The organism is Halomonas sp. DP4Y7-1, from assembly GCF_019800705.1.
Lineage (GTDB): Bacteria > Pseudomonadota > Gammaproteobacteria > Pseudomonadales > Halomonadaceae > Halomonas > Halomonas litopenaei_A.
In genome coordinates, this window is the sequence record NZ_JAHVKS010000009.1 from 1 (window position 1) to 212,142 (window position 212,142).

The 212,142-nt window shown below is 61.7% G+C and carries 202 protein-coding genes, 5 tRNA genes and 1 rRNA gene; 131 read left to right on the forward strand and 77 right to left on the reverse strand.

Annotated features, from left to right (window positions below; translation table 11 throughout):
- From rrf to nrdF, 6 genes are all read left to right on the forward strand, one after another.
- A 5S ribosomal RNA gene (gene rrf, locus KUV72_RS15765) occupies nucleotides 1–114 on the forward strand; the annotation flags it as partial.
- A 444-nt stretch (nucleotides 115–558) separates the two neighbouring features.
- Nucleotides 559–1,464 (forward strand): phosphogluconate dehydrogenase (NAD(+)-dependent, decarboxylating), encoded by a 906-nt coding sequence (gene gnd, locus KUV72_RS15770; RefSeq protein ID WP_222164154.1) that lies wholly within the window; start codon nucleotides 559–561, stop codon nucleotides 1,462–1,464.
- 365 nt (nucleotides 1,465–1,829) lie between these two features.
- On the forward strand, nucleotides 1,830–2,054 hold the full coding sequence (nrdH, locus tag KUV72_RS15775; RefSeq protein ID WP_206944232.1) for a glutaredoxin-like protein NrdH: 225 nt from the start codon (nucleotides 1,830–1,832) through the stop codon (nucleotides 2,052–2,054).
- Nucleotides 2,055–2,148: 94 nt separating this feature from the next.
- Nucleotides 2,149–2,553, forward strand: coding sequence for a class Ib ribonucleoside-diphosphate reductase assembly flavoprotein NrdI (gene nrdI, locus KUV72_RS15780; protein ID WP_224908929.1), 405 nt, complete (start codon nucleotides 2,149–2,151; stop codon nucleotides 2,551–2,553).
- Nucleotides 2,535–4,706, forward strand: coding sequence for a class 1b ribonucleoside-diphosphate reductase subunit alpha (gene nrdE / locus KUV72_RS15785; RefSeq protein ID WP_206944230.1), 2,172 nt, complete (start codon nucleotides 2,535–2,537; stop codon nucleotides 4,704–4,706). Before nrdI ends, nrdE begins: the two co-directional genes overlap by 19 nt.
- Before the next feature lie 254 nt (nucleotides 4,707–4,960).
- Nucleotides 4,961–5,941: a class 1b ribonucleoside-diphosphate reductase subunit beta gene (nrdF, locus tag KUV72_RS15790; RefSeq protein ID WP_206944255.1), complete on the forward strand. Its 981-nt coding sequence runs from the start codon at nucleotides 4,961–4,963 to the stop codon at nucleotides 5,939–5,941.
- Nucleotides 5,942–6,068: 127 nt separating this feature from the next.
- On the opposite strand, the gene KUV72_RS15795 is transcribed toward nrdF, so the two are convergent.
- Nucleotides 6,069–7,079, reverse strand: a complete 1,011-nt coding sequence (locus tag KUV72_RS15795) for a helix-turn-helix transcriptional regulator (protein WP_222239061.1) — start codon at nucleotides 7,077–7,079, stop codon at nucleotides 6,069–6,071.
- 107 nt (nucleotides 7,080–7,186) lie between these two features.
- Here KUV72_RS15795 and KUV72_RS15800 point away from each other — a divergent pair, with 107 nt between their 5' ends.
- From KUV72_RS15800 to KUV72_RS15810, 3 genes are all read left to right on the forward strand, one after another.
- Nucleotides 7,187–9,406: a TonB-dependent siderophore receptor gene (locus KUV72_RS15800; RefSeq protein WP_261317534.1), complete on the forward strand. Its 2,220-nt coding sequence runs from the start codon at nucleotides 7,187–7,189 to the stop codon at nucleotides 9,404–9,406.
- A complete protein-coding gene (locus KUV72_RS15805) occupies nucleotides 9,396–10,427 on the forward strand; it encodes an alpha/beta hydrolase (RefSeq protein WP_222239062.1) in 1,032 nt (343 codons plus the stop codon). Before KUV72_RS15800 ends, KUV72_RS15805 begins: the two co-directional genes overlap by 11 nt.
- 101 nt (nucleotides 10,428–10,528) lie before the next feature.
- Nucleotides 10,529–11,089 carry a type 1 glutamine amidotransferase domain-containing protein gene (locus KUV72_RS15810; RefSeq protein WP_222239063.1) on the forward strand — a complete coding sequence of 187 codons (561 nt, stop codon included), beginning with the start codon at nucleotides 10,529–10,531 and terminating at the stop codon, nucleotides 11,087–11,089.
- 67 nt (nucleotides 11,090–11,156) lie between these two features.
- Here the strand turns inward: KUV72_RS15810 and nhaC are convergent, their stop codons facing one another.
- Together nhaC and KUV72_RS15820 are read right to left on the reverse strand one after the other, a co-directional pair.
- The gene (gene nhaC / locus KUV72_RS15815) at nucleotides 11,157–12,650 is read right to left on the reverse strand and encodes a Na+/H+ antiporter NhaC (RefSeq protein WP_206944226.1); all 1,494 of its coding nucleotides are present in this window, start codon (nucleotides 12,648–12,650) and stop codon (nucleotides 11,157–11,159) included.
- Nucleotides 12,651–12,671: 21 nt separating this feature from the next.
- A complete protein-coding gene (locus KUV72_RS15820) occupies nucleotides 12,672–13,811 on the reverse strand; it encodes a trans-sulfuration enzyme family protein (protein WP_222239064.1) in 1,140 nt (379 codons plus the stop codon).
- Between the two features lie 149 nt (nucleotides 13,812–13,960).
- Here KUV72_RS15820 and KUV72_RS15825 point away from each other — a divergent pair, with 149 nt between their 5' ends.
- From KUV72_RS15825 to KUV72_RS16060, 48 genes are all read left to right on the forward strand, one after another.
- Nucleotides 13,961–14,641 (forward strand): FadR/GntR family transcriptional regulator, encoded by a 681-nt coding sequence (locus KUV72_RS15825; RefSeq protein ID WP_206944224.1) that lies wholly within the window; start codon nucleotides 13,961–13,963, stop codon nucleotides 14,639–14,641.
- A gap of 246 nt (nucleotides 14,642–14,887) precedes the next feature.
- Entirely contained in the window at nucleotides 14,888–15,871 is a 984-nt protein-coding gene (locus KUV72_RS15830) for a biotin--[acetyl-CoA-carboxylase] ligase (protein ID WP_206944223.1), read from the forward strand.
- Complete coding sequence (locus KUV72_RS15835; protein WP_206944222.1) at nucleotides 15,868–16,707, forward strand: type III pantothenate kinase; 840 nt, start codon at nucleotides 15,868–15,870, stop codon at nucleotides 16,705–16,707. Before KUV72_RS15830 ends, KUV72_RS15835 begins: the two co-directional genes overlap by 4 nt.
- A 320-nt stretch (nucleotides 16,708–17,027) precedes the next feature.
- Nucleotides 17,028–17,111 (forward strand) — tRNA-Tyr (locus KUV72_RS15840).
- Nucleotides 17,112–17,221: 110 nt separating this feature from the next.
- Nucleotides 17,222–17,295 (forward strand) — tRNA-Gly (locus tag KUV72_RS15845).
- 39 nt (nucleotides 17,296–17,334) lie between these two features.
- Nucleotides 17,335–17,409 (forward strand) — tRNA-Thr (locus KUV72_RS15850).
- Between the two features lie 144 nt (nucleotides 17,410–17,553).
- Nucleotides 17,554–17,629 (forward strand) — tRNA-Trp (locus KUV72_RS15855).
- A gap of 72 nt (nucleotides 17,630–17,701) precedes the next feature.
- The gene (secE, locus tag KUV72_RS15860; RefSeq protein ID WP_206944221.1) at nucleotides 17,702–18,070 is read left to right on the forward strand and encodes a preprotein translocase subunit SecE; all 369 of its coding nucleotides are present in this window, start codon (nucleotides 17,702–17,704) and stop codon (nucleotides 18,068–18,070) included.
- Nucleotides 18,071–18,078: 8 nt separating this feature from the next.
- Nucleotides 18,079–18,612 (forward strand): transcription termination/antitermination protein NusG, encoded by a 534-nt coding sequence (nusG, locus tag KUV72_RS15865; protein ID WP_206944220.1) that lies wholly within the window; start codon nucleotides 18,079–18,081, stop codon nucleotides 18,610–18,612.
- 140 nt (nucleotides 18,613–18,752) lie between these two features.
- Nucleotides 18,753–19,184 (forward strand): 50S ribosomal protein L11, encoded by a 432-nt coding sequence (rplK, locus tag KUV72_RS15870; RefSeq protein WP_206944219.1) that lies wholly within the window; start codon nucleotides 18,753–18,755, stop codon nucleotides 19,182–19,184.
- Nucleotides 19,185–19,186: 2 nt separating this feature from the next.
- Nucleotides 19,187–19,879 (forward strand): 50S ribosomal protein L1, encoded by a 693-nt coding sequence (gene rplA, locus KUV72_RS15875; RefSeq protein WP_206944218.1) that lies wholly within the window; start codon nucleotides 19,187–19,189, stop codon nucleotides 19,877–19,879.
- Nucleotides 19,880–20,141: 262 nt separating this feature from the next.
- Nucleotides 20,142–20,645, forward strand: a complete 504-nt coding sequence (gene rplJ / locus KUV72_RS15880; RefSeq protein WP_206944217.1) for a 50S ribosomal protein L10 — start codon at nucleotides 20,142–20,144, stop codon at nucleotides 20,643–20,645.
- A 74-nt stretch (nucleotides 20,646–20,719) separates the two neighbouring features.
- Nucleotides 20,720–21,094, forward strand: coding sequence for a 50S ribosomal protein L7/L12 (gene rplL, locus KUV72_RS15885; RefSeq protein ID WP_206944216.1), 375 nt, complete (start codon nucleotides 20,720–20,722; stop codon nucleotides 21,092–21,094).
- Nucleotides 21,095–21,331: 237 nt separating this feature from the next.
- On the forward strand, nucleotides 21,332–25,411 hold the full coding sequence (rpoB, locus tag KUV72_RS15890) for a DNA-directed RNA polymerase subunit beta (RefSeq protein WP_206944215.1): 4,080 nt from the start codon (nucleotides 21,332–21,334) through the stop codon (nucleotides 25,409–25,411).
- An 85-nt stretch (nucleotides 25,412–25,496) separates the two neighbouring features.
- Nucleotides 25,497–29,714 (forward strand): DNA-directed RNA polymerase subunit beta', encoded by a 4,218-nt coding sequence (rpoC, locus tag KUV72_RS15895; protein ID WP_206944214.1) that lies wholly within the window; start codon nucleotides 25,497–25,499, stop codon nucleotides 29,712–29,714.
- Nucleotides 29,715–29,861: 147 nt separating this feature from the next.
- Nucleotides 29,862–30,236 (forward strand): 30S ribosomal protein S12, encoded by a 375-nt coding sequence (rpsL, locus tag KUV72_RS15900; protein ID WP_206944213.1) that lies wholly within the window; start codon nucleotides 29,862–29,864, stop codon nucleotides 30,234–30,236.
- A gap of 110 nt (nucleotides 30,237–30,346) precedes the next feature.
- Complete coding sequence (gene rpsG / locus KUV72_RS15905; RefSeq protein ID WP_023007554.1) at nucleotides 30,347–30,817, forward strand: 30S ribosomal protein S7; 471 nt, start codon at nucleotides 30,347–30,349, stop codon at nucleotides 30,815–30,817.
- Nucleotides 30,818–30,847: 30 nt separating this feature from the next.
- Complete coding sequence (gene fusA / locus KUV72_RS15910) at nucleotides 30,848–32,968, forward strand: elongation factor G (protein WP_206944212.1); 2,121 nt, start codon at nucleotides 30,848–30,850, stop codon at nucleotides 32,966–32,968.
- Between the two features lie 28 nt (nucleotides 32,969–32,996).
- Nucleotides 32,997–34,190, forward strand: coding sequence for an elongation factor Tu (gene tuf / locus KUV72_RS15915; RefSeq protein ID WP_206944210.1), 1,194 nt, complete (start codon nucleotides 32,997–32,999; stop codon nucleotides 34,188–34,190).
- A gap of 160 nt (nucleotides 34,191–34,350) precedes the next feature.
- The gene (rpsJ, locus tag KUV72_RS15920; protein WP_089848256.1) at nucleotides 34,351–34,662 is read left to right on the forward strand and encodes a 30S ribosomal protein S10; all 312 of its coding nucleotides are present in this window, start codon (nucleotides 34,351–34,353) and stop codon (nucleotides 34,660–34,662) included.
- Nucleotides 34,663–34,816: 154 nt separating this feature from the next.
- Nucleotides 34,817–35,455: a 50S ribosomal protein L3 gene (rplC, locus tag KUV72_RS15925; RefSeq protein WP_206944207.1), complete on the forward strand. Its 639-nt coding sequence runs from the start codon at nucleotides 34,817–34,819 to the stop codon at nucleotides 35,453–35,455.
- 14 nt (nucleotides 35,456–35,469) lie between these two features.
- Nucleotides 35,470–36,078 carry a 50S ribosomal protein L4 gene (rplD, locus tag KUV72_RS15930; protein WP_206944205.1) on the forward strand — a complete coding sequence of 203 codons (609 nt, stop codon included), beginning with the start codon at nucleotides 35,470–35,472 and terminating at the stop codon, nucleotides 36,076–36,078.
- Nucleotides 36,075–36,371: a 50S ribosomal protein L23 gene (gene rplW, locus KUV72_RS15935; RefSeq protein ID WP_206944202.1), complete on the forward strand. Its 297-nt coding sequence runs from the start codon at nucleotides 36,075–36,077 to the stop codon at nucleotides 36,369–36,371. Before rplD ends, rplW begins: the two co-directional genes overlap by 4 nt.
- A 17-nt stretch (nucleotides 36,372–36,388) precedes the next feature.
- Complete coding sequence (gene rplB / locus KUV72_RS15940) at nucleotides 36,389–37,219, forward strand: 50S ribosomal protein L2 (protein ID WP_206944200.1); 831 nt, start codon at nucleotides 36,389–36,391, stop codon at nucleotides 37,217–37,219.
- Between the two features lie 33 nt (nucleotides 37,220–37,252).
- Complete coding sequence (rpsS, locus tag KUV72_RS15945; protein WP_045990857.1) at nucleotides 37,253–37,528, forward strand: 30S ribosomal protein S19; 276 nt, start codon at nucleotides 37,253–37,255, stop codon at nucleotides 37,526–37,528.
- An 18-nt stretch (nucleotides 37,529–37,546) separates the two neighbouring features.
- Nucleotides 37,547–37,879, forward strand: coding sequence for a 50S ribosomal protein L22 (rplV, locus tag KUV72_RS15950; RefSeq protein WP_016856415.1), 333 nt, complete (start codon nucleotides 37,547–37,549; stop codon nucleotides 37,877–37,879).
- Between the two features lie 11 nt (nucleotides 37,880–37,890).
- Nucleotides 37,891–38,589: a 30S ribosomal protein S3 gene (rpsC, locus tag KUV72_RS15955; protein ID WP_045990855.1), complete on the forward strand. Its 699-nt coding sequence runs from the start codon at nucleotides 37,891–37,893 to the stop codon at nucleotides 38,587–38,589.
- A gap of 15 nt (nucleotides 38,590–38,604) precedes the next feature.
- Complete coding sequence (rplP, locus tag KUV72_RS15960) at nucleotides 38,605–39,018, forward strand: 50S ribosomal protein L16 (RefSeq protein WP_045990854.1); 414 nt, start codon at nucleotides 38,605–38,607, stop codon at nucleotides 39,016–39,018.
- On the forward strand, nucleotides 39,018–39,209 hold the full coding sequence (gene rpmC, locus KUV72_RS15965; RefSeq protein WP_035596360.1) for a 50S ribosomal protein L29: 192 nt from the start codon (nucleotides 39,018–39,020) through the stop codon (nucleotides 39,207–39,209). The genes rplP and rpmC overlap by 1 nt, the downstream gene beginning before the upstream one ends.
- A 1-nt stretch (nucleotide 39,210) precedes the next feature.
- Complete coding sequence (gene rpsQ / locus KUV72_RS15970; RefSeq protein WP_045990852.1) at nucleotides 39,211–39,471, forward strand: 30S ribosomal protein S17; 261 nt, start codon at nucleotides 39,211–39,213, stop codon at nucleotides 39,469–39,471.
- A 48-nt stretch (nucleotides 39,472–39,519) separates the two neighbouring features.
- A complete protein-coding gene (gene rplN, locus KUV72_RS15975) occupies nucleotides 39,520–39,891 on the forward strand; it encodes a 50S ribosomal protein L14 (protein ID WP_146803726.1) in 372 nt (123 codons plus the stop codon).
- Nucleotides 39,892–39,905: 14 nt separating this feature from the next.
- Nucleotides 39,906–40,223 (forward strand): 50S ribosomal protein L24, encoded by a 318-nt coding sequence (gene rplX, locus KUV72_RS15980; RefSeq protein WP_206944198.1) that lies wholly within the window; start codon nucleotides 39,906–39,908, stop codon nucleotides 40,221–40,223.
- An 18-nt stretch (nucleotides 40,224–40,241) separates the two neighbouring features.
- Nucleotides 40,242–40,781, forward strand: coding sequence for a 50S ribosomal protein L5 (gene rplE, locus KUV72_RS15985; protein WP_045990850.1), 540 nt, complete (start codon nucleotides 40,242–40,244; stop codon nucleotides 40,779–40,781).
- A gap of 10 nt (nucleotides 40,782–40,791) precedes the next feature.
- Nucleotides 40,792–41,097, forward strand: coding sequence for a 30S ribosomal protein S14 (gene rpsN, locus KUV72_RS15990; RefSeq protein WP_206944196.1), 306 nt, complete (start codon nucleotides 40,792–40,794; stop codon nucleotides 41,095–41,097).
- Between the two features lie 32 nt (nucleotides 41,098–41,129).
- Nucleotides 41,130–41,522: a 30S ribosomal protein S8 gene (gene rpsH / locus KUV72_RS15995; RefSeq protein WP_045990848.1), complete on the forward strand. Its 393-nt coding sequence runs from the start codon at nucleotides 41,130–41,132 to the stop codon at nucleotides 41,520–41,522.
- Nucleotides 41,523–41,531: 9 nt separating this feature from the next.
- Nucleotides 41,532–42,062, forward strand: a complete 531-nt coding sequence (rplF, locus tag KUV72_RS16000) for a 50S ribosomal protein L6 (RefSeq protein WP_206944194.1) — start codon at nucleotides 41,532–41,534, stop codon at nucleotides 42,060–42,062.
- Between the two features lie 9 nt (nucleotides 42,063–42,071).
- Nucleotides 42,072–42,422, forward strand: coding sequence for a 50S ribosomal protein L18 (gene rplR, locus KUV72_RS16005; protein ID WP_206944192.1), 351 nt, complete (start codon nucleotides 42,072–42,074; stop codon nucleotides 42,420–42,422).
- Nucleotides 42,423–42,433: 11 nt separating this feature from the next.
- On the forward strand, nucleotides 42,434–42,934 hold the full coding sequence (gene rpsE, locus KUV72_RS16010) for a 30S ribosomal protein S5 (protein WP_206944190.1): 501 nt from the start codon (nucleotides 42,434–42,436) through the stop codon (nucleotides 42,932–42,934).
- A gap of 6 nt (nucleotides 42,935–42,940) precedes the next feature.
- Nucleotides 42,941–43,123 carry a 50S ribosomal protein L30 gene (gene rpmD, locus KUV72_RS16015; protein ID WP_045990844.1) on the forward strand — a complete coding sequence of 61 codons (183 nt, stop codon included), beginning with the start codon at nucleotides 42,941–42,943 and terminating at the stop codon, nucleotides 43,121–43,123.
- Between the two features lie 3 nt (nucleotides 43,124–43,126).
- Complete coding sequence (gene rplO / locus KUV72_RS16020) at nucleotides 43,127–43,561, forward strand: 50S ribosomal protein L15 (RefSeq protein ID WP_206944189.1); 435 nt, start codon at nucleotides 43,127–43,129, stop codon at nucleotides 43,559–43,561.
- Nucleotides 43,562–44,893, forward strand: a complete 1,332-nt coding sequence (gene secY, locus KUV72_RS16025; RefSeq protein WP_206944188.1) for a preprotein translocase subunit SecY — start codon at nucleotides 43,562–43,564, stop codon at nucleotides 44,891–44,893.
- A gap of 50 nt (nucleotides 44,894–44,943) precedes the next feature.
- Nucleotides 44,944–45,057, forward strand: a complete 114-nt coding sequence (gene rpmJ, locus KUV72_RS16030; protein ID WP_008959154.1) for a 50S ribosomal protein L36 — start codon at nucleotides 44,944–44,946, stop codon at nucleotides 45,055–45,057.
- A 122-nt stretch (nucleotides 45,058–45,179) separates the two neighbouring features.
- Nucleotides 45,180–45,536 carry a 30S ribosomal protein S13 gene (gene rpsM, locus KUV72_RS16035; protein WP_206944187.1) on the forward strand — a complete coding sequence of 119 codons (357 nt, stop codon included), beginning with the start codon at nucleotides 45,180–45,182 and terminating at the stop codon, nucleotides 45,534–45,536.
- Nucleotides 45,537–45,575: 39 nt separating this feature from the next.
- Nucleotides 45,576–45,962 carry a 30S ribosomal protein S11 gene (rpsK, locus tag KUV72_RS16040; protein ID WP_013331014.1) on the forward strand — a complete coding sequence of 129 codons (387 nt, stop codon included), beginning with the start codon at nucleotides 45,576–45,578 and terminating at the stop codon, nucleotides 45,960–45,962.
- A 12-nt stretch (nucleotides 45,963–45,974) separates the two neighbouring features.
- Nucleotides 45,975–46,595 (forward strand): 30S ribosomal protein S4, encoded by a 621-nt coding sequence (gene rpsD, locus KUV72_RS16045; protein WP_206944186.1) that lies wholly within the window; start codon nucleotides 45,975–45,977, stop codon nucleotides 46,593–46,595.
- 80 nt (nucleotides 46,596–46,675) lie between these two features.
- On the forward strand, nucleotides 46,676–47,674 hold the full coding sequence (locus tag KUV72_RS16050; protein ID WP_108133880.1) for a DNA-directed RNA polymerase subunit alpha: 999 nt from the start codon (nucleotides 46,676–46,678) through the stop codon (nucleotides 47,672–47,674).
- 39 nt (nucleotides 47,675–47,713) lie between these two features.
- Nucleotides 47,714–48,103 carry a 50S ribosomal protein L17 gene (rplQ, locus tag KUV72_RS16055; RefSeq protein WP_206944185.1) on the forward strand — a complete coding sequence of 130 codons (390 nt, stop codon included), beginning with the start codon at nucleotides 47,714–47,716 and terminating at the stop codon, nucleotides 48,101–48,103.
- A 236-nt stretch (nucleotides 48,104–48,339) separates the two neighbouring features.
- A complete protein-coding gene (locus KUV72_RS16060) occupies nucleotides 48,340–48,876 on the forward strand; it encodes a lysozyme inhibitor LprI family protein (protein WP_222239065.1) in 537 nt (178 codons plus the stop codon).
- Between the two features lie 38 nt (nucleotides 48,877–48,914).
- On the opposite strand, the gene KUV72_RS16065 is transcribed toward KUV72_RS16060, so the two are convergent.
- A complete protein-coding gene (locus KUV72_RS16065) occupies nucleotides 48,915–50,297 on the reverse strand; it encodes a PD-(D/E)XK nuclease family protein (RefSeq protein WP_222239066.1) in 1,383 nt (460 codons plus the stop codon).
- 127 nt (nucleotides 50,298–50,424) lie between these two features.
- Nucleotides 50,425–53,295, reverse strand: coding sequence for an excinuclease ABC subunit UvrA (gene uvrA, locus KUV72_RS16070; RefSeq protein ID WP_206944180.1), 2,871 nt, complete (start codon nucleotides 53,293–53,295; stop codon nucleotides 50,425–50,427).
- Nucleotides 53,296–53,480: 185 nt separating this feature from the next.
- Here uvrA and KUV72_RS16075 point away from each other — a divergent pair, with 185 nt between their 5' ends.
- Together KUV72_RS16075 and KUV72_RS16080 are read left to right on the forward strand one after the other, a co-directional pair.
- Nucleotides 53,481–54,869: an MFS transporter gene (locus KUV72_RS16075; RefSeq protein WP_222239067.1), complete on the forward strand. Its 1,389-nt coding sequence runs from the start codon at nucleotides 53,481–53,483 to the stop codon at nucleotides 54,867–54,869.
- 251 nt (nucleotides 54,870–55,120) lie between these two features.
- Entirely contained in the window at nucleotides 55,121–55,807 is a 687-nt protein-coding gene (locus KUV72_RS16080; protein ID WP_206944176.1) for a single-stranded DNA-binding protein, read from the forward strand.
- A gap of 298 nt (nucleotides 55,808–56,105) precedes the next feature.
- On the opposite strand, the gene KUV72_RS16085 is transcribed toward KUV72_RS16080, so the two are convergent.
- Nucleotides 56,106–56,612, reverse strand: a complete 507-nt coding sequence (locus KUV72_RS16085; protein ID WP_222239068.1) for a hypothetical protein — start codon at nucleotides 56,610–56,612, stop codon at nucleotides 56,106–56,108.
- Between the two features lie 291 nt (nucleotides 56,613–56,903).
- Here KUV72_RS16085 and KUV72_RS16090 point away from each other — a divergent pair, with 291 nt between their 5' ends.
- The 3 genes from KUV72_RS16090 to KUV72_RS16100 all read left to right on the forward strand — a co-directional run bounded on the left by KUV72_RS16090 (nucleotide 56,904) and on the right by KUV72_RS16100 (nucleotide 59,554).
- On the forward strand, nucleotides 56,904–57,677 hold the full coding sequence (locus KUV72_RS16090; RefSeq protein WP_206944170.1) for a TSUP family transporter: 774 nt from the start codon (nucleotides 56,904–56,906) through the stop codon (nucleotides 57,675–57,677).
- 231 nt (nucleotides 57,678–57,908) lie between these two features.
- Nucleotides 57,909–58,805 carry a sugar nucleotide-binding protein gene (locus KUV72_RS16095; RefSeq protein WP_206944168.1) on the forward strand — a complete coding sequence of 299 codons (897 nt, stop codon included), beginning with the start codon at nucleotides 57,909–57,911 and terminating at the stop codon, nucleotides 58,803–58,805.
- Nucleotides 58,802–59,554 carry a lysophospholipid acyltransferase family protein gene (locus KUV72_RS16100; protein WP_222239069.1) on the forward strand — a complete coding sequence of 251 codons (753 nt, stop codon included), beginning with the start codon at nucleotides 58,802–58,804 and terminating at the stop codon, nucleotides 59,552–59,554. Before KUV72_RS16095 ends, KUV72_RS16100 begins: the two co-directional genes overlap by 4 nt.
- Nucleotides 59,555–59,661: 107 nt before the next feature.
- Here the strand turns inward: KUV72_RS16100 and KUV72_RS16105 are convergent, their stop codons facing one another.
- From KUV72_RS16105 to fabA, 3 genes are all read right to left on the reverse strand, one after another.
- Entirely contained in the window at nucleotides 59,662–60,423 is a 762-nt protein-coding gene (locus KUV72_RS16105; protein WP_222239070.1) for a M48 family metallopeptidase, read from the reverse strand.
- A 265-nt stretch (nucleotides 60,424–60,688) separates the two neighbouring features.
- Nucleotides 60,689–61,906, reverse strand: a complete 1,218-nt coding sequence (gene fabB, locus KUV72_RS16110; RefSeq protein WP_222239071.1) for a beta-ketoacyl-ACP synthase I — start codon at nucleotides 61,904–61,906, stop codon at nucleotides 60,689–60,691.
- Between the two features lie 13 nt (nucleotides 61,907–61,919).
- Nucleotides 61,920–62,435, reverse strand: coding sequence for a 3-hydroxyacyl-[acyl-carrier-protein] dehydratase FabA (gene fabA, locus KUV72_RS16115; RefSeq protein WP_206944160.1), 516 nt, complete (start codon nucleotides 62,433–62,435; stop codon nucleotides 61,920–61,922).
- Between the two features lie 224 nt (nucleotides 62,436–62,659).
- Here fabA and KUV72_RS16120 point away from each other — a divergent pair, with 224 nt between their 5' ends.
- Nucleotides 62,660–64,519: a putative bifunctional diguanylate cyclase/phosphodiesterase gene (locus KUV72_RS16120; protein WP_222239072.1), complete on the forward strand. Its 1,860-nt coding sequence runs from the start codon at nucleotides 62,660–62,662 to the stop codon at nucleotides 64,517–64,519.
- On the opposite strand, the gene KUV72_RS16125 is transcribed toward KUV72_RS16120, so the two are convergent.
- The 10 genes from KUV72_RS16125 to KUV72_RS16170 all read right to left on the reverse strand — a co-directional run bounded on the left by KUV72_RS16125 (nucleotide 64,476) and on the right by KUV72_RS16170 (nucleotide 74,064).
- Complete coding sequence (locus KUV72_RS16125; protein ID WP_222239073.1) at nucleotides 64,476–65,024, reverse strand: DUF2878 family protein; 549 nt, start codon at nucleotides 65,022–65,024, stop codon at nucleotides 64,476–64,478. The genes KUV72_RS16120 and KUV72_RS16125 overlap by 44 nt on opposite strands.
- Before the next feature lie 2 nt (nucleotides 65,025–65,026).
- The gene (locus KUV72_RS16130) at nucleotides 65,027–66,295 is read right to left on the reverse strand and encodes an SAM-dependent methyltransferase (RefSeq protein WP_206944154.1); all 1,269 of its coding nucleotides are present in this window, start codon (nucleotides 66,293–66,295) and stop codon (nucleotides 65,027–65,029) included.
- Nucleotides 66,296–66,381: 86 nt separating this feature from the next.
- Nucleotides 66,382–67,191 carry a DUF1365 domain-containing protein gene (locus KUV72_RS16135; RefSeq protein WP_222239074.1) on the reverse strand — a complete coding sequence of 270 codons (810 nt, stop codon included), beginning with the start codon at nucleotides 67,189–67,191 and terminating at the stop codon, nucleotides 66,382–66,384.
- Nucleotides 67,188–68,519, reverse strand: coding sequence for an NAD(P)/FAD-dependent oxidoreductase (locus tag KUV72_RS16140; protein WP_222239075.1), 1,332 nt, complete (start codon nucleotides 68,517–68,519; stop codon nucleotides 67,188–67,190). The genes KUV72_RS16135 and KUV72_RS16140 overlap by 4 nt, the downstream gene beginning before the upstream one ends.
- Entirely contained in the window at nucleotides 68,516–69,328 is an 813-nt protein-coding gene (locus KUV72_RS16145; RefSeq protein WP_222239076.1) for an SDR family NAD(P)-dependent oxidoreductase, read from the reverse strand. Before KUV72_RS16145 ends, KUV72_RS16140 begins: the two co-directional genes overlap by 4 nt.
- Nucleotides 69,329–69,396: 68 nt before the next feature.
- Complete coding sequence (locus KUV72_RS16150) at nucleotides 69,397–69,837, reverse strand: nuclear transport factor 2 family protein (protein ID WP_222239077.1); 441 nt, start codon at nucleotides 69,835–69,837, stop codon at nucleotides 69,397–69,399.
- A 31-nt stretch (nucleotides 69,838–69,868) separates the two neighbouring features.
- Nucleotides 69,869–71,296: a deoxyribodipyrimidine photo-lyase gene (gene phrB, locus KUV72_RS16155; protein WP_222239078.1), complete on the reverse strand. Its 1,428-nt coding sequence runs from the start codon at nucleotides 71,294–71,296 to the stop codon at nucleotides 69,869–69,871.
- A gap of 190 nt (nucleotides 71,297–71,486) precedes the next feature.
- On the reverse strand, nucleotides 71,487–72,398 hold the full coding sequence (locus KUV72_RS16160; RefSeq protein WP_206944142.1) for a MerR family transcriptional regulator: 912 nt from the start codon (nucleotides 72,396–72,398) through the stop codon (nucleotides 71,487–71,489).
- A gap of 160 nt (nucleotides 72,399–72,558) precedes the next feature.
- Nucleotides 72,559–72,945: a sirohydrochlorin chelatase gene (locus KUV72_RS16165; protein WP_206944141.1), complete on the reverse strand. Its 387-nt coding sequence runs from the start codon at nucleotides 72,943–72,945 to the stop codon at nucleotides 72,559–72,561.
- A 96-nt stretch (nucleotides 72,946–73,041) separates the two neighbouring features.
- Nucleotides 73,042–74,064: an NAD(P)/FAD-dependent oxidoreductase gene (locus KUV72_RS16170; RefSeq protein ID WP_222239079.1), complete on the reverse strand. Its 1,023-nt coding sequence runs from the start codon at nucleotides 74,062–74,064 to the stop codon at nucleotides 73,042–73,044.
- Between the two features lie 176 nt (nucleotides 74,065–74,240).
- Between KUV72_RS16170 and KUV72_RS16175 the strand changes: the two genes are divergently transcribed.
- Entirely contained in the window at nucleotides 74,241–75,155 is a 915-nt protein-coding gene (locus KUV72_RS16175) for a TIGR01777 family oxidoreductase (RefSeq protein WP_222164129.1), read from the forward strand.
- Between the two features lie 98 nt (nucleotides 75,156–75,253).
- On the opposite strand, the gene rapA is transcribed toward KUV72_RS16175, so the two are convergent.
- Nucleotides 75,254–78,223: an RNA polymerase-associated protein RapA gene (gene rapA / locus KUV72_RS16180; protein ID WP_222239080.1), complete on the reverse strand. Its 2,970-nt coding sequence runs from the start codon at nucleotides 78,221–78,223 to the stop codon at nucleotides 75,254–75,256.
- Nucleotides 78,224–78,515: 292 nt separating this feature from the next.
- Nucleotides 78,516–79,325, reverse strand: coding sequence for a TlpA family protein disulfide reductase (locus KUV72_RS16185; RefSeq protein ID WP_222239081.1), 810 nt, complete (start codon nucleotides 79,323–79,325; stop codon nucleotides 78,516–78,518).
- A 151-nt stretch (nucleotides 79,326–79,476) separates the two neighbouring features.
- Between KUV72_RS16185 and KUV72_RS16190 the strand changes: the two genes are divergently transcribed.
- On the forward strand, nucleotides 79,477–79,743 hold the full coding sequence (locus KUV72_RS16190; RefSeq protein ID WP_206944136.1) for a hypothetical protein: 267 nt from the start codon (nucleotides 79,477–79,479) through the stop codon (nucleotides 79,741–79,743).
- Between the two features lie 4 nt (nucleotides 79,744–79,747).
- On the opposite strand, the gene KUV72_RS16195 is transcribed toward KUV72_RS16190, so the two are convergent.
- Nucleotides 79,748–80,185 (reverse strand): hypothetical protein, encoded by a 438-nt coding sequence (locus KUV72_RS16195; protein ID WP_222239082.1) that lies wholly within the window; start codon nucleotides 80,183–80,185, stop codon nucleotides 79,748–79,750.
- A gap of 511 nt (nucleotides 80,186–80,696) precedes the next feature.
- Here KUV72_RS16195 and phnC point away from each other — a divergent pair.
- The 14 genes from phnC to KUV72_RS16265 all read left to right on the forward strand — a co-directional run bounded on the left by phnC (nucleotide 80,697) and on the right by KUV72_RS16265 (nucleotide 92,442).
- On the forward strand, nucleotides 80,697–81,551 hold the full coding sequence (gene phnC / locus KUV72_RS16200; RefSeq protein ID WP_206944134.1) for a phosphonate ABC transporter ATP-binding protein: 855 nt from the start codon (nucleotides 80,697–80,699) through the stop codon (nucleotides 81,549–81,551).
- Between the two features lie 91 nt (nucleotides 81,552–81,642).
- On the forward strand, nucleotides 81,643–82,668 hold the full coding sequence (gene phnD, locus KUV72_RS16205; RefSeq protein ID WP_206944132.1) for a phosphonate ABC transporter substrate-binding protein: 1,026 nt from the start codon (nucleotides 81,643–81,645) through the stop codon (nucleotides 82,666–82,668).
- Between the two features lie 88 nt (nucleotides 82,669–82,756).
- Entirely contained in the window at nucleotides 82,757–83,551 is a 795-nt protein-coding gene (gene phnE / locus KUV72_RS16210; RefSeq protein WP_206944130.1) for a phosphonate ABC transporter, permease protein PhnE, read from the forward strand.
- Nucleotides 83,552–83,632: 81 nt separating this feature from the next.
- A complete protein-coding gene (phnF, locus tag KUV72_RS16215; protein ID WP_206944128.1) occupies nucleotides 83,633–84,400 on the forward strand; it encodes a phosphonate metabolism transcriptional regulator PhnF in 768 nt (255 codons plus the stop codon).
- 8 nt (nucleotides 84,401–84,408) lie between these two features.
- A complete protein-coding gene (gene phnG / locus KUV72_RS16220; RefSeq protein WP_222239083.1) occupies nucleotides 84,409–84,840 on the forward strand; it encodes a phosphonate C-P lyase system protein PhnG in 432 nt (143 codons plus the stop codon).
- A 2-nt stretch (nucleotides 84,841–84,842) separates the two neighbouring features.
- On the forward strand, nucleotides 84,843–85,511 hold the full coding sequence (phnH, locus tag KUV72_RS16225) for a phosphonate C-P lyase system protein PhnH (RefSeq protein WP_206944125.1): 669 nt from the start codon (nucleotides 84,843–84,845) through the stop codon (nucleotides 85,509–85,511).
- Nucleotides 85,511–86,674, forward strand: coding sequence for a carbon-phosphorus lyase complex subunit PhnI (locus KUV72_RS16230; protein ID WP_222164122.1), 1,164 nt, complete (start codon nucleotides 85,511–85,513; stop codon nucleotides 86,672–86,674). The genes phnH and KUV72_RS16230 overlap by 1 nt, the downstream gene beginning before the upstream one ends.
- The gene (locus tag KUV72_RS16235) at nucleotides 86,671–87,546 is read left to right on the forward strand and encodes an alpha-D-ribose 1-methylphosphonate 5-phosphate C-P-lyase PhnJ (RefSeq protein WP_206944120.1); all 876 of its coding nucleotides are present in this window, start codon (nucleotides 86,671–86,673) and stop codon (nucleotides 87,544–87,546) included. The genes KUV72_RS16230 and KUV72_RS16235 overlap by 4 nt, the downstream gene beginning before the upstream one ends.
- Complete coding sequence (gene phnK, locus KUV72_RS16240) at nucleotides 87,543–88,370, forward strand: phosphonate C-P lyase system protein PhnK (RefSeq protein ID WP_222239084.1); 828 nt, start codon at nucleotides 87,543–87,545, stop codon at nucleotides 88,368–88,370. Before KUV72_RS16235 ends, phnK begins: the two co-directional genes overlap by 4 nt.
- A gap of 20 nt (nucleotides 88,371–88,390) precedes the next feature.
- Nucleotides 88,391–89,134, forward strand: a complete 744-nt coding sequence (phnL, locus tag KUV72_RS16245; RefSeq protein ID WP_222239085.1) for a phosphonate C-P lyase system protein PhnL — start codon at nucleotides 88,391–88,393, stop codon at nucleotides 89,132–89,134.
- Nucleotides 89,131–90,276 (forward strand): alpha-D-ribose 1-methylphosphonate 5-triphosphate diphosphatase, encoded by a 1,146-nt coding sequence (locus KUV72_RS16250; RefSeq protein WP_206944112.1) that lies wholly within the window; start codon nucleotides 89,131–89,133, stop codon nucleotides 90,274–90,276. The genes phnL and KUV72_RS16250 overlap by 4 nt, the downstream gene beginning before the upstream one ends.
- On the forward strand, nucleotides 90,276–90,821 hold the full coding sequence (gene phnN, locus KUV72_RS16255; protein WP_222164117.1) for a ribose 1,5-bisphosphokinase: 546 nt from the start codon (nucleotides 90,276–90,278) through the stop codon (nucleotides 90,819–90,821). Before KUV72_RS16250 ends, phnN begins: the two co-directional genes overlap by 1 nt.
- 125 nt (nucleotides 90,822–90,946) lie before the next feature.
- Nucleotides 90,947–91,726, forward strand: coding sequence for a phosphonate metabolism protein PhnP (gene phnP / locus KUV72_RS16260; protein ID WP_222164116.1), 780 nt, complete (start codon nucleotides 90,947–90,949; stop codon nucleotides 91,724–91,726).
- A 14-nt stretch (nucleotides 91,727–91,740) separates the two neighbouring features.
- On the forward strand, nucleotides 91,741–92,442 hold the full coding sequence (locus tag KUV72_RS16265; RefSeq protein WP_222239086.1) for a DapH/DapD/GlmU-related protein: 702 nt from the start codon (nucleotides 91,741–91,743) through the stop codon (nucleotides 92,440–92,442).
- Between the two features lie 194 nt (nucleotides 92,443–92,636).
- Here the strand turns inward: KUV72_RS16265 and dkgB are convergent, their stop codons facing one another.
- Together dkgB and KUV72_RS16275 are read right to left on the reverse strand one after the other, a co-directional pair.
- Nucleotides 92,637–93,446 carry a 2,5-didehydrogluconate reductase DkgB gene (gene dkgB / locus KUV72_RS16270; protein WP_222239087.1) on the reverse strand — a complete coding sequence of 270 codons (810 nt, stop codon included), beginning with the start codon at nucleotides 93,444–93,446 and terminating at the stop codon, nucleotides 92,637–92,639.
- Nucleotides 93,447–93,629: 183 nt separating this feature from the next.
- Complete coding sequence (locus KUV72_RS16275) at nucleotides 93,630–94,811, reverse strand: MFS transporter (protein WP_206944102.1); 1,182 nt, start codon at nucleotides 94,809–94,811, stop codon at nucleotides 93,630–93,632.
- A gap of 180 nt (nucleotides 94,812–94,991) precedes the next feature.
- Between KUV72_RS16275 and KUV72_RS16280 the strand changes: the two genes are divergently transcribed.
- Entirely contained in the window at nucleotides 94,992–95,876 is an 885-nt protein-coding gene (locus tag KUV72_RS16280) for a LysR family transcriptional regulator (RefSeq protein ID WP_206944100.1), read from the forward strand.
- Nucleotides 95,877–95,906: 30 nt separating this feature from the next.
- Here KUV72_RS16280 and KUV72_RS16285 read toward each other — a convergent pair whose 3' ends face one another.
- From KUV72_RS16285 to KUV72_RS16315, 7 genes are all read right to left on the reverse strand, one after another.
- Nucleotides 95,907–96,809, reverse strand: coding sequence for an NAD(P)-dependent oxidoreductase (locus KUV72_RS16285; protein ID WP_222239088.1), 903 nt, complete (start codon nucleotides 96,807–96,809; stop codon nucleotides 95,907–95,909).
- An 83-nt stretch (nucleotides 96,810–96,892) separates the two neighbouring features.
- The gene (locus KUV72_RS16290) at nucleotides 96,893–97,633 is read right to left on the reverse strand and encodes an HAD family hydrolase (protein ID WP_222239089.1); all 741 of its coding nucleotides are present in this window, start codon (nucleotides 97,631–97,633) and stop codon (nucleotides 96,893–96,895) included.
- A complete protein-coding gene (locus KUV72_RS16295) occupies nucleotides 97,630–98,802 on the reverse strand; it encodes an ABC transporter ATP-binding protein (protein ID WP_261317536.1) in 1,173 nt (390 codons plus the stop codon). The genes KUV72_RS16290 and KUV72_RS16295 overlap by 4 nt, the downstream gene beginning before the upstream one ends.
- Nucleotides 98,799–99,641, reverse strand: a complete 843-nt coding sequence (locus tag KUV72_RS16300; RefSeq protein WP_222239090.1) for an ABC transporter permease subunit — start codon at nucleotides 99,639–99,641, stop codon at nucleotides 98,799–98,801. Before KUV72_RS16300 ends, KUV72_RS16295 begins: the two co-directional genes overlap by 4 nt.
- A complete protein-coding gene (locus KUV72_RS16305) occupies nucleotides 99,628–100,461 on the reverse strand; it encodes an ABC transporter permease (RefSeq protein WP_222239091.1) in 834 nt (277 codons plus the stop codon). Before KUV72_RS16305 ends, KUV72_RS16300 begins: the two co-directional genes overlap by 14 nt.
- Entirely contained in the window at nucleotides 100,458–101,312 is an 855-nt protein-coding gene (locus KUV72_RS16310; protein ID WP_222239092.1) for an alkaline phosphatase family protein, read from the reverse strand. The genes KUV72_RS16305 and KUV72_RS16310 overlap by 4 nt, the downstream gene beginning before the upstream one ends.
- Before the next feature lie 115 nt (nucleotides 101,313–101,427).
- Entirely contained in the window at nucleotides 101,428–102,504 is a 1,077-nt protein-coding gene (locus KUV72_RS16315) for an ABC transporter substrate-binding protein (RefSeq protein WP_315857918.1), read from the reverse strand.
- Nucleotides 102,505–102,811: 307 nt separating this feature from the next.
- Between KUV72_RS16315 and KUV72_RS16320 the strand changes: the two genes are divergently transcribed.
- Nucleotides 102,812–103,519 (forward strand): UTRA domain-containing protein, encoded by a 708-nt coding sequence (locus KUV72_RS16320; protein WP_261317537.1) that lies wholly within the window; start codon nucleotides 102,812–102,814, stop codon nucleotides 103,517–103,519.
- Nucleotides 103,520–103,546: 27 nt separating this feature from the next.
- Here the strand turns inward: KUV72_RS16320 and KUV72_RS16325 are convergent, their stop codons facing one another.
- A complete protein-coding gene (locus KUV72_RS16325) occupies nucleotides 103,547–104,449 on the reverse strand; it encodes a LysR family transcriptional regulator (protein ID WP_222239093.1) in 903 nt (300 codons plus the stop codon).
- 187 nt (nucleotides 104,450–104,636) lie between these two features.
- On the opposite strand from KUV72_RS16325, the gene KUV72_RS16330 reads away from it, so the two are divergent.
- From KUV72_RS16330 to KUV72_RS16360, 7 genes are all read left to right on the forward strand, one after another.
- Complete coding sequence (locus tag KUV72_RS16330) at nucleotides 104,637–105,680, forward strand: D-cysteine desulfhydrase (RefSeq protein ID WP_261317538.1); 1,044 nt, start codon at nucleotides 104,637–104,639, stop codon at nucleotides 105,678–105,680.
- Between the two features lie 62 nt (nucleotides 105,681–105,742).
- Nucleotides 105,743–106,729: a TRAP transporter substrate-binding protein DctP gene (gene dctP, locus KUV72_RS16335; protein WP_222239094.1), complete on the forward strand. Its 987-nt coding sequence runs from the start codon at nucleotides 105,743–105,745 to the stop codon at nucleotides 106,727–106,729.
- A gap of 112 nt (nucleotides 106,730–106,841) precedes the next feature.
- Entirely contained in the window at nucleotides 106,842–107,357 is a 516-nt protein-coding gene (locus tag KUV72_RS16340; protein WP_222239095.1) for a TRAP transporter small permease, read from the forward strand.
- Complete coding sequence (locus tag KUV72_RS16345) at nucleotides 107,357–108,658, forward strand: TRAP transporter large permease (protein WP_222239096.1); 1,302 nt, start codon at nucleotides 107,357–107,359, stop codon at nucleotides 108,656–108,658. The genes KUV72_RS16340 and KUV72_RS16345 overlap by 1 nt, the downstream gene beginning before the upstream one ends.
- The gene (locus tag KUV72_RS16350) at nucleotides 108,655–109,419 is read left to right on the forward strand and encodes an alpha/beta fold hydrolase (protein WP_222239097.1); all 765 of its coding nucleotides are present in this window, start codon (nucleotides 108,655–108,657) and stop codon (nucleotides 109,417–109,419) included. Before KUV72_RS16345 ends, KUV72_RS16350 begins: the two co-directional genes overlap by 4 nt.
- Nucleotides 109,420–109,569: 150 nt before the next feature.
- Nucleotides 109,570–110,157, forward strand: a complete 588-nt coding sequence (locus KUV72_RS16355; protein ID WP_222239098.1) for a Na+/H+ antiporter NhaC family protein — start codon at nucleotides 109,570–109,572, stop codon at nucleotides 110,155–110,157.
- The gene (locus KUV72_RS16360) at nucleotides 110,154–110,972 is read left to right on the forward strand and encodes a hypothetical protein (RefSeq protein ID WP_222239099.1); all 819 of its coding nucleotides are present in this window, start codon (nucleotides 110,154–110,156) and stop codon (nucleotides 110,970–110,972) included. Before KUV72_RS16355 ends, KUV72_RS16360 begins: the two co-directional genes overlap by 4 nt.
- Nucleotides 110,973–111,122: 150 nt before the next feature.
- Here the strand turns inward: KUV72_RS16360 and KUV72_RS16365 are convergent, their stop codons facing one another.
- The 11 genes from KUV72_RS16365 to speB form a co-directional block, all read right to left on the reverse strand.
- Nucleotides 111,123–111,689 carry a DUF805 domain-containing protein gene (locus tag KUV72_RS16365; protein WP_222239100.1) on the reverse strand — a complete coding sequence of 189 codons (567 nt, stop codon included), beginning with the start codon at nucleotides 111,687–111,689 and terminating at the stop codon, nucleotides 111,123–111,125.
- A gap of 689 nt (nucleotides 111,690–112,378) precedes the next feature.
- Nucleotides 112,379–112,945, reverse strand: a complete 567-nt coding sequence (locus KUV72_RS16370; protein WP_222239101.1) for a DUF805 domain-containing protein — start codon at nucleotides 112,943–112,945, stop codon at nucleotides 112,379–112,381.
- A gap of 84 nt (nucleotides 112,946–113,029) precedes the next feature.
- A complete protein-coding gene (locus KUV72_RS16375) occupies nucleotides 113,030–113,575 on the reverse strand; it encodes a DUF805 domain-containing protein (protein ID WP_222239102.1) in 546 nt (181 codons plus the stop codon).
- A gap of 432 nt (nucleotides 113,576–114,007) precedes the next feature.
- On the reverse strand, nucleotides 114,008–115,456 hold the full coding sequence (locus tag KUV72_RS16380) for an aldehyde dehydrogenase family protein (protein WP_206944066.1): 1,449 nt from the start codon (nucleotides 115,454–115,456) through the stop codon (nucleotides 114,008–114,010).
- A 17-nt stretch (nucleotides 115,457–115,473) separates the two neighbouring features.
- Nucleotides 115,474–116,214, reverse strand: a complete 741-nt coding sequence (locus KUV72_RS16385; RefSeq protein ID WP_222239103.1) for an MBL fold metallo-hydrolase — start codon at nucleotides 116,212–116,214, stop codon at nucleotides 115,474–115,476.
- Nucleotides 116,211–116,987, reverse strand: coding sequence for a carbon-nitrogen hydrolase family protein (locus KUV72_RS16390; RefSeq protein WP_206944062.1), 777 nt, complete (start codon nucleotides 116,985–116,987; stop codon nucleotides 116,211–116,213). The genes KUV72_RS16385 and KUV72_RS16390 overlap by 4 nt, the downstream gene beginning before the upstream one ends.
- A gap of 3 nt (nucleotides 116,988–116,990) precedes the next feature.
- Nucleotides 116,991–118,316: a purine-cytosine permease family protein gene (locus tag KUV72_RS16395; protein ID WP_222164096.1), complete on the reverse strand. Its 1,326-nt coding sequence runs from the start codon at nucleotides 118,314–118,316 to the stop codon at nucleotides 116,991–116,993.
- 204 nt (nucleotides 118,317–118,520) lie between these two features.
- The gene (locus tag KUV72_RS16400) at nucleotides 118,521–120,140 is read right to left on the reverse strand and encodes a 5-guanidino-2-oxopentanoate decarboxylase (protein ID WP_222239104.1); all 1,620 of its coding nucleotides are present in this window, start codon (nucleotides 120,138–120,140) and stop codon (nucleotides 118,521–118,523) included.
- Nucleotides 120,137–120,763: an HD domain-containing protein gene (locus KUV72_RS16405; RefSeq protein ID WP_222239105.1), complete on the reverse strand. Its 627-nt coding sequence runs from the start codon at nucleotides 120,761–120,763 to the stop codon at nucleotides 120,137–120,139. The genes KUV72_RS16400 and KUV72_RS16405 overlap by 4 nt, the downstream gene beginning before the upstream one ends.
- 18 nt (nucleotides 120,764–120,781) lie before the next feature.
- Entirely contained in the window at nucleotides 120,782–122,167 is a 1,386-nt protein-coding gene (locus KUV72_RS16410; RefSeq protein WP_222239106.1) for a YjiH family protein, read from the reverse strand.
- Between the two features lie 93 nt (nucleotides 122,168–122,260).
- The gene (gene speB, locus KUV72_RS16415) at nucleotides 122,261–123,211 is read right to left on the reverse strand and encodes an agmatinase (protein WP_224852151.1); all 951 of its coding nucleotides are present in this window, start codon (nucleotides 123,209–123,211) and stop codon (nucleotides 122,261–122,263) included.
- Between the two features lie 236 nt (nucleotides 123,212–123,447).
- On the opposite strand from speB, the gene KUV72_RS16420 reads away from it, so the two are divergent.
- Nucleotides 123,448–124,986 carry a sigma-54 interaction domain-containing protein gene (locus KUV72_RS16420; protein WP_222239107.1) on the forward strand — a complete coding sequence of 513 codons (1,539 nt, stop codon included), beginning with the start codon at nucleotides 123,448–123,450 and terminating at the stop codon, nucleotides 124,984–124,986.
- A 29-nt stretch (nucleotides 124,987–125,015) separates the two neighbouring features.
- On the opposite strand, the gene KUV72_RS16425 is transcribed toward KUV72_RS16420, so the two are convergent.
- Nucleotides 125,016–125,528, reverse strand: a complete 513-nt coding sequence (locus KUV72_RS16425; RefSeq protein ID WP_222239108.1) for a DUF805 domain-containing protein — start codon at nucleotides 125,526–125,528, stop codon at nucleotides 125,016–125,018.
- Nucleotides 125,529–126,123: 595 nt separating this feature from the next.
- On the opposite strand from KUV72_RS16425, the gene KUV72_RS16430 reads away from it, so the two are divergent.
- From KUV72_RS16430 to KUV72_RS16440, 3 genes are all read left to right on the forward strand, one after another.
- The gene (locus tag KUV72_RS16430) at nucleotides 126,124–127,512 is read left to right on the forward strand and encodes a YfcC family protein (protein ID WP_222239109.1); all 1,389 of its coding nucleotides are present in this window, start codon (nucleotides 126,124–126,126) and stop codon (nucleotides 127,510–127,512) included.
- An 8-nt stretch (nucleotides 127,513–127,520) separates the two neighbouring features.
- The gene (locus tag KUV72_RS16435) at nucleotides 127,521–128,225 is read left to right on the forward strand and encodes a DUF1028 domain-containing protein (RefSeq protein ID WP_222239110.1); all 705 of its coding nucleotides are present in this window, start codon (nucleotides 127,521–127,523) and stop codon (nucleotides 128,223–128,225) included.
- 71 nt (nucleotides 128,226–128,296) lie between these two features.
- On the forward strand, nucleotides 128,297–129,550 hold the full coding sequence (locus KUV72_RS16440; protein ID WP_222239111.1) for an allantoate amidohydrolase: 1,254 nt from the start codon (nucleotides 128,297–128,299) through the stop codon (nucleotides 129,548–129,550).
- Nucleotides 129,551–129,598: 48 nt separating this feature from the next.
- Here the strand turns inward: KUV72_RS16440 and KUV72_RS16445 are convergent, their stop codons facing one another.
- A complete protein-coding gene (locus KUV72_RS16445; RefSeq protein WP_206944047.1) occupies nucleotides 129,599–130,345 on the reverse strand; it encodes a FadR/GntR family transcriptional regulator in 747 nt (248 codons plus the stop codon).
- 367 nt (nucleotides 130,346–130,712) lie between these two features.
- On the opposite strand from KUV72_RS16445, the gene KUV72_RS16450 reads away from it, so the two are divergent.
- On the forward strand, nucleotides 130,713–132,983 hold the full coding sequence (locus KUV72_RS16450; protein ID WP_222239112.1) for a putative bifunctional diguanylate cyclase/phosphodiesterase: 2,271 nt from the start codon (nucleotides 130,713–130,715) through the stop codon (nucleotides 132,981–132,983).
- 71 nt (nucleotides 132,984–133,054) lie between these two features.
- Here KUV72_RS16450 and KUV72_RS16455 read toward each other — a convergent pair whose 3' ends face one another.
- The 25 genes from KUV72_RS16455 to KUV72_RS16575 all read right to left on the reverse strand — a co-directional run bounded on the left by KUV72_RS16455 (nucleotide 133,055) and on the right by KUV72_RS16575 (nucleotide 155,990).
- Nucleotides 133,055–133,795, reverse strand: a complete 741-nt coding sequence (locus tag KUV72_RS16455; protein WP_222164089.1) for an SDR family oxidoreductase — start codon at nucleotides 133,793–133,795, stop codon at nucleotides 133,055–133,057.
- Between the two features lie 263 nt (nucleotides 133,796–134,058).
- Nucleotides 134,059–135,033: an SMP-30/gluconolactonase/LRE family protein gene (locus KUV72_RS16460; protein WP_222239113.1), complete on the reverse strand. Its 975-nt coding sequence runs from the start codon at nucleotides 135,031–135,033 to the stop codon at nucleotides 134,059–134,061.
- Nucleotides 135,034–135,164: 131 nt separating this feature from the next.
- Nucleotides 135,165–136,313 (reverse strand): galactonate dehydratase, encoded by a 1,149-nt coding sequence (gene dgoD, locus KUV72_RS16465; RefSeq protein WP_206944042.1) that lies wholly within the window; start codon nucleotides 136,311–136,313, stop codon nucleotides 135,165–135,167.
- An 85-nt stretch (nucleotides 136,314–136,398) separates the two neighbouring features.
- The gene (locus KUV72_RS16470) at nucleotides 136,399–137,181 is read right to left on the reverse strand and encodes a FadR/GntR family transcriptional regulator (RefSeq protein WP_206944040.1); all 783 of its coding nucleotides are present in this window, start codon (nucleotides 137,179–137,181) and stop codon (nucleotides 136,399–136,401) included.
- A 171-nt stretch (nucleotides 137,182–137,352) separates the two neighbouring features.
- Entirely contained in the window at nucleotides 137,353–138,102 is a 750-nt protein-coding gene (locus KUV72_RS16475) for a 4'-phosphopantetheinyl transferase family protein (RefSeq protein ID WP_222239114.1), read from the reverse strand.
- Nucleotides 138,083–138,523, reverse strand: coding sequence for an excinuclease ATPase subunit (locus tag KUV72_RS16480; protein WP_206944038.1), 441 nt, complete (start codon nucleotides 138,521–138,523; stop codon nucleotides 138,083–138,085). The genes KUV72_RS16475 and KUV72_RS16480 overlap by 20 nt, the downstream gene beginning before the upstream one ends.
- A 54-nt stretch (nucleotides 138,524–138,577) precedes the next feature.
- The gene (locus KUV72_RS16485) at nucleotides 138,578–139,834 is read right to left on the reverse strand and encodes a beta-ketoacyl-ACP synthase (protein ID WP_222239115.1); all 1,257 of its coding nucleotides are present in this window, start codon (nucleotides 139,832–139,834) and stop codon (nucleotides 138,578–138,580) included.
- Nucleotides 139,834–140,559, reverse strand: coding sequence for a 3-oxoacyl-ACP reductase FabG (gene fabG / locus KUV72_RS16490; RefSeq protein ID WP_206944036.1), 726 nt, complete (start codon nucleotides 140,557–140,559; stop codon nucleotides 139,834–139,836). Before fabG ends, KUV72_RS16485 begins: the two co-directional genes overlap by 1 nt.
- A complete protein-coding gene (locus KUV72_RS16495; RefSeq protein ID WP_242520936.1) occupies nucleotides 140,556–141,104 on the reverse strand; it encodes a hotdog family protein in 549 nt (182 codons plus the stop codon). Before KUV72_RS16495 ends, fabG begins: the two co-directional genes overlap by 4 nt.
- Nucleotides 141,101–142,309, reverse strand: coding sequence for a beta-ketoacyl-ACP synthase (locus KUV72_RS16500; protein WP_222239116.1), 1,209 nt, complete (start codon nucleotides 142,307–142,309; stop codon nucleotides 141,101–141,103). The genes KUV72_RS16495 and KUV72_RS16500 overlap by 4 nt, the downstream gene beginning before the upstream one ends.
- Nucleotides 142,294–142,992 carry a DUF3261 domain-containing protein gene (locus KUV72_RS16505; RefSeq protein ID WP_315857920.1) on the reverse strand — a complete coding sequence of 233 codons (699 nt, stop codon included), beginning with the start codon at nucleotides 142,990–142,992 and terminating at the stop codon, nucleotides 142,294–142,296. The genes KUV72_RS16500 and KUV72_RS16505 overlap by 16 nt, the downstream gene beginning before the upstream one ends.
- Nucleotides 142,989–144,242 (reverse strand): NAD(P)/FAD-dependent oxidoreductase, encoded by a 1,254-nt coding sequence (locus KUV72_RS16510; RefSeq protein WP_224852147.1) that lies wholly within the window; start codon nucleotides 144,240–144,242, stop codon nucleotides 142,989–142,991. Before KUV72_RS16510 ends, KUV72_RS16505 begins: the two co-directional genes overlap by 4 nt.
- Nucleotides 144,226–146,580, reverse strand: a complete 2,355-nt coding sequence (locus KUV72_RS16515; RefSeq protein WP_222239117.1) for an MMPL family transporter — start codon at nucleotides 146,578–146,580, stop codon at nucleotides 144,226–144,228. Before KUV72_RS16515 ends, KUV72_RS16510 begins: the two co-directional genes overlap by 17 nt.
- On the reverse strand, nucleotides 146,577–147,182 hold the full coding sequence (locus KUV72_RS16520; protein WP_206944033.1) for a LolA family protein: 606 nt from the start codon (nucleotides 147,180–147,182) through the stop codon (nucleotides 146,577–146,579). Before KUV72_RS16520 ends, KUV72_RS16515 begins: the two co-directional genes overlap by 4 nt.
- Nucleotides 147,179–147,619 carry an acyl-CoA thioesterase gene (locus KUV72_RS16525; RefSeq protein ID WP_206944032.1) on the reverse strand — a complete coding sequence of 147 codons (441 nt, stop codon included), beginning with the start codon at nucleotides 147,617–147,619 and terminating at the stop codon, nucleotides 147,179–147,181. The genes KUV72_RS16520 and KUV72_RS16525 overlap by 4 nt, the downstream gene beginning before the upstream one ends.
- A complete protein-coding gene (hutH, locus tag KUV72_RS16530) occupies nucleotides 147,609–149,162 on the reverse strand; it encodes a histidine ammonia-lyase (protein WP_206944030.1) in 1,554 nt (517 codons plus the stop codon). Before hutH ends, KUV72_RS16525 begins: the two co-directional genes overlap by 11 nt.
- The gene (locus tag KUV72_RS16535; protein WP_206944028.1) at nucleotides 149,146–150,102 is read right to left on the reverse strand and encodes a glycosyl transferase; all 957 of its coding nucleotides are present in this window, start codon (nucleotides 150,100–150,102) and stop codon (nucleotides 149,146–149,148) included. Before KUV72_RS16535 ends, hutH begins: the two co-directional genes overlap by 17 nt.
- Complete coding sequence (locus tag KUV72_RS16540; RefSeq protein ID WP_206944026.1) at nucleotides 150,099–150,839, reverse strand: glycosyltransferase family 2 protein; 741 nt, start codon at nucleotides 150,837–150,839, stop codon at nucleotides 150,099–150,101. The genes KUV72_RS16535 and KUV72_RS16540 overlap by 4 nt, the downstream gene beginning before the upstream one ends.
- Nucleotides 150,832–152,571 (reverse strand): AMP-binding protein, encoded by a 1,740-nt coding sequence (locus tag KUV72_RS16545; protein ID WP_222239118.1) that lies wholly within the window; start codon nucleotides 152,569–152,571, stop codon nucleotides 150,832–150,834. Before KUV72_RS16545 ends, KUV72_RS16540 begins: the two co-directional genes overlap by 8 nt.
- On the reverse strand, nucleotides 152,568–153,110 hold the full coding sequence (locus tag KUV72_RS16550; protein ID WP_242520935.1) for a hypothetical protein: 543 nt from the start codon (nucleotides 153,108–153,110) through the stop codon (nucleotides 152,568–152,570). The genes KUV72_RS16545 and KUV72_RS16550 overlap by 4 nt, the downstream gene beginning before the upstream one ends.
- Before the next feature lie 8 nt (nucleotides 153,111–153,118).
- Nucleotides 153,119–153,382, reverse strand: coding sequence for an acyl carrier protein (locus tag KUV72_RS16555; protein ID WP_206944023.1), 264 nt, complete (start codon nucleotides 153,380–153,382; stop codon nucleotides 153,119–153,121).
- Nucleotides 153,372–153,641, reverse strand: a complete 270-nt coding sequence (locus tag KUV72_RS16560) for a phosphopantetheine-binding protein (RefSeq protein ID WP_206944022.1) — start codon at nucleotides 153,639–153,641, stop codon at nucleotides 153,372–153,374. Before KUV72_RS16560 ends, KUV72_RS16555 begins: the two co-directional genes overlap by 11 nt.
- Nucleotides 153,613–154,401, reverse strand: a complete 789-nt coding sequence (locus KUV72_RS16565; RefSeq protein WP_206944021.1) for a lysophospholipid acyltransferase family protein — start codon at nucleotides 154,399–154,401, stop codon at nucleotides 153,613–153,615. Before KUV72_RS16565 ends, KUV72_RS16560 begins: the two co-directional genes overlap by 29 nt.
- Entirely contained in the window at nucleotides 154,398–155,072 is a 675-nt protein-coding gene (locus tag KUV72_RS16570) for a beta-ketoacyl synthase chain length factor (protein WP_315857921.1), read from the reverse strand. Before KUV72_RS16570 ends, KUV72_RS16565 begins: the two co-directional genes overlap by 4 nt.
- 252 nt (nucleotides 155,073–155,324) lie before the next feature.
- Complete coding sequence (locus tag KUV72_RS16575; protein ID WP_222239120.1) at nucleotides 155,325–155,990, reverse strand: hypothetical protein; 666 nt, start codon at nucleotides 155,988–155,990, stop codon at nucleotides 155,325–155,327.
- 394 nt (nucleotides 155,991–156,384) lie between these two features.
- On the opposite strand from KUV72_RS16575, the gene katE reads away from it, so the two are divergent.
- The 8 genes from katE (at nucleotide 156,385) to KUV72_RS16615 (ending at nucleotide 165,656) form a co-directional block, all read left to right on the forward strand.
- Nucleotides 156,385–158,535 carry a catalase HPII gene (gene katE / locus KUV72_RS16580; protein WP_222239121.1) on the forward strand — a complete coding sequence of 717 codons (2,151 nt, stop codon included), beginning with the start codon at nucleotides 156,385–156,387 and terminating at the stop codon, nucleotides 158,533–158,535.
- A 445-nt stretch (nucleotides 158,536–158,980) separates the two neighbouring features.
- On the forward strand, nucleotides 158,981–159,778 hold the full coding sequence (locus tag KUV72_RS16585) for an IclR family transcriptional regulator (protein ID WP_222239122.1): 798 nt from the start codon (nucleotides 158,981–158,983) through the stop codon (nucleotides 159,776–159,778).
- A gap of 124 nt (nucleotides 159,779–159,902) precedes the next feature.
- A complete protein-coding gene (locus tag KUV72_RS16590) occupies nucleotides 159,903–160,922 on the forward strand; it encodes a zinc-dependent alcohol dehydrogenase (protein WP_222239123.1) in 1,020 nt (339 codons plus the stop codon).
- Nucleotides 160,919–161,677 carry an SDR family NAD(P)-dependent oxidoreductase gene (locus KUV72_RS16595; protein ID WP_206944013.1) on the forward strand — a complete coding sequence of 253 codons (759 nt, stop codon included), beginning with the start codon at nucleotides 160,919–160,921 and terminating at the stop codon, nucleotides 161,675–161,677. The genes KUV72_RS16590 and KUV72_RS16595 overlap by 4 nt, the downstream gene beginning before the upstream one ends.
- Before the next feature lie 10 nt (nucleotides 161,678–161,687).
- Entirely contained in the window at nucleotides 161,688–162,650 is a 963-nt protein-coding gene (locus tag KUV72_RS16600; RefSeq protein WP_222239124.1) for a C-terminal binding protein, read from the forward strand.
- Between the two features lie 91 nt (nucleotides 162,651–162,741).
- A complete protein-coding gene (locus KUV72_RS16605) occupies nucleotides 162,742–163,737 on the forward strand; it encodes a DctP family TRAP transporter solute-binding subunit (RefSeq protein ID WP_206944009.1) in 996 nt (331 codons plus the stop codon).
- Nucleotides 163,738–163,879: 142 nt separating this feature from the next.
- Nucleotides 163,880–164,374 (forward strand): TRAP transporter small permease, encoded by a 495-nt coding sequence (locus KUV72_RS16610; RefSeq protein WP_206944008.1) that lies wholly within the window; start codon nucleotides 163,880–163,882, stop codon nucleotides 164,372–164,374.
- 1 nt (nucleotide 164,375) lies between these two features.
- The gene (locus tag KUV72_RS16615; protein ID WP_206944007.1) at nucleotides 164,376–165,656 is read left to right on the forward strand and encodes a TRAP transporter large permease; all 1,281 of its coding nucleotides are present in this window, start codon (nucleotides 164,376–164,378) and stop codon (nucleotides 165,654–165,656) included.
- 270 nt (nucleotides 165,657–165,926) lie between these two features.
- Here KUV72_RS16615 and KUV72_RS16620 read toward each other — a convergent pair.
- Together KUV72_RS16620 and ispB are read right to left on the reverse strand one after the other, a co-directional pair.
- Nucleotides 165,927–166,003 (reverse strand) — tRNA-Pro (locus tag KUV72_RS16620).
- A gap of 144 nt (nucleotides 166,004–166,147) precedes the next feature.
- On the reverse strand, nucleotides 166,148–167,146 hold the full coding sequence (gene ispB, locus KUV72_RS16625) for an octaprenyl diphosphate synthase (RefSeq protein WP_206944006.1): 999 nt from the start codon (nucleotides 167,144–167,146) through the stop codon (nucleotides 166,148–166,150).
- A gap of 286 nt (nucleotides 167,147–167,432) precedes the next feature.
- On the opposite strand from ispB, the gene rplU reads away from it, so the two are divergent.
- From rplU to KUV72_RS16705, 16 genes are all read left to right on the forward strand, one after another.
- On the forward strand, nucleotides 167,433–167,744 hold the full coding sequence (gene rplU, locus KUV72_RS16630; protein WP_206944005.1) for a 50S ribosomal protein L21: 312 nt from the start codon (nucleotides 167,433–167,435) through the stop codon (nucleotides 167,742–167,744).
- A gap of 62 nt (nucleotides 167,745–167,806) precedes the next feature.
- Nucleotides 167,807–168,064, forward strand: a complete 258-nt coding sequence (gene rpmA / locus KUV72_RS16635) for a 50S ribosomal protein L27 (RefSeq protein ID WP_097790539.1) — start codon at nucleotides 167,807–167,809, stop codon at nucleotides 168,062–168,064.
- 126 nt (nucleotides 168,065–168,190) lie between these two features.
- Nucleotides 168,191–169,381, forward strand: coding sequence for an Obg family GTPase CgtA (gene cgtA / locus KUV72_RS16640; RefSeq protein WP_206944004.1), 1,191 nt, complete (start codon nucleotides 168,191–168,193; stop codon nucleotides 169,379–169,381).
- A 58-nt stretch (nucleotides 169,382–169,439) separates the two neighbouring features.
- Complete coding sequence (proB, locus tag KUV72_RS16645; RefSeq protein WP_206944003.1) at nucleotides 169,440–170,579, forward strand: glutamate 5-kinase; 1,140 nt, start codon at nucleotides 169,440–169,442, stop codon at nucleotides 170,577–170,579.
- A gap of 256 nt (nucleotides 170,580–170,835) precedes the next feature.
- The gene (gene rpsT / locus KUV72_RS16650; protein WP_206944002.1) at nucleotides 170,836–171,102 is read left to right on the forward strand and encodes a 30S ribosomal protein S20; all 267 of its coding nucleotides are present in this window, start codon (nucleotides 170,836–170,838) and stop codon (nucleotides 171,100–171,102) included.
- A gap of 333 nt (nucleotides 171,103–171,435) precedes the next feature.
- Entirely contained in the window at nucleotides 171,436–172,959 is a 1,524-nt protein-coding gene (murJ, locus tag KUV72_RS16655; RefSeq protein ID WP_206944236.1) for a murein biosynthesis integral membrane protein MurJ, read from the forward strand.
- A gap of 89 nt (nucleotides 172,960–173,048) precedes the next feature.
- Nucleotides 173,049–174,101, forward strand: a complete 1,053-nt coding sequence (gene ribF, locus KUV72_RS16660; protein ID WP_222239125.1) for a bifunctional riboflavin kinase/FAD synthetase — start codon at nucleotides 173,049–173,051, stop codon at nucleotides 174,099–174,101.
- Between the two features lie 10 nt (nucleotides 174,102–174,111).
- Nucleotides 174,112–176,958: an isoleucine--tRNA ligase gene (gene ileS / locus KUV72_RS16665; RefSeq protein WP_222239126.1), complete on the forward strand. Its 2,847-nt coding sequence runs from the start codon at nucleotides 174,112–174,114 to the stop codon at nucleotides 176,956–176,958.
- A gap of 37 nt (nucleotides 176,959–176,995) precedes the next feature.
- Nucleotides 176,996–177,502: a signal peptidase II gene (lspA, locus tag KUV72_RS16670; RefSeq protein ID WP_224852145.1), complete on the forward strand. Its 507-nt coding sequence runs from the start codon at nucleotides 176,996–176,998 to the stop codon at nucleotides 177,500–177,502.
- Between the two features lie 63 nt (nucleotides 177,503–177,565).
- Nucleotides 177,566–178,012 carry an FKBP-type peptidyl-prolyl cis-trans isomerase gene (gene fkpB / locus KUV72_RS16675; protein WP_206943994.1) on the forward strand — a complete coding sequence of 149 codons (447 nt, stop codon included), beginning with the start codon at nucleotides 177,566–177,568 and terminating at the stop codon, nucleotides 178,010–178,012.
- A 126-nt stretch (nucleotides 178,013–178,138) separates the two neighbouring features.
- A complete protein-coding gene (gene ispH / locus KUV72_RS16680; RefSeq protein WP_206943993.1) occupies nucleotides 178,139–179,092 on the forward strand; it encodes a 4-hydroxy-3-methylbut-2-enyl diphosphate reductase in 954 nt (317 codons plus the stop codon).
- Nucleotides 179,093–179,410: 318 nt separating this feature from the next.
- On the forward strand, nucleotides 179,411–179,872 hold the full coding sequence (locus tag KUV72_RS16685; RefSeq protein ID WP_222239127.1) for a type IV pilin protein: 462 nt from the start codon (nucleotides 179,411–179,413) through the stop codon (nucleotides 179,870–179,872).
- Complete coding sequence (locus KUV72_RS16690; RefSeq protein WP_222239128.1) at nucleotides 179,859–180,371, forward strand: GspH/FimT family pseudopilin; 513 nt, start codon at nucleotides 179,859–179,861, stop codon at nucleotides 180,369–180,371. The genes KUV72_RS16685 and KUV72_RS16690 overlap by 14 nt, the downstream gene beginning before the upstream one ends.
- On the forward strand, nucleotides 180,368–180,787 hold the full coding sequence (gene pilV, locus KUV72_RS16695; RefSeq protein ID WP_222239129.1) for a type IV pilus modification protein PilV: 420 nt from the start codon (nucleotides 180,368–180,370) through the stop codon (nucleotides 180,785–180,787). Before KUV72_RS16690 ends, pilV begins: the two co-directional genes overlap by 4 nt.
- Nucleotides 180,784–181,266 (forward strand): PilW family protein, encoded by a 483-nt coding sequence (locus KUV72_RS16700; RefSeq protein WP_222239130.1) that lies wholly within the window; start codon nucleotides 180,784–180,786, stop codon nucleotides 181,264–181,266. Before pilV ends, KUV72_RS16700 begins: the two co-directional genes overlap by 4 nt.
- The gene (locus tag KUV72_RS16705; protein ID WP_222239131.1) at nucleotides 181,263–182,288 is read left to right on the forward strand and encodes a PilX N-terminal domain-containing pilus assembly protein; all 1,026 of its coding nucleotides are present in this window, start codon (nucleotides 181,263–181,265) and stop codon (nucleotides 182,286–182,288) included. Before KUV72_RS16700 ends, KUV72_RS16705 begins: the two co-directional genes overlap by 4 nt.
- On the opposite strand, the gene KUV72_RS16710 is transcribed toward KUV72_RS16705, so the two are convergent.
- Nucleotides 182,285–182,824 (reverse strand): GspH/FimT family pseudopilin, encoded by a 540-nt coding sequence (locus KUV72_RS16710; RefSeq protein ID WP_222239146.1) that lies wholly within the window; start codon nucleotides 182,822–182,824, stop codon nucleotides 182,285–182,287. The genes KUV72_RS16705 and KUV72_RS16710 overlap by 4 nt on opposite strands.
- Before the next feature lie 171 nt (nucleotides 182,825–182,995).
- Here KUV72_RS16710 and thiO point away from each other — a divergent pair, with 171 nt between their 5' ends.
- On the forward strand, nucleotides 182,996–184,093 hold the full coding sequence (gene thiO, locus KUV72_RS16715) for a glycine oxidase ThiO (protein WP_222239132.1): 1,098 nt from the start codon (nucleotides 182,996–182,998) through the stop codon (nucleotides 184,091–184,093).
- Between the two features lie 18 nt (nucleotides 184,094–184,111).
- Here the strand turns inward: thiO and KUV72_RS16720 are convergent, their stop codons facing one another.
- Nucleotides 184,112–184,378 (reverse strand): PP0621 family protein, encoded by a 267-nt coding sequence (locus tag KUV72_RS16720; protein WP_222239133.1) that lies wholly within the window; start codon nucleotides 184,376–184,378, stop codon nucleotides 184,112–184,114.
- 110 nt (nucleotides 184,379–184,488) lie between these two features.
- On the opposite strand from KUV72_RS16720, the gene KUV72_RS16725 reads away from it, so the two are divergent.
- The 3 genes from KUV72_RS16725 (at nucleotide 184,489) to KUV72_RS16735 (ending at nucleotide 189,484) form a co-directional block, all read left to right on the forward strand.
- Nucleotides 184,489–186,120 (forward strand): NAD+ synthase, encoded by a 1,632-nt coding sequence (locus KUV72_RS16725; RefSeq protein WP_222239134.1) that lies wholly within the window; start codon nucleotides 184,489–184,491, stop codon nucleotides 186,118–186,120.
- Between the two features lie 167 nt (nucleotides 186,121–186,287).
- Nucleotides 186,288–187,616: an ABC transporter substrate-binding protein gene (locus KUV72_RS16730; protein ID WP_222239135.1), complete on the forward strand. Its 1,329-nt coding sequence runs from the start codon at nucleotides 186,288–186,290 to the stop codon at nucleotides 187,614–187,616.
- A gap of 104 nt (nucleotides 187,617–187,720) precedes the next feature.
- Nucleotides 187,721–189,484, forward strand: coding sequence for a purine-cytosine permease family protein (locus KUV72_RS16735; RefSeq protein WP_222239136.1), 1,764 nt, complete (start codon nucleotides 187,721–187,723; stop codon nucleotides 189,482–189,484).
- A 156-nt stretch (nucleotides 189,485–189,640) separates the two neighbouring features.
- On the opposite strand, the gene KUV72_RS16740 is transcribed toward KUV72_RS16735, so the two are convergent.
- Complete coding sequence (locus KUV72_RS16740; RefSeq protein ID WP_206943977.1) at nucleotides 189,641–190,459, reverse strand: outer membrane protein assembly factor BamD; 819 nt, start codon at nucleotides 190,457–190,459, stop codon at nucleotides 189,641–189,643.
- A 173-nt stretch (nucleotides 190,460–190,632) separates the two neighbouring features.
- On the opposite strand from KUV72_RS16740, the gene rluD reads away from it, so the two are divergent.
- The 6 genes from rluD to clpB all read left to right on the forward strand — a co-directional run bounded on the left by rluD (nucleotide 190,633) and on the right by clpB (nucleotide 203,380).
- Nucleotides 190,633–191,592, forward strand: a complete 960-nt coding sequence (gene rluD / locus KUV72_RS16745) for a 23S rRNA pseudouridine(1911/1915/1917) synthase RluD (RefSeq protein ID WP_222239137.1) — start codon at nucleotides 190,633–190,635, stop codon at nucleotides 191,590–191,592.
- Nucleotides 191,589–192,344: a peptidoglycan editing factor PgeF gene (pgeF, locus tag KUV72_RS16750; protein WP_206943974.1), complete on the forward strand. Its 756-nt coding sequence runs from the start codon at nucleotides 191,589–191,591 to the stop codon at nucleotides 192,342–192,344. The genes rluD and pgeF overlap by 4 nt, the downstream gene beginning before the upstream one ends.
- A gap of 595 nt (nucleotides 192,345–192,939) precedes the next feature.
- Entirely contained in the window at nucleotides 192,940–193,494 is a 555-nt protein-coding gene (locus KUV72_RS16755; RefSeq protein WP_222239138.1) for a hypothetical protein, read from the forward strand.
- A 123-nt stretch (nucleotides 193,495–193,617) separates the two neighbouring features.
- Entirely contained in the window at nucleotides 193,618–195,576 is a 1,959-nt protein-coding gene (locus tag KUV72_RS16760) for a hypothetical protein (protein WP_261317539.1), read from the forward strand.
- Between the two features lie 87 nt (nucleotides 195,577–195,663).
- The gene (locus KUV72_RS16765) at nucleotides 195,664–200,616 is read left to right on the forward strand and encodes a DNA repair ATPase (protein ID WP_222239139.1); all 4,953 of its coding nucleotides are present in this window, start codon (nucleotides 195,664–195,666) and stop codon (nucleotides 200,614–200,616) included.
- Nucleotides 200,617–200,797: 181 nt separating this feature from the next.
- On the forward strand, nucleotides 200,798–203,380 hold the full coding sequence (gene clpB, locus KUV72_RS16770; RefSeq protein WP_222239140.1) for an ATP-dependent chaperone ClpB: 2,583 nt from the start codon (nucleotides 200,798–200,800) through the stop codon (nucleotides 203,378–203,380).
- 323 nt (nucleotides 203,381–203,703) lie between these two features.
- On the opposite strand, the gene KUV72_RS16775 is transcribed toward clpB, so the two are convergent.
- Nucleotides 203,704–205,125 carry a sugar porter family MFS transporter gene (locus tag KUV72_RS16775; protein ID WP_206943970.1) on the reverse strand — a complete coding sequence of 474 codons (1,422 nt, stop codon included), beginning with the start codon at nucleotides 205,123–205,125 and terminating at the stop codon, nucleotides 203,704–203,706.
- 619 nt (nucleotides 205,126–205,744) lie between these two features.
- Here KUV72_RS16775 and KUV72_RS16780 point away from each other — a divergent pair.
- Together KUV72_RS16780 and ilvN are read left to right on the forward strand one after the other, a co-directional pair.
- Entirely contained in the window at nucleotides 205,745–207,469 is a 1,725-nt protein-coding gene (locus KUV72_RS16780) for an acetolactate synthase 3 large subunit (RefSeq protein ID WP_206943969.1), read from the forward strand.
- Complete coding sequence (ilvN, locus tag KUV72_RS16785) at nucleotides 207,469–207,960, forward strand: acetolactate synthase small subunit (protein WP_206943968.1); 492 nt, start codon at nucleotides 207,469–207,471, stop codon at nucleotides 207,958–207,960. Before KUV72_RS16780 ends, ilvN begins: the two co-directional genes overlap by 1 nt.
- A 92-nt stretch (nucleotides 207,961–208,052) precedes the next feature.
- Here ilvN and ilvY read toward each other — a convergent pair whose 3' ends face one another.
- Nucleotides 208,053–208,940: an HTH-type transcriptional activator IlvY gene (gene ilvY, locus KUV72_RS16790; protein ID WP_206943966.1), complete on the reverse strand. Its 888-nt coding sequence runs from the start codon at nucleotides 208,938–208,940 to the stop codon at nucleotides 208,053–208,055.
- A gap of 223 nt (nucleotides 208,941–209,163) precedes the next feature.
- On the opposite strand from ilvY, the gene ilvC reads away from it, so the two are divergent.
- Both ilvC and pssA read left to right on the forward strand, forming a co-directional pair.
- Entirely contained in the window at nucleotides 209,164–210,195 is a 1,032-nt protein-coding gene (ilvC, locus tag KUV72_RS16795) for a ketol-acid reductoisomerase (protein WP_315857924.1), read from the forward strand.
- Between the two features lie 232 nt (nucleotides 210,196–210,427).
- A complete protein-coding gene (pssA, locus tag KUV72_RS16800; RefSeq protein WP_206943964.1) occupies nucleotides 210,428–211,249 on the forward strand; it encodes a CDP-diacylglycerol--serine O-phosphatidyltransferase in 822 nt (273 codons plus the stop codon).
- Nucleotides 211,250–212,142 lie beyond the last annotated feature (893 nt).

The following is a 212,142-nucleotide window of genomic DNA, read 5'->3' on the forward strand; positions in this document are numbered from 1 at the left end:
TGACGACCATAGCGAGTGGGAACCACCTGATCCCTTGCCGAACTCAGAAGTGAAACCGCTCAGCGCCGATGGTAGTGTGGGGTCTCCCCATGCGAGAGTAGGTCATCGTCAGGCATTTATTCAGAAGAACCCCGATTATCGAGAGATGGTCGGGGTTTTTCGTATGCATGGGGAGACCCGCTCTTTATATGTGGGGCCGCGCCGATAACCCCCTCGGCGCGGTCCGGCCTGGCTCTTCTCAAGGGCGGGCTCGTGGCGTTCGCCACCCCTTGCAGCTTCGCTGCAGCCGTTGTAAAGAGCTCCAGGGTGGCTCACCCCCATGCGAGATCAGGCATTTATTCAAAAGAGGCCCGGCTATCTAGAGATGGCTGGGCTTCTTTTATGACGTCCGCCGTTTTCCGTCTAGCCGAAGTTTGGCGTAGCGGAAGGCGGGCGTTGGCTCTCTGCAGCCGTACGTGAAGGCCGCTTAAGGCGGCTGTGCATTGGCACCATCTGAACCGACAGATATCGTGAGCACCGCGACGATACTGACGTCACCATTCATTTAGAGGAGCATACATGGATCTTGCAATGATTGGCCTTGGGCGCATGGGCGCCAACATGGCAGAACGTCTGGTTCGCGGCGGTCATCGTGTCATTGGTACAGACCCTGGCGCTGAGGCACTCTCCAGCGCGCAGCAGCGAGGAGTTGAGCCAGCACAGACTCTGGCAGAGGCGGTCGAGCAACTTCCTTCCCCGCGTATCGTATGGCTGATGGTACCTGCGGGGGAAGCCGTTGATGCACTGCTCAAGGAGCTGACATCGCTGCTGTCCCCTGATGACATCGTCATCGATGGTGGCAACTCCATGTACAAGGACAGCGTGCGACGTGCCGCTGAGCTGCGTGAACATGGCTTGAGCTATGTGGATGTGGGAACCAGCGGTGGCGTGTGGGGGCTGGCAGAGGGCTACAGCATGATGGTCGGCGGTGACGATGCCGTGGTCGAGAGGCTCAAGCCGCTGTTCGAGACACTGGCCCCGGCTGCCGATAAAGGGTGGGGACACGTAGGGCCCAGCGGGGCAGGCCACTTCACCAAGATGGTCCACAATGGTATCGAGTACGGCATGATGCAGGCGTTTGCGGAAGGCTTCGCCATCATGGAGAAGAAGACCTCCTTCGGGCTGGACTTGCATCAAGTCGCTGAGATCTGGCGTCATGGTAGCGTCGTACGGTCCTGGCTGCTCGACCTGACCGCCAATGCCCTCGACAAGAACCCGACCTTTGACGGCATCGCCCCCTATGTCTCTGATTCCGGCGAAGGGCGTTGGACGGTGAGCGAGGCCATCGAACTCGACGTCAGTGCCCCCGTCATCACGATGTCCCTGCTTGAGCGGCTGCGCTCCCGTGAATCCGACTCCTATGCGGACAAGATGCTCGCTGCCATGCGCAATGAGTTTGGCGGCCACGCCATCAAGTCATCCTGAGCATCATTGCGCAGGAATTAGCCTCCCTGGTAGCTCCGGCCGGGGAGGCCAACACTATCTGGTAGCGTGTGCCGATGAGCGCTGACCAGCGACGGATGATCTCCTAGCGCTGAAACAGATTTTTATTGCTGTCTTGACAAGACGGGAAGCGGGCAGTGGCGCGGGCTCCAGCGGTGTCCAAAGTTGTCCACAGGGAATACACAGAAAAAAACTATATCTGTGCTTGGAAAAACCTCCCTCTACCATATATAGTGCCCTACCGAAGGCGGGGAGTACGGCCTGGTGCCGTGACTCCACCGACCGCCCATGTCCACGCCATCCCCTATGATGGGCGTATCATCACGTCACGGACGGTAACGATTATCATGACCATCACGATCTATAGCAAACCTGCCTGCGTCCAGTGCAACGCCACCTACCGCGCCCTGGACAATCAGGGAATCGACTATACCGTGGTCGATCTGACCCAGGACGCCGATGCCATGCAGCGAGTCCAGGAGCTGGGCTACCGCCAGGTGCCCGTCGTCGTCGCTGGCGAGGATCATTGGGCCGGCTTTCGCCCGGACAAGATCAGTACGCTGGTCGCCTGATAACGTCCTTCGCACGTAAGTTCTTCGTATCTAGCGGATGTGCGCGGCGATGGCCGCGTCATGTCCGAGGCATCAGGGATGCAGGAGAATCGTCTTGGCTGAGCTGGTCTATTTCTCGACAAAGTCTGGCAATACACGACGCTTTGTAGAAAAGCTGGGTCTGTCTGCCAAGCGTATTCCGCTCAGTCGTGACGACGGTCCTCTGCGTGTCGATCAGCCATATATTCTCGTTGTGCCGACCTACGGCGACGGTGACCCGATGAGCTCGGTACCGCCACAGGTGATTCGGTTTCTCAACGATGCACACAATCGGTCCCTGATTCGGGGCGTGATCGCGGGTGGCAACACCAATTTCGGCGCAGCCTTTGGCCTGGCCGGGAGAGTGATCGCGCAGAAGTGTCAGGTGCCGCTTCTTTATCGGTTTGAACTGATGGGCACGGATGAGGATGTCCATCGTGTTCTTGCAGGGGTGAAAGAATTTTGGAAACGCTCAGCCTAGAAAAGGATGCGGCAACGCGACCCGCTGCCGATCACAACGCCAAGACACTCGACTATCACGCGCTGAATGCGATGTTGAACCTGTATGATGCCGAAGGGCGTCTGCAGCTCGACAAGGATCGCGAGGCCGCGCGTCAGTACTTCCTGCAGCACGTGAACCAGAACACCGTGTTCTTTCACTCGCTGCAGGAAAAGCTCGATTACCTGACGGAGCAAGGCTACTACGAGCGCCAGGTGCTCGATCAGTACGACTTTGATTTCGTTACCGCGTTGTTCGATCAGGCCTATGCGGTCAAGTTCCGGTTCCAGAGCTTCCTGGGAGCGTTCAAGTACTACACCAGCTATACCCTCAAGACGTTCGATGGCAAACGCTATCTTGAGCGCTTCGAGGACCGCGTCTGCATGGTCGCGCTGTCGCTCGCGCGTGGCGACGAGACGTTGGCGAAGCAACTGGTCGATGAGATCATCCACGGCCGCTTTCAGCCGGCGACGCCGACGTTCCTCAACTGCGGCAAGCAGCAGCGGGGCGAGTTGGTCTCCTGCTTCCTGCTGCGGATCGAGGACAACATGGAGTCCATCGGGCGCTCCATCAACTCGGCTCTGCAGCTGTCCAAGCGGGGCGGCGGTGTCGCCTTCTCGCTTTCCAACGTGCGCGAGTCCGGTGCTCCGATCAAGCGTATCGAAAACCAGTCTTCAGGCATCATTCCGATCATGAAGATGCTGGAGGATGCGTTCTCCTATGCCAACCAGCTTGGCGCTCGCCAGGGCGCTGGTGCGGTCTATCTCAACGCACACCACCCGGATATCCTGAACTTCCTCGACACCAAGCGCGAGAACGCCGACGAGAAGATTCGCATCAAGACCCTTTCACTGGGGATCGTGATGCCGGATATCACCTTCGAGCTGGCCAAGCGTAACGAGGACATGTATCTGTTCTCGCCCTATGACGTCGAGCGCGTCTATGGTGTGCCTTTTGGCGACATCAGCGTGACCGAGAAGTACGACGAGATGGTCGCTGATGGTCGTATTCGCAAGAAGAAGATCAACGCTCGTGAGCTGTTTCAGACCATTGCCGAGCTGCAGTTCGAGTCTGGCTATCCGTACCTGATGTTTGAGGACACGGTGAACCGCGCCAACCCGATCGATGGCCGGATCAACATGTCCAACCTCTGCTCGGAAATCTTGCAGGTCAATACACCGACCGAATACGACGATGACCTGGGCTATCGCAAGATCGGTGAGGATATTTCCTGCAACCTTGGTTCGCTCAACATCGCCAAGGCCATGGACTCTCCTGACTTCGGTGCGACGGTAGAGACCGCTATCCGTGGATTGACCGCGGTTTCCGAGATGAGCAACATCAGCTCAGTGCCGTCGATTGCCGAGGGCAATGCCAAGTCTCACGCCATCGGCCTGGGCCAGATGAACCTGCACGGTTACCTGGCTCGCGAGCATATCTACTACGGCAGCGAAGAAGGGGTGGATTTCACCAACATCTACTTCTACACCGTAGCGTTTCACGCCATTCGTGCGTCCAACCGCATCGCCATTGAGCGCAATCGTCACTTTGCCGGTTTCGAGAAGTCGAGCTATGCCAGCGGCGAGTACTTCGACAAGTACACCGAGCAGGCGTGGGAGCCGAAGACCGACAAGGTACGCGCGCTGTTCGACAAGAGCGGGATCCATATTCCGACTCAGGAGGATTGGCGTGAGCTGAAGGCGTCGGTGATGGCTCATGGGTTGTTCAATCGCAATCTGCAGGCGATTCCGCCCACCGGGTCCATTTCCTACATCAACAACTCCACGTCGAGTATTCACCCGGTCACGGCCAAGGTGGAGATTCGTAAAGAGGGTAAGTTGGGACGTGTGTACTATCCGGCCCCCTACCTGACGGACGAAAATCAGGACTACTATCAAGACGCCTATGAGCTTGGTCCTGAGAAGATCATCGACACCTATGCTGCCGCCACGCAGCACGTTGACCAGGGGCTGTCGCTGACACTGTTCTTCCGCGACACGGCGACCACTCGCGACGTCAACAAGGCGCAGATCTACGCCTGGCGCAAGGGCATCAAGACGATCTACTACATCCGTCTGCGTCAGGCGGCGCTGGAAGGGACGGAAGTGGAAGGTTGCGTGTCCTGCACCCTGTAATGATGAGCCGTGATGGCGAAGCCGTCACGGAGTAGGCGGAAAGACAGGCCAAGGCGAAGTCACGGGTAGGAGTCTCTGGCACGATGCCGTGAGCCCTACCTGTCTTCGCCGCTCCTTTGCCAGCGAGACTACTGTTGTGGAATTCGCACGGGCAAAGGGACTGAAGGCCGTCTTGGTCGCCGTTTTTTGCTTCAATCGAGCGACGCGCCGTGCTCAGGGCCCGGCGCCAACCGAACGAGAACCCTCTCATGGATATGCCCGCTACCTCTGCTGCCCGTCGTTTGAGCCGGGTCGACGCGATCAACTGGAACAGACTCCAGGACGACAAGGACCTCGAGGTCTGGAACCGTTTGACCGGTAACTTCTGGTTGCCGGAAAAGATCCCCTTGTCCAACGATATCCCGTCGTGGAATACCCTGACGGAACATGAGCAGCAGCTCACCATTCGTGTCTTCACTGGTCTCACCCTGCTCGATACCATCCAGGGTACGGTGGGGGCTCCTGCGCTGATCGAGGACGCGGTAACGCCTCATGAAGAAGCCGTACTGACCAACGTCAGCTTCATGGAGTCGGTACATGCGCGTTCTTACAGCTCGATCTTTTCCACGCTGTGCGCGACCCGTGATGTGGATGATGCCTACCGCTGGAGTGAAGAGAACCCCTTCCTGCAGAAGAAGGCCGAGTTGATCCTGGAGCGTTACCGCGCCGAGGACCCGCTCATGCGCAAGGTGGCGAGCACCTTCCTTGAGTCCTTCCTGTTCTACTCTGGCTTTTATCTGCCGATGTACTGGTCAAGCCGTGCCAAGCTGACCAACACCGCCGACCTGATTCGTCTGATCATTCGTGATGAGGCTATCCATGGTTATTACATCGGCTACAAGTTCCAGCGTCAGCTCGCCCAGCAGCCGCAGGAGCGTCAGGAAGAGATCAAGGCTTACGCGTTTGAGCTGCTGTTCGAGCTCTATGAGAACGAGGTGAAGTACACCGAGGCGCTGTACGACGACGTTGGTCTGACCGAGGACGTCAAGAAGTTCCTGCATTACAACGCCAACAAGGCGTTGATGAATCTTGGCTTCGAGGCACTGTTCCCGTCCAGCGTGACCGATGTGAGCCCGGCCATTCTGGCCGCGCTGTCTCCTGGCTCCGATGAGAACCATGACTTCTTCTCTGGTTCAGGATCTTCCTATGTCATCGGCAAGACGGTGAGCACCGAAGACGAAGATTGGGCATTCTGACCGTAGTGTGTTGTCACTCACAGCGGAGTGACGTCTGACGACAGGGCCACGGCGATCGCCGTGGCCCTTTTTTTTGCTCCTGGAACGTCGCGCTGTCGCGTCTCGGGGGCAATGCCGACGCGGTGCCTTAGCTGGCGGCGTCTGTGCTGAGTTCGCGCTGAGCGTGACGCCGGCACTGTGCCGGGCCTTCACCAAAATGTTGCTTGAAGGCGGTGGCGAAGTTGGCGGCGTGCCGGTAGCCGGCGATACTGGCCGCGGTATCGACGCTGACGTTCTCGTCTTGCAGCGCCGCCCGGGCGCGCAGCAAGTGCTGCTGTCGCAGTCCGGCACTTAACGGCAGCCCATACTCCCGGTGATAACGCCGCTGCAGTTGTCGCAGACTCATCCCCAATCGGCTTGCCATGTCGGCGGGCGACAGGTGCAGCGACTCGCCGCTGGCGATCCAGCCCGCCAGACGTTGCTGCCAGGCCTTGCCACCGTGGGATACAGCAGGGGTCGTCTGGTGCGCCAACGCCTCGGACACCATGGCAAGGGCGATCGATTCGCGCTCCAGGTTAAGGACCGTCGTCATGTCGGCGGTCTGACTCACGTTGTCCAGGCGTGCCACCAGGTCGCTTGACGGTGTCCACCTCAGATGGCCGAGGTGCTGCCTGAGGCCGTGACAGCAAACACTGGGCAGCGGAGAGCCCAGACGACGCTGGAGCCAGTCCGAGGTCAGGCTCAGTACGGCACTGAACTCCACTGCACCACGCCGACCGTGGCGGACGAAAGTGGTGGGCTCGTCGACCGCTATCAGCAGGCCACAGGCTCGCTTGTTGGCATCGAGTGTAAAGCTATGCTCGTCGAAGCTCACGCAGGCCTCTCCGCGCCAGACCAGCGAAATCTTGAGACCTGGATGCAGCCTTGCCCGGGGCGTTACACCGTGGCGGTCACGCAGACGATTGAGGCGCAGGTACATGCCACGCTGGACCTCATGCTGCTGCACGATGCCATGCAGCGGCGCTCCAGTGGCCTGGTGGTCGGCCGCGGTGCATTGATACTGGCTGGTCAGTACGCCCGCCAGTGAGGTCAGGTCATGCTGATGAATCCAGCCGGCCTGGGGGGCTTTCGGCTGCGTTGTGGTGAAGGTTGTCGTCATGCCAAAGGTCGCTGGTCAAAGGGCAAAGGTATCGGGGTGCCGTCAGTGACAGAATGTCGCTCCAGGGATTTGAATGCAATAGATTCGCATTAAGTTTTGGAGGTGGCATGAAGGGCAACATGTTGTTGGCGTGGGTGCTTGCCGGAGCGGGGGGTGCGCTGCTGGCCACCGCTGCCCAGGCGCAGGATATCGCCGAGCAGAGGGCAGAGGGTCGGGGAGCAGAGGCCCAGGGGACTGGGGGGATAGGCGTTGATGATCCGGGAATCGAGGATCAGGAGCTGGACGTTACCCGGGTGATCGGTGTGCGCCTGTACGACATGTTGTCCAGCGAGCAGACCGAGGGCTATAGCGTTGACGCGGCTACGGTGGGTACCAAGGTGCCGGCCGCCCTGCGGGATATTCCGCAGTCGGTCAGCGTGGTCACCCACGATGCCATCGAGGACCAGGGGTTTGTGACCTTGGATCAGTTGGCGGCACGCACGCCGGGGGTGCGGGTACTCAGCAACGATTATGGTCGTTCCTCCATCTTTGCCAGAGGCTATGAGTACGATGCCTACAGCATTGATGGGCTGCCTGCGCCCATGAGCAGTATCCTCGGGTCAGTGCCGAGCCTGACCGCGTTCGACCGGGTCGAAATCATGCGCGGGCCGTCGGGGCTGTTCAACAGCACCAGCGAACTGGGCGGCATCGTCAACCTGGTGCGCAAGCGTCCGACCGAGACCTTCCAGGCTGAGGTGTTCGGCAGCCTGGGCACGCTGGACGATGGTGCGCTGGGAGTGGATGTGGCGGGGCCCATCGATGAGGCCGGCCGGGTAAGAGGGCGGTTTGTGGCACGCTCCACGGAGAACGCACAGTGGGTCGATGACAACGATAACCGGCAGGATGACCTTTACGCAGCGGTAGATATCGACCTGACCGATGCCACCGAGCTCTCCCTTGGCATCATTCACAATGCCAAGGACATCACGGTCAACAACGGCCAGCCGACCGATGCCGATGGGGATCTTCTGTATACCCGTCGTAGCGCCTTCTATGGGGCTGACTGGAACGACTTTGACAGTGAGTCCACGGATGTACTGGCAGAGCTGACACATCGCTTTGCCAACGATGGCTACGGTCGCGTTGCGGCCCGCTACTCCGACCGAGATGCGGACTACAACTATGCCTTCGGTGCCGGTGCGGTGGATGATCAGGGCAGGCTGAATGCTGCCGGTTTCGGGGGTAAGACCGACGAGACGTCGCTGTCACTGGACGCCAGCTACACCCAGGCGTTTGACGCTTTTGGCAATGACAACGAGTTTGTGGTCGGGCTCGACCATAAGGACTACGACCAGGACAATCGCCAGGGGCGGGCTCGCGGGCTTGGAAGCAGTCTCAGCGTCGGTCAGCTCAATGATCTGGCCTACGTCAATGTCCTGGACAGTGCCCAGGCTGGCCTGTCCGGCTTCAGTCTTACCGACACCCGCAGCGAACTGGAAGAGACCGGTGCCTACGCCAAGGTAACGGTCAGACCGATCGCCCCTCTGGCCTTGATCGCCGGCGGCCGCTTCAGTCACTTTTCCACCGAATACGACGACCGCACCAGTGATAGCGAAAGCTCTCGCAGTGACAGCGAATTTACGCCCTATGCAGGGGCTGTGCTGGACCTGGATGCTCAGCACTCCCTCTATGCCAGCTATTCGCGGGTCTTCAAGCCTCAGACGGCGTTCAACGAGGACAATGATCTGATCGATCCCCGTGAGGGCGATCAGTACGAGGTCGGTATCAAGGGCAGTTACCTGGGAGGGCGACTGAATGCACGCGCCAGCGCCTACCAGCTCGAAGACAGCCATCGTGCAGCCGCGTCGAGTGATCCCGGTGCCAGCTATTCCGTGGACACCGGTGAAGTGCGTATTCGCGGTGCCGAGCTGGAAGTCACCGGAAGCCTCACCGACCAGTGGGACCTGATCTTTGGCTATACCTATACCGATACGGAGATCGAAAAGGCATCCAGTGCCCGGGATGATGGCATCTTCCTGCTGATGCCCGAGAACATGGTCAACCTATGGTCGCAGTATCGTTTCCAGCAAGGGATGCTCAATGGCCTGTCACTGGGTGGCGGGATCACCGCCATGAGCGACTTCAGTTCGAGCAGTGGCGTCGAGGCACCCGGCTATGCAGTGGTGGACGCGATGCTTGGCTATGAATTTACCCCGCAGCTGAGCGGCCAGCTCAACGTCTACAACCTGTTCGACCGTGAGTATTACCTGCGTGCAGGGGGCGAGGGCTCCTTCAACTTCGTGGGTCAGCCAGCCAGCGCCCTGGCCACCTTGCGCTATGCGTTCTAAGGCGTGGCAGATCATCGCGGGCTGGCCGCTGGGCATGCTGGTGCTGGTGTCACTGTTAGCGTCTCTCGTCGACAGCGCTGTCGCCATGGATGACGGCAGCGTGATGCCTGAGCTTGATGGGTCTCGGGTGGTGGTGGACGCGCAGACAGGCCTGTCCTATCAGCTCGAGGTGTCGATGCCGGATGCGCCTCGGCCAGCGCAAGGATACCCCGTGCTGGTGGTGCTGGATGGCAATGCACGCTTCCCGTTGCTGCGTGAGGCGCGGGACACGCTGACGCGAAAAGGTCCTGAGGGCAGCGCCCTGCCTCTGGTCATCGTCGGTGTCGGCTATCCCGGCGCTGAGCGCTTTGATTCCCAGCGACGTCGCTGGGATTTCACGCCCCCTGTGCCAACGGATATCGCCGCGCACGCGGCTGAGGCCGGCGAAGAGGGGGCATCAGCGAAGGGGCAGGAATCTGTGCAGGAAGGAGGGGCAGACCAGTTTCTTCACTTCTTGAGTGCTCAGTTGCTGCCCGTGCTCGAGCGGGACTTGACGCTGGATCCGGAGCGTCGCGCGCTGCTGGGTCACTCGTTGGGAGGGCTGTTTGCGCTCTACGCTCAGCAGCGCTGCCCCGAGTGCTTTCACCGGCTTTTCGCCATCAGCCCCTCGCTGTGGTGGGGTCAGCGTTATCTGGTCCAAGCGCTGGATGCCCGGCTGCAGGATGCTGAGTGGTGCGAGGCGCTTGAGGGAACATCGTTGCTGGTGGGGGTCGGTGCGCGTGAACAGTCACCACGCGAAGGCCATTCAGGGTCCCAGCGAGATCGCTTGCGCCTTCGGCGAGCCATGGTAGATGAAGCGCGTGACTACCAGCGCCGGCTACAGCAGCGCTGCGTTTCCCTGTCGAGTGAACTGATGATCTTTGCCGGTGAAGATCATGGCAGTGTGATGTGGCCAGCGGCGCGACAGGTCGTGGAAAGGCTGGCTGATCACGAGCAGGAGTCGCGTTCTGGGGAGAGTCTTCGCGACAGGGGTAGCAGCTGAAACGGCATACGGGTTGAAGTCTGGGGACTGCATCACTATCTTGTACAAGTGCGTTACAGAGCTTAAGAGGCTGTCCAACTTATCTCTACAAGGAGGATGTCATGACGCAGCAAGTGGAAGGCAAACGAGTCGCGATCTTGGCCACTCACGGATTCGAGGAATCCGAGCTCGCGGTGCCAAAGGCCAAACTGCAGCAGCAGGGCATCGTCGTGCACGTGGTCTCGCCTGAGGCGAAAGGCATCAGAGCCTGGGCGGAAAGCGACTGGGGCGATACCTATGGCGTGGACGTGGCCCTGGAAGACGCCAGTGAGCACGATTATCACGCACTGGTGCTGCCCGGTGGCCTGTTCAACCCCGACGCCTTGCGTCTGGATGAAGCGGCCCTGGCGTTTGTCCGAGCGTTCTTCCAGGCGGGCAAGCCCGTTGCCGCGATTTGCCACGCCTCTTGGATCCTGATCAATGCTGATGTAGTAAGCGGGCGCAAGCTGACGTCCTACCCCAGTGTGGCCCAAGATCTACGCAATGCTGGCGCCGAATGGGTGGATCAACAGGTGGTGGTCGACAATGGCCTGGTGACCAGCCGCAAGCCCGATGATCTGGACATCTTCTGCCATAAGCTGGTGGAGGAAATCGGCGAGGGTCGGCACGCCAAGCACGCCTAAGGCAGATCACACGCGGTTGATTCAAGGCCCCCGACGATGCCTTCGTCGGGGGCCTTGTGCTTAGCTGTCACTGGGTTGGCCGAGGAGCCTCCCGCGTGGAAGCAGCTGGCTCGCATGGGGCGGACTCGGTGGCGGCGAGTCGGCGGACGCCGTACCAGCCCGTCCAGGGGCCGATCATCGCCAGCAGGATCGAGAACACAATGCCCAGGTAGTTGAACAGGGCCCAGGGTGCGTAATCCAGGGTGGCGACGCCCAAGGTGCCGGCCATGTAGATGGCAGAGACGGTCCAGGGGGCCAGTGGCTCGGGAATCATGCCGCCATCCTCCATGCTGCGTGACAGTACCAGCGGGTGCAGGCGGCGTTTTTGGTACTGCTCGGCGAACAGTTCTCGGGTAAGGAAGAAGGTCACGTAGCTGTTGCCGGTGGCCAGAATGATGGTGCAGCTGGCAGCCAGTGACGCCAGGATCGTGCCACGTGCCGAGCGCACGTAGGCCAGACTGCGGTCAAGCACCACCTTGAGGATGCCGGAGGCCTCAAGGGCTGAGGCAAAGAAGAAGGCACACAGAGCGAACAGCACCGCACCGTGCATGCTGTAGAGGCCGCCGCGATTTAGCAGACTCGCCAGTGCCGCTGGCAGGGTGGAAACGTCAAGGCCCGGGTTGAAGCTGGTCAGCAGACTGACGTTGAAGCCGGACACTGCTGCCTGAGCGACCGCCTCAAGGCTCGCGCCCTGAACGATCATGGCCAGCAGGGCGGCGCAGGCCGAAGCCAGAAACAGCACCACCAGGGTGGGTTTCTTGCGAATCGATCCGTAGAGCACGATGGCCACCGGCAGCAGCAGCAGCGGGTTGAGGCGATAGAGGCCGTCAAGGGTATTGGCACTGGCAGCGATGGCGGCCGGCATACCCGCGCCCAGCTCCATGTTGAGCCCCAGCATCAGGTAGACCACCGCCGCCACCAGGGCGGCGGGGAGTGAGGTGTACATCAGGTTGCGAATATGGCGATAGAGGTCCTCGCCCACCACCATGGAGGCCATGATGGTGGTGTCCGACAGCGGTGACAGCTTGTCGCCGAAGTAGGCGCCGGAGAGCACGGCGCCGGCGGTGATCGCCAGGTTGATGTCCATGGCTGCAGCGATGCCCATGATGGCCACGCCGAGGGTGCCGGCGGACCCCCAGGAGGTGCCGGTGAAGGTGGAGACGATGGCGGTGCCAAGAAATGCCATGACGTAGAGGTAGCGAGGGTCGATCAGCTCCAGGCCATGGTAGATGAAGTAGGGAATGGTGCCCGAGATCATCCAGCTGCCGATGATGATGCCGATGCTGTAGAGCACCAGCAGGGCGGACAGGGCGGTTTTGACCTTGGCGCCCATGATGTCCATGACCCCTTCCCAGGTTCCGCCATGAAGAAGGCTGAACAGGGTGGCGGCGGCACCTAGGGTGATCAGTACCAGCTCGGTGGGAAGGCCCGCTACCACGATGCCGTAGACGATGGCGAAGGCGATGGCGGTGAGCAGCAGCAGGGATGGAGCAAGGCCAGGTTGTCGTTGTGTTGCTGGCATGGGATGTCCTCCTCAGGGTGATCAGTGATCGAGCGCGGTGAACCCCCGCTCCAGGTCGGCGATGATCTCGTCAATGTCTTCCAGCCCGATGGCCAGACGGATCAGTGGCTGGCCGCTACCGTCGGGACGCAGCGGAGACAGGGCGAGGCTTTCGTAGCCACCCCAGCTCACCCCAATTCGCATCAGCTGCAGGGCATTGATGAAGCGTTCCACCCGCGGGTAGCTGGGATCGTGCAAGGCGAAGCTGAGCAGGCCCGAGTGGCCCTTGAGCTGACGTGCCGCCCACTCAGCCGCCGGACCCTGGGCAAGGCTTGGGTGATACACCGCGGCCACCTGTGGATGGGCGTCAAGGAAGGCGGCAATCGCCTGGCCGTTGCGCAGGTGTTCTGCCATTCGCACCGGCAGAGTGCGCAGGCCACGCAGGATCAGCGACGCGCTGTGGGGCGAGAGCGCCGCTCCCAGCAGCTGGTGACCATTAGCGAAGAGCCTGTCGATCACCTCGGCGTTGCCGATGACGGCGCCACCGACCACGTCGCTGTGGCCGCCGATGTACTTCGATAGCGAGTGCACCACCAGGTCGATTCCATGGGTGATCGGCTTCTGGAACAGCGGAGTCGCCCAGGTATTGTCGATCAGCGTCAGAATGCCGTGCTTTCTGGCGATGCGGGCGATGGCCTCGAGATCGGCCAGTTCCATGCGCAGCGATGAAGGGCTCTCTATGTAGATCAGGCGTGTCTCGGGGCGCAGGTGGGCGCCAATGTCCTGGTGGCCGCTGATGCCGTCATGGCTGACGCCGTAGCGTGCCATCTGGTCGAGCAGCTCCACCGCGGGGCCATAGGTCTGATTGATGCGCAGGACGTGATCGCCCTGGCCGAGCAACGAGAACAGGGTGGCGGCGATCGCGCCCATGCCGGAAGCAAAGGCCTTGCACGCCTCGCCCCGCTCCAGTGCGGCCAACTTGTCTTCCAGCAGCTTGACCGTCGGGTTGAGCCCTCTGCTGTAGATGAAGTGCTGGCGCTCGTCCAGCTGGGCACGGCTGAAACTCTCGAGGTCGGGGAAGGTAAAGATGCTGGTCTGGTAGAGCGGAGGCGCCACCGCGCCGTGATGCTCCTGGCGCTGTTCATAGGCATGACTGCAGATATGTCGATCCAGTGGATCCATGGCGCATCCTCGGTAAAGTGGAAAAGGCTATCAGCCTGTCTGATAGGTAAGCTAGCACGGGGGTCCGCAGGCGACAATTGATCCAGAAGGGGTTTACGGCTAACGTCGAAAGGACTCGCCGGCCTCTTCCGATAGTGGACCCCAACTGTATGAAACGACTTTATTTGTCAGACACCGTCGCAGGAGAGATCAGCGCCTACATCGCCGCTAAGGAGCTGGCGCCGGGGACACAGCTACCCTCGATGGGAGAGTGGATGGAGCGGCTTGAGGTAGGTCGCTCGACCCTGAGAGAGGGACTCAAGAAGCTGGAGGCGGAAGGCATCATCGACATCGTCAATGGCAAGGGCCTGTTTGTCAGCGAGCAGCGCACCTTCCAGTTGCTGGCGAGCCTCGGGATCAAGGACGCCAAGGCCCACTTGATCGAGATGCTCGAGGTCCGCGAGGCGCTTGAGGTCCAGGCGATCGTGCTGGCGATACGCCACGCCGCCGATCATCAGCTCGACGCCATGGCCAGCCATCTGGACGATTACCGTCGCGCCAGGGAAAAGGAGGACTTTCTGGGGGTGAGCGAGGCCGACGCCGCCTTTCACCTGGCCATCTACCACGCCTGCGGCAATCGTGTACTGGTGGGATTGATCCAGATGATGCATGACGAACTGTATCTGTCCTGGGACTCACCGGAAGATCGACTCCGGATATTCGATGCCGGTTTTCCGTTTCATGAAGCCCTGCTGGAGGCCATGCAGCAACGGGACGAGCCGGCGGCGCGGGCTGCGTTTACCCACTTGATCGCGGCAACCCGCCAAAGCGTCGACGCCCTCTCTGCCTGAGCCCTCACAGGTTGTCGAGCCTGCGTCGACGGGGTGACGGCGGCGCCGCGCCCACTGGGGCATTCACCTCCCAGCCTGGGGCGATTAACGCATCCGGGGCCGGCGTCGCAGGGTTCTGAATGGCGATTATCCTAGGAAGGCGACCGAGAGCCGCGTCTGCTCAAGCGTGAGCCGGAATGCGCGCGCATTTCCGGCGCAAGCTGTCTTTCGATAGACTATGCCCTTTTCCCGCGTAAGGGGCGAGGAATGACCATTGGTGAGCTGATCCGGCTGTTGAGTGATGGCGAGTTTCACTCTGGACAGCAGCTGGGCGAGAAGCTGGGGGTGTCCCGAGCGGCGGTGTGGAAGCAGCTGCGCAAGCTCGAGGATCTTGGCATTCCCATGCAAGCGGTGAAAGGGCAGGGGTATCGCCTGGCAGAGCCGTTGGAACTGCTTGAAGGACCGGCGGTGGTGGCGGCGCTGTCCCGTGACTCGCGTCAGCACCTCGCTCGCCTGTTCGTGGAAGACACCCTTCCATCCAGTAACGAGTTTCTGCGCGAGCGCTTTCGTCAGGGCGCTGGGCATGGCGAGGCTTGCCTGGTCGAGCAGCAGTCTGCGGGGCGCGGACGGCGTGGCCGGATCTGGACGACCCCCTGGGGGCGTACCCTGATGTGTTCCGTGGGCTGGCGCTTTGACGCCGGCGTTGCGGCGCTGGAAGGGCTCAGTCTGGCGATCGGCGTGGTGCTGGCCCAGATGCTGGAGCGCCACGGCTTGAATCCCGCCTTGAAGTGGCCGAATGACGTACTGCTTCCCGATGGCCAGGGTGGCTTTGGCAAGTTGGCCGGCATCCTGGTGGAAATGAGCGGAGATGCCGCGGGCCCCTGTGAGGTAGTGCTGGGGATGGGAATCAACGTGGATCTGCCTGATAGCTTCCGGGCGCGCATCGATCAGCCGGTCGCCTGTGTACATGATCAGGCGCCAGGGCTTTCCCGCAACGTCATGGCGGCAGAGCTGCTGGACGGCTTGTTGACCATGCTGGCAGGCTTTGAGGAGAACGGGTTTGCGGCCTGGAAAGACGAGTGGAACGCGCGCCACGCCTTTGCTGGCTGGGATATCGAGATCATCAGGGGCGAGCGCCGGGAGCTCGCCCGGGCGGGAGAAGTGGATGACAACGGCAATCTCTGGGTGCGCAAGGATGAGCAGGATGAGCGCCTTGTCGGAGGAGAGATCAGCGTGCGAGCGCGCCCATGATTCTTGACCTGGATATCGGCAATACTCTGTCCAAATGGCGCCTCAAGGATGCTGATAGCAGCGAGATACGCTCGCGCGGTGCGGTATGGACCCGGGAGGAGTGGAAGCCTGGAGCGGACATCCCGGATCTCGACGTGGTCGAGACCGTGCGGATTTCCAGTGTGGCGCGTCGTTCGGTGCTGGCCCAGACGGAATCGTTGCTGAAGGACAGGGTACGCTCCGTCCACGTGGCACGTTCCTGTCGTGAAGCCCTTGGGGTCACCAACGGCTACCACGAACCCGGACGATTGGGCGTGGATCGCTGGATGGGGGTCCTGGCCGGTTATCAACTGGCGGGAGCCAGCTGCACGGTGGACTGTGGTAGTGCCATCACGGTGGATTTCGTGCTGCCTGGGGGGCGTCATCTTGGGGGCTATATACTCCCTGGGCTTCGTCTCATGAAGGAAAGCCTGAAACTCGGCACACGTAACGTGGCCATCGATCCGGACAGCGAGGCGGACGAGCTGCTGGCGCCAGGCCGGCGCACAGTGGAGGCCGTGAATCACGGGATTTATATGGCGGCTGTGAGTGCCGTCAACCGGATTTACAGTGAAGTGTGCGATCGCGAAGGGGTTGCCCTGCCGATGCTGGTCACGGGAGGGGATGCCCGAGTCGTCTCGAGGGGTATCCAGGTGCCCCACGCCATTTGGCCAGATATGGTCTATGCGGGACTCGAGGCGTGCTTTCCGCTCACCGCAGCAGAGCGTGCTGGCAAGATGGCTGGCGCCCCAGTGCCGCCTGCGCCAGTGGCGCTGGAAAAGATTCGTGCCGGATTAGCCTTCTCGATGCTGCTGTGACAAGGCCGGGAGCCGCGGGCCCCTGGTGTGCTCAGCGACGATGCGTGGGGCGGCTGTCGCCCAGGTCGGGGAGCCGCTCGGGGAAGTCGAGAGTCCTTTCATCCCACGCCAACAGGCGAGAAGGATGTGGTGTCCGAGCGAAAAAAGCGTTGAGGGCCTTGCGTTATTCGTTGGGCTTTGACACAATGCGCCGCGTTCCAAGGCAGGCGGCGAGGCCGCTGTCCTGTGTCGAGAAGGTGAAAAAGAATCTAGAGTAACGGATTCTTTTTAAAACAGCCACTTGACATCTTGGGGTGAGGCGATAAAATACGTCGCCAGTTGGAGGGGTTCCCGAGTGGCCAAAGGGAGCAGACTGTAAATCTGCCGCGAAAGCTTCGAAGGTTCGAATCCTTCCCCCTCCACCAGATTTTTTTCGATTACCCTTGGGTGGTCGAAGCGGAGCAGGCGGTCGGACGCTGCCAGGCTGGTCGGGTTCGATGAGCATGTTTCAGCAAGAATGACCTTGGGTCATGATGCGGGCATAGTTCAATGGTAGAACCTCAGCCTTCCAAGCTGATGATGCGGGTTCGATCCCCGCTGCCCGCTCCAGATTTCGGCGTGTGCCGTGTGTGTTGCGCCAAAGAGTGCGCTCATGTAGCTCAGGGGTAGAGCACACCCTTGGTAAGGGTGAGGTCGACGGTTCAAATCCGTCCATGAGCTCCATATAGAAAAGCGAGCCTTGGCTCGCTTTTTCTTTCTCCATCGCGTCTGCAGGGTGGAGTAGGGGTTGCCAGGCAAGCGTTGCTTCGCTATCATGGCGCCCGCTGTTGCAGAGGCTGCCCGCAAAGGGTGGTTTGCATCGAGTACAGGCCAGTAGCTCAATTGGCAGAGCAGCGGTCTCCAAAACCGCAGGTTGGGGGTTCGATTCCCTCCTGGCCTGCCAGTCTTCCCCAGGCTGGCAGTTTTTTATATACTTTCGTGTTTCGATTGCCGCGCCCTGAGGAGTCTCGTTTTCATGAAGCATAACGCCGAGGTGCAGGAGTCGCGCCACGACGGGCTCAAGTGGGCGGTTGTCGTCGTTCTTCTGGTGCTGGCCGTTGTTGGCAACACCTATTTTGCCGACCAGCCGCTTCTGTATCGTGTCCTGGGCGTTGTCGCCCTGTCTGTCGTTGCCGCTCTGGTGGCGCTGATGACCACCAAGGGGCGTGAGCTGGTCGAGCTTGCTCGTAGCGCCAGAAAGGAAATTCAACGTGTCGTCTGGCCGACGCGCCCTGAGACCATTCAGACCACTGCCATTGTGCTGGTGGCTGTGCTGGTAGTCGGGCTGCTGCTCTGGTTGATCGACACGCTGCTCAGCTGGGCGATGTCCGGCGTCATCGGTTAGGAGTCTTCATGTCCAAGCGTTGGTACGTCGTCCACGCCTACTCCGGCTTCGAGAAGCACGTCATGCGCTCGCTGATCGAGCGTGTGAAGATGCATGGCATGGAAGATCGCTTCGGTGAGATTCTGGTGCCGACCGAGGAAGTCGTCGAGATGCGCGACGGCAAGCGCCGCAAGAGTGAGCGCAAGTTCTATCCCGGCTACGTCCTGGTCGAGATGGAAATGGTTGACGAGACCTGGCACCTGGTCAATGAGACTCCGCGAGTCATGGGGTTCATTGGCGGTACCAAGGAAAAGCCGGCGCCGATCACTCAGCGTGAAGCTGATGCCATCCTTAGTCGTGTGAGAGATGGTGCGGAAAAGCCGCGGCCCAAGACCATGTTCGAGCCTGGGCAGTCTGTCCGCGTTATCGACGGGCCCTTTGCCGACTTCAATGGCGTGGTCGAAGAGGTCAATTATGACAAGAGCCGTCTGCAGGTCAGTGTGCTGATCTTCGGGCGTGCGACTCCGGTCGAGCTGGAATTTTCCCAGGTCGAGAAGGAGTAAGGCGAACAGCGCGCGGTGGGTCTGTCTAGGCAGGCCCGCCGCGGTGTGCTGTCCGCCTGTAGTCAGTAGGGGTCGCCTGGAATCAGGCGGCCGTTTTGTCCGGGGAGCCGCAAGGCGCTATTACCCAACTGGAGTCCATCATGGCCAAGAAAGTACAGGCTTACATCAAGCTGCAGGTTGCAGCCGGTAAAGCCAATCCGAGTCCCCCCGTGGGTCCCGCGCTGGGTCAGCACGGTGTCAACATCATGGAGTTCTGTAAGGCGTTCAACGCTGAGACGCAGAACATCGAGCCGGGTCTCCCGACTCCCGTGGTCATCACCGTCTACTCCGACCGCAGCTTCACCTTCGTCACCAAGACGCCGCCCGCTGCGGTGCTGCTGAAGAAGGCTGCTGGCATCAAGTCCGGCTCTGGCGAGCCGAACAAGAAGAAGGTCGGTACCGTGACCCGTGAGCAGCTCGAAGAGATCGCCAAGACCAAGGAGCCGGATCTGACGGCTGCTGATCTCGACGCCGCGGTGCGTACCATTGCTGGTAGCGCCCGTAGCATGGGCCTCAACGTGGAGGGTCTCTGATCATGGCTAAGCTTACCAAGCGCGCAAAGCAGATTCGCGACAAGGTTGACGCCAACAAGGCTTACTCTGTCGACGAGGCCGTGGCACTGCTCTCCGAGCTGTCCACCGTCAAGTTCAAGGAATCCCTGGACGTCGCTATCAACCTGGGTGTTGATCCGCGTAAATCTGACCAGGTGGTTCGCGGTGCGACCGTGATGCCTAACGGTACTGGCAAGGACGTGCGCGTTGCCGTCTTTACCCAGGGTGCCAACGAAGAAGCCGCCAAGGAAGCCGGTGCCGACATCGTCGGTATGGACGACCTGGCCGAGCAGGTCAAGAAAGGCCAGCTCGACTTCGACGTGGTCATCGCTTCTCCTGACGCCATGCGTGTGGTCGGTCAGCTGGGTCAGATCCTGGGTCCGCGCGGCCTGATGCCGAACCCCAAGGTCGGTACTGTGACTCCTGACGTTGCTACCGCCGTCAAGAACGCCAAGGCCGGTCAGGTGCGCTTCCGTACCGACAAGAACGGCATCATCCACGCTACCCTGGGCAAGGTCGATTTCGACGCCGACGCCATCAAAGGCAACCTGGATGCGCTGATCGCCGACCTGAAGAAGCTCAAGCCGAGCACTTCCAAGGGCGTGTACTTCAAGAAGATGACCCTGTCCACTACCATGGGCCCGGGTCTGACTGTCGATCACTCCGCGCTGGTGTGATGCGACACAACAGGCAAGACACTTTGCGGTCCCCGTGCCGGGTGAATCACCCGGCCGGCGGGGCACCGTCAAAGACCGCAGGCGCCGCCGTCTGACCCTCGGGTTGAATGCGGCTTAATCGCCCTCAGGGCACCTGCGCAGATGGTGTTGCCGCCAGGCATCTGGTGAGCACCATCCAAGAAGCCCCTCTTCTTTGAGTTATCGAGAAGGGGAGATGGTAACCACCGGAGCCCTCGGGTTCCGGCACGAAGGAGTGATCACAGTGGCACTAGCACTCGAAGGCAAGAAGGCAATTGTTGCCGAGGTCAGTGAAGTCGCCAAGGATGCACTCTCCGTCGTAGTTGCCGACTCTCGCGGCGTCGCGGTCCACAAGATGACCGAACTGCGCAAGCAGGCTCGCGAGAATGGCGTCCAGGTGCGCGTTGTGCGTAACACCCTGGCACGCCGCGCCCTGGCCGGTACTCCCTGGGAGTGCCTGTCAGAGTCTTTCGTAGGTCCGACCATGCTGGCCTTCTCCAATGAGCACCCGGGCGCTGCCGCCCGTCTGTTCAAGGAGTTCGCTAAGGATGAGAAGAACTTCGAAGTCAAGGCGCTGGCCTATGAAGGTGAGCTGATCCCGGCAAGCGATATCGACCGTCTGGCAACTCTGCCGACGTACGATGAGGCGATCGCCAAGCTGATGTCCGTCATGAAGGAAGCTTCTGCCGGCAAGCTGGTTCGTACCCTCGCTGCGCTGCGCGACCAGAAGCAGGAAGAAGCCGCTTAAGGCTCCCTGTCGACCGACCACGATCCACGCGTTCTCGGAAAACCGGGACGCCCGCAAAGTTAGGAATCTAGACAATGGCACTGACCAAAGAAGATATCATCAACGCCGTCTCCGACATGTCCGTGATGGAAGTTGTCGAGCTGATCGAAGCGATGGAAGAGAAGTTCGGCGTTAGCGCTGCCGCCGCTGTTGTGGCTGGCCCGGGTGCTGGCGGCGACGCCGGTGCTGCCGAAGAGCAGACCGAGTTCGACCTGGTGCTGACCTCTGCTGGCGACAAGAAAGTGAACGTCATCAAGGCCGTCCGCGAGATCACTGGTCTTGGCCTGAAGGAAGCCAAGGGCGCCGTCGACGGTGCTCCGGCGACCATCAAGGAAGCGATGAGCAAAGACGACGCAGAAGAAGCCAAGAAGAAGTTGGAAGAAGCCGGCGCTTCCGTGGAGCTCAAGTAATCCTTGTGCCCATGGCTTCACGCGCTGCGTAAGCTTCCACGGCTGGTGGCGGGACGCCCGCTACCGGCCTTTTTCTGTTGTCACTAGCTGCCTGTCCAACATCGGTCATGTAGCTTGCAGAATTCCGACGGCGAGTCACTCATTCCGAGGACTTGCCGTCAGCGCCTGACGGAGACCGTCCGTCGGGTGGCGCCGACACGCATCGGTCACCCATGGTGAACAAGCTGGGGAATACAGATGGCTTACTCATACACTGAGAAAAAACGCATCCGCAAGGATTTCGGCAAACTGCCCCAAGTGATGGATGTGCCTTACCTGCTGGCCATCCAGCTTGATTCCTACTACGACTTTCTCCAGCAGGACCGCTCCCCTGAGGAGCGCATGGAGGTAGGCCTGCACGCCGCCTTCAAGTCCGTGTTCCCGATCGAGAGCTTCTCCGGCAACGCCGCGCTCGAGTACGTGAGCTACCGCTTCGGCACTCCGGCGTTCGACGTCAAGGAATGCCAGCTGCGCGGTGTCACCTATTCCGCTCCCCTGCGTGTCAAGGTCCGCCTGATCATCTACGACAAAGAGTCGTCGAACAAGGCCATCAAGGACATCAAGGAGCAGGAAGTCTACATGGGGGAAATCCCCCTGATGACCGAGAACGGTACCTTTGTCGTGAATGGTACCGAGCGGGTCATCGTGTCCCAGCTGCACCGTAGTCCCGGCGTGTTCTTTGATCACGACAAGGGCAAGAGCCATAGCTCCGGCAAGCTTCTGTACTCTGCACGCGTGATTCCTTACCGCGGCTCCTGGCTGGACTTCGAGTTTGATCCGAAGGACAACGTCTTCGTGCGTATTGACCGTCGCCGCAAGCTGCCGGCGTCTGTTCTGCTGCGCGCGCTGGGCATGAGTGCCGAAGAGATTCTCGACGAGTTCTTCGACACCAGCACCTTCCACATCGAGAAGTCTGGCTTCTCTGTGGAGCTGGTGCCGTCGCGTCTGCGCGGCGAAACGGCCACCTTTGACATCAAGGGTGCCGACGGTGAGGTCATCGTCGAGGAAGGTCGTCGTGTTACTCAGAAGCACATTCGTCAGCTGGAGAAGGCTGGCCTTGAGCGTCTTGAAGTGCCGATGGATTACCTGTTCGGCAAGACCCTGGCCAAGGATCAGATCAATCCGGCCACGGGTGAGCTGATCTGCCCCTGCAACACCGAGATCACTCCAGAAATTCTGGAAGGCCTCGGGCAGGCCGGCATTACTACCATCGAAACGCTCTATACCAACGATCTGGACTGCGGTCCCTTCGTCTCCGACACGCTGAAGCTGGATACCACCGGCTCGCAGCTCGAGGCGTTGGTGGAAATCTACCGCATGATGCGTCCTGGCGAGCCGCCCACCAAGGAAGCCGCCGAGACGCTGTTCAACAACCTGTTCTTCACTGAAGACCGTTACGACCTGTCCGGCGTCGGTCGCATGAAGTTCAACCGTCGTCTGCGTCGTGAGTCCGACACCGGTTCCGGTGTGCTTGACCGTGCTGACATCCTGGATGTGCTGCGCGAGTTGATCAACATCCGTAACGGCTTCGGCGACGTCGATGATATCGACCACCTGGGTAACCGTCGTATTCGCTGCGTCGGTGAAATGGCAGAAAACCAGTTCCGTGTTGGCCTGGTGCGCGTCGAGCGTGCGGTCAAGGAGCGTCTGTCCATGGCCGAAAGCGAAGGCCTGATGCCCCAGGACCTGATCAATGCCAAGCCGGTGGCCGCTGCGGTGAAGGAGTTCTTTGGCTCCTCCCAGCTGTCCCAGTTCATGGACCAGAACAACCCGCTGTCCGAGGTGACCCACAAGCGTCGTGTGTCCGCTCTCGGCCCGGGTGGTCTGACCCGTGAGCGCGCAGGCTTCGAGGTGCGTGACGTTCACGCGACTCACTACGGCCGTCTGTGCCCGATCGAGACCCCTGAAGGTCCGAACATCGGTCTGATCAACTCGCTGGCGACCTACAGTCACACCAACAGCTACGGTTTCCTCGAGACCCCGTACCGTAAGGTCGTGGACGGTGTGGTCACCGACGACGTGGTCCACCTGTCGGCCATCGAGGAAGGTGACTTCGTCATCGCCCAGGCGTCTGCCACCGTCAACGGTGACAACAAGCTGGTCGACGACCTGGTCCAGGTCCGTCACCGCGGTGAAACCACCTTCATGCGTCCTGAGCAAGTGACGCTGATGGACGTGTCTCCGCGTCAGGTCGTCTCTGTGGCAGCGGCGCTGATCCCGTTCCTTGAGCACGATGATGCTAACCGCGCCCTGATGGGTGCGAACATGCAGCGTCAGGCGGTGCCCACCCTGCGTGCCGACAAGCCGCTGGTCGGTACCGGCATGGAGCGCTTCGTCGCCCGTGACTCCGGCGTCTGTGCCGTGGCTCGTCGTGGCGGCGTGATCGACTCGGTCGACGCCAAGCGCATCGTGGTGCGGGTCAATGAAGATGAGATCATCGGCGGTGAAGCCGGCGTCGATATCTACAACCTGACCAAGTACCTGCGCTCGAACCAGAACACCTGTCAGAACCAGCGCCCGATCGTGCGTCCTGGTGACAACGTGGCACGCGGTGACATCCTGGCCGACGGTCCGTCTGTCGACATGGGTGATCTGGCGCTTGGCCAGAACATGCGCATCGCCTTCATGCCCTGGAACGGCTACAACTTCGAGGACTCCATCCTGCTGTCCGAGCGGGTCGTCCAGGAAGACCGTTTCACTACCATCCACATCCAGGAGCTGACCTGTGTGTCGCGCGACACCAAGCTGGGGCCGGAAGAAATTACTTCCGATATCCCCAACGTCGGTGAGTCGGCACTCGGCAAGCTGGATGAAGCCGGCGTCGTGTACATCGGTGCCGAGGTGGGTGCAGGCGATATCCTGGTCGGTAAGGTCACCCCCAAGGGTGAAACCCAGCTGACTCCGGAAGAGAAGCTGCTGCGTGCCATCTTTGGTGAGAAGGCGTCCGACGTTAAGGACACCTCCCTGCGTGCCCCCACCGGCATGAAGGGTACCGTCATCGACGTTCAGGTGTTCACCCGCGACGGCGTCGAGAAGGACTCCCGTGCGCTGTCCATCGAGCAGATGCAGCTCGACGAAGTGCGCAAGGACCTTCAGGAAACCTACCGCATCGCGGAAGATGCCACCTTCGAGCGTCTCAAGCGCACGCTGTCTGGTCAGCCGGTCAACGGTGGTCCGCGTCTGTCCAAGGGCGACGTGCTGTCCGACGCCTATCTCGAGGAGCTCCCGCGTCAGCAGTGGTTCAAGCTGCGCATGCAGGACGAGAAGCTCAATGAACTGCTGGCCCAGGCCGACGAGCAGCTCGAGAACCGTCGCAAGGAAATGGACGAGCGCTTTGAAGACAAGAAGCGCAAGCTGACTCAGGGCGATGACCTGGCGCCGGGCGTGCTCAAGATCGTCAAGGTCTACCTGGCCATCAAGCGTCGTCTGCAGCCGGGTGACAAGATGGCCGGCCGTCACGGTAACAAGGGTGTCATCTCGGCCATCATGCCGATCGAGGACATGCCGTTCGACGATAACGGTGAGCCGATCGACGTCGTGCTGAACCCGCTGGGTGTACCGTCGCGTATGAACGTTGGTCAGATCCTCGAGACCCACCTGGGTATGGCTGCCCGTGGGCTTGGTGTGAAGATCGAGCACATGCTGCGTGACGCTCGCGAGCAACAGCTCGGCCAGCTGCGCGAGTTCCTGGGGCAGGTGTACAACTCCACCCAGGGCACCCGCGTCGAAGAGATCGAGTCGCTGACCGATGACGAGGTCATCGCGCTGGCCAAGAACCTGAAGAAGGGCGTGCCGATGGCGACGCCGGTGTTCGACGGTGCCAAGGAGCACGAGATCAAGCACCTGCTGAAGCTGGCCGACCTGCCGGATTCTGGTCAGATGACGCTGTATGACGGGCGTACCGGTGAGTCGTTCGATCGTCCGGTGACCGTGGGCTACATGTACATGCTCAAGCTCAACCACCTGGTCGACGACAAGATGCACGCGCGTTCCACCGGCTCCTACTCGCTGGTCACCCAGCAGCCGCTGGGCGGCAAGGCGCAGTTCGGTGGTCAGCGCTTTGGTGAGATGGAGGTCTGGGCCCTGGAGGCCTACGGCGCCGCTTACACTCTGCAGGAAATGCTCACGGTCAAGTCCGATGACGTGGAAGGTCGTACCAAGATGTACAAGAGCATCGTGGATGGCGACCACACCATGCAGGCGGGCATGCCGGAATCCTTCAACGTACTCGTGAAGGAAATCCGCTCGCTGGGCATCGATATCGAACTGGAGAGCTGAGGCGGCCCGAAAGGCGCTTCAATGAATGACGGTCCGCGGGGGCGCAAGCCCCCGCCCATGACAACTCCGCAACGGAGCCGACCTAATGAAAGATTTGGTGAAAGTCCTCAAATCGCAGTCTCAGTCCGACGAGTTCGATGCGATCAAGATTACGCTCGCGTCGCCGGACATGATCCGCTCCTGGTCCTTTGGCGAGGTCAAGAAGCCGGAGACCATCAACTATCGGACGTTCAAGCCCGAGCGTGATGGCCTGTTCTGTGCCAAGATCTTTGGCCCGGTGAAGGACTACGAGTGCCTGTGCGGCAAGTACAAGCGCATGAAGCACCGCGGCATCATCTGCGAAAAGTGTGGCGTTGAAGTCACCAAGGCCGCCGTGCGTCGCGAGCGCATGGGGCACATCGAGCTGGCAAGCCCAGTCGCGCACATCTGGTTCTTGAAGTCACTGCCGTCGCGTATCGGCATGCTGATGGACATGACCCTGCGTGACATCGAGCGTGTGCTCTATTTCGAGAGCTTCATGGTCGTCGATCCCGGCATGACCACCCTCGAGCGTGGCCAGCTGCTCAACGACGAGCAGTATTTCGAGGCCCTCGAGGAATTCGGCGATGACTTCGATGCCCGCATGGGTGCCGAAGCCGTCCAGGCCATGCTCAAGGATATCGATCTCGAGGAAGAGATCGAGCGCCTGCGTGAAGAGATTCCGCAGACCAATTCCGAGACCAAGATCAAGAAACTGTCCAAGCGCCTCAAGCTGCTCGAAGCCTTCCAGGGCTCTGGCAACGACCCGGCGTGGATGGTGATGGAAGTGCTGCCTGTCCTGCCCCCGGACCTGCGTCCGCTGGTGCCGCTGGACGGTGGTCGCTTCGCGACCTCGGATCTGAACGATCTGTACCGTCGCGTGATCAACCGTAACAACCGCCTGAAGCGTCTGCTCGACCTTAACGCGCCGGACATCATCGTGCGCAACGAGAAGCGCATGCTGCAGGAGTCCGTGGATGCGCTGCTCGACAACGGTCGTCGCGGTCGCGCCATCACCGGTTCCAACAAGCGCCCGCTCAAGTCGCTGGCCGACATGATCAAGGGTAAGCAGGGGCGTTTCCGTCAGAACCTGCTGGGTAAGCGTGTCGACTACTCCGGTCGTTCCGTTATCACCGTGGGTCCGACCCTGCGTCTGCACCAGTGCGGTCTGCCCAAGAAGATGGCGCTGGAGCTGTTCAAGCCGTTCATCTACTCCAAGCTGCAGGCAAGCGGCCAGGCGTCCACCATCAAGGCCGCCAAGAAGATGGTCGAGCGCGAGCTGCCGGAAGTGTGGGACATCCTCGCTGACGTCATTCGCGAGCACCCGGTGCTGCTGAACCGTGCGCCGACCCTGCACCGTCTCGGCATCCAGGCCTTCGAGCCGCTGCTGATCGAAGGTAAGGCGATCCAGCTCCACCCGCTGGTGTGTGCTGCCTACAACGCCGACTTTGACGGTGACCAGATGGCCGTTCACGTACCGCTGACGCTGGAAGCCCAGCTCGAGGCGCGTGCGCTGATGATGGCCACCAACAACGTGCTGTCGCCGGCCAACGGCGAGCCGATCATCGTGCCTTCCCAGGACGTGGTGTTGGGTCTGTACTACATGACCCGTGAGCGCATCAACGCCAAGGGCGAGGGCATGGTGTTCTCCGACCTCAACGAGGTCGAGCGCGCCTTCGGCACCCAGAGTGTATCGCTGCACGCCCGCGTCAAGGTTCGTCTGGACGAAGTGGATGTCGACGAGGAGACCGGCGAGCGCAGCGAGCACCGTCGCCTGCGTGACACCACGGTCGGTCGTGCGCTGCTGTTCCGCATTCTGCCGGAAGGGGTGCCCTTCGACCTGGTCGATCAGGCCATGAAGAAGAAGGCCATCTCCAAGCTGATCAACGAAGTGTATCGCCGTGCCGGTCTCAAGGCAGCGGTCATCTTTGCTGACCAGCTGATGTACACCGGTTTCCGTCTGGCGACCTGGTCCGGCGCCTCCATCGGCGTCAACGACTTCGTCATCCCGGACGCCAAGGCCGAGATCGTCGAGGCGGCTGAGGAAGAGGTCAAGGAAATCGAGGACCAGTTCTCCTCCGGTCTGGTGACCGCGGGCGAGAAGTACAACAAGGTCATCGATATCTGGGCGCGTGCCAACGACCAGGTGGCCAAGGCCATGATGGCGGGCATCTCCAAGGAGACCGTGGTCGATCGTGAAGGCAAGGAAGTCGAACAGGACTCCTTCAACAGCGTCTTCATCATGGCCGACTCCGGTGCCCGTGGTAGTGCCGCCCAGATCCGCCAGCTGGCGGGTATGCGTGGCCTGATGGCCAAGCCGGACGGCTCGATCATCGAGACCCCGATCGTCGCCAACTTCCGTGAAGGTCTGAACGTACTGCAGTACTTCATCTCGACCCACGGTGCACGTAAAGGTCTGGCGGATACGGCCCTCAAGACGGCCAACTCCGGTTACCTGACACGCCGTCTGGTCGACGTGGCGCAGGACATGGTCATCACCGAGACCGACTGTGGTACCGAGCACGGCCTGACCCTGCACCCGGTCATCGAAGGCGGTGACATCATCGTCTCGCTGGCTCAGCGTGTACTCGGCCGCGTGGTCGCCCAGGACGTCATCGACCCGAGCACCGACGAAGTGCTGATCCCGCGCGGCACCCTGTTGGACGAGGCCTGGTGTGCCCAGCTCGATACCATGGGCGTCGACGAGATCATCGTGCGCAGCACCATCACCTGTGAAACCAGTCACGGTGTGTGTTCTTCCTGCTACGGTCGTGACCTGGCCCGCGGTCATCAGGTCAATATCGGTGAGTCGGTCGGCGTTATCGCCGCCCAGTCCATCGGTGAGCCTGGTACCCAGCTGACCATGCGTACCTTCCACATCGGTGGTGCCGCCTCGCGGGCCTCTGCGGTGGACAGCGTTCAGGTCAAGCACGGTGGCAAGGTCCGCCTGCACAACATCAAGTATGTTGAGCGCGCCGACGGCAAGCTGGTGGTGGTGTCTCGCTCCAGTGCCCTGGCGGTAGCCGATGAGCACGGTCGTGAGCGCGAGTACTACAAGCTGCCCTACGGTGCTGAGCTGTCGGTACGTGACGGTGATGCAGTGGATGCCGGCCAGTCAGTGGCCAAGTGGGATCCGCACACTCACCCGATCGTGGCCGAGGCAGAAGGTCAGGTGCACTACGTCGACATGGACGAAGGCCTGACCATGCACCGCAGCGTCGATGAGATGACCGGCCTGTCCTCGATCGAAATTATCGAGTCCGCCGCTCGCCCGATGGCAGGTCGCGACAAGCGCCCGATGATCATGCTCAATGACGCTGGCGGCAAGCCGGTGACCGTGACCGGTAGCGATACGCCCGTGCAGTATCCGCTGCCCGGTAACGCCATCGTCACCGTCGACAATGGCTCAGCCATCGGCGTTGGTGAAATCGTCGCTCGTATCCCGGTGGAAGCGTCCGGTAACAAGGACATCACCGGTGGTCTGCCGCGCGTGGCCGACCTGTTCGAAGCGCGTAAGCCGAAAGAGCCGGCGATCCTGGCCGAAATCAGCGGTGTGATCAGCTTCGGCAAGGAAACCAAGGGTAAGCGTCGCCTGACGATCACCCCGTCCGAAGGCGATCCTTTCGAGATGCTGATTCCCAAGTGGCGTCAGATTGCCGTCTTCGAGGGTGAGTCGGTCGAGAAGGGTGAGGTGATCTCGGACGGCCCGAGCAACCCCCATGACATCCTGCGCCTGCTCGGCATCGCCGAACTGGCCAAGTACATCGTGGCCGAAGTTCAGGACGTCTATCGTCTGCAGGGCGTTGGCATCAACGACAAGCACATCGAAGTGATCGTGCGTCAGATGCTGCGCAAGGTCGAAATCACTGATGCTGGTGATTCCGACTTCATCCCGGGTGATCAGGTCGAGCTGGTCCGCGTGCTGGAGCAAAATGGCGAGCTCCAGACGAAGGACAAGTTCCAGGCCAAGTACCAGCGCCTGCTGCTGGGTATCACCAAGGCCAGCCTGGCCACCGAGTCGTTCATCTCTGCGGCCTCCTTCCAGGAGACAACCCGCGTGCTGACCGAGGCGGCGGTAACCGGCAAGCGCGACTATCTGCGCGGCCTGAAGGAAAACGTGGTGGTGGGACGTCTGATCCCGGCCGGTACCGGTCTGACCCATCACGAGGAGCGTCGCCGCAAGCGTGAAGACGCCGAGCGACTGCTTCAGCCGTCTGCGTACGATGTCGAGCAGGAGCTGGGTGCCCAGCTTACCGCGCTGGACTCGGACGACGACGAGATCTGATGTCGGCATAAGCCTGGAGCCTTTGCGGCTCCGGGCTTGACGCGCCTTGGCATCAGCCAGTAGAATGCGCAGCCTTTAACAGTGGGGTGGGTGTATCCGCGCCACTGTGAAAAGGCTTAGGCAACCCATTGGAGTCAGCTAACAGCTATGGCAACGATTAATCAGCTCGTGCGCAAGCCGCGCAAGCGCCAGGCCGCGAAGACCGACGTGCCTGCGCTTCAGGCCTGCCCGCAGAAGCGCGGCGTCTGTACCCGCGTCTACACCACCACCCCGAAGAAGCCGAACTCCGCACTGCGGAAGGTCTGCCGTGTGCGCCTGACCAACGGCTACGAGGTGTCCTCTTACATCGGCGGTGAAGGCCACAATCTGCAGGAGCACTCCGTGGTCCTGATCCGTGGCGGTCGAGTAAAGGACCTTCCGGGTGTGCGTTATCACACCGTTCGCGGCGCTCTCGACACCTCCGGTGTCCAGAACCGTAAGCAGGGCCGTTCCAAGTACGGTACCAAGCGTCCGAAGTCCTAAGGGCTACGTCGCTTCCATTACCAGATTGACCCGGTCTGATAAGAGTAAGGTCGAGCCGCCTATCGCGTGTCTCGGGTTTACCTGAAGGACCCTTCAACCGAGGGCTTATCATGCCTAGAAGAAGAGTTGCGGCCAAGCGCGAGATTCTGCCGGATCCTAAGTTCGGATCCGAGCGTCTGGCCAAGTTCATGAACCACCTGATGATCAGCGGCAAGAAGTCCGTAGCTGAGCGTATCGTCTATGGTGCGCTGGACAGGGTTGCCGAGCGTTCCAATGAAGAGCCGCTGGAGATCTTCGACAAGGCGCTGGAAACGATCCAGCCGATGGTCGAGGTGAAGTCTCGCCGCGTTGGCGGTGCGACCTATCAGGTGCCGGTCGAAGTCCGTCCGTCCCGCCGCCAGGCGCTTGCCATGCGCTGGCTGGTGGACGCCGCTCGCCGTCGTGGCGAGAAGACCATGGTGCAGCGTCTGGCTGGCGAAATGCTGGATGCAGCCGAAGGCAAGGGTTCGGCAGTCAAGAAGCGTGAAGACGTGCATCGCATGGCAGAAGCCAACAAGGCCTTCTCTCACTACCGCTTCTAAAGCGCATCGCCAACCAACGGGAGTTACATCGTGGCTCGCAAGACTCCGCTTAAGCGTTACCGCAATATCGGTATCGTGGCCCACGTCGACGCCGGTAAGACGACTACTACCGAGCGTGTCCTGTTCTATACCGGTCTGTCCCACAAGGTCGGTGAGGTCCATGAGGGCGCTGCCACCATGGACTGGATGGAGCAGGAGCAGGAGCGTGGTATCACTATCACCTCCGCGGCGACTACCTGCTTCTGGCAGGGCATGAACAAGCAGTTCGATGAGCACCGCATCAACATCATCGACACTCCTGGACACGTTGACTTCACCATCGAAGTCGAGCGTTCCCTGCGTGTTCTTGACGGTGCCGTCGTCGTGCTGTGTGGCTCCTCCGGTGTGCAGCCGCAGACCGAGACCGTCTGGCGCCAGGCCAACAAGTACGAAGTTCCGCGCATGGTGTTCGTCAACAAGATGGACCGTAGCGGCGCTGACTTCTTCATGGTCGTCAACCAGCTGAAGGATCGTCTTGGCGCCAACGTCGTGCCGATCCAGATCAACTGGGGCTCCGAGGACGAGTTCAAGGGCGTTATCGACCTCATCCAGATGAAGGCCATCCTGTGGGATGAAGACAACTTCGGGATGAACTACGACCTCGTTGATATCCCGGCGGAGCTCCAGGAGACCGCTGAAGAGTATCGCGAGCAGATGGTCGAGGCCGCCGCCGAGGCGTCCGAAGAACTGATGGAGAAGTACCTCGAAGAGGGCGAGCTGACCATCGACGAGATCAAGGCTGGTCTGCGTCGTCGTACTCTCGACAACGAGATCGTGCTGGTCACCTGTGGTTCTGCGTTCAAGAACAAGGGTGTTCAGGCCGTTCTCGATGGCGTCATCGAGTACATGCCGTCTCCCACCGAGGTCAAGGCGATCGAAGGTGAGCTGGACGACAAGGACGGCACCATCGCGACTCGTGAAGCCGACGACAGCGCTCCGTTCGCTGCGCTGGCGTTCAAGATCGCGACCGACCCCTTCGTTGGTACCCTGACCTTCATTCGCGTCTACTCTGGCGTGCTGAAGTCCGGTGACAGCGTCTACAACTCCGTCAAGCAGAAGAAGGAGCGCGTCGGTCGTATCGTCCAGATGCACTCCAACTCTCGCGAGGAGATCAAGGAAGTTCTGGCTGGCGACATCGCCGCCTGTATCGGCCTGAAGGACGTGACCACCGGTGACACCCTGTGCGACCTGAACGACAAGATCGTTCTCGAGCGCATGGAGTTCCCGGATCCGGTTATCTCTGTCGCGGTCGAGCCTAAGTCCAAGGCTGACCAGGAAAAGATGGGTATTGCACTGGGCAAGCTGGCCCAGGAAGATCCGTCCTTCCAGGTCAAGACCGACGAAGAGACTGGCCAGACCATCATCTCCGGCATGGGTGAGCTTCACCTGGACATCATCGTTGACCGCATGCGTCGCGAGTTCAAGGTGGAAGCCAACATCGGTAAGCCGCAGGTGGCCTATCGCGAGACGATTCGTCAGAGCGTCGAGCAGGAAGGCAAGTTCGTTCGTCAGTCCGGTGGTCGCGGTCAGTACGGTCACGTACACCTGCGTATCGAGCCGTTGACGGCCGAAGACAAGGGCGACGACGAAGATATGCACTTCAAGTTCGCTTCCGAGATCGTCGGCGGTGTGGTTCCCAAGGAATACGTACCGGCCGTCGAGAAAGGGGCCTATGAGCAGCTCCAGAACGGTGTCATCGCGGGCTACCCGATGATCGACGTTAAGGTGACGCTGTTCGACGGTTCCTACCATGACGTGGACTCCAACGAGACCGCGTTCAAGGTCGCCTCTTCCATGGCGATCAAGCAAGGCGCACCCAAGGCCAAGGCAGTTCTGCTCGAGCCGGTGATGAAGGTCGAGGTCGTGACCCCTGAAGAATTCATGGGTGACGTCATGGGCGACCTGAACCGCCGTCGGGGCCTGGTCCAGGGTATGGATGACTCTTCCTCTGGTAAGGTCATTCGCGCCACCGTGCCGCTGGCTGAGATGTTCGGTTACGCAACCGATCTGCGCTCTCAGACCCAGGGCCGCGCAAGCTACACCATGGAGTTTGCGGACTACGAAGAGGCGCCGTCCAGCGTCGTTGAAGCCGTCATCAACCAGAACGGTTAACCGTTAGCTAACGAAAGAGGTCATAGCAGTGGCTAAGGAAAAATTCGAACGTTCCAAACCGCACGTCAACGTCGGCACCATCGGTCACGTCGACCACGGTAAGACTACCCTGACGGCGGCCCTGACCCGCGTTTCTGCCGAGGTATTCGGCGGTGACTGGCGCGAGTTCGACACCATCGACAACGCTCCGGAAGAGCGTGAGCGTGGTATCACCATCGCGACCTCTCACGTCGAGTATCAGTCCGAGGAGCGTCACTACGCTCACGTCGACTGCCCGGGACACGCTGACTACGTCAAGAACATGATCACCGGTGCTGCCCAGATGGACGGCGCTATCCTGGTCTGTTCCGCCGCTGACGGCCCCATGCCGCAGACTCGCGAGCACATCCTGCTGTCTCGCCAGGTTGGCGTTCCGTTCATCGTCGTGTTCCTGAACAAGGCCGACATGGTCGACGACGAAGAGCTGCTCGAGCTGGTCGAGATGGAAGTTCGTGAACTTCTGTCCGAGTACGACTTCCCGGGCGACGACACTCCGATCATCACCGGCTCTGCCCTGATGGCTCTGGAAGGCAAGGACGACAACGGCATGGGTACTACCGCCGTTGCCAACCTGATCAAGGCCCTGGATGCTTACATCCCTGAGCCGGAGCGTGCTGTCGACCAGCCGTTCCTGATGCCGATCGAAGACGTGTTCTCCATCTCTGGTCGCGGTACCGTTGTGACCGGTCGTGTTGAGCGCGGCATCGTCAAGCCGGGCGAAGAGATCGAGATCGTTGGTATCAAGGACACCACCAAGACTACCGTTACCGGTGTCGAGATGTTCCGTAAGCTGCTCGACGAAGGTCGTGCAGGCGAGAACGTCGGTGCCCTGCTGCGTGGTACCAAGCGTGACGAAGTCGAGCGTGGTCAGGTTCTGGCCAAGCCGGGCACCATCACTCCGCACACTCAGTTCGAGGCGGAAGTGTACGTGCTGAGCAAGGACGAAGGTGGTCGTCACACTCCGTTCTTCAAAGGCTACCGTCCGCAGTTCTACTTCCGTACCACTGACATCACTGGTACCTGTGAACTGCCGGAAGGCGTTGAGATGGTTATGCCGGGCGACAACGTCCAGATGACTGTCAACCTGATCGCTCCGATCGCCATGGACGAAGGTCTGCGCTTCGCTATCCGCGAAGGCGGCCGTACCGTCGGCGCTGGCGTCGTGGCCAAGATCCTGGTCTAAGTTAGACCGGTGATCACCGAAGGGGGCTCCGCAAGGAGCCCCCTTTTCTGCGCATCGTCATTGAGGGTTTGACTCTCGGTGGCGTGGCGCATATAATGCGCATCCTTTGAATGCGTGGGTTGACGGCTCGCGCCGTCAAGTTCCATTGGAGTTAGGGCAAATGCAGAACCAGAAGATTCGCATTCGGTTGAAGGCTTTCGACCATCGCCTGATCGACCAGTCCGCTGCGGAAATCGTTGATACCGCCAAGCGTACCGGCGCCCAGGTTCGTGGTCCGATTCCTCTGCCGACTAATCGCGAGCGTTACACTGTGCTGGTTTCCCCGCACGTGAACAAGGACGCCCGTGATCAGTACGAGATTCGTACCCACAAGCGTGTGCTCGACATCGTTGAGCCGACCGAGAAGACTGTCGACGCCCTGATGAAGCTCGACCTCGCCGCTGGCGTGGACGTGCAGATCAAGCTCGACTGATATCACTAGACACTCGCGGCCCAGCGTCCCTCGATGTGAAAGATGAGGTTCAGCAGCCGCCACGCCGGGATGGCGTTACACAACGTGCTAGTGGAATGCTCTGGAAAGGGCAGCCATAGCGGGTGATAGCCCCGTACACTATAGGAGACTAAGCATGACTATCGGTTTGGTCGGTAGAAAGGCCGGTATGACCCGTGTCTTTACCGAAGACGGCGCATCTGTGCCCGTGACCGTTATCGAGGTTGAGCCCAACCGCGTGACCTGCGTGAAGTCTGTCGAATCCGACGGCTACGCTGCGGTTCAGGTGACAACCGGCTCCCGCAAAGCCAAGCATCTGTCCAAGGCCCAAGCTGGCCTGTACGCCAAGGCAGGTGTTGAGGCTGGTCGTTCTCTGATGGAGTTTCGTCTGACTGAAGGCGAAGACGCTCCTGAAGTGGGCGGCGAACTCACCGTATCCCTCTTCGAAGCTGGTCAAAGCGTTGACGTGACCGGCACTTCCAAGGGTAAGGGCTTCCAGGGCGCTGTTAAGCGCTGGAACTTCCGTACCCAGGACAACAGCCACGGTAACTCTCTGTCCCACCGTGCCCCCGGTTCTATCGGCATGTGCCAGACCCCGGGTCGCGTATTCAAGGGCAAGAAGATGGCCGGCCAGATGGGCAACGCACGTTGCACCGTTCAGAGCCTGGAAATCGTCCGTGTCGATGCCGAGCGCAACTTGCTGCTGATCAAAGGTGCCGTTCCTGGCGCTACTGGCAGTGATGTCATCGTGCGCAGCGCCGTCAAAGCTGGCTGAAGGGGAACTTTCCAATGAATCTGAATCTTGCAGGTGCAAGCGCTGGGACTGTTGAACTGTCCGACGCTACCTTTGGCAAAGAATTCAACGAAGCGCTCGTGCATCAGGTCGTCACTGCCTATCTGGCTGGTGGTCGCCAGGGTACCCGCGCCCAGAAGAACCGTTCCGACGTCCGTGGCGGCGGCAAGAAGCCGTGGCGCCAGAAGGGCACCGGTCGCGCTCGCGCCGGTACCATCCGTTCGCCGATCTGGCGCACCGGTGGTGTGACCTTCGCGGCTCGTCCGCAGGACCACTCCCAGAAGGTCAACCGCAAGATGTACCGTGCGGCCATGCGCTCGATTCTGTCCGAGCTGGTCCGTCAGGAACGCCTTGTTGCCGTTGACGCCTTTTCTGTCGAGTCACCGAAAACCAAGCAGCTGGTCGCCAAGCTTTCCGACCTGGGCCTGGAAAAGGTGCTGATCGTCACCGAAGAAGTTGACGAGAACCTGTACCTGGCCGCCCGCAACATCCCCAACGTGGATGTAGTGGACGTCGCCGCCGCCGACCCGGTCAGCCTGGTCGCCTTCGACAAGGTCCTGGCTACCGTCTCCGCACTGCGCAAATTTGAGGAGAAGCTGGCATGAACCAGGAGCGTGTATTCAAGGTTCTGCTTGGTCCCCACGTGACCGAGAAGGCCGCCATGGCCGCCGAGCGTAACCAGTACGTGTTCAAGGTGGCGAGTGACGCAACCAAGCCCGAGATCAAGGCTGCCGTTCAGCAGCTGTTCGGCAAGAAAGTCGATCGCGTTTCTGTGCTGAACGTGAAGGGCAAGACCAAGCGCACCGCGCATGGTGTTGGTATGCGCAAGGGTTATCGCAAGGCGTACGTGACACTGGCCGCCGGCGAGACGCTTGAAGACTTCTCTGGCGCCGAGTAAAGGCAGGAGTACGGATCATGGCAATCGTCAAGACAAAACCCACATCCGCCGGTCGTCGCCACGTCGTCAAGATTGTTGGTGAAGAGCTGTACAAGGGCCGCGCCTACGCGCCGCTGCTCGAAAAGCAGTCCAAGTCCGGTGGTCGTAACAACAATGGTCGCATCACTACTCGCCACGTTGGCGGTGGTCATCGCAACCATTACCGGATCATTGACTTCAAGCGCACCAAGGATGGCGTTCCGGCCATTGTTGAGCGTCTGGAGCATGACCCGAACCGCAGCGCCCACATCGCACTGCTGAAGTACCTCGACGGTGAGCGTCGTTACATCATTGCCCCCAAGGGCGTGAGTGCTGGTGACCGCCTCGAGTCCGGCGTCAATGCGCCGATCAAGAAGGGTAACGCACTGCCGCTGCGCAACATCCCGCTGGGTTCCACGGTGCACTGCATCGAACTGAAGCCTGGCAAGGGTGCTCAGATTGCACGCAGCGCCGGTACCAGCGCCCAGCTGGTGGCTCGTGAAGGTAACTACGCCACTCTGCGTCTTCGCTCCGGCGAAATGCGCAAGGTGCTGTCAGAGTGCCGCGCGACCCTGGGTGAGGTGAGCAATTCCGAGCACAGCCTGCGTCAACTTGGCAAGGCCGGTGCGAAGCGCTGGAGAGGTGTGCGCCCGACCGTTCGCGGTGTCGCGATGAACCCGGTGGATCACCCGCACGGTGGTGGTGAAGGCCGCACCAGCGGTGGTCGTCATCCGGTGTCCCCGTGGGGTATGCCCACCAAGGGATACAAGACCCGCAAGAACAAGCGCACCGACAAGCTGATCGTCCGCCGCCGTAAGGCTCGCGGTTAAGATCCCACGCCAAGACATTAAGAGGTAACGGCTGTGCCACGTTCACTGAAGAAAGGTCCTTTCGTCGACCTTCATCTGCTGAAAAAGGTTGAGACTGCAGCGGAAAAGAACGATCGCAAACCGATCAAGACCTGGTCGCGTCGTTCAATGGTCCTGCCCAACATGGTCGGGCTCACCATTGCAGTCCATAACGGTCGCCAACACGTCCCGGTGCATGTTTCCGAGGAAATGGTTGGCCACAAGCTGGGCGAATTCGCTGCTACCCGCACCTATCGCGGCCATGCGGCGGACAAGAAAGCCAAACGGTAAGCCAGAGAGGATTAAGAGATGGAAGTCACAGCAAAGCTGCGTGGCGCCAGTTTATCCGCCCAGAAGGCCCGTTTGGTGGCTGATCAGGTGCGCGGTAAGCCTGTCGCCGAAGCACTCGACCTGCTGACCTTCTCCCCGAAGAAGGCGGCCAAGCTGGTCAAGAAGGTGCTGCAGTCCGCCATCGCGAATGCGGAAGAAAATAACGGCATGGACATCGACGAGCTGCGTGTCTCGACCATCTGCGTCGATGAGGGCATGACGCTCAAGCGCATCCGTCCGCGCGCCAAGGGCCGTGCGGATCGCATTCTGAAGCGCACTTGCCACATCACCGTCAAGGTAGCCGAGAAGTAGGAGTCGACCAGATGGGTCAGAAAGTCAATCCGACAGGCATCCGACTGGGTATCGTCAAAGACCATACCTCTGTCTGGTACGCCGAGCGCGGCGCCTATGCCGACAAGCTGAACAACGACCTCGCGGTTCGTAGCTTCCTGGAAGAGCGTTTGAAGAACGCCTCTGTCAGCAAGATCACCATCGAGCGTCCCGCGAACAACGCACGCATCACCATTCACACTGCCCGTCCGGGCATCGTGATTGGCAAGAAGGGCGAAGATGTCGATCGCCTGCGTCGCGACGTCACCGAGATGATGGGCGTGCCCGTTCACGTCAACATCGAGGAAGTTCGCAAGCCTGAGCTGGATGCCCAGCTCGTCGCGCAGAACATTGCCGGTCAGCTTGAGCGCCGCGTCATGTTCCGTCGCGCCATGAAGCGCGCTGTCCAGAACGCCATGCGTCTGGGCGCCGGCGGCATCAAGGTGCAGCTCTCCGGTCGCCTCGGCGGCGCGGAAATTGCCCGCACCGAGTGGTACCGCGAAGGTCGTGTTCCGCTGCATACCCTGCGTGCGGACATCGATTACGCCACCTACGAAGCCAAGACCACCTACGGCATCATCGGTGTCAAGGTCTGGGTCTTCAAGGGTGAAATCCTCGGGGGCATCGAAGAGGTCCGCGCCAAGGCTAAGCAAAGCCAGGCAGCGCCCTCCAAGAAGAAAGGTTCCAGGTAAGGGGAGAGCGATTCGATGTTACAACCCAAGCGTACAAAATTCCGCAAGGTGCAAAAGGGCCGCAACCGTGGCCTGGCGCATCGCGGAAGCAAAGTGAGCTTCGGCGAATTCGGCCTGAAGGCCACCGGCCGCGGCCGCGTCACCGCCCGTCAGATCGAAGCTGGTCGTCGTGCGATCACTCGTCACGTCAAGCGTGGCGGCAAGATCTGGATCCGCGTCTTCCCGGATAAGCCGATTTCCAAGAAGCCTCTGGAAGTCCGGATGGGTAAAGGTAAGGGCTCCGTCGAGTACTGGGTCGCTCAGATCCAGCCCGGTCGTGTCCTTTACGAGATCGAAGGTGTTTCTGAAGAGCTGGCACGCGAAGCCTTCGCTCTGGCCGCTCAGAAGTTCCCGGTCTCCACCACCTTTGTGAAACGGACGGTGATGTGATGAAAGCCCAGGAAATTCGTGAAAAGTCCGCCGAGCAGCTCCAGGAGCAGCTCCTCGAACTCCTCCGCGAGCAGTTCAACCTGCGCATGCAGAAGGCCACCGGCCAACTGAGCCAGACTCATCTGCTCAAGCAGGTTCGTCGGGATATCGCCCGCGTGAAGACTGTGCTCAACGAGAAGGCAGGTGTCTGAGATGGCCGAAGAGAAAAAAGCCCGTACGCTCACCGGCAAGGTGGTGAGCGACAAGATGGACAAGTCCATCGTCGTCATGATCGAGCGTCGTGAGCGCCACCCGATCTACGGCAAATACGTTAAGCGCTCCACCAAGCTGCACGCCCACGACGAGACCAATCAGGCCAAGGCCGGCGATACGGTATCCATTCAGGAATGCCGTCCGCTGTCCAAGAAGAAGGCCTGGACCCTGGTCGAGGTCGTCGAACAGGCCAAGGGTTAAGGCCACGGCCTTAACCTCGTGCAGTCAGTTTAGGTTTGGAGAAAACCGATGATTCAGACTCAGACAATGCTGGATGTCGCCGACAACAGCGGAGCGCGCCGGGTGCAGTGCATCAAGGTGCTGGGTGGTTCACACCGCCGCTACGCTCGCGTTGGTGATGTCATCAAGGTCACGGTGAAGGAAGCCATTCCGCGCGGCAAGGTCAAGAAAGGCCAAGTGCTGAAGGCGGTGGTTGTCCGTACCCGCAGTGGCGTCCGTCGCAGCGACGGTTCGCTGATTCGCTTCGATGGAAATGCGGCTGTGTTGTTGAACAACACCAACGAACAGCCGATCGGTACCCGTATCTTCGGGCCGGTGACGCGTGAACTTCGTACTGAGAAGTTCATGAAGATCATTTCCTTAGCGCCTGAAGTGCTGTAAGGGAGCGAGGCGACATGCAAAAGATCAAACGTGATGATGAAGTGATCGTCATCGCCGGCAAGGACAAGGGTAAGCGCGGTACTGTGAAGCGCGTCCTCCAGGACGACCGTTTCGTGGTAGCGGGTGTGAACATGATCAAGCGTCACACCAAGCCGAACCCCATGGCCGGCAATCAGGGCGGTATCGTCGAGCGCGAGGCTCCGATTCACGCGTCCAACGTAGCCATCTTCAATCAGGAGACCGGTAAGGCGGATCGCGTCGGCTTCCAGATCAAGGAAGACGGTACCAAGGTACGTATCTACAAGTCGACGCAAGCGCAGATCGACGCCTAACGCGAGTCGGGTAGCAAAATGGCGAACTTGAAAGAACGTTATCAAAACGAGGTGGTGGCTCAACTCAAAGAGCAGTTTAGCTACGCCAACGTTATGCAGGTACCCAGGATCACCAAGGTGACCCTGAACATGGGTATCGGCGAAGCGACCAGCGATAAAAAGCTGATCGATGCGGCCGTCGGTGACCTGGAGAAGCTCTCCGGTCAAAAGCCGATGGTCACCAAGGCACGCAAGTCCATCGCGGGCTTCAAGGTGCGTGAAGGCTGGCCGATCGGCGTGAAGGTCACACTGCGCAGTGAGCGTATGTGGGACTTCCTCGATCGCCTGGTGAATATCGCGATCCCCCGCGTTCGTGACTTCCGTGGTCTCAACCCGAAGTCCTTCGACGGTCGTGGCAACTACAGCATGGGGGTGCGTGAGCAGATCATCTTCCCGGAGATCGAATATGATAAGATCGACCGGATTCGTGGTCTGGATGTCACCATCACCACCACTGCCAACACCGATGACGAAGGTCGTGCGCTCTTGAGCGCATTGAACTTCCCGTTCAAGAAATAAGGGTGGGATCATGGCAAAGAAGAGCATGATTGAGCGTGAGCAGAAGCGCGCGCAACTGGTTGAGAAGTATGCTGCCAAGCGTGCCGAGCTCAAGGCGATCATCCAGGACGTGAACAGCTCCGATGAGGAGCGCTTCGATGCGCAGCTGAAGTTGCAGTCGCTGCCGCGTGACTCCAGCCCCGTGCGTCAGCGTAACCGCTGCCGCGTGACTGGCCGTCCGCACGGCTACTACAACAAGTTCGGCCTCGGCCGTAACAAGCTGCGTGAAGCCGCCATGCGTGGCGACGTGCCCGGACTCAAGAAGTCCAGCTGGTAACGCCACGTAGAATCATCAGGAGCGCAAGTTAAATGAGCATGCAAGACACTCTGGCGGATATGTTTACCCGTATCCGCAATGCGCAGCAGGCCACCAAGGAGACGGTCACCATGCCGTCCTCCAAGATCAAGGTTGAAGTGGCCCGCGTGCTGAAAGAAGAGGGTTACATCACTGACTTCGCCGTGAGCGAATCAGCCAAGCCCGAGCTGACCGTCAGCCTGAAGTACTTCGAAGGCAAGCCGGTCATCGAGCATCTGCAGCGGGTTTCCAAGCCGTCCCTGCGTAGTTACAAGGGCAAGGATGCGCTGCCGAAGGTCGCCGATGGCCTGGGTGTCGCGATCGTCACTACCTCCAAGGGTGTGATGACCGATCGTGCCGCGCGTCAGGCTGGTGTCGGCGGCGAAGTCCTCTGCACCGTATTCTAGGAGTTTGGAATGTCCCGCGTAGCCAAATATCCGGTTAAAGTGCCCGCTGGCGTCGAGGTCAAGATCGACGACGCCACGCTGACCGCCAAGGGCGGTCAGGGCACCCTCTCCATGCCCGTTCACGGCGATGTCGTGATCGCGCAGGAAGACGGCCAGCTGACCTTCCAGCCGAGCGAATCCGCTAAGAGCTGGGCCATGGTCGGCACCACCCGTGCCCTGGTTCAGAACCTGGTCACCGGCGTGTCCGAGGGCTTTACCAAGACCCTCGAAATCATCGGCGTCGGTTATCGCGCTCAAGCGAAAGGCCAGACGCTTAACCTGACACTGGGCTTCTCTCACCCGGTCGATTATGCCCTGCCTGAGGGTGTCTCTGCGGAAACGCCGAAGAACACCGTCATCGTGCTGAAGAGCGCGGACAAGCAGAAGCTCGGCCAGGTCGCAGCGGAAATCCGCGCCTTCCGTCCGCCCGAGCCCTATAAGGGCAAGGGTGTGCGTTACGCGGATGAGCAGGTCCGCCGTAAAGAAGCCAAGAAGAAGTAAGGCAGGGTTATGAACGCGAAGAAAGAATCTCGTCTCCGTCGTGCCCGCCGCGCTCGCGCCAAGATCCGCGAGCTGGGCGTGTCTCGCCTGTGCGTCAACCGTACCCCGCGTCACATCTACGCGCAGATTATCTCGCCGGATGGTGGCAAGGTCCTGGCCAGCGCTTCCACGCTGGACAAGAGCCTGCGCGAAGGTGCAACCGGCAACGCAGACGCCGCAGCCAAAGTTGGTGCGCTGATCGCTGAGCGCGCCAAGGAAGCGGGCATCACCCAGGTGGCCTTCGACCGCGCTGGCTTCAAGTACCACGGTCGTGTGAAGGCCCTGGCCGACGCCGCTCGTGAAGGCGGCCTGGAATTCTAAAGGGTTTTACGATGGCGAAGAACGAACAGCAAAACGGCGATCTGCAAGAAAAGCTCGTGCAGGTCAACCGTGTCGCCAAGGTGGTCAAGGGTGGCCGTATTTTCGGCTTCACCGCTCTGACTGTCGTCGGTGACGGAAACGGTCGTGTTGGCTTCGGCCGTGGCAAGGCGCGTGAAGTGCCGGTCGCGATTCAGAAGGCGATGGACCAGGCGCGTCGCAACATGGTCAAGGTGAACCTGGTCGGCGGCACACTCCAGTATCCGGTCAAGGCTCGTCATGGCGCCTCCAAGGTGTACATGCAGCCGGCTTCCGACGGTACTGGTATCATCGCCGGCGGCGCCATGCGCTCCGTGCTGGAACTGGCCGGCGTGCATAACGTCCTGGCCAAGTGCTATGGCTCCACCAATCCGGTGAACGTGGTCCGCGCGACCGTGAATGGCCTGGCTTCCATGCAGTCGCCGGAAGACGTGGCCGCCAAGCGCGGTCTCTCAGTCGAAGCGATCACGGGGTAATAGACCATGGCAGCTACGATCAAGGTTACCCAGACCCGCAGCACCATCGGCACGTTGGCCAAGCACAAGGCCACCATGAAGGGCCTCGGCCTGCGCCGCATCGGTCACACGGTTGAACTGGAAGACACCCCTGCCGTCCGCGGCATGATCCACAAGGTCAACTACCTTGTGCGTGTTGAGGGAGAGTAATCCATGAAACTTAACAGCCTGAGCCCGGCACCGGGCTCCAAGCACGCTGAAAAGCGCGTCGGTCGTGGCATCGGCTCCGGTCTGGGCAAGACCGGCGGCCGTGGCCACAAGGGCCAGAAGTCGCGCAGCGGTGGCAGCGTCAAGCCCGGCTTCGAGGGCGGTCAGATGCCCCTGCAGCGTCGTCTGCCGAAGTTTGGCTTTACCTCCGCCAAATCACTGGTTTCCGAGGAAGTCCGCCTGGCCGAACTGGCCAAGGTCGCGGGTGACGAAGTCACTCTGGAAAGCCTCAAGGAAGCCAATGTGCTGAAGGACGCTACGCAGCATGCGAAAGTGATCCTTTCCGGCGATCTGAACAAGGCGGTTACCGTTCGCGGTCTGCGGGTCACCAAAGGTGCCCGCGCAGCGATCGAAGCCGCCGGTGGCAAGGTAGAGGACTAAATGGCCAAGTCAGGAAACATGCCGGCGATGGGCAGCGGTCTGAGTGAACTGTGGGCGCGTCTGCGCTTCGTGCTCCTCGCCATCGTGGTCTACCGTATCGGTGCCCACATCCCCGTTCCCGGTATCAATCCTGACCAGCTTGCTGCCTTGTTCAGGGAGCAGCAGGGCACCATCCTGGGCATGTTCAACATGTTCTCGGGCGGTGCCCTGGAGCGCATGAGTATCCTCGCCCTCGGCATCATGCCGTACATCTCGGCGTCGATCATCATGCAGCTCCTGACTGCCGTCTCGCCTCACCTTGAGCAGTTGAAGAAGGAAGGCGAGGGCGGCCGCCGCAAGATCAGCCAGTACACGCGCTACGGCACGGTGGTGCTGGCCCTGGTTCAGGCCACCGGTATGTCGGTGGGCCTGGCCAGCCAAGGCATTGCCTACACGGCCGATCTCAGCTTCTATTTCACCGCGATCATCACCTTCGTGTGTGGCGCGGTGTTCCTGATGTGGCTGGGTGAGCAGATTACCGAGAAGGGTATTGGCAACGGTATCTCGTTGCTGATCTTCGCGGGTATCGTCGCCGGCCTGCCTGGCGCTGTGGCGCAAGCCTTCGAGCTTGCCCGCAACGAGGGCGCGTGGAATGTGTTGCCGCTGTTGGCGTTGAGCCTTCTGGGTATCGCCACCGTGGCGTTTGTCGTGTTCATCGAACGCGGTCAGCGCCGGATTACGGTGAACTACCCGCGCCGCCAGGTCGGCAACAAGATGTACGCAGGACAGAGCAGCTACCTTCCGCTCAAGGTCAACATGGCGGGCGTTATCCCGGCCATCTTTGCCTCGAGTATCCTGCTGTTCCCGGCCTCCCTCGGTCAGTGGGTAGGTGCCGGTGATGGCATGGAGTGGTTGCAGCGCGCGTCCCAGGCGTTGGCCCCTGGTCAGCCCCTGTATATCTTGCTTTTCGCGGCGGCGGTGGTATTCTTCTGCTTCTTTTACACAGCGCTGGTCTTCAACCCCAAGGACGTAGCCGACAACCTCAAGAAGTCGGGTGCTTTCCTGCCGGGGATTCGTCCTGGCGAGCAAACCGCTCGTTATGTCGACAAGGTCATGACTCGTCTGACTTTGTTCGGCGCTCTCTACATCACTGCGGTTTCCCTGATGCCCCAGTTCCTGATCGTAGCGTGGAACGTGCCGTTCTTCTTTGGCGGTACCTCGCTTCTGATCGTGGTCGTGGTCATCATGGACTTCATGGCCCAGGTGCAGTCGCACCTCATGTCGCACCAGTATGAGTCGGTGATGAAGAAGTCCAACCTGAAAGGCTACGGTAGCGGCGGCATCATGCGCTAAACGCGCCGCAGGCCGATTTGGCACGCCGCAAGCCGATATTGGAGAGAACGATGAAAGTTCGAGCTTCCGTCAAGAAAATGTGCCGCAATTGCAAGATCATTCGTCGCAATGGCGCCGTGCGCGTCATCTGCAGCGAGCCGCGGCACAAGCAGCGCCAGGGTTGATCCTGGGCTGAATTGAACCGGGTGCTGGCATACCCCTTGCCCTTTTGATGGGAAGGGGGTATGCTATTGCGCCTTTTGTAGTTGATTAACCGAGCAAGCCGCTCAAATTTCGGAGTAAGCTGATGGCCCGTATTGCAGGCGTCAATATCCCGGACAACAAGCATGCGGCGATCTCGCTGACCTACATCTTCGGGATTGGCCGCACTCGCGCACAGGAAATCTGTGAAGCGACCGGCATCGCGCCGACCACCAAAATCCAGGACCTGTCATCTGAAGAGATCGACAACCTGCGTAGTGAAGTCGGCAAGTATACCGTTGAAGGCGACCTTCGTCGTGATGTGACGCTGAACATCAAGCGTCTCATGGACCTGGGTTGCTATCGTGGTCTGCGTCATCGTCGTAGTCTTCCGATGCGCGGTCAGCGCACCAAGACTAACGCGCGTACCCGTAAGGGACCGCGTAAGCCGATCCGCAAATAACACGCACGTTCTGGCGTAAAGACAGGAATTGACATCAACATGGCTAACCCGCGTAGCAACCGTAAAAAGGTTAAAAAGCAGGTAGTGGATGCGGTTGCGCATATCCACGCCTCTTTTAACAACACGATCATTACGATCACAGACCGCCAGGGCAACGCTCTTTCCTGGGCGACAGCCGGTGGTTCGGGTTTTCGTGGTTCTCGCAAGAGCACCCCGTTCGCTGCTCAAGTAGCAAGCGAGCGTGCAGCGACCGCTGCAGCCGAGTATGGTGTGAAAAACGTCGACGTGCTGGTCAAGGGCCCCGGTCCTGGCCGTGAATCCGCCGTGCGCGCGCTCAACGCCGCCGGCTTCCGCGTGCAAAGCATCACCGACGCGACGCCCATTCCCCACAATGGCTGCCGTCCGCCGAAGAAACGCCGCGTTTAAGGAGACAGATTCATGGCTCGTTACATTGGACCTAAGTGCAAACTGTCTCGCCGGGAAGGTACCGACCTCTTCCTCAAGAGCGGTGTCACTCCCTTCGAGAAGAAGTGCAAATCCGAGCAGATTCCGGGTGTGCACGGCCAGCGCCGTCAGCGTCTTTCCGACTACGGCTTGCAGCTTCGCGAGAAGCAGAAAGTACGTCGCATGTATGGCGTACTCGAAAAGCAGTTCCGCAACTACTACAAGGAAGCCGCCCGTCTGAAGGGTGCGACCGGTGAGTTGTTGCTGCAGCTGCTTGAGTCCCGACTGGACAACGTCGTCTACCGCATGGGCTTTGGCGCCACTCGCTCCGAGGCTCGTCAGCTGGTGAGCCACAAGGCGATTGCCGTTAACGGCAAGACCGTCAACGTGGCCTCCTACCAGGTCAAGCCCGGCGACGTGGTATCCGTTCGTGAAAAGGCCAAGCAGCAGGCGCGTATCCAAAACGCCCTGACCATCGCTGCCAACCGTGGCGATGTGGCCTGGATCGAACTCGACGCCAAGAAGATGGAAGGCACCTTCAAGGCCCTGCCCGAGCGCGGTGACCTGACTGCCGACATCAACGAGCAACTGATCGTCGAGCTGTACTCGAAGTAAACGGCCAGTCCGCGCCGCCCTCCCTCGGGAGGGCGGCGATCATTACCGAGTATTCGTTTGGCAGCCTGAAAGGTGTTCATATGCAGCGTTCAGTGACAGAGTTTCTCCGTCCTCGCGACATCAAGGTCGAAGAGATCAGCGCACACCACGCAAAGATCGTGCTCGAGCCGTTCGAGCGTGGCTTCGGCCACACGCTGGGCAATGCTCTGCGTCGTATCCTGCTCTCGTCCATGCCCGGCTGTGCCGTGGTGGAAACCGAGATCGCAGGCGTCGACCATGAGTACAGCGCGATCGAGGGCGTCCAGGAAGATGTCATCGAAATCCTCCTGAACCTCAAAGACGTGGCGATCAAGATGCACAGCCGCGACGAGGCGATGCTCTCGCTGAACAAGCAGGGCCCGGCCGTCGTCACCGCTGGTGACATCGCCGTCGATCACGACGTCGAAGTGGTCAACCCCGAGCACGTCATCGCCCACGTCAATGAAGGCGCCGAGCTCAAGATGCAGCTCAAGGTGGCCCGTGGTCGCGGCTATGAGCCTGCGGATGTCCGCAGCGAAGCCGACGACGAAACACGCGCCATCGGCCGTCTGCAGCTGGATGCGACCTTCAGCCCCGTGCGCCGCGTTTCCTACAGCGTCGAAGCCGCTCGTGTTGAACAGCGTACCGACCTCGATAAGCTGATCATCAACCTGGAAACCGACGGCACCCTGGATCCGGAAGAGGCCATCCGTCGCAGCGCGACCATCCTGCAAGAGCAGCTGGCAGCGTTTGTCGATCTGGAAGCCGACAAGGAACAGGAAGTGGTCGAGGAAGAGGATCACATCGATCCGATCCTGCTGCGCCCCGTAGACGATCTCGAGTTGACCGTTCGTAGCGCCAACTGCCTGAAGGCCGAGAATATCTATTACATCGGTGATCTGATTCAGCGTACTGAAGTTGAGCTGTTGAAGACCCCGAACCTCGGCAAGAAATCCTTGAACGAGATCAAGGACGTGTTGGCTGCTCGTGGTCTGTCCCTTGGCATGCGGCTTGAAAATTGGCCGCCGGCTAGCCTGAAGGACGACAAGGCCACCGCCTAAGCGTCGGCTCGAGTCCCAGTTTGGTAAGGAATCACAACCATGCGTCATCGTAAGAGTGGTCGTCACCTCAATCGTACCAGCTCGCACCGCCAGGCCATGTTCCGCAACATGAGCGTGTCGCTGGTCGAGCACGAAGTGATCAAGACAACCCTTCCCAAGGCAAAAGAGCTGCGTCGTCATATCGAGCCGCTCATTACCCTGGCGAAGGAAGACAGCGTCGCTAACCGTCGTCTGGCCTTCAGCCGTACTCGCTCCAAAGAAGCAGTCGGCAAGCTCTTCAACGAGCTGGGTCCGCGTTACGTCGAGCGTCCGGGCGGTTACGTCCGTATTCTCAAGTGCGGCTTCCGCACCGGCGACAACGCCCCCATGGCCTTCGTCGAGTTGGTCGATCGTCCCGTCGCTGAAGAAGAGGCCGTCGGCGAGGAGTAATCCTTTCGACAGCGCTTCAACACGACGCGAAACCGCCACCCTGAGTGTTCAGGGTGGCGGTTTTTTTTGTCTGCACTTCGCTATCACAAGTGCCTGTTTATTAAGTAAAACTCTGCTGACGATGAATGCCTGTAACGAGCAATGACGACGACGGTAGAGTCTTGCCATGCCTGGCCCTCCTGGCTTCCCCTATGATGTCAGTCAGGCACAAGGTTTCGGGGAAGGAGTTTAATCAGATGTGGCAGAGGCTAATATCGCTCCTCGTGCTGTTGTCGGTCATAGTCGGGCCACAGACACAGGCAGCACAGTTAGATGAGAAGGAAGAGCTCAGGCCATCATCCCTCTCGGTCGACGCTGCCAGCGTGCGTGAGTGCTTTGTGCAGATGGGTCAGGAGGGGGCCGGCAGCTGCATCGCAGAGGCTGCAAACCTTTGCCAGGAGAGCGACGGCGGTAGCACGACCCTGGGGATTGTCGCTTGCCTTCAGGCCGAGACCGAGGTCTGGGACGATCTGTTGAACGCGCAGTACCTGGAGTTGCGGGATAGTATGCGCGAGCAGGATCAGGAGTGGCCGGAACTCGGTATCTCTCGCGCGGAAGCGCTCAGGGATGTGCAGCGCGCCTGGATTGCCTTTCGCGACGCCGAGTGTGGCTATGCCTACGCCCGCTACCAGGGCGGCACCATTCGCAATGTGGTCGCCGCGTCATGCGTGCTTGAAGAAACCGCGCGCCGCGCGTTGACGCTCAAGGGTGTCCTGCATGAGGGCAATATGTAGGCGTAGGGCTTGTCGTTGACCGGCGAGCTGTCTTTGAGTCAGCTGGCGCTGTCACTGATGCGCTGATCGATCCAAAGTGCGAGATCACCTAGAGCCTCCAAGGCGCCTTCTCGGGTATAAGGATGTGGCCAGGCATCGAGGGCCAGATAGCGCTGGTTGCTTTCAAACCAAAAGCCTGGCGTTTTCTTGTCGCGGTAGAACGACCAGGCATCGCTCTTGGTGTCCGGAATAGTGCTCGTGAATTCCGCGGCAAGACTGTCTAGGTCCGCCGATGTCGCTTGGCGGTCGATGTAGCCCCTAACGTAGAAGCCGATACTTTCGCTATCGCCAGCGTCAGACTCAGAGCAGGGGTAGTAAACGAGACAGGCCTGGTTGTTCTGTCCCTCCCAGCGCGCCAAGGAGAACCGCAGGACCTTTTCTTCGCCATCACTCCAGCTGTTCGTTGTTTTGATGATGTCTGATTCTGCCACCTCAAGGGTCGCAGTCAGCTGACGCATGCACTGCTGACGCAGCTCAGCCTCCAGCAAATGGAATTTCTCTGATGCCTGCTTGAGTTGAGCAAAGTGTTTGAGGGCAAATGTCAGTTCCTTGTCGTCCATGATCATGGCTTTTTCCTGGTGCGCAATGTTGTGCATGTGCTGCAGCAGCTCCTGATAGAAGACCTGCCACTTGGTAAAGGTGTGGTGGGCAATTTCTTGACCGAATCGCTCTCGAGCCACGGTAATAAGTTCGTCGTAAGAGACGCAGATCCAGTCGTCAGGGACATCTGTCCGTTGGGATAGTGGGCTCAGCACGCAACGGACCCGGTGGAGCTGATGATAGGAGTCGATCAATTTGGTGTAGGAGGGGAAAGGATTGTCGGATGCGGAGGCCCAGACTTTGTGCTCGACGCCTATGACGAAGCTTTCACCCAAGATGACCAAGTCGAGCCGTTTGTCATTGCCATTCCATATGTCAGGTGACGGAACTTCGCGCTCAACGGAGATACTCTCCCAGTCTGTGCGAACAAGGAGTTCATCTTGGAGGTCTTCGTGGAAGGCGCCCTTATGGAGCAGGCACGCTACCAGGGCCTTGGCTAGCCAGGTTGGCGCTCCTTCATGACTACCCATGAAGATTGCCATCAGATCGGACAGGCGGTTCTCATGGTGTCCTGGCCCTGCACTTGAAAACAGGTTGAGCTCTGGCGGCGTTGGCGCGGGCAGTCGCTCCATTTTGTCGAACAGCACCTCGAGCGCGCTATGCCCATCAGTGACTGATGGCCTCTTTAAGTTGTTCTGCATGGCAAGCCTTTTCGTAGCGAGATTCCGATAAACAGCCGTGTGATGATAGCGGAGATTGCCGTTGAGAGCGCTGCGACGACACCGCTTGGCGCTGATGCTTGGTATCCAGCAGGTGAGCACTGAAGTAGGGATGGGCTGCACTTATGTTCTTCCTCCAGTGTTCTGCCGCCAGGGCGCGCACCAATACGACAAGGGGAAGGCCGTGGCCTTCCCCTTGGGTCTAGCATCCGCTGCTCACCAGGTGAGCAGCGGGCTCCTGGGCGATCTCTCAGGCCGTTGCGGTGGCCTTGTCATCCTTGCGAGAGGTGGAGGGCGCACGTTCGAGCAGTGGCTTGAGGAAACGCCCGGTGTGGGAGATCTCCATGTTTGCAAGCTGCTCTGGCGTGCCTTCGGCGATGATCCGACCTCCGCCGGAGCCACCTTCAGGCCCCAGATCGATCAACCAATCGGCGGTCTTGATCACGTCCAGGTTGTGCTCGATGACGACTACGGTATTGCCGTGATCGCGCAAGCGGTGGAGCACCGTCAGCAGCTGGCGGATATCCTCGAAGTGCAGGCCCGTCGTGGGCTCATCGAGAATATACAGGGTCTTGCCGGTATCCCTCTTGGCCAGTTCCCGGGCCAGCTTGACCCGCTGGGCCTCGCCGCCGGACAGGGTGGTGGCGCTCTGACCCAGGCGAATGTAGGTCAGGCCGACGTCGACCAGGGTCTGCAGACGGCGTGCGATGGCGGGCACCGGGCTGAAGAACTCCAGGGCTTCCTCCACCGTCATCTCCAGCACTTCATCGATGGTCTTGCCCTTGTAGTGGATATCCAGGGTCTCGCGGTTGTAGCGCTTGCCCTTGCAGACATCGCAGGGCACATAGATATCCGGAAGGAAGTGCATCTCGACCTTGATCATGCCCTCGCCCTGGCAGGCCTCACAGCGGCCCCCCTTGACGTTGAACGAGAAACGCCCCGGCTTGTAGCCCCGTGAACGGGCTTCCTGAGTGCCCGCGAACAGCTCACGGATGGGGGTGAAGATGCCGGTGTAGGTCGCCGGGTTGGAGCGCGGCGTGCGACCGATCGGACTCTGGTCAATGTCGATGATCTTGTCGAGCTGATCGAGCCCCTCAATGCTCTTGTAGGGCGACGGCGTCAGGGTCGTGGCCTTGTTCAGCTCGCGGGCGGCGATCGGCATCAACGTCGAGTTGATCAGCGTCGACTTGCCCGAGCCAGAGACCCCGGTAACGCACACGAAAAGCCCCAGCGGAAGCTCCAGGGTGACGTCCTGCAGGTTGTTGCCGGTCGCGCCGGTCAGCTTGAGCGTCTTTTCCGGGTTACCGGGAATGCGCCAGGGGGGAACCTCGATGGCGCGGGTGCCGGACAGGTACTGGCCGGTCAGCGAGGCCTCATTGGCCATGACCTCTTCCGGGGTGCCCTCTGCGACGATTTCGCCGCCGTGGACGCCGGCGCCGGGGCCAATGTCGAGCACATGGTCGGCGGCGCGGATGGCGTCCTCGTCGTGTTCGACCACGATCACCGTGTTGCCCAGGTCGCGCAGACGCTCCAGGGTTTTCAGCAGGCGATCGTTATCGCGCTGGTGCAGGCCGATGGAGGGCTCATCGAGGATATACATGACGCCCACCAGACCCGCGCCAATCTGGCTGGCCAGGCGAATGCGCTGTGCCTCGCCGCCGGACAGGGTCTCTGCGCTGCGCTCGAGGTTGAGATAATCCAGGCCGACATTGACCAGAAACTCCAGCCGCGCCGAGATCTCTGCCAGGATTTTTTCGGCGATCTCGCCCTTGCGTCCGGGCAGGCTCAGCTCGCTGAAGTAGCGCTGGGCATCGCCGATCGGCAAGCGCACGACCTGGGGTAGCGTGGTGCCATCGACGAACACGTGACGCGCTTCCTTGCGCAGGCGTGAGCCCTCGCAGGTACGGCAGGGCTGCACGGCGATATAGCGGGCGAGATCTTCGCGCACCATGCTGGACTCGGTTTCCCGATAGCGTCGCTGCATATTGGGCAGCACCCCTTCGAAAGGGTGCTCCCTGGTAACCTTCTTGCCACGATCATTGACGTAGGTGAAGGCAATGTCGTCCTTGCCGCTGCCGTTGAGGATCACTTCCCGCTCGTGGCGCGCCAGTTCGTTCCACGGGGTTTCCAGCGTGAAACGGTAGTGGTCGGCGACCGCCTTCAACTGGTTGAAGTAGTAGACGCTGCGCCGGTCCCAGCCCTTGATCACGCCCTCGGCCAGCGACAGTTCCGGGTGGCTGATCAGCTTGTCGGGATCGAAGAACTGCTGGACCCCGAGTCCGTCGCAGGTGGGGCAGGCGCCGGCCGGGTTGTTAAAGGAAAACATCCGCGGCTCTAGCTCGGCGATGGAGTAGCCACACACCGGGCAGGCAAAGCGCGACGAGAAGGCCATATCCTCCTGCTCACCGTCCATGAAATGAATCATGGCAGTGCCGTCGGCCAGGCCAAGGGCGGTCTCGAAGGACTCGGCCAGGCGCTGCTCCAGGCCCTCGCGCACCTTGATGCGGTCAACGACCACGCTGATGTCGTGCTTGCGGTTCTTCTCCAGCGGGCGGACGTCATCGAGTTCCACCACCTGGCCGTCGATCATGGCGCGCACGAAACCTTGTGAGCGCAGCTCGGCCAGCAGCTGCAGGTGCTCACCCTTGCGTCCGCTGACGACCGGAGCCAGCAGCATCAGCTTGCTGCCCTCCGGTAGCGCCATGACCTGGTCGACCATCTGCGAAATGGTCTGCGCCTCCAGATCCTCCCCATGCTCCGGGCAGCGGGGGGTGCCAGCCCGTGCGAACAGCAGGCGCAGGTAGTCATAGATCTCGGTGATCGTACCGACGGTCGAGCGGGGGTTGTGCGAGGTGGATTTCTGCTCGATGGAAATCGCTGGAGACAGCCCCTCGATGTGGTCAACGTCAGGCTTTTCCATCATCGACAGAAACTGACGCGCATAGGTGGACAGCGACTCCACGTAGCGTCGCTGGCCTTCGGCGTACAAGGTGTCGAAGGCCAGCGACGACTTGCCGGAACCGGACAGTCCGGTGACCACGATCAGCTTGTCACGGGGTAGTTCGACGTCGATCTGCTTGAGGTTGTGGGTGCGTGCACCCCTGACCAGAATCTTGTCCATTCCCACCTCGAGGACGCGGCAAAAGGCCGATTATACGTGGCCCGCCTCCCCACCGGCAAAGTCGCGGTCGAAAAGTCGCCTGTGAAATGACCTTGAGCGCGGCATTTTCTGCACCGCTCGCAGGCGCTAGAATGTGCGGTCCATCTCCGGGGCCTGGCCCCGTCTTCAACGCCGGTATCTTTTTCATGTCCAAGGCCCGACTTCTGTTAGCCTCCGAACGGCGTGCCATCGTCGGTCTGGCGGGGCTCTACGCCACGCGCATGCTGGGACTCTTCATGGTCTTGCCTGTGCTTGCCCTGAATGCTGATCACCTGGCTGGCGCCACGCCGCTGCTGGTGGGACTGGCGCTCGGCGTCTACGGGCTGACCCAGGCCGTGCTGCAGATCCCGTTTGGACTGCTGTCGGATCGCCTTGGCCGCAAGCCGGTCATCGCCGCTGGCCTGGGGCTGTTTGCCATCGGCAGCGTGATTGCTGCTCAGGCAGACTCCATCGCCATGATGATCGTGGGCCGCAGCCTGCAGGGCAGCGGTGCGGTGGCGGCGGCCATCATGGCATTGCTGGCCGACCAGACCCGGGAACAGGTGCGCACGGCGGCCATGGCGACCATCGGGCTGTCGATCGGGGTGGCCTTCGGCGTGGCGATGGTGCTGGGGCCGCTGGTGGCCAGCCGGTTTGGTCTGGCGGGAGTGTTCTACTTCACCGCCCTGCTGGCGCTGCTGGGGTTGGTCGTGCTGTGGAAGCTGGTGCCTCCGGCGCCGCGGCGTCGCGGTCACCGAGACGTGGGCCTGGATCGTGGTCAGCTGGCCAGTATTCTTGGCCGCCTCGACCTGTGGCGCATGGACGCCTCGATCTTCAGCCTGCACCTGATCCTGATGGCCATCTTCACCGCGGTGCCGTTTCGCCTGGTGGATGCCGGGATCGTCGAGGCACACCATGGGCTGGTCTATCTGCTGGTGATGGGGCTGTCCTTTGTGGCCATGGTGCCGCTGGTCATCGTGGCCGAGAAGAAACGCAAGATGAAGCTGATGTGCCTCGGCGCTATCGCCACCATCACGCTTAGCCTGTTAGGCCTCGGCCTGTCGGGCACCGGCCTGGCGGCGCTGTGCGCCTGGCTGTTGGCCTTCTTTACGGCCTTCAACCTGCTTGAGGCGACGCTGCCGTCGATGATCAGCAAGCTGGCGCCTGCCGGTGCCAAGGGCACGGCCATGGGTGTCTATTCCACCAGCCAGTTCCTGGGCGCTTTCCTCGGCGGTGTATTGGGGGGCTTTCTGGCCCAGCAGTTCGGGCTATCGGCGGTATTTCTCGGAGCGGCTCTGTTGGGGCTTGGCTGGTTCCTGCTGATGCTCGGCATGCGTGCACCGCGTCACCTGTCCAGCGAGGTCGTGGCCCTGGCCGAAGACGTCGAACGCGATACGCTCGACAGTCTGATGGCACGCTTCGCCGCCGTCGCCGGGGTCGAGGACGTATTGGTGGTGCCGGAAGAACGGCTGGCTTACTTGAAGGTCGACCGCACACGGCTCGATACCGAGGCGCTGGAACGGCTGACCCGCACGTCGCGCCAGTCGACGCCCTGACCAGGCAGATGGCGGCAAGAGGCATGGGTGGCGCCAGTGCCCGCGGGATAGACGTACGCGATCAACGCCTGGCGGGGTCAGGTCATGCCGGGGCGCTCGATGTAGCGGCCAACTGTTGTGATCTCGCGTATAGTAGCCACACCTGTCTTACGTGACGCCGACCCGGTATTCGGTGTCGAAAGAACCTCTTCGAGGCGTGAGGGTCGTACCCTGCATGTCTCGGCATCATTATTTGTATCAAGGAGTCAACCATGGCCCGTGGCGTCAACAAGGTCATCCTCATCGGCAACCTCGGTCAGGACCCGGAGGTACGCTTCACCCCCTCGGGTACCGCCGTGGCCAATCTCAATCTCGCGACTACCGATACCTGGATGGACCGCCAGAGCGGCCAGCGCCAGGAGCGTACCGAGTGGCATCGGGTCGTGATGTTCAACAAGCTGGCCGAAATCTCGCAGCAGTACCTGAAGAAAGGCTCCAAGCTGTACATTGAAGGGCGCCTGCAGACGCGCAAGTGGCAGGACCAGAATGGCCAGGACCGCTATTCCACCGAAATCGTTGCCAGCGACATGCAGATGCTGGACGGTCGGGGTGAAGGCGGCCAGGGTGGCGGCTTCGGCGGCCAGCAGGGCGGCAACTTCGGCGGTGGCCAGCCCCAGCAGGGCGGCAACTTCGGTGGTGGTCAGCCCCAGCAGGGCGGCAACTTCGGCGGTGGCCAGCCCCAGCAGGGCGGCAACTTTGGTGGCGGTCAGCCCCAGCAGGGCGGCAACTTTGGCGGTGGCCAGCCCCAGCAGGGCGGTAACTTTGGCGGCGGTCAGCAGGGCGGTGGTCAGCAGAACCGTCCGCCCCAGCAGGCGCCGAACCAAGGCGGCCAGAAAGGCGGCTTTGGTGCTCCGGATCCGGGCAACTTCGACGACTTCGACGACGAAATTCCGTTCTGACCTGGGTGTATCCAAGGAAGCGCAGGATACGTCAGCCGAGCGGAAGAAGCGTCAGACGCCCGTAGTGCAGAACCCACTGCCTATTCGGTAAAGGCGGGGTGTTCGAGCAGCGCGCAACGTAGCGATTCGTCCGCGCAGGCATGTATGCAGTGTTTCCCTAAGCCAGGCAGCCCGTCTTGGCTTGCTGTCTTGGCTAGTCGTGTCGTGAGACCCCGCGGAAGCGGGGTCTCTTCGTTGGTGGGCAAGGTGGACCGTTGCTGGCTGGAGATGGGATCACTGCCTGTAGGGCCGCCGGTCATCACCGTCTGTCGTTGGGATGAACGCGACGATGCCTGTGCCGATAGCCTGGCAGGATGTGGCGATACCCGCGTCCCCTTCGCTGCACGTTGTCTTCGCCCCATTCGTCTTCGCCCCCTTCGTCTTCTGCCGGATGATCGTTGATTCCGCTCAGGCCGTCGCTGGCCCTCATCCGGCGCCTCTTCGCTCTCTGCTGGGCCAGCTTGCGCCTCAGCGGTCGCCGCCGGCGATGGGGTTTGCGGCGGAACATGACTCTGCATAGCCAGGCGGAGATGAGCGCGCTGGGGATGGAGTACATCACCCAGACATGATCTCTGTAGTGCTGTTCATTGGCGTCTGCAGCGCGGCGGGCGGTACCGAAGAACAGGGACTCGAGTGGCGCGTAAAGGTAAGGCCCGACGAGAATGGCCAGGGCAATCAGGGTGCCGATGAACAGGAAGCTGAAGACGACGATGATCGAGAACGCTCGTCGCTTCTTGCCGATCGTTACGGGCGGTTCAACATCCAAGAGGCATCCTCATCTGCTGCCGGCGGTGGGGAGGGCATGACGCCATGTCACTTTAGGCGAGCGAGCCCCCGGCGCAAAAGAGCAGACTGCTCCATGGCGAGCAGCCAAAGATCGCTAGCGTCAGCCTTTCATGAGCGGTGCTGGTGGACCACTCGGGTCACCAGACATGCCCCTGGTCGATGGGCCTTGGGAGATTGGGACACAAGGTCGATACAGTGAGCGGGCTACTGATTTTTGCCCACCAACTCCGTACAGTGATAGCTCCCCTGGACGCAATGGAGTGCCCGCGACGTGGCCGGTCTCGAATGGTACCAATATGCCCTGATTGGGCTGATCTTCTGCTGGAGCGGCTTTGTGCGCACCAGCCTTGGCTTTGGCGGTGCGGTGCTGGCGCTGCCATTTCTGTTGCTGGTACTGGATGAGCCGCTGGTCTTTCTGCCCATCGTGGCGGTGCATCTGTTGATCTTCTCCAGCTGGATCGCCTGGCGCGGCAGTCGTCAGATCAAGCAGGAGGCGGGCGGCGAGCACAGCAACATCGACTGGCGCTATTTAAAGCGGGCGCTGTCGATCATGATCATCCCCAAACTGATAGGCGTCGTCGGATTGTTGACGTTGCCGGCAGAGCTGATGACGGCGGTGATCTTCGTGATCGTCATCATCTACGGCGCCAGCTACGCCCTGAACCGCCCGTTTCGAAGTCGCAGCAAGGGCGTCGATGTCGCTCTGCTGGCGCTGGGCGGGTACGTGAGCGGCACGTCGCTGATCGGGGCGCCGCTGATCGTGGCCGTGTTCGCCTCCCACGTGGCCAAGTACCAGCTGCGCGATACCTTGTTTGTGCTGTGGTTCATCCTGGTGGTGATCAAGATGGTGTCCTTCATCATCGCCGGTGTCGACCTGCAGCTGGAGCACCATCTGTGGCTGCTGCCCTGTGCTCTGGTGGGGCACGTGTTGGGCGAGCGAGTGCATCAGGCACTGCTGGGAGCGCGTTCCGAGGTGTTCTTCCGGGTGCTTGGCGTGGTGCTGGTGGTCGTCAGCCTGGTGGGGCTTGCCACCAGCCTCGGCTGAGCGCCGCTTGACCGCCAGATAGCTTCATGAGCAGGTCTGCAAGCCGTCCATACGCAGGTGATGTGGAAGACACCGCCGAGGACGGCAGCGCCTGCCATGGGAGGGGCGCTGTTTCGCCAGCAGTTGGTGTAGAATGTGGCCTTTTGGTGCTGCCTCGTCGAGGGAGTATCCGCCGTAACGCCAAGGGTATCGTGCAGACCTGCACGCTGCCCTCATGGACGAGGAGTCGTCGTGAAGCTGCTGATTCTGGATGCGGGGCATTGCCTGTCGCTGGCCCTGGCACGGGAAAGCAACCGGCGCGGTGATACGGAGCTGGTGATCGATCCTGCCACCCGGGTGGGAGCGGACAAGCTGCGGGCGATTGCGCCCGATGCACTGATCATTCCACCGTTGTCGCGCCCTTTCAGCGTGCCCCCCGCCGCCGTGATGGAACACGCCGAGGCTGTCGAGGCCTGCATGGAGGCCTGTCGCGATGTCGGTATTCCTCTGGTCTGGTGCGTATCTGACCAGTTGTATGAGGACGGTCATGCCTCGCCGATCGACGAGCATGTCATTCCGGCCCCTCGCGATGAAGGCCTGCGCCGCCTGGTGACCGCAGGCGACCGAATCCGGGCAGAGTGCCACCAGCACCTGATCGTGCGCGTGGGCCCGATGTTCGCCCTGGAAGGCAGTCACGCCTGGTTGGGCGAGCTGCTGGATACCTTGATCAGTGGTGGCGTGGTACGTGCCGAAACGGATGTCACCCTCTGCCCCACCTCCGCCGATGCAGTGGCCATGGCACTGATAGGCATGCTCCAGCAGCAAGCCTGCGGCGCGGATGCCTGGGGCAGCTATCACCTGGCAGGTGTCGAGCCGGTCAGCGCTTACACCTTTGTCTGCATGGTGCGTACCCAGCTGGGGACGCGGCTTGAAGGGCAGGGCGAGCAGATTGCGTTGGGCGAGGTCAAGGCGCTGAGTCATCACCACGATCAGCCGTTACGCCGAGTCCTCAATTGCCGTCGAGTGCTGGAGGTGTTTGGCGTGCATCAGAAGCCATGGCGACTGGAGGTGGGCCGCATGCTCGACACCTGGTGCCAGGCGCGTGATGATGCCGCCGCCATCCAGGACAAGGGGGACGCAACCCCATGAACGTGCTGCGCAGCGTCATCTTCTACATCGGCTACTTTGCGGCCATGCTGGTCTGCGGCCTGCTGTTTCTGCCTCCTGCCCCCCTGCTGCCACTGCGTTCGCGCTACCGGCTGCTGAATCTCTACAACCACTTCATCATTGCCTGGTTCCGCTTGGTATGTGGCGTGCGCTACGAGATGCAGGGGCATGAAAATCTGCCCGACGGCCCGGTAGTGATTCTGTCCAACCATCAGTGCGAGTGGGAGACCGTCTACCTTCAGCTGCTCAAGCCTCCGGTCTGCACGGTACTGAAGAAAGAGCTGCTCAACTTCCCGATCTTTGGCTGGGGCTTGCGCCTGCTTCACCCCATTGCACTGGATCGCTCCAAGCCGGCTCGCGCCATGAAGCAGGTGCTCAGCCAGGGTGGACAGCGTCTCAAGGAGGGGCTTTCCGTGCTGATCTTCCCCGAAGGCACGCGGGTCGATCCCGGCAAGCGCCGCCGCTACAACAAGAGCGGTGCGGTGATCGCCTGTCGTGCAGGAGTCCCCGTGGTGCCCGTTGCACATAATGCCGGTGAATGCTGGCCCGGCCGAGACTGGGTCAAGCGTCCTGGTCGTATCTCACTGGTGGTGGGTGAGCCGATCGCCACACAAGGGCGCACCCCTGATGAAGTGCTGGCAGACACCGAGGCCTGGATCGAGGCGACACTTGCTGAGATATCCAGCGTGCCTCGTCCCCACCAACCGGCTTCGCGTACCGAGACCGCTTGAAACCTGGCGACGGCGTGCCTGAAGACACGACAAGGCCTCTTCCCGGCGTGGGAAGAGGCCTTGTCGGTTAAGCAAGTAGCACCAGTGAGGCCGTCAGCGTCGCCGGCCTAGCCGTTGGCCAGACGCTCGCGGATGTTGTCGGCGCGATCCTTGGAGCCCGGGTGTGATGACATCAGGCTGCTCTCGCCGCCGTCCATGTCGGCGAATTTCTCGAAGCCCGTCAGCAGGCCTTCGCGAGGAATGCCACGATCAGTGAGCAGGTCAAACGAGAAGTTGTCAGCGTCGCTCTCCTGGCTTTGGGAGAACTGCGCGTTGATGAACTTTTCACTCAAATCGCCCAGCTGTGAGCTGGACAGGGCGGCTACCGCACCATTGCCGGATGCCGCCATGGCGTCGCGGGCGATGGAGGTCGCGTACGCGGTCTGCATGGCCTTCTTGCTGTGGCCTAACGCCACATGGCCGAGCTCATGGCCCAATACCCCCTCGATCTCGTTGTCGGTCATCATGTCCATCAGACCGCTGTAGACGCGCACGCAGCCGTTGGCCATGGCCCAGGCATTGATGTCGTCGGTCATGTAGACCTTGTAGCTGACCGGGATGCCGTCGATCTGGTGACCCAGGTTGTCGGCGATGCGCTGCAGACGCTGGGCATACTCGGAGCCGGGAGTGGCGATGGCGGATTCGGCATCCATCTGCTCACAGGCTTGAGCGGACATGGCCTGGATCTCCTCATCGCTGATGGTTGCAGCGTCGAAGCCGGCGAGGCCGGTGCTGATCATGTCGTCAGTGGACATGTTTTCACAGCCAGAGAGGAGGAGACTGCAGCCCAGGGTGGCAACGGTCACAGACAGGGTATGACGGAGATTCATAAGCATCTTCCTTGAGAGGGGCATCCAATGGCGCCGCTGGTGACGCGCAGCAGAAGCCGTGGGGCGGCGCCGACGGAAGGAAGTGTAAACATGGCCCCAGTCGACCGCTCAACCACTCTGGCGATGCCTGTTTGCTGCGAGCTAGTTTGTAGTTAATCGAGCAAAATATAAGAGAAAGTGTGTCCATCCAGCGAAAAAAACGGCGCCCAAAGGCGCCGTTGTTTGGCTTCTCGCTATCCGTCATGATGACGGCTTAGAGGAAGTCTCAGTCGCTGTAGCGCTGAAGTACCAGGCAGGCATTGGTGCCGCCAAAGCCGAAGCTGTTGGAGAGCACCCGGTCAAGCTTCACGCCATCGCGGCGCTGAGTGACGATGTCGAAGCCCTGGGCTTCATCGTCCAGATCACTGACATTGGCGGAGGCAGCGATGAAATCGTGCTCCATCATCAGCAGCGAGTAGATCGCTTCCTGCACCCCGGTGGCGCCCAGCGAGTGCCCTGTCAGTGACTTGGTGGAGCTCATCGCCGGAGTGCTGTCGCCGAACACTTCGCGCACTGCCTTCAACTCGGCCACATCCCCTACCGGCGTGGAGGTGCCGTGGGTGTTGATGTAGTCGATGTCGCCGTCCACGGTGGCCATGGCCTGGCGCATGCAGCGCACGGCGCCTTCGCCGGAGGGAGCCACCATGTCCTTGCCGTCGGAGGTGGCGCCGTAGCCCACTACCTCGGCATAGATCTTGGCGCCACGGGCCTTGGCGTGTTCGAGCTCCTCGAGTACCAGCATGCCACCGCCACCGGCGATGACGAAGCCATCGCGAGACTTGTCATAGGGGCGAGAGGCGGTTGCCGGAGCGTCGTTGTAGCTGGTGGACAAGGCGCCCATGGCGTCGAACAGGCACGATAGAGTCCAGTGCTCTTCTTCGCCGCCACCGGCAAAGACCACGTCCTGCTTGCCGAGTTGAATCTGTTCCATCGCTGAGCCGATGCAGTGTGCAGAGGTCGCACAGGCGGAAGAGATGGAATAGTTGACGCCCTTGATCTTGAACGGGGTCGCCAGGCAGGCGGACACGGTGCTGCCCATGGTCCGGGTGACACGGTAAGGACCAACGCGGCGCAGGCCTTTGTCACGCATGACATCGGCGGCTTCAACCTGGTTGGCGCTGGAAGCACCGCCGGAGCCGGCGATCAGGCCGGTACGTTCATTGGAGACCTGCTCCGGGCTGAGGCCAGAGTCTTCGATGGCCTGAGCCATGGAAACATAGGCGTAAGCGGCGGCATCGCCCATGAAGCGGCGCAGCTTGCGGTCCACCAGGGTATCCAGGTCGATATCGACCACGCCCGCCACCTGGCTGCGGAAGCCGCGCTCGGCGTATTCTTCCTTGAAGCGAATGCCGGATTGGCCGTTCTTGAGTGCCTCGAGTACCTGCTGCCGGTCATTGCCCAGGCAGGACACGATACCCAGGCCGGTGACTACCACTCGTCGCATGGAAGCCTCCTGATCAGAAATTCGCGGTGGAGGTGAACAGGCCGACGCGCAGGTCATTGGCCTGATAGATATCGCGGCCATCGACGGAGACAGTGCCGTCCGCCATGCCCAGAATCAGGCGGCGGGTGATGACGCGCTTGATATTGATGCGATAGGTAACCTTCTGGGCTTCAGGCATGATCTGCCCGCTGAACTTGACCTCACCACAGCCCAGTGCCCGGCCACGTCCGGGATGGCCGAGCCAGCCAAGGTAGAAGCCCACCAGCTGCCACATGGCATCGAGGCCGAGACAGCCAGGCATGACGGGGTCACCCGGGAAATGGCAGTCGAAGAACCACAGGTCGGGGCGGATATCGAGCTCGGCGATCAGTTCGCCCTTTCCGTACTCGCCACCCTCTTCGTAAATGCGCGTGATGCGGTCGAGCATCAGCATGTTGGGGGCCGGCAGCTGGGCATTGCCCGGGCCGAACAGCTCACCGCGGCTGCAAGCCAGCAGTTCATCGCGATCAAAAGAGTGTTGCTTGGTCACTGGAGCGTTCCGAGAGTCGAAGTGATGTACGCCGCGTACGGCAATCTGCCGCCACGCGGCCTGCCTAGTCTACTGTTCGTGGGGGCCGAATGCACCCCGTGGACCTTCGATCATGGTCGTGGTTGCTCGGAAAAGGAATCTTGCACTACAGATTTCCTACTGTCGGCCGATAACGATAGGACAGCAATTTCGCCTGTTCTCTCCAGCGGGAGTCCGTATCGACCATGTGGCCTCGTCTCTCCTTTAACCGCCCGCTGATCTGGCTCGGGCTCTGCGCCATGTCGGCGATTTTATGGCTGCCCAGCGTGTCGTTGCGGCTCGGTGCCGTCGTACTGATGGCGGTGGCGCTGTGGGATGGCTGGCGCCAGATCAAGCTCGAGCAACGCCGCGCGCGGCTGACCGAGCAGGTGATGCGTCAGTCCGGCGAAGCGGTGATGATTACCGACGCCCAGCATCAGATACAGGCGGTCAATCCGGCCTTCACCGAACTATCGGGCTATGAGCTGACAGAGGTTCAGGGGCTGAGCGCCAGCAATCTGGCGGCGGCGCGGCATGACAGCGCCTTCTTCGAACGTTTCTGGCAGGCCTTGATCAGCACAGGTCATTGGGAAGGTGAGCTGTGGCAGCGGCGCAAGGATGGCAATGAGTACCCGATGTGGCTGGAGGTTCAGGTGATCTCCGATGCCCGTGGCCATCCCGAGCACCACATTGCCACCTTCACCGACATATCCCTGCGCAAGTCGCGAGAGCAGGACCTGCGACGCATCGGGCGGGAGGATCCATTGACCGGCCTGCCCAACCGTTTTCGGCTACATGAGCTGCTGTCTTCTCGTCTGCGTCACCTGCGTGCAGGAGAAAGCCTGGACCTGGCCCTCATCGATATTGACGGCTTTCGCGAGATCAACGAGAGCCTGGGCGTCAGTGCCGGAGATCGCCTGCTTGCGCGTTTCGGCAAAAGATTGGCCGGTCATGTGGCCGGGGGCGTGGTCGGTCGACTGGGCGGAGATGAATTCATGGTCCTGCGTACCACCACGTACGATGACCACGAGGGCTGGATCGAGGGATTGAAGGCCCACCTGGGGGAGCCGTTTCAGATCGACGGAAGCACCCTGCGCCTGGGCATCACCATTGGCAGCTGTCGTGCCCCCGAGGACGGTGACAATGATGGTGTGCTGTTCCAGCGACTGGAGTCCGCGCTGGTCTCCGCGCGGCGACGCGGCGGCAATCTGTGCCTGAGGTTTCGGCCGGCATTGGACGTCAGCGACAGCCCCAACCTGGCGCTGCTCAATGACCTGCGCGAAGCCCTCGCCCAGGGTGGCCAGCTGGAGCTTCACTATCAGCCCCAGCATCGACTGTCCGATGAGGCCATGGTCGGCATGGAAGCCTTGCTTCGCTGGCGCCATCCACGCGATGGGCTGGTGTCACCGGCCGAGTTCATTCCCCTGGCCGAGCGTCACGGCCTCATGGCCCCTCTGGGGGACTGGGTGATCCACCAGGCGCTGACACAGCTCGCCCATTGGCGCTCGCGTGGACTGCCGCTGTTGCCGGTGTGGATCAACATTTCGGCCATGCAGCTGTTCCAGGGGGACCTGGAAAAGACCCTTGCCACGGGACGCGCACGCCACGAAGTCGACTCTCACTGGCTGGGGCTGGAGCTGACCGAGTCAGTGCTGCTGGATGATCGTGGCGGCGACATCGCACCCAGGCTGGAGCGCTTGAGGGATCTTGGGCATCGTATCGCCATCGATGACTTCGGTACGGGGTATTCGTCGCTGGGGTATCTCAAGGAGCTGCCGCTGGACAAGCTCAAGCTGGACCGAGCCTTCGTCAAGGCGCTGCCCCACGAGACCGCCGACGCCGCCATCGTCGATGCGGTGATGGCCATGGCCAGGGGACTGGGCCTGGAGGTGGTGGCAGAAGGGGTGGAAACCGCCGAACAGCGTGACTATCTGCGGCAGGTCGGATGTGATGAGGTCCAGGGCTACTTCTACGCGCGACCCATGCCGGCCCATGAGCTGGAGGCGCTATGGCGCGAGAGCGTCAGTCAGCCGCTGGAGAGCAGTTCTCGCCAGGCGGTGGCGTGAGGTAGCCACGGGCCGCCGCCAGGCTGACCGTCAGGCAGATCAGCGCCCAGATGACGGCCTGGCTCGGTAGTAGCCACGGGGCTAGCGCTACCCCTGCCAGCTTGGCACCGCCGAAATAGGACAGCGGGGCACTGATGGCTCCTCCCAGCGCTGCCAGCCACGGACGCGCCCACAGCCAGTAGAGCGAGTGATGAATCAGCATGGCGAAAAGAGGCCACAGCCACAAAAGCCACAGCGCCAGCGGTCCCACCCGGACGTCTTCAGGCGCAAAGCGATAGCCTCCCAGCAGCGCCAGGCTACCGTCGATGGCAAGCCCCGTCAGCCCGAAGATGACCAGCCAGCGCCACTCCCCTGGGCGCGCCATGCCAATGAGATGAGCCGCGAGCACCACGCCGGCGACGATGCCGCCCACGCCCGCACCGCCGATGACGCAGGCCAGCCAACTCAGCTGGAAGCCAGCTGCATTGAGCGCAAGCCAAGGCCAGGTTGTCCGAGAGCGGGCCAAGATTACGGCCTTCCGAGCCGGGTCGGAGGACGCGCATCGGGCTTGGCCAGCAGCAGGTGACAGGTGCTGATGGTGCGCTCCAGGAAGGCGGCTTCGCAGTAGCACAGGTAGTAGCGCCACATGCGAATGAAGCGCTCGTCATAGCCCAGCCGTGCGACACGATCCAGATTGGCTTCAAAGCGGTGGCGCCACTCGCGCAGGGTGCGAGCATAGTGCATGCCGATATCATCCAGATCGATCAGGTTCAGGGACGTGTGTCGCGTCAGCTGGGTGAGCAGCACGGTCGGTGAAGGCAGGAAACCACCCGGAAAGATATAGCGCTTGATGAAGTCCATTTCCTTGCGCGCTGCCTCATAGCGCTGGTCCCGTACGGTAATGGCTTGCAACAGCACCAGCCCGCGTGGGGCGAGCAACGTATCGAGCGTCTTCAGGTACAGCGGCAGGTAGTCGGCGCCGACGGCCTCGATCATTTCCACCGAGACGATCCGGTCATAGCGACCGCTCAGTTCCCGGTAGTCCTGTTTCAACAGCGTGACCTGGTCGTCCAACCCCTCTTCGGCCAGTCGACGCGCCGTATGTTGATACTGTTCCTCGGAGATCGTGGTCGTGGTGACGCGGCAGCCGCGGGTTTTGGCGGCATGAATGGCCAGCCCGCCCCAGCCGGTACCAATCTCGAGAAGGTGGTGATGGGGCTGCACATCCAGCTTGTCGAGCATGACGTCCAACTTGTGGGTCGAGGCTTCCTCCAGGCTGGCATCCGGGCTTGGGAAGACGGCGCTGGAGTACATCCAGTGCTCACGGTCGAGGAACGTCTCGAACAGGTCGTTGCCGATGTCGTAGTGCGCCGCGATGTTGCGCTTGGCGCCCTTGCGGCTGTTGCGCTGCAGTCGCAGCAGCCCCGACAGCAGGAGTCGGCCAAGGCTGGCGACCCCCCTTTCCACGTCGTCATTGACCTGATCGATGTTGAGGGCGAACAGGCGAATCAAGCCGACCAGATCGTCAACGTCCCAATCGCCTTCCATATAAGCTTCCGCAGCACCCACCGAGCCGCCCATGGCCATACGCTTCCAGGCGCGACTGTGACGCACCACCAGAGTAACGGACAGCTCTCCGTCCTCGCCGAGAAGGTGGCGTTCGTGACCATCGATGAGCGTGATGTGGCCGTGCTTGAGCTTGGCCAAGTGGCCCAGCACGCGAGGCTTCAGCCAACGCGACAGTCTGCCTTCTTCGCTGCTGGCGATAGCGTGGTGCTGTGTTCTCAGGGTGGTCATGTCCTGGACTCCTTGGGCTAACCGAGAGCCGCTTGACGGGGGCGGCGGTGCAGTGTCGCTGGCGCTGGACTGGCGTGTGGTCAAGGTCATGACTGACTCTCCCTTGGCTGAGGCGTGGCACCCTCTGCGGGGGGCGGATGATCGTGCAAGGGAACGCCTTTGAGCCACAGCTTGAGCGCCTCCCAATGGATGGCGGCCAGTGTCTTGGTGGCCATCCAGGGCTGGCGTGCCAGCGTCGACATGAGGGCACCGCGCGTAGCAGGCTGGCCCTCCAGGGTGAGCGTGGCATCAAAATGGCGCTGCTCGTCTCGCCAGGTTTCCATGTGCATGAACAGCGCCTCTCCGGGACTGTTGAAGCGCCAGTGATAGGTCATGCCCATGGGCAGGAAGGGCGAAACGTGAAGGTCCTTGTCGAACGCAGCGCGATGCGTGTGGCGGCTGCCATCCACTGCGCTGGCGTATCGGGTTCGCTCTCTCCAGGGGGTATTGGTGACCTCTCCCAGCACCGCGCCGAGCCGCTCCTCTCCTGTCTCGTCGGCAGGGTGATAGAGGTAGTAGAGCGATATGGGATTGAAGCTGACCCAGGGTGACGACAGTTGCGTCAGCAGGGTGACGCGTCCCTCTGGGGCGGCTCCCAGACGCTCGCGCACCTCTTCTCTGGCGGCCTCTGCCAGTGACATTTGCTGGCCTCGGGCGGGCAGGTAGTCTTCCCGGCGGAAACGTGCCAGTGCGGGCCGCCTGGCACTGAAGCCGGGCACACCATCGAACAGTGCGGGGAGCTCATCCAGGTCCAGCAACGCCATCCACACGCGATAGTCGAAGGAGTGCTGGCGAGGCAGAAAGCGGCGATGACGCAGGGTGCCACGATAGATGCGCGAGCGCGGCGTCGTGATCATGACGTCGCCTCCCTGAGACGCTCATGGTCGAGCTCGTCACAGCCCAGCGCCTGGGCCACCCGCAAGGCGCTCCAGACGCCATCTTCATGGAACCCATGACGCCAGTAAGCTCCGCAGAAGTGGGTGCGACCCTTTGTGCCGGAAATCTCGGCGTGGCGACCCTGGGCCAGTGCACCTGCCTGGGTGAACTGAGGGTGTGCGTAGGTGAAGCGTCCAAGTACCTTGTCGGCGGCGATGCTGTCGCTGTCATTGAGGGTCACACAAAAGGTATGCGGCGCCTCAAGTCGTTGCAGGATGTTCATGGCGTAGGTAACCGAGACGTTCGTGCTGTCGGCGCGGCCATCAAGACGGTAATTCCAGCTGGCCCAGGCGCGTGACCGGTGTGGCAGCAGCCGAGTGTCGGTGTGCAGCACGACCTCGTTGTCTGCATAGGGCAGGGCGGAAAGTATCTCGCGCTCCGCCGGGCTCGGATCCTCCAGTAGTGCCAGGGCCTGGTCCGCATGACAGGCCAGGACCAGCTGGTCGAAGCGCTCTTCGCCGCTGTGCGTGCGGATGACGACGGCATCGGCTTCCCGGCGAATGCCATGGACGGGAGTGGCCAGCCGGATGCTGTCGGCGTAGGGCGCAGTCAGGCGGTCAATGTAGGTGCGGGAGCCGCCCTTGATGGTGAACCACTGAGGCCTGTCGTTGATCGATAGCAGCCCATGATGATGAAAGAAACGCAGGAAGAAGCGCGTCGAGAAAGCGCGAATGTCGGCCAGGCTGGCGGACCAGATCGCGCCGCCCATGGGCAGCAAGTAGTGGCGCTGGAAGTCTTCACTAAAGCCTTCGCGGTCCAGGTAGTCGCCTAGCGGCAGCAGCAGCGGGTCAGGCTCTGCATTTGCGTCATGGTTGGCAAGGTCATGAATCGCCTGGCGGTTGAAGCGCACTATCTGTCCCAGCAACCGGTAGAACGAGGGTCTCAGCAGGTTTCGGCGCTGGGCGAAAAGCGAGGCCAAGGTGTGGCCGTTGTATTCGAAGTCGACGTCAGTGCGATGCACCGAAAAGCTCATTTCGGTGGGCTGGTAGACAACGTCGAGATGATCGAGCAGGCGCTGGAAGTGGGGGTAGGTCCTGTCGTTAAAGACGATGAACCCGGTGTCGATGGCGTAATCTTGACCGTCCACCTCGACATCGACGGTAGCCGTGTGGCCGCCCAGGCGATCCGCTGCTTCAAACAGGGTGACCTGGTGACGGGCACTCAGGTAGCGGGCCGCTGATAGCCCGCTGATGCCGCCACCAATCACTGCAATACGTTGTGCGTGTGGCCCGGGTTCAGGTCGGGTCATCCGTCGTTCTCCTGCTGTGAAGACATCTCGGTATCGTGTTCGCGTCGCACCAGCCGCTTGCCGATCGCGACCCTCAGGCGCAGGGGCATGACGCCCAGCAGCTTGACCAGGTAGGTAAAGCGGCGAGGGAAGTGAATGTCTCGGCGGCGCGCCGAGAGTCCCTCGAGAATGGCCTTCGCGGCCTTTTCCGGGGTCACGGCCATGGGCATGGGGAAGTCGTTGCGCTCGGTCAGTGGGGTCTTGACGAAGCCAGGGTGAATGACGCTGACATCAATCTGCTGATGGGCCAGGTCGAGGCGCAATGATTCGCAGAAGTAGGTGAGCGCCGCCTTGGAGGCGCCGTAGGCTTCGGCCCTGGGCAGGGGAAGATAGGCCGAGGCGCTGGAGGTGACGGCGATCAGCGGGCGTGAACCTTGGTCGCGGGCCTGATGCAGCAGCGGCAGCGCCGCTTCCAGTGCGTGAATGGTGCCAAAGAAGTTTGGATCGAAATTGTCTCTTACCAGCGAGGTATCGACGCGACCGCCGTCCAGGTAGACGCAGGTGCCGGCATTGAAGATCACCATGTCGAGGCCATCGAAGACATCAGCGATGACGGCTGCTGCGTCCTTCATCGCCTGCAGGTCGGTGACGTCTGCGGGCACCAGCAGTGCGTTGTCGCGCTGGCCGGCCAACGTTTCAAGGCCTGAGCGGCTGCGGGAGGTCAGTGCCACCCGGTGGCCATCGTCCAGCAGGCGCTGTGCCAGCGCTTCGCCGATGCCTGAAGTGGCACCGGTGAGCCATATGCGCTGTGGGTTGGGGTCGCGAGCCATGTCATCCTCACTGTTGCTGGTACCAGATGCTGCTGACTGCCAGCTACGTGGGATGGCTGGTCAGGGTTTCAACCCGCCGCGATACGCTTGATTCGGCGAACCAGCATTCCCACTAGGGGCAGGCGTTCGTACAGCAGTGCTCCGGCGTCGAAATAGTCCTGATGGCGAATCACCTTGCCGCCTTCGCCGGAGGCAAAGATCAGCGCCGAGCAGCCCTCCACGGCGATGGGTTTCCCCCGTGCCAGACGCCGATGCTGCAGTGCCATGGTCCAGGTCACGAACCCATGTTGTCCCTCACGCACAGCATGCCTGAAGTCGAACTGGCACGTGATCACGTTGGCATACATGGCATCGAAATCAGCCTTCAGGTCGTTGATGCCGTTAACCCGGTGGACCGGGTCGATGAACACGATGTCATCAGAATATATACTGTATAGCTTTTCTGTACAGGTTTTGTCCAGCTTATTGAAGGTGTCGCAGAAGGCTGCCAGCTGCGGGTCGTCGATCATCGTGGTCTCCCTGTCGGTGCTCGCGTCTGCCTTAGTCATCCTTGGACAATGACTTGAAGGCCTCGAGCGCTCGTTCGCGAGCCGCCTTGTGCTCGACAATCGGTCGAGGATAGTCGTTGCTGCTGAGGAGGTCCGAGGATGGGGCGTGGCGCTGGCGTGCCGGGAGGTCAGCCAGCTCCGGCAGCCAGTGGGCAATGAAGTTGCCGTCGGGGTCGAAGCGTTCGGATTGGGTCGTGGGGTTGAAGATGCGGAAGTACGGGGCGGCATCGGTGCCCGTCGAAGCAGCCCACTGCCAGCCTCCGTTGTTGGCCGCAAACTCCCCGTCGACCAAGTGCTCGAGGAAGAAGCGCTCGCCGCGGCGCCAGTCGATCAGCAGGTGCTTGGTGAGAAACATGGCGGTCACCATGCGCAATCGGTTGTGCATCCACCCGGTCGAGACCAGCTGGCGCATGGCGGCGTCGACCAGAGGGTAGCCGGTACGCCCTTCACACCAGGCGGCGAAATCATCGTCGGCGTCGCGCCACTCAAGGGCTTCTGTATGACGTTGGAAGGCGCGGTATCGACAGACCCTGGGGAAGCCCACGGCCACATGCTGGTAGAACTCGCGCCAGATCAGCTCGCTGACCCAGGTCGTCAGGCCCTTGTCGCCATCGCTCAGGCTGCCATCATTGATCGAGATGACGGCCTGCATGCACTGGCGCCAGGAGATCATGCCCATGGCCAGGTAAGGAGACAGCTCGCTGGTGCCTCGCTTGGCCGGGAAGTCGCGGTCCTCCTTGTAGCGTTTCCCAGGGCTGCTGATGGATCCGCTCAGGAAGGCCGATAGACGGTCCGCGGCAGCCTCTTCTCCTGCCGGCCACCGGCGGCCATCGACCGCCTTGTCATCGTAGCGAGTGCGCTGACGGGCTGTTGCTGACACTTCCACCGGTGATTGCTTGGCAGGCGCGTCCAGCACCTCGAGGCGTTCGCTATTGATGGCCTTGTGCCAGGCTTTCGAGAAGGGGGTAAACACGCCATAGTAGTCGCCCTTGCCGGTGAGCAGCTCGCCTGGGCTGAAGGCCACTGCATCGCGGAAGGCACGCACCTCCAGGTCGCTGTTGTCGCCAGCCTCCAGTATCGCCTGGTCACGTTGCCATTCGTCCAGCGGGTACTCGCGATTGAAGTACAGCGCATCTGCGCCGAGCTCGTCGGCCAGGCGCATCAGCGTTTCGGGCGCTTCCTTGAAGGTGGGCGTGTCGAGCTGGATCAGCGGGATATTGCGCTGTGCCAGGGATTCTCCCAGTGCTTCGACACCGCGCGCGATGAAGTCGAGCTTGTTGTCTCCATGTCCGTGTTCGCGCCATTGCTCCTGGGCGTGAAGAAATACCGCGATGACGGGACCCCGCTGGCTGGCATGGAACAGGGCGGTATTGTCGTGGACTCTCAGGTCCGTTCGGAACCAGACCAGGGTGACAGGCATGGAGTGGCCTCCTCGTGTTGAAGGATCGGTCATGGAGGGTTGGGCGTCGGCAGACGATGGCTGGCCGGACGTTAGAGCACTAGCGAGGAGGTCTGGCGAGAAGCGTTGGGCGGCGCTTCTCGCCTACAAAGGGGCGCCCTCTGATGGATCGGTATGGATGATCCGGTGTTGATGGACCAGTACTGTTGGATCAGTGCTGGCGGATCAGCGGCCTCAGACGATCAAGCGCCATGGGAATGTCGTCACCCAACACCTCAATCTCGCTATCCTGCAATTCAGCGGCCCTGATGCGCGCAACGGGACCACACAATGCCAGCGTGGTATCGAGCTGCTCGGCCAGGCGCGGCAGCAGTCGGCGCACCACGTCTGCACGCTCTGCCTTGCCACTGCACAGCACCACTGCGCCAGGACGCAGGCGCTCGAGAGCCAGGGGCAAGTCGGTGAAGGGGAGAGGATCATCCATCAGCACAATGCGATAGCCCCTCTCGCTGGCGGCCAGCGCCATCATCAGCGTCCATAGCGCGCCATCATCGTCAGGCAAGGTATCCAGCAGCAGGGTGGGGCCGCGGGCGATTCGGTTGGCGTGAAACAGCCGAATGCCGATACGGGTGCGCAGGAAGCTCTCCAGTGTGCGTCGCTGCAGCGCGGCACCCAGCTGTCCCTCCCAGCGCTCTTCGAGTTCCAGGATCACCGGCTGCCATAGCTCGGTCAGGCAGGTACCGACCGGATACAGCGCCAGTGCCTGCTGATAGAGGCTGTCCAGGTGGTCCATGTCCAACGCGTCGACCGCACTCAGTACCTGCCGGCGTTGACTTGGCCAGTCGCCTGCCGCGGTGGGGGCAGGTTCGGCCGGCTCGGGTTGCGCCAGCAGGTCCTTGACCTGACTGACGGGCACGCCGCGATTCAGCCATTGCAGGATGCGCTCGACCCGCTCAATGTCCTCGCGGGCGTACAAGCGGTGCCCCTTGGGCGTGCGACGGGGTTCTATCAACCCATACCGTCGCTCCCAGGCGCGCAGGGTCACCGAATTGACCCCGGTTAACCGCGAGACTTCGCGGATGGGGTAGAGAGGAGATTCGGTGGGGGGCGCCGTATGACTCATGGGGGCCTCGATGCGTGTCCTGTTGCGAAGTAAAAGCGCGAAAGCGCCGTGTCCTTTGAACCTGCTGGATCAAATCGACGGTACAGCCAGTGCCGAGCTGTACAGACGGTACAAAGTGTACAACAGCTTTACTGCTTTTCGCTCACGCTGTTTGCATGTGTTACTGGTCCGCGTCGAGCGATTCCCCGACCTGATCCGCGACCGCACTGGCCAGCGCTTCGACGAAGGCCGGGTGTTCGCCAACCGGTGGAAGCAGTGTCAGCGACAGCTGATCGTGCTCCGCCTTCAGGGCGTCGATCTGCGCGGGCACATCCTTGCGTAGATGGCGGCCAGCGGCGAAGAACAATGGCAATACTTCGATCTGGTGAATACCGCCCTCGCTCAGTTCCGCCACGGTGGCTTCCAGGGATGGCTCGCACAGCTCCATGTAGGCCAGCCGGATGGGCGTTCCCAGACGTGGCACCAGCGCATCGCGGAATTGCTCGAACGGGGCTCGCCACTTGGGGTCGCTGGATCCGTGTGCGAGAAGTATCAGGGCGTATGACATGAACGGATTCCTGTTAAAAAGCGATGATCGCGTGGTATCTGCCGGTGAGCAGCGTGCCGAAAATGTTGCGGTATCCCGCTTCGGTTCGCCAGACGTTCATGGCGCGCCCACCAGCGACACGAGGCGTTCGGCGGCATGGCTGCCGGATAGCCAGGCATCTTCGATGCGCCCGCCTCGGCAGCCATCACCGGCCAGTACCAGGCCGCTGTCGCCGATGCGGTGGTCTTCCTCACCGAGGCAATTGACTGCGTTGGCGTAGCGCCAGCGATGGGCACCTCCCAGGGTGACATCGGGCAGGGCGGTTGCCGCTGGCAGTCTATCGGTGAAGGCGTCGAGCAGTCGCTGGGCGATCGATGATGCGTCATCTTCGAGATACTGTTGGCTCCAGCGCTGGGTGGCTAGCAGGACCACGGTTTCTGCCGCTTCATCTCTGCCGGGTTTGGTGTTGTGGCGAATCGCCAGGCGTATAGGGCCTTCGTCGAAACGGGCCACCGGCCAGCCTGGGTCCACCCCGGGAAGGGTTAGCGGTGCGTCGAACGAGACCCAGGCACTCCAGCAGGGCTGCATGTCGATCTCCGAGCATGCGGCGGCCAGCGCCGGATCATGAGGTCGCAGCAGCGGCGTTGCCTGGGGAGCCGGCGCGGTCACGACCACGTGATCGAAGGGGCCATGGAGATCCTGATGGTGATCCTCCAGCCACCAGCCATCTAAGCGTTCGTGCAATTGGGTGATGCGGGTGGAGGGGATCAGCTCTTCCCCCGTCGCCAGGTGTCGAGTCAGGGCGCTCATACGTGGGGTGCCGCAGTAGCGTGATTCGTCGTCCTGGTGCGGGCGCCATTGGCGCTCGTGGTCGACGCCGTACAGCATGCTGGGCCAAGGGGCCACGATGTCAGCCGCACGCCAAGTGTCGACAGCGGCCTGGAAGTCGGGATGTCGCGCCGTGAAGTGCTGAGCGCCCAGGTCCAGAGACTGTTCACCTTGTCGCCTGGAACCTGCACGGCCACCTGGACCGCGTCCCTTGTCGAAAAGGACGGCGCGGTGACCCAGTGCTGTCAGCCGATTGGCACAGGCTAGCCCGCTGATGCCTGCTCCAATGATGGCAACTTGTCGTCGCATCATGTCCGACTCCCAAGCTCGGCGTGTCGTGATATGACCTAAGCGTACAAATGATGTACAACTTGAGTCAAATAAACTTCTCGACCAGCCGTGAGCGCAACGTCTAGGCTGATGAGAAGCGCAGGTGCGCAGCCGTCAGCGCTGATCGCACATCTTTGAGGGATCAACGAGAGGTGTCCATGCGAGTATTGATCACGGGTGGCAGTGGCTTTGTCGGGCAACGTCTATGTCGCCGGCTGGTCGACAATGGCCATCGGGTGCAGGTGGTGTCGCGCGCGCCAGCCAAGGCGGCCAAGGCCTTGCCAGAGGGCGTCGATGTGCGCAGCAGTGCCTTGGACTTCGTCGACAAGCCCCCTGCTGCGCTGGTCAATCTGGCCGGTGAGCCGATTGCGGACAAGCGCTGGAGCGATAGCCAGAAAGAGCGGCTCATTGACTCTCGGGTGAACGCCACCAAGGAGCTGGTGATGTTGTGCGAGCAACTGTCCCAGACCGCAAGCGCTCCGCAGGTACTGGTCAGTGGCTCGGCCATGGGCTACTACGGTGATCAGGGCGGGGGCGATGACGCTGCGCCAGTGACCGAGCAGACGACACCCCATGATGAATTCGTCCATCGCCTGTGCCAGCGCTGGGAGGATGCGGCAAGGGGGGTAGAGGCCTATGGGGTACGCCTGGCCATCCTGCGAACTGGCCTGGTGCTGGATCAGGGTGGGGGCATGCTCAAGAAGCTACTGCCGCCCTTCAAGCTCGGGCTGGGCGGACGGCTGGGCAAGGGGGATCAATACATGCCGTGGATCCACCGCGAGGACTTGGTGGAGATGCTGCTGTGGTTGATCGAAAAGCCCCATCTGTCGGGTCCCTTCAATGGCAGTGCGCCGCAGCCGGTGACCAATCGTGAGTTTACCCGGGCCATCGGTCGGCATCTCAAGCGCCCAACGCCCTTTCCGGTTCCGGCGCTGGTGCTTGAGACGTTACTCGGAGAGATGTCCAGGCTGCTGCTGACGGGCGCACGGATGGTGCCTCAGCGCTTTGAGGAGGAGGGGTTCACCTTTCGTTACCCGACCTTGGATCAAGCGCTGGAGGATATCCTCGCCTGATACCACCAGGCCCCGACCACGCGGTGAGGGGCCCGGCGGCCCTGGCAGGCCGCCAGGGAGGCGCTGGTGCATTCTCGAGCGCTGTGGTGCCCGCCGGGTCAGCGGGTATCGTCGTCGATGGTCACAATCACGCGTACCGCGTCGAGCCTTAACCGGGTGCCTTCGATGGCCTGATCCAACGCCTGACGTTCCTCACGCAGGGCGGTGATTTCATCCTCGCGCACCGATGGATTGCGTCGTGCCAGGGCTTCCAGTCGCGTCAGCTCGTTGTCCAGACGCTGACGCATGCGTACCTGGGCGGCTTCGACGATCGTCGGCAGCTCGCGCTGGGCCTCGGCTTCGGCGCTGTCGAGCAGGTCTCTCAGCTGGTCGTGGCGGCTCTTGATCAGGTCTCGAGCCACGGCTTTCTTGACCTTCTTCAGGTTCTTCGACAGACCCGTGAAGGACACCTTGTCGGTCAGGTTGGCGCCTGATTCGTCAAGCAGCACCCGCACGGCGGTGGGGGGCAGGAAGCGGTTGAGGTGCAGTCGCTTGGGGGCCGGGCAGTGGGTGCGGAAGACCAGCTCCGCCATCAGCCTGCCCGCCGGAATCGCCGGGTGCTTGAGCAGTGCCAGGGCGGTGTTGCCCATGGCGCCGTCGAGAATGCGCCCCATCATTTCGCGCACCAGAGGGTGCTCCCACGACAGTCGCTGGACGTCGTCCCTGGCCAGAGCCCGCGAGCGGGAAGTGGTCACGGTAAAGCCTTCTTCCCCCTTCACCAGCCCAGGTAGGCCATCCAGCATATGAGGCCCGGGGGTCAGCAGCGTCAGATCGTTGCCCAGTTCCTTGCTGTCGACGCCGAAGATGTCCAGCGCCTGATCGAGGTAGCGCGGCAACGCACGGTCTTCATCGAGCTCGACAATCGCTTCGCGCACGGCTTCGACCCGCTCCGGGCGACAGGCGTTGAGCTCCAGCAAGCGGTTGCGGCCCGCATCACGCTCTGCCAGCTTGGCGTCGAACAGCGCGCGTGTCTCAGTGATGACGTCGTCCAGAGCCTCGTCATCCAGCAGGCTTTCGGCCAGGTCATCGCCGAAGGCATCGAACAGCTCATTGCCAAGTCCGTGGGGCGCGCTGAAGGCATCCATGCCCTCCTGGTACCAGCGCAGCAGCTTCTCGCCGGGGCTACCCTCGAACACGGGGACATGAATCTCGATGGCGTGGCGCTGGCCAATACGGTCGAGGCGACCGATGCGCTGTTCGAGCTGATCCGGGTGCAGTGGCAGGTCGAACATCACCAGGTGACGGCAGAACTGGAAGTTGCGGCCTTCGGAGCCTATTTCAGAGCAGACCAGCACCTGGCAGCCGTCTTCATCGTCGGCAAAGGCGGCGGCGGCGCGGTCGCGCTCCACCAACGACAGATCCTCGTGAAACACCGGAGCCTGGACACCGCCGAGCACTCGCAGGCCATCGGACAGCCCCTGCGCGGTTTCGCGATCATGGGCAATCACCAGCACCTTGTCATCGCCCATCTCGGTCAGGCGTTCCAGCAGCCAGGTCACGCGTGGGTCGAACTGCCACCAGGGCTCTGCGTTGAGCGGATCCTCGCTCAGTGCGCTGTACATGCCATCCAGGTAGATCATCACGTCGGGATGATCGAGCCCGGTCTCGATCAGCAGCTCGTCCAGATAGTCTTCATCGCGGCCAAGGCGGCGCAGCACGCGACGGTAGGAGGACGGCAGCTCAAGCTTATCCACGTGCAGGCGGCGCTCGGGGAATCCACCCACATGGCGGCGGCTGTTGCGGAACATCACCCGCCCCGTGCCGTGCCGGTCGAGCAGTTGGTTACGTAGCTGGGCGCTCGCCAGCTCGCGCTGTTCGCTGCTGCTTTCGGGGTTGGATAGCGTCGCCAGCAGGGCCTGGCTGTCGCTGTCATCGGCGACGGCCCCGATCGCGTCGCGGGCACTGGCATCCAGGGCGTGCTCCGAGCTGCCGGCAAGTGCGTCGATGGCTTGGGCCACGGCGACATAGCCTTGTTCTTCGGCGCGGAAGGCGTCGAGATCGGAATAGCGGTCACGGTCCAACAGCCGGAGGCGTGCGAAGTGACTGGCCAGTCCCATTTGCTCCGGAGTAGCGGTCAGCAGCAGCACGCCCTCGGTGGCATCGGCCAGACGCTCGACGCAGGCGTAGCCCGGGCCGACCTCCGGCTCGCTCCCCTCGTCCTGTTGTTCCTGGTCATGCCACTCAAGGTGATGTGCTTCGTCGACGATCAACAGGTCCCACTGGCAGGCTTCCGCCTGGCTCTGGCGGTGAGGGTTGGCAAACAGCCAATCCTGACTTGCCAGCACCAGCTGGCCAGCATCGAAGGGATTGCTGTCACCGTGGGCCTGGCTCTGCTGTTCGTCGAGCAGGGTCACCGATAGCGAGAAGCGGCGCAGCAGCTCCACCAGCCACTGATGGGTCAGGCTCGCCGGCACCAGGATCAGCGCGCGCTCGACCCGGCCAGTCAGCAGTAGGCGGTGCAGAATCAGCCCAGCCTCGATGGTCTTGCCCAGCCCCACCTCATCGGCCAGCAGCACGCGTGGCGCCTGGCGGGAGGAGATCTCGTCGGCAATGTAGAGCTGATGCGGAATCAGGTCGATGCGCGGCCCGGCCAGGCCGAGTGCCGGATTCTGCTCCACCCGGTGGTGGTGGTGCAGGGTACGAAAACGCAGGTCGAACCAGTCGTTGCGATCGACCTGGCCGGTCAGCAGGCGGTCACGGGCCTGGTCGAACTGCATGCTGTCGGCCAGACGGGCCTCCGGCAGTTCGCACAGCTCGCCAGCGTCGTCCTCGCCGATGTAGACGATCAGTCCATCGATTTCCTTGGTATCGTCCACCGTCATCTGCCAGCCCTCGGCAGACTGGATGCGGTCGCCGCTGCCGAAGGCGACGCGGGTCAAGGGCGCGAGACGGGTACTGTAGGTGCGGGTTTCCTGGCTGGCGCCGAAGAGCACGGTGACGCTGCGCGCGTCGCAATTCAGGATGGTGCCCAGGCCGAGTTCGGCCTCGCCGTCGCTGATCCAGCGCTGGCCGGGAGAGAAGTCGCTCATGATGCCTCGGGAGATGCGTCGTTACGGTTCGTGGTCGCGGGCCGGGCCCGCCGCCGACAGGGCGCGGTATCTTACAGCAATCTTCAGTCTGGCTTAAGCGCGATTGTCGCGCCGGGGATGACTTTGCAGAGTCGTCGCAGGCCGATACCGCGACGCGGGGGAGCAAAGCGGCGATGTTGCAGGCGACGTGAAGAAGGCGACAGGAGATGGGCGGGCCGAGGCGGGGTGGCCGCCTCGGTCCTGAGACTGCGGGTGCGTTTCACCTGCAGTATAAGAAGAGCGTGGCAGCTGCTCAGCGATTCAGCCAGTCATCCAGCAGGGGCAGCGTCAGCTCCCCCACATGGCGTTCGAGGAGCTTGCCATCGGCACTGAACAGCAGGGTCGTCGGCAGGCCAGGGGACTGGCTTGCGGCCAGCAGCTGTTGACGCGGGTCGAGCAGCGCGTAGCGGAAGTCGAGGTCGGCCTGATCCAGATAGCGGGTGACCTGAAGGAGCGGCTCGCCCTGATTGGCCATGATCACGGTGACATCATCGCGCTGATCGATCTCGGCCAGCAGCGGCATCTCCCGCCGGCATGGGGGGCACCAGGTCGCCCATAGGTTGATGATCATGGGCTTGCCGGCAGCGTCGCCCGTCAGCGTACGCAAGGCGATAGGCGCTCCGTCGACATCTTCCAGGGTCAGCTCTGGCACCTGCTGCGGAGCAGGGCTGGCGGACAGCGGGGCCCAGCTGACCAGCGCCAGCCAGCCAAGTGTCGCCAGCAGGGTCAGGCCTTGGGCGCCCAGCAGGGCGGCCATACGATCACGCAGCGCCCACAGGGTCCAGAGGGCCGCGGCAGCCAGCCCCCACACGGCACTATACCCAGGCAGCCACAGGCTCACGATATCGAGCCAGTCGTCCCGATACGCCTCCCAGTGCATCACCACATGTCCGAGACGAGCACCGAGCAACCAGGCCAGCATCAGGCCGTTGAACCAGCGACCATGGCGGCGGCGCGGAAGCCCCAGCAGAAAGGCGCTGGCCGCGAGCAGCAGTAGGGTGATGGCGAGTGCGTAGAGCCGGGGCAGGCTCACTAGCACCGGACCAATGGCGATGGCATCCATGGCGGGGAAGGCTCCGTTGATCAACGCGAGGGCACGAAAAGTCGATAGCGAGCAGGTACACTGGGCGAACCCGATTCGGCAAGGCTACTGCGCTCGTCGGGCGCTGTCATCTAGCGTCAGGCCGCCAGTCCCTCATTTATCAGGATGCGTGATGCCCTCACCCAAGACCTTCGACCCTCTGCGCGCGCTGGCCATCAGTAGTCAGGCGCTGGGTTTCATCATGATCTTCGTGCTCGGCTCGACCCTGGAGTCACCGCGGCCGTGGCAAGGCCTGACGTTGCTGCTCATGCTGGTTGTGGCGCTGGCTGTGGCCGTGGCGCGACGCTATCGCAATAATCGGGTGCAGAAGCAGCGTGATGAGCGCCGCAAACGCCTGTTGCAGGACGATGACGAGGCGCTGGATGAGGGTTTCGACTGACGGATCACCGGCGCGGAGTATCGCGCTGGGTGCGGGCTAAGGTGACATGCCGGCACGCGCTGGGGTCGATGGCGGTCAGCCTCAGCCAATGGCCTTCCGGAAGCCGGCACAGCACGACTCGGAAGGCGCATTGAGGCGAGGCGCTGTCGGGCGCATCCCAGCTTCTCACCCACCCGCAGGCGTCTCCGCATTGCTCCAGGCGCTGGCGCAGCTTGGGAAAGTCCGCTGCACTGACCTCCAGGTTGATGGTGCGCGGTGGGGTCGGCGTCGTGCTGGCAAGCAGCATCAGCACGTGAGTCGTGTCCCCACCGCCTAACTCCAGCGTGACGCCTGTGGCGCTTACCACCAATGGCCGCAGTTCCAGCACCTGTTCGAAGAAACGATGCATGGTGGCCAGGTCGGTGACTTCCAGCGCGCTGGGTTCCAGGCTCAGATGCTGCATAGGCTGTCTCGCATAGGGACGTTACCTTTTACAGGGACGTTACCTTTCACAGGGACGTTACCTGTCACAGGGACGTTACCTTTCACAGGGACGCTGCCTCTTTCAGGTGCGCTGTCTGTCAGTCTGGTCGCGGTTGCCAGAACTTTCCCTTTGAACCTGCCAATCATGCCCATGGCCTGGCGCTATCCCGGGTATCCCTTGCTCCTGTCAGGCCACCTTCGGCGGGTATCCGATCGCCTGAACAGCACGCCAGCTCATCGCTGCACCGCCGTGAGTCGTCGCCTCAAGCGAACACGGACAGCGCTCGAGCGGAATATGGCTGGGCGGTGGCATTTGCGTTACAGCACAGTGACGCCAATATTTAATGTCCTGTTTTTTAAAATAATTGTCTGAAAAGGCCTGGGCTGACGTCGATGCGTCCGGGTGAATTTGTCACATCAATGACATTGTCTAGACAACATGCCTTAACCTGCCGCCTGCAGACTGATGCCATTCCAAGAGGAGAGGCATCATGTCCATCCCCACCATCGTCGTCGAGCGACTCAACAAGACGTTCGGCCATCGCCAAGTGCTCGAGGACGTCAGTTTCGAGATCACCCCAGGCGACATCGTTGCCCTGATCGGTCCCTCCGGTTCCGGCAAGTCGACATTGATGCGCCACCTGGTCGGATTGACCTGCTGTAACCGACATACCGGCGGTCGGGTGAGCCTGCTGGGCCGCGAGGTACAGGCCAGTGGCCGGATCAAGCGTGCCAGTCGTGGCCAGCGCTGCCGTGTTGGCTACATCTTCCAGCAGTTCAACCTGGTCAATCGCCTGAGTGTGCTGACCAATGTGCTGATCGGGCAGCTGGGGCGCATGCCTCGCCTGCGCGCGCTCAGCGGGCGCTTCAGTCAGGAAGAGAAGCAGCGGGCCCTCGAGTGCCTCGCCCGGGTCGGCCTGGAGGGCATGGCCTATCAGCGCGCCAATACGCTCTCCGGTGGCCAGCAGCAGCGCGTGGCGATCGCGCGGGTATTGATGCAGGACGCCGACGTGATTCTCGCCGACGAGCCCATTGCATCGCTGGATCCGCGAAGTGCCCGTGAAGTGATGGAGATTCTTCAGCGAATTCATGCCGAGGACGGTCGTACGGTCGTCATCACCCTGCATCAAGTCGACATCGCCCGGCGTTACTGTCATCGCGCCATCGCGCTCAAGGATGGTCGGCTGTACTTCGACGGCAAGACCTCTGAGCTGACCGATGCGCGCCTCAGCACCCTGTACGAAAACGCCGGGCTCGATGAGCTTCGTTCCGGCGCCCAGCCCGACTTGCCATCGCCGACCCGAGAGCCGGCCCATGCCCAGCCCGCGGTGGCGGCGCATGTCTAGTTCGGACGGCTGACGGCAATCCAACGCGATACCGACAACGACTGCATCACCTCTTATCTAGAACACCCCCTGCACCCCCCAGGAGATACCCATGCTTTTTGCTAATGTTCGCCGCCTGTCGCTGCCGCTGATGGCAGGTCTTGGTCTTGCTGCCGTCACTCAGCTGGCGGCCGCCGATACCCTCAAGTTCGGCATTATCTCCACCGAAGCGAGCCAGAACCTGGCACCGCTGTGGGACCCCTTCCTCGAGGACATGTCCGAGCAGGTAGGGATGGAGGTCGAGCCGTTCTTCGCCACTGACTACGCTGCGGTTATCCAGGCCATGCGATTTGGCCAGATTGACCTGGCCTGGTACGGCAACAAGGCGGCCATGGAGGCGGTGGACCGTGCAGGAGGCGAGATCTTCGCCCAGACCGTGGCCGCGGACGGCTCCCCCGGCTACTGGAGCTTGATGATCGCCCACCAGGATAGCGACCTGCATGACGTCGACGACGTGCTGTCCAATGCCTCCGATCTGGTGTTCGGCAACGGTGATCCCAATTCCACCTCCGGCTTCCTGGTACCGGGCTACTACGTCTTTGCCAAGAATGGCGTCGACGCCGCTACCGCCTTCAAGCGCACGCTCAATTCCAGTCATGAGACCAACGCACTGGCCGTGGCCAACAAGCAGGTCGACGTGGCCACCTTCAACACCGAAGGCATGCAGCGTCTGGAAGTGACGGCGCCCGACAAGGCCGAGCAGCTGCGGGTGATCTGGAAGTCGCCGCTGATCCCGTCCGATCCGCTGGTGTGGCGTAGCGATCTGGATGAGGCCACCAAGGACACCCTGCGCGAGTTTTTCATGAGCTATGGCGACGATGCCGACGAGCAGGCCATCCTCGAGCCGTTGCAATGGGCCGAATTCGTCGCTTCCAGCAATGATCAGCTGCTGCCGATCCGTCAGTTGGCCCTGTTCAAGGAGCGTTCTGAAGTGGCCAAGGATGACAGCCTGAGTGAAGGGGACCGCGAGGCCCGTCTGGCCGAGATCGATGGCCAACTCGATGACCTCGATACGCGCATGAAGGCCATCCAGGCGGCCGAGGCAATGCCCGAAGACGCCGCCGCCAACGCAGGTTGATGGTTCGCCGGGCCGTCTATCGGCGGCCCGGCCTCGGTTTCAGCGCCGTTCGTGACAGCGCATGACTTAAGCCCTCTGTGGAGAGCGCATGAGCACTCAAACCCAATTATCCGGTATCAGCATGCCGCCCAAGCGCAGCTGGACCACGTTGGCGCTATGGGGTCTGGGCCTGGCGGTATTGGCCTGGTCCTGGCAGGGCGTCGAGATGCAGCCCAGCCTGCTGTTTACCAATGCCAGCAACATGGCAACGTTGGCCGGCGACTTCTTCCCGCCTGCGCTGGGCAACCTGGATCACTACATTGACCAGATGCTGGTGACGATTCAGATCGCGGTATGGGGCACCCTGCTGGCCATTCTGGTGGCGATTCCAGCGAGCCTCTTGTGCTCCGAGAACCTGGTGCCCTGGTGGGTATACCAGCCGGTGCGCCGACTGATGGATGCCACTCGTGCCATCAACGAGCTGGTATTTGCCATGCTGTTTGTGGTGGCCGTAGGGCTGGGACCCTTTGCCGGCACCCTGGCGCTGTTCGTGCACACCACCGGCGTTCTCGCCAAGCTGTTCTCCGAGGCGGTGGAAGCCGCCGAAGCGGGCCCGATGGAGGGCATACGGGTGACCGGTGCCGGGCGTATCGAGGAGATCATCTTTGGCCTGATCCCGCAGGTATTGCCGCTGTGGATCTCGGTCAGCCTGTATCGCTTCGAGTCCAACATTCGTTCGGCCACGGTGCTCGGGATGGTAGGCGGCGGTGGCATTGGCGTGGCGCTGTGGGAAACCATGCGCGGATTTCAGTATGCCGAAACCGCCACCATCATGCTGGTCATCATCGTCGCCGTGACCTCCCTGGACATGGCGTCACAGCTGGTGCGTAAACGCTTTATCTGATCGCGGTCGTGGCAGCTTGCGCCACGACCGCCATCAGCTCCACACGGCTGTGCTACATCGCCTTCTTTTTTTGGAGTGAAGATGTCTAGACAAGTTGCCGAAGCCGCAGGGCTGCCGCGCTACCGCATGCTTGCCGATGTGTTGTCCAGGGAAGTGCGCGGGAGCTATCGCGCCGGCGACCTGCTGCCCAGCGAAGCGGCACTGGCACGACGCTTCGGCGTCAACCGTCACACCGTGCGTCGGGCGCTGGACGAACTGGTGGCTGCTGGAATGGTGACACGCCATCAGGGGCGTGGCACCCAGGTGGTGGATCGCCGCCTGGACTATGCGGTGAATGCCGCCAGCAAGGTGACGCACAACCTGGCTGAGCTGGGCCTAGCGACCGAGACCTGCTGCCTGACCCAGGCGATGGTGGTGCCCCCGGAAGCCATTGCACAGCGCTTCGGCTGCGCCCCGGGGGACAGCCTGCTGTGTGTCGACACGGTGCGCTACGTGGATGAAGCGCCGCTGCTGCGCTTGCGCCACTGGTTCGACCCGCGACGGGTACCCGGTTGGCAAGACCGCTATCGCGGTGGCTCTACCCGGGCACTGCTGGATCAACACTATGGGCTGCGGCTGAGCCGCTCAAGGGTGCGGCTGGAAGCCGTCCAGGCCGATGACGCCGACAGTCGGCTGCTGCGCTGCCCGCGGCAGGCTCCACTGATGGTGCTGACCAGTGACAACGTCGACGAGGAGGGGCGGCTGGTCGAAATCTCCGTCAGTCGCGCTCGCGCCGATCGTGTTGCCTACCACTTCGACTTTCCGACGGACGAACGTCCGCAGTTTCAAGACGACGAGGCTCTCTCATGACGTCGACCATGACCCCAATGCAACGTCACCGCCTGCTGGCGTTGACGCCCTTCGAACGCCTTGCCCAAGGCTGGCAGTCACTGGGCATCCAGGCGAGACATCGCTGTGTGCGCGGGCCAGAAACCGGCATGGCCATGGTACGCGGGCGCATGGGCGGCAGTGGCTCCGCCTTCAACCTGGGTGAGATGACATTGACCAGAGCCAGCGTGGCCCTGGACGACGGCTCGCTGGGACATGGCTGGGTCCGCGGCCGAGACAAGGCCCACGCTGAACTGATCGCGCTGGTCGATGCCTGTGCGCGACACGACCACTGGGCCCGGCGCATCGACAGCGAACTGATGGCGCCGCTGGCGCAAGAACTATCACAGCAACGCGAACAGGCGTCGCGCCAGTCTGCGGCCACGCGCGTCTACTTCTTCACCATGGTAAGGGGCGAATGAACATGACAGCACCACGCGAGGAAAGCGTCAGACCACACGACTGGCCAGGCCTGACCGATGCTGTGCACGACGCCCAGCAGCGCTTTCGGCGCTTGCTGGGGTGCATGTCGGAGCCGGGCACCTTGACCAGCATGGCGTTGCCGTCGCTGCCGCCGGGAGCAGCGATTTCGTCGGCCGCCTGGGGGACGCTGCTGGCCCTGTGTGATCTGGAAACCCGAGTCTGGATCGATGCCACGCTTTCCGGGGCAGGCCTCGCGGCAGCCCTGGCCTTTCATACCGGCGCCCGGGTCACACCGGACCCGGCCAACGCCGACTTCGCGCTGGTGACGCCGACGACGCTCACCCAGGTCGAGGAATTTGCCTTGGGCTCCGATGCCTGGCCGGATCGCAGCACCACGCTGATCGTGATGGTCGAGACCATCGAAAGCCAAGGTGACTGGCAGCTTTGTGGGCCAGGCGTGCCCGGCGAGCGTCGCCTGGGACTGGGGGATCCCGATCAGGTACGCCCACTGATGCGCGTGCTGCACGCCAATCGTGGTCGTTTCCCGCGAGGCCTGGATGCCTTTATTACCTGTGGCACGCAGCTTACCGCCATTGCCCGTAGCACCCGCCTTAGCGGCCCTGGACTGGAGCAGCCTGAGTTGTCATCTGCCCGTGAGGAGATTGCCTGATGTACGTTGCCGTTAAAGGAGGCGAGAAGGCCATCGCCAATGCCCATCGCTGGATGGCAGATCGCCGTCGGGGTGACCGTCAGCAGGCCGAGCTGGCCGTGGCTCAGGTTCAGGACCAGCTGGGGCTCGCGGTGGATCGCATCATGGCCGAGGCCTCGTTGTACGACCCGGAGCTTGCAGCGCTGGCCTTCAAGCAGGCCAGCGGTGACACCGTGGAAGCCGTATTTCTGCTGCGTGCCTACCGCACCACGCTGCCGCGACTGGCCGAGACCCGCCCGGTGAATACCAGCGACATGTGCATCGAACGGCGCATCAGCGCCACCTTCAAGGACGTGCCCGGTGGTCAGGTGCTGGGGCCGACCTATGACTACACCCACCGCCTGCTGGATTTCATGCTGCTGGCGGGTGGTGACCGTGACGTGGCAGAACCGGAACAGGCGGATCAAGACCTTGAGGCCTGCCCCCAGATTCTCGACTGCTTGAATCAGGAGGGGCTGATCGAGCGGGAGCAGGATGATGGCAGCGAGCCCTATGACATCACCCGTGATCCCCCCGACTTTCCGGTGGATCGTGCGACACGCCTGCAGATGCTGGCTCGCGGCGACGAAGGGTATCTGCTGGCGCTGGGCTACTCCACTCAGCGGGGGTACGGCCGCAACCACCCCTTTGCCGGCGAGATTCGCCAGGGGACGGTGGAGGTGGAGATCGAGGTCGAGGGTTTTGACGCACCGATCTGCGTTGGCGAGATCGTCATGAGCGAATGCCAGATGATCAACCAGTTCGCGGGCAATGGGGACAGCGCCCCGCAGTTCACCCGAGGCTACGGCCTGGCCTTCGGCCGCAACGAGCGCAAGACCATGGCCATGGCACTGGTCGACCGGGCACTGCGTGCCGAGGAGCTGGGTGAGCCGATTCAAAGCCCCGCCCAGCAGGCCGAGTTCGTGCTGGCCCACGCCGACAGCGTCGAGGCATCGGGCTTTGTGTCACACCTCAAGCTGCCCCATTACGTCGACTTCCAATCCGAGCTGGACCTGATTCGCCGGTTGCGCCGCGAACACGCAGAGCGCACCCAAGGCGACACCCGGCACGCGCAGGCGAGCGGTGCTGACACCGCCGCAGACACTGCCACAGCGCCCACCGCTTCCAAGGAGTGCGCCCAATGATCGCCAACAGCAGTATCGCGGACGCCGCCCAAGGCGAGGCCAGCGGCTACAACTTTGCCTATCTGGATGAGCAGACCAAGCGCATGATTCGGCGTGCACTGCTCAAGGCCGTGGCAATTCCGGGTTACCAGGTGCCCTTCGGCGGTCGCGAGATGCCGATGCCTTACGGTTGGGGCACCGGTGGCATGCAGCTGACGGCTAGCGTGCTGGGGGCTGACGACACCCTCAAGGTGATCGATCAGGGGGCGGACGATACCACCAATGCGGTCAGCATCCGCGCCTTCTTCGAGCGCGTAGCCGGCGTCGAGACGACCACGGCCACCGGCGAGGCCAGTGTCATCCAGACCCGTCACCGGATTCCCGAGAAGACCCTGCGGGCGGACCAGATCCTGATCTTCCAGGTGCCTATCCCTGAGCCGCTGCGCTTCATTGAGCCCAGCGAGGAGGAGACCCGCGTCATGCATGCCCTGGAAGAGTACGGGGTGATGCACGTCAAGCTGTACGAGGACATTGCCCATCATGGCCATATCGCCACCACCTATGCATATCCGGTCAAGGTGGATGGCCGCTATGTGATGGATCCCTCGCCGATTCCCAAGTTCGACAACCCCAAGCTGCACATGAGCGAGGCACTGATGCTATTCGGTGCCGGGCGCGAGAAGCGCTTGTATGCGATTCCCCCGCATACCCGGGTGGAGAGCCTCGACTTCGAGGATCATCCCTTCGAGATCCAGGCCTGGGAGCAGCCCTGCGCCATCTGTGGCGCGACCGACAGCTACCTGGACGAGGTCATCACCGATGACCAGGGAGGGCGCATGTTCGTGTGCTCTGACACTGACTATTGCAACACTCGCCGCGAGGACATGGCATGAAGCGTCCACAGCTTGAACGGCCCGCGCTGCTGAAGGCTCGCGGTATTCAGCGCCTCTACGGCCCTGGCAAGGGCTGCGAAGAGATCGACTTCACCCTGCACCAGGGGGAGGTGCTGGGTATCGTCGGCGAGTCCGGCTCGGGCAAGTCGACGTTGCTGCGCGTGCTGTCCGGTCTGGAAAAGCCGGACCAGGGGCAGGTGATCTATCACCCGGCTGAACAGGGCTGCGCAGGAGTGGCGGGCGAGATGGGCAGCGATGGCGAGCTCGACCTGTACGCCATCAGCGAGGCCCGCAGAAGGGCACTGCTGCGCATGGAGTGGGGCCTGGTTCACCAGAACCCGCGTGATGGCCTGCGCCTGGGGGTCTCTGCTGGCGCCAACGTTGGCGAGCGCTTGATGGCGATGGGCCAGCGCCACTATGGCGAGCTGCGTGCCGCCGGCCAGGACTGGATGAGCCGGGTCGAACTCGACCCCGAGCGTATCGACGATGCCCCCCAGACCTTTTCCGGGGGGATGCAGCAACGCCTGCAGATCGCGCGCACCCTGGTGACCCAGCCGCGCCTGGTGTTCATGGACGAGCCCACCGGAGGGCTCGATGTATCGGTCCAGGCTCGCTTGCTGGACATGCTGCGTACCCTGACCCGAGAGCTCGGCCTGTCGGTGATCCTGGTGACTCACGATCTGGCTGTGGCGCGCTTGCTGGCCCACCGGTTGATGGTGATGCGTCGGGGCCGGGTGGTGGAGGCCGGGCTGACCGACCAGATCCTCGATGATCCACAGCATCCCTACACCCAGCTGCTGGTGTCCTCGGTGCTGACGCCATGATGGTTTCTCAGGAGTTGACGATGACGTCCCCCTTTCTTACTGCCCGACGGCTCGACAAGACCTTTGTGCTGCACGCCCAGGGCGGCCAGGCACTGCCCGTGATGCGTGGACTCGAGCTGGACCTGTCTCCCGGTGAATGTCTGGTGCTGGCCGGGCGCAGCGGTATCGGCAAGAGCACCCTGTTGAAGATGGTGAACGGCAACTACCGCATCAGTGGCGGCAGCCTGACCCTGCACTTCGATGATGGTGAACTTGAGCTCGCTGGCCTGCCCGCCCATGCGTGGCATCTGCTGCGGCGCGATGTGATCGGCTACGTCAGCCAGTTTCTTCGGGTGGTACCCCGCGTGTCGGCGCGGGAAGTGGTGATGGAGCCGCTGCTGGTTCGGGGCTGCGACGAGCAGGAAGCACGCCACCGGGCCGAGGCCATGCTGGCGCGGCTCAACCTGCCGGAACGCCTGTGGGAGCTGGCGCCAGGAACCTTCTCCGGCGGCGAACAGCAGCGCGTCAACATTGCCCGTGGCTTTATTGCCGAGCATCCGTTGCTGCTGCTCGACGAGCCCACCGCATCGCTGGACGCCGCCAACCGAGAGGTGGTGGTGACGCTGATCGAGGAGGCCAAGGCCCGTGGCAGTGCCATGCTGGGCATCTTCCACGATGAGGAAGTCCGCGAGCGGGTGGCCGATCGGCTGCTCGAACTGGAAGGTCACATGCTGGTCGGTGGCGCTGGGCGTCGCGACGATAACGACGGGGAGTTTTCTGCATGAGCCAAGATCAGATCCTGACCAATGCGCGCCTGGTGCTCGACGACGAGGTGATCAGCGGCAGTCTCGTCATCAAGGATGGCATCATCAAGGCCATCGAGCGTGGCCCGGTATCGCTTCCCGGGGCGATCGACTGTGACGGGGATATCGTGATGCCCGGCATGATCGAGCTGCATACCGACAATATGGAAAAGTACTTTCAGCCCCGGCCCAAGGTGAGCTGGCCTGGTCGTCAGGCGGCGCTGGCCCATGACGCGCAGATGGCCGCCAGCGGCATCACCACGGTGTTCGACGCGGTATCCATCGGTGATGTCGACGAGCAAAGCATGCGCCACGAGGCTCTGGACGAGATGGTGGGGTCGCTGGCGGCGATCAATGACAATGGCATGGCAAGGGTCGACCACCGCCTGCACCTGCGCTGTGAGGTGTGTCACCCGGACACCCTGACGCGCTTTGAAGGCTTCATGGACTCGCCGCTGCTGGGGCTGGTCTCGCTGATGGATCATTCGCCGGGCCAGCGCCAGTTCGCCAGTCTCGACGCCTATCGCATCTACTACCAGGGCAAGTACGGCCTGGACGACGCCAGCCTTGAAGCCTTTATCGAAAAGCAGCTGGCCAACAGTGCCGTCTACTCGAGCTCCCACCGCCGTGCCATCGCATCGCTGTGCCGTGAGCGTGGGCTGGCGCTGGCCAGCCATGACGATGCCACCGTCGCCCACGTGGCCGAGAGCCTGGAGTATGGCACTCGGGTGGCGGAGTTCCCCACCACCCGTGAAGCCGCGGAAGCGTCTCACCGGCATGGGATGGCGGTGATGATGGGGGCGCCCAACGTGGTGCGTGGTGGCTCCCACTCCGGCAACATTGCCGCCGCCGAGCTGGTGCGCATGGGCGTGCTGGATGTGCTGTCCTCCGACTACTATCCGGCAGCCCTGCTCGATGCCGTCTTTCGCATCGCTGCGATGGAAGGTGGTTACGACCTACCGCGAGCGGTGGCGACGGCCTGCAGGCACCCTGCCGAGGCGGTGGGGCTTGATGACCGCGGGCGCATCGCCCAAGGACTGCGCGCCGACCTGTTGCGAGTACGCGAGATCGACGGACACCCGCTGGTCGCTCGGGTGTGGAGCGCCGGCAGGCAGGTGCACTGATGCTGGTGTATCTGATCGGGGCCAGTGGCGTGGGCAAGGACAGCCTGCTGGTTGCCCTCCGCCAGCAGCGCCCGGACCTGCTGGTGGCCCATCGCTACATCACTCGGGCCAGTGGTCTTGGCGAAGATTCGTTGGCGCTGTCCGAGGCCGAATTCCTGGCCCGGCGCGGGCGAGGACTGTTCTGCCTGGATTGGCAGGCCCATGGGCTGCACTACGGCGTGGGCATCGAGGTCGAATGCTGGCTCGAGTCGGGAGCAACGGTACTGCTCAACGGTAGTCGTCGAGCGCTGTGCCAGGCCCGGGAGCGCTTCGGCGACCAGCTGCTGCCGGTGGTGGTGACCGCTCCTGGCGAGGTGCTGAGACAGCGCCTCGTCAAGCGCGGGCGCGAGTGCCGCGAGCAGATCGAGGCGCGTCTGGCTCGCCATGCCGAGGTGGAGGCGGAGCTTGAACGTGACTATCCGACCGTTGCCCGCCTGGATAACGGTGGTGCGCTGGCGGTCAGCGTGGGGGCGCTGGAAGCCCTGGTGGATACGGCGTGCCGCTGAGCCTGTCGGCTGCCAGACCGAGGCAAGCGCAGACCGCTGTGCGTGCTGCCCCCGATGCGCGGTCTGGTCGCGACGGCCCGAAACCATACCGGCTTTGCCTGAGCCCCTGATGTCAGGAGATCACCATGGAGTTTCGCTTCACCGGCACCGGCGACAGTGCCCAGGTGCCTCGCTTTGGCTGCGACTGCCGTGCCTGCACCAGGGCACGTGTGTTCTCGAGCCATCAGCGCGGTCCCTGCTGTGCCGAAGTCAGGGTCGATGGCAGGCGCTATCTGCTCGATGCCGGGCGTATGGATCTGGCTCACAGCTGTGAACTAGAGCGCCCGGCGGCGTTTTTCATCACCCACTATCACGCCGACCACGTTCAGGGCCTGTTCCATCTGCGCTGGGGGACCGGCGCCGATATACCGGTGTATGGGCCCAAGGATCCCAACGGTTGCGCGGATCTCTATCGCAACAGCGGCATTCTCGATTTTCAGCCAGGGCTCAAGCCGTTCAAGGCGCTGGGGCTGGACGGGATGACGGTCACGCCGGTGCCGCTCAATCACAGCAAGCCCACCTTGGGGTATTGCCTGGATGACGGCGGCACGCGGCTGGCCTACCTGACCGATACCTGCGGTTTGCCCGGTGCCACCGAGCGCTTCTTGCGGGAATGGGGGCCCGACATCGTGGTGTTGGATGCCTGCCACCCGGCGAGCCAGCGCGAGACGCGCAACCACAACAATATTACCCAGGCCCTGGAGATCATTACTCGGCTCGATCCCCCCAGGGCCTATCTCACCCACATCAGCCACGAGCTGGATGCAGAACGCCTGGCGGAGCCAGTAGCGTTGCCGCCCAAGGTACGTTTTGCCAGAGATGGCGAGACGCTGGAAGATTGGCACCGACTCGATGCGGTCTGCTGAGAGGACAACACCACATGCACTCTGAATCCCATGCCCCCGACACCTCTTCGGCGCCTGCCCGAGCCGTGGATCAGCCCGCCTCGACACGGCTGAGCGAGGCGCCCAACGTGGCCGATGATGCGCGGCTTCATGCCAGCCAGCTTGGCCGTTTCACCGAGGTGGGCAGTCGCTGCGTGTTCAACCACGTAAGCCTGGGGGACTACAGCTACATCGAGCGGGATGGCGATGTCATGTTTACCCGCGTGGGCAAGTTCAGTTCGATCGCGGCCAGCGTGCGCATCAACCCCAGCAATCACCCTTGGTGGCGGCCTACCCTGCACCACTTCAGCTATCGTCCCGGCAAGTTTGGCTTCAGCGACGAGGCCGTCGACCCCGAGGTCTTCGCCTGGCGTGAAGCGGACCGCGTCAACATCGGCCACGACGTCTGGATCGGCCACGGTGCCATCGTGTTGCCCGGTGTCACCATCGGCAACGGCGCCATTGTGGGCGCGGGCAGTGTAGTGACCAAGGACGTGCCGGCTTACCACATCGTGGTGGGCAATCCCGCCCGGGTGCTGCGCCCACGCTTCGACGACCCTGGCGTCGCCGATCGACTCGAGCGGCTGGCGTGGTGGGACTGGTCGGATGAACGGATCAAGCGGCATCTGAGCCACTTTCAGGGCGACGTGATCCGCTTTCTTGAGGCTGCTGAAAAGGGGGCAGTGAGGGCGAGCTGAGAAGGTGAGCTGAAAGGAAAGGCGGAGGGGCAAGGCGGATGCCTGCAAAAACGGCGCCACGAGCAGGTGTCTGCTCGTGGCGCCGTCACCTGGAGCGTTACGCTCCTGCCTCAGGCCGTGCCGGGACCGATGGGCCAGCAACCCTTGGCGGGTAGCGGCCCAGTGCGTTATTCAGCCACTGGAGCCGCCGCGCCTTACTGATCCCACTTGGGTGCGAAGTCCGGGTTGGCGACCCGCTCGCCGCGGTCGAGCTTGGCAATGGCGTCCATCTCTTCCTCTGACAGCTCCAGCTTGAGCGCCTCCAGGTTGCTCTTCAGGTTTTTCTCCTTGGTGGAGGAGGGGAAGGTCGGAATGCCGAGCTGATGCAGCCAGGCGATGGCCACCTGCGCCGGGTTGGCATCGTGCTTTTCGGCGATGGCGTTCAGCGTGTCGTCCTCGAGCACCTTGCCGACTGCCAACGGCATGAAGGCGGTGGGGGTGATGCCGTGTTTTTCGCAGTGGGCAACCAGCTCGCGGTTTTGCAGGAAGGGGTGAACCTCGATCTGATTGGTCAGAATTTCACCCTTGCCGAGAATATCCACCGCCTGGTCGATCTGCGCCTTGGTGAAGTTGGAGACGCCGATATGGCGGGCCTTGCCTGCATCCTTGACGTCTTTCAGCGCGGTCAGGTAATCACGCATCGGCACTTCATCGTCCGGCGAGGGCCAGTGGATCAGCAGGAGATCCACATAGTCAGTGCCGAGCTTGGACAGGCTTTCCTCGACGCTGGCCTTGAGCGCCACTGGCTCCAGACGATCCCACCACACCTTGGTGGTCAGAAAGATCTCGCTGCGCGGAACCGAGCTTGCTGCGATGGCCGAGCCGACTTCGGCCTCGTTGCCATAGAATTGAGCCGTATCCAGGTGACGGTAACCGAGCTTCAGGGCGGTGGTCACTGCGTGGCGCAGGGTATCGCCTGTCAGGCGATAGGTTCCGAGGCCGGGGTTAGGGATAAGCGTTGACATCTTGGCTCCTTGGTCGTCGAGAGCGGCCCCGGGCACTGTCGTGATCCCGGGGATGCAGTTCCTTGAGCGGCGGCCTTGGCCGTCGCAACGTCGTGCCAATGTTCATCTTTGGACATGCGGTGGCAACGTCGTCAGTTCAAGGGGGCGGAAGAAAAATTAGCAGACGAAATGCTTGTCCGGTGCTCAGGCATTGGCCAGGCGTGCTGCACGACGCTGGTCCAGTCGGCCGGACAGGTGGGTCAGTGCCAGGGCAGCCACCACGATCAGCGCGCCGATCCAGGCGGTGTCTGTCAGTGCCAGGTGTTCGACGACCTGGCCACCGACAACAGAGCCCAGGGCAATGCCGATGTTGAACGCAGCGATGTTGAGTCCGGAAGCGACATCGACCGCTTCCGGCACGTAGCGCTCTGCCAGTTGCACCACGTAGACCTGCAGGCCTGGCACGTTGCCAAAGGCAAAGGCGCCCCAGACCAGAATCGTCAGTACGGCGGCTAGCGGGTGGACGGCGGTCACGTTGAGCACCAGCAGCACCGCGGCCAAACCGATGAAGATCAGCGTCAAGGCCCGGATCGGCCCCATCTGGTCCGCCAGCTTGCCACCGTAAATGTTGCCGAACGCCACCGAGACACCGTAGACCAGCATGATCAGGCTGACCATGGAGGGAGCGAAACCGGTGGCCTGCTCCAGAATCGGTGCGAGAAAGGTGAAGGCAGTAAAGGTGCCGCCGTAGCCCAGGATGGTGATCGCATAGACCAGCAGCAGACGCGGATGGGTAAGCACCTTGAACTGCTGGCCTAGGGTCGCCGGCGCCGCGCGCTTGAGGTTGTTGGGGATCAGCAGGGCGCTACCCAACAGGGCAATCAGGCCCAGTCCCGATACCACCAGGAAGGTGGCTCGCCAGCCAAAGGTCTGGCCGATCCAGGTGCCCAGCGGTACCCCCGTCACCAGCGCCACGGTGAGGCCGGTAAACATGATGGCAATGGCACTGGCCTCCTTGTCCTTGGCGACCAGGCTGGTGGCGATGGTAGAACCGATCGAGAAGAACACCCCGTGGGCCAGGCCGGTGAGCACCCGTGCGGTGATCAACGAGCCGTAGCTGGGCGCCTGCCAGGCCAGCAGATTGCCGGCAATGAACAGGGTCATCAGGCCGAGCAGCACCCACTTGCGGTTGAAGCGCCCGGTCAGTGCCGTCAGCACGGGGGCGCCGACCGCCACGCCGACGGCGTACAGGCTGACCAGCAGTCCGGCAGAGGGCAGGCTCACTGCAAGGTCCTGAGCAATGGTGGGCACCAGGCCGACAATCACGAACTCGGTGGTGCCGATGGCAAAGGCGCTAAGCGTTAGCGCCAGCAGAGCAATAGGCATCGTATCTCTCCTGTGAGATGGCGTCGCCGGGGGACGACTTGACGGCGTGCAGTCTGGCGGAGGACACTTTTTCGATAAACGTGCCTATATGAGAAACACCTTTGTGGTTATCGAGAAAGTCGCTGCGGTGTTTGCTGCGGTCAACAGGAGGGTGAGCCTCCATGGACAAGGAGGGGCCTGATGAAGACTCGCTCGGAGGACCTGGAGCTATTGCTGGCGGTGGTGGATAGCGGTGGTTTCAGTGCCGCCTCCACTCGCCTGGACGTGCCGGTGGCACGTATATCGAGAGCGGTCCAGCGGCTGGAGCAGCGGCTCGATGTGCCCCTGCTGAACCGTACGACGCGCAGTGTGGCGCTGACGGACGAGGGCAGCCGCTTTGTCGCCGAGGTACGCGAAGGACTAGAGCGCTTGAACGCGGCAGAGGAGTCGCTGGCGCTGAGACGGGGAGAGCCTGCTGGCCGACTGCGGGTGGACTCCGCCAGCCCCTTCGTGCTGCATCAACTGGTGCCGTTGGTCGGGGAGTTTCGGCGCCGCTATCCCGGTATCGAGCTGGAGCTGTCTGCCAGCGATGACATCATCAACCTGCTGGAACAGCGTGCCGATGTGGCCATTCGGATTGGCGCCCTGGCGGACTCCACCCTGCACGCGCGATTGCTGGGGCGCTCGCGTCTGCACCTGGTGGCAAGCCCTGGCTATCTCGCGCGAGCTGGCAGGCCCACATCGGTGACGGAGCTCGAACAGCATCAACTGATCGGATTTCTCGCTCCCAGTAGCTTGAATCGGTGGCCGGTGGAGGGAATGGATGACGAGATCAGCCCATCGATGTCCACCTCCAGTGGCGAAGTGATGCGGCGTCTGTGCCTCGCCGGAGAGGGCATTGCCTGCCTGTCCAACTTCATGGTCGGTGATGATATCGCCAGCGGGCAGCTTGAGGTCCTGCTACCCGAGGCGATGCGCCATGGTGGTCCACGGGAGCAGGTGCAGGCCGTCTACTACCGCAACACCGCCCTGTCGGCGCGTATCCAGGCGTTTCTCGATGTCATCGCCCCAGGGCTCAGGTTGTAGTTCCGAGACTGTCAGCGCTGACGTCTGGCATCAACGCTCGAGTTCACCGGCATCCATACCGTTGCGTCGCTTGATCTCGAGCAGCAGCGCGCTGTGGTCGAGGTCGGCGCCGCCGGCGTCGACCAGGTCGTTGAACAGGCGATCGGTCAACGCGAGCAGCGGCAGATCGAGGCCGAGCTCCTGGGCAACATCGCAGGCGGCGTGGGTATCCTTGAGCTGGTGCTTGGCCGGGCCGCCCGGCGCAAAGTCGCCATCCAGCATGCGCTGGCCGTGCTGCTCGAGGATACGCGAGTAGGCGAAGCCGCCCAGCATGGCCTGGCGGACCTTGGCCGGGTCGGCGCCGCCGGCCTCCGCCAGTACCAGAGCCTCGGAGACGGCGGCGATGGTACTGGCCACGGTCAGCTGGTTGACCAGCTTGGCCAGGGCGCCACTGCCGACGGGGCCGATGTGAAGAGGGTGGCCCATGGCCTGAAGAATCGGCTTCGCCCGTTCATAGTCGGCGTCCAGTGCGCCGGCCATGATCGACAGCGAGCCTTCCTGAGCGCCACGTTCGCCGCCGGACACCGGCGCGTCCACCCAGCCGAGGCCAAGCTCGCGACAGCGCTCTGCCAAGGCGACCGCTTCGCTGCGAGCGATGGTCGACATCACGATGATCAGGCTGCCGTGAGCCAGTCGAGGGGCGATGCCCTCGTCGCCGAACAGCAGCGTCTCGCACACCGGGCCTGAGCTCACCATCATCACCAGCGCCTGAGCACCCCGTACCGCCTCGGCGGGCGTCTCGACCAGGGTGGCGCCAAGCTCGCCCAGCGGGGCGGCCTTGTCGATGCTGCGGTTCCAGGCGCGCAGGTCATAGCCTGCACGAATCAGGTGGCGGCCCATGGGCAGACCCATGATGCCGGTGCCCAGCAGGGCGATGGTGGCGGAGGATGTCATTCAGGGGGCTCGTTTCACGTCAAAAGGTAGGTGACAGCCTAGCCTCTTCCACCCGCTGACTCCACGCCTGGCCTTGTCCACGCTTAGCCTTGCTGTCGCCACCACTGCACCGGCCAGCCGCGGACCTGTGCGGCGGCGTCAAGCGTCGGATCCGGGTTGATGGCGCAGGGACGGTCGACAAACTCCAGCAGCGGCAAGTCGTTACGTGAGTCCGAGTAGCCGTAGCTGAGGGCTGGCGTATGCTCGTCGAGCCAGGCTTCCAGAGCCGCAAGCTTGCCTTCACGGAAGGTGCGAATGCCTTGGGCGCGGCCGGTATATCGACCCTCGGCGTCGATCTCCAGACGGGTGGCCAGGGCATGGTGGGCGCCCATACGTTCGGCTACAGGGCCAACCACATGGATCGGTGAGGCAGAGATAATGACCACACGGTGGCCCTGATCGCGGTGCCAGGCAAGCCGTTCGTGTCCCTGGGCGAACAGTCGCGGTACCACCTCGGCCTCGAGAAAGGCGTCCACCTGCTCCCTGACCTCGGCCTCGCGGCGACCCGTCAGGGGCGTCAGCAACAGTGCCAGATGGGCTTCCATGTCGAGCGTGCCAGCGGCGTAGGCCGCCATATGCTCGGCAAAGGCGGCATGATATTCCTCTCCGTCGTCGATCCAGCCAAGCTCGATCAGCCATTGGCTCCACAGGCGCGTGATGTCGCCGTCGAGCAGCGTATCGTCCAGGTCGAACAGGGCCAGGGTGATGGGCGCATCAGGCGTCTCGGATGTCGCCACACGGCAGGCATCGGTGGTCATGGGGCAAGGGCTCGTCGGTTCATTCATGTATCCAGCTCCTGAACCTCGTCGAGATCGACGTGGACTGTCACCTGCTGGCCTTGCGGCAGCAAGGTGCGAGCGGAGCGATTGAGGGTATCGACGGTCAGGCTGACGCCGGCACAGTCGATGTCGTAGCGCACGATGTTACCGAGCAGTCGGTGTCGACGCACTACCCCGTGCACGCCAGGTCCTACCCGCTCGGGGTGCTCGCCGCCCAGGGGCATGCCCGCCACGCTCAGGTAGAGCGCTTCAGGGCGCAGGGCAACGCGGTCAGCCTTGCTGCGGTAGCCGAGCAGCGGAGCGGCCTCGATGGCATCAAGCAGACAGTAGTGGCCCATGAAGCCGGCAGCGTTCTCATCCCGTGGACGGGTATAGATGGCCTCGGCGCAGTCCTGTTGCAGGATGCGTCCCTGGTGCATCAGGAACACCCGGTCGGACATCAGCATGGCTTCTTCCTGATCATGGGTCACGAACAGGGTCGTCAGGCCCAGCGACGTCTGAATTTCCCGGATCTGATCGCGCAGGTGCTTGCGAATGCGGGCGTCCAGCGCGGACAGGGGCTCATCCATCAGCAGCACCCTGGGCTCGACCACCAGAGACCTTGCCAGCGCTACCCGCTGGCACTGACCGCCAGACAGTTGATGAGGGAACTTGTGGGCCTGGTCCTGCATCTCGACCAGGCGTAACACCTCGTCCACGCGGCGCGCGCGCTCGTCGCTGGGTACCTTCTGCATGCGCAGGCCAAAGGCGACGTTGTCGGCCACCTTCATGTTGGGAAACAGGGCGTAGTGCTGAAACACCATGCCGACGCCACGGCGCTGAGGGGGGAGGTGAGTGATGTCGGTATCGCCCACCAGGATTTGGCCCGCATTCAGGGAGGTGAGACCGGCGATCGCCCGCAACAGGGTCGACTTGCCGCAGCCGGATGGGCCCAGCAGGGTGATGAATTCACCGTGGGCGATATCGGCATCGATATTGGCAAAGACATCGGTGTCGCCAAAACGCTTGGCCAGCCCCTTGAGCGAAATCGCGTTGCCGCTGGATGCATGATCGGTGTGGCGGGAGGCGCTCGCGGCCGTGGCGCCTGACGCGATGGTCGGCTGCTGGCGATAGGCCGCCTGTGATGCCTTGGGCGTGGTCGCTGACGAGGGGGGGCGAGTGGTGGCAGCCATCATCGTGCGGCCTCCGTAATAGTGTGTTCCGCCTGGCGATTGCCCAGCCAGGTCAGAATCAGAGTGAAGACGAACAGGGTAATCACCAGAGCGCTGGTGAAGTGGCCGCTGGCGCCGCGCATGTTGTTGAGGTAGACCTGCAGTGTCTCGAAGCGGGTGCCCACCAGCATGTTGGCAAACACGAACTCACCCACCAGGAAGGAGAACGACAGGAAGACGGCGATCTGCACGCCACCTCTCAGGTTGGGCAGAACCACCAGAAAAAACGCCTTCACGGGGCCAGCGCCGAGCAGCTGCGCGGCTTCCATCAGGCTTTGCACGTCCACCGCCCTCAGGCTGTTGGCAATGGCGCGATACATGAACGGCAGGACGATGGTGAAGTAGGTAGGAATCAGGATCCACGGTGTTCCTACCAGCGCCAGCGGCCCACCGGCGTAGAGTTGCAGCAAGCCCACCGAGGAGACGACTGGCGGCACCGCAAACGGCATCAAGATCAGCGTGTTCATCCAGCGATCGAGTCGCGGATAGCGGATATGGGCCAACAGGGCGACCGGCAGTACCAGTGCCAGAGATAGCGCCAGAGCCCCCACGGCGATAAACAGCGAGCGCGCAAAGGCCGCCAGAAAGCGAGGGGTGGTCCACAGCTCGATGAACCAGGCCAGGGTCAGGCCGTCTGGCGTCAGGGTCGCGCCCCAGCGTGTGGCCAGGGCGTAGCCCAGTGTGGCTACCAGGGGCAGAGCCAGCACCGCAAAGACCCCGCCGACGACCCAGGAGTAGGGATTAAAGGTTGCCGACAGCGACGCTGCGGTCGGGCGAGCGGGCATGGTGTCAGCGTGAGCCATGCTGTGCACTCCTTCTCAACAGCCACTGTTGCACCAGGGTGACCAGTACCAGCAGCACCACCAGTACCAGCGCCAGGGCACTGGCCAGGTTGGGTTCAAGGAACAGGTCTCCCGCGACCAGGTTGGCGATGCGTATCGTCATCAGGTTGTAGCTGGTGTTGACCAGCGCATAGACGGTGGCATAGGCGCCCATGGCGTTGGCGAACAGCACCGTGAAGGTGCCCGCCAGAGCCGGCCATAGCACCGGCAGGCCGATCCGTTGCCAATAGGCGATGCGTCCGGCGCCCAGCAGGTGGGCGGCATCACGCCACTCGGCCTTGAGGCCTGAAAAGGCCGGAAACAGCAGCAGGATGCCGAGCGGTATCTGGAACCAGGTATAGATGACGATCAATCCGCCGGTGGAGTAGAGGCGCACGTCCTCGATGATGCCGAGTTGTTGAAGTGCCAACGTCAGCACGCCGTTGGCCCCCAGCAGGATGATAAAGGCGAAGGCCAGGGGCACCCCGGCGAAGTTGGAGGTCATGTTGGTGAAGGCGATCATCGCGCGGCGCAGTCGCGGTCCGGAACGCATAAGCGCGTGACAGGTGACGGTGGCGATGATCAGCCCCAGGGCGCTGGATACCAACGAGATGGTCAGGCTCTTCCAGATGGCTTGGCGAAAGAACGCGGACTGGGCGATTTCCTGGAAGTGGCCCAGCCCCCAGTCGCCATTGACGTTGAAGGCACTGATGGCGACCCAGGCCATGGGCGCCAGTTGGAAGGCGCAAAACACGATGGCGAAGGGCAGTAGCCACAGCCAGGCCGGCAGGCGCAATGTCATGAGAGGTTCTCTCGGGACGGTGCCGGGGCCGTGCCTTGCGCCGTCATCGCAAGCAGCTCCGGATGAAAGGGCTTGTCGTGGGTTAGCCCCATGGCGCTGGCCAGGGTGCCGCACAGGTGAGTCTGTTGGATATGCAGACCTGCGGGGTCGGCAAAGGCGTCACCGAACAGCCACAGCGGTACCCGGCGCTCCTCGGCCAGCAACCCTGAGTGTGAACGATCGGCGTTCATGCCGTGGTCGGCGGTCACCATCACCTGGTAACCATCGGCCAGCCAGCGGGGAAGGTAGTCTGCCAGGGCAATGTCGGCGTGACGCGCGGCATTGCGGTACTGGGGCGAGTCGCCGCCGTGACGGTGGCCGCTATCATCGATGTTCATGCTGTGAACCAGCAGGAAGTCAGGTGCGTGCCGCTGCCTGAGCGCTTCGGCATCGCTGAACAGGTGGTCGTCCGGGTAGTGGTCCTGCCAATAGAAGATGCCGCGCTGGATGGCCGCGTGAGGATCGTCGAGATAGCGATCGCGGGTTCGGTCGAAGGGCGCCTTGACGTAGAGTTCGCTGACCCAGTGATAGGCCGCGGCGGCAGTGGTGCGCCCCTGGGCGCGAGCCAGGTCAAACAGGCTGACACCGTGTGAGCGGCGCACGATAGCGTTATGCACGACACCGGAGTCGACGGGACGATTTCCCGTCAGCAGGCACTCGTAAAGCGGGCGAGACATGGCGGGAAGCTCGCAGTCGAGGCTGGTAGTAGTGCCGCGTCCGGCCTCGACCAGAGCGCTCAGATGGCCCATGGCATGGCGCCCGACGTCGTGATTGAGGCCGTCCAGCACGACCAGAATGACAGGGTTTTGCATGATGACTCCTGGCCACCATCAGGGTGGCCCAAGCAACGCTTTCGTACCGCGGGCACCGAGAGCAGCGCTGGTTGGCGCTGCCGCCCGATGCCCAGGGGGGTGGTAAGTGGCGTGATTACTGCTGGTGGATCAAAACGTCCGACTGCCACTGGCGCGGCAGCACCTTGGCGCTCTGTTCCCAGGCGGCGAAGTCCTGAATCGGGCGGGCGCTGGCGTACTGTTCGTTGGGTAGCAGCTTGGCGGCGATCTCGTCGGGCAGGGTCAGGTGCTCGGCGCGGATCGGGCGAGCGTAGCCCTCGGCCAGGTTGAACTGGCCTTCATCGGACAGGATGTATTCACGGGCCAGCTTGGCCGCATTGGGATGCTGGGCGTGTACATTGATGATGGTGGCGTAGCCTGAAGTGACGGAGGCGTCGGACGGAATCACCACCTCGAAGGCGTCGCGGTCGATCTGGTCACGATAGTTCAAGGCGTTGAAGTCCCACAGCAGGGCCACTTCCACTTCGCCCTTCTCCAGGTTGGCGATGGACACGTCAGCCAGCGACAGGCGGCCCTGCTCGGCCAGCTCGGCGAACAGCTCGAGTCCCGGCGCCAGGTTGCCTTCGTCACCGCCTGCCGCATAAGCGGCGGCCAGCACCGCATTGTTGGCCTGGGAGGCCTGGCCTACCGCGCCCACCGACACTGAGTAGTCACCTTCACGTAGATCAGCGAAGGAGCCCGGACGCTGGTCTTCGTCGACCAGGTTCTTGTTGATCATCAGGGCGATGGTGCCGGTGTAGCCGAGCATCCAGTGACCATCCTCGTCCTTGGCCCAGTCAGGGATCTGGTCCCAGGTGGTGGGCTTGTAGGGCTGGGTTACGCCCTGCTGCACGGCGATGGGACCGAAGGCGAAGCCGACATCGCCGATGTCGGCGGTGGCATTCTCACCCTCAGCCTTGAACTTGGCGACTTCCTCGGCGGAACTCATGTCGGTGTCGCTGTGTGCCAGGCCGTAGACGCTGTCCAGGTCAGCCCAGGTGTCCTTCCAGTTGGCCCAGGTGTCGGGCATGCCGACGCTGTCGACGCGGCCTTCCTGCTTGGCGGCCTCGATCAGAGACTCAAGCTCGGCGGAGCTGGCTTGGGCAGCGGTGGACATCAGGCCAACGCAGGCCAGGGCGGTCAGGGTCGGGTAACGCAGAGAAGTGACGTTCACGGGAGGGTCTCCGGGTCAGGGGGCGTGAAGGCGACGGAAACCGGTGTGCGTTTCTGGTCTAGATCAGTTTCCGTTGTGCCTAACCCTAAGGAGCCTTCATGACAGCGCTGTGTCAGTGTGATGGCAGTCTTGTCTCAATCCCCGGTTGGCGATAAAGCCTTCGGCAGCCACTACGGCATCACGAGTGTCACCACGATGTCATGGAGAAGTCACTAGACTGTGGCGTATGGCTCAATTGGTCTATACCAGCTGGATAGGTGTAGATTGGCGAGCGTCATTTTTTCTCTTATTTACCATCGGTATGTGCATGGATCGATCGCTGCAAGAGCGCCTCAAACCGGTGCTGGCTGAGGCTCGAAGTGAGAAGGGGCGCCGGCTTCCCAGCGAGCGCGAGTTGATGACCCGCTTCGGGACGACGCGTATCACGTTGCGCGAAGCGCTCAATGCGCTGGAGGCAGAAGGGCGGGTCTATCGCGAGAATCGGCGCGGCTGGTTTGTGTCGCCGCCACGGCTTCGCTATGACCTGCTGGCCTGCCTGCCGTTTCACGAGATGGTGCGCTCCCAGCAGCGCAGTGCCCGCACCCTGCTGCTGAGTGCCGAAGAGGTCATGGCCCCCGCAGTGGTCGCTCGGCGTTTGGGTATTGCCGAACACGCGCCGGTCTATCGAATCTGTCGTGCCCGACTAGTGGACGAGCGTCGGGTGCTCTATGTCGAGCATCATCTGCTGCCAAGCTGTTTTCCACAGATTCTCGAGTTCGACCTGGCGCGGGAGTCGCTGACCGAGCTTTACCGGCGCGAGTACGGCATCCGGGTTGGCCGGGTCAGCTATGAGCTTGGCACCTGCGTGCTGTCCAGCGCCGGCGCCGATGCGCTGAACGCCGTGCGAGGCAGTCCCGCCCAGCGCATTTCCCGCATCAATCATGACCAGAACGGCCGAGCCATCGACTGCGACGACGAGTACTGGCGTCACGACGCCATCGAGCTCACCCTGTCTGCTGCCCCCCAGGGGGGATGACGCCATCCGCACGTCATGATGGCGACGCTATACCGCCGGTGGCCGTTCCTCCAGCAGATGCCACAGCGGCGCCGCGGCCCTCTGCTCGTCCCGATGCCGATAGCAGGCCACCACCAGCCGGGGCCCACCTAGCGTATCCAGCAGCGATACCAGCTTGCCGCTTTCCAGGTCCTCTTCAATCAGTCCGTGGGGAAGCCAGCCGATACCCAGCCCCGCCAGAGCGAGCTGGCGGATACCGATGGTAAAGGCGGTCTCGCACACCAGCTCGATCTCGTAATGACGCTGGGCATCCAGCAGGTAGGGGGTCGCCAGCGCCTGGCCCAGAAAGCTGTCGGTGTCGTAGCCGATCAGCGGCAGTCGTTGTCCCTGCTCCAGCGGGTGCAGCGGGCCGCCGTGATGGTCCGGGGCGCACACCGGCAGCAGCCTCTCAGCACCCAGCGCGAGACGTTCGATGGTGGTGCTGTCGTCGAACAGGGGCGCCCCCTCGAGCTCGGAACACAGCAGCAGGTCGGCCTTGCCCTGCTCAAAGTCGCGAATGCATACGCTGCGGTCCGACGAGGTGATCTGCAGTCCGACCTCAGGCGCGTGATGACGCAAGTGGCGCAACAGCCGCGGCAGGTAGCTGACGGTCAGGGTGTGCTGGGTGGTCAGGATGGCCCTGGGTCCCTGGCGGGCATCGCTTCGAAGGCGACTGCGCATGGCATAGAGGCGGGCCAGCCACTCCCTGAGCTGAGGCTCGTAGGTACGCGCATGGGCAGTCAGCTCCAGCCGTGGGGAGCGCCTATCGATCAGTGCGACTCCCAGCCACTCCTCGAGTTGTCTGATGCGTCGCGAAAACGCCGGTTGGGTGACGTGGCGTCGTTCCGCCGCCTGGGAGAAGGTTCCTGCCTCGATAAGCTCGAGAAAATCCTCTATCCACTCGATCTTCATTGGTGTTTTTGTCTGTTGTTGTAGCTGCCGGCCAGGCAGGAGTCGTGGCTATGCAAAAATTTAACAGCTGACGAGCAACTTGGCATTGGTGGCAGGTCGTGGGCGGCCTTTAAGGTGAGATGACACGTTCTCTGACGGGCCTCGCGTCTGTCATCTCATGGAAGAACGTCATAACGAGAGCACGCCAATGCCAACAATGACTCGCCTGGAGGCCCGTATGCACCTGTCCCGTTTTCCCCGTGTCCGTCTCGGCCATATGCCCACCCCGCTGGAGCCGATGGACAACCTGAGCAAGCTGTTGGGCGGCCCGCGCCTGTGGATCAAACGTGACGACTGCACCGGCCTGTCCACCGGCGGCAACAAGACGCGCAAGCTCGAGTTCCTGATGGCCGATGCCCTGGAAAAGGGCGCCGATACCATCATTACCCAGGGTGCCACCCAGTCCAACCACGCCCGCCAGACCGTGGCCGCCGCCTGCAAGCTGGGCCTTGGCTGTCACATCCTGCTGGAAGACCGCACCGGCAGTGAAGACCCCAACTACAACCACAACGGCAACGTCTTCCTTGATCAGCTCCACGGCGCCAGCGTCGAGAAGCGCCCGGGCGGTGCCGACATGGCTGCCGAGATGGAAGGCCTGGCCGATCGCCTGAAGAGCGAAGGCAAGAGGCCTTACATCATCCCTGGCGGCGGCTCCAACGAGATCGGCGCCCTGGGCTACGTTAACGCCGCCCTGGAGCTGCTGGCTCAGGCCAACGACATGGGTCTGCGTATCGATCATCTGGTGCATGCCACCGGCAGCGCCGGCACCCAGGCAGGCCTGGTGACCGGCCTGGCCGCCTGCAACGCCGGCATCCCGGTGCTCGGCATCGGCGTGCGCGCGCCCAAGGACAAGCAGGAGGCCAACGTCTTTGCCCTGGCCCAGAAGACCGAAGCCAAGCTGGGCCTTTCCGGCGTGGTCAGCCGCGAGCAGGTGGTTGCCAACTGCAACTACGTGGGCGAGGGCTACGGAGTGCCCACCGACAGCATGATCGAGGCGGTCACCCTGCTGGCCCGACACGAAGGCATCCTGCTGGACCCGGTTTACTCCGGCAAGGGCATGGCCGGGCTGATCGACCTGATCCGCCAGGGCCATTTCAAGGAAGGCGAGAACGTGGTCTTCCTGCACACCGGCGGCGCCGTCGCGCTGTTCGGCTATCCCGATGCCTTCGGCTTTGCAGATTACAGAGGCTGAGGTCTGGCGGTATGACTGGCCCGGTCTCGCGCATCAACAATGACAACAATATGAGGTAACCCATGAAGACATTACCCGCTCTCACCCTTATGGCTTCCGCGTTGGCAGTGGTCACCAGCTCCGCTCAGGCACAGACCACACTGCGGCTATCGACCTACGTGAACAAAGTGGATATTCGCTATGAAGGCTTCGAGAAGTTTGCGGAGCTCGTGGCGGAAAAAACCGATGGAGAAGTCAACGTAGAGATATTCCCTTCATCGACCCTGCATGGGTGGAGTGAAGGGGTGGATGCTGTGACTGGTGGGATCGCCGACATCGCCTGGATCCCAGCAGATAATCGTCTTCCCTGTTATCGGGTGACGTCACTTTATCCAGCGCTGGTGGACCTTGAGCGTCAGCATGAACTGGATGCGGCCTATACCGATATCGTACGTGACGAGGCCGCCGAGGCCGGCCTGGTTCCCGTGTTCAATTCCAACTACTCCTACGATCAGGAGTGGTGGTTCCAGGAATCTATCTCTGACATTACCCAGTTGGACGGGCAACTGGTGCGCTCCATCGGTCCGCTGGTCAGCCTGATGATCACGTCCTGGGGTGGGGAGCCAGTGTTTGTCTCACCCAATGAGGTCTTCCAGTCTGCCGAGCGAGGGGTGGTGGACGGTATCAATATGGGGGTGGCCACGTACAGCTCGTGGCAGTTGTGGGACGTAATGCCGTACATGGTCAACGCCTCACTGTTCTACGGCAACATCCAGTACATGATGAACAAGCGCAAGTTCGATGACCTTGATGGGGCATCTCAGCAGGCGTTGCTGGATGCCGCCCGAGAAGCAGAGGCGTGGCTCAAGCCCCGCTATGAAGGGTGGGTCAATGAACGAGTGGGCCAGGCCGTGATGCAGGGTGGTGGTGCCGCCGTGTCGTTGAATGAAGAGGCAAGTGCGGACATTGTTGCCTCCATTGCCGGAGAGTGGGAGCCCACCGTCGCAGACTCATGTGGGCCTGAGCGAGCCGACGCCATCAAGGCATTGTTTGCGGATTATCGCCGCTGATGCTCAACCGGGCGTGCACTCTGGTGGTGACGAATAGCGCCGGAGTGCCGTTCACTACTGGGTCAGTCTTCTCGCTCAATGAGGGATGGCATGGACTATCCGGGAGGCTTGTATGTCACAACGACTCGATACCGCACTCGATCGCCTGGCGCTGGGATGTGCCCTGGCGGGGGGATCAATCATTCTGGTGCAGGCGCTATGGATGAGCTGGGGGGTATTTTCCCGTTATGTGTTGAACTCCCCTGACAGGATGGTGACCGAGGCAACCGCGTTATTGTTGTTTCCGGTAGCCTTTGCTGGGCTTGGCTACGCCATGCGGCGTGATGCCTACCCGAAGGTGACCATGTTGCTGGATATCCTGCCTGGCACCGTACGCCGCTGGGTTCAAGCCTTCAACTTGGTGGTGATGGCGCTGATAGGTCTGTGGTTCATGTACGTATCCTTCTCCGCCACCATGAATACGCTGGCGTCTGGGGCGGCGTCGGAGATCCTGCTGTGGCCGAGGGTCTATTTCTGGATTCCAGTGCTGTTTGCCATGGTCACGTTCTGCTGTTGCGTTCTGCATCGGCTATTGCAGCAGATCTCCGGGGACGAAGTGGTTGCCAATACCAAGCAGGGGATTCGGTGATGGAATGGTATACGGTAGGTATTGGGCTATTTGTCCTGTTGATGGGGCTGGTCAGCATCGGGGTCCCGATTCCCTTTGCCTTGGCTGGTGCGGCGCTACCTTTTCTATGGCACATACAGAGTTTCCCCACCGCTGTGGTTAGCAGTGAGCTGCAGCTATGGGGTGTTTGGGTTAACTACATTCTTCTGGCAATTCCTCTCTTTGTCTTCCTGGGCGAATTGATCGGACGATCGCGCATCGGCTCGGACCTGTATCGTTTCCTGCATAGCGGCGTCAACGTCAGAGGGTCTGCTGCCTACGGTAGCATCGGGGCCTGTGCGGGCTTCGGAGCGGTGTCCGGGTCCAGTATGGTGGGCTCCCTGACCATCGGTGGGGTGGCGCTTTCTGAAATGCTGCGGCTCAAGTACGACCGCCGACTGGCTAGTGGCATCTTGGCTGCCGGCGGTACCTTGAGCGTATTGATCCCGCCGAGTCTGATCATGATCTACTACGGCATTGTGACCGACCAGTCGATCGGCAACCTGTTTATCGCCGGCATTATTCCCGGTATCGCGCTGACCACCATGTTTGTGGTGATTGTCTTCATCTGGTCTCGGCTATGTCGTGCCCATGTGCCGGCTGCCGATGACTCCCACACACTGTCTAAGGGGCGTGTGGCGGTAACCCTGGTCACGATCGGACTGATCGGCTTCATCATCATCGCCGCGATCTATACCGGCCTTGCAACCCCCACTGAAGCGGCGGCGGTGGCGGTAGTGGTGACCTTTGTGCTGACGGCATGCTTCGGAGGACTGACTGCAGCTGGCTTCGTTGAGGCGTTGAAACGCACCATGCTGACCATGGGCTACCTGGGTCTGCTGCTGTCCGCGGGCACTTTGTTTGGCTTTGTCGTCACCTATTACCGGATCCCCGATGAACTGACTTCGCTGATCACCTCCATGGGGCTATCCCCTTACGTGATTCTGCTGGTCATTCTGTTGCTGTATATCGTGCTCGGCATGTTCCTCGAGCCTGTCTCGATGACCTTTATCACCTTGCCTACGGTGTTTCCGCTAGTGTCGGCGGCGGGCTTTGACCTGATCTGGTTCGGGGTCGTCTACACCGTGATCATGGAAATCGCCGTGCTTACTCCTCCCGTTGGCCTCAACCTCTACGTCATTCAGGGGCTGGCGAAGGATGAAGTGTCCGTTGGTGATGTCATTATTGGCTCGCTTCCCTTTATTGGTGCTTTGGTACTGCTAATCGCTGCGCTTCTTCTAGTACCGGATATCGCGCTGTGGTTGCCGGAGGTGATGCAATGAGCCGTGATACGATGTCTCCTGCCGAGGCAGCGCCTTTGGTGCTGGTTCATGGGTTCTTGAGTGGTAGCAGTTACTGGGCGCCAGTGAGAGATGCTTTGGAAAGTGGGCGCCAGATTATCGCTGTCGATCTACCTGGTTTTGGCAAACGTTGTCACGAACCTGCCGTTGACAGTATCCCGGGCTTTGCCAGTTTCGTTTTAGCCGAGATGGACCGCCTGGGCGTTGACCGGTTCGCACTGCTGGGCCACTCCATGGGTGGCATGATTGCTCAGGAAATAGCGCACAAGGCTCCGCAGCGGGTCGAGGTGCTAATCCTGTTTGGCACTGGACCCGAGGGTGAGCTTCCTGGTCGGTTCGAGCCTATCGCCGAGTCACGGCGTAAGGTGATCGAACAGGGTACGGGACCAACCGTCTCCTACATCGTGTCCAACTGGTATGTGAAGGGCACGCAAGATCCGTGGTTTGCACCGTCGCTTGGGCTCGCTGAACTAGCGTGCGAGGCGGCGGTACTTGGCGGTCTCACCGCCATGGAGTCCTGGAGAGGCGTGGACTTTCTATCGCGACACACGATGCCGACGCTGGTGATCTGGGGCGATCAGGATCGGGCTTACCCTATCTCGCAAGAACTGGCGCTATGGCAGGGAATAAGCAGCGCCAGGCTCGCGGTTATTCCTGATGCGGGGCATAACGCCCATCATGAAAAGCCAGAGCTGTTCTGTGCTTTACTCGATGATTTTTTAGCTCACCATCACATAAGTTGATGTGAATTTCCGCCTTTTAAAGACGAACTCGCGAAGCACGATTTGGTGGTTTCACTTTCTTTCTTTTCATGACGCCTGGCAATGCAGGACGGCAAAGGTGCGTGCTGGCCGGCGTTGATAAACGCTTTACCCATCCTGAGGATTCTAATAATGACAACATCCACTACGACTCCATCCTTATCCTTCCGAGGGGGCACCCTCGGCGCCCTGGCACCACTAATCCTGCTGGTGGTGGGGCTGGTCTACCTATCGGTATTCGAACGCGCTGGAACCAAGCCGTTCTGGGCCTGCGCCTGGGTGGCCATGGGCGTCGGTCTGTTTCTCTGTCGACAGCGCACCGCTTATTGCGACAGTCTGCTCAAGGGAATGGGAAACTCCACCGCAACGGCGATTATCGCGCTGTGGCTGCTGGCCGGTGTATTCGGCAAGTTGATGGCCGCGGGTGGCTTGATCGATGGTTTGATGTGGCTAGGCGCGTCCATTGGTGCAGAGGGGGCCACCTTTACCCTGATTGCCTTCGCTATGGCCATGGTATTTGCTCTCGGTACGGGGACGAGTACCGGCACCGTCATTGGCCTGTCACCGGTGCTGTACCCGGCGGGGGTGATGTTGGGAGCCGACCCGTCCATGCTGGCGGTGGCGATCCTGTCCGGTGCTGCCTTTGGTGACAACCTGTCTCCGGTGTCGGATACCACCATCGTCTCTTCCTACACCCAGGGTGCCGAGATCGCGATGTGATCCGTACCCGGCTGCCATTGGCGCTGTCGGCAGCAGGCATATCCATGGTGATCTTCATGCTGTTCGGCGCCAGTGGTGAGGCGTCTTCCGCAACGGCCGAGGTGCCGACCGGTCATGTCTCGGGACTGGTCATGCTGATTCCGCTGGCGGCGGTGGTGGTGTTCGCGATGAAGCGCCGCCATATTGTCGAGGCGATGTTTATCGGCAACCTGGTGGCCATGGCGTGCGCCCTCGGTATCGGTGCCATCGGCCTTGGTGACCTGTTCTCGTTGCCCCAGGCGCGGGGCGAGAGCACCGGGCTGATCGAGAATGGCATTGCGTCGGTGACAGGCGCCGTTCTGTTTGCGTTGATGGTGCTCGCGCTGACGCAGGTGATCCTGGATACCGGTCTGATGGAGCGCCTGCTGGATAGCGCCAAGAAGAAGCTGGTCAAGGACCGCGCCAGTGCCGAGACCAGCATCGTTGCGGTGACCATCGCGGCGTCTACACCGCTGTCGGCCAATGCTCCGGCGCTTCTGTTGGTGGGGCCGGGGCTGGTCAAGAGTCTGGCCCAGCAGTTTGGTATCTCCCCGGCCCGCGCCGCCAACCTGATGGACTGTGCGGTATGTACGGTGTTTTTCCTGCTGCCCTGGCACATCGTGGTAGCGGTGTGGCAGGAGGTTATTGCCGCGACTGCCGTTCAGAATGGTGTGGCAGCGCCGTCGGCGTTTGCTTCCTTCTTCACGCCTTACCCCTGGGCCATGCTGGTGGTGCTGGCGCTATCGATCTGGCTGAGGAAGCGCCGGGCAGGGGCGGATCTCGCCGCGACCGCCTGACTCAGGACGCTGCTGCAGCGATGAAACCAAAAAGGCCCCGACGTTATCGTCGGGGCCTTATCGCTATGGGGGCCGGCGTGTCATCGCTTGCATCATTTATCCAGCGCTTTCTGCGTTAGCAGAGTCGACGGGCGGTGAAGCCAACCATGCTCAAAGCAGCACCCCGAGAGGAACGAAAAAAGGCAGAAGGATAAGACCGAGCAAGCACCAGAACAGCGTCATACCGGAGGATGTCGGTGGTTCAGGCGCTGGACCATACCGGTTCTCACCACTGGAGCCCTTGACGCAGTAGAGCATGATGAAGATTGCAAGATTGACCAATGGAACCAGAGCGAGAAGTAGCAGCCAACCCGATCGATTCTGGTCATTCATGCGGCGTTTGGCTTGAAGAGTCCAAAAGACGGTGAGAGGTATCGAGAGCACGATCGTTACCAATAGTACTGTACCTAGTATTGCTTCTGCTGCTGCTGATTGTGTAGTCACCGCGTAAGCCACAGCGCCTATGTAGGGCCCGTTGACGATCAGAGAGGCCAATGTGGTGCGGTTAAAATAGGTGACCCGACCGATACGGCCACGTGTGGACCACCATCCCGCCTTTTTCTTGGAATCGTGCTGGCTCATAGCTGAGCCATGCTCCGAGTCGGTATTGGAGACTGGTGGGTGGGATGTTTCAGACGTTGTCTGTGGCGAGGTTACCTTCTCTTGGTCTGTAGACATGTGGTCAACTTCCTTGAAGTCGGGTGGGTCTTACATACGACTCGCCGCAGAGGTGTCGGGTGGTGGCGAGGGGGGGCCGTGGTCACCGTGTGGCGTTAAGGTGCGCTGGCGCGTATTGCATGATGGCGACGAACAACGCGATGTGGGCTATCAGCAAGTACCAGAAATGGCGTCGCTCGGAGCGAGTCGGTGGTGGCAATATGGCCGAGCTATGGATAATGGATAGCGTTTGAAGCCATGGAGCGATGCGTGGGATCACGACGGCGTAGCTGAAATCTTAGCGAACGTTAATGGTTGTCGGAATAGGAATTGTCTCACATACTAACTCTACTCAGAAGAAGGTGCGTTATATGGTTTTCTCACTGCTGAAACCTTGGTGATAAGTGTGCCGCGACCCAGGGTCGAAAAAAGACATCTTCATAACGTTAGGGGAAGGTGATGGCTTGCGGAATAGACGATCTCTCCTGGGTTCATAGTATATTCGAAGTACTTTGCACCACCCGGTGGAATGAGGAGGGTCAGTGCCGGTACCCTCCCTACTTTACCGACCAAAGTGAAGCAGATCATGGGTTACCGACAGCTGACTCAGACCCAACGATACCAAATCCACGCCCGCCATGACCCAGTCGGCGGCATCGAAATTCTTCATCTTCCAGGGACGCATTGATACGCCTAGTACGTTAATTTCTCTATGAAATCTTGGAATACAATACCAAGCTGCCAATTATCAGTATTGTCAGCGATATCCAGAATATGGCCATATCGTCATCGGCCGGAGCGGCCGGAGCTTCCCCATAGCGATTTTCGCCTTCTGTCCCCTTCCCAAAGGTTAGCACCCAGGCGAGGATTATGTTGACGATAGGAATCAGGAGAAGAAGAAGTATCCAGCCAGAACTATCTATGTCGTTTGTTCGGCGTTTGCTTTGTATCAGAGAAAAGATAATCCACGGAATGCCAACTAAAACTTGAAATGCTGTAAATGCCTGAGATGTGGTATGGTCTGATGGATAGTACACATTCATACTCATCAGGTACAGGCTAACAGAGATAGCGTAGTATGCGAATCCTGGAATTGCCGTTCGGTTAAAATACGTGACTCTGCCGATGCGTCCATGTGTGGACCACAATCCTGCCTTTTCTCCGGTGCCGTGCTGAGTTATGGCAGAGCCATGTTCCGAATCGGCATTGGAGACTGGTGGGTGTGGTGTTTCAGGCATTGTCTGAGGCGAAGTTGTCGTAGCTTGCTCAGTGGTCATATGATCAGCTTCCTTGCAGTAGGGTGGGGCGAAGATACGACTCGCCGCGGAGATGTCGGGCGTTGGCGAGGGGATTAGCCGTGGTCACAGTGTGGCGTTAAGGTGCACTGGCGCGTATTGCATGATGGCGACGAACAACGCGATGTGAGCTATCAGCAAGTACCAGAAATGGCGCCGCTCGGAGCGAGTCGGTGGTGGCGGCGCGGGGCCAAATCCGTTGCTTCCTGGAGTGCCGCGGGCAAAGATGATGGTGCAGATTAGCCACACATTGACAATAGGAAAGACGGATAAGATTAATGTCCAACCGGACCGGTTCTGGTCATTGAGGCGTCGTTTGGCTTGAAGGGCGACGAAAGCGCCGAGTGCAAGAGAAAAAACAAGATACATGGAACCGATGTAGAAAAATATCTCTAGTGTCATAACGTCTATCGACAGATAGCCGAGTAAGAATGGCAGGTATGAGACGACGTTGTAGATGAGTCCTGCCATCAATGCACGATTGCAGTATTGAAGCCGTCCAATGCGGCCGCGGGGCGACCAGAGTCGGTTACGGCGATGGGCAACATGGTAGAGCGAAAGTGGGGGATGGTGGGACATCGCTGAAGATGATAATAAAGGTAGTTTCCTCATGTTCGCCTCTGCATAGCCAGTAGTCGATAACTTTGTCTTTATTCTTGTTTTCTACCTGCCTTTATTTATTTTTGTCATGCGTTGTCATTATTGTCATTCGTCGGATGTGATGGCTGTTAGTCCACTTGAAATTATGCGCTGGAAAAACTATTTATTATCGCGGAATGTAGGACGCTACTCTGGCTGCCACCGCTTTATGGCCACGATTTAAGCAATAACTAATAGACTGTGGAAGAGGCGTTCTCTTACGAACTAAGCCTTTTGGAAAACTACCCGGGTTGGCATATTTGCCCGTCATTCAGGCTTGCCCGTCGCCGAAGCACGATCACCGACGAGGGAATCAAACGCCAACGCTGCGGTGTAAGCCGTGCGAGCCCCCTGCTGGCAAGCGCCAGCAGGGGGCTGAGGGTGGGGGGATCTACAGGTGAGGGATCAGCCGGCGGGACCAATCAGATGCTTGACCTCGAGGTAGCCGGACATGCCCCAGGGTCCCAGTTCACGGCCAATGCCGCTGGCGCCAAAACCACCCCAACTGGCTTCGGGCATGACCAGCTGCTCCGAGTTGTACCAGATACTGCCGGCACGCAGTGCGCGTCCAACCCGCTTGGCGCGGTCGACATCTGCAGAGATCACGGTGGCGGCAAGTCCGAAGGCGCTGTCGTTGGCAAGCGCGATCGCCTCGGCTTCGCTGTCCACGCTGCGCGCGCACAGCACTGGGCCGAAGATCTCTTCACGCCACAGGCGGCTGTCGGTCGGCACGTCCCGGTACAGGGTCGGGGCGATGAACTCGCCCTGAGCGGGCAGGTCGCGGTGGCGGCCATCGCGCACGACGGTGAGGCCTTCCTCGCGGGCAATCTCAAGATAGCGCTCCACGGCTTCACGCTGTCGGGCACTGGTCATCGGTCCCATGTCGGTGCCTTCGACGAGTGGGTCGCCGAGGGTCAGGGCATCGATCCGACTTGCCAGTGCCTGATAGAGGGGCTCTGCCAGAGACCGATGCACGATCAGGCGTGATGTGGCGGAGCAGATCTGCCCCGAGTTGAAGTAGATCCCGGCCATGACCCAGTCGGCGGCGGCATCCACATCGGCGTCATCCAGTACCAGAATCGGCGACTTGCCGCCCAGCTCCAGAGAAACGCCTCGCACGCCATGGGCCGCGGCCTGCATCACCTTTTCGCCGACCACGTTGCTGCCGGTGAAGGACAGCTTGTCGACTCCCTGGTGGGCCGACAGGGGTGCACCAATGCCCTCGCCATCACCCAGCAACAGGTTGAGTACCCCGGCGGGAAGCTTGATGTCGGCGGCGATCTCAGCGATGGCCACTTCGGGTAGCGGGGTGACTTCGGAAGGCTTGAACACGATGGTGCAGCCCGCCGCCAAGGCGGGAGCGATCTTCCAGGCGCTGGTGACCAGCGGGAAATTCCAGGGCGTGATCAGACCCACGACGCCGGCCGGGTCCTCGTAGAGACGCGCGTCGACCCCTTCCATGGCATGGTCGACGAGGCGGCCCTGGCGGTCTTCCAGCGCGCGTGCCTGGGTGGCGTAGTAGCGATAGCAGGCGATGGCATCGTCGAGGTCGATGGCGGCCTCGGCCAGGGCCTTGCCATTATTGGTCGAAGAGATGCGCATCAGCGCTTCCCGGCGGGACGTCAGGGCCGCGGCAATGGCCTCCAGGTAGTCCGCCCGTCGATGCCCCCCCAGCTCTTGCCAGGCCGGAAGTGCCGCCCTGGCGCTGGCAACGGCGGCGTCGACGTCGGCGGCATCTCCCGCGGTGATTTCGGCAATCTGGGTCTGGCGGTAAGGGTCTGTCACTGCCAGGCGGCGACGACTATGACTGTCGACCCAGGTGTTGTTGATGAACTGTTGTGTCAGTTGTTGCACGAAAGGGCTCCACAAACTCAGGAATGGCGACGCAGCCAGTCGTCGATCAGCGCGTGACAGCGTTCGCCGGAAAAACTGGGAAAATGACCACCATGAACCATGCGGATGGGCAGACGGCGCAGGCGCTCCAGGCTCCTGGCGTAGTCATCCAGGTCGCTGTGATAAGCGTCTTCGATCAGCTCGCCATCATAGAGGATATCGCCACTGATCAGGGTTCCCGTGGACGCCTCCCACAGGGCAATGCCCCCCGGTGAGTGACCGGGAGTATGCACCACCTCGAGTTGACGGTTGCCCAGGTCGAGGATGTCGCCGTCCTCCAGCACCTCGATACGCGGTGGCGCGGCAATGCGATAGCCACTGTGGGCGTAGGGCGCCGGCGGTAGCTCATCGAACATGGCGTCGTCGAGGAAGGCATCGGCCAGGGTGCGGCGGTTGTCGGGACTCGCCAGGATATCGGCTTCGGCGCGATGCACGTGGCAGCAGTCGAACTCATGGGCCGCACCGATATGGTCGAAGTGGGTGTGGCTCGCCACCGCCACGATCTCGCGTTCGGCCAGCAATGCCACCCTCTCGCGAAGCGGCACGGCACCAAGGCCGAAGTCCACGACCAGGTCACGCTCGCGACCTCGCAGGTGCCAGATGTTGCAACGGTAGAACGGTTTGATCGCAGGCTCATCGATCAGGGTGATGTCGTCACCCATGCGCTGAGTACGATACCAGCGGTCGGCGCTTCCCCGGGGCAGGGTAAAGCCCGTCATTGGCAGTGTCCCTTCAGCGGGCGAAGATCCTTGAGGTAGTCCTGGTGAACACGACTCTCATGGATACGCTCGAGATCCAGGTCGACGATCAGCACGGCGGCATCATTGCCGAGCCGGCCCAGCACCTCCCCATCGGGGCCAGCCACCAGGCTGTTACCACAGTAATGCAGGGTGTCCTCGACGCCTGAGCGATTGATACAGGCGACAAAGCGCTGGTTATCCATCGCTCTGGCCCTGATCTGCAGCTGCTGGCGGTCTGCATTGGGCACCATGTTGGCGGTCGGTGACAGAATGACCTCCGCTCCGGCCTGGGCCAGGGCCCTCGCCATTTCCGGAAACTCATTGTCGTAGCAGATCATCAGCCCCAGCTTGCCGAGGCGAGTGTCCACGACGCAGAGCTCGTCACCCGGAGCAAAGTACCGGTGCTCGCGGTCCCACAGCTGGCGCTTGTGGTAGCAGGCAAGCTGGTGGCCTTCGTCATCGAGCAGTACCGCTGAATTGGTGAGGCGGCCGTCGGCCTGGCGCAATGCCAGGCCGAACAGCACATGCAGATGATACTGGCGTGCCAGCGACGCCACGCGATCGACCAGCGCTCCCTCGTCGGCCAGCTCATCGAGGCGGTCAAACACGTTGTAGCCGGTGAGTGCCAGTTCCGGTAATGCCAGGAGGTCGGCGCCGGCGGCTTCGGCTTGTCGGCACAGGCCCTCCAGGGCACTCAGGTTGGCTGCGATATCGCCGGTAACAGGATCCGTCTGGGCCAGCATCAGGCGCATGGGTCAGTCTCCTTGCAGAACGAAACGTCGGCGGGTGAACAGCACGCATCCCAGCCAGTAAAGGCCACCGGTGATCACGAACACCGGCAGTGAGGCACCGATCGACAGCGGGGCGACCAGGGTCCAGTAGGCCGCCAGCAGGGCACCCGCCAGGTAGGCGCAGATGGCGATGGTCGCCGTCGGCCGACCGAGCTGGCGCGGCGAGCGCAGCAGCTCGGCAGTGTAGCCTTCACGGCCGACGAGGTAGTAGTCGACGATCATTACCGAGAAGGCGGGAATGAACAAGGCGCCGATCAGCAGCAGGAAGTTCTGGAACTGATCGAGGATGCCGGGAATCAAGGCGCCGAACACGGTGACCACGCCGATGACCAGCGCCGGCTTCCAGAATGCCATGCCGGGAGAGACGTTCATGCAGGACAGGGTGGCGCTGTAGACCGCCATGACGTTGGTGGTCATCACCGAGAAGAAGATCACCAGCGCGGCCGGCAGGCCAAAGCCGAAGCCGGACAGCAGGCGAGTGGGGTCATAGGTCTGCTCCATGCCGCCGAGCACAGACAGGCCTGACACGGCAGCGCCCAGGCCCATGGCAATCATCGACGCGCAGACATAGCCGCCATATGTGCCAAGCACGGCGATTCGACCGCTCTTGCAGTTGCGGTTGTAGTCGGCAGAGGTCGAAATCCAGGAGAACGCCGTCGCCACCACGATATCGAAGGCAATGCCGAGGGTAATACCGTTGCGGGATTCGACGGGCATCTCGAACAGCGCGCCGACGTCATAGTGCCGGTTGAGCTGATACACCACGCCGGCGGCCAGTACCATCATGGCCAGCGCTGCCCAGCGCTCGATACGCTCGATACCCAGGTGGCCGCGCAACACGATCAACACCACGATGGTTTCGCACAGTACGGTCATCAACGGCAGGTTGGAGTAGCCGGTGGTGGTCTCGATGGCGTAGTTCAGGCTCATGCCGGCCAGCAACGCCTGGATCCAGCTCCAGGCGATCAGAACCGCCATGTTCACCAGGCTGATGATCTTTGAACCGGTAGGCCCGTAGGCGCGACGGCTCAGAGCCATGGAAGGAAGCCCTGTCCGTTGGCCCATCAGGCCCACCAGCAGCAGCGGTATGGCCCCGATCAGCGAGCCGATCAGGACCCAGGTCATGGCCACCGGAAAACGCAGGTCGGGGACCAGCAGCATGCCGGTGAGGATCGTGGTCACCACCACGTTGGCACCGAGCCACAGGGCGAAGGTGGCCGTGGCCCCCATGCTCTTGTGCTGGTGTTCGTCCAGGGTGTCGTGGCCAATCAGCCGCTTCAGCGCATTCATCGAAGAGTCCTTTATGGTTGTGATTATGGTGGTGACTACCTTGGCAGCCACCGGGTAGTGCGACCCGTGCAAGGGCTGATCGGTGGCAGACGACGGGTGATTGCCCAGTTGACCGAACAGCGCCTACGGGATGGCCCGCCAGGGGGGCGGGCAGGGAGCCAATAGCCCCCGTCGACCCACACGTGTCGACGGGGGCGCGGGACATCAGTGTTCGCCCAATGCATCGTTCCAGGCTGCTGCATCGATCTCGATCAACATCGGCCCATCCTTGGGACGATGCTCAAGAGCGCGCGCCAGCCCCGCGGGGTTCCCGACTCGGGTGGCGGCGCAGCCGAAGCCTGCGGCCAGGGTCTGGAAGTCCGGTGCCTGGATATCGACGCCCAGGCGGGTGACGCCAGCGTTATCCATGAAACGGCGGATTTCTTCGTAGCCCTGGTTATGCCACAGCAGCACGATCACCGGCAGGCGCTCTTCGACGGCACAAGCAAGCTCGGACAGGGTGAACATGATGCCGCCGTCGCCGACGAGCGCCACCACGGGCAGCGACGGCTGGCCGAGGCAAGCGCCCATGGCGGCGGGCAGGCCATAGCCGAGGGTGCCGTAGCCGGTGGAGGCATTGAAGAAGCGGCGCGGCGCATCCTGGCTGACCAGATGGTTGGCCGCATAGGTGGTGGCGCAGGAGTCCCCGACCAGAATGGCGCCAGGAAGGTTGTCGCCCAGAGTGTCGAACAGCGGCACGTAGGCGCGGAAGGCCGGATCCGAGGCGAGGGACAGCGCTTCCAGGGCGGCACGGGTACGCGTGTGGCCGTCGCGTTTGAGCGAGCGGCTGGCAAACCGGCGCGCCAGAGCTTTCAGACTCTCGCTGGCATCGGCGACGATGGCCAGGTCAGCATGCTGATTGCGGGCGAGCTGTTGCGGGTCGAGATCGATGCGGATCAGGCGGCCACGCAGCTCGAAGCCATCATCGAACACCACATCGTAGTCTGTCTCTCCCAGCTCTGTGCCAATCGCCAGCACCACATCGGCGTCTCTTGCCAGTTGCCGCACGGCGGGCAACGAGGCATTGGCGCCGAGGTCGAGGGGATGGTCACGACCGAGCAGGCCCTTGGCATTGATGGTAGTGACGGTGGGGGCATCCAGCGCGTCGACCAGCTGACGGGCCGCCTCGGGGGCATCGACACAGCCTCCACCGAGCAGGACCAGCGGCTGGCGTGCCTCGCTTAACCAGGCTTCGGCCTGGTCCAGCGCATCGCTGGCCGGGGCTGCCTTGCTGATGATCGTGCGAGCGGTGCTGCCAGGGGCAGTGACCGGCGCATTGAACAGGTCGATGGGAATTTCGATATGGACGGGGCCCGGGCGAGCACCGTCGAACACCGCAAAGGCGCGCGCCAGGGTTTCCTCAAGGCTGTCGGGATCGAGCACCGTGTGGCTGAAGCGCGAGACGCCAGCGATCAGTTCGCGCTGGCCAGGCAGCTCATGCAGGCGCCCCTGGCCGCGGCCCAGGGTGTCACGGCGATTGACGCTGGAAATCACCAGCATCGGCACCGAGTCTGCCAGCGCCTGTCCCATGGCGGTCGCGATGTTGGTCATGCCGGGACCGGTGATGATGAAGCACACGCCGGGCTTGCCGGTGGAGCGTGCGTAACCATCCGCCATAAAGCCGGCACCCTGCTCGTGGCGCGGCGTGACGTGGCGAACGCCGCTGTCGTTGCCGCCTTCCAGGCCGCGATAGAGTTCGATGGTGTGGACGCCGGGGATACCGAAGACGGTGTCCACGTCGTAGGTATCGCGCAGCAGGCGAATCAGCAGTTCAGCGCAGGTCATACGGTGCTTCCTTGGGACATGGGGGGAGTGAGGGCGGGGTCCGGGGCCAGCGAGTAGGGCGCCCGGGCAAAGATCCGCCGAACCATGGGCTCGAAGTGCGATAGCGGTAGCGTGTCATAGTCCGGGTCGAACGAAGGACAATCCCAGTCCCGGCAGAACGCCTCGCAGTCGGCGAACCAGGGGTGACCGCGGAAGCGCTCCCTGGCGTCCTTGTCGCCACCGACCTTGTCCCAGTAGTAGTGGCCCTGGAAGACATCGTGGTGCTGAATGATCCAGTGGGTCTTCTCACTGACGAAAGGGCGCAGGATCGAGGCCGCATAGGCGGCGTGGTCGAACAGCGCCAGTTCATCGCCGATATCATGCAGCAGGGCAGCGACAATCATTTCTTCATCGGCACCGGCGCGCTCAGCGCGGGTTGCGCTCTGCAGACAGTGATCGAGCCGGCTGATCTGGTAGGGCTGGTGACCCTCGCCCAGGCGGGCAAGGGTCGTCAGGATGGTGTCGGGAAGTCCGGCCAGGTAGTCAGCGTCGTGGGCGGCGATCAGCGCCCAGTCCTCTGCAGTGCTTTCATCGATGCGGGTGAAGGCCGCCTTGCCGGCGGCCTGTGAGTCGTTGGAAGTCATCTCGGGTTTTCTCCCCTGTCAGCCCACCAGCCAGTGGGCCATGACGACGATGATCGGCAGCGTGATGGCGGTGCGCAGCAGGAAGATCACGACCAGCTCCCACAGCTTGAGGGGGATCTTGGACTTGAGCAGCAGCGCGCCGATTTCCGACATGTAGATCAACTGGGTCAGCGACAGACAGGCGATGACAAAACGCGTCAGCTCGCTTTCGATATCGCTGGCCAGTACCGCCGGCAGGAACATGTCGGCGAAGCCCACCAGGGTGGCGGGAGCCGCAGCCTCGGCTTCCGGCAGACCCATCCACTCCAGCACCGGCACCATCGGCATGGACAGCCAGGTAAACAGCGGCGTGAATTCCGCCAGCACCAGCGCGACGGTGCCGATGGCGATGACCAGCGGCAGCAGACCGAAGAAGATATCGGCCACGTTGAACAGTGCCAGGCGGGCAAGCTTGGCCGGTCCCGGAGCGGTTTCGGCGCGGGCGACGGCAATGCCCAGGCTGTAGCGCAAGAGGCTCTGGTTACTGGTGTTCTCTTCCTGAATCTGGCAGCCCACGGGCTCGTAGTAGGTATTCGCCTTGCGCGACAGCGGCGGCAGGCGAGGGATGATGACTGCGGCCACCAGACCTGCCACGACCACGGTCAGGTAGAAGGGCACGAACAGATGATTGATGCCGATAAAACTGGTCACCAGCAGCGCAAAGGCGATGGAGACGATGGAGAAGTTGGTGGCGATGGCAGAGGCTTCGCGAGCGTTGTAGTAGCCCTGCTCATACTGCTGAGTGGTGATCAGCACGCCTACGGTGCCGGAGCCCATCCAGGACGCCGTGGCATCGATGGCGCTGCGGCCGGGCAGGCCAAAGATCTTGCGGAACGGGGTGCGCACCATGGAGCCAATGAACTCCATGAAACCGAAGTCGACCAGGAAAGGCAGCAGAATGGCGGCGAAGAAGAAGAAGGTCAGCAGCACCGGCGCAAGGTCGTTGAGCATCACTCCGCCAGTGAAGGAGGCGGTGATCATCTCGGGCCCGACCTGGAAGTAGGTCATCAGGGCAAAGAGGGCGCCCAGCGCGCGCATGACGACCCACAGCGGCGCGATGTCGAACAGCTCTTTCAGGGCACCTTGGCTAGCCCAGCCGGGCTTGGTCAGCTTGACCAGCAGCGTCAGCACCAGCGATAGCGTGAGCACCACCGTGGCAATGGCCGGCAGCGCATCGCCAAGCGTGGCCTTGAGCCAGTCGGCGGCCAAGCCCATGCCGATATTGATGGTGTCGCCTACGGAGAAAGGTACCAGGAACAGCAGGATGCCGATCACAGACGGGATCAGGAACTTGAGCAGACCGTGGGTGCTTAGCTTGCCCCCTTCGGTGGTGATCTTGTCGGCAGAGTGCAGATGGGAAGACATGGGAGGGTCACTCTTTGATGTTGTAGTGTTCGGCGCTCCTTAAGGAGCGCCTCATAGGGACGAACCAGGGCCTCTCCCTGGCCCTGTCAACGGTCAGTCACGGCGCTTGACGCCGGGCAGCACGCACAGCATTTCATACAGCAGGGTGGCCCCCATCAGCGCGGTGTTGCCGCTGGGGTCGTAGGGCGGGGAGACCTCCACCAGATCACCACCCACAATGTTGAGTCCTTTGGCGCCGCGCACGATTTCCAGGCCCTGGGCCGAGGTCAGACCGCCCATTTCGACGGTGCCGGTGCCCGGTGCGACGGAGGGGTCAAGGCCGTCGATGTCGAACGAGATGTAGACCGGGCCATCGCCCATCTGCTCGCGAACCTCAGCCATCAGGGGCTCCAGCGACTTGTGCCAGCACTGCTCGGCCTGCACCACGCGGAAGCCTTGCTGGCGGCACCAGTCGAAGTCTTCAGCGGCATAGCCGGTGCCACGCAGGCCGATCTGCACCACACGGTTAGCGTCCAGCAGGCCTTCTTCCTGAGCCCGGCGGAACGGACAGCCGTGAGCGACTTCTTCACCGAACATGTGCTCGTTGACGTCAGCGTGGGCATCGATGTGGATCAGGCCAACGGGGCCGTGCTTCTTGGCGATGGCGCGCAGGATCGGCCAGGTCAGCGTGTGATCGCCGCCCAGGGTGAGCGGCACACAGTCATGGGCCAGTACCTGGTCATAGAAACCGGAGATGATGTCCAGGTTCTTCGGCAGGTTGAAGGTGTTGATCGGCACGTCGCCGATATCTGCCACCTGCAGGCTGTCGAAGGGCGCGGCCCCCGTTGCCATGTTGTAGGGACGCAGCATGCGCGACTCGTCGCGAATCTGGCGCGGCCCCAGGCGAGTGCCGGGACGGTTGGACGTACCGATGTCCATGGGAATGCCGATGAAGGCGGCATCGAGCCCCTGGGCGCTATCCTGAGTAGGCAGGCGCATCATGGTGGCTGGACCGCCGAAGCGAGGCATTTCGTTGCCGCCGAGGGGTTGGTTGAAGTCGCTCACTGGAACTCCTGACATCGCTGATGAGGTCACCTTGGCCAGACGACTGGCCAGGCATGTATAGGTTTGTTCAAGCAGGAGGTGTGCCAGTTCTGCGATTGTTATACTAAAGGCGCAAAAAATGTGCACGAAGTTGCCGTGCGCGGCGCGATATCCGGGGCTCGTTGATTCACTATTGAATCAATGGCGGGGCTAGCCGTGATACACTTTTGCATCAATGATGCGTTTATGGATCGCCGATGACTGACGATGCGCTGATACTGAAGACGATTATCGACACGGCGCACGATCACTTCTTTATCGTCGCGCCCGATGGCCATATCCGGGACGTCAGTCCCGGAGCGGCGGCGGTCTACGGCATGTCCTGTGAAGAGCTCTGTGCCACCAGCGTGCAGCGGCTCGAAGCGGAGGGCGTGTTGACGCCGTCGGTCAGTCTTGAAGTCATTCGCACGGGCAAACCCACCCAACTGGTGCAGCACACGGGTACCGGGCGGCGGGTGATTGCCCAGGCACATCCGGTGTTTCAAGGCGAGCGCCTTATCGCCGTGGTGAGTCGCTCCATGGACTTGACCGACCTGCAGCTGTTGCAGCAGGAGTACGCGCTGTTGCAGCGACGCTTCAGCGAGCACCTGAGACGCGGTCACGCGATCGAGTCGGAGAGTGGCCTCCAGGGTGGCTTGCAGGAACAGGAGCTTGGGCATCTCGAGGTCAAGAGCCAGCTCATGGGCGAGGTGGCGCTCTTGCTCAAGCGTGTGGCCCCTACCGACGCTACCGTGCTGATGTTGGGAGAGTCAGGGGTTGGCAAGACGGCGTTCGCTCGCCAGCTTCATCGCTGGAGTTCACGCAAGGAAGGGCCGTTCATCGACGTCAACTGCGCCGCCATCCCTGAGAGCCTGTTCGAGTCCGAGATGTTTGGCTACTGCCAGGGCGCCTTTTCCGGAGCGGCCCCCGGTGGCCGCAAGGGGCTGATCGAGCAGGCTGAGGGCGGCACGCTGTTTCTTGACGAGATTGGTGAGCTGCCGCTGTCGGTGCAGACCAAGCTGCTCAAGACCATCCAGGACGGCAGCATCACGCGACTAGGTGACCGAGCGCCCCGGCGCGTCGATTTTCGTCTGGTCGTCGCCACCAATCAGGATCTCTCGGCGCGGGTCGAAGAGGGACTGTTTCGACTGGATCTCTACTATCGGCTGAATGTCATTCCCGTCACCCTGCCGCCCCTGCGCGAGCGGCGAGAGGACATTCCGGGCCTTGTCGAACGTCAGCTTGCGCGGCTCAACCGGCGCTACGGGCGAGACAAGATGCTGGCACGGGACGTCTGGCAGGCCCTGATGGGGTGGGAGTGGCCCGGCAATGTGCGCGAACTGGAGAACGTCATGGAGCGGGCTTGGCTCGCCAGTGACGATGTGATTCAAGCACGCGAAGTGCTGCCCGGCAGGCAGGTGCCCGCGGCGGCCGCGCCGGAAGCATCGGGCCAGGTGACGTCCCCGACGTTCTCCCCTTCCGCGGTTGCTGCTGGCGCGGCCACGGAGGAGATCGGGCGTGCCTCCGACGACAGCAGGAGCGTGACGGGCTCGAGGAATACGGCGGAGGACATCTGGGCGTCGCCAGGCAGGGGCGACGGGGAGGGTCTGAAAGAGACGCTTGCCCGGGTCGAGCGAGAGATTCTGGCGGACTGCTGCCGAACGCTGTCCAGCACTTACGCCATTGCCGAGCGTCTGGGGATCAGCCAGCCGAGCGTGGTGCGCAAGCTCCGGCAGCATGGGCTCAGGATCGGCTGAGCGGCGCGTGGCCGACGATGATACCGCCGTCAGAACAGGAAAAAGCAGCTGACCCAGATGCCTACGGTAAGCAGTGACTTGACCGCCATCACCCCTTGATGCCCCCGCTCGCGCTCACCATGCTCATTGATGGTCGTTTCGCCGGGCTGCATGACCAGGACCACCGTCAGCAGGAGATTGGCTCCGGGAAACAGCAGCATGACGCTGCAGTGGCCGCGTTGGCCCACATCATGCAGGCGGCGAACGCCGTGCAGCACCAGGGGATATACGCTGACCACTAGCCAGCCTGCCCCCACCAGCAGTCCCTCCGGAGAGACGCTGTCGTGGAGGTCGGGCGCGGTGATGATCAAGGCCCATAGACCTGCGTAGTAGCAAGAGAGGGCCAGGATGGCGTTGAGGCAGAAGTCAGCCCGACTTTCGCGTCCGCTGATGCTGTCGAACCAGTAGCCGGGCAGGCCCGGACGTGGGTCCAAGGGGTGGCGGGGCACGTTGGTACAAGACGCCACATCATCTTGAAGAGTGGAAGCAGTAGGTCGTTGCATCGGCGGATCGTCCTGAGGTTCCTGTACGAATGTCCTGGGCGAGTTTCCTGTCTGTAGTGCCTGTGCGCCGACAATGCGCAAGGGCGGAACGAACGTATGAGACTTGCTGCCATGTGCTGATGTGAATCCTACCGAGTTTCGCACTGTGACCAGATAGTCGATGGCGCAAGTTCTAGTACGATCCGCGTAAATCGTGCTGGTTCATAAGGATGATTCGGATCACCCCTGCGTAATTGTTAGGTGCTTGACGGAGAGTTGTGCAAGGGTGTCAGGCGCGTTCTGCGTTTTTTCTTTGTGTATTTGCTAGTTAGAGCAGTTTTTGTAGGCGTTATGCGCCTCAATCAGAGTAGTTTGGCAAAGGCTATGCTGCGACGTTACGCCACCCCCTAGGATGATGGTCTGAAACTTGGACGTCCGTTCCTCGCACTTCGCCGTGACATTGCACCCGGGCGATGATCTTGACCCTCTATTTATCATGATAAATACTGTGGGGCATTGCCAGGCCGCAGCCCCGCGGCCTGTCTGCTTTTGCTCCTGGTCTGCAGCCTCCACTGCGGCCGTCACCCCTTCTGTCCCACATAACAAGGACAACCTGATGAGTGTTCGTGATCAAGCGCTTGCCGAGCGCAAGAAATGGTACAGAACAGTGCCTGACCCGATGGTGCTGATCTTCTTGATTCTGCTGGCGACCTTCGCGCTGACCTATATCATTCCCGCCGGTGAATTCGAGCGAGTGATGCAGGATGGGCGTACCCGGGTCGTGCCCGACTCATTTCACTATCTCACTGACGTGGCCGCGATTTCGCCATTCGATATCTTTGTCGCGATTCCCAAAGGCCTTAACGCGGCCTCGCTATATCTGTTCATCGTCTTTATCGCGGGAGGGCTGTTTCATATCCTCCAGCGCACTGGCGCACTCGAGAACGCTATCGGTGTAGCGGTCAATCGCGTCGGTATCGAGCGTCGTAATGTCATTATTACCGCCGGGACCTTTATCTATGGCTTCTTTGGGGTGGCCGTCGGCTTTGAAAACAACATTGCGCTGGTGCCCATCGCGGTGCTCATCGCCAGCGCCGTGGGCTGTTCAAGCCTGGTAGGCACCACCATGGCGGTGGGCGGCACCGGGGTCGGCTTTGCCCTGTCTCCGATCAATCCCTACACCGTCGGTGTTGCCCAGGGCATCGCCGAGCTGCCGACCTTCTCCGGTGCCTGGCTGCGGGCCTTGCTGGTGGTCACGTCACTGGCCCTGTTGTCCTGGTACATCTGCCGCTTTGTGACGCGGATGGGGTTTCGTGAACCCAACGACGCCAAGGCCATGAGCAAGTCCCTGGATGAGTATCGCCTGAGTGGTCGCGACAAGTGGACGCTGGTGGTGTTTGTCGGCGGCCTGGCGGCCATGCTGGTCGGTGTATTCACCCAGGGCTGGTACATCAACGAGATCGCCGGCATGTTCCTGCTGATTGCGATTGTGATCGGTATCGTCAATGGGCTGTCGGCCAATGAGATCGTCAAGCAGATGATGGAGGGTGCATCGGGAGTCACCGCAGGAGCCCTGGTCATCGGCCTGGCAGCATCCATTCAGGTGATCCTCAAGGATGCCCAGATCATTGACACCATCGTCTATGGTCTCAGCGGACTGATCCAGAATATTCCCGCTGCGCTGTCGGCGATCATGGCCAGCGTGGTGCAGGGGGCAATCAATCTGTTCGTGCCCTCTGGCTCGGGTCAGGCCCTGGTCACCATGCCGATTCTGATCCCGGTGGCAGACCTGGTCGGCATGAGTCGTCAGTTGATGATTACCGCCTTCCAGGTCGGTGATGGCCTGACGAACCTGATCGTCCCGACGTCCGGTGGCACTCTGGCGATGCTGGCCCTGGGCCGCGTTTCCTACGAGCAGTGGCTGAAGGCGATTCTTCCGTTCATGGCGCTGGTCTACGTGCTGTCCTGGGGTGGTCTGGTGCTTGGCCACATGGTTGGCTACTGAGCCATCCCATGACGCTATCGTTACTGCACGTCAATCCAGACACTGGCACGGTGGCGGCCCTGACCGCCACCGGAGGCGTGGCGGTAGGGGGCTACGTCCATCATGCCTGGCGGGGTATCGGCGCCTGCGCGACGCAAGGTCGTGTGACCCATCCCTGGTATCCGGAGGGTATTCGCCAGGCGCTCGCCGATGATGTCCGCGCTCAGCAAGCCCTCGACGATCAAGTCGTTCAGGACCCGCAAGCGACCTTGCGTCAGTGTCTGGTGATGGATCGCTATGGAACGTCGGCGCTTCACAACGGTGCTGATAACGGAGCCGTGGTCGCATCGTGCCACTACCCTGGCGTAGCCGCGGCAGGCAACCTGCTGGCGGATCGGCGTGTCGTCAATGCGCTGTGCGACACCTTGCTGTCGTCCAGCTGCCGCAACGCCGGGGCGGTGATTGCCGCTGGCGCGATGCCGGTGTATCGCGCGGACTACGAGCGTTGCCTGCCCGAAAGCCTGGTGGATGCGCTGGAAGCGGCCTTGGGGTGTGGCGGTGATGTCCGCGGCACGCGCTCGGCGGCACTGCGCGTCGAATCCTTTCACCAGGCCCCTATCGACCTGCGCATCGACTGGTGCGAAGGGGACCTGGTCGGTGAGCTGCGCGGCCTGATACGTCGTGTACGTGAGTCGACATTTGCCGACTTTCTGGCGGCGATGCCCCGGCGCTGATGCCTCAGCCTGGCTTCCTCTTTCTTCTTATCTGCAAGTGACTACCCACAAGACGCCTCACAGGAGATGTCATGCACCCCGATTGTGAACCGTTGGCCCTTGGCCAGCAGCTACTGGAGCGACTGGATGCCGCGGCGGAGTGCTCCGAACCTGGCCCTGGAGTGACGCGCCTATTCTGCTCCGAGGAGCATCGTCAGGTACTCGAGATCATCGCCGAGTGGATGCGCCGCGCCGGTCTGACGCCTCAGCTTGACGCCTCAGGCAACCTGGTCGGCCGTTGCGACAAGGCCAGGGCCGGAGCGCGAACCCTGATTATGGGGTCGCATCAGGACACGGTGGTAGAGGGCGGCAAGTACGATGGAATGCTGGGCGTCGCGCTGCCGCTGCTGGCGCTGGAAACTCTGAAGCAGCAAGGGGTCGAGCTGGATTACGGGGTCGAGGTGGTGGCCTTCGGCGATGAGGAGGGGACCCGCTTTCAATCGACGTTGATTGGTAGCCGCGCCCTGGCCGGCCGCTTTGACCCAACCAGCCTTGAGGCGCGCGACGCCAATGGGGTGAGTCTTGGCGAGGCGCTGAAGGCGTTTGGTGGCGATCCGGAACAGATAGCGTCTCTGGCCAGGGACCCGGAGACCGTGCTCGGCTTCGTCGAAGTGCATATTGAGCAAGGTCCGGTGCTGGAGCAGAGAGACCACGCGCTTGGCATAGTGACCGCCTTGACCGGGATCGAGCGACATCGGGTCACGGTGGGAGGCAAGGCCGGACATGCCGGGACGACGCCGATGCCAGGACGGCGTGATGCGCTGGTGGGTGCGGCCGAGATGATCGCGGAGGTTGATCGTATCCTCAACGCCACCGAGGACTTTGTCGGCGTGGTGGGCAAGCTTGAGGTGCGCCCCAATGCGGTCAACGTTATTCCGGCAGAGGTGACTTTCACCCTGGAGCTACGCTCGCCCCGGCTGGAGGTTCGAGAGCAGGGGCGTGAGGCCATTCTGGCGGCCTGCCGGCGGTTGGCCAGTAACCGCCAGCTGGCCCTCGAGATCGAGCAAACCTATCAGGCCGAGGCCGTGGCGTGTGCCGATGGGTTGATGCAGTCGCTGCATAACGCGTGCCGTGACTGTGAAGAGCCAGCAGACACCCTGTTCAGCGGCGCTGGCCACGATGGCTTGGCGATGTGCGAGCTGACCGATATCGGCATGCTGTTCGTCCGCTGCACCGATGGTCTCAGCCACCACCCGGACGAGGCTATCACGGCAGCCGATGCTGGGGCCGCGACGCAAGTGCTGATGCGCTTCCTTGACAGGCTGTCGGCGGATGTCTCGCGCTGATGGCTGTGACGCGTCCGTGCAGGCCTTTATGCAATGGTTCCCAAGGCCTCACTCACTGAGGAAGCCCCTGGTGACCTGGGCTTCGTTGCCTTGCATGATGCCCTGGGCCTCCAGCAGATGGTCGCGCATAAGGGTGTGAGCACGCGTTGCATCACCGGCTTCGATGGCATCCAGAATCTCGGCGTGGTACTGGCATCCGGCAGGCCCTATAGGGTGGTCCCCTGGCTCATAGAGTCGGCGGTACACCGTGAGGTCTGACAGCACCTGAGCGGTAAAGCGGATGATGAACGCCAGCAGTGGATTGCCGCCGGACAGCTGCGCCAGCTCCTGATGAAAGTCGAGCGAGTCGATATGCTGCTGGCGCTCTGCGTGCATGTCGCCGGCGGGGGTGGCATAGCTGTGAAGGGACTCGCGCAGGCGAGCGATGTCGCTGGCGCCGACGTTGCCCGCCAGCGATGCCACCATTTCCGGCTCGAGGGCGAGCCGAATCTGGTAGATGTCCCGGACCGAGATGTCCTTGAAGTAGAGATAGTGGCTGAGCAGCGAGATGGCTCTGGCCTCGCTCATCTGACGGATAAATACCCCACCGCCAGGGCCAGTACGGGTTTCCACCAGCCCCTGGGCTTCCAGCACCCTGATGCTTTCTCTGATCGTGCCCTTGGAGGCGCCCAGCAACGCCATCAACTCTGCTTCGCCCGGGAGACGGTCGCCGGGAGACAGCTCGCGCTCGACGATCCAGCCCTTGATGGTTTCTGCCAGTTGATAGGGACGTCTGCGGGAGGAAGTTCCGGCCATCGTGTCCTCGCTTGAAGGGTGTTGCGCCAGCATACCAGAGCCTGGGCGGAAGACGATTGATTGACGTGCCTCTCGCCGGCGCTTGGACGGCACGGGCTTTGCCGCCTTCGCCTTGGGGCCGCCGGGGCCTGCCAGAGACTGCCAGGGATGGCGGCTGAGACAGGGGGACATCGACTTACAGCAGCTGGTCATTGTGACTGATATGGCGTCAGCAGGTCGCTGTGACAGGCTAGACCCATGCGCTGAGCAGATCTTGACGGGCATCTTCGGCTGGTGTTGGCGATAATGAACCGTGCAGGTGGGCCGTCATGGATCACGACCATGGCTGACTTAGGGAAGACGCAAGGTTGAGAATAGGGGAACCTGCATGTCCTTTCGTGCAAGGCTGCTGCTGGTGATGCTGTTGTTGACACTGGGTATCCAGCTGGTGGCTTCCTGGGCGGTGCTGAGTGCGGTTCGCTCCGCGGCGCTGGAGCAAGGTAAGCGTGAGCTGGATGTCGCCTCGGGGGTGGCGGTGGCTCTGCTTGAAGGGTGGGGGCAGCAGTTGCTGCGCAATGTGGACCTGCTGGTCGATGACCCGCGCTTTCTTGCGGCCGTAGATGATGTCCTGGTCGACACGTCGTCGCGCCTGGCCGCCGCTGGCACCTTGCGGCAGCAGGCCGCCCGGATGGGCGCAGATACCCTGCTGTTGCTGGATGAGGCAGGGCACGTCATGGCTTCCAGCCAGCCTGCGGCAGGGTCGGGTGTCTTTGTCGACAGCGGGAGGATGCCGCTCACGACGGACGATGCGGGCGTCGTTTCCCCCAGCATCCTCAATGGGCTGGGCTACCAGCTGGTTCAGCATCCGCTACCGCCGGGGGCGGGCGCTGCCCGGTTGGCGCTGGGATTCCGTCTGGATGAGTCGATGGCGTCGGCGCTGTCCGGGTTGATTGGCAGTCAGGCCCACTTTGATGTCTCGGTGTCACCGAACGATGTTGCAGCGGGGCAGGATCACCAGGGGCTCAGTCGCCGTCTCCCCCTTTATCAGGGCGAGCAAGGGCGCATTGATATCGTGGTGGAGCGCTCTCTCGAGACACTTTTGGCGAACTACCAGGACGTGAAGGTCAGTCTGGCGACCATCTTTGCGGTAAGCCTGGGCCTGATGCTGGTGGCGGTGGTGCTGATCGCCCGTGGCGTCAGCCTGCCACTGCTGCGTCTGGCGGGCGCGGCGAAAAGCGTCGGTCGAGGAGAACCGCTGGACCTCAAGCGTATGCCCAGGCAAGGCGAGTTTGGCTTGCTGTCCTCCACCCTGTTGAAGATGCAAGGGGATCTGTCACGACGGGAAGAGGACATGCGCACCCGCGCGCGGCAGGATCAGTTGACGGGACTGGGTAATCGCCAATGTGCCAACGAGGATATCGAAGCCGCCATCGAGACCGGGCGCCCCTTTACCCTGTTACGCCTGACCATCAACCACATGCGTCGGATCAACGATACCTTCGGTCACGACTTTGGTGACCGGGTACTGAGTACCCTGGCCCAGCGGCTTGCCGACCTGCCGGCCCCCAAGGTGGGGGCCTATCGCTTGAGCGGGGATGAGTTTCTGCTGTTGCTCACGGTGGCCCGCCTTGAGCCGCTGTGGCTCGAGGATACCCTGCGTGGGCTGACCCGTGAGCTGCGGCTCGACGACTCTCCCGTGTCGTTGAAGGTAGCCATGGGCGAAGCACGTTTCCCAGAGCACGGCGATGAGGCCAATCTGTTGCTGCGGCGAGCCGAGATCGCGCTGGATCGTGCACGCCAGCTACGTCAGGCCCATCAGTGCTACCAGCGCGGACAGGATGAGAGCCATCTTCGCCATCTGGCCCTGGTGCGAGACTTGCAGCACGCCGCCTACCGGGGCGAATTCTCCCTCAGGTATCAGCCGCAGGTGTCGGCGCTGACCGGACGAGTGATCGGGCTGGAGGCGCTGTTGCGCTGGGATCACCCGCAGCTGGGCTGGATTCCTCCGGATGAATTCATCGAGCTGGCGGAACGCTCCGGGCAGATTCACCAGCTGACCCACTGGGTCATCGACTCGGCCTGCGCCCAGTTGGCCAGCTGGCGTGACATGAAGCTCAAGATTCGTCTTGGCATCAATGTCTCGGCGATGGATCTGCAGCAGCCTGGCCTGATCAAGCGAGTGGAAAGCGCCCTGGATCGCTATGGCCTGCAGGGCGAACAGCTGTGTATCGAACTGACCGAAAGCGCCTTGATGCAATCGCCGGAAATGGGCGCTCGCAAGCTTCAGGCGCTGCGCTCCATGGGGGTCGAGTTGGCCATCGATGACTACGGGACCGGCTATTCATCGCTGGCTCAACTCAAGCGCATGCCGGTTCAGGAATTGAAGATCGACAAGTCCTTCATCATGCAGCTGATCAAGGGCTCCGACGATGATGTCATCGTTTCTTCCACCATCGAGCTGGCACACCACCTCGGGCTGCAGGTCGTGGCCGAAGGGGTCGAGGACCAGGCGGTGGCCGACCACCTGGCCGAGCAGGGCTGCCACGTTCTGCAGGGCTTCTTGATTGCTCGCCCCATGGGCGGCGAGGCCATGACCGAATGGTTGAAAGAAAAAGGCGACGTCAGTCTGCGCGATGCGGCCAACGACCATCACCGCTGAACGGGATGAATCGCTTTAGTCGATGGCCTGCTCAATGCCCGCGGGATGCAGCGGGCATTGACGGTATGGGGTCAGGCAAAGCCACCGTTGGCGCGAATGACCTGGGCATTGATCCACTCGGACTCTGCGCGCATCAGAAAAGAGACGATCGCCGCGATATCCTTCGGCTCACCCAGGCGCTCCAGGGGCGGTTTCTGGGCAAAGCTTTCAATCTGCTCGGCACTTTTGCCGCGCCGGAACAGAGCCGTATCCACCGGGCCCGGGGCGACCGCGTTGACGGTGATGCGTCGACCGCGAAGCTCCCCGGCGAAGACCTTGGTCAGTGACTCCACTGCGGCCTTGGTGGCGTTGTAAAGACCATAGCCAGGCAGGTTCAAGGCCAGGGCGCTGCTCGACAGGTTGACGATGCGGCCACCGTCTTCAAGGCGCGATGCAGCCTCCCGCAAGGTATTGAAGGTCCCTCTGACATTGGTGTCGAAGTGATGGTCGTAGTCGCTGTCACTGGACTCGGCCAGCGGCACCATGCTGAGGGTTCCGGCATTGTTGACCAGTCCGTCGACGCGACCGAAGCGCTGACTGGCGGCCTCGAACAGCTGGGTGACATCTGCCGGACGTGTGACGTCGGCGGCGACGGCCAGGGCGACGCCACCCTGGGCCTCGATCTCCTCCACCAGACTTTCTGCGCTCTCGCGGCTGTTGGCGTAATTGATGACCACCTGGTGGCCATCACTGGCCAGGCGTCTGGCAATGTCTGCACCAATGCCGCGAGCGCCACCGGTGATAATGATGACGCGCTTGTCTTCTATCGCCATGAGATCAGGACTCCTGGAGGTATGCGTCCGTCAGCGTCGGTAGAAACGTCAGCCGGACAGTGGCAAGGCGCTGCCAGCAGCGCCGTTAGTGATGGCAGGCTTGTCTAGGCTTTGTCCGAAAAGTCGACGAGCGAAGGTTAGACAAGGCAAAAATTGGTGAGAAAGCGCAGTTTACGAGGTGTAAATGAGCATTTTGACCGGGCTGGCGTACCAGCCGATTTTTAACACCGTATTACCAAGCGCAGGCACTTTTCGTACAAGCCCTAGCGAAGCGCGATGGGAGGCTCCACTAGCCCCCTCACTCCCGGTAGCGCCTCGGCCAGATCGAACAGGAAAATGGCGCCATCTCGGCGTGAAGGCGTCTGTTCGCCAGCGGCCGGGGACTGCCCCTCTGTCGCAGTGGTGATCAACAGCTGGGTCAGGTGGTGACCGCCAAAGGCGGGGCAGGAGGGTTGTTCGGCGTTGACGCTGATATGGCAGACCTCTTCTCCCGTCGGGGAGAGACGGGCCACCCGTCCCGAGCCCCACAGCGCGAGCCACATGTAGCCTTCTGCATCGATAACCGCGCCGTCGGGATTGCCGACATCCCCAGAAAAGTCCGCCCAAGGCTCGGGAGCGATCAATGCCTCCGGTGTTGCTGGCTCGCCTTCCTGAAGGAAACTGTTGCCGTCGGCGCGCAGGGGGAAGCCCTGGGCGTCCAGCGACCAGCGCATGACCACGCCAGTGACGGTATCGGTAAAGTAGCCGAGTCGCCCGTCGGGAGAAAAGCACAGGGCATTGGGGATGCTCATGCCGCGCTTGAGGCAGGTGATCTGGCCGCGATAGAGGCGATACAGACTGCCAGCTCCCGGCTCTGCAGCCTTGCCCATGGTGGAGAACCACAGGCCCCCGTGGCGGTCGATGCGAGCATCATTGCTGCGAGTGACCGGATTGTCGGCTTCTACCTCCCGCCAGGGCGATATCTGGCCATGGGCATGGTCGCGTTCCTTGAGGCCTGACTCGGTCACCAGCAGATCATCGCCGCTGGTCAGGGGAGCAGCGAACGAGGTTAACTCGTCCAGCGCTTGGCTTTCGTGGGAGCCATCGTCGAGTCGATAGCGGTGCAAGCGCTTGCCTAGGATATCCAGCCAGCGATACTCGCCACGCGTGGCGTCCCAGCTTGGGCCTTCGCCCAGTTCGCAAGGACCATCGAAGATCACCCGGGCCTCGCCCAGGCAATGGGAGGAAGAAGACGTCATCGGTTGTCTCTCAGGGGTGGCCGAGCTATGAGTGTTTCCTCAGTGTGGGAGCCCGCCCGAGCGGCGGCAAGTGTGCGGCTCGTTCGGGCGGCCATCAATGGCTGCAGAAATACCCTGTCGACAGGTGGGGCTTACCACTCGGCGACGGAGCCATCCTCATGCTGCCATACCGGATTGCGCCAGCGGTGACCGACCTTGGCACGTTCCTCGACAAACTCCTCGTTGATCTCGACGCCCAGGCCTGGCCCGTCAGGAATCGCGCAGTAGCCGTCTTCGATGGACAGGGCTGACTTGTCCACCAGGTAGTCGAGCACGTCGTTATCCTTGTTGTAGTGGATACCCATGCTCTGTTCTTGAATGAAGGCGTTGTGACACACCGCATCCAGCTGCAGCGAGGCGGCCAGCGTCAGCGGACCCAGCGGGCAGTGGGGGGCGAGTGCCACGTCATAGGCCGAGGCCAGGGTGGCGATCTTGAGACCTTCGCTGATGCCACCGCAGTGCGACAGGTCCGGTTGCACGATATCCACCATGTTGTCGGCCAGCAGATCGCGGAAGGCAAAGCGGGTGTGCAGACGCTCACCGGTGGCGATGGGGGTCGCCAGGTCCTGGGCGATGGTCTTGAGGACGGGCAGATGCTCCGGCGCAACCGGCTCCTCGATGAACATCAGGTGATAGGGCTCGAGCTCGCGCATCAAGGTCTTGGCCATGGGGCGATGGACGCGACCGTGAAAATCCACCGCGATGCCGACATCCGGGCCCACGGCGTCACGGGCCTCTGCTACCCGTGCGACCGCGTCATCGATCTTGCGATGGCTGTCGACGATCTGCATCTCCGGGGTGCCATTCATCTTGAAGGCGGTAAAGCCCTGATCGGTCAGCGCCTTGGCGCCTGCCCCCACGTCGGACGGGCGGTCACCACCGGTCCAGGCATACATGCGCATGCGATCCCGCACCTTGCCCCCGAGCAGCTGATGCACCGGCACGCCGAGTTCGCGGCCCTTGAGGTCCCACAGCGCCTGATCGATACCGGCAATGGCCGACATCAGGATGGGGCCGCCACGATAGAAGCCCGCGCGATACATGACGTTCCACAAGTGCTCGATGTTGCGCGGGTCCTGGCCGATCAAGTAGTCCGACAGCTCGTGCACGGCCGCTTCGACGGTGGCCGCTCGACCCTCGATGACGGGTTCGCCCCAGCCGTAGACGCCTTCGTCGGTCTCGATCTTGAGAAAGCACCAGCGCGGCGGCACCTGCCAGGTCTTGAGTTTGGTGATCTTCATGGTGGAAACCTCATGTCGGCGGCCGGTTCAGCCGCGTGGAATGTAAACGATGCACAGCAGTGGCGGTGACGCTCGCCCCTGTGGCTTACATGCTGGGTCGAGTTGACGGCGCCATCACACCCTGGCCAGGCGCCAGCGAACCCAGGTCGCGGGCGGTGCGCTCCAGCAGGCTTTCAGTGGCCTGGCGGGCCTGTGCCGGTTGCCTCAAGCGAATGGCTTCCAGCAGTTGGCGGTGCCGCTCCAGGCTGTCGCTGAGCCCTTCGGCCTGGCCCGTTGCCTGATCCTGGGAGCGCTGTATCAACGCCACAATGCATGGGCGCAACAGCAACCCTAGCTGGCGCCAGACCAGGTTATGGCTGGCACGGTAGATGGCATCATGGAATGCCACGTCGTACTCGGCATGGGTGAGCCGCAGGTGGGGCAGGTCGGCGGTGCTCAGCATGCCCTCGAAGGCACGCTCGATACGTGCGAGGTCCTCACCCGTGGCATGCAGGGCGGCTAGTTCGCTGATGTACGGCTCTGCCGCCAGGCGAAAGGAAAATACCGCAGCGATCAGTTCGGGATGGGGAGCCTCCAGGCTTGCCATCCAACGGCTCATCTGTGGGTCCAGCAGGTGCCAGTCGATGACATCACGGACCAGCGTTCCGCGTCCGGCCACCCGCTCGATCAGACCTGCCGAGACGAGCTCGGCGAGGGCGTTGCGAACGCGATTGCGGCTGGCATCGAAGTGATGGCAAAGGTCCAGTTCGCGAGGGAAGTCATCGCCCGGTTGCCAGCGCCCCGAGAGGATCGCTTGGGCGAGGACCTCGGCCAGGGCTGACGCGCCGCCTGTCTCTGGCGATGGCGATAATGACGAGAGTGCGGCCATCTGAGCCTCCGAAATGTTGGATGTTAGTGTATTTAATGTCTGACATTTATAGCAAGCGACAATGACACCCTCAGGACTAGACCTTGGTAGGGGGGAGGGGCAGGAGCAAGGAACTCGCGTGAAGGAGGCTTGTGGGTAGAGGGCAACGCTGCCAGATATCGATGGATCGTCTCACCCTGCGTCAGAGTGTCGGATCCTCGTGAAAGGAATGCCGCGCCCACCTAGAGGCATCTCGATGACCAGCTGGGAACTCAGGCTGCACAGGCTCAAGGTGAGCCTTTGATCCTGTGCTTGCCAGACATTCAGTGGCTGTTCGAAGGGGCGAGAGTCACGCTTGAGGTCAATGCCTGCGGACATCGGCATCGGCTTTGGCATCGACATCGCCACGAGCGATGCGATGCGGGTGGCCAAGACATGGTCCGGTGGCTGGTCCGCCAGACAGCCGAGCTTGTAGCAGGCCTCGTGCAGGGTCCAGGCGCGGTAGAAGGCGGCAAGAGGATCACTTGAGGCGCGGATGGCGTGACGCACCTCGGCCTCAGGCAATGTCTCGATCAGTCCCTCGAGGCGACGCTGATGTCGCCGCTTGCGAGAGGGGCTTGGCGCCTCGATATCCAGACCGATCGGCACCTCACCAAGTCCGGCGACGACCAGGCCGCCGCTGTGGCTTAGACAGGCCGTCCAGGGACAGGGCAAGTCGGTATGGCGGGGTGGCCCCGCGCCGCGTGGCGACCAGCCCTCCAGCGCACAGCGATGGCCAAGCTGGGCGGCCAGCCGGGTTAACAGCTCCCGTCCCAGGCGGGATGTCTCGGCCCCCCGCGTGATGGCCGACGTTGGCCGCCCCTGGGGGGCAGCACCGTCGTTGGCCGACAGCGCTGCGATGGCCAACAGCAGCCGCGGGGGCTCAGCGCAGAGTGACGACATCGCCCTTCAGTGCCACCCCGGCCATCAGCGCGCCGGCATGGCACTCGTACTCGTCGGTCAAGGCGCGCGGGTTTCTGTCGTAGAAGCTTGCGATGTTGACCACGGCGTTACCGCCCTGCTGGCGCGCACTGTCCTGCAGGGCGATCAGCGCCGACAGCATGACCCAGCGGCAGGCTTCTTCATCCGTCTTGTTGAACGCGTTGGTCTTGCGGCTGGTGACCACTTCACCAAAATTGCGGTCGACGGTACCGCCGTCATCGGCAAACACCAGCCGGATGCTGGGGTCCAGCTTCTCCTGAGCGGCTGGTGTGGCCAGCGCTTCCTGAATGGGCAGGAAGTAGGGGGTGTCGCGTGCTTCAGCACTGGCGGCTGTGCCAAGGCTTGCGAGAAGCAGTGACAGGGCAAGAGTTCCTTTCTTCATGTGTCGTTTCCTTTCTTCTTATGGGGAGGCCGTTGGCCCCGCGCGGTCGCGTCATTACCAGCGGCGGAAAATGAGCGACGTGTTGATGCCACCGAAGGCAAAGTTGTTGCTCATCACGTATTCACACTGCATATGCCTGCCCTCGCCACACAGGTAGTCGAGCTCAGCACAGGCGGGGTCCGGATTCTCGAGATTGAGGGTGGGATGGAACCAGCCGTCGCGCATCATCTCGATGGCGACCCATGCCTCCAGTGCGCCGCAGGCCCCCAGGGTGTGACCGGTGAAGCTCTTGAAGGCGCTGATCGGCTGGTGCTTGCCGAACACTGCCTGAGTCGCCTTGCTTTCGGCGACATCACCGCGATCGGTCGCGGTGCCATGTGCGCTGACGTAGCCGATATGGGAGGGGTCAAGCGCTGCATCGGCAAGCGCACCGCGAATAGCGCCTTCCATCATGCTGGCATCCGGTTGGGTAACATGGCGACCGTCGCTGTTGGTGCCAAAACCGACCACCTCAGCGTAGATATGGGCGCCACGAGCCAGGGCGTGTTCCAGGTCCTCAAGGATAAGGCTGCCGGCGCCCTCGCCGATGACCAGACCGTCGCGATCGCGGTCAAAGGGCCTCGGTGTTGCCTGCGGCGAATCGTTGCGGGTGCTGGTGGCGAACAGGGTGTCGAACACCGCGGCTTCCGATGCGGAAAGTTCTTCGCAGCCACCTGCGATCATCGCCTTCTGGCGGCCGAAACGAATCGCTTCGTAGGCGTAGCCGATACCCTGGCTGCCCGAGGTGCAGGCGCTGGAGGTGGTATGAATGCGCCCGCGTACGCCGAGAAAGACCCCGATATTGACCGGCGCGGTGTGGGCCATCATGCGAATGTAGGAGTTGGCGTTGAGGCCGTCTGTGGACTTGTTGATCAGCATGTTGCCGAAATCGGCAACGGCATCTGGCTCACCGGCTGATGCGCCATAGGCGATTCCCATTTCGCCACTACCCAGCAACGGGCTGTCAGCAAGCCCCGCATCCTCCAGTGCCAGCTCGCTGGCGCGAGTGGCCATACGGGCCCCGCGTCCCATGCTGCGCAGGGCCTTGCGATGATAGTGCGCAGGCAAGTCGAAGGTTTCCACCGGGGCACCCAGGCGGGTGTTGAGACCTTCATAGACGGCCCACTCGGGCAGATGACGGATGCCGTTTTCGCCGCGCAGCAGGCGTGCCTTGATGGTTTCCCAATCGTTGCCGACTGGCGAGAAGCCGGCCATGCCGGTCACTGCCACGCGACGCCCCAGGCCGTCGGCGCGATGTCCGTGATGATGCATCAGCATAGTCCTCCGTTGACGCCGATCACCTGGCGAGTGATATAGCCTGCGTCCTCGGAGCACAGGAAGCTCACGGCGGCAGCCACCTCTTCGACTCGCCCAGTTCGGCGCATCGGTATCGCCTTCATTGCCTCGTCACTTGCCAGGTCTTCTGTCATGTCAGTGTCGATCAATCCAGGTGCCACCGCATTGACCGTGATCCTGCGCTTGGCCAGTTCGACGGCCAGCGCTTTCACTGCGCCAATCAGCCCGGCCTTGGCCGCGCTGTAGTTGACCTGCCCGCGGTTGCCCATGACCCCGGAGACCGAGGACATGACCACAATACGGCCAGGCTTGCGCCGACGTATCATCGGCATGCTGATCGGTTTGACCACGTTGTAGAAGCCGTTGAGGCCAGTGTCGATGACGCTGTCCCAGTCATTGTCGGTCAGTGCCGGAAAGGCGCCATCGGCCGTGATGCCAGCGTTCAGTACCACGCCGTAGTAGGCACCATGGGTCTCCATGTCATGTTCCAGCGCCGCCCGAGTGGCCGCGCGGTCGGTCACGTCGAAGCACAGTACCCGTGCCTGTCGGCCCTGGCGGCGGATGAGCTCGGCGACGTCTTCGGCGGCATCTTGGCGGCTGCGGCAATGAACCACGATATCGAAACCATCCCGGGCAAGTCGCAGAGCGATGGCGCGGCCGATGCCCCGGCTGGAACCGGTGACGAGCAGGGTATCGGTCATGGCGTGGCGTCCTCGAACATGGCTGACAGGGCGTCGGCGCTGTCGGGCTGAAAGACATTCAGGGTGGCGCTGGCCAGCGTCAGGCCAGTGGCCCCGCTGAGTTCGCCGCGAAAGGCACCTAGCCCATTGTCGGCGCGATAGTCGAGCACGATCTTGACGGTGATCGGGAGATCGAAGCAGAAGTGCTCGACGTCGCAATGGTAGTGTCGGGAGCCCAGCAGGAAGCCGATACGCGGCGTGTCTCCGTGTTGTCTTGCGGCCTGGCCGGACCAGGCCGCAATCGCTTGGGCCAGCCACTCCAGGCCCACCCAGCCAGGAATACCCTGGTCGTCGGCAAAAGGATCGTGATGCCGTGGAGTGACGCTGGCCACCAGGTGCTCCTCGCCGATCTCCACAACCTGGTCGAGCAGACACATGCTGGCCTGGTGAGGCACCAGCTCGGCGATCGGCGGAAAGCGCTCCTCAGCCACGTCAAGGTCAGTGGCCTGCTCGGGAGTGGCCTTCGATGACATGCCGGTAGCCTCGGCACAAGGGGGGAGTGTCATGACGTACGCTCCATCACGAGAGAAATATTGTTGCCGCCAAAGGCGAAGGCGTTGGATAGCGTGCGGCGAACCCGGGTGTGAGCGGATGGCAGTGCCTGGCATAGCGCTAGCTGCGGCAGCGTCGGATCGGCGGCATCCAGGTGAGGCGGGCACCGGTCATGCTGCATGGCGAGCCAGCAGAAGGCCGCTTCGAGAGCGCCGCAAGCGCCCAGGGTGTGGCCGGTCAGGCTCTTGGTCGAGCCACAGGCAACCCCTGCGGGAAAGGCCTGGCTCACGGCGCGGGACTCCATGGCATCGTTCTGTCGGGTCGCGGTGCCATGGAGGTTCAGATAGTCGATGTCGGCCGCTGTGAGGCCTGCCATCTCCAGAGCGGCTTGCATGGCATTCAGGGCTCCCTCACCGTCGGGCCGCGGCGCAGAAATGTGGTGGGCATCGCTGGTCTCCCCGTAGCCACTGAGCTGGATGCCACCCGGCTCGCCGCTGACCAGGAACAGCGCAGCCCCCTCGCCCAGGTTGATGCCGTCACGCTGCTCCGCGAAGGGCTGGCAGGGGTGGTTGCTGACCGCCTCAAGGGCAGAAAATCCGTTTACGGTAAGGCCGCATAAACTGTCGGCGCCACCTGCGATGACGACATCACAAAGCCCCGCCTTGAGCATCCGCCTGGCGCTGGTCAGGGCCTTGGCACTGGAGGTGCAGGCGGTCGAGAGGGTGTAGGCAGTGACGACAGTGACGTTTGGCCGAGCGTTGGCGATACGCCAGGCCAGGAAGTCGGACGGCGCGCCGATCTCGTGGCGAGCGTAGTGAAAGTCTTCAGGCCAGTGGCCCGTTTCAGCGCGCTGTGCGACCGCGCGCTCGGTTTCGCCGATGCCTGAGGTGCTGGTGCCCAGCACGATACCCAGGCGCGCCTGTGGATGTGTCTCCAGATAGGCGTCCAGCAGCGGGATGAGTCGCTCGAAGGCGGCGTCCAGCAAGCGGTTGTTGCGCGAACGGTGGCGCGCTGGCCAGTCGCTATCATCCGGCAGGGGGGACGTCACGGCGCCCAGCCATAGTGGGCGTCCAGGGCTGTGCTCATCACTGAGCACAAGGCCACGGGTGCCGCTGAACAGCCGCGAGGCAATGGTCTCAAGATCATCCCCTAGCGGGCAGACCAGTGCCGGCGCATGGAGTCGGCAGAATGTCTGCGTGGGTGTCACGTCGAGGGGCATGGTAAATCAGTCGCTGCACGGTGGTTGATTGTTGTGTCGGGAGTTCGGGTAGCGGGAGCCGGTGAGGATCCCAGCCTCGAGACACTAAGCCAGTAGTTGGCCTCGATATCATGAATCACATGGCAGGCTGGCGTCATCTTGACGCCAACGACCAACTGATCTCGAAAATAGATGCTGCGTGCATTGTCCTGCTGAACCAGCGACCAGTCACTACCTGCAAAGGCCTCGTGCAGTCGCTGTTGCGGCCACAGGCTAAAGCTCAGGCGACTGGCCAGCCAGTCGGCGCTGAACGGCGGGGTAAAGACGGCTCCTGGTGCAAAGCGCGCCCCTTCGGCGTCCTGCGTCAGGGTCAACAGTCGCTGGCCTTGCAGGCTAAGCAGGGCCAGCTGCAACTGCCGATGATCATGGCGTAGTACCCCGATAAGCTCTCGACGCTCACCCTGATGCACGAACGTCAGTCGCTGGGTCTGAGCGCTGACCGGTTCCAGACCGTCGAGACTCGGCATGGGCGCTATGCCGGGGCCCTGCGCGCAGCCGCCCAGCAGTGATAGCAGTCCCAGGGCAGCAACAAGACCCAAGCGTCCCAGCGCCGCGCGCAGTCTCTTTCGCTCGGCGAAGGGGGGCCGCTTGCTCGGGCAACAGGCTTGCCTTGCGCGGGGTGTGGGTACGATCGTCAGGCTCACGGTATCGCCGCCTCGCTGTCCAGCTTGCAGCGTTCGGCAAGACTCGTGAGGCGTCGGCGACTGGCGGCCACGAAGGGGTTGTCAGTATCCCACGCGTAACCGGCCAGGACCGAGGCAATCATCTGGCGGACCCGGGGCTGCTGGTCGGGATGGAAGATGACGCGAGGCAAGCGGCCGTCGTACCAGGCGTCGACGAACTCGCGGAAGGTGGCCACCCCCTGGCGCAAGGGGTGTTCAAACTCACGCTGCCAGTCGATCGTCTCGCCCTCCAGCTGGCGTGCGACAAGGGGCGCCGCGCGCAGGGCGGAGTCCAGGGCGATGGTGACACCGGAAGAAAACACCGGGTCGAGAAACTCCCCCGCGTTGCCAAGAATGGCAAAGCCCGGACCGTGCAGGCGGCGAATGTCGGCGGAGTAGCCGCTGATTCGCTGGACCTCGCGTGTGGCGGTTGCTGCCTTGAGCAGCCGCGCGTAGCGGGGCTCCTGTGCCAGCATCGACCACAGTCGCTGCTCGTCGTTGTCACCTGCCTGTGCAAGCTGTTCAGGACTTGCGACGACGCCCACCGATGCGCGTCCATCACGAAACGGTATCAGCCAGTACCAGACTCCAGCGTGTTCGGGGTGAACGCCAATCAGGATCTTCTCACGGTCGTGGAGCGCCGGATCAATATGGTCCTCGACATGGGTAAACAAGGCGCAGCGTGGGGGGAGGTCGGATGGGCGATCCAGCGCCTCGAGACGTGCCAGCACACGGCCATAGCCGCTGGCATCGAGCACAAAGCGGGCATCCACGTCGAAAGATTGACCGCTGTCGTCGACGCAGCTCAGCCGTGGCCTGATCGCATCCGCGTGAAAGCCAGTGACGCTGACACCGAAGTCAACCCGGGCCCCTGCGGCTTGGGCACCCTCGATCAGGCGCCGGTCGAAGTCTTCCCGCGGCACTTGCCAGGTAGTGCCAGGCCCTTGACTGAACTTGTCCCGGAAGTCGATGGCGGCATAGTCCTCACCACGACAGAAGGCGGCACCATTCTTGGCTTGATAGGCACCCGCCTTGGCGGCGTCGAGCAGACCGCAGCGGTCCAGGTGAACCATGCACTGGGGCAGCAGGCTCTCGCCGATCACGAAACGCGGAAAATGGGTGCGCTCCAGCACCCTGACCGAATAGCCCTTGCGAGCCAGCCAGGCGGCCGCTGCCGCACCGGAGGGTCCAGCACCGATGATGGCGATGTCGGTTTCAGGTCGTTCTTCCATGGGATGCGTTCTCCGGTTCGTGGGCGTCGCCTCCTGCGACACCATGATGAAAGGCATCGTCGGCGCGTGCTCTTGCGCCTCGGGCCAAGGGGACCAGGCACCAGGCGGCGATCAGTCCAATCAGGCAGGTCTGCCCGAGAAAATGCAGGGCTGGCGTTGCACTGAATGCCAGCAAGCCAAAGGCCAGGAGACTCGAGGCGCAGGACAGGCTGATGGCTAACCAGGCGCCAGGATCCTCTCGGTGTTCAGTGCTGAAGATTCCCGCATCCAGCCCGATCCCGAGCACCAGCAGTAGTCCCAGCAGGTGGAACAGCGTCAGCGGTGTCTGGTGCAGCGCAAAGATTCCCAGGGTGATCAACACTGCGCCCACGGGGGGCAGCAGGGCGCGCCAGACGTTGCGGCGATAGCGTACGCCGAACACCAGTATCAGCAGCGCCAGCGCCACTGCCAGCCAGCGCACCAGCTCGGCGCTGAGCAAGGCGAGCTGCTGCGAGAGTGCGGCGACACGGTCGCGGTAGATCACGTCCTCTGCCTCGGCGAGCTGGTGCAGAGCGGTAGTCGCACTGGCGTCGACATCACCCAGCATGATCAGCGCGGCGGGTGAGTCGAGACCGTCGAGCCAGAGCGCACGGTCGGCTTCTCCGGCGGAAGTTGCCAGCCAGGCGCTGGGCGTCAGGATGGGCACGTCGTCCAGGCGTTGGCGTACTCGATCCTGGAGCGCGCCCGGTAATCCGGCCGCGGTCAGCAGTTCTGGCAAGGCCTCGGCATAGCGCTCTTGCACCTGGGCCAGGGCGTTGTCCTGAGCGCTAGCCGGGGGCACTGTCTGGGCAAGATGGCGGAAAGACGACAGGTGGCCCTGCCGCTGCAGCCTGGCGAGCGGTTCGCTGAGTTGGTCCAGGCGCGTCAGCAGTGCGTCGGTCGAGGTGGCGGTGACGAGCAGATAGCGGAAGCTGGCGGGACGCTCAAGCAGAGCTTGTACGCGCTGCTGCTCGTTGATCAACGCTGCCGGTGACGGGTTGAGCTGTCGCAGGTCATGACTGGTGCTGCCCCTGGTCAGCGCTAGTGCGGCGGCAGCTGCCAGCAGCAGCACCAGCAATAGATACTTCCAGCGGGAGTGGGTACGCGGGCGCCACCGGTCAAGTCGCAGGGCGATGGCCGCGGTGGCCGGATGCGGCTGGACCGGGACACAGGGGAGCCACAGGCGCACGCTCAGCCAGGCGCCGATGAGTCCCAAGGCGGTGAAGGTGGCCATCTGGCGCAGGCCCGGCAACGGGGTGGCCAGTTGTACCAGATAAGCGCATAGGCTGGAGCCCAGGCCCAGCGCGAGTCCTGGCCAGAGCTGGCGTAACGGACGCTGAGGGTTGAGCTGGCGGGCGCACTGCAGGTGCAAGGCGTAGTCGACGGAAAGCCCGATCAGGCTGGCACCGAAGGCCAGGGTGATCAGGTTGAGTGTATCGAAGATCAGCCAGGTCAGGGCGCTGGCAAAGAGCAGTCCGGTGGCCACCGGCAGCAGCAGCAGGGCAATCGCTCGGGGCCGCCGAAAGACCAGTGCCAGCAGCGCCAGGATGCCGAGCAGCGAACCGAGGCCGATGGTCGCGATCTCCTGACTGGCCTGCTGGGCGCCGGCGGCGGCGTGAAACACCAGACCCGCTCGCAGGATGGTCAGCTCGGGGTGTGCCTGGTGAGCACCTTCGAGCACTGCAGCCAGGCGGTGCTGTAGATCCATGGCGTAGGGGCTGTCCGTCAAGGTACCACTGATCAGGCTCCATTCGGCCTGGTCGGTGATCACCACCGGGCCTCCGGGGCGCCAGCTGACCGGGCCCTGGAAGCGGGACTGCAGCCAGGCGTCGAGCAAGCCGAATGGGTCCTGCGCCAGATTGGCGTCGAGGCCTGGAGTGAAGAGCCGCGTGAGGCCGCGCTGACGCCACGCTTCGGCGTCAGCATCGGCCAGGGCGTCAGTCAGCAGTCGATAGCGGTAGGCTGACAGGCTTTGGTCGGGCCTTGGTGGCGATTGGCTATCGAGGGTCGCGACGATGCCGCTATCCGTCAGTGCGTGGCGAAGCTGCTCGACAGCCGTCGCCTGCGCCGCCGGCGACGAGCCGTTCACCAGCAGCACGAAACGTCGCTCGAAGATGGTGGAGAGACGCTGGTCGGCCGCACTGATCAGCTGTCCTTGCGGTGAATCAGGCAGCAGTGCGGTAATGCGCGTATCCAGCGCTCCCCCTCGCAGTACCTGCAGCGCCAGCAGGATGACGCAGGCCAGCAGGACCAGTCCCCAGCCCCTGCGCAGCAGTGCGGCGGCGCTGAGGCCCCGGGAAGGGGCGCGCGAAGTGCTCATGCTCCGGGTGCTCGCGGCGGGCAGGGTAGCGGCGACAGGGCCAGGCTGAGGCGGTCTCCGTCGGTGAAGCGGACGACCAGTGAGGACACCAGCTCGTCGCCCTTCAGCGCTATGGACTCAAGGCGCTCCGCGATGGCGGCGTCCTTGGGTGACAAGGTGGCCTGCCAGGCGTCGAGGCGCCCGGACAGCGTCACGCTGAAGTGTTGCTCCAGGGCTGTCCAGTTGCCGTCGAAAAGGCCTGTCAGGACGGGCAGCAGGGCCTTCATGCCCGTCGCCAGGTCCGGGTTTTCGGCAGATAGCACCAGCCTGTCCTGAATCGGTGTCAGTGTCTGCCAGACCAGCCCCGTTGACTGGCGACGGAAATAACCGGTGCTCGGTAGCTCCGTCTCAAGATCCGCCATCCAACGCCGCTGATCAAAGCTGACGCAGGCGGGTGGGTCCTGGCTCAAATGGCGGCTGAGCTGCGTCAGGTCGGGTGGCGCAGCGATCGCGCTGGCGCTGGTTGCGAGCATCAGCACCGTCAGCCGGGACGTCGCTTTAGCCCACGCTATGCCAGCCAGGAACCTGCCACCATGGGGTTCGGCCTGGGTCTTTCGGTTCATGACTGTGCCTCTTGCCAGGCAAGGATCCGCTCGCTCAGAACGGGCGGTGACGCCAGGCGCATTTCGCCATCGCCAAGCCCTACCGCGACCTGCACTGACCAGGCTCGGGTCAGGCGTTTGGCGGTCTCGGCGCAGCGAATGGTGTAGTCGATCTTGAGACGATGTTCCCACTCGCTGAGTCGAGCCTCGACGTTCAGGTGTTGACCGAAGCGTGCCGGGGCGGCGTAGCGCAGCCTCAGATCGATGATGGGCCAGGCGAAGCCGGACGCCTTCATCTGCGGGTAGTTGTAGTCGATGGCGTCGAGCAGACGGCAGCGGGCAATCTCGAGATAGCGCACATAGTGCCCGTGCCAGGCGACCTCCATCATGTCGACGTCGTGGAACGGGACCTCAAGGGCCACACTGGCCCTGGGCAGGGGGCGAGCATCAGGCGTCATACAGGCTCCAATGGCGGCGGCGTATCAGCGTACACAGATGGTTGAGGTCGGTGTCCAGGGCGCGGTCCTCCTCCAGCGGTGCGATATCACGGCGCAGTTCATCCAGGAAAGCCGACAGCCGCTCCGGGATGGCGCTGGTGTTGCCAACACGACTGCGTAGCTCGACTCCCTGTGCTGCTGCATGCAGGGTCGCAGCGGCGACCTGTTCCACCAGGGTCAGGATGCGCAGTGCATCCCGGGCAGCGATGGTGCCCATGCTGACCTTGTCCTGGTTGTGGCACTCGGTGGAGCGTGAAAAGACGCTGGCGGGCATGGTCAGCTTGAGCGCTTCAGCGGTCCAGGCCGAGGCACCTATCTGTACGGCCTTGTAGCCATGATTGAGGGCCAGCCTTGAGGCGCTGGCGCCGCTCAGGTTGCTCGGCAGACCGTGGTTGTAGCGGCTGTCCACCAGCAGGGCCAGCTGGCGATCAAGAAGGTCGGCAAGGTTAGCGGTGGCCTGCTTCAGGCTGTCCATGACAAAGGCCACGTGGCCACCGTAGAAATGCCCCCCGTGCATGACCTTTCCTACACTGGCGTCGACAAGCGGGTTGTCGTTGGCGCTGTTCAATTCATTGGTCAGAAACTGGCGCCACCAGGGCAGGGCATCCTCGACCACGCCGATCACATGGGGCGCGCAGCGGGTCGAGTAGCGATCCTGCAGGCGCGGTGAGTTTCGTGGTGTGCGCGGTGCATGTAGATCCAGGCGCAGCCTTGCGGCCACCTCCTGCTGGCCTGGGTGCGGCTTGGCCGCGAACAGGTCGGCGTCGAAGTGATAGGGATTGCCGTCCAGCGCCTGGACCGATAACGCGGTAATGCGTGTCGAGAGTTGCGCCAGATAGGCGCAACGGGCGAAGGCCAGGCACCCCAGTGCGGTCATGACCGCCGTGCCATTCATCAGCGCGAGGCCTTCCTTGGGCTTGAGCCGATAAGGGGCCAGTCCACGCTCGGCAAGGGCCTCGGCGGCGGGACGCTGGACGCCGTTGTCGATGACCTCGCGCTCGCCGCACAGTACCGCCGCCAAGTAAGACAGCGGTGTCAGGTCGCCGCTGGCGCCGACGGAGCCCTCCTCGGGGATCAGCGGAAGCACATCATGTTCCAGCAACCATGAGAGGCGCTCCAGCAGCTCGACACTGACCCCCGACACGCCCTGGCAAAGGGATACCAGTCGCACCAGTACCACGGCCCTGGCCGCCTCGGCATCGAGTGTCTGGCCCATGCCGCAGCCATGAAAGGTATATAGCTGGCGCGGCAAGTCATCGATGTCGTCGTGGGCCACCGGCCGGGTGCAGGCGTCGCCGTAGCCGGTGGTGACGCCGTAGACCACACCGTCTTCTTCCAGCAGTTGCGCGAGAAAACGCTGTCCACGCTCGATGCGGGCGCGAAATTCAGGGCACGGCGACAGCACGATGCCACGGCGGCGCTGAGCGACGGCGAGAACATCTTCCAGCGTCAGGGCTGCGCCATCCAGGACCAAGGGGGCAGTCGACTCAGCGGGGTGGGACATGGTCATTGGTCTCGTCGGCAGTCCAGAAAGGGAAAAAGTTGAACCATTGCAACGGATGGCGTTGGACGCGCCAGGCCAGGTCGCTGCAGTGGCGCTGCATGGCGGCAGAAATCCAGGCGGCACGCTCTCGACGTCCCACCTGGCTGGCATCGTCGAGCAGATCGAAATCGACCAGGAAACCGTCGCTCTGGCGCACGCAGGCTAGCCGGTAGACCCGGCAGCGGAGCAGGCTGGCGAGCAGGAAGGGGCCTTCCGGGAAAGGCGCCTTGGCATCGAGAAAGTCGAGCTCACGGGTACGCCCCTGGCGGGGCGGAACACGGTCGGCTGCGATGACCACAAAGCCCCCTGCACGGATACGTGCATCCAGACGCTGAGCGCTGGACGGCGAAATCTCGTTGACCTCAAGGATCTCGGGTCGGCGTCGTCCGGTGGCGCGCTCCAGCAGCGCATTGAACTTGCGGGCGTTGGGCGTGTGCATGATGACGATCAGGTCCAGCGCCGGATGGCATTCGCTCAAGGCGTTGACGATATCGAGATTGCCGTGGTGAGCGACCACAATGAGCCCGCCCTGTCCTTCATCGACTGCTTTGGTGAAGTGGCTGACGCCGGCCCCCGAGAGCCTTGACGGAGGATACTCGCCGTTCCAGGCGGCGACCTTGTCCATGAGCGAGCGGCCAAAGCACAGGAAATGCCGAACACTGCGTGCCCGCAGTCGCACAGGGTGTCCTGCCAAGGGGGGATCAAGGCGTGAGAGATAGTCCTGGGAGGCTCGCCTGGCCGTGCGGTGCGTCAGGTAGTACCACAGGATGACCGGCCACAGCACGAGCTGAAAGGGCCAGTCGCCGAAGCGTCTGAGCCACACCATGAACAGCATTCCGCCCAGGGTGCCGCGCTCGCCAATGGTGGCCCAGTGGCGCTGGCGCTTGAGGCCGAGGCTCATGGCTGCCTCCAATGACGTCGCAGCAGGCGTGGCAGGCGTGGCCACATGGCCAAGAACAGTCGGGCGTGCATCAGACTGATCTGGGTGTTGTCACGCCATACCGCGAAGTGGCTGACGCCCTGCTCGGGATAGTGCACCCGCACGGGTAGATTGGCGAGCTCGCCTCCTGCCCAGTACCAGCGTACGAGTACCTCGGTATCGAAGGTCATGCGATTGCCGCAAGGGTGGCGGCGCAACAGCGAGTTGACCTGTGTGACCGGGTAGAGACGGACCCCGCACATGGAGTCACGAATGTGGCGTGACAGGGTGTTGATCCAGACCCACACATGGGTGGCGTAACGGCCGTAGCGACGAGCCTTGGGCACGCTTTCGTCATAGCAGGCGTATCCTGCCAGCAGTCGGCGAGGCGACTGGTACATGGCATCGAGGAAGGCAGGGATATCCGCCGGGTGATGCTGGCCGTCGGCATCGACTTGCAATGCGTGGGTATAGCCCAGACGCTCGGCTTCGATGAGGCCGCTGCGCACCGCCGCGCCCTTGCCACGATTGTCGGCATGGGTCACCAGCGTGTGGCCCAGGGACGCCAGGCGCTCGAGCTCGCGGCGACATCCTGCGTCACAACCGTCATCTACCAGAATGATCGGCAGCTCGTGGCGGGCGAGTCGCTCTACCACTCCGGCGACGGTGTCCGGGTGGTTGTAGACCGGTATCAGGGCGCAGGGGCGAAGCTCACTCATCCCGAGCCTCCAGGCGAACCCTGCCTGAGGCGTGGCGCCCCTGTGCCGAGTCGTAGGTAAAGCCGATACCGTCGGCGCGACGTTGGAGGCTGAGCGTCAGGCGCTGGCCGGGGCGCACGACCTTCTGGAACTTGAGGCGGTCCACGCCGCGAAACCGGCCCAGGTCGGAAAATACCTCACGGCCATGCTGAATAGCCCATTGCACCAGCACCACTCCAGGCACCAGGGGAAAGCCTTCGAAGTGGCCTTCCAGATAGCGCAGTCGCTCCGGTACCTCAAGGGTCAGATGCCATTGTGTATCCTGGCCTTGAGCCCCCAGCCAGCGGGACTGACGGTCATCAGTGAGGTCGTCGAAGAAGCGGCGCAGGGCGACTTGATCATGCTTGCCTTGAGGATTGAGCGGTAGCGCCTCGACGAAGCGCCAGTAGCGGGGCATGGCCGATGGTTCGAGCGCTGCGCCAAGGTGTTCACGCAATGATGCGATCAAGCGCCGGCGTGGTTCATGCTCCTGTGGCAGGGCGTCGCCAGCCATGGCGACCACCACACCAAGGCGGCCATCGCGCAGGTCGAGGTCCACGCACCGAGCATCATCAACGTGCTGAAGCTCGCACAAGCGCTGTTCCAGTGCCGTCAGCGAGATGCGCTTGCCGCCGACCTTGGCCAGCCGGTCGCGACGTCCCAGCAGGCGGAAGCCCTCGCCGTCACGTTCGACGCGGTCGGCTTGTTCCCACCATTGGTCAGGGTGGGGGAGAAAGGGTGAGCGCAGACGAAGGGTGCTGTCATCGAGATCCAGCTCGATGCCGGGAAGTGGCCGCCAGGCGTCCTGTCGCGACTGCTGGCGATAGGCGATGCCGCCGGTCTCGGTGCTGCCGTAGATCTCGATGACCGGGGCGTTCAGCAGCTGCTCGCAGCGCATGGCGTCCGTAAGCGCCAGGGGGGCGCCAGAGCTGAAGACGTCGGTGATGCGCTGGTGCTCCAGGGCCAGGTGCTGGGGCAGCCGCGATAGCTGAGCGGGACTGGTGACCAAGCGGTTGGTCAGTCCGATATGTGAGGACTCGCTCGCTCGCTGGGCCATCACCTCGGGATAGCGACTGTCATTGCCACAGAAGGGGACGTTGTGACAGAGCGGCGACAGGATACCGGTCAACAAGCCATAGATATGCTGATGGCTTACCTGGCTGATCACGGCGCGACCGGTCAGGGGCCATAGGCTGGCATGACGGCTTAGTTCCTCGTCCAGTTGACGGAAGGACTTCGCCACAAGGCTGGGCTGCCCCGTCGAGCCGGAGGTACATAGCACCACCGCTTCACCCTCGAGGGGAAGGCCGGCGTCGGGGGACGATAGCGCCACGCGCGAGGTCGCTGCAGTGTTGTCCTGGGTGCCCGCCACGGTGGGTGTAGCGGTAGGTGCAGAGGGTATGCGGCCAACCACCAGAGGCAACAGGCGTTCCAGGGTCGCTGGTCGATCATCGCCAGGCAGCAGGGCGCTTTGCCCACTTTCCCACAATGCCAGCAGAGCGGCGGTGAAGGTACCAGGGTCCGTGGCGAACAACAGCCAGCGTCCTTTCGGCCTTGGCTCAAGCCAGGTTCGCCATGCATCGATGGAAGGTCCAAGCGTCTGCGCGTGACACCAGGCGTCCGTCAGCGCGCCATTGCTCTGCACGGGCTGTCGCCAAGGGCGTTGCGTCAGGCCGAGATAATCGCTCCCAGCGCGGGTAGAAAAGGGGGTCATGGAGGGGGGCTCCGCAGCCGGCGTCGGCAAAGCCACTCACCGGCAAACATCAGGGCGATCAGGACATAGCTGATGACGCCGTTGTACAGGGTCCAGACGTCCAGGTCTGCATAGGCTGCCGTCCAGGCAGCGATGGTGCCGTTGACCACAAAGAACAGGCACCAGACTTGCGTCACGACTCGGGTATAGCGCACGCCGGCCGGCGGTAGATTCGGCTCCTGCAATCTGGCCAAGCGTTCTACCACAGGCATGCCGCGCCACAGGCTGAGGGCAAAGGTGGCCAGCAGCACTGCATTGACGGCGACGGGGTAGCCACGTACGCCCAGTTCGGCGTCCACGGTCAGCCCCAGGGCCAGCAGCGTCAGGGCGGCGATGGCTGCCAGGCCACGAGCCTGAGGCAGCCGCCAGGCGACCAGTGCACAGCCGGTCAACAGCAGCGGCCAAGGGCCGAGGATCCCAGACAGCCCCCACACCGCGAACGGCCAGGCCAGCGATAGCCCGATCGTCACCGCCTTGGCGGAAACCGTACGCGTACGCAACGCTGACCTCAGCCTCGCATCAGCTGGTCGACGGCGTTGACCACGTCGTCGATGCTGCGCACGGACTTGAACGCTTCGGGGTCGATGCGACGGCCAGTAAACTGCTTCAGCTCGACCACCAGGTCGACGGCGTCAATGCTATCGATATCCAGGTCTTCGTAGAGTCTCGCTTCGGGTGACACCTCGGCAGGTGAGACTTCGAACAGCTCGACCAGGGTGCGTTGAACGTGGGCCAGAATTTGCTCCCGGCTGACAGTGGCTTCAGTCGACACGACGTTCCTCCACCAGCGCTTTCAGCGCGGCAAGACTCGCAAAGTGGCGGCGGGTGTCTTCGGCTTCGGCATCCAGGGTGACGCCGTAGCGCTTCTGCAGGGCCAGGCCGAGCTCCAGCGCGTCGATGGAGTCGAGCCCCAGACCGTCGCCAAACAAGGGCGCTTGTTCGTCAATATCATCCGGAGTGACATCCTCGAGCTCGAGGGTGTCGATAATCATGTGCTTCAAATCAAGCGCTAGCGCGTCGCTTTGGTTCATCGTGAATGCGCTCCAGTTCCCTGTTGAAGTAGTCACTTAGCTCCCGCGTTAGGTGGCGGGCCTGCTGGCTGGTTGGTAGATGTGACGCCCGCTCTGTCGGCAGGTCGTCGAGTACACGCAGGTCCATCTGCACCTTGCGCGGTGGGATGTGGTACCAGGGTTCACCCTTGGTGAGGGTGGTCGGGGAGCACTGGATCAGCACTGGGGTGATCGGGCTGCTGGTGCGTAGAGCGATATTGGCTCCCCCACGGCGAAACTTGATGGGGCGCCCGGGCGTTGTGCGGGTGCCCTCGGGGAACAGGATCAGCGAGTTGCCCTGGGCGAGGCTCTGTCTGGCGGCCTCTAACAGGGCTTCGGGGTCGCGATTGGTGATATAGCCCGCGACATGGATAGGCCCGCGAGTAAATGGGTTGGTGGCGAGCCTGCCTTTGACGATGCAGTCGGCGTTGGGGGTGTAGGCCAGCAGAAAGACGACGTCTATCAACGAGGGGTGATTGGCCACAATCAAATGACCACCTCGGTTGAGCCGTTCGCTTCCCTGCAGGCGGTAGTCGAGGACACCAAGTCCCTTCATCAGTGCAATGAAGGCGCGAAAGACCTGTTGGATCAGCTGGCGGGCGACGCGTTGGCGTTGCTGAGGGTGACGCACACCAAGGCGTAACAACGGCGCTACGGCGAGTCCGATGACCAGGCCGCCAACGCCAAAGGCAGCGAACGACAGCAAGGTGCCAAGCCCCCTTCGCCACTGATCCAGCGTCATGCTTCCTCCAGGCGCCAGGCAGAAGCAGCGTCCAGGATGGGTACACGTCCCCCCAGCCAGTCGATCACATCAAGCGGGGTCGGTGCTATGCAGCGTCTACTGGTGACAGGTACCAGTGCTCTGCCATCGTCATGAGATAACCTGAGTCCAACGGCGCAGGCACTGCCTGGATGTGGGGCAAGGCCTGAGTAGTCCTCAGGCAGTTCCCCCTCGCTGAAGACGATGACGACGGCCTCGTAGCCTTCCGCCAGATAGCCCTGCGCTTCCCATAGCAGGGCATTGAATTCGTTACCGCTGGCACCCAACGCCTGAAGGGGGCGGCGATGATGATTGGCGATAGCGTGAACGCCCAAGGTGGCGTTGTGCACCGACATGGAAAACCGGGTGGGGGAAAGGGGGGCGCTATCGGCCAAGGACTTCAACATGGCTAGCGTGAAGTTGGCATCACCATGGCGAGACGCATGAACGAGAGGAAAGCGCGCATCGGGGTCAAGCTTGCTCAAGATGTCGCAGGTTGCGCGCCCGGGGGTGTCGAGTCGGCGTCGCAACATGCTGGGCACTGAGGAACCTGGTTTCTCGGGCGGCAGGAGGCAGGCATTCCTTGCCTGGCTATCACGGCTCGGGGCCCAGCCTAACCATTCACTAAGGCGTAGTTGTTTCATACCTGACATCCGCCTGAGCGAAAAAGTGAAGTTTATCGTTAAAAGGGCGGCTCTCCAAGTAAGCTTAAGTCAAGTATTTCGTCGAAAATAGACGAATAAGCGCGTCTATTTAGAATATTACCGCCACTCGAATGTCGATAATCAGCACATGTTTTATGTCCTAAATGGATAGCCCGGGCTCGGCGGAAGAGACAGACAGAGGGTAACGTCCGCGCGGCTCGGGCCGGCACCAATAGGCTCGACAGGGGGCTTGGGTGTGTCTCAGGGGACCGCCTGCTGAGCGACAGCCTCGCGATAGCGCTCCAGAGTCAGCTGATTGTTGGCGACCCAGTCGCTATCGACCGCCACCTGCATGTGGTCTTTTACATGCACATGGATGGGCGACAACTCATGCTTATCGGAAAAAGCAAACTCCGTTTCGATATCGGTATTCAGCGCAATGGCCCAGAAGCCCGGTTGGAACCAGGACCAGAAACGGGTCACCGCAATATCTACCGTCGTGACATCATCGGCGGGCTGGGCGACAACGTGCCAGCCGGCATCCTCGAAGCCCTCACTGGCGTAGGCGCGAATCAAGTCGGTGACGGATGTGCCTTCTGGTAACTGGACGTCGCCGAGGGCCTTTCCGAAGCCATTTCGCTTGCGTCCAATGGCTCGTGCCTTGCGTTCCGCTGTCGCTGCCGTGGCGCCCTCGAAGCCCAGAGAGGGAATGTCTGCGCTGCGCGGAGCTTCCTCGAAGTGACGCTGGTCGGTGACGTTGCGGATATACAGGCTTGGACCAGGCATCGCGTGGGTGGCGGTGGCGGTGGCGGTGGCGGTGACTGTGGCAGGGTCTGGCGCGGGAATATTCACGGTGCTGCGGCTTGTTGCGCACCCCTGCAAGAGTAAAACGGCCATCGCGGTAGCGATCAGTAGGATTCTTTTCATGCTGTCGTCCCTGCTTATCTTACGTTATGGAGTTGGCTTCTGGCGGTAGCGAGGTACTTGCCGGCAACAGAATATCAGTAATGACTTATTTGAAGTGTGATAGCCGACCCTGTAGCTGATGTAAGGCAACGTAATGCAGGTGTGGGTTTGTAATTGTCTAATTTATGTTAATGTTTTGTATTGGTTTTATCTTCATGAATTTGATGGATTTATTGCCCTGAGTGTTCTCTCGGATCGGCAGGTTGCTTTTCCATCTGTTGAGCGATGCGCGCTGCTTGCCTATAAGGGAACGGACCTGGCTGTGGGGTGGGATACCCCAGCCAAGCGGCCGAGACGTTGTCGCATGAGCGGCGACGGCCGGCATATTTCCCGAGCAAACAATGGAGTGTTTGTCATGGCGAAGAACCCTCATACCACCTCGAATCGCGACCAGGCTCACGACACCGAGCGTGGTACCACTGCCACCAGCAAGTCAGAGAACCTTGAGACCTACCGCAGTGATGCCACTGGCCACGATCTACGGACCAACCAGGGCACAAGGATCGCGGACAACCACAATTCGCTGAAGGCCGGCGAGCGTGGGCCGACCCTGATGGAAGACTTCATCTTTCGCGAGAAGATGAACCACTTTGATCACGAGCGCATCCCCGAGCGTATCGTCCACGCTCGCGGCGCCGCTGCACACGGCTACTTTCAGCCCTATGAGGCGGCAGCCCGCTATTCCAAGGCGGGACTATTCAAGGATCCCGGCAAGAAGACCCCGGTGTTCGTGCGCTTTTCTACCGTGCAGGGGGCGCGGGGCTCCAATGACACCGTGCGTGATGTGCGCGGTTTTGCCACCAAGTTCTACACCGACGAGGGCAACTGGGATCTGGTGGGCAACAACATGCCGGTGTTCTTTATTCAGGACGCGATGAAGTTCCCCGATCTGGTGCATGCGGTAAAGCCTGAGCCTCACAACGAGATTCCCCAGGGCCAGTCCGCCCATGACACTTTCTGGGACTTTGTCTCGCTGATGCCTGAAAGCGCTCACATGGTGCTGTGGACCATGTCAGACCGGGCGTTTCCTCGACACTATCGGTATATGGAAGGCTTTGGCGTTCATACGTTCCGGCTCATTGATCGGAGTGGCAAGGCCCGCTTCGTCAAGTTCCACTGGAAGCCGCTGGCCGGTACCCATTCGTTGATCTGGGACGAGGCGCAGAAGCTCTGGGGGCGTGACCCGGATTTCAATCGCCGCGAGATGTGGGGCGACATCGAGAACGGCGATGTGCTGGAGTGGGAGCTGGGCATACAGGTCGTCGAGGAAGAGGATGAGCATGCCTTCGACTTCGACATTCTTGATCCGACCAAACTGATTCCCGAGGAAGTGGTGCCGGTGACTCCCATTGGCAAGATGGTGCTGGATCGCAATCCAGACAACTATTTTGCCGAGACCGAACAGGTGGCGTTCAATCCCGGCAACGTGGTGCCAGGGATCGACTTCAGCAACGACCCGCTGCTGCAGGGACGTCTGTTCTCCTACCTGGATACCCAGATGCTGCGCCTGGGCGGCCCCAACTTCCACGAGATTCCGATCAACCAGCCGGTGTGCCCCTTCCATAATCATCAGCGTGACGCGCCGCACCGTCAGACCATCAACAAAGGGCAGGTGTCCTACGAGCCCAACTCGATCGACGATGGTTGGCCCCGTGAAACGCCCCCTGCAGATGAACACGGCGGGTACGAGAGCTATCACGAGCGCATCGACGCCCACAAGATCAGGGGACGCAGCGAGTCCTTCGGCGATCACTACTCCCAGGCTCGCCTGTTCTGGCATAGCCAGACGCCGGTTGAGCAAGAGCACATTATTGCGGCCTACGCCTTTGAGCTTTCCAAGGTGGAGCGACCGTGGATCCGGGAACGGGTGATTCGGGAGATTCTGCCCAATATCGATATGACGCTGGCTCGTCGGGTCGGCGAGGTGCACGGCGTGACACCACCGGATCATCCCCCCGCCGCCAAGGAAGAGCTTGGCACGATATCGTTGGATAGTTCGCCTTCGCTGAGCCTGCTGCATCGTGAACAGCCCGACATCCGCTATCGCAAGGTGGCGATTCTGGCCGCCGATGGTGTCGATGGCGAGCAGGTAGAAGCCTTACAGCAGCGTCTGGAGGCTGAAGGCGCTCAAGGGTTGGTCATTGCGCCGTCGATGGCTGCGGTAAAGACCCTGCAAGGAGGCACCCTGACCCCGGATGCCATGCTCAATGGGCTGCCCTCGGTGACCCTGGACGCTGTCGTGGTGGCACCGGGTGAAGATAGCGCCAAGACGCTGGCGGGCTCTGGCCTGGGCCTCTACTACGTGCAGGAGGCCTACAAGCACCTCAAGCCTATCGCCGCTCTCGGTGACGGTGCCAAGGTGCTGCAGGGTGCCGGTATCGAGATACCGGAAGAGGGCGTGTTCTCGGCGGATCGTGTCGACCAGTGCTTTGCCGATTTTCGTGAAGCGATGCGTGGCCACCGGGTGTGGGCCCGCGATGCCAAGGCGAACGATATGCCAGCGTAGCGGACCGCTCCATCGCGGTGCTGGGCCCTGCGGCCAGTAACCTGTCGTAGCCAGTTCTAGCCCCCCAAGCCTTGCTTGGGGGGCTGGGTAGTGGAGGTGGCTTGATCAGCGTGGGGCCAGCGGAGCCGGAGGCGCTGGCGGCACGATCTGCACCATGCCAGACAGGTCAGTAGGGCTAAATAATTTGGCTTAAATGAGCGTCAGCGAACCTGCTGATATCGACTTTTGTCCCCATGCGGGCCGATCGCCTGCACGAGTCCAAGGTAATCTCGCACGCAGTAGTGACGCCCGACGTCTCCGGTGGTGGTGATTTTTTCGACGTTGGCGTTTTTTGCAGCTTTTTCCCGCCTTTGAATCCCTCTTTGTCCCACTATGTGGTCTTGGTGATGACTATTTGACCGTGCATGACGGCTTGCCTTGAATGGAGTGAATTCGGGGAGGAGCCATGGACGAGTTGACCTACCAGCGAGACAGGCCGGTTGTGCGGTCTGGGACTCAGACGCTTAGTCGAGGGCTTGAGGTCCTCCAGTACGTCGCGCGTGGCATATCGACCCCCAAGGCGCTGGCGCAGACGATGCAGCTTCCACGCAGCACGATCGCCCGGACCTTGGCCAGTCTGGTCAGGGAAGGCTATTTGCACAAGGTGCCTTACAGGGGGTACTTCCTGGGAGCGAGGCTGATCGAGCTGGGAGAGCGGGCAGCTGAGCAGCAGCCTCTGGTGGATATCGCCAGGCCCTTCCTGGAGGCCTTGGCCAATGATACCCGTGACACCGTTCACTTCGGTGTCCTTGACGGTAGTGACGTGCTCTATCTGTGCAAGTTGGCAGGCAAGCGTAGCCTGGAGATGCGTTCGCGCAGCGGAGGTCGCATGCCCGCTCTTGCCACGGCAATGGGCAAGGCCATGCTGGCGTCGCGCGACCCTGCTTCCTGGCCGTCCTACCACGCCTCACGGCAGCGCCATCATTCTCCGGCAGACGATGCTCCTCCGGTAAAGACCTTTGCCGAACTCCACCGAGACCTGATCGAGAGCGATGAACGTGGCTGGAGCTACGACTGGGAGGAGAACGAGTACGGCATCCGCTGCGTGTCGGCGGCGGTGATGAACCATGCCGGCCTGTCCATCGCCGCGGTGAGCGTGACCAGCGTCATCAGCTTCATGCCCGAGCAGCGAATGCGTGCACTAGGCGGTCAGGTGAAAAGGACAGCAGATGCCATTGCTCGAGCGTTGTCCTGTCGAGCGTGATCCGTAGGGCCTGGTCTGCCGGGCTGGGTCTTGTGGGCTTGGTCTGCTGAGCATGGTCTGCTGAGCACAGCCCCATGGAGTTTTAGGACAAGGGTGCGACAGGAACAGTGAACAGGAGAGGGTGATGGAAGCATTGGTTTATACCGGGCCCGAGAAGGTGGAAGTTCAACAGGTCGCCTTGCCTGTTCCCTGCGACACCAAGGTAAAGGTGCGAATGCTGCTATGTGGTATCTGTGGCACCGACATCGGGATCTATTCTGGCAAGCACCCACGCGCCAAGGCGCCGTTGATACTAGGGCATGAGTTCGTAGGCCGGGTCGAAGAATGTCCCGAACACTCGCGCTTTGTTCCCGGCGATCGTGTCGTGGCCTACCCCTTGCTGTCGTGTGGTGACTGTCACCCCTGTCGTCACGGCACGCCACATGTCTGCGCCAATCTCAGGCTGATCGGCATCGACCGTGATGGAGGGCTGACTGACCATCTATGGCTCGATGATGAGGTGCTGTTCAGGGTGCCCGAGACGCTCCCGGATCAGATTGCGGCGCTGGTCGAACCATTGGCGGTGGTCGTGCGCACCCTTCACCAAGCACGCTTCACTCTGGGGCAGACAGCGGTGGTGATGGGGGCTGGCCCCATCGGTTTACTGACTGCTGTGGTGCTGCGTCACGCTGGGGCGTCGCGCATCCTTGTCTCGGACATTGACTCATCTCGCCTCGAGCTGTGTCGACGCATGGGCTTCGACGCGGTCGATGCCAGCATCGAGAGTCTGCAGCAGCGTATCCTGCAGGTCAGTGGAGGGGATGGCGTGGACGTGGTCTTCGAATGTTCCGGGGTGGCCAGCTCTGCCCTGGAGATGACCGCTCTGGCCCGGGTCGGAGGAACGCTCTGTCTCACCGCTACCCATAAGACGCCGCCACCGGTATCGCTGATCGACGTCAACTTCAAGGAGCTGACATTGGTCGGTTCTCGAGTCTACACCCTGGCGGAATTCGCCAGTGCCGTGGAGCTGGCTGAGGCGTTGGCCGACACCCTGGCGCCGGTGATCACCCAGGTCGTTCCTCTATCAGGCTCGGCGAGCATCTTTGACATGATCGCTGATCCCGCCATCCATACCGTCAAACTGCTGGTGGACTGTCAATCATGACGCTATTTGATCTTGCAGGTCATAGAGCCTTGGTAACCGGGGGCTCTCGAGGGCTTGGCTACAGCATGGCAGATGCCCTGCTCGATGCGGGCGCCGAGGTGGTGATTATCGGCAGTCATGACGGCGTGCTGTCTTCAGCGCGAGATCTGGCGAGGGGGGCAAGCACCTGTCACGGTGTCGTGGCCGACCTGAGGAGCACCGATGAGCGTCGCCAGGGCTTCGCAGCAGCCATAGAGGCACTGGACGGGCGGCTCGATATTCTGGTGAATGCTGCGGGCATTCAGAGCCGTTATCCCGCTGAAGAATTTCCCTTGGAAGCCTTTGAAGAGGTAATCGACGTCAACCTCACGGCGGTGTTCGAGCTATGTCAGCTTGCGGGGCGGCATATGCTTGATCAGCGGCGTGGAAAAATCATCAACATTGCCTCACTGCTGTCATTTTTCGGCGGCTATACCGTCCCTGCATATGCGGCCAGCAAGGGCGGTGTCATGCAGTTGACCAAGGCACTGGCCAACGAGTGGGCTGGGCGAGGCGTCAACGTCAACGCCATTGCACCAGGTTACATGGCGACCGAGATGAATGCGGCCCTGCTGGCAGATCATGCTCGCAATACCGGGATCACAGAGCGTATTCCCGCGGGAAGATGGGGCGTTGGCGATGACATGAAAGGGCCTCTTTTATTTCTGGCATCCTCCGCTTCCGACTACGTCAATGGCGCCATCTTGCCGGTCGATGGTGGCTACCTTGGACGCTAGAACGAGGAGTGTGCAGATCGCCTTCTCGGACCTTGATCATGCCGATCACCTGGTCGAGAGCGGTATCTTTTCTGCTGCTGGCCTCTCGGCGATGATGTTTCGCTGCCGTAGCGAGATGGAGGTCATTGAGCAGCTTAGCGACGTCGATATCGTACTTAACCAGTACGCCCCTTTTACGCGTCGGGTGTTCGAGGCATTGCCACGTCTGAAGCAAGTCGTCCGTTATGGAGTGGGTGTCAACAATATCGATATAGCAGCTGCCACGCAGGCCGGAGTGCAAGTCTGTCATGTGCCCGACTATGGCATGCACGAGGTGTCCGATCATGCCTTGGCGCTGACGCTAGCCCTGCTGAGAAAGCTGGTGCCAATGCACCATGCTTGCCACCAGGGGCGCTGGGATTATGTCGAAGCGGTCCCGCTGAGACGACTGTCCTTGCTGACCATCGGTGTGATCGGTCTTGGACGGATCGGGCGACTATATGCGCGCAAGATGCAGGCTCTTGGGTGCCACGTGCTGGGCTATGACGCCTACTACCGTCCATGTGCAGAAGATGGAACGGAGCTGATCCAGCGTGCCGAGCTTCCAGAGCTTTACAGTGACGCCGATGTCATTGCCGTTTTCTGCCCATTGACAGCAGATACTCATCACCTGATCAATGCCAGCGCCCTTTCTTCAATGAAGGAAGGGGTCTATCTCATCAACACCTCCCGTGGCGGGATCATTGATGAAGACGCCCTTGCCGATGCGCTGGCATCAGGGCAGGTGGCGGGGGCGGGCATCGACACCACAGAGCATGAACCCCTGCAGCCCTCAAGCCGGTTGTGGTCGAGCCCTCACTGTCTGATTACCCCCCATATGGCCTGGTACTCGGAAGATGCGGCCGCTGAGCTCAAGCGCAAGGTGGCGGAAGAGGCCGTGCGGTTTGCTCGAGGCGAGCCAGTGCTGTGGCCCGTCAATCGTCTGACGACATAGCGGGTGTCATCACGCTGAGTCGTAACAAGCCGCCTGGCGGCATTCTCGGGCCTGACGGGCTCGTACTCTAACGCGAAAGAAGGAAGTGGCGATGTCTAAAGCTTGCAAGCCCCGGTGGGTGAGGTCGGTCGCGATGCTCGGTTCGCTGTTGGCCATGACGCCGGCTATCTCCCAGGCCGAGACGCTACGTATGTCCACGGTCACTTCAGTGTCGGCCAAGGACGCCAGCTATGAGTTGAAGCGCCTGGTAGAAGAGCGAAGCGGTGGTGATCTAGAGGTCACGATCTTTCCTGATAACCAGCTGGGGGATGACCGGGTGGTGGTGGAGAGCACCATCTTTGGTGACATCGATATTGGTTTGTCGTCGACCAGTCCCATGGCCACTCTGTTTCCCGACCTTTATCTCTTTGATGCGCCCTTCCTGTTCCTGTCCAAGGAGGGGACCTATGCCGAGCTCGACGGAGAGGTGGGGGATCAGCTGTTGGCCTCTCTTGAGAGCAAGGGCCTGAAGGGGCTGGCGTTCTGGGAAAACGGGTTTCGTAACTTCACCGACAGTGGAAAGGTGGTGGCGGTACCCGCCGATGTGGAAGGCATGAAGGTACGTACCATGGAGAATGAGGTCCATCTGGCCGCATGGCGCGCCTATGGTGCCAACCCGACACCGATGGCGTTCACGGAACTGTTTACCGCGTTACAGCAGGGCACGGTCGACGCTCAGGAAAATCCGCTGGGAATCATCGACGGTAACCGTTTGCAGGAAGTGCAAGATCATGTGTCGCTGACACAGCATGTCTATACCCCGTATCTCGTGTTCATGAACCTTAATGCCTATAACGCTCTGAGCCAGGACCAGCGTGACGTGCTGGAGGCCGCCATCGATGAGATGACCACCTATCAGCGTCAGCGCTCCGAGGAGCTGGAGGGCGAGATTCTGGCAAGGTTCGATGAGCAAGGCGTGACGGTGACAGAGATTACGAGCGAGCAGAAGGCCCAGTGGCGAGATGCCGCTATGCAGGCCGACATCTATGGACTGGTCAAGCAGAAGATGGACCATCCCCAATATCTCGATCAGGTGTTGGCCCAATAGGCCTGTGCCAGGGCGCCGCGTCATGGCGCCCTTCAGGTGGCTTCAGGATCGACCCTTCCTTTACAGGCAAGCCTCACGGTGTCTGTACATCTCGTGACGCTATGGCTCGGCACTGTTTTTCAGTGGCCGCAGGAGAGTGTGGATGAAAGTGCTTGCGTGGTTTGATGAGTATGCCGAGATATCCATCTGTGTGGTGCTGATGTCGGCAATGACGTTGCTGCTCGCGGTCCAGGTATTTATGCGTTATGTCATGGGGGAGTCCCTTTCCTGGTCCGAGGAGCTCGCCCGCTACTTTTTCATCTGGCTGATCTATCTAGGGATCAGCTACGGTGCGCGAGAAATGCGGCATATCAAGATCGATGCAGCGCTCAAGCTATTTCCGCGACCGGCGCGCCCTTGGGTCGTGATTCTTGGGGACATGCTGTTTCTGGTCTTCGCTCTGTACGTTGTCTGGACCAGTTGGACGGTCATCGAGCGCCAGATGATGCTCGGCCAAACCTCTCCGGCTATCGGCGTGCCCATGTGGATCGTTTATGCAGCCCCCTGTGTGGGCTTTGCGCTGACCACGGTGCGCCAGGTGCAGAGCATCTGCTGGCGGATCAAGCATCCCGATGCTGCTCACGAATCGGAGGTGTGAGATGACTGCAGCCGTGTTGTTTCTGAGCCTGGTCGCGCTGTTGATCCTCAATGTGCCAGTGGGCATCGCCATCGGTCTCTCCTGTGTGGTGACAATTCTCACCTTTGGCACGCTGTCCGATCTGTATGTGGCGCAGACCCTGGTATCCGCTACCGACAGCTTTCCGATCATGGCGATTCCGCTGTTTATCCTGGCGGGTGACCTGATGGGGGCCGGTGGGGTTTCCCGGCGTATTCTGGCGGTGGCGTCTGCCTTCTTTGGGCGTGTGACGGGAGGGCTGGCCATCGTCACAGTGGTGGTGTGCATGTTCTTTGCTGCGGTATCGGGTTCTGGTCCGGCGACCGTTGCGGCCGTCGGCTCCATGGTCATACCGACCATGCTTGATGCGGGCTATTCCAGGTCCTTCGTGCTTGCACTGGTGGCGGCGGCGGGGAGCATCGGCGTCATCATTCCTCCATCCATTCCGATGGTGCTCTACGGTGTCTCTACCGGCACCTCCATCTCCAACATGTTTCTGGGTGGCGTATTGCCCGGATTGTTGATCGGTATGGTGCTGATCCTTTACGCCTACTTCTACTCCAGAAAAATGGGTTGGAAAGGCACTGAGGAGCCCTTTGAAGGGCGCAGGACGCTGTGCCTGGTATGGGAAGCCAAGTGGGCGCTGCTCAACCCCGTGATCATTCTTGGTGGCATCTATGCGGGGATCTTCACGCCGACCGAGGCGGCGGCTGTCGCAGCCGTCTATGCATTTGTCTGCGGTGTCTTTATCCACCGGGAGCTCTCGCCCAGAGACATCTTCAAGGTGATCGCGGGCTCCTGTGCTACCACTGGCACGGTCATGGTGATCCTTGGCTGTGCCTCCACCTTTGCCCGTATTCTCACGATTGAGCAGATCCCGGTGGCCATCGCCGACTTCATGCTGCAGTTCTCGTCGAGTCCGGCGGTGATGTTGCTGGTGATTCTGGTGCTTTTGCTGGTGGTTGGCTGCGTGATGGATACCACCCCCGCCATTCTGGTGCTGTCACCGATTCTCTATCCGGTGGCCACCTCCATGGGGATTGATGCCGTGCACTTTGGCATCGTGATGGTGGTCAGCCTGGCGATTGGCTTTATTACCCCGCCGCTGGGGATCAACCTGTTCGTCGCAGCTCGGATTGGTAACGCGCCCTTGGGTACGGTCATCAAGGGGATCGTGCCTTTCGTGACGGCTATGGTCCTGACGCTGCTGGTGATTGCCTACGTACCAGCGCTGTCATTGATGCTTATATCACTGTTGAGCTGAGTTGGGTTCAGCATAGGAAGATGAGCTCAGGGAGTTGAGCTTAGACAGAACAGAGGATGTGACGCACAGTAGCGTCCGGCGCAAGGCAGGGCGACCTGAGTGACGCCGCGGGGTCTTTTGGACGGTAGCGTTGGCAGGAGCGACGTGCAGGTGGGGTCGAAAAGGTCCGCGGTCTAATGATGCTGCTTAAGCGCCAGCTCGACATGGGGTATCAGAAACGAAAAAGGCTCCTGCGAAATGTTCGCAGGAGCCTTTTTCTGTGAAATTCTTTGGTCGGAGTAGCAGGATTCGAACCTACGACCTCTGCCTCCCGAAGGCAGCGCTCTACCAAGCTGAGCTATACTCCGACGCGTGAGGTGTGCCCCTCAACGGATGCGTAGTATACGGATCCTTGTGATTGATGCAACTCTTGCGAGCCCGATTCGGTACTTTTTTCCAGCTTGCCCGACACTTGAGGGCACTTTCCTGCTGCCTTTCAGGCCTGGCGATTGTCAGGTCTTGCGCTCCACCGCCAGGCGGGCCAGCTCGGCCATGCTGTCACGGTAGGGAGAGGGCGGCAGCTGATCGAGTTCTGTCAGCGCCTTCGAGACCATCTCTTCCGCTTTCTGGCGAGTGTAATCCAGGGCCCCTGTAGCGGTAACGATGGACAGCACCTCATCGAGATGGTCGAGTCCGCCCTTGCGGATGGCGCGACGTATGATGCGGGTCTGTTCCGGCGTGCCGGCGGCCATGGCCTGAATCAGCGGCAGGGTCGGCTTGCCTTCCGCCAGGTCGTCACCGACATTCTTGCCCATGGCCTTGGCGTCGCCTTCGTAGTCGAGCAGGTCGTCAATAAGCTGGAACGCCAGGCCGAGATAGCGCCCGTAGTTCGCCAGCGCCTGTTCCTGCTGCTCATCGGCGCCGGCGAGAATGGCGCCGCTATGGGACGCCGCCTCGAACAGCATGGCTGTCTTGCCAAGAATGGTGTCGAAGTAGGCCGCTTCGTCGGTGTCCGGATTGCCCACGTTGGTGAGCTGCTGGACCTCGCCCTCGGCGATGGTGCAGGTGGCGGCGGACAGCACTTCCATGATCCGCATCGAGCCGACGTCGACCATCATCTGGAACGAACGCGAGTAGAGGAAGTCACCCACCAGCACCGATGGCGCATTGCCCCAGGCGTCGTTGGCGGTGGCCTTGCCGCGGCGCATGTGTGACTCATCGACGACGTCATCATGGAGCAGCGTCGAGGTATGCATGAACTCGATCAGCGTGGCCAGGGTAATGTGACGCTCGCCCTGGTAGTTCAACGCCCTTGCCGCCAGCAGCACCAGCAGCGGGCGCAGACGTTTGCCACCGCTTTCGATGATGTATTGCCCAATGGTTTCGACCAGCGGGATGCGGGAGGCAAGCTGGTCCAGGATGGTCTGGTTGACGGCGGCGAAGTCGTCGGCGACCACCGCATGAATCGGCGAAGGAGCTGCAGATGAAGGCGTGGTGGCGTTGACAGGCATGAAGGCGGCTTCGGCTTATAGAGATGGGAGGCCAGGGGCCAGGTTGCCGGTCATGCTATGGGCCCCCTATGGGGCCGTCAAGACGATAAGCACCCTGGCAGGGCCCGTGAAGAGGTTTTTGCCGGCAATGTGGCTTGACGGCAGTCGTCGGGTTGTGTTGTCGCGCGGGCATCGTTATAATTCGCGGCCCACTCATCCATGCTCCCTGTCAGATGGCTGCCAAAAGGGGCGCCACTCGAAGCAGGTCGATCAAGAGCCAACCCCGATGAGTATCTGGAGAAACAGCATGTACGCAGTGATCAAAAGCGGTGGCAAGCAGTACCGCGTTCAGGAAGGCCAGACTCTCAAGCTCGAGAAGCTGGAAATTCCGACTGGCGATACCGTCGAATTCGACGAAGTCCTGCTGGTTGGTAATGACGACGACGTCACCGTCGGTGCCCCGCTGGTAGCCGGCGCCAAGGTGAGCGCTGAGATCGTTTCCCACGGCCGTGGCGAAAAGGTCACCATCATCAAGTTCCGTCGTCGTAAGCACCACATGAAGCGTCAGGGCCACCGTCAGTGGTTCACTGAAGTTAAAATCACCGGAATTTCTGCCTAAGAACGCCTCGCCTCACGGCGAATGCGTAGCGGACTATTCCCTCAACGAGCGAGGACTTTGCAATGGCTCATAAGAAGGCAGCCGGCTCCACACGTAACGGTCGCGACAGTGAAAGCAAACGCCTTGGCGTCAAGCTGTTCGGCGGCCAGGCAGTGACCCCGGGCAACATCATCGTGCGTCAGCGTGGCACCAAGTTCCACGCCGGCACCGGTGTTGGCATCGGCAAGGATCACACTCTCTTCGCACTGGACGAAGGTGTGGTCAAGTTCGAGACCAAGGGTCCGAAGAACCGTAAGTTCGTGAGCGTTGTCTCTGCCTGAGACCGCCCCGAGCGCCATGGGTAGGCAGCGGCCGTGAAGTTCGTCTGCTGTCAGGCCCCGGAAGGCCCCGCCAAGCGCGGGGCCTTCTTGTATCATGGTGGAAAGCTTCCGCCAGGAGAGTGACAGATGCAGTTCGTCGATGAAGCCTCGATCATCGTGGAGGCGGGCAACGGGGGTAACGGTTGTCTCAGCTTCCGTCGTGAGAAGTACGTGCCCAAGGGCGGCCCGGATGGTGGAGATGGCGGTCATGGTGGGTGTGTTTACCTGATTGGTGACGACGCCCTCAATACGCTGATCGACTTCAAGTACCAGCGCTTCTACAAGGCGCAGAACGGGCAGCCCGGGCAGGGCCGTCAGATGAGTGGCAAGGCTGGCGAGGATCTCCACGTGAAGGTCCCGGTGGGAACCACCGTCATTGATGAAGATACCCTTGAGGTGATCGCTGACGTGACGGAGGTCGGCCAGGTCGTGCAGGTGGCCCAGGGTGGTCGTCGCGGGCTTGGCAACATCCACTTCAAGTCGTCTACCAATCGCGCGCCGCGTCGGACCACGCCTGGTACAGAGGGTGAGCGCCGCAACTTGCGCCTGGAAATGAAGGTGATGGCCGATGTCGGGCTGTTGGGGCTGCCCAATGCCGGCAAGTCGACGCTGATTCGCTCCGTCTCAGCGGCCAAGCCCAAGGTGGCCAACTACCCGTTTACCACCCTTGTGCCCAACCTTGGCGTGGTCAAGCTGGGGATGCACGAGCACTTTGTCATGGCGGACGTGCCCGGGCTGATTGAAGGTGCCTCCGACGGCGCCGGCCTGGGACTGCGCTTTCTCAAGCACCTGACCCGCACCCGGCTGCTCTTCCATGTGGTGGATGTGGCACCCTTTGATGAGTCTGATCCGGTGGATGCTGCGGCCGCCATCATGCATGAGCTTGGGCAGTTTTCACCGACGCTGGCGGAGCGTCCGCGCTGGCTGGTGCTCAACAAGCTGGATCTGCTGCCGGAAGACGAGCGCGAGTCGGTGGCGGCAGAGATCGTGCGTCGGCTTGACTGGCAGGGGCCGGTCTTCCGTATCTCGGCGATCTCCAATGATGGCACCGATGCGCTGGTGCAGGCGGCTCATCGCTGGTTGACCGAACAGCGCACCCTCGAGAACGAGGATGAAGAGGCCATGGAGCGCGAGCAGGACATGCGCCAGCGGATGGAAGATGAAGCCGTGGCGCGCACCGAGGCTCGTCTCGGGCGGCGTCGCAAGCACGTTGATGACGACGACGATGATGATCTGGACGACGATGATCACGACGTCGAGGTCGAATACGTTCAATAGGGCTGCCGGGCTGTCAGCAGCAGGCGCGGTTCGGTAGCGTGAACAGGTCGAGGAAAGGATGCACAGCGTAGAGCAGGTTCCGGGGCGAGACGCCCTGAGCAGCGCGCGGCGGGTGGTGGTCAAGATCGGCAGCGCGCTATTGACCAACGATGGCCGTGGTCTCGATGACGACGCCATTGGTGGCTGGGTGGACCAGATTGCCGCCCTGGCGTCCCGCGGGGTCGAAGTGGTCCTGGTGTCGTCGGGGGCGGTGGCCGCCGGCATGGTGCGCCTGGGGTGGGCATCTCGCCCATCGTCAGTGCATCAGCTCCAGGCGGCGGCGGCCGTAGGGCAGAATGTGCTGACGGAAACCTATGAAAGCCACTTTGGCCGTCATGAGCTGCTCACCGCGCAGATCCTGCTGACCCACGATGACCTGTCCAATCGCAAGCGCTACCTGAATGCGCGGTCCGCCCTCAGGACGTTGGTCGACCTCAAGGTTGTCCCCGTGATCAACGAGAACGACACGGTGGTGACCGACGAAATTCGCTTCGGTGACAATGACACCCTGGGCGCGTTGGTGGCGAACTTGCTGGAGGCGGACGCGCTGGTGATCCTGACCGACCAGGAAGGCCTGTTCGATGCGGACCCCCGCCATGACCCGGATGCCAACCTGATTCAGGAAGGCCGCGCCGATGATCCACGGCTTTCAGCGGTGGCCGGCGGCGGCGGTGCGCTTGGGCGCGGGGGCATGACGACCAAGGTGCGCGCCGCCAGGCTGGCTGCCCGCTCGGGCGCGGTCACGGTCATCGCCAGCGGTCGCCAGCCGCGGGTGCTGGAGCGTCTCGCGGATGGCGAGCGTCTCGGTACTCTGCTGACTCCAGATCGTGCTCCCATGGCCGCTCGCAAGCGCTGGCTCGCCGGTCAGCTGCAGGTGCGTGGCACCTTGACGCTGGATAGCGGGGCAGTGCGCGTCCTGCGCGACAAGGGGTCGTCGTTGCTGCCTGTGGGCGTAAAAGGCGTTCAAGGCAGGTTTGCCCGCGGTGACATGGTGCTTTGTGTAGATGAGCAGGGAGAGCGTGTTGCCAAGGGGTTGATCAATTACCACGTGGATGACGCGAGCAAGATCCTTGGGCAGCCCAGCGGACGCATCTGCGAGCTACTGGGCTACATGGAGGCGCCCGAGTTGATTCACCGCGACAACCTGGTGGTGTTTTGACAAGGCCACATCCTGTACCCGCCTTGTCAGGGGCGTCTGGCAACACGTGCCGAAAAGCTGGCACCCCGGGGCTTGACATGATAGGATGCGCCATCCTCTCAGACACGGCCCGTAACGATTGCCTTGCAACATAGGTTGCTATGGCGGTCGGCCAGATGGCCAGGCCGACGGGGATTTTTTATTTTCCCCTGTTGGATCAAAATGTTATCAAGTCATCGTATGACGGTGACGACAACTTTCTCCAAGGAGACAGTCAGTGGCTAACAGCAAGCAAGCCCGTAAGCGCGCCCGTCAGGCAGAAACTCGTCGTGTCCTGAAGGCAGGCCAGCGCAGCATGGTCCGCACTTACGTCAAGCGCGTGATCAAGGCAATCAACTCTGGCGATCACGCCCAGGCAATGGACGCCTTCAAGGCAGCCCAGCCGGTCATCGACCGCATTGCCGACAAGGACACGCTGTCCAAGAAGAAGGCCGCTCGTATCAAGAGCCGTCTGAACAAGCGCATTAAGGCACTGGCTGCGTAAGCCGGTACTGCGCTCTCGGTGTGACGCGGCGAGCCCGAGTCATGCTGACGAAAAACCGGCTTCGGCCGGTTTTTTTGTGTCTGCTGATTGGCTCTGGCCACCACCGCCAGGGTGGCTTCCATGACGATGGTCCTGCAACGATGGTCCCGACACAAAGGGTCCTGCGATAAAGGGTGAGATGACGTGAGTGACGAGCGTCGACAGCCACAGGCGAGCAATGATCGCCCTGAGCACGAGGCGAGCGATCTGAGCCGCTCTCTGGAACAAGGCAATGGAACTCCTGCTGGCGCGGCGGAGGATGGCGCTGCGCGTCCCCCCGCGCGACGTGGCTTGATGCGCTCTGGCCTGGTGGTCAGCAGCATGACCATGGTGTCGAGAGTGCTGGGGTTGGTGCGTGACGTGGTGATTGCCACGTTGCTGGGGGCTGGGCAAGGTGCTGACGCCTTCTTCGTGGCGTTCAAGATCCCCAACTTCATGCGCCGGCTGTTTGCCGAGGGCGCCTTCAATCAGGCCTTCGTGCCTGTGCTGTCCGAGTATTCGACCACCCGCACCCGCGATGAGGTGCGTGAGCTGCTCAACGCCGTGTGTGGCAGCCTGGCTGCGGTGCTGGCACTGATCACCGCGCTGGCGATCGTGGCGGCACCCTGGCTGACCTGGCTGTTTGCCCCCGGCTTTGCTCGCGATCCCGAAAAGCTGGCGCTGACGGCTGATATGCTCAGGCTGACCTTTCCCTATCTGCTGTTGATTTCTCTCACCGCATTCGCAGGGAGTGTGCTCAACACCTGGAATCGGTTTGCCGTGCCCGCCTTCACCCCGGTACTGCTCAACCTGTCGCTGATCGGAGCTGCCCTGCTGCTGACTCCCTTGATGAGCGAGCCGTCCATGGCGCTGGCCTGGGGCGTGCTGATTGCGGGGGCAGCGCAACTGCTGTTTCAAGTGCCTTTCCTGGTCCGCCTGGGGCTTATGCCACGGCCCTGGCCAAACTTCGCCCATGAAGGCGTGCGCCGCATCCTCAAGCTGATGGCGCCCGCGCTGTTCGGCGTATCGGTATCCCAGATCAACCTGCTGCTGGATACCATCCTGGCGTCGTTGCTGGCGGCCGGCAGTGTATCCTGGCTGTACTACTCGGACCGCTTGGTGGAGCTGCCGCTGGGCGTCTTTGGTGTCGCCATCGGGACGGTCATCTTGCCTGCCCTGTCACGCCGTCATGCGGAAGCGTCCACCGAGCATTTCAGTCAGATGCTGGACTGGGCGCTGCGTGCTGTCCTGCTGCTCGGGCTACCGGCGGCGCTGGCGCTAGCGCTGCTGGCCGAGCCGCTGCTGATCACGCTCTTCCACTATGGCGCCATGACCGACAATGACATCGTGATGGCGGCGATGAGCCTGCGTGCCTATGCCCTTGGGCTGGTGGCGTTCATGCTGATCAAGGTGCTGGCGCCAGGCTTCTTTGCCCGCCATGACACCAAGACGCCGGTCAAGGTAGGGATCGTCGCCATGGTGGCCAACATGGTCTTCAACCTGATCCTGATCTGGCCACTGGCCCACGCTGGCCTGGCCTTGGCGACCGCGCTGTCGGCTTTCCTGAACGCCGGCATGCTGGCGTGGCTGCTGCGTCGTCAAGGAGTGCTGAACTTTCAGCCTGGCTGGGGGCGTTTTGGGGTGCAGCTGGGGGGCGGCTGCGTCGCCATGGCGGGCGTGCTGATACTGCTGGCGCCTGACTGGCACCAGTGGCTGACCTGGTCGCTTGTCGCGCGGGCGCTGTGGATGCTTGGGCTGGTGGCCGCTGGCGGGGCGACCTATTTTGCCTGGCTTGGGATCACCGGTGTGCGCGTCAGGCACTTCCGGCTCAAGGGCTAGCCCATGGACGTGCAATGGGTCAGCGGGAAGACGTGGCCCCCTGCACTTCGTTATACTCGTCACCCTTTAGGTTCGGTGTGATCCGGCTCATGGAAGTAATCCGAGGCTTGCACAATCTGCGCGAGAGGCACAGAGGCACGGTCGCCACCATCGGCAACTTCGATGGGGTCCACCTGGGTCATCGTGCCATTCTCGACCAGTGTCACGCTGAGGCGGCCAGGCGCGACCTCGCGGTCACTGCGGTGGTGTTCGAACCCCAGCCCAGGGAGTATTTTGCCGGTGACCAGGCGCCACCGCGGCTGACGCGCTTGCGTGACAAGGTAAAGTTGCTGGGCGAGTGCGGTGTTGATCGGGTGCTGTGTCTGCCGTTCAACGAATCGCTGCGCCAGCTGACGGCAGCGCAGTTCATCGACCGGGTACTGGTCGAGGGCCTGGATGTTCAGCATCTGGTGGTGGGAGACGATTTCCGCTTTGGCTGCGACCGCCGTGGGGATTTCGCCCTGTTGACCGAAGCAGGGAAATGTCAGGGGTTCACGGTAGAACATACCCTGACCTTCCGTGTCGATGATGACAGGGTGTCGAGCACGCGGGTGCGAACCCTGCTGGCCTGCGGCAATTTCAAGGCAGCGGCTCAACTGCTTGGGCGGGCTTACTGCTTTCGCGGGCGGGTGGTGCCTGACCAGCAGCGTGGCCGCACCATCGGTGTCCCGACGGCTAACCTTCCGTTGCTGCCAGGACCGCTGGTGCTGCGAGGTGTCTATGCGGCCATGGTGGAGGTGGAAGGCGATAGCGGCACGCGCTATCCGGCCGTGGTGAACATTGGCTGGCGCCCCACGGTGGGGTCGGTACGCCCTGTGCTCGAGGCACACCTGCTGGACGTTGAGCGTGATCTCTACGGTCGACGGCTGACAGTAGTGCCCTGTGCCAAGCTGCGGGGGGAGGAGACCTTTGCCGACTTTGCCGCGCTGAAGACACAGATCTATGCCGATATCGACCGGGCCCGCGAGATGTTTGCCCGGTACGACAGCGGTAGACGACCCTTTTTTGAAGAGTATCCTCTGGCGTCGGCGCCCCGCGCGCGCGAGGCCGTAACCCAGGATTCCCCGGCGGGGCAGGGCCCCGCCGATCATGATGACGGCTGACCCCAGGACTATGAGCGACTACAAGCACACTCTGAATCTGCCAGAAACCGAATTCCCGATGCGCGGCATGCTGCCCAAGCGCGAGCCGGCCCGGATTGAACAGTGGCAGAAGCTGGACATTTACCAGCGCTTGCGTGAAGCACGCCAGGGCCAGGAGGTGTTCGTGCTGCACGACGGCCCTCCCTACGCCAATGGCAGCATTCACATCGGTCATGCCGTCAACAAGATTCTCAAGGACATTATCGTCAAGTCGAAGAACCTGGCGGGCTTCGATGCACCCTACGTGCCGGGCTGGGATTGTCACGGCCTGCCCATCGAGCACAAGGTCGAGACAACCCACGGCAAGCACCTGGAGCCCGAAAAGGCGCGGGCCCTGTGTCGTGACTACGCCGCCGAGCAGGTCCAGGGCCAGCTTCAGGACTTCGTGCGTCTGGGCGTGGTGGGCGACTGGGACAACCCGTATCGCTCCATGGATTACGCCAATGAGGGCGGTGAGATTCGAGCGCTGGCCGATATGGTCAAGGGCGGCTACGTGTTCAAGGGACTCAAGCCGGTCAACTGGTGCTTCGATTGCGGTTCTGCCCTGGCCGAAGCCGAGGTCGAGTACGCCGACAAGAAGTCCGATGCCATCGATGTGGCCTTCACCTGTGCCGATGCTGACAAGCTCGCCGCCGCGTTCGGCCTGGACAGCCTGACGAAGCCTGCCGCCGTGGTGATCTGGACCACGACGCCCTGGACCATTCCGGCCAACCAGGCGCTCAACGTCCATCCCGAATTCAACTATGCGCTGGTCGACACGGGCGAGCGCCTGCTGCTGCTGGCCGAGGACCTGGTCGAGAGCTGCCTGGAACGCTTCGGCCTCAGCGGTGACGTGGTCGCTACCGCTCGCGGTGAGCGCCTGGAGCTGATCGAGTTCCAGCACCCGCTGTATGAGCGCACCGCGCCGATGTATCTGGCCGACTACGTGACCTGCGATGAAGGCAGCACCGGCATCGTTCACTCGGCACCGGTGCACGGGGTCGATGACTTCGACTCCTGCCGTCGCTACGGCATGGACTTCAGCGACTTCATCAGCGTGGTCAAGGGCGACGGTTGCTATGTCGATGATCTGCCCCTGTTCGGTGGCATGCTGATCTGGAAGGCCAATCCGAAGATCGTCGAGGCCCTGTCCGAGACAGGTGCGTTGATGGCCCACAAGACCATCACTCACAGCTACATGCACTGCTGGCGCCACAAGACGCCGGTCATCTACCGTGCCACCGCCCAGTGGTTCGTCGGTATGGACATTCCGGGGCACGATGGCCGCACCCTGCGCGAGAGTGCACTTGAGGGCATCGAAGCGACCCAGTTCGTGCCGGCCTGGGGCAAGGCTCGCCTGCATAGCATGATTGCCAACCGCCCGGACTGGTGTATCTCCCGCCAGCGTAACTGGGGGGTTCCGATCCCGTTCTTCCTGCACAAGGAGACCGGCGAGCTGCACCCGCGCACGGTAGAGTTGACCGAGCAAGTGGCAGACCTGGTTGATAAGGCCGGCATCGACGCCTGGTTCAGCCTTGATCCGGCAGAGCTGCTTGGCGACGAGGCCGGTCAGTATGACAAGGTCACCGACACGCTGGATGTGTGGTTCGACTCTGGCACTACCCATCGCCATGTGCTGCGTGGCTCGCACCCCCATGGGCACCGGAGCGGGCCGCGAGCGGACCTCTACCTGGAGGGCTCCGACCAGCATCGTGGCTGGTTCCACTCCTCGCTGTTGACCGGCTGCGCCATCGATGGCCATCCGCCTTATCGCGGTCTCCTGACCCACGGCTTCACCGTTGACGCGCAAGGCCGCAAGATGTCCAAGTCCATGGGCAATGTGGTGGCTCCGCAGGAGGTGATGGACAAGCTGGGGGCCGATATCCTCCGCCTGTGGGTGGCGTCTACCGACTACTCAGGCGAGATGGCGGTGTCGGACGAGATCTTGAAGCGCACCGCCGACGTCTACCGGCGCATTCGCAATACCGCACGCTTCCTGCTGGCCAACCTCAACGGCTTCAACCCCGAGCGCGATGCGCTGGCCTTCGATGACATGCTGGCATTGGACCAGTGGGTGGTGGACCGCGCGGCCCAGCTGCAGGAGCGCATCGAGACGGCCTATGCCGAGTATCGCTTCCTCGACGTCTATCAGCAGGTGCATGGTTTCTGTGCGCGGGAGCTGGGTGGCTTCTACCTGGATGTGATCAAGGATCGCCAGTACACCACCCAGGCGGACTCCCAGGCCCGTCGCAGCGCCCAGACCGCGCTGTATCACGTGGTTCAGGCGCTGGTGCGCTGGGTCGCGCCGATCCTGTCGTTCACCGCCGAGGAAATCTTCGAGAATATTCCTGGTGAGCAAGGTCTGGAGCAGGGCCGCAGCGTACTGCTGGAGACCTACTACACCGGTCTGTCCACCCTCAGTGGCGACGCCAGCATGGGCCGTGACTTCTGGGAGCAGGTGCTGACCGTCAAGCAAGCGGTCAACAAGTGTCTGGAAGACGCCCGTAACGCCAAGACCATCAAGGGCAGCCTGGCCGCCGAGGTGACGCTGTATGTCAGCGATGAACTCAGCGAGCTACTGTCGCGGCTGGGCGATGAGCTGCGCTTTGTCATGCTCACCAGCGACGTGCGCCTGGCGCCGCTGGCCGAGGCCAGCGATGCCGCGGACACCGATGTCGAAGGTCTCAAGGTGGCAGTGAGTGCCAGTGACCACGCTAAGTGCGAGCGCTGCTGGCATCATCGTCCTGAGGTAGGCTCGCTGCCCGAGCACCCCGACCTGTGCTCGCGCTGTGTCAGCAACCTGCCCGATGGCTCGGGCGAGGTGCGTTACTATGCCTGATCCTGCCGAGTCGACTGCCAAGGAGGCAAAGGACGCGATGAGTTCTCAGGTGCAACCGATGAAGCAGCCGCTGCGCTGGTGGTGGCTGGCGTTGGTCTGGATCGTGCTCGACCTTGGAACCAAGGCGCTGATGAGCCAGTCCCTGAGCTACGCTACGCCGGTAGAAGTGCTGCCGTTCTTCAACCTGACGTTGCTGCACAACACTGGTGCCGCCTTCAGCTTCCTGGCTGACCACCCAGGCTGGCAGCGCTGGCTGTTTGCCGCCATTGCGGTGGCGGCCACCGTCGGCCTGACCATCTGGATGAAGCGGCTGCGCCAGGATGAAAAGCTGCTGGGAGCTTGCCTGGCGCTGATCATCGGGGGCGCCCTGGGCAACCTTTACGATCGGCTGGTGCATGGCTACGTGGTCGACTTTCTGTCGTTCCATGTGGCGGGCTGGTACTACCCGGCCTTCAACGTGGCCGATATCGGTATTACCCTGGGGGCCATCGGCCTGATCTGGGAGTCCATCTTCGGCGAACGTCGACGCGCCCGGCGCGGCTAACCCCTCCTTTGCCGGCGGGGGCGTTACCGACCCCCGCCGGCCTGTCACTCTTTTGGAGATCCCATGAGCGACTACCGTATCGACGAGGGCATGGAAGTCACTCTGCACTTCACCCTCAAGCTGGAAGATGGCACCGTGGTGGACAGCACCCGCGACAAGAGTCCGGCTACCTTTCAGCTGGGCGACGGCAACCTGCCACCCGGTTTCGAGCAACCGCTGAAGGGCATGACAGATGGCGATAGCGGCAGCTTCGAGGTCAGCCCCGAGCATGCCTTTGGCCAGCACAATCCGCAGAATATTCAGCGCATGAAGCGCGATGTGTTCAACGGCGATGAGCCCGAAGTGGGCACCGTGATGTCGTTTGCCGACGTCAACGGTGACGAGCTTCCCGGTGTCATCACCGAGCTGGATGGAGACATGGTGGAAGTGGACTTCAACCATCCGCTGGCAGGACGCACCCTGACCTTCGAGGTCGAGGTACTGGGCGTCAAACCCGCCACGACGCACTGACAGGCCTGCGTCTCTGGGTGTGTCAGGCGAGGCCCAGCGGGTGAGAGCCTGATCCACCAGCAGTGTATTCATTTGCTAAACCACCGCTCAATCAGACGCCTAGAAGGCGCCAAGGCAAGGCAGACCATGCAAATCAAGTTGGCCAATCCCCGCGGCTTCTGTGCCGGCGTCGACCGGGCCATCGATATCGTCAACAGCGCGCTGGATGTGTTCGGACCGCCGATCTATGTGCGTCATGAAGTGGTCCACAACCGCTTTGTGGTCGATAGCCTGCGTGAGCGCGGCGCGGTCTTCGTCGAAGAGCTGCATGAAGTGCCCGATGATGTCATCGTGATCTTTTCCGCCCACGGTGTATCGCGAGCGGTGCAAGAGGAAGCCGAGCAGCGCGGGTTGAAGGTGTTTGATGCCACCTGCCCATTGGTGACCAAGGTGCATATGGAGGTGCTTCGCTATGCCCGCCGTGGGCAAGAGTGCATCTTGATCGGCCACGAGGGCCACCCTGAAGTGGAAGGGACCATGGGACGTTATGATGTTTCCTATGGTGGCCAGATCTACCTCGTGGAGGATGAGGATGACGTCGCTCGGCTGGAGGTCAAGGATCCCAGTCGGCTCGCCTTCGTCACCCAGACGACCCTCTCCATGGATGACACCGCTCGCGTGATTGACGCCTTGCGTGCGACCTTCCCCGAGATTCAAGGCCCGCGAAAGGACGACATCTGCTACGCCACCCAGAATCGTCAGGATGCGGTGAGGGAACTGGCCGCGGCAACAGATCTGGTGTTGGTGGTGGGTAGCCCGAACAGCTCCAATTCCAATCGACTGCGGGAGCTTTCCGAGCGTGTGGGCACCGCCGCCTACCTTATCGACAATGCCGAGCAAATTGATCCGGCGTGGGTCGACGGCGTGACTTCCGTCGGCGTTACGGCCGGGGCCAGTGCCCCCGAAGTGCTGGTCAAGGGTGTGATCGACCGGCTGATCGAACTGGGAGCCGAAGCGCCCGAGGAACTGGCAGGGCGTGAAGAAACGATTACCTTCTCGATGCCCCGAGAGCTGCGTGACCGGGTTATCGTCAGCGACTAGTCTTCAAGCAAGACCCCTTGCGAGCGTTGAGCTTCACGCCGACAAGAATGCGTCGATAAGAAAGCACCGATAAGAAAGCACCGATAAGAAAGCACCGATAAGAAAGCACCGATATAAAAGCGCCGCCTGTCACAGGGCGGCGTTTTTGCATCCAAGGCTCGGGATGACCAGGTTTCTGTGCCTATTCGTTGCTCTGTGACAGATCCTTGATCCAGCGCCTGCCTTTGGCCGTCCCACTGGGACATACTTGGGGCGAAAACGAGCCGGAGATGCCTGATGATGGTAAGACTGCAGCCGCCAGCCAGGCGCGGTGCATGCATGGGTGATCGCCAAAGGCGCACAGCAGGTAGCCGCCGTTGCGCTGGCTCCCGGCCTTCGTCAGGACGGCAGACGGCAGCAGGGGGGCGGCGAGGCCAGGCGGGCTTTACGCTGCTGGAATTGCTGCTGTGTGTCGCCATCCTGGGCCTGTTGGCATCGGTGGCATACCCGATGTACACCGAACACCTGCGGGAGAGCCGGGTCGCCGACGGCCGCGCACTGCTGTTGACCGCGGCCTCTTCATTGGAGCGCTGCTACACCCGCGATCAGGCGTATGATGCGCCCGCCTGCGATGGCCTCGCCACACCCTCGGCGTCAGGCTTCTATCTGCTGACCGTGGAGCGTTATCCGGGACGCTTCTTTCTTGAGGCCCGGGCGGTGGATGCCCACTCGGTCAAGGGCGGATGCGACAGCCTGACCATGGACCAGACCGGGGAGCGTGCACCGAATGAGTGCTGGTAGTCGCCGCCAGCGAGGGATGACCTTGATGGAGCTGGTCCTGGGCTTGGCGGTGGTCGCGCTGATGGCGACAGTGGCGGTGCCCAATCTGCACCAGTGGTTGCGGCATGAGCGTCTGGTCGCCGATGCCAACCAGCTGGTGGGCGCCTTGACCCTGGCACGGACGACGGCCCTGACTCGCCGTCAGAATGTGACAGTACGAGTGCAGGAATGCAGCGGTCACTGGCGACTGGAGGTGTTGGCAGGCAACAGCGCTGCTGAGGGCTGTCCCGTGTCCGCCAGTCACGGCGAACAAGCGCTGATGATCGAGCAAAGTTCTCGTACCGATGGTACGACCCTGACCGCCGGTGACGTCACCTTTGACCTCATGGGGCGGCTTGACCAGTGTCATTTCGAGCCACCATGCCGGCTGTGGCTGAGCTCGCCTGCAGGCGAGCGCCGCTGGATCCGCGTGGAGCCCAGCGGCATCGTACGCTCGGGGGCGGGAGAGGGGGCCGTATGAGTCCGCCAGCGAGGCAGCGTGGCTTTTCCCTGCTTGAGGCACTGGTGGCCCTGCTGCTGCTGTCAGTTGGCTTGCTGGGTATTGCAGGGCTGCAGCTGCGCAGCCTCCAGGGGGCGCACTCCAGCATTCAGCGGTCTCTCGCCGACCTGGCCGCCCAGGATGCCAGGGAGCTGCTGTGGGCGAGCATGACGGCGCTAGACGGTGAGTGTCCTCCCGATGCTGCGCAAAGCCTTCTCTCACATCAGTGGCACCAGCATTGGGCGCCCTTTCTACCGGGTCTTGCCGACGCCGATCAATCGATCGAGCCTGCCGAAGACTGCGCCTTCAAGATATCGATTCGCTGGCAGGACGAACGCTTCTCCGATCCCAGCGTGTTCGAGTACTGGGTCAAGTTGCCGGCCAGGGACCCCGCATGAACGGGCTGGGGCGCGGGCACGTCGCTATCCGCTTGGTGGCGCAGCGTGGCGTGTCTCTGGTCGAGCTGATGGTGGCCATGCTGGTAGGGAGCCTGGTCATCCTTGCCGCGGGGAACCTGTTTCATGAGGCCAACGTCAGTGCCAATACGGTCTTGCGACTCGCCGATCGTCAGGCAGTGATCAGCTATGCGTTGGATACCGTGACCGCTGCGGTGCGGCGCGGGGCGGCTGACGTAGACAGCTACGTGCTCAGGCCTTCGCTCGATGGCGAAGGCTGCACCCTGCACGATGCGCTGAGCGGTGAGCCCTTGGTCGATGGCCTGGCCGATAGCGGTCACTGTGACCAGGATCCCGTGCTGGAGTCGCTTGGTGAGGGGCTCTACCGCATCACGCTGAGCCTGCCTCACAGTCCCGTGCCCTTGTCGTTGCACGTGGTAAATCGCCAGACCGCCATGGCGTCGCTGGAGGGCTCGCCATGAACAGATGTTCGATGTGCGACAGACAGCGTGGGGCGGTGCTTCTGGTGGTGCTGTCGCTGGTGGCCATCGCCTCGGTGATTGCCATGGCAGCGGTCCAGTCCTCCGTGGTCGACGAACGTCTTGCGGGCAATATGCGAGCCATGGCTCAAGCACAGATGGCCGCCGACTGGGGCGCTGCCGAGGTGATGCAAGATCTCGATATGACCCTGTCCGCCACCGAAGACACCTGCCAGGTGTTGGAGCAGCAGGTGATGGCAGGAGGGTGGGGGCCCTCCTGGCGAGAGGCGGGTGCCCTGCCGAATCAGCCTGGCGTTGGCTACCGGTGGTCCCCTTGCGATCATGAGGGAAGTGCGGCTCGTCTTGTCGTGGGCTACGTCGAGGATGGGTCTCATCATCTGGCATTGCACGGTGTCATTATTGCCGCATCGAAAGGGGACGGTGGCGCAAGTCCCGTTCCCGCGCTCCCGGATGGCTGTGACACCGTGTCGGCGGGCCCCTTCGTCAACTATGGTCCGAACGATGTGCAGATGTGCTGGAACACTGCGCCGTCGCCAGGGCAGCCCGCTCCGTCGCTCGACCCGAGACCCTACATGGATGAAGTGTTCGCGGCCTTTGAGGGGGTGCCGTTTGATGCGAGTGGCTGTGCGTATCAGAATCACACCGTGCTGTGTGATAGCGACAGGGGCTTTGACGGCACCATGGACCTGTCCGCCCATGCTGATCTGGATGCGGTGATCGTGGATGGGGCGGTGACCATGACGGTACCTTCTGGCAGCTACGGCTGTGATGTGGTGGCGACGGGGCAGGTCACGCTGAATGGTCAGGGTGGCGTTATCCTGGACGGCAGCGTCTGGGCGAACGGTATTTCCATTCACGGTGATGTGGACAATGCGACGTTCGAGGTGCAAGGGGCGTTGGTGTCGGCGGGGACCGTGATTGTCGATCACAACGTGAGGGTAGAGCCGGAGCTCGGTGGTGGTGAGAGTGCCGATGGTACCCTGTGGCTGGATCGATCCGCCTAGCCTTCGAGGCAGGGCGTCGTTGTGGAGTGAGTCTCGCTGCGCAGGCGCCCGAAATTGCTGAGCACCAGGCGCACATGACGCCGATCGTTTGTGCACAGCTCAAAGGTCCCGTTGTGCCCGCTGGCCCGTCCATTGGCCAAGAACCTGACGGGCTTGTGGTCCTCGCGAAAGCGAATGCGCGGCAGCAGGCTTGGGGGGAACACTCGCAGTGTGGCGCCACCCCAGTTCGGAGCTCCTGCCTTGATCAACAGCTTTCCTGTCCAGTCAGTACCGCAGTGTACGCCATCAGCACTAGGACACAGGGTGACCTGGGAGGCACGAACAATCGCGGTACTGCGGGTCAGCGCCAGGGCGTCCTGTAGCCGCGCAACGTCGCTGGCGATATGCTGGCGAGCGATCATCGCGCGATAGCCCGGCACGGCCACCGCGCTCAGCATGCCGATAATGGCGATGACCAGCAGCAATTCCAGCAGGGTCGCACCCGACTGAGGCCTTTGGAGGCAAGGACGTTGCGCAGCAGATCGATCGTCGTCCATGGCAATCTCCCTTCGCTGCCGCCAATGCTGGCGAAATGAACGGGCAGACCCCGGTGTCATGCCCTTGGGGCTGATGACACAGGGGATGATGGCGTTGAAGCGGTGCTGGTCGTGCGAGTGTTGTTCCGAGTGTAGTTCTCGATAGTGGGGTAGACAGGTGGGAGGCGTGTTTTGAGCGAGTTTGTGGTGATCGGCGGTGGCGTGATTGGGCTGATGACGGCCCTGCAGTTGGCGGATGCTGGCCACAGCATCACGGTAATCGACCGCGGGCAATGTGGAAGAGAAGCCTCCTGGGCGGGAGGAGGGATCGTCTCGCCGCTGTACCCATGGCGCTATAGCGACCCTGTTTCCCAGTTGGCGAGCTGGTCCGAGGGCGCCTATCCCGAGCTGTCGCTGCGCCTGCTCGAAGAGACAGGGGTAGATCCAGAATACCGGCAGAAGGGGCTTCTCTACCTGCGTGTCGAAGATGAAACACGCGCCTTGGCGTGGGCCAGGGGAGTCGGCAAGCCGCTGTCTCGGGTAGGGGCGGAGGTGATTCGCGCCAAGGAGCCTCAGGTGCGTCAGGATGTCGAGGACGCCCTGTGGATGCCAACGCTGGGCAGTATTCGCAACCCGCGCTTGATGCGTTCGCTCAAGACTCGGCTTTCAAGCATGCCTGGCGTGACCTTTGCCGAGCAGACGTCGGTCACAGGGCTCAACCGGCAGGGCCAGCGCGTCATCTCGGTAGCCACGGACCAGGGAGACGTCGGCGCTGACCAGGTAGTGATCTGTGCGGGTGCATGGTCCGCCCAGCTGGCCAAGCTGGCGGATCTCAGCCTGCCGGTGCGGCCGGTCAAGGGGCAGATGCTGCTGTTCAAGGCGCCGCCTGGCATGGTGGAGCGGGTGGTGTTGATGGACGGGCGCTACGTGATTCCACGGGGTGATGGTCGCGTGCTGGCAGGCTCGACGCTGGAGGAGGCTGGGTTCGACAAGGGAATCGATGAGCAGGCCCGGCAATCATTGTGGCAGTCTGCCACCGGGATCATCCCTGCGCTGGCAAGCTGTGAGGTAGAACACCAGTGGGCGGGGCTGCGCCCGGGGTCGCCTGATGGGGTGCCCTTCATCGGCAGAGCCCCCGGCTGGGACAACCTGCACGTCAATGCCGGGCATTATCGTAATGGCCTGGTGCTGGCTCCGGCGTCTACGCGGCTGCTGGTCGACCAGATGCTGGGACGCCGGCCCATTATCGAGCCCTCCGCCTATGCCCTGGAAGGCCGGCTGGAGCAATGACAGGCTGGCCACCGAGGCCTAGTCGTCGCTGCCCTTGTCCTCGTGTTCTGCCAGGGACTTGTCACGATGGTCGCCACAGCAGAACCACTGTCCCTGCGCACGCAGGGCGTCCTGTTCCGGCAGATGCACGTTGCACCAGCTGCAGCGGACCATTTTTCCGCCCTGCTGTGTGCTCGGGCCGTGGTCTTGTTGCTCGAGCTTCCATTCGCGGTACATGCGATACAGCTTGAGCCCGGCGAAAAACACCACGGCAAAGATCAGCAGACGGATAATCAATAGGTTCATCCTTACTCCCGGTGGGGAGGCGGCCCTCGATGAGCGGCGGCCTTTGCCACTTGGCGGCCCTTGCGGGACAATGGGTTGACCCTATCGATTTTCGAGAGATTTCTTCGCTCATGCAAGACCTGACTCTGGTGATGGCGCAGCTCGATCCCCTGGTGGGCGACATCCCCGGCAATGCCGACCGGGCGATCGAGACCGTGCGGGAGGCCTACCTCGAGCACGGCGCTGACGTGGTTGTTCTGCCGGAACTTTTTCTGACCGGCTATCCCCCCGAAGACCTCTTGCTGCGCCCCTCCATGGAGACGCGATTGCGTGAAGCTCGCGCACGCATGGCCGCCAAGATGGTGCGCGACGTGATGGTCATCGTTGGCTATCCCGGACGTCGCGAAGGCGCGCTCTACAATATGGCGGGCGTCCTCTACAACGGACAGTGGCTGGATGAATACGCCAAGCAGGCGCTGCCCAACTACCAGGTCTTCGACGAGCAGCGCTACTTTACTGCCGGTACGAGCCCCTTGGTGATCGAGCATAAAGGGGCGAAGCTGGGAGTCCTGATCTGTGAGGACATCTGGCAGGAAGCGCCGATCCAGGCGACTCGTGCTGCCGGTGCTGACATCCTGGTGACGTTGAATGCTTCACCCTATCACCAGAACAAGCCAGCGGAGCGCCTGGCACTGCTCGAGCAGCGCGCACGCGATGCGGGATTGCCGCTGGTGTACGTCAACCAGATCGGCGGCCAGGATGAGCTGGTGTTTGACGGTGGCTCTTGCTGCGTCGACGCCGATGGCAGCCTCGCCGTCCAGGCTCCCCACTGGGACATCTGGCTGAGCCCTGTCCATTTTGCTCATGAAAAGGGTCGCTGGACGCCGCGTCAGGGGGAGGTAGACCTCGACGTGGCGCCAGAAGAAGACCTTTACAGTGCGCTGGTCACCGGACTGAGAGACTACGTCAACAAGAGCGGTTTCCAGGGGGTGGTACTGGGCCTCTCCGGTGGTATCGATTCGGCGCTGTCGTTGGCCATCGCGGTTGATGCACTGGGACCTCAGCGGGTGCACGCGGTGATGATGCCGTATCACTACACCGCCGATATCTCCAAGGAAGATGCCGCCGAACAGGCTCGTCTTCTCGGCGTCAGCTACGAGGTCATGCCCATCGCGCCCATGGTCGAAGCCTTCATGGACACTCTGGCCGAGAGCTTCGAAGGGACCGAGCGGGATACCACCGAGGAAAACCTGCAGTCACGCTGTCGCGGCGTGCTGTTGATGGCACTGTCGAACAAGAAGGGACTGATGGTCCTGACGACCGGCAACAAGAGTGAAATGGCGGTGGGTTACGCCACTCTCTATGGCGACATGGTGGGGGGCTACAACGCGATCAAGGATGTCTACAAGACGTGGGTGTATCGCCTGGCACGCTGGCGCAACACCGAAAACCTGGTCATCCCCGAGCGCGTGATCGATCGTCCGCCCTCCGCGGAGCTGGCGCCGGACCAGCAGGACAGTGACTCGCTGCCTGACTACGACACCCTGGATGCCATTCTGGTGCGCTATATCGAGGGTGACATGAGTGCCGAAGCCATCATCGCGGCAGGGTACAGTGCCGAGGATGTGTACAAGGTGGTCAAGCTGGTGGACCGCTGTGAGTACAAGCGCCGACAGGCACCGGTCGGTGTACGCGTGACCCAGCGTGGATTTGGCCGCGACCGCCGCTATCCCATTGTCAACGGCTGGCAACCTGGCAGCTGATCCTTCTCCCCTCTAGTCGTTTCCCGCACGCCCTGCGACGGTCGCTTCGGACCATTGCAGGGCGTTGTTGGTTGTGTACATAGCTGCACAGTTACGGAGTGTGTATCCGGCGGAGCCTGCTAAGTTTGCTTAATAGGTGTTTGTTAAAGGCAACTTTAGGAGGTGTCATGTTGCTCAGAACCGTGTTGGTAACAGGCAGCCTGACATGCGTGTTAAGCACGGGGGCGGCGCTCGCTGAATCGTCGCCGGTCAGTGCCTTGACCATCGCCACGGTGGGCAACCGTGACATGGTCCGCATGCAACAGCTCAGTGAAGGCTTTACCGCCGCGAATCCAGATATCGAGTTGCAGTGGGTGGCGCTGGATGAGAACACTCTGCGTCAGCATGTGACGACGGATATCGCCACTGCGGGTGGGCGCTTCGACATCGTGACCATCGGTACCTACGAGGCAGCGATCTGGGCCGAGCGAGGGTGGCTGCTTCCCCTTGACGACCTGCCAGCCAGCTACCAGGTGGATGATCTACTGCCCACGGTGCGTGAAGCGCTGTCGTTCCAGGGGCAGCTTTATGCTGCTCCGTTCTATGCGGAGTCGGCATTTACCCTGTATCGCGAGGATCTTTTCGCCGAAGCCGGGTTGAGCATGGTCGAGTCACCGAGCTGGGAGTTCATCGCCCGGGCTGCCGCTGCGTTGCATGACCCTGATGAGCACTACGGCATTTGCCTCAGGGGCAAGCCGGGCTGGGGCGAAAACATGGCGCTGTTGACGGCGATGGCGAACGCCTATGGTGGCCGCTGGTTCGACATGCAGTGGGTCCCGCAGTTGGCGACGGCCGCCTGGCGTGACGCCCTGGACCAATACCTATCGTTGCTGTGGGAGTATGGCCCACCTAACCCGGAGCAACTGGGCTTCAATGACAACCTGGCGCTGTTTCAGCAGGGCAAGTGCGCGATCTGGGTGGATGCTACGGTCGCGGCGTCCGCCGTCACCAACCCACGAGAGTCAAGGGTGGCCGATCGGGTGGGGTTTGCACTGGCGCCACAGCAGGGGTTGGGCAAGCGAGCCAACTGGCTGTGGGCGTGGGCGCTAGCGATACCGTCGAGCTCCACTAGTAGCGACGCGGCAAAGCGTTTCATCGCCTGGGCCACCTCGGCAGACTTCCAACGTCAGGTCGCCGAGGATGAAGGGTGGGCTCAGGTCCCTCCCGGTACTCGCCGCTCCCTCTATGCCAATCCTCACTACCAGGCTGCAGCGCCATACAGTGACATGGTGCTGGAATCGCTGACAGCCGCAGATCCTGGGAACCCGACGGTGGAGCCAGTGCCGTATCGTGGCATCCAGTACGTGTCGATTGCTGCCTTTCCTGGTATCGCCACGGCGGTAGGCAATCGCTTCGCGAAGGCGCTGGCCGGCGAGATAACGGTCGATGAGGCGCTGGAAAACGCGCAGTGGGTGACCCAGAAGGTGGCCGAGCAGGCCCGCTTTGCCGATCAATGATGCATCGGCTGTGGGCGTCATTTGCCGGCGTGAAGCTAACGCCAGGCCGCCCACTGCCTCGTGATACCAGGCGTAGTGTCCTGCGCCGGGACAAGGAGATTGCCATGGCTTCATCCGGATTCAACCCCCATCAGCCGCTGGAGCGCATCGACGATGAGCAGCTGCCGGTGTCGCCTCACAAGCAGCATGGTGCCAGACACTTTCTCGGGCTCTATGCGGCGGAACACGTCGCCGCGACGGAGTTCGTGATAGGCGCCACCTTTGTCGGCCTGGGGGCGGGAATATGGGACATCCTGATCGGCTTGATCATCGGCAATACGTTGGCGGTGTTGAGCTTCACGCTGATTACGGCCCCGATCGCGGTAGGCACGCGATTGAGCCTGTTTGCCTATCTGGAGCGGATCGCCGGTAATGTCATGGCCAAGCTCTACAATGGCGCCAATGTGGTGATCTTCTCGGCCATCTCGGCGGCCATGATCACGGTGTCAGCGACCGCAGTACGCGTGCTGTTCGATGTGCCTCCGCAAGTGGCTCCCTACCCTACGGACGTGGCTTTTGTGCTGATTGCCTTTGCCGTAGGGGCGATCGTGGTGCTGGTGGCAGCGTTTGGCTTCAACGCGCTAAGCGAGTTTGCCAGTATCTGTGCCCCCTGGCTGATGGTCATGTTTACCGCCGGGGGCATGGTGCTGATTCCAGCGCTGGCGGAGTCGGTGACGGGCTTCACGACACTCACCAGTGTCTCTGATTTCATTGCCATTGCCAGTGCCAGCGTGTTCACCGGCGTCAACGCTGAAGGTGAGCCAGGTATCGGTCTCTGGGAGGTCATCGGTTTTGCATGGGCGGCCAATACCTTTGCGCACTTCGGACTGATCGATATGGCGCTTCTGCGTTATGCACGCAAGGTGCGCTACGGTCTGGCCACCTGTACAGGCATGATGTTCGGTCACTACGTTGCCTGGATCTCGGCCGGGCTCATGGGGGCTGCGACCGCGGCTACCATGAAGCTCAGCATCATGGTGGTGGACCCCGGCGATGTGGCTTTCTATGCGCTCGGACTTTCCGGTTTCGTCATCGTGGTCGTGGCGGGATGGACGACCGCCAATTCAAACTTGTACCGAGCAGGCCTGGCAGCTCAAGCCTTGATGCCTGAGGTCAAGCGCTGGAAAGTGACCATGCTGGTAGGCTTAGGCGTCATGGGGGCGAGCTGTTTCCCGTTCGTCTACCGCAGCATGCTGCCCTTGCTGACCTATGCGGGCCTGATACTGGTGCCCGTAGGCGGGATTGCCTTTGCCGAGTACCAGCTGTTCCCGCGGCTTGGCATGACGTCATACTGGGCCAGCTTCAAGGGGCTGGCAGACAATCGTCCAGCCATTGCCAGTTGGCTTCTTTCGCTGGCCTTTGGTGTGGGACTGAACGTGCTGGATATCATGCCGTTCTACTATCTGTTTCTCCCTACCTGGTGTGTCTCCATCCTGATCTATGTCGTTCTCGCGCGGCGGGCAGGGGCCTGTGAGGCCTATCCAGAGCAGCAGCGCGCGCTGGAAGACTTCCATCAGCGGGTGGCTGAACGCCATGAACGCAAGGCGGCGGAGAAGCATCGCCAGGGGATTGAGGACAACACATGGCTGTCCAAGGGTATTGTCGTCATCTGGTGCGGGGTAGGTTTGATCGTGCCCGCCGTCTTGGCCTGGCGAGTCATGTTCGATAGCCCGGATCTCTACGAATACTACGTAAATCGCGAGCTGTTCTACGACGTGACCATCTGGTGCACGCTGGTGTACTTCACGTTCGCCTACTGGGGCCTTCAACGGCGCAAGCGGTTCAAGCGTGGTGGCGTCGCAGCCCACACACCAGAGGCCGCCGGGTAGCGGTCGGTCACGATAGCGGCGCTGTTCCGTAGAGGGTGCTCTTGCCAGAAGAGGGCGCTGGCCAGAGGCTGCGCTGTGACCGCAAGACGTCACCATCAAGAAAAGGGGCTGCGTCAGCAGCCCCTTTTTCCATCGTAATCCGCGCTTGTATCGTGATCAGGCGCTGAGCGGTGCTTCGTCCACGTATTTGGGTTCAAAGCGGCGACCATCGAGGCGCTCGTTGTCGGGGTCGTTCTCGAGCAGCACCTGCAGGGTCTCGCTGGCGCGATCGCGCATACCCATGCCCAGGTAGCCTTCGACCATGACCGCCAGGGCGTCACGGGTCGCTTCTGCCTGGGGGTAGTTCTCGATGACCCAGCGGCCGCGCTGGACTGCCGCCATGTAAGCCTTCTTGCGCAGATAGAAGTCGGCCACGTGGAGCTCGTGCTGGGCCAGCAGGTTACGCAAATAGATGATGCGTTGACGAGCATCGGGTGCGTACTGGCTGTCGGGGTAGCGGTTGGTCAGGTCAGTGAAATCGGTATAGGCATCCCGGGTGGCCCCAAGGTCACGCTCGGAGATGTCGATGACTTTCAGCGACTCAAGACTGAAACGACCTGCCTGCCAGGCGGCCAGGCCTCGCATGTAGTAGGCATAGTCGACCTGGGGGTGATTGGGGTGCAGACGAATGAAGCGACTGGCGGCGGCACGAGTGCCCTCCCAATCGTCCGTTTCGTAGTACGTGTAGATCAGCTCAAGCTGGGCCTGCTCGGCATAGTCGCCGAAGGGGAAGCGGGTATCGATCGCCTCCAGGCGGTTCATGGCGGTGGTGAAACTGCCATTTTCCAACGCCTCGCGGCCCTCCTGATAGAGCTGGCGCTCGGTAGCGCCGTCGTAGCGCTCTTCTTCGACGTCGTTGCTGGCGCAGCCGCCGAGCACCGCGCCCATCAACACCAGGGCGCCCAGGCGAGTAGCGGAAATAGTGAAAACGCGCATCTTGGTCCTCGTGTCAAACAACCCGGGTCGGCCGTGGTAGAATCGGCCGCGATCCGCCCACTATAAAGCACCTTGTCCTGAAACGCAGTCCTCCTGCACTTCGGAACACGCTTTGGGCGCAGGCGAACCACTGGTTCCATTGACTTTCATGCCAAGAGACGTCGTCCGCACCTATGTCCCAGACCCTCGATGTTCACCACCGCATTCCCCTTGAGATGGCAGGCTTTCGCCTCGACCAGGCCGCGGCTGAGCTGTTCTCCGACTTTTCCCGGGAGCGCCTCAAGGGCTGGATCAAGGATGGCTCCTTGACCCTGGATGGCGCGACTGCCAGGCCAAAGGACAAGGTGCACGGCGGCGAAAGACTGTCGTTGACGGCGCATATCGCCGACGATACGCGCTTTGAGGCCGAAGACATCCCTCTGGATGTGGTCTACGAGGACGATGATGTACTGGTGGTCAACAAGCCGCCGGGACTGGTGGTTCATCCGGCTGCGGGGAACCCTGACGGCACCCTGCTGAACGCACTGCTGCATCACTTTCCTGATGCCGCGACATTGCCCCGGGCGGGTATCGTGCATCGCCTCGACAAGGACACCAGCGGATTGATGGTGGTGGCCAAGACCCTGGCCGCCCACGCGGACCTGGTGGCGCAGCTGCAGGCCCGCACGGTATCGCGGGAGTACGACGCCATCGTGGTGGGCAAGATGACCTCCGGAGGAACGGTTGATGCCCCGATCGGACGTCATCCCAAGGATCGTAAGCGCCAGGCGGTCACCGCCTCGGGCAAGCCGGCGGTGACCCACTATCGGGTCGTCGAGCGCTTCCGCGCCCACAGTCATGTGCGCTGCAAGCTGGAGACCGGCCGTACCCACCAGATTCGGGTGCATATGGCCCACCGGCGCTTTCCGCTGATCGGTGATCCGGTTTACGGTGGTCGACTCAAGCTGCCACCGGGGGCGGGCCAGACATTGAAGGAAATTCTGCGTGAGTTTCCTCGCCAGGCATTGCACGCTCGCCGCTTGGCCTTTGTGCATCCCCGTCATGGCGAGGAGGTCAGTTTCCACGCCGCGCTGCCGGATGACTTGCTGATGCTGCTGGATTATCTGCGCGTTGATGCGGAGACCATGCAATGACGGATGCCCTTGATCTTCGCCCCAGCGTTATCCTGCCAGACTGGCCGGCACCGGCGAATGTGGGCGCCTTTGTCACCACTCGCGAGAGCGGGCCCAGCCAGGGCCCCTATGCCGCTTTCAACACCGCCAGTCATGTAGGCGACAAGCCGGAGCACGTCAGTCTCTGCCGACGCCAGCTGGGCAAGGAAATTGGCGATGAGCGGCCCCTGCTGTGGCTGGACCAGGTTCATGGCGCCAGTGTTCAGCACGGTTGGTGCGATGAGACGCCCAAGGCCGATGCGGCGGTGGCGACGACTCGGGACTATGCCTGTGTGGTAATGACGGCCGACTGCCTGCCGGTCTTTTTCTGCGACCGGAGTGGTGAGCGCGTCGCGGTCGCCCACGCCGGCTGGCGCAGCCTGGCAGGCGGCGTGCTGGAAGCTACTGTCGCCTCGCTGGGGAGCCCCGCCGGCGAACTGCTGGCATGGCTGGGACCCGCCATCTCGAACGCCCAGTTCGAGGTGGGTCCTGAAGTACGGGAGGCGTTCTGTGGTGTGCATCCCGAAGCCTCCAGTGCGTTTGAGCCCAGCCCGTATCGACTGGGTCACTACATGGCGGATCTTTACCGGCTGGCGAGGTTGCGACTGGAGCGCCTGGGTGTCGCTCACGTCAGTGGCGGGCACTTCTGCACTGCCTGTGAATCCCGGTTCTACTCTCACCGCCGCGATGACGGCGTGACGGGGCGCATGGCCAGCGTCATCTGGCTGCGATAGCCGCAGCGCTATGGTCTTGTCCTACGCCATCGGCGACGGGCGGTGGCGTAGGATCTCCCTGTGGCTCTGTAGTCCTGTGGACGATGCGCTGCGGCCCGATGAAGGCGACGCTGCCTGCCAAGGTGTGACGCAGATAGTGCTGTTGGCCGCCGTGCGCTGCTCTGCCTGTTGTACGTCTTTCCCTTCTTTTCGTGTGCTCTCCGCTGCTTCTCTTGTTCATGGCCTGGTACAGGCGCTATGTGGCCCGGGTATCTCGACGCCAAGGTGCGTGCGTGGAAGGCCCGGCACGGGCGTTGCCCAGTAACGAGAGAAGGCAACGACAGGCTGCCTGATGTTTCAGAGTTCATTTGTTTAGGTTGTTCCCGTGATGTGTCACTCGGGAACGGCTGTATCTCCGTGCCTTTTTTATGAATTTTTGAAATCGAGAAGCTTGTAGGACTATGGCTATGCCGTCCCAAAGAGGGAGGTGTTAGCGTCATCTTCTTGTGAAAGTGGGATCGACGTACACCGCAGCTGGGTATCCGTAATGTCCGGAGTGTCTCGTTTTTTTATTGTTGCATTTAATTTCCCTACATTGCTGTTCACGATACTTCTCATGGTGTCAGTGCTGTATTGGCTGGTGACGCTATTGGGTTTTATGGATGGCGACATGACGGACCTGGTCGACATCGATGCGGAAGGGGCGTTTGATCTGTCTGGCCTGTTGGCGACGTTAGGTCTGCATGGCGTGCCGTTGCCCATGACGGTGACACTGCTGTCCCTGTTTTCCTGGCTAAGTAGCTACGTGCTTCAGCTGTCTGCTATCTCCTATCAGTGGTCCTCAGGCGGGTGGATGATGATCTCGCTGGGAATCCTGGTCATTTCCGTCGTGGCCGGGTATCTGCTTGCCGTCATGCTGGCGCGATGGCTGCGCCCCGTATTTGCGACCTTGTATCAGCACCATCAAGAACACTGCATGGAAGGCTTGAGCGCTGTGGTGACAGGACTGGCCAGGGATAGCTGTCGAGGGCGGGCCAGGGTCAGCCGGGAAGGTGTCGATCTGACCGTGAATGTCAGGGCCGTAACGCCACTCAAGCATGGGATGAGAGTGCTGCTGGTTCGGGAAGAACGGGGGCTTTATTACTGGGTGGAAGATGTCACGCCGGGGTAGGTCTTGCTGGGTCGATGTAGATCATGCTTCGCGAGGGTCTTAATAGTGCTTCGCAAGCCAACGTAGATATGCAATGTAGGCGCCGAAACATAACGATATACGACAGGGAATGGGGAGCAATCAATGGAAGATATTATGCCGTTTGAAATGGACTTTTCGTGGGTGATGCCCGCCTTGGTAGTGGTAGGCGTCATCGTGCTGGTCATTGTATCAATCATGTTGTTGATCAAGGCCTTCTACAAGAAGATTGATCAAGGGCAGGCATTGATCGTCAATGATATGTCCAAGACCCCCAAGGTCTACTTTACCGGGGCCATGGTACTGCCCGTCATTCATCGTGATGAAACGATGAAGATCTCGGTGATTACCCTGGAATTGAACCGCCAAGGGAAAGAAGGTCTGATCTGTAAGGATAACCTGCGAGCAGATATCTCGGTCGCGTTCTATCTGCGAGTCAACGAGACCGCGCAGGATGTCCTGAGGGTTGCCAAGTCCGTTGGCGTCGACCGTGCTTCCGATAGAAACGCGGTGAATGAACTGTTCAATGCCAAGTTCAGTGAGGCACTCAAGACCGTCGGCAAGAAGCTCGAGTTCATGCAGCTGTTCGAGGAGCGGCAGCGTTTTCGCGACATGATCATCCAGACCATCGGTGAAGATCTCAACGGCTATGTGCTGGAAGATGTCGCCATCGATTATCTGGAGCAGACGCCCAAGTCCGCCCTGGATCCCAATAACATCCTCGACTCTGAAGGCATTCGTCGCATTACCGAAATCACGGCGGCCCACAACGTGGATACCAACCGGCTTGAGCGCGACCAGGAGCTGGAAATCAAGCGCAAGAACGTCGCGGCCCGTGAGGCCTCGCTTGAGCTGGACAAGTCTCAGGCTGACGCTGAGGCCCGCCAGACTCGGGAAATCGAGACGATTCGAGCCCGTGAGGAAGCCGAGACAGAGCAGGTGAAGGAGCAGGAGCGGGCCAAGGCTGAAGCGGCGCGTATCAAGACCGACGAAGAGCTCGCCGTCGCCAGCGAGAACATGCGCCGTCAGGTCGAGATGGCCGAAAAGGCGCGGGAGCGCGCGGTACAGATCGAGGAAGTGCGTATCCAGCAGGCGCGTGAACTCGAGGACGTCAACCGTCAGCGCAGCGTCGAGGTCGAGCGTATCGGCATGGAGAAGACCCTGGAAGTCGAGCGCAAGGAGATCGCGGTGATCACCAGCGAGCGCATCTCGGTGGAGCGCAACGTGGCAGAGGAAGAAGAACATATTCGGGATGTGCGAAACCGTGCCGAGGCCGATCGCCGCAAGGTCACCAGCGTGGTGGCCGCCGAGGCTGAGGCAGAAGAGACCAAGATCAAGGAGCTGCGCCTGGCCGAGGCTGCCTTCGAGCGTGCCAAGCTGGAGGCCGACGAAGTGCTGGTGCGTGCCCAGGCCGAGGCAGAGGCGGCGGAGAAGCGTGCGGTTGCAGATGAAAAGCAGGCTCGCGGCCAGCAGGCATTGGCGGCTGCAGAGGGATTGGCGCAGGCGCAGGTACAGGAAACTCGCGCCAAGGCCCTGCGTGCGGAGGGCTTGGTTGAGGCAGAGGTCATTTCGGTCAAGGCCAAGGCCGACGAAAATGCGGGTCTTGCGGATGTTCGAGTGCTTGAACAGCGCCTCGAGGCAGAAGCGTCTGGTGAGGAAAAAATGGGGCTGGCGAAGGCGTCTGCTCGAGAAGCCCTGGCCCGGGCCGAAGCCAATGGTCTGGTCGAGAAGTTGAAGGCGTACGACGCCATGTCCGCCGATGCTCGTGAGTTCGAGCAGTTCCGCATGAACCTTGAGCTGCTTGAGAAGGAGACGCTGGCCAGCATCGATATGCAGCGTGTAGCGGTGCAGGAAAATGGACGAGTGATGGCGGAAGCACTGAAAGGCGCCAAGTTTGAGCTGATCGGCGGTGACGGTGGCATCTTCGATACCTTCTCCAAGGGGTTGGGGATCGGCAAGGGGGTGCAGGGCGTAATGGACAAGTCGCCCGCGCTGCAAACCCTCATGGCTGGTCTGGCCGGCAATGCAATGAGCCGTGCTTCTGCCAAGGATCATCAGCAGTAAGACGCTCACACATCCAGCGATAGCTCGGCCGTGTCCGGGCTATCGCAACGATGCTGCTTCCACTTCTGCAATAGGCATTCCGGCACCATGGCTGACTCCGATCCCCAACACGCCAAGCTTCACGAAGATGGTTCTTCCTATGCACTGCTTGCTCGCCGCCTGGCCACACAAGGGCAGCAACTCGAACGACTGACCGCTTCCCTCAATACCCTGCGTGAACAGACTTTTGGCGCTACCTCGATGGTGTTGCTGGGGCGCGGTCGAGTGCGCACCGAGTTGAAGTCGATTGCCCGTGATGCCGTCCGCATTGGCGATCAAATGCTGTTTGGCTTTCACGTTCAGCTAGGCCTCAAGCGGGCGCTGCGCGTGGAAGATGTGTTTCGTCTATATCGAGTCGATGACCAGGAGGATGCGTTTAGTGTTGCTGAGCTGGGGGTGTCGGAGAGCTTTCTGACCGACGAGCGCTTCAATACCGATTTCCAGGAACTCCAGCAGTACTACAGTCATGCCACGCTGTCCCAGTTGGTGATCCTCAAGGGCATGCTGCTGATGGACTTCCAGATTGGCGAGAAGCTCGAGGATCGTCGAGTCTTCCGCTGGGAGCTGGACGCCCTTGGCAACGTCAGTCGCTACATCGACAACCGCGGCGACCGTGACCTGAGTCTGCCTGACCGCTTTGACTTTGCCTGGCGGCGAGTCAGCAGAGACGACCATGTCCAGGGGCGTTCTCCGCACATCAATATTGCCGATAAGCTGTTCGTCGATAACCTCGGCGGCTCGGTGACCTTCAAGGTCGAGAACAATACCGACAGCGGCGAGGGTATCTATACCGACAGGGTGGAGTCTGACTCGCAGTCGTTGGATGACGCCAGTGTCGAGTACGCCGACCTGGGAGAGCTGCTGCTCGTCAGGATTCGCCCTTTCGCCGAAAAGGTGATGCGCTACTACGCCTTCCACCGGCCGACGCGAGGTATTCAGCGCTGTGATGCGATGGATAGCGGCATTGTGCTGCTGCCAGACAACCACGGGCTGATGTTTGCGTCTGGGTATCTGCTCAGCAATGGTCAGCTCAAGACCTTTGACGTACCGGCCGAGCCCATGCGGCTGTTGCGATCCGTTCGCTCGCCCAACGGCGAAGATGTGCTGTACCACTTCTATGCCGGCAGTAGCGGGAGAGTGGTGTTCTATCGCTACAACCTGGTCACCAAGCAGGCCGATGCGCCATTGCTGGGACACGGTGCAGCGCTGTTCGATAACGGCCATCTGGTGCTGTTCAATGCGGAGCGTGAACCCTCGTTGGTGCACTCCTTGCAGATATGGATTACCCCCTTTCTGTCTGATATCCAGCATGCTCGCCACGCCGCTGACAATGACAGCCAGCTAGGCCGTATCGGTAACGCGGAGCTGGTTCGGGGGCTGGCCGAGCTCAACGACCTGGCAGGGCTGGTGCGAGGACTGCAACCCTACGATGCGTACCTGGCGCAGCTGATCAAGGGCTGCGATCGCTTGCTCGAGCAGTACTACTGGATCGATGAAATACCCCTGCCGGGAGAAGACGGCGAGACGGATGTCCAGCACCTGCCTGCACAGATTCAGTGTATTCGGGAAACGGCAGAGACGATCGGCGACGAGTTTGAAAAAGTCGAAGAGATCCGTCGCCAATCCGCCGAGGCGGTCACCCGAGCGTCGGCACAGCTGAGCACGCTGAAGCGAGGTATCACACCGGATAGCTGGCACCATCCAGAGCCATTTCTGCGACAGCTGAAGGCCGTTCGGCAGTTTCGCGGTGACGTGCGTACCCTGGCGCAGCGTCGTTATGTGGATGTTGAAGCGGTCGAAAGCATGGACCAGACCGTGGCGGAGATCGAGCAGCGCCTGATCGACAGGACCCTTGCCTTTCTCGCCACCCCAGACGCCTTGCAGGGCTACCGCGATAGCCTTGCGGCGCTGGTGGACAGAAGTCAGCAGGCCTCGGCTCGTCAGGCGCTGGCGGATTGCGTAACGGACTATCGCGAGATCGCCGAAGGGTTGGACCTGGTGCAGACCATGCTGGCGACCCTGGGTGGCAAGAATCCAGAGCTTGAGGTCAACGTCAATCAGATGCTGGCGACCGTGTTTGCCTCGCTCAATCGCGAGCGCACGTCAGCGGAACGACGCCTCGAGGAGCTCACGGTTGTCGAACAGAAGGCTCGCTTTGGAGCGCGCTTGCGACTGTTCGAACAGAGCCTGGCATCGGGTATCGCGGCCATTTCCGCGCCGGATGACGCCACTGAGCTGTTGACCCGCATGTTGGACCTGCTGCAGGAACTGGAGGCCGAATTTGGCGAGCAGGCGGCGTTTCTCACCTCGATTGTTCAGCAGCGAGAGCATTGCCAGGAGGCTATCGAGACCAAGCGTGAACAGCTGGCTCAGCAGCGCCGTGGGCGGGTGATGGCGATGTCTCAGGCGGCTGAGCGGATCCTCGACGGTGTGCCTCGTCGGGCGGAGCGCTTCGAGGAAGAGGCGGCTCTGCAGGCCTTTCTCGCCGCCGACCCGATGATCGAGAAGGTCACCGACTCGGTCGCGAGCCTGCGTGAGCTGGGCGCCACCATGGAGGCGGATGATCTGGAGGCGCGGCTGGTGGCTGTCCGTGATGCGGCGTTGCGCAGCGTCAGGGATCGTGCCGACCTATTTGAAGACGGGGGGCAGGTTATCCGGCTGGGGCCGCGTCATCGCTTCTCCGTCAATCGCCAGGAGGTCTCGCTGACGCTGGTACCCAGAGACGACCAGCTCACTCTCCATATCACCGGTACCCAGTTTTACGAGGCGCTGACCTGTGCTGAGCTCCAGGCCCTGTCACCGCTATGGACGCAGCACCTGCCCTCCGAGTCGCCACAGGTCTATCGTGGTGAATATCTGGCGTATCGTTACCTGCAGCATGTCGATGCTGTCGTGGACACGGCGGACATGGATGCCCTCGAGGCGTCCGTTCGGCAGTTTGCGGCTCCCCGCTTCCGTGAAGGATACGAGCAAGGGGTGCATGACCATGATGCGGCTCGCATTATCGCGGTGCTCGAGCCGGCCAGACGTCAGGCGGGGCTGTTGCGCTTCTCGCCCTTGGCACGCGCAGTGGGTCTTCACTACTGGCTGGGGTTGCCGACCGCCGAGGCCCAGGAATTGATTGCCCACTGTGTGGGCGCAGGACAGATACTGCGGGAATACGGAAGCGACGAGCTGAAACGCGACCTGGTGGCAGAACTCGCACCGCTGCTTTCCACCTATGAGTTGGTGGTGGCGCTGGGGGCGGAGGATCGTTGTCATGAAGCCGCGACGTATCTGGTCGAATGGCTGGCAGCCGATCAGCAGGGCATCGAGGTGTCTCAGCATGCGGGCCGGTTGGCCAACGCCTTTCGCGAGGCGCTAGATCGTGGCCAGCAGAGAGCTGCCTTCGAGGCCATGCGCCAGGCCCTGGCCAGGCGTGCGGCAGACCGCTGGATGGCGACCCGACGCTGGCTGAGTGCCTGGAGTAATGCGGCGGGTATCGATGAGCTGGAGCGCTATTACCTGGACGAGGTAGTGGCGATGATCGACGCCGGCGACCAGCTGTCCTGGAATCCGCGGGAGGCTGAGTTGAGCGTTCCCGTCGAGGGACTTCTCGGCGATCATGGCCTGATCGAATCACGCAGGTTGATGCTTCGCCTTGATGACTTCGAGCATCGTCTCGAACACCATCTGGCACGGGTGGAGCCTGCGTGGGAGCAGCTGCAGGACCTGCGCAAGAGCGTGCTGGAAGAACAAGGCAGGCGTCTTGATGTCACTGCGTTCAGGCCTCGCCCGCTGACGTCCTTTGTACGCAACCGATTGATCAGCGAGAGCTATCTGCCGCTGATTGGCGACAACATGGCCAAACAACTGGGTACCGTGGGAGCGAAGCGACGCAGCGACTTGATGGGGCTGTTGATGCTGATTTCACCCCCCGGCTATGGCAAGACTACGCTGATGGAGTATGTCGCCCATCGTCTGGGCCTCATCTTCATGAAGATCAACTGCCCGAGTCTGGGGCGAGAGGTGACATCGCTCGATCCACAGAAGGCGCCTCATGCCACGGCACGAGCCGAACTGGAGAAGGTCAACCTGGCGCTGGAAATGGGCAACAACGTCATGCTCTATCTTGATGACATCCAGCACACGGATCCAGAGTTCCTGCAGAAGTTCATCTCGCTGAGCGACGCCACACGCACCATCGATGGTGTCTGGCGCGGCACCTCGCGTACCTATCAGTTGCGGGGAAAACGCTTCTGCATTGTGATGGCCGGCAATCCCTATACCGAGGAGGGCAAGGCGTTTCGTGTGCCTGACATGCTTGCCAACCGTGCTGATATCTACAATCTCGGCGACATTCTCTCCGGCACAGCGACTATCTTTGCCCAGTCGTACATCGAGAATAGCTTGAGCGCTCACCCGGTGCTGGCCCCCCTGTTGACTCGGGGTATGGAGGACGTTTACCTGTTCATCGACATGGCCGCTGGCAGGGAGGTGCCGGTCAGTGAGCTGGAACATGACTACAGTGGGGCAGAAAGAGATGAGATTGTCGCCCTGCTGACCAGAATGCACCGGATACGCGACGTCATTCTCAAGGTCAATGGCGCTTATATCGCGTCCAGTGCCCAAGCCGACAGTTACCGGGAAGAGCCCCCATTTCTGCTTCAAGGCAGCTATCGCAACATGGCCAAGTTGGTGGAGAAGCTGTCTCCTGCGATGACCGACGGCGATATCGATGCACTGATCGACGATCACTACCTGGGTGAGGCGCAACTGCTGACCAGCGGTGCGGAAGAAAACCTGCTTAAGCTGCGTGCCTTGAGGGGCACGCTGGACCCCGACGATGCAGCGCGCTGGGCCTCGGTGTGTGCAGAGTACCGTCGGCGTCAGCAGGCGGGGGGAGACGAGGATGTGGGGGCCAAGGTCGTCATGCAGCTTGGGCGGATTGCCGAGGGGCTGGGGCAGGGGGTGTCGAGTCGTCAGCGAGACCGTGATTCGCAGCTCTGCGACAGGACCTAGTGTCGATATGTCACCTGCCAGCCTGCGCCTGGAGTCTAAGCCCCTGGCGTTGCAGCACGCCCGCTGCAGCAGCGCCAACCTGACTTGAAACCTTGCTAAAGCACCGCCATATCTCTGTCAAGTCACATTGACAGGGTCACGCGGTGCGTCCGATCGCATCGCCATCCCCAAGGAGATATCGATGCGTTTCGACAAGTTTACTGCAAAGCTTCAGCAAGCCATTGCCGATGCCCAGTCGTTGGCCGTGGGCCGTGGACACAATCAGATGGAGCCCGCACACCTGCTGCTGGCACTGCTCGACAATCGCGATACCGGCATCAAGGCGCTGGTACAGAAGGCCGGCGGCGATGCCGCAAGGATGCGAGATGGACTCGCAGGTCTGCTCGACGATATGCCAAAGGTTGCCCACTTTGATGGCGAGGTGCAGCCCTCTCGCGACCTGATAAAGCTGTTCAACTTGACCGATGCAGAGGCCCAGAAACGCGGCGATCAGTATATCGCCAGCGAATTGGTGCTACTGGCCGCGCTGGCCATGAAGCACGCGGTGTCAAAGGTCCTTACCCAGGCAGGGGTCACCCAGGCCTCTCTGCAGACGGCGATTGATAGCGTTAGAGGCGGCCAGAAGGTGGATGATGCCAACGCCGAGGACAGTCGTGAGGCGCTGGAGAAGTACACCCTGGATCTGACCCAGCGGGCTGCGGATGGCAAGCTGGATCCGGTCATTGGTCGCGATGATGAAATCCGTCGCACCATTCAAGTACTGCAGCGGCGCACCAAGAACAACCCGGTATTGATTGGCGAGCCAGGGGTCGGCAAGACGGCTATCGTCGAGGGCCTGGCGAGTCGCATCATCAATGGTGAAGTGCCAGAAGGGCTGAAGGACAAGCGCGTGCTGTCGCTGGATATGGGAGCCCTGTTGGCTGGCGCCAAGTTTCGTGGCGAGTTCGAGGAGCGCCTGAAGTCGGTGTTGAATGAGCTGGCTCAGGAAGAGGGTCGGGTCATCCTGTTTATTGACGAATTGCACACCATGGTGGGCGCAGGCAAGGCCGAGGGGGCGATGGACGCCGGCAATATGCTAAAGCCGGCGCTGGCTCGCGGTGAGTTGCACTGTGTCGGTGCCACCACCCTTGACGAGTATCGTCAGTACATCGAGAAAGATGCCGCGCTCGAACGTCGCTTCCAGAAGGTGCTGGTGGATGAGCCGAGCGAAGAGGATACCGTTGCGATTCTGCGCGGGCTCAAGGAGCGCTACGAAGTTCATCACGGTGTGGATATCACAGACGGGGCGATCATCGCTGCCGCCAAGCTGTCGACCCGCTACATTACCGATCGGCAGTTGCCGGACAAGGCCATCGACCTGATCGACGAGGCGTCGTCACGTATTCGCATGGAGCTGGATTCCAAGCCTGAGGAGATGGACCGTCTGGATCGTCGCCTGATTCAGCTCAAGATGGAGCGGGAGCACCTCAAGAAGGAAACTGATGAAGCCTCGCGCAAGCGACTTGAAACCCTCGTCGAGCAGATCGAGGAGCTGGAGCGTGAATACGCTGATCTCGACGAGATATGGAAGGCCGAGAAAGCCAGCATTCAGGGAGCTGCCCAATTCAAGGATGAGCTTGATCGCGCGCGGGTAGATCTGGAGCAGGCTCGACGCCAGGGTGACCTCGGGCGCATGTCGGAGCTTCAGTACGGGGTGATTCCGGAGCTTGAGAAGAAGATTGCCGAGAGCGGGGACGCGGAAGCCGATACGCGCCATCACACCCTGCTGCGCTCCAACGTCACCGAGGAGGAAATTGCCGAGGTCGTATCCCGGTGGACCGGCATTCCGGTGGCCAAGATGCTGGAGGGCGAGCGCGACAAGTTATTGCGCATGGAAGAGGCGCTGCACGAGCGCGTCATCGGCCAGGAAGAGGCGGTCACAGCGGTGTCCAATGCGGTGCGCCGTTCACGCGCAGGATTGGCAGATCCTCAGCGTCCCAATGGCTCTTTCCTGTTCCTCGGCCCCACCGGCGTGGGCAAGACCGAACTGTGCAAGTCGTTGGCCAACTTCCTGTTCGATACCGAGGAAGCCATGGTTCGCATCGACATGTCTGAATTCATGGAGAAGCATTCCGTTGCACGCTTGATCGGCGCTCCTCCCGGATACGTCGGCTATGAAGAAGGTGGGTACCTGACCGAGGCGGTGCGTCGCAAGCCGTATTCGGTGTTGTTGCTGGATGAGGTGGAAAAAGCCCACCCGGACGTCTTCAACATTCTGCTGCAGGTGCTGGAGGACGGACGCCTGACCGATGGGCAGGGGCGCACCGTGGATTTCCGTAACACGGTCATCGTCATGACGTCGAATCTGGGTTCCGACATCATTCAGCATTTTGGTGGGGATGACGCAGACTATGACAGCATGCGCCAGGCAGTGATGGAGGTAGTGGGCACCCACTTCCGCCCAGAGTTGATCAACCGAATCGACGAGGTGGTGGTCTTCCACGCGCTTGGACAAGAGCAGATTCAAGAGATCGCCGGCATCCAGCTCGAGCGCTTGCGTTCGCGTCTGGCTGAACACGAACTGGGGTTGGAGGTCAGTGACGAAGCGCTGGCTTTGTTGGCGGTGGTCGGCTTCGACCCCGTCTATGGCGCGCGTCCCTTGAAGCGAGCGGTGCAAAGCCGTATCGAGAATCCGCTGGCCCAGGACTTGCTGGCGGGCAAGTTCACCCCCGGAGAGGTGATTCGCGTGGTGGCGGATGACGGTCAGCTACGTTTTGCCCACTGACGTGTGCCCGGTCGTCCGTCTGTTTAAGCCCTTGGGTGTCATCCCCTTCCTCATGAAGGGGATGAGTTCACTTACAGTCTTTGCTGTTATGAAGTATCGGTAAGCGTTATCAGGCAGATTTCATGCCTCTCGCTATACTGAAGTTTAGGTTGCGTCCTGTGACCCCCTTGCCCGCCCGGTTCCCCACCCGGCGGGCTTTTTGATAGCTGGGCCGGGCTATTGTGATAGCTGGGCCGGGCTATTGTGATAGCAGGGGCGGGCTATTGTGATAGCAGGGCCGGGCAATGTTGATAGCGGTGCCAGGTCTCTCGCTGGCCCATCGTTCAGCGCAGGACACGTGCCCCGGAAAGGCGGACGCGACGCAGCCTGACGTTGTCGCCTACCAGATGTCGTTGCAGCTCTTCCAGACTGACGTTCTTGGTTTCAGGCATCAGGAACATCACGAAAAGCAGTTGCAGCAGCATCATGAGGGCGAAGAAAGCAAACACCGGGCCACCATTGAAGGTGCTGAGAATCCAGGGCATGACCAAGGTAATCAGCGCCGCAAATACCCAGTGAATGGAGGCGCCAAACGATTGTCCTCGGGCGCGCACGTGGTTGGGAAACACCTCCGAGATAAAGACCCAGATAACGGCACCCTGGCTGATGGCGTGGGCCGCAATAAACAGTGCCAGCAGCATGGGAACCTCGATGCCGCCTAGCGCCTCTGCAAAGAAGGCTCTTGAGATCATGACCAGAGAGACCAGGTATCCCGCCGATCCTATAAACAGCAGAGTGCGTCGCCCGAAGCGATCAATCAGCGACATGCCGATCATGGTAAAGATGAGATTGACCAATCCGATGCCAGCGGTGGAGAGCAAGGCGGCTTGGCTGCCCAGCTCGGCTGCCTCGAGCACTCGCGGAGCATAGTAGATGATGAAGTTGATGCCTGAGAGTTGGTTGAAGAAGGCAATCAGAAAGGCCAGCAGAAGCGGTAGGCGATAGCGTCGTGAGAAGAAGGGGGCTTTGGCAGACTGCTCTTGCGCTTCTGCGTCACGGATGGCGGCGATGTCGGCATCCACGTCTGCTGCGGGATTGATCAGGCGCAGCACGCTTGCCGCTTCCTCGATAGCGTTCTTGTTCAGGATCAGCCAGCGTGGACTGCGTGGCACACGGGTGATCATCAGGGTGTAGATCAGCGCAGGAACGGCCTCAATGCCGAGCATCCAGCGCCAGGCGTCATCGCCGATCACGCTGCCGATCACATAGTTCGACACGAACGCCATCAGGATGCCAAACACGATGTTGAACTGATAAAGGGCAACGAGAAAGCCACGCTGGCGCGGTGGGGCGATTTCCGAAATGTAGGTTGGCGCAGCGACGGAAGAAATCCCCACGCCAATCCCTCCGATCAGACGGAAGAAGGCAAATAGCCAAGGATCGGACACGATGGCTGAACCCACCGCAGAGACCAGATACAAGACGCCGATCATCAATAGGGTGGCGCGCCGGCCGAGCGTATCGGTGGGCCAGTTGCCGAAAATGGCACCGATGACTGTGCCCCACAGCGCCATCGACATGATCAGCAGGCCATGCTGCAGGTCGCTTAGCCCCCACAGGGATTGAATCGGTTTGTCGGCGCCGGAGATGACCGCCGTGTCGAAGCCGAAGAGAAAGCCCGCAAGGGCGACGGTGATGGACCATTGGACGATTCTGGACATGGCAAGTCCTCGTTGAGCTGTTGTGATTGTCGTCAAAGAGAGCATGATGAGAGGTGAATCGATTCACTCATGCGGCGTCTTGTGCTCTCGGCCAAGTGCCCGCGAAGGTGTTGCCCAGGAGCGAACTCGCGCGTTACAGGCTTGGTTCGTGTGGTGACGATGGGCTGGATGTGAAAAAGTGAATCGTGTCACCTGTCCATCTCATTACAGCAGCCAAGCAGGAATACTTCGAGCTCCAAGGCTTAGACATTGGTCGTGGGCATGGCCACTGCAGGTGATCCATCGCAGCGATAACGGGATCGCCTGCACAGTGCAGGGAGCGTGCGGGTCAAGAACGGCGGTTGACAGTCACTGGGCGCTATTGGAATCTTGTGGGTTCCTGACTGCGGGCGCGGCACCATGGGAGACCCCCCAACGCCGCGTGAAGGGTAGGCCTGCGTGCCTCTACCCGCCGAAGGACTTCCAGGTGAGGGTTAACCGCCCCGCCTGGCCAACGCCCCGACGCGGTGACCCGCCGTGATGAGAGTGCAGGCCCCAACCGGGCCGACGGACGCCAGGGTTTGGCATCAGGTGCCGGTGCGCCGGCAGCAGCATATCGCTGCACTCGACTTCGTACCGATAACCGGTACGAATCGCACTCGAGACCTCCAGGGGAGATACATCTGTGGAATTGCTTTCAGGCGCGGACATGATCGCCCGCTTCCTCCAGGATGAGGGCGTGGAATACATCTACGGCTATCCAGGCGGCGCCGCGCTACACATCTACGACGCCTTGTTCCGTCAGGACAAGGTCAAGCACATCCTCGTGCGCCACGAACAGGCTGCCACCCATGCCGCCGACGGCTATGCGCGTGCTTCGGGCAATCCTGGCGTCGTGCTGGTGACGTCTGGTCCAGGTGCCACCAACGCGGTGACCGGCATCGCGACCGCTTACATGGACTCGATTCCGATGGTCGTGCTTTGCGGTCAGGTCATGAGTCACCTGATTGGTGACGATGCCTTCCAGGAAACCGATATCGTCGGTGTGACCCGCCCGATCGTGAAACATAGCTTCTCGATCAAGCACCCCAGCGAAATTCCCGAGGTGCTGAAGAAGGCATTTTACCTGGCAGCGACGGGCCGTCCTGGTCCTGTTCTGGTCGATATCCCGAAAGATATGACGGCCCCCACCGAGCGTTACGAGTACGTCTACCCGAAAAAGGTAAAGATTCGCTCGTACAACCCGGTGAGCCGCGGCCATACCGGTCAGATCAAGAAGGCGGTGGAGTTGATGCTGAAGGCGCGCCGTCCGGTCTTCTATACGGGGGGCGGTGTCGTACAGGGGCGTGCCAGCGAAGGGCTCACCGATCTGGTCAAGCAGCTTGGCTTTCCTATCACCACCACGCTGATGGGCATCGGTGCTTATCCCCAGAGTGACAGTCAGTGCCTTGGCTGGCTGGGGATGCACGGCAGCTACGAATCCAACATGGCCATGCACCATGCGGATCTGGTGATCGCCATCGGTGCACGCTTCGATGATCGCGTCACCAACAACACGTCCAAGTTTTGCCCTACGGCGAAGATCATCCACGTCGACATCGACCCCAGCTCGGTGTCAAAGACGGTGCGTGCAGACGTGCCGATCGTGGGCCCGGCCGCCAGCGTGATCAACGAGATGATCAGCCTGGTGCAAGGTCATGAGATTGCCAATCCGGAGGCACTCAAGGACTGGTGGAAGACCATCGATGGTTGGCGCGAGGACCGCAAGGGCAAGCTCTACGAGCCCTCCAAGCCGGGAGAAGTGCTCAAGCCCCAGGAAGTCATCGAGGCCATCTGCCGGGTAACGCGGGGTGAAGCCTTCGTTACCACCGATGTTGGTCAGCACCAGATGTTTGCAGCGCAGTACTACAAGTTTGACAAGCCCAACCGCCTGATCACGTCTGGTGGCCTGGGCACGATGGGCTTCGGGTTTCCGGCGGCCATGGGCGTCAAGCAGAACTTCCCCGAGGAAGAAGTCGTCTGCGTCACCGGCGAAGGCAGCTTCCAGATGATGATGCAGGAGCTTTCCACCTGTAAGCAGTTTGGTGGTGGGGTCAAGATCATCAATCTGAACAACGGTTCCCTGGGGATGGTGAGGCAGTGGCAGGACCTCAACTACAAGTCGCGTCACGCGCACTCTTACATGGAGTCGCTGCCGGACTTCCAGATGCTGATCCAGTCCTACGGCTTCACGGCGTTGAGGGTCGAGAAGAAGGAAGATCTCGAGGAAGCCTTGGCAAGAACCTTTGCAGACACCCATGAGCTGGTGTTCCTCGATGTCGCGGTGGACCCGCACGAGCACGTCTATCCGATGCAGGTGCCCCTGGGCTCCATGCGTGACATGCTGCTTTCCAAGACGGAGCGGACCTGATGCGACATATCATCTCGATTCTGATGGAAAACGAACCGGGTGCGCTGTCGCGGGTCGTGGGACTGTTTTCTCAGCGCAACTTCAACATCGAAACCCTCAATGTGGCGCCGACAGACGACCCGACACTGTCGCGTCTGACGGTGACCACCGTTGGCGATGACCGGGTGATCGAGCAGATCACCAAGCATCTCAACAAGTTGATTGATGTGGTCAAACTGGTGGATCTCACCGAAGGCAACCACATCGAGCGAGAGTTGATGCTGGTGAAGGTGAAGGCGCTGGGTGCCGCCCGCGACGAGGTCAAGCGCACGGTGGATATCTTCCGGGCTCAGATTGTCGATGTGACTCCGAGTCTGTACACCGTGCAGATCACCGGAGATGCCGAGAAGCTTGATGCCTTTCTGCAGGCCATGGGGCCGGTCGGCGTTCTTGAAGTCGCGCGTACCGGGGTGTCCGGTATTGCCCGTGGTGACAAGGTACTTAGCCTTTAGCGGCGGTCGTGATCGTGTGGCCAGCACTTGGCTTTCGTGCTCACTGCACACGCCTTGCGCCGCCCTTCGGGGCGGCGTTTTCATGGGTGGTGTCAGCGTTCCACGACTTCCTGCCACAGGGCATCGATCAACGGGCTCTTCAGGCGACGCTCCAGTACGCATAGACCCACATCGTAGTAGGGCAGTTCCGGCTTCACCGGAAGCATCCTGACCCGTTCAGCCAGAGGGCTTGCCTCCAGCACGATACGGGGTACGACTCCGATCCCGAAGCCCAGTCCGACCATGCTGACGATGGCCTCGTGCCCGGCAACCTGCGCGTAGATCGTCGGATTTACCCCCAGCGCCTTGAACCAGGTGTCAGCCAGCTCCCGCGATAGCCCACCCTCCGACAGGATCATGGGAACACCCTGCCACTGTGGTTGGCTGGGGCTCATCGGCTGCTGGGGAATCCACGGCTGCGACTCCTGGGGAGCAATGAACACGAGGGCCGAGCGGGTCAGTGACTTGAAGGCGAGCCCTTCCGGCATTCGCCTTGGGCGCGAGGTGATCGCCATGTCCTCTTCGCCGTTAAGGACTCGCTGGATGGCCCGAGCCGGATCGCCGGTGTGCAGCTTCAGCTCGATATCAGGATAGCGCTGACGGAACTCCGCCAGCAGGCTGTAGAGGAAGCTGTAGCTGGCCGTCACGGAGCAATAGATGCTGATTTCACCGCTCAAGCGCATCGCCGTCGACTGGAGCGACAGCCGTACCTGCTCCCACTGTTCCAGTGCTTCCTTGGCGTAGCGCTGGAAGTGATGCCCCTGAGGGGTCATGACGACGTGGCGGTTGTCGCGTTGGAACAGGCTCACTCCGAGCTGGTCCTCCAGCTGTTGAATCGAGCGACTAAGCGTTGATGGGCTGACATGGCACGATTCGCTGGCGCGGCCAAAGTGCAGCGTGTCCGCCAGGGCGAGAAAGTGTTTCAGCAGGCGTAGGTCCATATCGCACCGAGCAAGAAAAAGAGGGAATGTCTGCGTTTCACATATTGGGATGTAGTATTGCAAATATAGCGTTTTACGCAACACAGGGGCGCGGGTAAGGTGGCTGCATGGATGGGCGACCTGGTCATGGCCGGTCGACACTCGCCCAGCGCCGCACAAGACGGCGCGGGTGGCCATCAACGCTGAACACCACAAGACCTATTAACGCCGAGCAGGCAAACGAATTCAGGAGCACCAGATGCGCGTTTATTACGACAAGGACTGTGACCTTCAGCTGATCCAGAGCAAGCAGGTCACCATCGTGGGTTACGGTTCTCAGGGCCATGCCCATGCCAACAACCTGAAAGAGTCTGGCGTTTCCGTGACCGTTGCCCTGCGTCCCGGGTCTTCCTCGGCGGCCAAGGCCGAAGCGGCAGGTCTCAAGGTGGCCTCCGTCGCTGAGGCATGCCAGTCTGCTGACGTCGTCATGGTGCTGGCACCTGACGAGAATCAGAAGGCCATCTATGAGCAGGATATCGAGCCGAACCTCAAGGAAGGTGCGACGCTGGCATTCGCTCATGGTTTCAACATCCACTACAACCAGATCGAGCCGCGCAAGGATCTGGACGTGGTGATGATTGCCCCGAAGGCACCTGGTCACACCGTGCGCTCCGAGTTCACTCGCGGCGGCGGCATCCCGGACCTGATCGCTATCCATCAGGACGCGACCGGTCAAGCCAAGGAGCTGTGTCTGTCCTATGCGGCAGCCATTGGTGGCGGTCGTAGCGGGATTATCGAGACCACCTTCAAGGATGAGACCGAGACTGACCTCTTTGGTGAGCAGGCGGTGCTGTGTGGTGGTGCAGTAGAACTGGTCAAGGCCGGCTTCGAGACGCTGACGGAAGCAGGCTACGCGCCTGAGATGGCCTACTTCGAGTGTCTGCACGAGCTGAAGCTGATCGTCGATCTGATGTACGAAGGCGGTATCGCCAACATGAACTACTCCATCTCCAACAACGCGGAGTATGGCGAGTACGTGACCGGCCCTGAGGTCATCAACGACGAGTCTCGCACGGCGATGCGCAATGCGCTCAAGCGTATCCAGACGGGTGAATATGCCAAGATGTTCATCAACGAAGGCAACACCAACTATCCGTCCATGACGGCGCGTCGTCGCCTGAATGCGGAGCACGAGATTGAGCAGGTTGGCGAGAAGCTGCGTGGCATGATGCCGTGGATCGCCGCCAATCAGCTGGTCGACAAGACCAAGAACTGATGCAGCCCTGTCTGGGCGACCGTCAGGTCGTCCAGACTGCCGGCGTATAGCAAAAGGGAGAAGCCGAGGCTTCTCCCTTTTGCGTTTGCTGGCATCGCGCTGTTAGCGCGCCTGAGGTGGGGAGTCCTATCACGAGTCTGGGGTAAGACAAGAGTTGCCTTGACGTCGGCAGGGCGGTGAAGGTTGAGTGGTGTAGAATGCCTTTCATACCCGAAGCCAATGGATGACAGAGATGAGCGAAGACGCAGGCAAGCGTGAGCCGACCCCGCGGGAGTCGCAGGAAGAAGATCTGGCAAGCGCCTTCATGCGGGAGTCCGAAGTTGTGGAGGAGGCAGTGGAGGACGGCAAGAAGGTGCGCCGGCGGGGGATCTACCTGTTGCCCAACCTGTTTACGACCTCAGCGCTGTTTTCCGGCTTCTTTGCTGTGGTGGCGGCTCTCAATGGTGACTTTACTGCAGCGTCGGTAGCGATCTTCATTGCCATGGTGCTCGATGGGCTGGATGGGCGCGTGGCGCGTTTGACCAATACCCAAAGTGAGTTCGGTGCGGAGTATGACAGTCTGGCGGACATGATTTCCTTCGGCATGGCGCCCGGGCTTGTCGCCTTCACCTGGATTCTTCAGGACATCGGCAAGACGGGTTGGGTGGTGGCCTTTCTTTATGTCGCTTGCGCGGCCTTGAGGCTGGCGCGATTCAATGTCCAGATCGGCAGTGTCGACAAGAAATGGTTTATCGGGTTGCCCAGCCCCTCGGCGGCGGCACTGGTGGCTGCCAGCGTCTGGACCTTCCACAGCTTCGATGCCACTGCACTCGGGTTCAAGCTGCTGATGCTGCTGGTGGTGGGTGCTGCCGGCATCTTGATGGTCAGCAATATTCGCTATTACAGCTTCAAGGACGTGGACTTGAAAGGGCCCGTACCCTTTGTGGTGCTGCTGGCCATCGTGCTTGGCTTTGTGGTGATCTCCATCGAGCCTTCGGTCATGCTGTTGTTGCTGTTTGGAACCTATGTCGCATCGGGTCCTGCATTGGCGTTGATGCGCAAGCTGAAATCCTGAGCTCCCGTCGATTAAGCGAGCTGGCGGATTCCTGCCAGCTCGCGGCCTGGCTGGCGTAGCTGCTTCTGCTCGGGATCAGCGGTTCTCGCTCTTTTCTTCTTCTCCCGCTCTCTTCCTTCGCCTTCGGCTCTCCCTCTCTGCTTTTCCCCCTCTCTGCTGTTCTCCCTATCCTTTCGCGCTTGGTGCCTGGACTTGAACGCCCTACAGCTGGCCCCTTGTGCTCCCAGCTCGGGCGCACGGTTATTCACTGAGGTGTCATGAGGAGAGGGGTGTGGATAAGGGCGATGTGCCGGTGCGCACTTTTTTTACGTCAGGCTATTGCCAAGCTGCCTCGAGATCCGTAAAGTACGCATCCGCTGCCGGCGACGAGCAAACGTCACAGGCGGTGAAGAGTGGTAAAAGTAGTTGATTTGAAAAGGCTTTTTTTAAGCTTCTCGGAAAAATCACTGCTTGACGAGCAACGAGAAATCGGTAAAATGCTCGCCACTTGATCGGAGTCGCCGGCAGGGCATCAAAGGATGCGCTAAGGCACGCTTCGCTCTCTTTTGAAGTATGCGAGCATCGCTTGCAGGACGCAAAAGAAAGCGCTTGACGAAACGCTTCAATTCTGTAGAATACGCCTTCCTCGCAGGGCGCTGAGCAAAGCGCTCGGCAACAGCGAGACGCTCATTGAGCTCACTAGAGTCAAGAGCACGCTCTTTAAAAATTGATCAGGTAATTCATGTGGGCGCTTGCCGATGAGTCAGTGACAATGTCACTGAAATATCAAGGCATGCGACTCGTCAAACGAGACGTTTGAACCTTGAGCCAAGTTTGGTCCGCTTAACGGACTATCAGACTTTAAACTGAAGAGTTTGATCATGGCTCAGATTGAACGCTGGCGGCAGGCCTAA

What these genes read in the sequence shown, in the direction of transcription:
- gnd (WP_222164154.1), top strand. Translation starts at nt 559, where the DNA reads ATGGATCTTGCAATGATTGGCCTTGGGCGCATGGGCGCCAACATGGCA.
- nrdH (WP_206944232.1), top strand. Translation starts at nt 1,830, where the DNA reads ATGACCATCACGATCTATAGCAAACCTGCCTGCGTCCAGTGCAACGCC.
- nrdF (WP_206944255.1), top strand. Translation starts at nt 4,961, where the DNA reads ATGCCCGCTACCTCTGCTGCCCGTCGTTTGAGCCGGGTCGACGCGATC.
- KUV72_RS15795 (WP_222239061.1), bottom strand. Translation starts at nt 7,079, where the DNA reads ATGACGACAACCTTCACCACAACGCAGCCGAAAGCCCCCCAGGCCGGC.
- KUV72_RS15800 (WP_261317534.1), top strand. Translation starts at nt 7,187, where the DNA reads ATGAAGGGCAACATGTTGTTGGCGTGGGTGCTTGCCGGAGCGGGGGGT.
- KUV72_RS15805 (WP_222239062.1), top strand. Translation starts at nt 9,396, where the DNA reads ATGCGTTCTAAGGCGTGGCAGATCATCGCGGGCTGGCCGCTGGGCATG.
- KUV72_RS15810 (WP_222239063.1), top strand. Translation starts at nt 10,529, where the DNA reads ATGACGCAGCAAGTGGAAGGCAAACGAGTCGCGATCTTGGCCACTCAC.
- nhaC (WP_206944226.1), bottom strand. Translation starts at nt 12,650, where the DNA reads ATGCCAGCAACACAACGACAACCTGGCCTTGCTCCATCCCTGCTGCTG.
- KUV72_RS15820 (WP_222239064.1), bottom strand. Translation starts at nt 13,811, where the DNA reads ATGGATCCACTGGATCGACATATCTGCAGTCATGCCTATGAACAGCGC.
- KUV72_RS15825 (WP_206944224.1), top strand. Translation starts at nt 13,961, where the DNA reads ATGAAACGACTTTATTTGTCAGACACCGTCGCAGGAGAGATCAGCGCC.
- KUV72_RS15830 (WP_206944223.1), top strand. Translation starts at nt 14,888, where the DNA reads ATGACCATTGGTGAGCTGATCCGGCTGTTGAGTGATGGCGAGTTTCAC.
- KUV72_RS15835 (WP_206944222.1), top strand. Translation starts at nt 15,868, where the DNA reads ATGATTCTTGACCTGGATATCGGCAATACTCTGTCCAAATGGCGCCTC.
- secE (WP_206944221.1), top strand. Translation starts at nt 17,702, where the DNA reads ATGAAGCATAACGCCGAGGTGCAGGAGTCGCGCCACGACGGGCTCAAG.
- nusG (WP_206944220.1), top strand. Translation starts at nt 18,079, where the DNA reads ATGTCCAAGCGTTGGTACGTCGTCCACGCCTACTCCGGCTTCGAGAAG.
- rplK (WP_206944219.1), top strand. Translation starts at nt 18,753, where the DNA reads ATGGCCAAGAAAGTACAGGCTTACATCAAGCTGCAGGTTGCAGCCGGT.
- rplA (WP_206944218.1), top strand. Translation starts at nt 19,187, where the DNA reads ATGGCTAAGCTTACCAAGCGCGCAAAGCAGATTCGCGACAAGGTTGAC.
- rplL (WP_206944216.1), top strand. Translation starts at nt 20,720, where the DNA reads ATGGCACTGACCAAAGAAGATATCATCAACGCCGTCTCCGACATGTCC.
- rpoB (WP_206944215.1), top strand. Translation starts at nt 21,332, where the DNA reads ATGGCTTACTCATACACTGAGAAAAAACGCATCCGCAAGGATTTCGGC.
- rpoC (WP_206944214.1), top strand. Translation starts at nt 25,497, where the DNA reads ATGAAAGATTTGGTGAAAGTCCTCAAATCGCAGTCTCAGTCCGACGAG.
- rpsL (WP_206944213.1), top strand. Translation starts at nt 29,862, where the DNA reads ATGGCAACGATTAATCAGCTCGTGCGCAAGCCGCGCAAGCGCCAGGCC.
- rpsG (WP_023007554.1), top strand. Translation starts at nt 30,347, where the DNA reads ATGCCTAGAAGAAGAGTTGCGGCCAAGCGCGAGATTCTGCCGGATCCT.
- rpsJ (WP_089848256.1), top strand. Translation starts at nt 34,351, where the DNA reads ATGCAGAACCAGAAGATTCGCATTCGGTTGAAGGCTTTCGACCATCGC.
- rplC (WP_206944207.1), top strand. Translation starts at nt 34,817, where the DNA reads ATGACTATCGGTTTGGTCGGTAGAAAGGCCGGTATGACCCGTGTCTTT.
- rplD (WP_206944205.1), top strand. Translation starts at nt 35,470, where the DNA reads ATGAATCTGAATCTTGCAGGTGCAAGCGCTGGGACTGTTGAACTGTCC.
- rplW (WP_206944202.1), top strand. Translation starts at nt 36,075, where the DNA reads ATGAACCAGGAGCGTGTATTCAAGGTTCTGCTTGGTCCCCACGTGACC.
- rplB (WP_206944200.1), top strand. Translation starts at nt 36,389, where the DNA reads ATGGCAATCGTCAAGACAAAACCCACATCCGCCGGTCGTCGCCACGTC.
- rplV (WP_016856415.1), top strand. Translation starts at nt 37,547, where the DNA reads ATGGAAGTCACAGCAAAGCTGCGTGGCGCCAGTTTATCCGCCCAGAAG.
- rpsC (WP_045990855.1), top strand. Translation starts at nt 37,891, where the DNA reads ATGGGTCAGAAAGTCAATCCGACAGGCATCCGACTGGGTATCGTCAAA.
- rplP (WP_045990854.1), top strand. Translation starts at nt 38,605, where the DNA reads ATGTTACAACCCAAGCGTACAAAATTCCGCAAGGTGCAAAAGGGCCGC.
- rpmC (WP_035596360.1), top strand. Translation starts at nt 39,018, where the DNA reads ATGAAAGCCCAGGAAATTCGTGAAAAGTCCGCCGAGCAGCTCCAGGAG.
- rpsQ (WP_045990852.1), top strand. Translation starts at nt 39,211, where the DNA reads ATGGCCGAAGAGAAAAAAGCCCGTACGCTCACCGGCAAGGTGGTGAGC.
- rplN (WP_146803726.1), top strand. Translation starts at nt 39,520, where the DNA reads ATGATTCAGACTCAGACAATGCTGGATGTCGCCGACAACAGCGGAGCG.
- rplX (WP_206944198.1), top strand. Translation starts at nt 39,906, where the DNA reads ATGCAAAAGATCAAACGTGATGATGAAGTGATCGTCATCGCCGGCAAG.
- rplE (WP_045990850.1), top strand. Translation starts at nt 40,242, where the DNA reads ATGGCGAACTTGAAAGAACGTTATCAAAACGAGGTGGTGGCTCAACTC.
- rpsN (WP_206944196.1), top strand. Translation starts at nt 40,792, where the DNA reads ATGGCAAAGAAGAGCATGATTGAGCGTGAGCAGAAGCGCGCGCAACTG.
- rpsH (WP_045990848.1), top strand. Translation starts at nt 41,130, where the DNA reads ATGAGCATGCAAGACACTCTGGCGGATATGTTTACCCGTATCCGCAAT.
- rplF (WP_206944194.1), top strand. Translation starts at nt 41,532, where the DNA reads ATGTCCCGCGTAGCCAAATATCCGGTTAAAGTGCCCGCTGGCGTCGAG.
- rplR (WP_206944192.1), top strand. Translation starts at nt 42,072, where the DNA reads ATGAACGCGAAGAAAGAATCTCGTCTCCGTCGTGCCCGCCGCGCTCGC.
- rpsE (WP_206944190.1), top strand. Translation starts at nt 42,434, where the DNA reads ATGGCGAAGAACGAACAGCAAAACGGCGATCTGCAAGAAAAGCTCGTG.
- rpmD (WP_045990844.1), top strand. Translation starts at nt 42,941, where the DNA reads ATGGCAGCTACGATCAAGGTTACCCAGACCCGCAGCACCATCGGCACG.
- rplO (WP_206944189.1), top strand. Translation starts at nt 43,127, where the DNA reads ATGAAACTTAACAGCCTGAGCCCGGCACCGGGCTCCAAGCACGCTGAA.
- secY (WP_206944188.1), top strand. Translation starts at nt 43,562, where the DNA reads ATGGCCAAGTCAGGAAACATGCCGGCGATGGGCAGCGGTCTGAGTGAA.
- rpmJ (WP_008959154.1), top strand. Translation starts at nt 44,944, where the DNA reads ATGAAAGTTCGAGCTTCCGTCAAGAAAATGTGCCGCAATTGCAAGATC.
- rpsM (WP_206944187.1), top strand. Translation starts at nt 45,180, where the DNA reads ATGGCCCGTATTGCAGGCGTCAATATCCCGGACAACAAGCATGCGGCG.
- rpsK (WP_013331014.1), top strand. Translation starts at nt 45,576, where the DNA reads ATGGCTAACCCGCGTAGCAACCGTAAAAAGGTTAAAAAGCAGGTAGTG.
- rpsD (WP_206944186.1), top strand. Translation starts at nt 45,975, where the DNA reads ATGGCTCGTTACATTGGACCTAAGTGCAAACTGTCTCGCCGGGAAGGT.
- KUV72_RS16050 (WP_108133880.1), top strand. Translation starts at nt 46,676, where the DNA reads ATGCAGCGTTCAGTGACAGAGTTTCTCCGTCCTCGCGACATCAAGGTC.
- rplQ (WP_206944185.1), top strand. Translation starts at nt 47,714, where the DNA reads ATGCGTCATCGTAAGAGTGGTCGTCACCTCAATCGTACCAGCTCGCAC.
- KUV72_RS16060 (WP_222239065.1), top strand. Translation starts at nt 48,340, where the DNA reads ATGTGGCAGAGGCTAATATCGCTCCTCGTGCTGTTGTCGGTCATAGTC.
- uvrA (WP_206944180.1), bottom strand. Translation starts at nt 53,295, where the DNA reads ATGGACAAGATTCTGGTCAGGGGTGCACGCACCCACAACCTCAAGCAG.
- KUV72_RS16075 (WP_222239067.1), top strand. Translation starts at nt 53,481, where the DNA reads ATGTCCAAGGCCCGACTTCTGTTAGCCTCCGAACGGCGTGCCATCGTC.
- KUV72_RS16080 (WP_206944176.1), top strand. Translation starts at nt 55,121, where the DNA reads ATGGCCCGTGGCGTCAACAAGGTCATCCTCATCGGCAACCTCGGTCAG.
- KUV72_RS16100 (WP_222239069.1), top strand. Translation starts at nt 58,802, where the DNA reads ATGAACGTGCTGCGCAGCGTCATCTTCTACATCGGCTACTTTGCGGCC.
- KUV72_RS16105 (WP_222239070.1), bottom strand. Translation starts at nt 60,423, where the DNA reads ATGAATCTCCGTCATACCCTGTCTGTGACCGTTGCCACCCTGGGCTGC.
- fabB (WP_222239071.1), bottom strand. Translation starts at nt 61,906, where the DNA reads ATGCGACGAGTGGTAGTCACCGGCCTGGGTATCGTGTCCTGCCTGGGC.
- KUV72_RS16120 (WP_222239072.1), top strand. Translation starts at nt 62,660, where the DNA reads ATGTGGCCTCGTCTCTCCTTTAACCGCCCGCTGATCTGGCTCGGGCTC.
- KUV72_RS16130 (WP_206944154.1), bottom strand. Translation starts at nt 66,295, where the DNA reads ATGACCACCCTGAGAACACAGCACCACGCTATCGCCAGCAGCGAAGAA.
- KUV72_RS16135 (WP_222239074.1), bottom strand. Translation starts at nt 67,191, where the DNA reads ATGATCACGACGCCGCGCTCGCGCATCTATCGTGGCACCCTGCGTCAT.
- KUV72_RS16140 (WP_222239075.1), bottom strand. Translation starts at nt 68,519, where the DNA reads ATGACCCGACCTGAACCCGGGCCACACGCACAACGTATTGCAGTGATT.
- KUV72_RS16145 (WP_222239076.1), bottom strand. Translation starts at nt 69,328, where the DNA reads ATGGCTCGCGACCCCAACCCACAGCGCATATGGCTCACCGGTGCCACT.
- KUV72_RS16150 (WP_222239077.1), bottom strand. Translation starts at nt 69,837, where the DNA reads ATGATCGACGACCCGCAGCTGGCAGCCTTCTGCGACACCTTCAATAAG.
- phrB (WP_222239078.1), bottom strand. Translation starts at nt 71,296, where the DNA reads ATGCCTGTCACCCTGGTCTGGTTCCGAACGGACCTGAGAGTCCACGAC.
- KUV72_RS16160 (WP_206944142.1), bottom strand. Translation starts at nt 72,398, where the DNA reads ATGAGTCATACGGCGCCCCCCACCGAATCTCCTCTCTACCCCATCCGC.
- KUV72_RS16165 (WP_206944141.1), bottom strand. Translation starts at nt 72,945, where the DNA reads ATGTCATACGCCCTGATACTTCTCGCACACGGATCCAGCGACCCCAAG.
- KUV72_RS16170 (WP_222239079.1), bottom strand. Translation starts at nt 74,064, where the DNA reads ATGATGCGACGACAAGTTGCCATCATTGGAGCAGGCATCAGCGGGCTA.
- KUV72_RS16175 (WP_222164129.1), top strand. Translation starts at nt 74,241, where the DNA reads ATGCGAGTATTGATCACGGGTGGCAGTGGCTTTGTCGGGCAACGTCTA.
- rapA (WP_222239080.1), bottom strand. Translation starts at nt 78,223, where the DNA reads ATGAGCGACTTCTCTCCCGGCCAGCGCTGGATCAGCGACGGCGAGGCC.
- KUV72_RS16185 (WP_222239081.1), bottom strand. Translation starts at nt 79,325, where the DNA reads ATGGATGCCATCGCCATTGGTCCGGTGCTAGTGAGCCTGCCCCGGCTC.
- KUV72_RS16190 (WP_206944136.1), top strand. Translation starts at nt 79,477, where the DNA reads ATGCCCTCACCCAAGACCTTCGACCCTCTGCGCGCGCTGGCCATCAGT.
- KUV72_RS16195 (WP_222239082.1), bottom strand. Translation starts at nt 80,185, where the DNA reads ATGCAGCATCTGAGCCTGGAACCCAGCGCGCTGGAAGTCACCGACCTG.
- phnC (WP_206944134.1), top strand. Translation starts at nt 80,697, where the DNA reads ATGTCCATCCCCACCATCGTCGTCGAGCGACTCAACAAGACGTTCGGC.
- phnD (WP_206944132.1), top strand. Translation starts at nt 81,643, where the DNA reads ATGCTTTTTGCTAATGTTCGCCGCCTGTCGCTGCCGCTGATGGCAGGT.
- phnE (WP_206944130.1), top strand. Translation starts at nt 82,757, where the DNA reads ATGAGCACTCAAACCCAATTATCCGGTATCAGCATGCCGCCCAAGCGC.
- phnF (WP_206944128.1), top strand. Translation starts at nt 83,633, where the DNA reads ATGTCTAGACAAGTTGCCGAAGCCGCAGGGCTGCCGCGCTACCGCATG.
- phnG (WP_222239083.1), top strand. Translation starts at nt 84,409, where the DNA reads ATGACCCCAATGCAACGTCACCGCCTGCTGGCGTTGACGCCCTTCGAA.
- phnH (WP_206944125.1), top strand. Translation starts at nt 84,843, where the DNA reads ATGACAGCACCACGCGAGGAAAGCGTCAGACCACACGACTGGCCAGGC.
- KUV72_RS16230 (WP_222164122.1), top strand. Translation starts at nt 85,511, where the DNA reads ATGTACGTTGCCGTTAAAGGAGGCGAGAAGGCCATCGCCAATGCCCAT.
- KUV72_RS16235 (WP_206944120.1), top strand. Translation starts at nt 86,671, where the DNA reads ATGATCGCCAACAGCAGTATCGCGGACGCCGCCCAAGGCGAGGCCAGC.
- phnK (WP_222239084.1), top strand. Translation starts at nt 87,543, where the DNA reads ATGAAGCGTCCACAGCTTGAACGGCCCGCGCTGCTGAAGGCTCGCGGT.
- phnL (WP_222239085.1), top strand. Translation starts at nt 88,391, where the DNA reads ATGACGTCCCCCTTTCTTACTGCCCGACGGCTCGACAAGACCTTTGTG.
- KUV72_RS16250 (WP_206944112.1), top strand. Translation starts at nt 89,131, where the DNA reads ATGAGCCAAGATCAGATCCTGACCAATGCGCGCCTGGTGCTCGACGAC.
- phnN (WP_222164117.1), top strand. Translation starts at nt 90,276, where the DNA reads ATGCTGGTGTATCTGATCGGGGCCAGTGGCGTGGGCAAGGACAGCCTG.
- phnP (WP_222164116.1), top strand. Translation starts at nt 90,947, where the DNA reads ATGGAGTTTCGCTTCACCGGCACCGGCGACAGTGCCCAGGTGCCTCGC.
- KUV72_RS16265 (WP_222239086.1), top strand. Translation starts at nt 91,741, where the DNA reads ATGCACTCTGAATCCCATGCCCCCGACACCTCTTCGGCGCCTGCCCGA.
- dkgB (WP_222239087.1), bottom strand. Translation starts at nt 93,446, where the DNA reads ATGTCAACGCTTATCCCTAACCCCGGCCTCGGAACCTATCGCCTGACA.
- KUV72_RS16275 (WP_206944102.1), bottom strand. Translation starts at nt 94,811, where the DNA reads ATGCCTATTGCTCTGCTGGCGCTAACGCTTAGCGCCTTTGCCATCGGC.
- KUV72_RS16280 (WP_206944100.1), top strand. Translation starts at nt 94,992, where the DNA reads ATGAAGACTCGCTCGGAGGACCTGGAGCTATTGCTGGCGGTGGTGGAT.
- KUV72_RS16285 (WP_222239088.1), bottom strand. Translation starts at nt 96,809, where the DNA reads ATGACATCCTCCGCCACCATCGCCCTGCTGGGCACCGGCATCATGGGT.
- KUV72_RS16290 (WP_222239089.1), bottom strand. Translation starts at nt 97,633, where the DNA reads ATGAATGAACCGACGAGCCCTTGCCCCATGACCACCGATGCCTGCCGT.
- KUV72_RS16295 (WP_261317536.1), bottom strand. Translation starts at nt 98,802, where the DNA reads ATGATGGCTGCCACCACTCGCCCCCCCTCGTCAGCGACCACGCCCAAG.
- KUV72_RS16300 (WP_222239090.1), bottom strand. Translation starts at nt 99,641, where the DNA reads ATGGCTCACGCTGACACCATGCCCGCTCGCCCGACCGCAGCGTCGCTG.
- KUV72_RS16305 (WP_222239091.1), bottom strand. Translation starts at nt 100,461, where the DNA reads ATGACATTGCGCCTGCCGGCCTGGCTGTGGCTACTGCCCTTCGCCATC.
- KUV72_RS16310 (WP_222239092.1), bottom strand. Translation starts at nt 101,312, where the DNA reads ATGCAAAACCCTGTCATTCTGGTCGTGCTGGACGGCCTCAATCACGAC.
- KUV72_RS16320 (WP_261317537.1), top strand. Translation starts at nt 102,812, where the DNA reads ATGGATCGATCGCTGCAAGAGCGCCTCAAACCGGTGCTGGCTGAGGCT.
- KUV72_RS16325 (WP_222239093.1), bottom strand. Translation starts at nt 104,449, where the DNA reads ATGAAGATCGAGTGGATAGAGGATTTTCTCGAGCTTATCGAGGCAGGA.
- KUV72_RS16330 (WP_261317538.1), top strand. Translation starts at nt 104,637, where the DNA reads ATGCCAACAATGACTCGCCTGGAGGCCCGTATGCACCTGTCCCGTTTT.
- dctP (WP_222239094.1), top strand. Translation starts at nt 105,743, where the DNA reads ATGAAGACATTACCCGCTCTCACCCTTATGGCTTCCGCGTTGGCAGTG.
- KUV72_RS16340 (WP_222239095.1), top strand. Translation starts at nt 106,842, where the DNA reads ATGTCACAACGACTCGATACCGCACTCGATCGCCTGGCGCTGGGATGT.
- KUV72_RS16345 (WP_222239096.1), top strand. Translation starts at nt 107,357, where the DNA reads ATGGAATGGTATACGGTAGGTATTGGGCTATTTGTCCTGTTGATGGGG.
- KUV72_RS16350 (WP_222239097.1), top strand. Translation starts at nt 108,655, where the DNA reads ATGAGCCGTGATACGATGTCTCCTGCCGAGGCAGCGCCTTTGGTGCTG.
- KUV72_RS16355 (WP_222239098.1), top strand. Translation starts at nt 109,570, where the DNA reads ATGACAACATCCACTACGACTCCATCCTTATCCTTCCGAGGGGGCACC.
- KUV72_RS16365 (WP_222239100.1), bottom strand. Translation starts at nt 111,689, where the DNA reads ATGTCTACAGACCAAGAGAAGGTAACCTCGCCACAGACAACGTCTGAA.
- KUV72_RS16370 (WP_222239101.1), bottom strand. Translation starts at nt 112,945, where the DNA reads ATGACCACTGAGCAAGCTACGACAACTTCGCCTCAGACAATGCCTGAA.
- KUV72_RS16375 (WP_222239102.1), bottom strand. Translation starts at nt 113,575, where the DNA reads ATGAGGAAACTACCTTTATTATCATCTTCAGCGATGTCCCACCATCCC.
- KUV72_RS16385 (WP_222239103.1), bottom strand. Translation starts at nt 116,214, where the DNA reads ATGACGGGCTTTACCCTGCCCCGGGGAAGCGCCGACCGCTGGTATCGT.
- KUV72_RS16390 (WP_206944062.1), bottom strand. Translation starts at nt 116,987, where the DNA reads ATGCGCCTGATGCTGGCCCAGACGGATCCTGTTACCGGCGATATCGCA.
- KUV72_RS16395 (WP_222164096.1), bottom strand. Translation starts at nt 118,316, where the DNA reads ATGAATGCGCTGAAGCGGCTGATTGGCCACGACACCCTGGACGAACAC.
- KUV72_RS16400 (WP_222239104.1), bottom strand. Translation starts at nt 120,140, where the DNA reads ATGACCTGCGCTGAACTGCTGATTCGCCTGCTGCGCGATACCTACGAC.
- KUV72_RS16405 (WP_222239105.1), bottom strand. Translation starts at nt 120,763, where the DNA reads ATGACTTCCAACGACTCACAGGCCGCCGGCAAGGCGGCCTTCACCCGC.
- KUV72_RS16410 (WP_222239106.1), bottom strand. Translation starts at nt 122,167, where the DNA reads ATGTCTTCCCATCTGCACTCTGCCGACAAGATCACCACCGAAGGGGGC.
- KUV72_RS16420 (WP_222239107.1), top strand. Translation starts at nt 123,448, where the DNA reads ATGACTGACGATGCGCTGATACTGAAGACGATTATCGACACGGCGCAC.
- KUV72_RS16425 (WP_222239108.1), bottom strand. Translation starts at nt 125,528, where the DNA reads ATGCAACGACCTACTGCTTCCACTCTTCAAGATGATGTGGCGTCTTGT.
- KUV72_RS16430 (WP_222239109.1), top strand. Translation starts at nt 126,124, where the DNA reads ATGAGTGTTCGTGATCAAGCGCTTGCCGAGCGCAAGAAATGGTACAGA.
- KUV72_RS16435 (WP_222239110.1), top strand. Translation starts at nt 127,521, where the DNA reads ATGACGCTATCGTTACTGCACGTCAATCCAGACACTGGCACGGTGGCG.
- KUV72_RS16440 (WP_222239111.1), top strand. Translation starts at nt 128,297, where the DNA reads ATGCACCCCGATTGTGAACCGTTGGCCCTTGGCCAGCAGCTACTGGAG.
- KUV72_RS16445 (WP_206944047.1), bottom strand. Translation starts at nt 130,345, where the DNA reads ATGGCCGGAACTTCCTCCCGCAGACGTCCCTATCAACTGGCAGAAACC.
- KUV72_RS16450 (WP_222239112.1), top strand. Translation starts at nt 130,713, where the DNA reads ATGTCCTTTCGTGCAAGGCTGCTGCTGGTGATGCTGTTGTTGACACTG.
- KUV72_RS16455 (WP_222164089.1), bottom strand. Translation starts at nt 133,795, where the DNA reads ATGGCGATAGAAGACAAGCGCGTCATCATTATCACCGGTGGCGCTCGC.
- KUV72_RS16460 (WP_222239113.1), bottom strand. Translation starts at nt 135,033, where the DNA reads ATGACGTCTTCTTCCTCCCATTGCCTGGGCGAGGCCCGGGTGATCTTC.
- dgoD (WP_206944042.1), bottom strand. Translation starts at nt 136,313, where the DNA reads ATGAAGATCACCAAACTCAAGACCTGGCAGGTGCCGCCGCGCTGGTGC.
- KUV72_RS16470 (WP_206944040.1), bottom strand. Translation starts at nt 137,181, where the DNA reads ATGGCCGCACTCTCGTCATTATCGCCATCGCCAGAGACAGGCGGCGCG.
- KUV72_RS16475 (WP_222239114.1), bottom strand. Translation starts at nt 138,102, where the DNA reads ATGTCGTCACTCTGCGCTGAGCCCCCGCGGCTGCTGTTGGCCATCGCA.
- KUV72_RS16480 (WP_206944038.1), bottom strand. Translation starts at nt 138,523, where the DNA reads ATGAAGAAAGGAACTCTTGCCCTGTCACTGCTTCTCGCAAGCCTTGGC.
- KUV72_RS16485 (WP_222239115.1), bottom strand. Translation starts at nt 139,834, where the DNA reads ATGCATCATCACGGACATCGCGCCGACGGCCTGGGGCGTCGCGTGGCA.
- fabG (WP_206944036.1), bottom strand. Translation starts at nt 140,559, where the DNA reads ATGACCGATACCCTGCTCGTCACCGGTTCCAGCCGGGGCATCGGCCGC.
- KUV72_RS16495 (WP_242520936.1), bottom strand. Translation starts at nt 141,104, where the DNA reads ATGACACTCCCCCCTTGTGCCGAGGCTACCGGCATGTCATCGAAGGCC.
- KUV72_RS16500 (WP_222239116.1), bottom strand. Translation starts at nt 142,309, where the DNA reads ATGCCCCTCGACGTGACACCCACGCAGACATTCTGCCGACTCCATGCG.
- KUV72_RS16510 (WP_224852147.1), bottom strand. Translation starts at nt 144,242, where the DNA reads ATGGAAGAACGACCTGAAACCGACATCGCCATCATCGGTGCTGGACCC.
- KUV72_RS16515 (WP_222239117.1), bottom strand. Translation starts at nt 146,580, where the DNA reads ATGAGCACTTCGCGCGCCCCTTCCCGGGGCCTCAGCGCCGCCGCACTG.
- KUV72_RS16520 (WP_206944033.1), bottom strand. Translation starts at nt 147,182, where the DNA reads ATGAACCGAAAGACCCAGGCCGAACCCCATGGTGGCAGGTTCCTGGCT.
- KUV72_RS16525 (WP_206944032.1), bottom strand. Translation starts at nt 147,619, where the DNA reads ATGACGCCTGATGCTCGCCCCCTGCCCAGGGCCAGTGTGGCCCTTGAG.
- hutH (WP_206944030.1), bottom strand. Translation starts at nt 149,162, where the DNA reads ATGTCCCACCCCGCTGAGTCGACTGCCCCCTTGGTCCTGGATGGCGCA.
- KUV72_RS16535 (WP_206944028.1), bottom strand. Translation starts at nt 150,102, where the DNA reads ATGAGCCTCGGCCTCAAGCGCCAGCGCCACTGGGCCACCATTGGCGAG.
- KUV72_RS16540 (WP_206944026.1), bottom strand. Translation starts at nt 150,839, where the DNA reads ATGAGTGAGCTTCGCCCCTGCGCCCTGATACCGGTCTACAACCACCCG.
- KUV72_RS16545 (WP_222239118.1), bottom strand. Translation starts at nt 152,571, where the DNA reads ATGACCCCCTTTTCTACCCGCGCTGGGAGCGATTATCTCGGCCTGACG.
- KUV72_RS16560 (WP_206944022.1), bottom strand. Translation starts at nt 153,641, where the DNA reads ATGAACCAAAGCGACGCGCTAGCGCTTGATTTGAAGCACATGATTATC.
- KUV72_RS16565 (WP_206944021.1), bottom strand. Translation starts at nt 154,401, where the DNA reads ATGACGCTGGATCAGTGGCGAAGGGGGCTTGGCACCTTGCTGTCGTTC.
- KUV72_RS16570 (WP_315857921.1), bottom strand. Translation starts at nt 155,072, where the DNA reads ATGTCAGGTATGAAACAACTACGCCTTAGTGAATGGTTAGGCTGGGCC.
- KUV72_RS16575 (WP_222239120.1), bottom strand. Translation starts at nt 155,990, where the DNA reads ATGAAAAGAATCCTACTGATCGCTACCGCGATGGCCGTTTTACTCTTG.
- katE (WP_222239121.1), top strand. Translation starts at nt 156,385, where the DNA reads ATGGCGAAGAACCCTCATACCACCTCGAATCGCGACCAGGCTCACGAC.
- KUV72_RS16585 (WP_222239122.1), top strand. Translation starts at nt 158,981, where the DNA reads ATGGACGAGTTGACCTACCAGCGAGACAGGCCGGTTGTGCGGTCTGGG.
- KUV72_RS16590 (WP_222239123.1), top strand. Translation starts at nt 159,903, where the DNA reads ATGGAAGCATTGGTTTATACCGGGCCCGAGAAGGTGGAAGTTCAACAG.
- KUV72_RS16595 (WP_206944013.1), top strand. Translation starts at nt 160,919, where the DNA reads ATGACGCTATTTGATCTTGCAGGTCATAGAGCCTTGGTAACCGGGGGC.
- KUV72_RS16605 (WP_206944009.1), top strand. Translation starts at nt 162,742, where the DNA reads ATGTCTAAAGCTTGCAAGCCCCGGTGGGTGAGGTCGGTCGCGATGCTC.
- KUV72_RS16610 (WP_206944008.1), top strand. Translation starts at nt 163,880, where the DNA reads ATGAAAGTGCTTGCGTGGTTTGATGAGTATGCCGAGATATCCATCTGT.
- KUV72_RS16615 (WP_206944007.1), top strand. Translation starts at nt 164,376, where the DNA reads ATGACTGCAGCCGTGTTGTTTCTGAGCCTGGTCGCGCTGTTGATCCTC.
- ispB (WP_206944006.1), bottom strand. Translation starts at nt 167,146, where the DNA reads ATGCCTGTCAACGCCACCACGCCTTCATCTGCAGCTCCTTCGCCGATT.
- rplU (WP_206944005.1), top strand. Translation starts at nt 167,433, where the DNA reads ATGTACGCAGTGATCAAAAGCGGTGGCAAGCAGTACCGCGTTCAGGAA.
- rpmA (WP_097790539.1), top strand. Translation starts at nt 167,807, where the DNA reads ATGGCTCATAAGAAGGCAGCCGGCTCCACACGTAACGGTCGCGACAGT.
- cgtA (WP_206944004.1), top strand. Translation starts at nt 168,191, where the DNA reads ATGCAGTTCGTCGATGAAGCCTCGATCATCGTGGAGGCGGGCAACGGG.
- proB (WP_206944003.1), top strand. Translation starts at nt 169,440, where the DNA reads ATGCACAGCGTAGAGCAGGTTCCGGGGCGAGACGCCCTGAGCAGCGCG.
- murJ (WP_206944236.1), top strand. Translation starts at nt 171,436, where the DNA reads ATGCGCTCTGGCCTGGTGGTCAGCAGCATGACCATGGTGTCGAGAGTG.
- ribF (WP_222239125.1), top strand. Translation starts at nt 173,049, where the DNA reads ATGGAAGTAATCCGAGGCTTGCACAATCTGCGCGAGAGGCACAGAGGC.
- ileS (WP_222239126.1), top strand. Translation starts at nt 174,112, where the DNA reads ATGAGCGACTACAAGCACACTCTGAATCTGCCAGAAACCGAATTCCCG.
- lspA (WP_224852145.1), top strand. Translation starts at nt 176,996, where the DNA reads ATGAGTTCTCAGGTGCAACCGATGAAGCAGCCGCTGCGCTGGTGGTGG.
- fkpB (WP_206943994.1), top strand. Translation starts at nt 177,566, where the DNA reads ATGAGCGACTACCGTATCGACGAGGGCATGGAAGTCACTCTGCACTTC.
- ispH (WP_206943993.1), top strand. Translation starts at nt 178,139, where the DNA reads ATGCAAATCAAGTTGGCCAATCCCCGCGGCTTCTGTGCCGGCGTCGAC.
- KUV72_RS16685 (WP_222239127.1), top strand. Translation starts at nt 179,411, where the DNA reads ATGGGTGATCGCCAAAGGCGCACAGCAGGTAGCCGCCGTTGCGCTGGC.
- KUV72_RS16690 (WP_222239128.1), top strand. Translation starts at nt 179,859, where the DNA reads ATGAGTGCTGGTAGTCGCCGCCAGCGAGGGATGACCTTGATGGAGCTG.
- pilV (WP_222239129.1), top strand. Translation starts at nt 180,368, where the DNA reads ATGAGTCCGCCAGCGAGGCAGCGTGGCTTTTCCCTGCTTGAGGCACTG.
- KUV72_RS16700 (WP_222239130.1), top strand. Translation starts at nt 180,784, where the DNA reads ATGAACGGGCTGGGGCGCGGGCACGTCGCTATCCGCTTGGTGGCGCAG.
- KUV72_RS16705 (WP_222239131.1), top strand. Translation starts at nt 181,263, where the DNA reads ATGAACAGATGTTCGATGTGCGACAGACAGCGTGGGGCGGTGCTTCTG.
- KUV72_RS16710 (WP_222239146.1), bottom strand. Translation starts at nt 182,824, where the DNA reads ATGGACGACGATCGATCTGCTGCGCAACGTCCTTGCCTCCAAAGGCCT.
- KUV72_RS16720 (WP_222239133.1), bottom strand. Translation starts at nt 184,378, where the DNA reads ATGAACCTATTGATTATCCGTCTGCTGATCTTTGCCGTGGTGTTTTTC.
- KUV72_RS16725 (WP_222239134.1), top strand. Translation starts at nt 184,489, where the DNA reads ATGCAAGACCTGACTCTGGTGATGGCGCAGCTCGATCCCCTGGTGGGC.
- KUV72_RS16730 (WP_222239135.1), top strand. Translation starts at nt 186,288, where the DNA reads ATGTTGCTCAGAACCGTGTTGGTAACAGGCAGCCTGACATGCGTGTTA.
- KUV72_RS16735 (WP_222239136.1), top strand. Translation starts at nt 187,721, where the DNA reads ATGGCTTCATCCGGATTCAACCCCCATCAGCCGCTGGAGCGCATCGAC.
- KUV72_RS16740 (WP_206943977.1), bottom strand. Translation starts at nt 190,459, where the DNA reads ATGCGCGTTTTCACTATTTCCGCTACTCGCCTGGGCGCCCTGGTGTTG.
- rluD (WP_222239137.1), top strand. Translation starts at nt 190,633, where the DNA reads ATGTCCCAGACCCTCGATGTTCACCACCGCATTCCCCTTGAGATGGCA.
- pgeF (WP_206943974.1), top strand. Translation starts at nt 191,589, where the DNA reads ATGACGGATGCCCTTGATCTTCGCCCCAGCGTTATCCTGCCAGACTGG.
- KUV72_RS16755 (WP_222239138.1), top strand. Translation starts at nt 192,940, where the DNA reads ATGGTGTCAGTGCTGTATTGGCTGGTGACGCTATTGGGTTTTATGGAT.
- KUV72_RS16760 (WP_261317539.1), top strand. Translation starts at nt 193,618, where the DNA reads ATGGAAGATATTATGCCGTTTGAAATGGACTTTTCGTGGGTGATGCCC.
- KUV72_RS16765 (WP_222239139.1), top strand. Translation starts at nt 195,664, where the DNA reads ATGGCTGACTCCGATCCCCAACACGCCAAGCTTCACGAAGATGGTTCT.
- clpB (WP_222239140.1), top strand. Translation starts at nt 200,798, where the DNA reads ATGCGTTTCGACAAGTTTACTGCAAAGCTTCAGCAAGCCATTGCCGAT.
- KUV72_RS16775 (WP_206943970.1), bottom strand. Translation starts at nt 205,125, where the DNA reads ATGCTCTCTTTGACGACAATCACAACAGCTCAACGAGGACTTGCCATG.
- ilvN (WP_206943968.1), top strand. Translation starts at nt 207,469, where the DNA reads ATGCGACATATCATCTCGATTCTGATGGAAAACGAACCGGGTGCGCTG.
- ilvY (WP_206943966.1), bottom strand. Translation starts at nt 208,940, where the DNA reads ATGGACCTACGCCTGCTGAAACACTTTCTCGCCCTGGCGGACACGCTG.
- pssA (WP_206943964.1), top strand. Translation starts at nt 210,428, where the DNA reads ATGAGCGAAGACGCAGGCAAGCGTGAGCCGACCCCGCGGGAGTCGCAG.